Annotated in this window: 194 protein-coding genes, 4 tRNA genes and 3 pseudogenes (2 of these 201 running past the window's edge); 104 read left to right on the top strand and 97 right to left on the bottom strand. The window is 67.9% G+C overall.

Annotated elements, in window-relative coordinates; all coding sequences use genetic code 11:
- Together EHF44_RS15555 and folD are read right to left on the bottom strand one after the other, a co-directional pair.
- Nucleotides 1–1031, bottom strand: the 5' portion of a protein-coding gene (locus EHF44_RS15555; RefSeq protein WP_124684489.1) for a M3 family metallopeptidase. Its footprint begins 1075 nt before the window's first position; only the first 1031 of its 2106 coding nucleotides appear in the window; its start codon is at nt 1029–1031; its stop codon lies beyond the left edge, outside the window.
- Nucleotides 1032–1175: 144 nt separating this feature from the next.
- A complete protein-coding gene (gene folD / locus EHF44_RS15550) occupies nt 1176–2033 on the bottom strand; it encodes a bifunctional methylenetetrahydrofolate dehydrogenase/methenyltetrahydrofolate cyclohydrolase FolD (protein ID WP_124684488.1) in 858 nt (285 codons plus the stop codon).
- A gap of 159 nt (nt 2034–2192) precedes the next feature.
- Between folD and EHF44_RS15545 the strand changes: the two genes are divergently transcribed.
- Nucleotides 2193–2891, top strand: coding sequence for an energy-coupling factor ABC transporter permease (locus EHF44_RS15545; RefSeq protein ID WP_124684487.1), 699 nt, complete (start codon nt 2193–2195; stop codon nt 2889–2891).
- 54 nt (nt 2892–2945) lie between these two features.
- Here EHF44_RS15545 and EHF44_RS15540 read toward each other — a convergent pair whose 3' ends face one another.
- Nucleotides 2946–3578, bottom strand: coding sequence for a response regulator transcription factor (locus tag EHF44_RS15540; RefSeq protein WP_124684486.1), 633 nt, complete (start codon nt 3576–3578; stop codon nt 2946–2948).
- Nucleotides 3579–3716: 138 nt separating this feature from the next.
- Nucleotides 3717–6338 (bottom strand): PAS domain S-box protein, encoded by a 2622-nt coding sequence (locus EHF44_RS15535; protein ID WP_124684485.1) that lies wholly within the window; start codon nt 6336–6338, stop codon nt 3717–3719.
- Nucleotides 6339–6772: 434 nt separating this feature from the next.
- On the opposite strand from EHF44_RS15535, the gene aceE reads away from it, so the two are divergent.
- The 4 genes from aceE (at nt 6773) to lpdA (ending at nt 13850) form a co-directional block, all read left to right on the top strand.
- Entirely contained in the window at nt 6773–9460 is a 2688-nt protein-coding gene (aceE, locus tag EHF44_RS15530) for a pyruvate dehydrogenase (acetyl-transferring), homodimeric type (protein ID WP_124684484.1), read from the top strand.
- Nucleotides 9461–9660: 200 nt separating this feature from the next.
- Entirely contained in the window at nt 9661–11328 is a 1668-nt protein-coding gene (gene aceF, locus EHF44_RS15525; RefSeq protein ID WP_124684483.1) for a dihydrolipoyllysine-residue acetyltransferase, read from the top strand.
- Nucleotides 11329–11387: 59 nt separating this feature from the next.
- The gene (locus tag EHF44_RS15520; protein ID WP_253699880.1) at nt 11388–12020 is read left to right on the top strand and encodes an MFS transporter; all 633 of its coding nucleotides are present in this window, start codon (nt 11388–11390) and stop codon (nt 12018–12020) included.
- A 39-nt stretch (nt 12021–12059) separates the two neighbouring features.
- Entirely contained in the window at nt 12060–13850 is a 1791-nt protein-coding gene (gene lpdA, locus EHF44_RS15515; RefSeq protein ID WP_124684481.1) for a dihydrolipoyl dehydrogenase, read from the top strand.
- Nucleotides 13851–14239: 389 nt separating this feature from the next.
- Here the strand turns inward: lpdA and phaP1 are convergent, their stop codons facing one another.
- Entirely contained in the window at nt 14240–14818 is a 579-nt protein-coding gene (gene phaP1 / locus EHF44_RS15510; RefSeq protein ID WP_124684480.1) for a TIGR01841 family phasin PhaP1, read from the bottom strand.
- A gap of 458 nt (nt 14819–15276) precedes the next feature.
- On the opposite strand from phaP1, the gene EHF44_RS15505 reads away from it, so the two are divergent.
- The 3 genes from EHF44_RS15505 to EHF44_RS15495 all read left to right on the top strand — a co-directional run bounded on the left by EHF44_RS15505 (nt 15277) and on the right by EHF44_RS15495 (nt 17517).
- The gene (locus EHF44_RS15505; protein WP_124684479.1) at nt 15277–16221 is read left to right on the top strand and encodes a histone deacetylase family protein; all 945 of its coding nucleotides are present in this window, start codon (nt 15277–15279) and stop codon (nt 16219–16221) included.
- Between the two features lie 127 nt (nt 16222–16348).
- Nucleotides 16349–16810: an acyl-CoA thioesterase gene (locus EHF44_RS15500; RefSeq protein ID WP_124684478.1), complete on the top strand. Its 462-nt coding sequence runs from the start codon at nt 16349–16351 to the stop codon at nt 16808–16810.
- Between the two features lie 11 nt (nt 16811–16821).
- Nucleotides 16822–17517 carry a nitroreductase gene (locus tag EHF44_RS15495; RefSeq protein ID WP_124684477.1) on the top strand — a complete coding sequence of 232 codons (696 nt, stop codon included), beginning with the start codon at nt 16822–16824 and terminating at the stop codon, nt 17515–17517.
- Nucleotides 17518–17753: 236 nt separating this feature from the next.
- On the opposite strand, the gene EHF44_RS29030 is transcribed toward EHF44_RS15495, so the two are convergent.
- Entirely contained in the window at nt 17754–18023 is a 270-nt protein-coding gene (locus tag EHF44_RS29030; RefSeq protein WP_437340292.1) for a hypothetical protein, read from the bottom strand.
- On the opposite strand from EHF44_RS29030, the gene pbpG reads away from it, so the two are divergent.
- Nucleotides 18010–18978 (top strand): D-alanyl-D-alanine endopeptidase, encoded by a 969-nt coding sequence (gene pbpG / locus EHF44_RS15490; protein ID WP_437340291.1) that lies wholly within the window; start codon nt 18010–18012, stop codon nt 18976–18978. The genes EHF44_RS29030 and pbpG overlap by 14 nt on opposite strands.
- A 93-nt stretch (nt 18979–19071) precedes the next feature.
- Here the strand turns inward: pbpG and EHF44_RS15485 are convergent, their stop codons facing one another.
- Entirely contained in the window at nt 19072–19857 is a 786-nt protein-coding gene (locus EHF44_RS15485) for an IclR family transcriptional regulator (protein WP_124685129.1), read from the bottom strand.
- 244 nt (nt 19858–20101) lie between these two features.
- Between EHF44_RS15485 and EHF44_RS15480 the strand changes: the two genes are divergently transcribed.
- The 3 genes from EHF44_RS15480 to EHF44_RS15470 are packed head-to-tail and all read left to right on the top strand — an operon-like array spanning nt 20102 to nt 22529.
- Nucleotides 20102–20827 (top strand): (Fe-S)-binding protein, encoded by a 726-nt coding sequence (locus EHF44_RS15480; protein ID WP_124684475.1) that lies wholly within the window; start codon nt 20102–20104, stop codon nt 20825–20827.
- 23 nt (nt 20828–20850) lie between these two features.
- Nucleotides 20851–22260 carry a LutB/LldF family L-lactate oxidation iron-sulfur protein gene (locus EHF44_RS15475; RefSeq protein ID WP_124684474.1) on the top strand — a complete coding sequence of 470 codons (1410 nt, stop codon included), beginning with the start codon at nt 20851–20853 and terminating at the stop codon, nt 22258–22260.
- A complete protein-coding gene (locus EHF44_RS15470) occupies nt 22260–22529 on the top strand; it encodes a hypothetical protein (RefSeq protein WP_124684473.1) in 270 nt (89 codons plus the stop codon). The genes EHF44_RS15475 and EHF44_RS15470 overlap by 1 nt, the downstream gene beginning before the upstream one ends.
- A 182-nt stretch (nt 22530–22711) precedes the next feature.
- Here the strand turns inward: EHF44_RS15470 and EHF44_RS15465 are convergent, their stop codons facing one another.
- From EHF44_RS15465 to EHF44_RS15445, 5 genes are all read right to left on the bottom strand, one after another.
- Complete coding sequence (locus EHF44_RS15465; protein ID WP_124684472.1) at nt 22712–23506, bottom strand: ABC transporter ATP-binding protein; 795 nt, start codon at nt 23504–23506, stop codon at nt 22712–22714.
- Nucleotide 23507: 1 nt separating this feature from the next.
- Nucleotides 23508–24404 carry an ABC transporter permease gene (locus tag EHF44_RS15460; protein ID WP_124684471.1) on the bottom strand — a complete coding sequence of 299 codons (897 nt, stop codon included), beginning with the start codon at nt 24402–24404 and terminating at the stop codon, nt 23508–23510.
- Nucleotides 24405–24504: 100 nt separating this feature from the next.
- Nucleotides 24505–25485, bottom strand: a complete 981-nt coding sequence (locus EHF44_RS15455; RefSeq protein WP_124684470.1) for an ABC transporter substrate-binding protein — start codon at nt 25483–25485, stop codon at nt 24505–24507.
- A gap of 362 nt (nt 25486–25847) precedes the next feature.
- Nucleotides 25848–26885, bottom strand: coding sequence for a quinone-dependent dihydroorotate dehydrogenase (locus tag EHF44_RS15450; RefSeq protein ID WP_124684469.1), 1038 nt, complete (start codon nt 26883–26885; stop codon nt 25848–25850).
- Between the two features lie 117 nt (nt 26886–27002).
- Nucleotides 27003–27800: an arginyltransferase gene (locus EHF44_RS15445; RefSeq protein ID WP_124684468.1), complete on the bottom strand. Its 798-nt coding sequence runs from the start codon at nt 27798–27800 to the stop codon at nt 27003–27005.
- A gap of 181 nt (nt 27801–27981) precedes the next feature.
- Here EHF44_RS15445 and EHF44_RS15440 point away from each other — a divergent pair, with 181 nt between their 5' ends.
- Nucleotides 27982–28371, top strand: coding sequence for a hypothetical protein (locus EHF44_RS15440; RefSeq protein WP_124684467.1), 390 nt, complete (start codon nt 27982–27984; stop codon nt 28369–28371).
- A gap of 4 nt (nt 28372–28375) precedes the next feature.
- On the opposite strand, the gene aat is transcribed toward EHF44_RS15440, so the two are convergent.
- The 9 genes from aat to EHF44_RS15395 form a co-directional block, all read right to left on the bottom strand.
- Nucleotides 28376–29140 carry a leucyl/phenylalanyl-tRNA--protein transferase gene (gene aat / locus EHF44_RS15435; RefSeq protein WP_124684466.1) on the bottom strand — a complete coding sequence of 255 codons (765 nt, stop codon included), beginning with the start codon at nt 29138–29140 and terminating at the stop codon, nt 28376–28378.
- Between the two features lie 34 nt (nt 29141–29174).
- Complete coding sequence (locus EHF44_RS15430) at nt 29175–29759, bottom strand: NUDIX hydrolase (protein WP_124684465.1); 585 nt, start codon at nt 29757–29759, stop codon at nt 29175–29177.
- Between the two features lie 217 nt (nt 29760–29976).
- Nucleotides 29977–30053 (bottom strand) — tRNA-Met (locus tag EHF44_RS15425).
- 111 nt (nt 30054–30164) lie between these two features.
- Nucleotides 30165–30929 (bottom strand): RES family NAD+ phosphorylase, encoded by a 765-nt coding sequence (locus EHF44_RS15420; RefSeq protein WP_172966062.1) that lies wholly within the window; start codon nt 30927–30929, stop codon nt 30165–30167.
- Nucleotides 30889–31275 (bottom strand): antitoxin Xre/MbcA/ParS toxin-binding domain-containing protein, encoded by a 387-nt coding sequence (locus tag EHF44_RS15415; RefSeq protein ID WP_124684464.1) that lies wholly within the window; start codon nt 31273–31275, stop codon nt 30889–30891. Before EHF44_RS15415 ends, EHF44_RS15420 begins: the two co-directional genes overlap by 41 nt.
- 96 nt (nt 31276–31371) lie before the next feature.
- Nucleotides 31372–32649 (bottom strand): benzoyl-CoA 2,3-epoxidase subunit BoxA, encoded by a 1278-nt coding sequence (gene boxA / locus EHF44_RS15410; RefSeq protein ID WP_124684463.1) that lies wholly within the window; start codon nt 32647–32649, stop codon nt 31372–31374.
- A gap of 27 nt (nt 32650–32676) precedes the next feature.
- The gene (boxB, locus tag EHF44_RS15405; protein WP_124684462.1) at nt 32677–34101 is read right to left on the bottom strand and encodes a benzoyl-CoA 2,3-epoxidase subunit BoxB; all 1425 of its coding nucleotides are present in this window, start codon (nt 34099–34101) and stop codon (nt 32677–32679) included.
- A 40-nt stretch (nt 34102–34141) separates the two neighbouring features.
- Nucleotides 34142–35824: a 2,3-epoxybenzoyl-CoA dihydrolase gene (gene boxC, locus EHF44_RS15400; RefSeq protein WP_124684461.1), complete on the bottom strand. Its 1683-nt coding sequence runs from the start codon at nt 35822–35824 to the stop codon at nt 34142–34144.
- A 114-nt stretch (nt 35825–35938) separates the two neighbouring features.
- On the bottom strand, nt 35939–36895 hold the full coding sequence (locus EHF44_RS15395) for a helix-turn-helix transcriptional regulator (RefSeq protein WP_124684460.1): 957 nt from the start codon (nt 36893–36895) through the stop codon (nt 35939–35941).
- Nucleotides 36896–37159: 264 nt separating this feature from the next.
- Between EHF44_RS15395 and EHF44_RS15390 the strand changes: the two genes are divergently transcribed.
- From EHF44_RS15390 to EHF44_RS15355, 8 genes are all read left to right on the top strand, one after another.
- Entirely contained in the window at nt 37160–38836 is a 1677-nt protein-coding gene (locus EHF44_RS15390; protein ID WP_124684459.1) for a benzoate-CoA ligase family protein, read from the top strand.
- 33 nt (nt 38837–38869) lie between these two features.
- A complete protein-coding gene (locus tag EHF44_RS15385) occupies nt 38870–39697 on the top strand; it encodes an alpha/beta fold hydrolase (protein WP_437340289.1) in 828 nt (275 codons plus the stop codon).
- Nucleotides 39698–39771: 74 nt separating this feature from the next.
- Nucleotides 39772–40989 carry an ABC transporter substrate-binding protein gene (locus EHF44_RS15380; RefSeq protein WP_124684458.1) on the top strand — a complete coding sequence of 406 codons (1218 nt, stop codon included), beginning with the start codon at nt 39772–39774 and terminating at the stop codon, nt 40987–40989.
- Nucleotides 40990–41099: 110 nt separating this feature from the next.
- Complete coding sequence (locus EHF44_RS15375) at nt 41100–41966, top strand: branched-chain amino acid ABC transporter permease (protein WP_124684457.1); 867 nt, start codon at nt 41100–41102, stop codon at nt 41964–41966.
- A gap of 169 nt (nt 41967–42135) precedes the next feature.
- A complete protein-coding gene (locus tag EHF44_RS15370; RefSeq protein WP_124684456.1) occupies nt 42136–43215 on the top strand; it encodes a branched-chain amino acid ABC transporter permease in 1080 nt (359 codons plus the stop codon).
- Complete coding sequence (locus EHF44_RS15365; protein ID WP_124684455.1) at nt 43212–43985, top strand: ABC transporter ATP-binding protein; 774 nt, start codon at nt 43212–43214, stop codon at nt 43983–43985. The genes EHF44_RS15370 and EHF44_RS15365 overlap by 4 nt, the downstream gene beginning before the upstream one ends.
- On the top strand, nt 43982–44698 hold the full coding sequence (locus tag EHF44_RS15360) for an ABC transporter ATP-binding protein (RefSeq protein ID WP_124684454.1): 717 nt from the start codon (nt 43982–43984) through the stop codon (nt 44696–44698). Before EHF44_RS15365 ends, EHF44_RS15360 begins: the two co-directional genes overlap by 4 nt.
- A gap of 396 nt (nt 44699–45094) precedes the next feature.
- Nucleotides 45095–46996, top strand: a complete 1902-nt coding sequence (locus EHF44_RS15355; RefSeq protein ID WP_124684453.1) for a potassium transporter Kup — start codon at nt 45095–45097, stop codon at nt 46994–46996.
- Between the two features lie 327 nt (nt 46997–47323).
- Here the strand turns inward: EHF44_RS15355 and EHF44_RS15350 are convergent, their stop codons facing one another.
- Complete coding sequence (locus tag EHF44_RS15350; protein ID WP_124684452.1) at nt 47324–49681, bottom strand: Tex family protein; 2358 nt, start codon at nt 49679–49681, stop codon at nt 47324–47326.
- A gap of 210 nt (nt 49682–49891) precedes the next feature.
- Here EHF44_RS15350 and EHF44_RS15345 point away from each other — a divergent pair, with 210 nt between their 5' ends.
- The 10 genes from EHF44_RS15345 to EHF44_RS15300 all read left to right on the top strand — a co-directional run bounded on the left by EHF44_RS15345 (nt 49892) and on the right by EHF44_RS15300 (nt 61791).
- Entirely contained in the window at nt 49892–50620 is a 729-nt protein-coding gene (locus EHF44_RS15345) for a hypothetical protein (protein WP_253699877.1), read from the top strand.
- Between the two features lie 55 nt (nt 50621–50675).
- Entirely contained in the window at nt 50676–50879 is a 204-nt protein-coding gene (locus EHF44_RS15340; RefSeq protein WP_124684450.1) for a YdcH family protein, read from the top strand.
- 194 nt (nt 50880–51073) lie between these two features.
- Entirely contained in the window at nt 51074–53182 is a 2109-nt protein-coding gene (locus tag EHF44_RS15335) for an ATP-dependent DNA helicase (protein ID WP_253700110.1), read from the top strand.
- Between the two features lie 171 nt (nt 53183–53353).
- Nucleotides 53354–54454, top strand: a complete 1101-nt coding sequence (locus EHF44_RS15330) for a polysaccharide biosynthesis/export family protein (RefSeq protein ID WP_124684449.1) — start codon at nt 53354–53356, stop codon at nt 54452–54454.
- A 41-nt stretch (nt 54455–54495) separates the two neighbouring features.
- Complete coding sequence (locus EHF44_RS15325; RefSeq protein WP_367613698.1) at nt 54496–54897, top strand: low molecular weight phosphotyrosine protein phosphatase; 402 nt, start codon at nt 54496–54498, stop codon at nt 54895–54897.
- Nucleotides 54894–57095: a polysaccharide biosynthesis tyrosine autokinase gene (locus tag EHF44_RS15320; protein ID WP_124684447.1), complete on the top strand. Its 2202-nt coding sequence runs from the start codon at nt 54894–54896 to the stop codon at nt 57093–57095. Before EHF44_RS15325 ends, EHF44_RS15320 begins: the two co-directional genes overlap by 4 nt.
- 23 nt (nt 57096–57118) lie before the next feature.
- A complete protein-coding gene (locus EHF44_RS15315; protein WP_253700107.1) occupies nt 57119–58240 on the top strand; it encodes a glycosyltransferase family 4 protein in 1122 nt (373 codons plus the stop codon).
- Complete coding sequence (locus EHF44_RS15310) at nt 58237–59445, top strand: polysaccharide pyruvyl transferase family protein (RefSeq protein WP_253699875.1); 1209 nt, start codon at nt 58237–58239, stop codon at nt 59443–59445. The genes EHF44_RS15315 and EHF44_RS15310 overlap by 4 nt, the downstream gene beginning before the upstream one ends.
- Nucleotides 59439–60728, top strand: coding sequence for a lipopolysaccharide biosynthesis protein (locus EHF44_RS15305; protein WP_124684445.1), 1290 nt, complete (start codon nt 59439–59441; stop codon nt 60726–60728). The genes EHF44_RS15310 and EHF44_RS15305 overlap by 7 nt, the downstream gene beginning before the upstream one ends.
- Before the next feature lie 70 nt (nt 60729–60798).
- Nucleotides 60799–61791 (top strand): hypothetical protein, encoded by a 993-nt coding sequence (locus EHF44_RS15300; protein ID WP_253699873.1) that lies wholly within the window; start codon nt 60799–60801, stop codon nt 61789–61791.
- Here EHF44_RS15300 and EHF44_RS28700 read toward each other — a convergent pair.
- A pseudogene (locus EHF44_RS28700) lies at nt 61785–62381 on the bottom strand (sugar transferase); the annotation flags it as partial. The gene EHF44_RS15300 and the pseudogene EHF44_RS28700 overlap by 7 nt on opposite strands.
- A 440-nt stretch (nt 62382–62821) precedes the next feature.
- Nucleotides 62822–63652 (bottom strand): outer membrane protein assembly factor BamD, encoded by an 831-nt coding sequence (locus tag EHF44_RS15290; protein WP_124684442.1) that lies wholly within the window; start codon nt 63650–63652, stop codon nt 62822–62824.
- Between the two features lie 16 nt (nt 63653–63668).
- Between EHF44_RS15290 and EHF44_RS15285 the strand changes: the two genes are divergently transcribed.
- Complete coding sequence (locus EHF44_RS15285) at nt 63669–64877, top strand: RluA family pseudouridine synthase (protein WP_124684441.1); 1209 nt, start codon at nt 63669–63671, stop codon at nt 64875–64877.
- Nucleotides 64861–65655 (top strand): peptidoglycan editing factor PgeF, encoded by a 795-nt coding sequence (gene pgeF, locus EHF44_RS15280; RefSeq protein WP_124684440.1) that lies wholly within the window; start codon nt 64861–64863, stop codon nt 65653–65655. The genes EHF44_RS15285 and pgeF overlap by 17 nt, the downstream gene beginning before the upstream one ends.
- Here pgeF and EHF44_RS15275 read toward each other — a convergent pair.
- Nucleotides 65652–65885, bottom strand: coding sequence for a hypothetical protein (locus tag EHF44_RS15275; protein WP_124684439.1), 234 nt, complete (start codon nt 65883–65885; stop codon nt 65652–65654). The genes pgeF and EHF44_RS15275 overlap by 4 nt on opposite strands.
- Nucleotides 65886–66202: 317 nt before the next feature.
- Between EHF44_RS15275 and phaC the strand changes: the two genes are divergently transcribed.
- The 8 genes from phaC to EHF44_RS15235 all read left to right on the top strand — a co-directional run bounded on the left by phaC (nt 66203) and on the right by EHF44_RS15235 (nt 76103).
- Nucleotides 66203–68122, top strand: a complete 1920-nt coding sequence (gene phaC / locus EHF44_RS15270; protein ID WP_124684438.1) for a class I poly(R)-hydroxyalkanoic acid synthase — start codon at nt 66203–66205, stop codon at nt 68120–68122.
- A 75-nt stretch (nt 68123–68197) separates the two neighbouring features.
- Nucleotides 68198–69376 (top strand): acetyl-CoA C-acetyltransferase, encoded by a 1179-nt coding sequence (locus EHF44_RS15265; protein ID WP_124684437.1) that lies wholly within the window; start codon nt 68198–68200, stop codon nt 69374–69376.
- Nucleotides 69377–69487: 111 nt separating this feature from the next.
- Nucleotides 69488–70228 (top strand): 3-ketoacyl-ACP reductase, encoded by a 741-nt coding sequence (locus EHF44_RS15260; RefSeq protein WP_124684436.1) that lies wholly within the window; start codon nt 69488–69490, stop codon nt 70226–70228.
- A 411-nt stretch (nt 70229–70639) separates the two neighbouring features.
- Nucleotides 70640–71191: a polyhydroxyalkanoate synthesis repressor PhaR gene (gene phaR, locus EHF44_RS15255; protein WP_124684435.1), complete on the top strand. Its 552-nt coding sequence runs from the start codon at nt 70640–70642 to the stop codon at nt 71189–71191.
- A gap of 276 nt (nt 71192–71467) precedes the next feature.
- The gene (gene rimO, locus EHF44_RS15250; RefSeq protein WP_124684434.1) at nt 71468–72841 is read left to right on the top strand and encodes a 30S ribosomal protein S12 methylthiotransferase RimO; all 1374 of its coding nucleotides are present in this window, start codon (nt 71468–71470) and stop codon (nt 72839–72841) included.
- A 115-nt stretch (nt 72842–72956) separates the two neighbouring features.
- The gene (gene bktB / locus EHF44_RS15245; RefSeq protein WP_124684433.1) at nt 72957–74141 is read left to right on the top strand and encodes a beta-ketothiolase BktB; all 1185 of its coding nucleotides are present in this window, start codon (nt 72957–72959) and stop codon (nt 74139–74141) included.
- A gap of 85 nt (nt 74142–74226) precedes the next feature.
- A complete protein-coding gene (locus EHF44_RS15240; RefSeq protein ID WP_124685124.1) occupies nt 74227–74793 on the top strand; it encodes a hypothetical protein in 567 nt (188 codons plus the stop codon).
- 95 nt (nt 74794–74888) lie between these two features.
- Nucleotides 74889–76103: a cystathionine beta-lyase gene (locus EHF44_RS15235; RefSeq protein ID WP_124684432.1), complete on the top strand. Its 1215-nt coding sequence runs from the start codon at nt 74889–74891 to the stop codon at nt 76101–76103.
- 72 nt (nt 76104–76175) lie between these two features.
- On the opposite strand, the gene EHF44_RS15230 is transcribed toward EHF44_RS15235, so the two are convergent.
- The 6 genes from EHF44_RS15230 to mfd form a co-directional block, all read right to left on the bottom strand.
- Nucleotides 76176–77807, bottom strand: a complete 1632-nt coding sequence (locus EHF44_RS15230) for a PepSY-associated TM helix domain-containing protein (RefSeq protein WP_124684431.1) — start codon at nt 77805–77807, stop codon at nt 76176–76178.
- 10 nt (nt 77808–77817) lie between these two features.
- The gene (locus EHF44_RS15225; protein WP_124684430.1) at nt 77818–78108 is read right to left on the bottom strand and encodes a hypothetical protein; all 291 of its coding nucleotides are present in this window, start codon (nt 78106–78108) and stop codon (nt 77818–77820) included.
- A complete protein-coding gene (locus EHF44_RS15220; RefSeq protein ID WP_253699871.1) occupies nt 78105–78338 on the bottom strand; it encodes a hypothetical protein in 234 nt (77 codons plus the stop codon). Before EHF44_RS15220 ends, EHF44_RS15225 begins: the two co-directional genes overlap by 4 nt.
- A 335-nt stretch (nt 78339–78673) precedes the next feature.
- Nucleotides 78674–79528: a phosphoserine phosphatase SerB gene (gene serB / locus EHF44_RS15215; RefSeq protein WP_124684428.1), complete on the bottom strand. Its 855-nt coding sequence runs from the start codon at nt 79526–79528 to the stop codon at nt 78674–78676.
- 102 nt (nt 79529–79630) lie between these two features.
- Nucleotides 79631–80839 carry an acetylornithine deacetylase gene (gene argE / locus EHF44_RS15210; protein WP_124684427.1) on the bottom strand — a complete coding sequence of 403 codons (1209 nt, stop codon included), beginning with the start codon at nt 80837–80839 and terminating at the stop codon, nt 79631–79633.
- Between the two features lie 55 nt (nt 80840–80894).
- Nucleotides 80895–84347, bottom strand: coding sequence for a transcription-repair coupling factor (gene mfd, locus EHF44_RS15205; protein ID WP_124684426.1), 3453 nt, complete (start codon nt 84345–84347; stop codon nt 80895–80897).
- Between the two features lie 114 nt (nt 84348–84461).
- Between mfd and ispD the strand changes: the two genes are divergently transcribed.
- Nucleotides 84462–85250, top strand: a complete 789-nt coding sequence (gene ispD, locus EHF44_RS15200; RefSeq protein WP_124684425.1) for a 2-C-methyl-D-erythritol 4-phosphate cytidylyltransferase — start codon at nt 84462–84464, stop codon at nt 85248–85250.
- 33 nt (nt 85251–85283) lie between these two features.
- The gene (ispF, locus tag EHF44_RS15195; protein ID WP_124684424.1) at nt 85284–85790 is read left to right on the top strand and encodes a 2-C-methyl-D-erythritol 2,4-cyclodiphosphate synthase; all 507 of its coding nucleotides are present in this window, start codon (nt 85284–85286) and stop codon (nt 85788–85790) included.
- A 22-nt stretch (nt 85791–85812) separates the two neighbouring features.
- Here the strand turns inward: ispF and EHF44_RS15190 are convergent, their stop codons facing one another.
- From EHF44_RS15190 to ompR, 6 genes are all read right to left on the bottom strand, one after another.
- On the bottom strand, nt 85813–86394 hold the full coding sequence (locus EHF44_RS15190) for a GNAT family N-acetyltransferase (RefSeq protein ID WP_124684423.1): 582 nt from the start codon (nt 86392–86394) through the stop codon (nt 85813–85815).
- 205 nt (nt 86395–86599) lie between these two features.
- Nucleotides 86600–87121: a carboxymuconolactone decarboxylase family protein gene (locus EHF44_RS15185; protein WP_124684422.1), complete on the bottom strand. Its 522-nt coding sequence runs from the start codon at nt 87119–87121 to the stop codon at nt 86600–86602.
- A gap of 120 nt (nt 87122–87241) precedes the next feature.
- Nucleotides 87242–87790: a peroxiredoxin gene (locus tag EHF44_RS15180; RefSeq protein ID WP_124684421.1), complete on the bottom strand. Its 549-nt coding sequence runs from the start codon at nt 87788–87790 to the stop codon at nt 87242–87244.
- Between the two features lie 281 nt (nt 87791–88071).
- On the bottom strand, nt 88072–89361 hold the full coding sequence (locus tag EHF44_RS15175; protein ID WP_124684420.1) for an MFS transporter: 1290 nt from the start codon (nt 89359–89361) through the stop codon (nt 88072–88074).
- 246 nt (nt 89362–89607) lie between these two features.
- Complete coding sequence (locus EHF44_RS15170; protein ID WP_124684419.1) at nt 89608–90957, bottom strand: ATP-binding protein; 1350 nt, start codon at nt 90955–90957, stop codon at nt 89608–89610.
- A 22-nt stretch (nt 90958–90979) separates the two neighbouring features.
- The gene (gene ompR, locus EHF44_RS15165; protein ID WP_010810107.1) at nt 90980–91702 is read right to left on the bottom strand and encodes an osmolarity response regulator transcription factor OmpR; all 723 of its coding nucleotides are present in this window, start codon (nt 91700–91702) and stop codon (nt 90980–90982) included.
- Between the two features lie 360 nt (nt 91703–92062).
- Here ompR and EHF44_RS15160 point away from each other — a divergent pair, with 360 nt between their 5' ends.
- Entirely contained in the window at nt 92063–92359 is a 297-nt protein-coding gene (locus tag EHF44_RS15160; RefSeq protein WP_253699869.1) for a hypothetical protein, read from the top strand.
- On the opposite strand, the gene EHF44_RS15155 is transcribed toward EHF44_RS15160, so the two are convergent.
- Together EHF44_RS15155 and hpnD are read right to left on the bottom strand one after the other, a co-directional pair.
- Nucleotides 92360–93622: a Zn-dependent hydrolase gene (locus EHF44_RS15155; RefSeq protein WP_124684417.1), complete on the bottom strand. Its 1263-nt coding sequence runs from the start codon at nt 93620–93622 to the stop codon at nt 92360–92362. It abuts the gene before it with no gap.
- A gap of 32 nt (nt 93623–93654) precedes the next feature.
- Nucleotides 93655–94485 (bottom strand): presqualene diphosphate synthase HpnD, encoded by an 831-nt coding sequence (gene hpnD / locus EHF44_RS15150; protein WP_124684416.1) that lies wholly within the window; start codon nt 94483–94485, stop codon nt 93655–93657.
- Between the two features lie 496 nt (nt 94486–94981).
- Here hpnD and EHF44_RS15145 point away from each other — a divergent pair, with 496 nt between their 5' ends.
- Together EHF44_RS15145 and EHF44_RS15140 are read left to right on the top strand one after the other, a co-directional pair.
- Complete coding sequence (locus tag EHF44_RS15145; RefSeq protein ID WP_409559033.1) at nt 94982–96118, top strand: efflux RND transporter periplasmic adaptor subunit; 1137 nt, start codon at nt 94982–94984, stop codon at nt 96116–96118.
- A 9-nt stretch (nt 96119–96127) separates the two neighbouring features.
- Nucleotides 96128–99238, top strand: coding sequence for an efflux RND transporter permease subunit (locus EHF44_RS15140; protein WP_124684414.1), 3111 nt, complete (start codon nt 96128–96130; stop codon nt 99236–99238).
- Between the two features lie 24 nt (nt 99239–99262).
- Here EHF44_RS15140 and EHF44_RS15135 read toward each other — a convergent pair whose 3' ends face one another.
- The 7 genes from EHF44_RS15135 to EHF44_RS15105 all read right to left on the bottom strand — a co-directional run bounded on the left by EHF44_RS15135 (nt 99263) and on the right by EHF44_RS15105 (nt 106602).
- Complete coding sequence (locus tag EHF44_RS15135) at nt 99263–99676, bottom strand: DUF3830 family protein (RefSeq protein WP_124684413.1); 414 nt, start codon at nt 99674–99676, stop codon at nt 99263–99265.
- A gap of 47 nt (nt 99677–99723) precedes the next feature.
- The gene (locus tag EHF44_RS15130) at nt 99724–100914 is read right to left on the bottom strand and encodes an amidase (protein ID WP_124684412.1); all 1191 of its coding nucleotides are present in this window, start codon (nt 100912–100914) and stop codon (nt 99724–99726) included.
- 35 nt (nt 100915–100949) lie between these two features.
- Nucleotides 100950–101981 carry an ABC transporter ATP-binding protein gene (locus EHF44_RS15125; RefSeq protein ID WP_124684411.1) on the bottom strand — a complete coding sequence of 344 codons (1032 nt, stop codon included), beginning with the start codon at nt 101979–101981 and terminating at the stop codon, nt 100950–100952.
- An 18-nt stretch (nt 101982–101999) separates the two neighbouring features.
- Nucleotides 102000–103082 carry an ABC transporter ATP-binding protein gene (locus EHF44_RS15120; protein ID WP_124684410.1) on the bottom strand — a complete coding sequence of 361 codons (1083 nt, stop codon included), beginning with the start codon at nt 103080–103082 and terminating at the stop codon, nt 102000–102002.
- 2 nt (nt 103083–103084) lie between these two features.
- Nucleotides 103085–103972: an ABC transporter permease gene (locus tag EHF44_RS15115; protein ID WP_124684409.1), complete on the bottom strand. Its 888-nt coding sequence runs from the start codon at nt 103970–103972 to the stop codon at nt 103085–103087.
- A gap of 8 nt (nt 103973–103980) precedes the next feature.
- Complete coding sequence (locus tag EHF44_RS15110) at nt 103981–104931, bottom strand: ABC transporter permease (protein ID WP_124684408.1); 951 nt, start codon at nt 104929–104931, stop codon at nt 103981–103983.
- 93 nt (nt 104932–105024) lie between these two features.
- The gene (locus EHF44_RS15105) at nt 105025–106602 is read right to left on the bottom strand and encodes an ABC transporter substrate-binding protein (protein ID WP_253700105.1); all 1578 of its coding nucleotides are present in this window, start codon (nt 106600–106602) and stop codon (nt 105025–105027) included.
- A 261-nt stretch (nt 106603–106863) separates the two neighbouring features.
- Between EHF44_RS15105 and EHF44_RS15100 the strand changes: the two genes are divergently transcribed.
- A complete protein-coding gene (locus EHF44_RS15100) occupies nt 106864–108111 on the top strand; it encodes a Zn-dependent hydrolase (RefSeq protein ID WP_124684406.1) in 1248 nt (415 codons plus the stop codon).
- A 388-nt stretch (nt 108112–108499) separates the two neighbouring features.
- Here EHF44_RS15100 and EHF44_RS15095 read toward each other — a convergent pair whose 3' ends face one another.
- The gene (locus EHF44_RS15095; RefSeq protein WP_124685123.1) at nt 108500–109282 is read right to left on the bottom strand and encodes an IclR family transcriptional regulator; all 783 of its coding nucleotides are present in this window, start codon (nt 109280–109282) and stop codon (nt 108500–108502) included.
- 233 nt (nt 109283–109515) lie between these two features.
- Between EHF44_RS15095 and EHF44_RS15090 the strand changes: the two genes are divergently transcribed.
- From EHF44_RS15090 to EHF44_RS15065, 6 genes and pseudogenes are all read left to right on the top strand, one after another.
- Nucleotides 109516–110229: a GntR family transcriptional regulator gene (locus EHF44_RS15090; protein WP_124684405.1), complete on the top strand. Its 714-nt coding sequence runs from the start codon at nt 109516–109518 to the stop codon at nt 110227–110229.
- Nucleotides 110230–110263: 34 nt separating this feature from the next.
- A complete protein-coding gene (locus EHF44_RS15085) occupies nt 110264–110941 on the top strand; it encodes a DUF2848 domain-containing protein (protein WP_124684404.1) in 678 nt (225 codons plus the stop codon).
- 77 nt (nt 110942–111018) lie between these two features.
- Nucleotides 111019–112341, top strand: a complete 1323-nt coding sequence (locus EHF44_RS15080; protein WP_124685122.1) for an amidase — start codon at nt 111019–111021, stop codon at nt 112339–112341.
- 159 nt (nt 112342–112500) lie between these two features.
- Nucleotides 112501–113825: pseudogene (locus tag EHF44_RS15075) on the top strand (MFS transporter).
- Between the two features lie 221 nt (nt 113826–114046).
- Nucleotides 114047–114133: transfer RNA gene (locus EHF44_RS15070), tRNA-Leu, on the top strand.
- A gap of 325 nt (nt 114134–114458) precedes the next feature.
- Nucleotides 114459–115163, top strand: a complete 705-nt coding sequence (locus tag EHF44_RS15065; RefSeq protein WP_124684403.1) for a zinc ribbon domain-containing protein — start codon at nt 114459–114461, stop codon at nt 115161–115163.
- Between the two features lie 735 nt (nt 115164–115898).
- On the opposite strand, the pseudogene EHF44_RS15055 reads toward EHF44_RS15065, so the two are convergent.
- Together EHF44_RS15055 and EHF44_RS15050 are read right to left on the bottom strand one after the other, a co-directional pair.
- A pseudogene (locus EHF44_RS15055) lies at nt 115899–116327 on the bottom strand (phage virion morphogenesis protein); the annotation flags it as partial.
- A 310-nt stretch (nt 116328–116637) separates the two neighbouring features.
- Nucleotides 116638–117906 carry an MFS transporter gene (locus tag EHF44_RS15050; protein WP_437340287.1) on the bottom strand — a complete coding sequence of 423 codons (1269 nt, stop codon included), beginning with the start codon at nt 117904–117906 and terminating at the stop codon, nt 116638–116640.
- Between the two features lie 168 nt (nt 117907–118074).
- On the opposite strand from EHF44_RS15050, the gene EHF44_RS15045 reads away from it, so the two are divergent.
- Nucleotides 118075–118557 carry a (2Fe-2S)-binding protein gene (locus EHF44_RS15045; RefSeq protein ID WP_124684400.1) on the top strand — a complete coding sequence of 161 codons (483 nt, stop codon included), beginning with the start codon at nt 118075–118077 and terminating at the stop codon, nt 118555–118557.
- Nucleotides 118554–120860 carry a xanthine dehydrogenase family protein molybdopterin-binding subunit gene (locus EHF44_RS15040; protein ID WP_124684399.1) on the top strand — a complete coding sequence of 769 codons (2307 nt, stop codon included), beginning with the start codon at nt 118554–118556 and terminating at the stop codon, nt 120858–120860. The genes EHF44_RS15045 and EHF44_RS15040 overlap by 4 nt, the downstream gene beginning before the upstream one ends.
- Here EHF44_RS15040 and EHF44_RS15035 read toward each other — a convergent pair.
- From EHF44_RS15035 to wecB, 10 genes are all read right to left on the bottom strand, one after another.
- Nucleotides 120832–121767: a LysR family transcriptional regulator gene (locus EHF44_RS15035; protein ID WP_124684398.1), complete on the bottom strand. Its 936-nt coding sequence runs from the start codon at nt 121765–121767 to the stop codon at nt 120832–120834. The two genes, EHF44_RS15040 and EHF44_RS15035, sit on opposite strands and share 29 nt — an antisense overlap.
- A 156-nt stretch (nt 121768–121923) precedes the next feature.
- The gene (locus EHF44_RS15030) at nt 121924–122220 is read right to left on the bottom strand and encodes a hypothetical protein (protein ID WP_124684397.1); all 297 of its coding nucleotides are present in this window, start codon (nt 122218–122220) and stop codon (nt 121924–121926) included.
- 17 nt (nt 122221–122237) lie between these two features.
- Nucleotides 122238–123038, bottom strand: a complete 801-nt coding sequence (locus EHF44_RS15025) for a hypothetical protein (protein ID WP_124684396.1) — start codon at nt 123036–123038, stop codon at nt 122238–122240.
- A gap of 2 nt (nt 123039–123040) precedes the next feature.
- A complete protein-coding gene (locus tag EHF44_RS15020) occupies nt 123041–123883 on the bottom strand; it encodes a YaiO family outer membrane beta-barrel protein (protein WP_124684395.1) in 843 nt (280 codons plus the stop codon).
- 78 nt (nt 123884–123961) lie between these two features.
- Nucleotides 123962–124933 (bottom strand): hypothetical protein, encoded by a 972-nt coding sequence (locus tag EHF44_RS15015; protein ID WP_253699863.1) that lies wholly within the window; start codon nt 124931–124933, stop codon nt 123962–123964.
- 35 nt (nt 124934–124968) lie between these two features.
- On the bottom strand, nt 124969–126072 hold the full coding sequence (locus tag EHF44_RS15010) for a hypothetical protein (RefSeq protein ID WP_124684394.1): 1104 nt from the start codon (nt 126070–126072) through the stop codon (nt 124969–124971).
- Between the two features lie 2 nt (nt 126073–126074).
- On the bottom strand, nt 126075–127487 hold the full coding sequence (locus EHF44_RS15005; protein ID WP_124684393.1) for a glycosyltransferase family 2 protein: 1413 nt from the start codon (nt 127485–127487) through the stop codon (nt 126075–126077).
- A gap of 62 nt (nt 127488–127549) precedes the next feature.
- Nucleotides 127550–129376 (bottom strand): polysaccharide deacetylase family protein, encoded by a 1827-nt coding sequence (locus EHF44_RS15000; RefSeq protein ID WP_124684392.1) that lies wholly within the window; start codon nt 129374–129376, stop codon nt 127550–127552.
- Nucleotides 129377–129447: 71 nt separating this feature from the next.
- Nucleotides 129448–129816: a hypothetical protein gene (locus EHF44_RS14995; protein ID WP_253699861.1), complete on the bottom strand. Its 369-nt coding sequence runs from the start codon at nt 129814–129816 to the stop codon at nt 129448–129450.
- Nucleotides 129817–129888: 72 nt separating this feature from the next.
- Nucleotides 129889–131061 carry a non-hydrolyzing UDP-N-acetylglucosamine 2-epimerase gene (gene wecB, locus EHF44_RS14990; RefSeq protein WP_124684391.1) on the bottom strand — a complete coding sequence of 391 codons (1173 nt, stop codon included), beginning with the start codon at nt 131059–131061 and terminating at the stop codon, nt 129889–129891.
- 699 nt (nt 131062–131760) lie between these two features.
- Between wecB and EHF44_RS14985 the strand changes: the two genes are divergently transcribed.
- Nucleotides 131761–134469, top strand: a complete 2709-nt coding sequence (locus EHF44_RS14985) for an excinuclease ABC subunit UvrA (protein WP_124684390.1) — start codon at nt 131761–131763, stop codon at nt 134467–134469.
- On the opposite strand, the gene EHF44_RS14980 is transcribed toward EHF44_RS14985, so the two are convergent.
- Nucleotides 134445–134645 (bottom strand): DUF2188 domain-containing protein, encoded by a 201-nt coding sequence (locus EHF44_RS14980; protein WP_409559026.1) that lies wholly within the window; start codon nt 134643–134645, stop codon nt 134445–134447. The two genes, EHF44_RS14985 and EHF44_RS14980, sit on opposite strands and share 25 nt — an antisense overlap.
- 155 nt (nt 134646–134800) lie before the next feature.
- Here EHF44_RS14980 and EHF44_RS14975 point away from each other — a divergent pair, with 155 nt between their 5' ends.
- Complete coding sequence (locus EHF44_RS14975; protein WP_253699860.1) at nt 134801–135139, top strand: VanZ family protein; 339 nt, start codon at nt 134801–134803, stop codon at nt 135137–135139.
- Here EHF44_RS14975 and EHF44_RS14970 read toward each other — a convergent pair.
- The gene (locus EHF44_RS14970) at nt 135114–135971 is read right to left on the bottom strand and encodes a 23S rRNA (adenine(2030)-N(6))-methyltransferase RlmJ (RefSeq protein WP_124684389.1); all 858 of its coding nucleotides are present in this window, start codon (nt 135969–135971) and stop codon (nt 135114–135116) included. The two genes, EHF44_RS14975 and EHF44_RS14970, sit on opposite strands and share 26 nt — an antisense overlap.
- A 114-nt stretch (nt 135972–136085) precedes the next feature.
- Between EHF44_RS14970 and mnmC the strand changes: the two genes are divergently transcribed.
- The 8 genes from mnmC (at nt 136086) to EHF44_RS14930 (ending at nt 147169) form a co-directional block, all read left to right on the top strand.
- Nucleotides 136086–138095, top strand: a complete 2010-nt coding sequence (gene mnmC, locus EHF44_RS14965; protein ID WP_124684388.1) for a bifunctional tRNA (5-methylaminomethyl-2-thiouridine)(34)-methyltransferase MnmD/FAD-dependent 5-carboxymethylaminomethyl-2-thiouridine(34) oxidoreductase MnmC — start codon at nt 136086–136088, stop codon at nt 138093–138095.
- Nucleotides 138096–138252: 157 nt separating this feature from the next.
- Complete coding sequence (gene tig, locus EHF44_RS14960) at nt 138253–139602, top strand: trigger factor (protein WP_124684387.1); 1350 nt, start codon at nt 138253–138255, stop codon at nt 139600–139602.
- A gap of 106 nt (nt 139603–139708) precedes the next feature.
- Entirely contained in the window at nt 139709–140359 is a 651-nt protein-coding gene (gene clpP, locus EHF44_RS14955) for an ATP-dependent Clp endopeptidase proteolytic subunit ClpP (protein ID WP_124684386.1), read from the top strand.
- Between the two features lie 275 nt (nt 140360–140634).
- Complete coding sequence (clpX, locus tag EHF44_RS14950; protein ID WP_124684385.1) at nt 140635–141912, top strand: ATP-dependent Clp protease ATP-binding subunit ClpX; 1278 nt, start codon at nt 140635–140637, stop codon at nt 141910–141912.
- Nucleotides 141913–142178: 266 nt separating this feature from the next.
- Nucleotides 142179–144590, top strand: coding sequence for an endopeptidase La (lon, locus tag EHF44_RS14945; RefSeq protein ID WP_124685116.1), 2412 nt, complete (start codon nt 142179–142181; stop codon nt 144588–144590).
- A gap of 246 nt (nt 144591–144836) precedes the next feature.
- Nucleotides 144837–144912: transfer RNA gene (locus tag EHF44_RS14940), tRNA-Val, on the top strand.
- Nucleotides 144913–144950: 38 nt separating this feature from the next.
- Nucleotides 144951–145027: transfer RNA gene (locus EHF44_RS14935), tRNA-Asp, on the top strand.
- 198 nt (nt 145028–145225) lie between these two features.
- On the top strand, nt 145226–147169 hold the full coding sequence (locus EHF44_RS14930) for a SurA N-terminal domain-containing protein (protein WP_124684384.1): 1944 nt from the start codon (nt 145226–145228) through the stop codon (nt 147167–147169).
- 108 nt (nt 147170–147277) lie between these two features.
- Here EHF44_RS14930 and EHF44_RS14925 read toward each other — a convergent pair whose 3' ends face one another.
- Complete coding sequence (locus EHF44_RS14925; protein WP_253699858.1) at nt 147278–147952, bottom strand: arylesterase; 675 nt, start codon at nt 147950–147952, stop codon at nt 147278–147280.
- On the opposite strand from EHF44_RS14925, the gene EHF44_RS14920 reads away from it, so the two are divergent.
- A complete protein-coding gene (locus EHF44_RS14920) occupies nt 147951–148649 on the top strand; it encodes an ABC transporter ATP-binding protein (RefSeq protein WP_124684382.1) in 699 nt (232 codons plus the stop codon). The two genes, EHF44_RS14925 and EHF44_RS14920, sit on opposite strands and share 2 nt — an antisense overlap.
- A 46-nt stretch (nt 148650–148695) precedes the next feature.
- Here the strand turns inward: EHF44_RS14920 and pgi are convergent, their stop codons facing one another.
- The 6 genes from pgi to EHF44_RS14890 form a co-directional block, all read right to left on the bottom strand.
- Nucleotides 148696–150324, bottom strand: coding sequence for a glucose-6-phosphate isomerase (gene pgi / locus EHF44_RS14915; protein ID WP_124684381.1), 1629 nt, complete (start codon nt 150322–150324; stop codon nt 148696–148698).
- 220 nt (nt 150325–150544) lie between these two features.
- Complete coding sequence (locus tag EHF44_RS14910; protein ID WP_124684380.1) at nt 150545–151504, bottom strand: DMT family transporter; 960 nt, start codon at nt 151502–151504, stop codon at nt 150545–150547.
- Nucleotides 151501–153090 carry an NAD(P)H-hydrate dehydratase gene (locus EHF44_RS14905; protein ID WP_124684379.1) on the bottom strand — a complete coding sequence of 530 codons (1590 nt, stop codon included), beginning with the start codon at nt 153088–153090 and terminating at the stop codon, nt 151501–151503. The genes EHF44_RS14910 and EHF44_RS14905 overlap by 4 nt, the downstream gene beginning before the upstream one ends.
- Nucleotides 153091–153167: 77 nt before the next feature.
- A complete protein-coding gene (locus EHF44_RS14900; RefSeq protein ID WP_124684378.1) occupies nt 153168–154478 on the bottom strand; it encodes a TRAP transporter large permease in 1311 nt (436 codons plus the stop codon).
- On the bottom strand, nt 154478–155029 hold the full coding sequence (locus EHF44_RS14895; RefSeq protein WP_124684377.1) for a TRAP transporter small permease subunit: 552 nt from the start codon (nt 155027–155029) through the stop codon (nt 154478–154480). Before EHF44_RS14895 ends, EHF44_RS14900 begins: the two co-directional genes overlap by 1 nt.
- Nucleotides 155030–155161: 132 nt before the next feature.
- Nucleotides 155162–156133 carry a TRAP transporter substrate-binding protein gene (locus EHF44_RS14890; RefSeq protein ID WP_124684376.1) on the bottom strand — a complete coding sequence of 324 codons (972 nt, stop codon included), beginning with the start codon at nt 156131–156133 and terminating at the stop codon, nt 155162–155164.
- Between the two features lie 300 nt (nt 156134–156433).
- Between EHF44_RS14890 and EHF44_RS14885 the strand changes: the two genes are divergently transcribed.
- Both EHF44_RS14885 and purL read left to right on the top strand, forming a co-directional pair.
- Nucleotides 156434–157012 (top strand): winged helix DNA-binding protein, encoded by a 579-nt coding sequence (locus tag EHF44_RS14885; RefSeq protein ID WP_124684375.1) that lies wholly within the window; start codon nt 156434–156436, stop codon nt 157010–157012.
- Nucleotides 157013–157233: 221 nt separating this feature from the next.
- Complete coding sequence (gene purL, locus EHF44_RS14880; RefSeq protein WP_124684374.1) at nt 157234–161280, top strand: phosphoribosylformylglycinamidine synthase; 4047 nt, start codon at nt 157234–157236, stop codon at nt 161278–161280.
- Nucleotides 161281–161349: 69 nt separating this feature from the next.
- On the opposite strand, the gene EHF44_RS28350 is transcribed toward purL, so the two are convergent.
- From EHF44_RS28350 to EHF44_RS14845, 8 genes are all read right to left on the bottom strand, one after another.
- Complete coding sequence (locus EHF44_RS28350; protein WP_172966060.1) at nt 161350–161487, bottom strand: hypothetical protein; 138 nt, start codon at nt 161485–161487, stop codon at nt 161350–161352.
- Between the two features lie 38 nt (nt 161488–161525).
- Nucleotides 161526–161969 (bottom strand): hypothetical protein, encoded by a 444-nt coding sequence (locus EHF44_RS14875; RefSeq protein WP_124684373.1) that lies wholly within the window; start codon nt 161967–161969, stop codon nt 161526–161528.
- Nucleotides 161970–162180: 211 nt separating this feature from the next.
- The gene (locus EHF44_RS14870; RefSeq protein WP_124684372.1) at nt 162181–162474 is read right to left on the bottom strand and encodes a hypothetical protein; all 294 of its coding nucleotides are present in this window, start codon (nt 162472–162474) and stop codon (nt 162181–162183) included.
- A gap of 219 nt (nt 162475–162693) precedes the next feature.
- Complete coding sequence (locus EHF44_RS14865) at nt 162694–163488, bottom strand: peptidylprolyl isomerase (RefSeq protein WP_124684371.1); 795 nt, start codon at nt 163486–163488, stop codon at nt 162694–162696.
- A 35-nt stretch (nt 163489–163523) separates the two neighbouring features.
- Entirely contained in the window at nt 163524–163808 is a 285-nt protein-coding gene (locus EHF44_RS14860) for a BolA family protein (RefSeq protein WP_124684370.1), read from the bottom strand.
- A 46-nt stretch (nt 163809–163854) separates the two neighbouring features.
- Nucleotides 163855–164409 carry a septation protein A gene (locus EHF44_RS14855; protein WP_124684369.1) on the bottom strand — a complete coding sequence of 185 codons (555 nt, stop codon included), beginning with the start codon at nt 164407–164409 and terminating at the stop codon, nt 163855–163857.
- Between the two features lie 93 nt (nt 164410–164502).
- On the bottom strand, nt 164503–164910 hold the full coding sequence (msrB, locus tag EHF44_RS14850; RefSeq protein ID WP_124684368.1) for a peptide-methionine (R)-S-oxide reductase MsrB: 408 nt from the start codon (nt 164908–164910) through the stop codon (nt 164503–164505).
- Between the two features lie 37 nt (nt 164911–164947).
- Nucleotides 164948–166498, bottom strand: coding sequence for a protein adenylyltransferase SelO (locus EHF44_RS14845; RefSeq protein ID WP_124684367.1), 1551 nt, complete (start codon nt 166496–166498; stop codon nt 164948–164950).
- 433 nt (nt 166499–166931) lie between these two features.
- Here EHF44_RS14845 and EHF44_RS14840 point away from each other — a divergent pair, with 433 nt between their 5' ends.
- The 6 genes from EHF44_RS14840 to EHF44_RS14815 all read left to right on the top strand — a co-directional run bounded on the left by EHF44_RS14840 (nt 166932) and on the right by EHF44_RS14815 (nt 173819).
- Complete coding sequence (locus EHF44_RS14840) at nt 166932–168557, top strand: 3-(methylthio)propionyl-CoA ligase (protein WP_124684366.1); 1626 nt, start codon at nt 166932–166934, stop codon at nt 168555–168557.
- 145 nt (nt 168558–168702) lie between these two features.
- Complete coding sequence (locus EHF44_RS14835) at nt 168703–169962, top strand: branched-chain amino acid ABC transporter substrate-binding protein (protein ID WP_124684365.1); 1260 nt, start codon at nt 168703–168705, stop codon at nt 169960–169962.
- A gap of 109 nt (nt 169963–170071) precedes the next feature.
- Nucleotides 170072–171019, top strand: coding sequence for a branched-chain amino acid ABC transporter permease (locus EHF44_RS14830; protein WP_124684364.1), 948 nt, complete (start codon nt 170072–170074; stop codon nt 171017–171019).
- 3 nt (nt 171020–171022) lie between these two features.
- Nucleotides 171023–172333, top strand: a complete 1311-nt coding sequence (locus EHF44_RS14825; protein ID WP_124684363.1) for a branched-chain amino acid ABC transporter permease — start codon at nt 171023–171025, stop codon at nt 172331–172333.
- A complete protein-coding gene (locus EHF44_RS14820; RefSeq protein ID WP_124684362.1) occupies nt 172330–173109 on the top strand; it encodes an ABC transporter ATP-binding protein in 780 nt (259 codons plus the stop codon). Before EHF44_RS14825 ends, EHF44_RS14820 begins: the two co-directional genes overlap by 4 nt.
- Nucleotides 173106–173819 (top strand): ABC transporter ATP-binding protein, encoded by a 714-nt coding sequence (locus EHF44_RS14815; protein ID WP_124684361.1) that lies wholly within the window; start codon nt 173106–173108, stop codon nt 173817–173819. The genes EHF44_RS14820 and EHF44_RS14815 overlap by 4 nt, the downstream gene beginning before the upstream one ends.
- Before the next feature lie 11 nt (nt 173820–173830).
- Here the strand turns inward: EHF44_RS14815 and EHF44_RS14810 are convergent, their stop codons facing one another.
- A complete protein-coding gene (locus EHF44_RS14810; RefSeq protein ID WP_124684360.1) occupies nt 173831–174010 on the bottom strand; it encodes a hypothetical protein in 180 nt (59 codons plus the stop codon).
- An 82-nt stretch (nt 174011–174092) separates the two neighbouring features.
- On the bottom strand, nt 174093–175583 hold the full coding sequence (locus EHF44_RS14805) for an amino acid permease (protein WP_124684359.1): 1491 nt from the start codon (nt 175581–175583) through the stop codon (nt 174093–174095).
- A 521-nt stretch (nt 175584–176104) separates the two neighbouring features.
- Here EHF44_RS14805 and EHF44_RS14800 point away from each other — a divergent pair.
- The 11 genes from EHF44_RS14800 (at nt 176105) to EHF44_RS14750 (ending at nt 188554) form a co-directional block, all read left to right on the top strand.
- Nucleotides 176105–178186, top strand: a complete 2082-nt coding sequence (locus EHF44_RS14800; protein WP_124684358.1) for a 3-hydroxyacyl-CoA dehydrogenase NAD-binding domain-containing protein — start codon at nt 176105–176107, stop codon at nt 178184–178186.
- 36 nt (nt 178187–178222) lie between these two features.
- The gene (gene pncA / locus EHF44_RS14795) at nt 178223–178891 is read left to right on the top strand and encodes a bifunctional nicotinamidase/pyrazinamidase (RefSeq protein WP_124684357.1); all 669 of its coding nucleotides are present in this window, start codon (nt 178223–178225) and stop codon (nt 178889–178891) included.
- A gap of 88 nt (nt 178892–178979) precedes the next feature.
- Complete coding sequence (locus EHF44_RS14790; protein ID WP_124684356.1) at nt 178980–180158, top strand: acetyl-CoA C-acyltransferase; 1179 nt, start codon at nt 178980–178982, stop codon at nt 180156–180158.
- Nucleotides 180159–180355: 197 nt separating this feature from the next.
- A complete protein-coding gene (locus EHF44_RS14785; RefSeq protein ID WP_124684355.1) occupies nt 180356–182215 on the top strand; it encodes an acyl-CoA dehydrogenase in 1860 nt (619 codons plus the stop codon).
- A gap of 62 nt (nt 182216–182277) precedes the next feature.
- Nucleotides 182278–183060: an SDR family oxidoreductase gene (locus EHF44_RS14780; protein WP_124684354.1), complete on the top strand. Its 783-nt coding sequence runs from the start codon at nt 182278–182280 to the stop codon at nt 183058–183060.
- Between the two features lie 45 nt (nt 183061–183105).
- Entirely contained in the window at nt 183106–183537 is a 432-nt protein-coding gene (locus tag EHF44_RS14775; RefSeq protein WP_124684353.1) for a PaaI family thioesterase, read from the top strand.
- 58 nt (nt 183538–183595) lie between these two features.
- Nucleotides 183596–184609, top strand: coding sequence for an NADP-dependent oxidoreductase (locus EHF44_RS14770; RefSeq protein ID WP_124684352.1), 1014 nt, complete (start codon nt 183596–183598; stop codon nt 184607–184609).
- 38 nt (nt 184610–184647) lie between these two features.
- On the top strand, nt 184648–185490 hold the full coding sequence (locus EHF44_RS14765; RefSeq protein WP_124684351.1) for a class II aldolase/adducin family protein: 843 nt from the start codon (nt 184648–184650) through the stop codon (nt 185488–185490).
- Between the two features lie 39 nt (nt 185491–185529).
- A complete protein-coding gene (locus tag EHF44_RS14760; RefSeq protein ID WP_124684350.1) occupies nt 185530–186465 on the top strand; it encodes a glutathione S-transferase family protein in 936 nt (311 codons plus the stop codon).
- Between the two features lie 199 nt (nt 186466–186664).
- Nucleotides 186665–187567, top strand: a complete 903-nt coding sequence (locus tag EHF44_RS14755; protein WP_124684349.1) for an SDR family oxidoreductase — start codon at nt 186665–186667, stop codon at nt 187565–187567.
- A gap of 66 nt (nt 187568–187633) precedes the next feature.
- Nucleotides 187634–188554, top strand: coding sequence for an alpha/beta fold hydrolase (locus EHF44_RS14750; protein ID WP_124685115.1), 921 nt, complete (start codon nt 187634–187636; stop codon nt 188552–188554).
- 33 nt (nt 188555–188587) lie between these two features.
- Here EHF44_RS14750 and EHF44_RS14745 read toward each other — a convergent pair whose 3' ends face one another.
- Nucleotides 188588–189109, bottom strand: a complete 522-nt coding sequence (locus tag EHF44_RS14745; protein ID WP_124684348.1) for an O-acetyl-ADP-ribose deacetylase — start codon at nt 189107–189109, stop codon at nt 188588–188590.
- A 280-nt stretch (nt 189110–189389) separates the two neighbouring features.
- Between EHF44_RS14745 and EHF44_RS14740 the strand changes: the two genes are divergently transcribed.
- The 3 genes from EHF44_RS14740 to EHF44_RS14730 all read left to right on the top strand — a co-directional run bounded on the left by EHF44_RS14740 (nt 189390) and on the right by EHF44_RS14730 (nt 191993).
- Nucleotides 189390–190400 carry an alpha/beta hydrolase gene (locus EHF44_RS14740; RefSeq protein ID WP_124684347.1) on the top strand — a complete coding sequence of 337 codons (1011 nt, stop codon included), beginning with the start codon at nt 189390–189392 and terminating at the stop codon, nt 190398–190400.
- Between the two features lie 112 nt (nt 190401–190512).
- Nucleotides 190513–191496, top strand: coding sequence for a tripartite tricarboxylate transporter substrate binding protein (locus EHF44_RS14735; protein WP_124684346.1), 984 nt, complete (start codon nt 190513–190515; stop codon nt 191494–191496).
- A 59-nt stretch (nt 191497–191555) separates the two neighbouring features.
- Entirely contained in the window at nt 191556–191993 is a 438-nt protein-coding gene (locus EHF44_RS14730) for a YbgC/FadM family acyl-CoA thioesterase (protein ID WP_124684345.1), read from the top strand.
- A 189-nt stretch (nt 191994–192182) separates the two neighbouring features.
- Here the strand turns inward: EHF44_RS14730 and denD are convergent, their stop codons facing one another.
- From denD to EHF44_RS14695, 7 genes are all read right to left on the bottom strand, one after another.
- A complete protein-coding gene (denD, locus tag EHF44_RS14725; protein ID WP_124684344.1) occupies nt 192183–193154 on the bottom strand; it encodes a D-erythronate dehydrogenase in 972 nt (323 codons plus the stop codon).
- 18 nt (nt 193155–193172) lie between these two features.
- A complete protein-coding gene (otnI, locus tag EHF44_RS14720; protein ID WP_124684343.1) occupies nt 193173–193955 on the bottom strand; it encodes a 2-oxo-tetronate isomerase in 783 nt (260 codons plus the stop codon).
- Nucleotides 193956–193994: 39 nt separating this feature from the next.
- A complete protein-coding gene (locus EHF44_RS14715; RefSeq protein WP_124684342.1) occupies nt 193995–195353 on the bottom strand; it encodes an MFS transporter in 1359 nt (452 codons plus the stop codon).
- Between the two features lie 194 nt (nt 195354–195547).
- Nucleotides 195548–196192, bottom strand: coding sequence for a 3-oxo-tetronate 4-phosphate decarboxylase (gene otnC, locus EHF44_RS14710; protein ID WP_124684341.1), 645 nt, complete (start codon nt 196190–196192; stop codon nt 195548–195550).
- Complete coding sequence (gene otnK / locus EHF44_RS14705) at nt 196189–197460, bottom strand: 3-oxo-tetronate kinase (protein ID WP_124684340.1); 1272 nt, start codon at nt 197458–197460, stop codon at nt 196189–196191. The genes otnC and otnK overlap by 4 nt, the downstream gene beginning before the upstream one ends.
- Before the next feature lie 4 nt (nt 197461–197464).
- Entirely contained in the window at nt 197465–198358 is an 894-nt protein-coding gene (gene ltnD, locus EHF44_RS14700; protein ID WP_124684339.1) for an L-threonate dehydrogenase, read from the bottom strand.
- Between the two features lie 10 nt (nt 198359–198368).
- Nucleotides 198369–199112 carry a FadR/GntR family transcriptional regulator gene (locus tag EHF44_RS14695; RefSeq protein ID WP_124684338.1) on the bottom strand — a complete coding sequence of 248 codons (744 nt, stop codon included), beginning with the start codon at nt 199110–199112 and terminating at the stop codon, nt 198369–198371.
- Nucleotides 199113–199288: 176 nt separating this feature from the next.
- Between EHF44_RS14695 and EHF44_RS14690 the strand changes: the two genes are divergently transcribed.
- On the top strand, nt 199289–199723 hold the full coding sequence (locus EHF44_RS14690; protein WP_124684337.1) for a GNAT family N-acetyltransferase: 435 nt from the start codon (nt 199289–199291) through the stop codon (nt 199721–199723).
- A 34-nt stretch (nt 199724–199757) separates the two neighbouring features.
- On the opposite strand, the gene EHF44_RS14685 is transcribed toward EHF44_RS14690, so the two are convergent.
- From EHF44_RS14685 to EHF44_RS14670, 4 genes are all read right to left on the bottom strand, one after another.
- A complete protein-coding gene (locus EHF44_RS14685; RefSeq protein ID WP_124684336.1) occupies nt 199758–200750 on the bottom strand; it encodes a Bug family tripartite tricarboxylate transporter substrate binding protein in 993 nt (330 codons plus the stop codon).
- An 89-nt stretch (nt 200751–200839) separates the two neighbouring features.
- A complete protein-coding gene (locus EHF44_RS14680; protein WP_124684335.1) occupies nt 200840–201598 on the bottom strand; it encodes an SDR family oxidoreductase in 759 nt (252 codons plus the stop codon).
- A 39-nt stretch (nt 201599–201637) separates the two neighbouring features.
- Complete coding sequence (locus EHF44_RS14675; RefSeq protein WP_124685114.1) at nt 201638–202318, bottom strand: fumarylacetoacetate hydrolase family protein; 681 nt, start codon at nt 202316–202318, stop codon at nt 201638–201640.
- A gap of 16 nt (nt 202319–202334) precedes the next feature.
- Nucleotides 202335–203288, bottom strand: coding sequence for a 2-hydroxyacid dehydrogenase (locus EHF44_RS14670; RefSeq protein WP_124684334.1), 954 nt, complete (start codon nt 203286–203288; stop codon nt 202335–202337).
- Between the two features lie 126 nt (nt 203289–203414).
- Here EHF44_RS14670 and EHF44_RS14665 point away from each other — a divergent pair, with 126 nt between their 5' ends.
- Entirely contained in the window at nt 203415–204539 is a 1125-nt protein-coding gene (locus tag EHF44_RS14665) for a citrate/2-methylcitrate synthase (RefSeq protein WP_172966120.1), read from the top strand.
- 9 nt (nt 204540–204548) lie between these two features.
- On the opposite strand, the gene EHF44_RS14660 is transcribed toward EHF44_RS14665, so the two are convergent.
- From EHF44_RS14660 to ygfZ, 3 genes are read right to left on the bottom strand one after another with little or no spacing between them, the layout of a single operon-like run.
- Nucleotides 204549–205406 (bottom strand): NRDE family protein, encoded by an 858-nt coding sequence (locus EHF44_RS14660; RefSeq protein WP_124684332.1) that lies wholly within the window; start codon nt 205404–205406, stop codon nt 204549–204551.
- A gap of 37 nt (nt 205407–205443) precedes the next feature.
- A complete protein-coding gene (locus EHF44_RS14655; RefSeq protein WP_124684331.1) occupies nt 205444–205734 on the bottom strand; it encodes a DUF4936 family protein in 291 nt (96 codons plus the stop codon).
- A 20-nt stretch (nt 205735–205754) separates the two neighbouring features.
- Nucleotides 205755–206765 (bottom strand): CAF17-like 4Fe-4S cluster assembly/insertion protein YgfZ, encoded by a 1011-nt coding sequence (gene ygfZ, locus EHF44_RS14650; RefSeq protein WP_124684330.1) that lies wholly within the window; start codon nt 206763–206765, stop codon nt 205755–205757.
- Between the two features lie 207 nt (nt 206766–206972).
- On the opposite strand from ygfZ, the gene mltG reads away from it, so the two are divergent.
- The 7 genes from mltG to EHF44_RS14615 all read left to right on the top strand — a co-directional run bounded on the left by mltG (nt 206973) and on the right by EHF44_RS14615 (nt 212302).
- Nucleotides 206973–207971 (top strand): endolytic transglycosylase MltG, encoded by a 999-nt coding sequence (mltG, locus tag EHF44_RS14645; RefSeq protein WP_124684329.1) that lies wholly within the window; start codon nt 206973–206975, stop codon nt 207969–207971.
- A gap of 4 nt (nt 207972–207975) precedes the next feature.
- The gene (gene tmk, locus EHF44_RS14640; protein ID WP_124684328.1) at nt 207976–208578 is read left to right on the top strand and encodes a dTMP kinase; all 603 of its coding nucleotides are present in this window, start codon (nt 207976–207978) and stop codon (nt 208576–208578) included.
- Between the two features lie 85 nt (nt 208579–208663).
- Entirely contained in the window at nt 208664–209677 is a 1014-nt protein-coding gene (locus EHF44_RS14635; protein WP_124684327.1) for a DNA polymerase III subunit delta', read from the top strand.
- A gap of 105 nt (nt 209678–209782) precedes the next feature.
- Nucleotides 209783–210202 (top strand): PilZ domain-containing protein, encoded by a 420-nt coding sequence (locus EHF44_RS14630; RefSeq protein ID WP_253699856.1) that lies wholly within the window; start codon nt 209783–209785, stop codon nt 210200–210202.
- A 43-nt stretch (nt 210203–210245) separates the two neighbouring features.
- Complete coding sequence (locus EHF44_RS14625; protein ID WP_124684326.1) at nt 210246–210755, top strand: GNAT family N-acetyltransferase; 510 nt, start codon at nt 210246–210248, stop codon at nt 210753–210755.
- Between the two features lie 13 nt (nt 210756–210768).
- Nucleotides 210769–211566 (top strand): TatD family hydrolase, encoded by a 798-nt coding sequence (locus tag EHF44_RS14620; protein ID WP_124684325.1) that lies wholly within the window; start codon nt 210769–210771, stop codon nt 211564–211566.
- Entirely contained in the window at nt 211559–212302 is a 744-nt protein-coding gene (locus tag EHF44_RS14615) for an ankyrin repeat domain-containing protein (protein ID WP_124684324.1), read from the top strand. Before EHF44_RS14620 ends, EHF44_RS14615 begins: the two co-directional genes overlap by 8 nt.
- 69 nt (nt 212303–212371) lie before the next feature.
- Here EHF44_RS14615 and EHF44_RS14610 read toward each other — a convergent pair whose 3' ends face one another.
- Nucleotides 212372–213451: a J domain-containing protein gene (locus EHF44_RS14610; protein ID WP_124685112.1), complete on the bottom strand. Its 1080-nt coding sequence runs from the start codon at nt 213449–213451 to the stop codon at nt 212372–212374.
- Between the two features lie 329 nt (nt 213452–213780).
- Between EHF44_RS14610 and EHF44_RS14605 the strand changes: the two genes are divergently transcribed.
- From EHF44_RS14605 to EHF44_RS14575, 7 genes are all read left to right on the top strand, one after another.
- Nucleotides 213781–215364 carry a cbb3-type cytochrome c oxidase subunit I gene (locus EHF44_RS14605; RefSeq protein WP_124684323.1) on the top strand — a complete coding sequence of 528 codons (1584 nt, stop codon included), beginning with the start codon at nt 213781–213783 and terminating at the stop codon, nt 215362–215364.
- A gap of 3 nt (nt 215365–215367) precedes the next feature.
- Nucleotides 215368–215964 carry a cbb3-type cytochrome c oxidase subunit II gene (locus EHF44_RS14600; RefSeq protein ID WP_124684322.1) on the top strand — a complete coding sequence of 199 codons (597 nt, stop codon included), beginning with the start codon at nt 215368–215370 and terminating at the stop codon, nt 215962–215964.
- 1 nt (nt 215965) lies between these two features.
- Nucleotides 215966–216568 (top strand): c-type cytochrome, encoded by a 603-nt coding sequence (locus EHF44_RS14595; protein ID WP_124684321.1) that lies wholly within the window; start codon nt 215966–215968, stop codon nt 216566–216568.
- Nucleotides 216534–217241: an SCO family protein gene (locus tag EHF44_RS14590; RefSeq protein ID WP_124684320.1), complete on the top strand. Its 708-nt coding sequence runs from the start codon at nt 216534–216536 to the stop codon at nt 217239–217241. The genes EHF44_RS14595 and EHF44_RS14590 overlap by 35 nt, the downstream gene beginning before the upstream one ends.
- Nucleotides 217238–217918: a hypothetical protein gene (locus EHF44_RS14585; protein WP_216643957.1), complete on the top strand. Its 681-nt coding sequence runs from the start codon at nt 217238–217240 to the stop codon at nt 217916–217918. Before EHF44_RS14590 ends, EHF44_RS14585 begins: the two co-directional genes overlap by 4 nt.
- Before the next feature lie 49 nt (nt 217919–217967).
- The gene (locus EHF44_RS14580) at nt 217968–219158 is read left to right on the top strand and encodes an HD-GYP domain-containing protein (protein ID WP_124684319.1); all 1191 of its coding nucleotides are present in this window, start codon (nt 217968–217970) and stop codon (nt 219156–219158) included.
- Nucleotides 219159–219236: 78 nt separating this feature from the next.
- Nucleotides 219237–220577: a mechanosensitive ion channel family protein gene (locus EHF44_RS14575; protein WP_124684318.1), complete on the top strand. Its 1341-nt coding sequence runs from the start codon at nt 219237–219239 to the stop codon at nt 220575–220577.
- Between the two features lie 795 nt (nt 220578–221372).
- Here the strand turns inward: EHF44_RS14575 and purT are convergent.
- From purT to EHF44_RS14560, 3 genes are all read right to left on the bottom strand, one after another.
- Nucleotides 221373–222575 (bottom strand): formate-dependent phosphoribosylglycinamide formyltransferase, encoded by a 1203-nt coding sequence (gene purT, locus EHF44_RS14570; RefSeq protein WP_124684317.1) that lies wholly within the window; start codon nt 222573–222575, stop codon nt 221373–221375.
- A 266-nt stretch (nt 222576–222841) separates the two neighbouring features.
- Nucleotides 222842–227503: a filamentous hemagglutinin N-terminal domain-containing protein gene (locus tag EHF44_RS14565; protein ID WP_124684316.1), complete on the bottom strand. Its 4662-nt coding sequence runs from the start codon at nt 227501–227503 to the stop codon at nt 222842–222844.
- Between the two features lie 466 nt (nt 227504–227969).
- On the bottom strand, nt 227970–230686 hold the 3' portion of the coding sequence (locus EHF44_RS14560) for a filamentous hemagglutinin N-terminal domain-containing protein (protein WP_253699854.1). Its footprint extends 2713 nt past the window's final position; only the last 2717 of its 5430 coding nucleotides appear in the window; the start codon falls outside the window, past its right edge — the gene reads right to left on this strand; its stop codon occupies nt 227970–227972.

Genomic DNA, 230686 nt, shown 5'->3' with positions numbered 1-230686 from the left:
TCCCACGGCGCGATCTCGTCCAGGCCCAGCTCGGCGGCCGCGAACGCGCGCAGTTCCTTCCAGTCGGCCTCGGCGTAGGGGCGGGCCTTGACGGCGAGTTCGTCCAGGAACTTGAGCACGTCGGCCGGCGATTCGGCCATCTTGGGCACCAGCGACACTTCGCCGTAGTTGTCGTAGCCAAGCATCCGCGCCTCTTCCCGGCGCAGCGTCAGCTGCTCGCGCATGTTGGCCGTGTTGTCCCAGTCGGCCTGGCCGTTGTTGTACTGCGGACCCAGTTCAGACGCGCGCGTGACGCTGGCCTCGTACATGGTCTGGCGCAGCGCGCGGTCGTCGGCGTACTGCAGCACCGGGAAGTACGACGGGAAGTGCAGCGTGAACTTCCAGCCGGCCTTGCCGTCCTTTTCGGCGGCCAGCCGGGCGGCTTCCTGGGCGTCGGCCGGGATGCCGGCCAGGCGCGCCTCGTCCTCGACATAGAGCGCGTAGGCGTTGGTGGCGTCGAGCACGTGGTCCGAGAACGCCTTGGACAACTGCGCCTGCTGCTCCTGGATCTCGGCAAAGCGCGGCTTGCTGTCCTCGGGCAGCTCGGCGCCACCCAGGCGGAAGCCGCGCAGCTCGTTTTCCAGCAGTTGCTTGCGGGCCGGGGACAGCCCGGCAAACTCGGGCCCGGCGGCCACGGCCTTGTACTTTTCGTACAGGGCCAGGCTCTGGCCCAGCGACGACCAGAACTCGGTCATGCGCGGCAGATTGTCGGCGTGTGCCTTGCGCAGCTCGGGCGTGTCCGCCACGGCGCTCAGGTGGCCCACCACGCCCCAGGCGCGGCCCAGCGGCTCGGTGGCCGCTTCCAGCGCTTCCACGGCGGTCAGCCAGGTGGCCGGGGTGGCCGAGTCTTCGGCGCGATCGACGGCGGCCTGGGCCTGGGCCAGCAGCACGTCGAGCGCCGGGCCGATGTGCTCGGGGCGGATCTCCGCAAAGCGCGGCAGATCGGAGAAATCCAGCAGGGGATTGTTGGCGCGGTCGGTGGTGTCAGTCATGGCGATTCCCGGTTGGCGTGCCGCGGCAACAGCGCACGGCGGCACGATGTACCTGTGCAAGATGAGGCCTTGGCGGCCAAATATCCAGTACGACTTTGCTATCGGGCCGATTGGCGCGCGTCCGGCGCGCCCCGGCGCCCGGTATCAGGCCAGGCCGGCGGTGCGCTCGGCCGCTTCCAGCGTGTTCACCAGCAGCATCGTGATCGTCATCGGGCCCACGCCGCCCGGCACCGGCGTGATGTGGCCGGCCACCTCGCGCACGCCGGCAAAGTCCACGTCGCCGCAGAGCTTGCCTTCGTCGTTGCGGTTCATGCCCACGTCGATCACCACGGCGCCCGGCTTGACCATGTCGGCCGTCAGGATGTTGCGGCGGCCCACGGCGGCCACGATCACGTCGGCGTCACGGGTATGGGCGGCCAGGTCGCGCGTCTTGCTGTTGCAGATGGTGACGGTTGCGCCAGCCTGCAGCAGCAGCATGGCCATCGGCTTGCCGACGATGTTCGAGGCGCCGATCACCACGGCGCGGGCGCCGCGCAGCGGGTACTGGATCGACTCCAGCATCTTCATGCAGCCGTAGGGCGTGCAGGGGCGGAACAGCGGGGCGCCGGTCATCAGCGCGCCGGCGTTGGCCACGTGGAAGCCGTCGACGTCCTTTTCGGGGGCGATGGCTTCGAGCACCTTGTGGCTGTCGATGTGCCTGGGCAGCGGCAACTGCACCAGGATGCCGTGGATCTTCGGGTCGTGGTTCAGCGCGTTGATGCGGGCCAGCAGGTCGGCTTCGGACAGGTCGGCCGGATAGCGGTCCAGCGACGAGTAAAAGCCGTTGTCCTCGCACGCCTTGACCTTGTTGCGCACGTAGACCTGGCTGGCGGGGTCCTCGCCCACCAGCACCACGGCCAGGCCCGGCTGGTGGCCGGCGGCGGTCAGGCGGGCGGCGCGCTGGGCGGCCTCGGCACGGATTTGTTTGGCAAGGGCGTTACCGTCGATCAGTTGGGCGGACATGGGTGTACGTGACTGGAAAGGCTGGAAGGATGGGGCGGCGCGCCGCGCGCCAAGGGGGCCTGCGCGGGGCAAAAGCCGAATTATAAGGGGTCGGCGGCATTCGGCGACGCCTTGACGCGATGCAAGCAAACGGGCCCCGGCGGCTGCTAGCATCCGGCGATGGACATCGAAGAATCTTCAATTCAGGAATTGCTGGCGACCTGGCCGCTGCCCACGCTGGCCGTGGCGGTGCTGGCCTGGGCGCTGGCCCAGCGGCCGTGGCGGGTGCTGGACCGAGAACCGCTGCAGCATGCCTGGCTGGGCACGCTGGTGCTGCTGGCGCTGCTCTGGTCGGCGCGCGCCACGCTGGGCGGCGGGGTGGTGATCCAGCTGATGGGCGCCACGCTGGCCGTGACGATGTTCGGGCTGCCGCTGGCGCTGGTGTCGCTGGCGGTTGCCAACGTGATCTCGCTGCTGGGGCTGGCCTACCTGTCCGGCCTGGCCTGGCAGGACATCCACTGGGTGTCGCTGGCGCCGCGCTTCGTCTGGATGGCGGCCGTGCCCGCCTTCGTGACGGTGGCGCTGCAGGCGGCCATGCGGCGCTGGCTGCCGCGCCACCTGTTCATCTTCATCCTGGGCCACGGCTACTTTGCCGCGCTGCTGGCGGCCATCGTGGCCGGCGCGCTGCGCGTGGCGTGGCTGGCGCACACGGGGTTTCCGGCCGACGTGGGCCTGTCGGCCGCCGAAAGCCTGACCGGCGTGGTCGTCATCGCGTTCGGCGAGGCGTTCCTGACCGGCATGCTGGTGGCGATCTTCGTCATCTACCGCCCGCAATGGGTGGTGACGTTTGCCGACGAGGACTATCTGCGGGGGAAGTAGGGCGGCGCCCCGCTCCCGCGCGGCGGGAGGGGGGACAGGCCGGGCGCGGGCGCCTCAGGCGTTGCGCGACAGCGCCAGGCGCAGCAGGTCGGCCACGGTGTTGACGTTGAGCTTTTCCATGATGTTGGCGCGGTGCGCCTCCACGGTCTTGATGGAAATACCCAGGTCGTCGGCAATCTGCTTGTTCAGGCGGCCGGCCACGATGCGCTCCAGCACCTGCTGTTCGCGCGTGGTCAGCTTGGCCAGCAGGTCCTTGGCGGCGCGCTGCTCGCGGGCGGCGGAATGGTCGGTGCGGGCCTTCTGCAGCATCCGTTCCACCAGCGCGCGCAGTTCGGACTCGTCGAACGGTTTCTCGATGAAGTCCACGGCGCCGCGCTTCATCGTCGACACGGCCATCGGCACGTCGCCATGGCCGGTGATGAACACGATCGGGATGTCGATGTTCTCGGCAATCATGCGCTCCTGCAGTTCCGGGCCGCTCATGCCCGGCATGCGCACGTCGAGGATCAGGCACGACACCGCGCCGGCGTCGTAGGCGGACAGGAACTGCTCGGCGCTGTTGAAGCTGCGCACCTGGTAGCCGTTGCCCTCTAGCAGCCAGGTCAGCGAGTCGCGCATCGCTTCATCGTCATCGACGATGAAGACGGTCTCGCCACGATGCGGCGTTGGGCTGGGCGTTGCGGTCATGAAGTCTCCTGGGGCAAAGTCGTTTGCAACGAAGTGTAACTGCATGCGCCGGTGCGCAACACCCCTGGGCAAACGGTCCGGCCGGCCTCCCGATGCCCCGCGGCAGAGGGTCGCCCGGCATGCCAGGGGGTGCGCCCGTTACTGTTCGGGCAGCGCCGGCTGCAGCGGCAGGGTGATTTTAAACGTACAACCGATGCCGTCCACATTGTTTTCGACCCAGAGGCGCCCCTGGTGCGATTCGATGATCGAGCGGCAGATATTCAGGCCCATGCCCATTCCGTCGGACTTCGTGCTGAAGAACGGTTCGAACAGCCGTTCCTTGGTGGCCTCGTCCACGCCCGGGCCTTGGTCGATCACGTCGATGCAGACGCACTGGCCGAATTCGACGTTCTCGACCCGCGCATGCAGCCGCACCACGCCGGCGGCGCGCATGGCGGGCAGGCCGGCCATGGCCTCCACGGCGTTCTTGAGCAGGTTGACCAGCACCTGCTCGATCAGCACCGGGTCGACGTAGAGCATCAGCGGCGGGGCGGGCAGGCGGGTCAGGATGGTCACGCGGCGGCGCGTGGCTTCCAGGTCGGCCAGGCCCACTGCGTCGGCCACGATGTCGTGCAGCGCCGCCTCGCGCCGCTGCGGCTGGCTGCGCTTCACGAAGCCCCGGATGCGGCTGATGATGGTGCCGGCCCGCACGGCCTGGGCCGACGTCTTCTCCAGCACCGGAATCAGGTCCTGCGGCGTGCTGCGGCCCGAGTGCAGCCGCGCCACGGCGCCCATGCAGTAGTTGTTGATGGCGGCCAGCGGCTGGTTCAGCTCGTGCGCCAGCGACGACGCCATCTCGCCCATCGTGGTCAGGCGGCTGGTGAACTGGATGCGTTCCTCGTGCTGGCGGGCCATTTCCTCGGCCGCCTTGCGCACGGTGATGTCCGTGGCGATCTGCATCTGCGCCAGGTGGCCGTCCACCCACTGGATGTAGCGGCGGCGCACCTCGAACCACTTCTGCATGTCGGGCACGAACACCTCGCGCGCGTCAGACGCGTACGGCATCAGCTCCGATGCGGGCAGGCCGGCGTAGGCATCGACAAAGTCGGTGTTGTCGCTCGACATCTGCTCCTTGTCGAAGTCGTCGCCGGCCAGCTTCAGGTGGCCCTCGGCCTCCCAGCCGAACAACTGGCGGTAGTAGCGGTTGGCGAACAGCAGTTCGGCCTTGTCGGTGGCCAGCACCGACACCGCGGCGTCCAGGCTTTCCAGCACCGTGGTGAAGCGGTCGTGCGCGGCGGCCAGTTCCTCGCGGGCGCGCTTGGGCTCGGTGATGTCCGTCATCGAACTCATCCAGCCCGTGTGGCGGCCGCGGCTGTCCACCAGCGGCGAGACGTACATCCGCGCAAAGAAGCTGCTGCCGTCGCGGCGCATCACGCGCATCTCGTAGCCGGTGGCGGGGGACTTGCCCTGCAGCGTCAGGTCGATCTGCTTCTGCATCTCCTGCTGGTCGTTCGGCGGCCAGTAGGGGAAGGGCGGGATGCGGCCGACCAGCTCGGTCTCGGCCCAGCCCGTCATGCGGCAGAACGCCGGGTTCACGTAGGTGATGCGGCCGTTCAGGTCCAGCGCGCGCAGGCCGATCAGCATCGAGTTTTCCATCGCGCGCCGGAACGACGTCTCGGCCAGCAACGCGCGCTGGGCCTCGGAGCGGCGGCTGGTGTGCCGCCACATGCTCCAGAGGCTCCAGAGCAGGAAGCACGACAGCCCCACCACCAGCCACAGCAGCATGTTGTTGGGCAGGTTCGACGGCGGCGGATAGGCGTCGGCCCGCAGCGACAGCGAATGGCCGGGCGGGTCCAGCAGCACCTCGTACGACAGCGCGTTGCCCGGCACCGGGCGCACCGACGTGCTGGCGCGCGTCTGGTTGTTCTTGTCGATCAGCGAGAAGCGGTAGCGCTCGGTCAGCTCGGGCGGCAGCAGGTGCGTCAGGATGCCGTTGATCGAATAGAGCGCGCCCAGGGTGCCCAGGAACTCGTTGTCGCGCACGATCGGCACTTCCATCAGCATGAAGCTGTCGCCGCGGTCGTTGGTCAGCGGGCGCGAGTAGACCACGCGCTGGGTCTCGCGCGCGGCGTCGAAGGTGTCCAGCACCTCGGGTTCCAGCGGCTTGTCCACGGTCTCGCGCAACCGCCCGGCGAACTCGGACGTCGACGGCAGCGACCAGCGCCCGCGCTTGGTGGCATCGAGCCAGTTGATGAAGACGATCTCGGGGTTCTCGCGCAGGATTTCCTGCGCGGCGGTGCGGTAGGCGCCCTGGTCCAGCTGCGCGGCGGCGATGTCGCGCGCCAGCGAGGCCATCTGGTCCTGGTTGCTCAGCAGCGACAGCCGCACGCGCTGCTGCGCCCAGGCGGCGTCGCGGTACAGCGCGTCGCGCTGCTGCTGGCGCTCGGTCTCGTGCAGCGACCAGAGGATCACCCCCATCGCCACCGTAAACAGCACGATGGCCACCAGCGGGATGAACATGAACCAGCTGGTTGCCACAAGGTTGCGCCAGCGCATGATCCACAGCCGGCGCGGCGGGGCGGCCAGTGGCTCCATCGCGTCGGGATGGTCGACGTGATCGGCCGGGTCGCCGTGGTCGGGGTGGTCGGGGTGCGCATCGCCGTGACGGGCCGATGCCACGCCGGGCGGCACCTCGTGGGAGGCGTCGCCGACCGTGCCGGCGGAGCCCGGGGGCAGGATGGCCGTGCGCAGGCCGGAGAGGATTCGTTCGAAGAACTGCATAAGGGATTGACGGTCGACCGGCCAGTGTATCGGCTTTATTGCAGTGCGTCGCTTGGGGAAAGCGCCTATCCGGCACAAGCCGGGGCGCGGCGCCCGGCGACCCGCCAGCCCGCGCCACCGGACAGATTCTGGTGCACTGCGGCAATATTTCACATTATAAGAAAGGACTTCGTAATCTGAAAATTTAGCTTGTCAGCGGTTGCTGTGCTTCCATAGAATCGCTTCGACCGAACAAATGCGGGCGCCAGCCATGCGCTTGAGCTTGAGGATCCGGGCGATGCGACCCGACAAGAAAGATCCCCGTCCTGGACCGTACACCGATGCCAGGGCAGGAAGGCAAGGCTTTCGCCGCGACGTCAACACCGTCAGACCGGCCGACCGATAACCGCCCCACCGGGCGGCCGCCGGGGCAGGAATTTACCCAGGAGACAGTCATGTCCGCTGTACCAGAGCAGATCCTCGGCGCCAGCAGCGCCAACGACGCAGATCCCCAGGAAACGCACGAATGGCTGGATGCCCTGCAGGGCGTCCTGAACGCGGAAGGCGCCGAACGCGCAGCCTTCCTGATCGACAAGCAGATCGAATACGCGCGCGTGAACGGCGTGACGCAGCCGTTCCACGCCGAGACCCCGTACATCAACACCATCCCGGTGGAGCAGCAGGCCCGCATTCCCGGCGACCAGGACATCGAGCACCGCATCCGCTCGTACACGCGCTGGAACGCCATGGCCATGGTGCTGCGCGCCAACAAGCACACCAACGTCGGCGGCCACATCTCGTCGTTCGCCTCGGCGGCCACGCTCTATGACGTGGGCTACAACCACTTCTGGCGCGCCCCGTCGGAACAGAGCGGCGGCGACCTGGTCTTCGTGCAGGGCCACTCGGCTCCGGGCGTCTACTCGCGCGCGTTCCTGCTGGGCCGCCTGACGACCGAGCAGCTCGACAACTTCCGCCAGGAAGTGGACGGCAAGGGCATCTCGTCGTACCCGCACCCGTGGCTGATGCCGGACTTCTGGCAGTTCCCGACCGTGTCGATGGGCCTGGGCCCGATCATGGCCATCTACCAGGCCCGCTTCATGAAGTACCTGGACAGCCGCGGCCTGGCCAAGGCCGGCGACCGCAAGGTCTGGGCCTTCCTGGGCGACGGCGAGACCGACGAGCCGGAATCGCTGGGCGCGATCGGCATGGCCGGCCGCGAAAAGCTGGACAACCTCGTCTTCGTGATCAACTGCAACCTGCAGCGCCTGGACGGTCCGGTGCGCGGCAACGGCAAGATCATCCAGGAACTGGAATCGGAATTCCGCGGTTCGGGCTGGAACGTGATCAAGGTGGTCTGGGGCAGCCGCTGGGACCAGCTTCTGGCGCGCGACACCAAGGGCCTGCTGATGAAGCGGATGATGGAGGCCGTGGACGGCGAGTACCAGACCTTCAAGGCCAAGGACGGCGCCTACGTGCGCGAGCACTTCTTCAACACGCCGGAACTGAAGGCCATGGTGGCCGACTGGTCCGACGACGACATCTGGCGCCTGAACCGTGGCGGCCATGATCCGCACAAGGTCTACGCCGCGTACAAGGCCGCCAGCGAGCACAAGGGCCAGCCCACGCTGATCCTGGCCAAGACGATCAAGGGCTATGGCATGGGCGACGCCGGCCAGGCCATGAACGTGGCCCACCAGCAGAAGAAGATGCCGGTGGACGCCATCCGCGCGTTCCGCGACCAGTTCAGCATTCCGGTGCTGGACGAGAAGCTGGAGGAAGTGCCGTACCTGACCTTCGAGGAAGGCTCGAAGGAACTGGAATACATGCGCCAGGCGCGCATGAACCTGGGCGGCTACCTGCCTACCCGCCGCCAGAAGGCCGAGGCGCTGAAGGTGCCCGAACTGTCGGCGTTCGACGCGCTGCTCAAGGCCACCGGCGAAGGCCGCGAGGTGTCCACGACCATGGCGTTCGTGCGGATCCTGAACACGCTGCTCAAGGACAAGCAGATCGGCAAGCACGTGGTGCCCATCGTGCCCGACGAGTCGCGCACGTTCGGCATGGAAGGCCTGTTCCGTCAGGTCGGCATCTGGAACCAGGAAGGCCAGAAGTACGTGCCCGAAGACCATGACCAGCTCATGTTCTACAAGGAATCGCAGACGGGCCAGGTGCTGCAGGAAGGCATCAACGAAGCCGGCGCCATGTGCGACTGGATTGCCGCCGCCACGTCGTACTCGACGCACGGCGTGCAGATGATCCCGTTCTATATCTATTACTCGATGTTCGGCATCCAGCGGATCGGCGACCTGTGCTGGGCCGCCGCCGACATGCGCTCGCGCGGCTTCCTGCTGGGCGGCACGTCGGGCCGCACGACGCTGAACGGCGAGGGCCTGCAGCACGAGGACGGCCACTCGCACGTGTTCCACGCCGCCATCCCGAACTGCATCTCGTACGACCCGACGTTCCAGTACGAACTGGCCGTGATCATGCAGGACGGCCTGCGCCGCATGTACGCCGAGCAGGAAGACGTGTACTACTACCTGACGGTGATGAACGAGAACTACGAGCATCCGGAAATGCCGGCTGGCGTGGAACGCGACATCGTCAAGGGCATGTACCAGTTCCGCAAGGGCGTGGAGAACAGCAACGCGCCGCGCGTGCAGCTGCTGGGCTCGGGCACCATCTTCCGCGAGGTGATCGCCGCCGCCGACATGCTCAAGAAGGACTGGGGCGTGGAATCGGACATCTGGAGCTGCCCGAGCTTCACCGAGCTGGCCCGCGAAGGCCAGGCCACGGAGCGCTACAACCTGCTGCACCCGACCGAGACGCCGCGCGAATCGTTCGTCGCCCAGAAGCTCAAGGGCGTGCGCGGCCCGGTGATCGCGTCGACCGACTACATCCGCGCCTTCGCCGAGCAGATCCGTCCGTTCGTGCCGCGCCGCTACGTGGTGCTGGGCACCGACGGCTTCGGCCGCTCGGATACGCGCGAGAAGCTGCGCCACTTCTTCGAAGTGGACCGCAACTGGGTGACGGTGGCCGCGCTGAAGGCGCTGGCCGACGAGGGTGCGATCGGCCGCGAGAAGGTGGCCGAGGCGATCAAGAAGTACAACCTCGACCCGAACAAGCCGAACCCGATGTCGGTCTGACCCCGGACTTGCACGACTGAACCCCCGCAGCACGGCGCCCCGCCGCGCCGCGGGCGCCCCCGGCTCGTCCGGCGGCGCCCGGCGGCGCAGGTGATGCGCGGCAGCGTGACAGATGCGTGCGGCGAGAGTAACCTCGCCGATTGCGTTTGCCGCGTTGCGCGTAACGGACCACGGTGCCGGCTGCCCAGGAGAGACACTGAATGAGTCAAGCGATTGAAATCAAGGTGCCGGACATCGGCGACTACGACGCCGTTCCCGTCATCGAAGTGCATGTGAAGCCGGGCGACCAGATCAACGCGGAAGACGCGCTGGTCACGCTGGAATCGGACAAGGCCACGATGGACGTGCCGTCGCCGCAGGCCGGCACGGTCAAGGAAGTGAAGATCAAGGTCGGCGACAACGTGGCCGAGGGCTCCGTGCTGGTAATGCTGGAACCGGCCGGCGCCGCCGCGTCGGCACCGGCGCCCGCACCGGCTCCGGCCGCCGCCGCACCGGCCCCGGCGCCCGCAGCCGCCGCGCCGGCCCCCGCGGCCGCCCCGGCACCTGCCCCGGCTCCGGCCGGCGGTGGCACCGTCGAGGTCAAGGTGCCGGACATCGGCGACTATGACGCCGTGCCGGTGATCGAAGTCCACGTCAAGGCCGGCGACACGATCAACGCCGAGGACGCGCTGGTCACGCTGGAATCCGACAAGGCCACGATGGACGTGCCGGCCCCGCAGGGCGGCACGGTCAAGGAAGTGAAGGTCAAGGTCGGCGACAACGTCGCCGAAGGCACGCTGATCCTGATCCTGGAAGCCGCCGGTGGCGCGGCCGCCGCCGCACCGGCCGCCTCGGCGCCGGCCCCGGCTCCGGCCGCTGCACCGGCACACGCTGCCGCCGCGCCGTCGCCCGCACCGGCCCCGGCCGCCGCTCCGGCGCCCGCCGCCGCGCAGGGCGTGACCGGCAAGGCCGCCCACGCCAGCCCGTCGGTACGCAAGTTCGCGCGCGAACTGGGCGTGGACGTGTCGCGCGTGCCCGGCACCGGCCCCAAGGGCCGTATCACGCAGCAGGACGTGCAGGGCTTCGTCAAGGGTGTGATGTCGGGCCAGACCGCTGCCCCGGCCGCCGCTGCCGCCGCCGGCGGTTCGGGCGCCGGCCTGGACCTGCTGCCGTGGCCGAAGGTTGATTTCACGCGCTTCGGCGAGGTGGAATCCAAGCCGCTGTCGCGCATCAAGAAGATCTCGGGTGCCAACCTGCACCGCAACTGGGTCATGATCCCGCACGTCACGAACTGCGACGAGGCGGACATCACCGAGCTGGAAACATTCCGCGTGCAGCTGAACAAGGAAAACGAGAAGGCCGGCATCAAGGTGACGATGCTGGCGTTCATGATCAAGGCCACCGTGGCGGCGCTGAAGAAGTTTCCGAACTTCAATGCCTCGCTGGACGGCGACAACCTGGTGCTGAAGAAGTACTTCAACATCGGCTTTGCCGCTGACACGCCTAACGGCCTGGTCGTGCCGGTGATCAAGGACGCCGACAAGAAGGGCGTGCTGGAGATCAGCCAGGAGATGGGCGAGCTGGCCAAGCTGGCCCGCGACGGCAAGCTGAAGCCGGACCAGATGCAGGGCGGCTGCTTCTCGATCTCGTCGCTGGGCGGCATCGGCGGCACGTACTTCACGCCGATCATCAATGCGCCGGAAGTGGCCATCATGGGCGTGTGCAAGTCGTACATGAAGCCGGTGTGGGACGGCAAGCAGTTCGCGCCGCGCCTGACGCTGCCGCTGTCGCTGTCGTGGGACCACCGCGTGATCGACGGCGCCGAGGCCGCGCGCTTCAACACGTACTTTGCGGCACTGCTGGCAGACTTCCGCCGCATCCTGCTCTAAGTACCTGGGCGGTCCGCCGGGCTTCCGGCTGACCGCCGATTCGATTCGAGGGGCGAGCCATGACGACCTGCGTTGTCGTACGTAAGGGTGACGAGGTAGCGATTGCGGCCGATGCGCTGGTGACGTTCGGCGATACGCGGCTGTCGCGTGCCTACGAGCGCAACCAGAAGGTGATTCCCGTGGGCGAGAGCTTTGTCGCGCTGGCGGGCACCACCGCGCATTTCCCGGTCATGCGCGCGCTGCTGACGGGCATGGGCGACGAATGCCGGCTGCTGACGCGCGACGACGTGTTCCGGACGTTCCTGAAGGTGCATGAACGGCTCAAGACCGAGTACTTCATCAACACCAAGGAAGACGACGACGACCCGTACGAGTCTTCGCAGATCGTCTGCCTGATCGCCAACCCGGGCGGCATCTTTGGCGTCTATTCCTACCGCGAGGTGTTCTCGTTCGACCGTTTCTGGGGCATCGGCTCGGGCCGCAACTATGCGCTCGGAGCCATGCACGCGGTCTACGACCGGCCCGACCTGGGCGCGGGCGACATCGCGCGGATCGGCGTGGATGCCGGGATCGAGTTCGACAAGAGCTCGGCCGGCCCGATCGACGTGCATACGGTACAGCTCCTTGGCAGCATCCAGGCGGCGCCCCAGGAACCCGGCGACGCGGCAACCAACAAAGACGACGCGGCCTGACCCCCACGGCGGGCGGGGCGCGCATCCAGGAGGAAAAGCATGAGTGTGATCGAAGTCAAGGTGCCGGATATCGGCGATTTCGACGCGGTGGAAGTGATCGAGGTGCTGGTCAAGGCCGGCGACACGGTCGAGGAAGAGCAGTCGCTGATCGTGCTGGAGTCCGACAAGGCCAGCATGGACGTGCCGTCGTCGGCCGCCGGCAAGGTGGTGGACGTCAAGGTGAAGGTAGGCGACAAGGTTGCCAAGGGCACCGTGATCTGCACGGTGGAAGGCGGCGCGGCGGCAGCAGCCGCGCCGGCTCCGGCTCCTGCATCGGCCCCGGCCCCGGCGCCGGCGGCAGCGCCGTCCCCCGCAGCGGCCCCGGCCCCCACGGCCGCCCGGCACGGCGGCAGCGCCGACATCCAGTGCGACATGCTCGTGCTGGGCGCCGGCCCCGGCGGCTACTCGGCGGCCTTCCGCTCGGCCGACCTGGGCATGAACACGGTGCTGGTGGAGCGCTACGGCACGCTGGGCGGCGTCTGCCTGAACGTGGGCTGCATCCCGTCGAAGGCGCTGCTGCACAACGCGGCCGTGATCGACGAGGCCAAGGCGCTGGCCGCGCACGGCATCCTGTTCGGCGAAGCCAAGATCGACCTGGACGGCCTGCGCCACTACAAGGAAACCGTGGTCGGCAAGCTGACCGGCGGCCTGGCCGGCATGGCCAAGGCGCGCAAGGTGCAGGTGGTGCGCGGCGTGGGCACGTTCCTGGACCCGAATCACCTGGAAGTGCAGGAAACCGAGGGCGACGGCAAGGCCACCAATGGCAAGAAGACCGTGATCCGCTTTGAAAAGGCGATCATCGCGGCCGGCAGCCAGGCCGTGAAGCTGCCGTTTATCCCCGAAGATCCGCGCATCTTCGATTCGACCGGCGCGCTGGAACTGCGCGACATCCCGAACAAGATGCTGGTCATCGGCGGCGGCATCATCGGCCTGGAAATGGCCACGGTGTACAGCACGCTGGGCGCGCGCATCGACGTGGTGGAAATGCTCGATGGCCTGATGCAGGGCGCCGACCGCGACCTGGTGAAGGTCTGGGACAAGATGAACAAGCATCGCTTTGACAACGTGATGCTGAAGACCAAGACGGTGGGCGTGGAAGCCAAGCCGGACGGCATCTACGTCAAGTTTGAAGGCGAGGGCGCCCCGGCCGAGCCGGTGCGCTACGACGCGGTGCTGGTGTCCGTGGGCCGCACGCCGAACGGCAAGAAGATTGGCGCCGAGAAGGCCGGCGTGGCCGTGACCGACCGTGGCTTCATCGACGTCGACAAGCAGATGGGGACCAACGTGCCGCACATCTTTGCCATTGGCGATATCGTCGGCCAGCCCATGCTGGCGCACAAGGCCGTGCACGAGGCCCACGTGGCCGCCGAAGCCGCCCACGGCGAGAAGGCATACTTCGACGTCAAGCAGATTCCGTCGGTGGCCTACACCGATCCGGAAGTGGCCTGGGCCGGCCTGACCGAGGACCAGTGCAAGCAGCAGGGCATCAAGTACGGCAAGGGCGTGTTCCCGTGGGCCGCGTCGGGCCGAGCCATCGCCAACGGCCGCGACGAAGGCTTCACCAAGCTGATCTTCGACGAGGAAACGCACCGGATCATCGGCGGCGGCATCGTCGGCACCCACGCGGGCGACCTGATCAGCGAAGTCTGCCTGGCCATCGAGATGGGCGCGGATGCGGTGGATATCGGCAAGACCATCCACCCGCACCCGACGCTCGGCGAGTCGATCGGCATGGCTGCGGAGATTTACGAAGGGGTGTGCACGGACGTGCCGCCGCCGCGCAAGCGCTGAGTTTGGCTGTTGAATGAGAAAAACCCGCCGAGAGGCGGGTTTTTCTTTCTTAGTACTGATATGTCATCTGCAGGCCTGCAGTCAGTCCGGCCGTATGCAGATGCTCTGGCTTATAAACCGGCGTTCCGACAAACGCGTCATACGCCGCCAAGCATTTCCGGCGTCTACCAATGCCGGGACGAAAAAAATCCCGGCGACCTGCTGGCAGGGGCCGGGTTTGAATCGATACCTTTTGGATCGGCACCGAGGAGACAGCGGTACGGTGCGGGCGATAGGGATGCTGCGGGGGTCGCCGCCGTTGGCGGAGCGTCCTGGTCGACGGGCGGAGAGGGCGCTCTGCCAACGGACCGGCCGGAGCCGGTACGCTGGAGTGTTACAGATGCAGAAGCTTAGGCGGCAGCCGTGGGTTTCTTGGCAGCCGTGCGGGCCGTGGCGCTGGCTTGCTGGGCAGCCTTGGTCGCGGCGGTGGCGGCAGCCTGGAAGTTGCTTTCGGCCATTTCCACAGCCTGCTTCGTGGCCTTCTGGACCGATTCGTAGGCGTTGTTGGCGGCCGAGATGGCCGACTTCACGATGGCGACGGTCGATTCCGAGCCGGCCGGGGCGTTCTTGGCGAAGTTGTCGACCAGGGCCTGCACGTTCTTCGTGCCTTCGGCGAGCTGGGCTTCGGCAACCTTCGTGAACTCGCTTTGGGTTTCCGAAGCGATTTCGTACAGGTGACGCGTGTAGGCCAGGGTCTTCTCGGCTACCGGCTGCACCAGCGAGGCCTGGATGGCCAGCAGTTCCTGGGCATCCTTGGCGGACAGCGCCTTCTTGGCGTTGTCGACGTTCTCGGCAAACGTAGCCTTGACCACTTGCAGGTTCAGCTCGACGAGCTTCTCGACGCCTTCAAAGGCCTTCGAGGTCAGACCGAACAGGGTCTCGAGGTTGGCTTTTTGTGCGGCTGCAACTTGTTCCGGGGTCAGGATCATTGCTGGTCTCCAGTGGTGAACTTCAAGGTCAAGCGTAAAGAAATTAAGCCGCCCAGATGTCAAGGCCATGACTTGAATGTCTGGCCAGCCCGAGCGTACCTTCGTATCCGGCGGCGCCGTCCGGACTGTCGTTGCCGACCGTCCAGCGCTTTGATGCGCCGCAACAATTCCAATTCTAAGAATTCGACGATATGTGTCAAGCGGTTTTTGTGCGTCGCACAAAAAATAGGGGCCGGAAGGGGCCGGGAAAGGCATCGTGGGCCACTATTCGGCGCCAGATCAGGGTTTTTCCTGAGTCGGCAGATGCCGGTTCCGGTGGTGCAACGCGAGAAAAACGCCCGTTTCAGGCGGGCGCGGACACGCCGGCAGCGGCGGTGCTACCATCGCTGACTGCCCGGTCGGGGAATGGCGCCAGCGCGTCACGCGCCGCCGGGCATCCCGCGCCTCCCATTCGTTCGATGCAAGCCTTCTACGCCGACCACTTCGTCCTGCCGCTGCCGCCCGGCCATCGCTTTCCCATGCGCAAATACAGCATGCTGCGCGACGCCGTGGTGCGCGACGTGCCGGGCCTGTTCTTGCACGAAGCGCCGCGCGCCGACGATGCCGCGCTGGCGCTGGCCCATACCGCCGACTACATCGCCGATGTATCCAGCGGCCAGCTCGACGCGGCGCGCCAGCGCGAGATCGGCTTCCCGTGGTCGGCCGAGATGGTCGAGCGTTCGCGCCGGTCGGCCGGTGCGACGATTGCCGCATGCCGCACCGCACTGGCCGAGGGCGTGGCGGTCAACCTGGCCGGCGGCACCCATCACGCCTATGCCGACAAGGGCGGCGGCTTCTGCGTGTTCAACGACGCCGCCATCGCCGCGCGCCAACTGCAGCGCGACGGCAACGTGCGCCGCGTGGCCGTGATCGACCTCGACGTCCACCAGGGCAACGGCACGGCGTCGATCCTGCGCGACGACCCCACCGTGTTCACGCTGTCGCTGCATGGCGAGAAGAACTACCCGTTCCGCAAGGAGGCCAGCGATCTCGACGTCGGCCTGCCCGATGGGTGCGACGACGACGGCTATGCGGCCGCGCTGGCTGGTGCGCTCGACACACTGCGCGCCCGCTTTGCGCCCGACCTGCTGATCTACCTGGCCGGCGCCGATCCCCATGAGGACGACCGGCTCGGCCGGCTGCGCCTGACCATGGCGGGGCTGGCCCGGCGCGACACCATGGTGTTCGATTTCGCGCTGTCGCAGCGCCTGCCGATTGCCGTGGCGATGGCCGGCGGCTACGGCAACCAGATCGAGAACACCGTGGCCGTGCACCGGCAAACCGTCATGCTGGCCGCCGGCTATCACGCCCGCTATCGCGCGCTCGACGGCCTGCCGGCCGCGTCCGTGGCCGCGGCGGTCTGACGATGGCGTCGCATACATCGCAAAATCCTGGGAACCTTGTGGTTTGCCGTGCGCTCATACGGACCTCCCGTGTGGCTGCGGCGACGCTCATCCCGTCTTCGCTTCCTGCCGACCTGGATCGCATCCGATGAAGCCTGAACCCGATTGCCGAAGCGCGTACGCGCACTTCCAGCCCATCACCACACGCTGGATGGACAACGACGTCTATGGCCACGTCAACAACGTTGTCTACTACAGTTACTTTGATACCGTTGTGAACACGTACCTGATCCGGGAAGGCGTGCTCGACATCGAGCGGGGCGGCACGATCGGGCTCGTCATCGAGACCCAGTGCAACTACTTCTCGTCGCTGAGCTTTCCCGATACGGTCGTGGCGGGCCTGCGCGTGGCGCGGCTTGGCAATTCGAGCGTGCGCTACGAGGTGGGGCTGTTCCGCAACGATGACGATGTGGCGGCCGCGCAGGGGCACTTCGTGCACGTCTACGTGGACCGCGAGACGCGGCGTCCGGTGGCGTTGCCGCCGGCGCTGCGGCAGGCATTGCAGGCGCTGGTCGTCGACCGGCCCGAGGACAACAGACAGCAGGCATGACAGGAGACCCGATGTCGCCCCCAGATGACGCCGCGATTGTCGATCGCGCCATCACCACGCGCCGCTCGGTCCGCGCGTTCCTGGACACCCCGGTGCCGCGCGAGACCATCGAGGCCATCCTGGCCGTGTCGAGCCGGGCGCCGTCCGGTACCAACACCCAGCCTTGGAAGGTCTATGTCCTGTCTGGCGAAGCCAAGGCGCGGTTCTGCGCCGACGTGCTGGCCGCCTACGACGATCCCGAACGCGATGCCAAGTACCGCGAGGAGTATCCGTACTACCCGCGCGAGTGGGTGGACCCATACCTGTCGCGCCGCCGCAAGCTCGGCTGGGACCTGTACAGCCTGCTGGACATCCGGCGCGAGGACAAGGCGCGGATGCACGAGCAGCACGCGCGAAATTTCCGATTCTTCGACGCGCCGGTGGGGCTGATCTTCACGATCGACCGGATCATGGAGCAGGGCAGCTGGCTGGACTACGGCATGTTCCTGCAGAGCATCATGGTGGCGGCGCGGGCCCGCGGGCTGGACACCTGCCCGCAGGCGGCGTTCACGCAGTTCCATACGATCATCAAGCAGCACCTGCGGCTGACGGAGGAGGAAATGGTGGTGTGCGGCATGTCGCTCGGCTATGCAGACCCCGACGCGACGGCCAACCAGTTGACGACGGAACGTGAACCGGTTAGCCAGTTCGTGCGTTTCCTCTCCTGATTCACCCGCAGTTGGCGTTTTCCGGTATTAGGATTTCACCATGCAGGCCGTTATGACGTTATCCGGGGCCTGAAGGGTGGGGTGATCCCGGCGCCGCCGGCGCAAAAGTATTGTTGTATTTACGTTAGGCATGGGATGACTGAAACGTCTCTTTTTCCATATTGTGGAAATGTTTGGCAATCGAACTTTAAAGAGCCGTTGTAAGTCGTTAATCTTGCTAAGAATTTCTTAATTTCCTACACTAGCGCCATTCCGTTTCCGCGCTGAACAGACATGTTCCGGACCGAATCCATGATTTCTCTACGCTTCGGCCTTCCTCGACTGACCGCTTTCGCCACTGCGGCGCTGGTGTCGGTCGCCATGATGGCCGCGCCGGCCACGTACGCAGCGACGAAGTCGACTGCGGCGAAAACGTCGGCGAAAAAGACCCAAAAAGCTGTTAAATCCACCAAAGCCGTTGCTTCTGCCAAGGCAGCAGCGTCGCCGCGCAAGGTGATCGTGCTCAAGAACGGCAAGCGCTCCGTCGTGGCGGCCCGCCATGCGGCGCCGGTGCGGGCCGCTTTCGTGCCGGCCAAGCCGTCGCTGGGCGAGGCCATGGGCCTGCGCGATACCGAAGACGCGCTGTCGCTGCGCTCGTCGGTGGCGCTGGTGATGGACCAGAACACCAACGAGGTGCTGTTCCAGAAGAATTCCACGGCCGTGCTGCCGATTGCCTCGATCACCAAGCTGATGACCGCGCTGGTGGTGATGGACGCCCGCCTGCCGATGGACGAGATGCTCACGGTGACCGAGGACGACCGTGACACCGAGAAGCACAGCAGCTCGCGCCTGCGCTTCGGCACCACGCTCACGCGCCACGAGATGCTGCTGCTGGCGCTGATGTCGTCGGAGAACCGCGCCGCGTCGGTGCTGGGCCGCAGCTATCCGGGCGGCCTGCCCGCGTTTGTCAGCGCCATGAACAAGAAGGCCCGCGAACTGGGCATGAACGACAGCCACTTCGTCGATTCGAGCGGCCTGTCCAGCAGCAACGTGTCCAGCGCCGTCGATCTGGCGCGCCTGGTCAACGCCGCCTACCGCAACCCGACGATCCGCGAATTCTCGACGCAGCCCGAGCACGAGGTCAGCGTCGCCGGCCGCACGATGCACTACGTCAGCACCAATCGCCTGGTGCGTGGCGGCAGCTGGGAGATCGGCCTGCAGAAGACCGGTTATATCTCGGAAGCCGGCCAGTGCCTCGTGATGCAGACGCGCGTCAACGATCGCAACGTGGTGATGGTGTTCCTGGATTCGGTCGGCAAGCTGTCGCGCTTTGCCGATGCCACGCGGGTGCGCCAATGGCTTGAGCACCAGCCACCGTCGGCAGGGGGCCAGCCGCGCCCTTTTCCGTCTACACCCAATCTTACGCAGGGTCCTAAATCCCCTGCGGCGGTCCTGGCATCGCAGCAGTCGCACGGCACCTGAGCGGTTGTCGTCGCGCATGGAAAACGCGCCGTGGAGCTTGCGCTCCCGGCGCGTTCTTTTTTGGCCGTCTGGCGATGAAGGGCGGCGGCGCGGTCAGGCCGCCGGTTCCGGCACGTAGCCCATGCCGCGCGAGATCTGCAGCGCGGTCTCCTTGAGGTTCTGCAGCCAGCTATCCTGCAGCCGGTCGGCCGGCGCCGACAGCGACAGGCCGGCCACCAGCCGCCGCGAATCGTCGTAGATGCCGGCGGCGATGCAGCGTACGCCCAGTTCCAGCTCCTCGTTGTCGCGCGCGTAGCCGTTGGTCCGGACCCAGCTCAGTTCGCGCTCCAGCTTGGCAAGGTCGGTGATCGACGTGCGCGTATGCCCGGCCAGCCCCGTGCGCGTGGCGTAGTTGCGCACGCGCGGGCCTTCGTCGGCGGCCAGGAACAGCTTGCCGACCGAGGTCAGGTGCAGCGGCGCCCGCCCGCCAATGGCGCGCACCACCTGCATGCCCGATCGCTCGCTGTAGGCGCGTTCGATATAGACGATCTCGTCGCCCTGGCGCACCGACAGGTTCACGGTCTGCCCGGTCACCCGGTGCAGCGCGCGCATCGGCGCCAGCGCCGCGTCGCGCACCGACAGCCGTGCCTTGACCAGGTTGCCCAGCTCCAGCAGCCGCATGCCAAGGCGGTAGCTGCCGGGGTCGGACCGGTCGACGAAGCGGCACGCCACCATGTCGTTGAGAATCCGGTGGGCGGTGGAAGGGTGCAGGCCGGTGGCCCCCGACAGCTCTTTCAGGCTGACGGGGTCGGCGTGCTGAGCCAGCGCGTCGAGCAGCGTCATCATGCGCTCGATCACCTGGATCGAGGTCTTGCCGGGCGCCTTGTCGGCTTCTGCCATTTCTGCCATGGGAAAATGTTGCCGTGCGGCATATTAAGCGGTTGCCTGATTCTATCTCGCATCGTGAAAATTTCAACGGGTGAAACGTGATTTCCGAGATTTCCTTCGGCCGATACTGCCCGGCAGCGCGCCGTCGATGAGCCACATTTGGCCCGGCCATGAGCAGGATTGCGGCGCCCGGTGCCCGCAGCGGCAGGGTGGCGGGGCATAATTGCGGGGTTTCTGGGTCTGGAAAAGGGAAGTCATGCGAATCGGACTGTTCGCCACCTGTCTGGTGGACCTCATGCGTCCCGACATCGGGTTCTCCGTGCTCAAGCTGCTGGAATCGGCCGGCTACGAGGTGATGGTGCCCGAGGCGCAGACGTGCTGCGGGCAGCCCGCGTACAACTCCGGCGAGCGCACCGTCTCGCGCGACCTGGCCGAGAAATTCCTGCGCGAGTTCGAGATGTTCGACTACGTGGTGGTGCCCTCGGGATCGTGCGGCGGGATGATCCGCCATCACTACCACGACCTGCTGCGCGACGACCCCGAACTCCACGGCCGCTACGAGCGCCTGCGCGAGCGGGTGTTCGAGCTGACCGACTTCCTGGTCAACGTGGCCCGGATCGACACGCTCGACTCCGGCTTTGCCGGCCATGTCACCTATCATGATTCGTGCTCGGGCCTGCGCGAACTGGGCGTCAAGCAGCAGCCCCGCGCGCTGCTGGACAAGCTGCCCGGCGTGCAACTGACCGAGATGAAGGACTGCGAGGCGTGCTGCGGGTTTGGCGGCACGTTCTCGGTCAAGTACGGCAACATCTCGACGGCCATCGTCGACGAGAAGTGCGCCAACATCCAGGCCAGCGGCGCCGATGCCGTGGTGCTGGGCGACCTGGGCTGCATGCTCAACATCGAAGGCCGGCTGCGCCGCACCGGCGATTCGCGCACGCGCGTGCTGCATATCGCGCAGGTACTGGCCGGCGACGCCTGACGCGACAAAAGGAAGCCCCCACGATGCAAGTCCACAGCATGGAGTTCAAGGCGCGCGCCGGCCAGAAGCTGGCCGACCAGCGGCTGCAGCAGAACCTCAAGAAACTGTCCACGAAGTTCGTCACGGCCCGCGCCGATGCCATCCGCGACATCGACTTCGACGCCACGCGCGCCGCGCTGAAGGAGCGCCGCAACCGCGCGCTGGAGAACCTGGACGTCTGGCTCGCCACCTTTGAACACAATGCGACGCAGCGCGGCGCCACGGTGCTGTTCGCCGAATCCACGGCCGACGCGGCGCGGCTGGTGGCCGAGATCGCCCAGAAGCATGGCGTGAAGAAGGTCATCAAGAGCAAGTCGATGGTGACCGAGGAGATGCGGCTCAACCAGGTGCTGGGCGAGATGGGCGTGCAGAGCATCGAGACCGACCTGGGCGAGTACATCCTGCAGATCAACGATGCCGAGCCGCCGTCGCACATCATCGCGCCCGTGATCCACAAGGACAAGGACGAGATTGCCGACCTGTTCGCGAAGGTCCACAACAAGCCGCGCCTGACCGACATTCCCGAGATGACGCGCGAGGCCCGCGAGGTGCTGCGCCCCGAGTTCCTGTCGGCCGACATGGGCGTGACCGGCGGCAATTTCATCATTGCCGAGACCGGCTCGGTGGCCGTGGTGACCAACGAAGGCAACGAGGGCATGTGCACGATCATGCCGCGCGTGCACGTGGCCGTGACCGGCATCGAGAAGGTGCTGCCGACGCTGGAAGACCTAGCCACGGTGATGCGGCTGCTGCCGCGCTCGGCCACGGGGCAGGCCATCTCGAACTATTTCTCGATCCTGACCGGCCCACGCGCGCCCGGCGAGCAGGATGGCCCGGAGCATATGTATTTCGTCATCGTCGACGGCGGCCGCAGCGGCCTGATCGGCGGCGAATTCCAGGAAATGCTGCGCTGCATCCGCTGCGGCGCCTGCATGAACCACTGCCCGGTGTACCAGAAGATCGGCGGGCACGCCTATGGCTGGGTCTATCCGGGGCCGATGGGCAGCGTGCTGACGCCGAGCTACGTGGGGCTGGCCAATGCCGTGGACCTGCCGCAGGCTGCGACGATGTGTGGCGAGTGCAACCGGGTGTGTCCGGCATCGATCCCGCTGTCCGACCTGCTGCGCAAGCTGCGCGAGAAGCAGATGGAGCGCCACCTGCGGCCGTGGCAGGAGCGCGTGGCCTTGCAGGCGTGGGGCTACGTGGCGCGCCGCCCGGACCTCTATGCATTCCTGACGCGCATCGGCGCCCGCCTGCTGTCCCGCATGGGCGGGCGCAGCAAGCTGATCGCCAGCCTGCCAATGGCCGGCAAGGGCTGGACCGACACCCGCGACATGCCCGCCCCGGCGGGCCGCACGTTCCGCGAACTCTACAAGGAAAGGAGGGCGCGGTAATGAGCGCCAATCAGGACACGCTGGCCGTCATGCGCCAGGCACTGGACGCCCACGTGGCCGGCACGCTGCCCGTCGGCGAGCTGATCGCCCGCTGGCGCGCATCGGCCGCGTCGCTGTCGCTGCCGCCCGCGTTCGGGCAGGTCATGGAGGAATTGCTACGCCGGATGGAGATGTCGGCCGCCTTCGCCCAAGATAGCTGCTCGTTTTCGAGCACGGCAGTCACGGACCAGTTGGCGAAGTGGCTGGAGAAGGCTGGGGCGGTTCAGTAGGAGATACAGCCGTCGGCCGCGCAGATGGTTTGCTCCCCTCTCCCGCATGGCGAGAGAGGGGCCGGGGGTGAGGGCCAGCAGTGCAAATTGCGACCAGTCGGCAAGCAGATGCTCAATGCCCTCACCCCCAACCCCTTTAACGCGGTGCGGGAGAAGGGAGCCAGTCTCCGGTGGTGGCAGGCTTAGCTCAACAACAACGCATCGTCGTCGAGCTGTTCGTGCCGGGTCTGCTCGAACATCTTCAGCAGGTCGGGCACGTCCAGGCCCTTGCGCTGGTCGCCGGAGACGTCCAGCACCACCTGTCCCTGATGCAGCATGACCGTGCGCTGGCCGTAGTCCAGCGCCTGGCGCATCGAGTGCGTCACCATCATCGTCGTAAGCTGGCTTTCCTCGACGATGCGCGCGGTCAGTTCCAGCACGAACGCGGCCGTCTTGGGGTCCAGCGCGGCGGTGTGCTCGTCGAGCAGCAGGATGCGCGACGGCTGCAGCGACGCCATCAGCAGGCTCACCGCCTGCCGCTGGCCGCCCGACAGCAGGCCGATCCGGTCGGTCAGCCGGTTTTCCAGGCCCAGGTTCAGCAGCCGCAGCTTGTCGCGGAACAGTTCGCGCGACGCCTTGTTCAGCGCCGGCCGGAAGCCGCGCCGCGACCCGCGCGCCATGGCCAGCGCCATGTTTTCCTCGATCGTCAGCGCCTCGCAGGTGCCCGCCATCGGGTCCTGGAACACGCGCGCCACCAGGTGGGCACGGTCCCACGCGGGCTGGCGCGTGACGTCGGTGTCGTCGATCAGGATGCGGCCGCTGTCAACCATCGTGTCGCCGCTGACGGCGTTCAGGAACGTCGACTTGCCGGCGCCATTGGAGCCGATCACCGCCACGAACTGGCCCGACGGAATCTCCAGGCTCAGGCCGCGCAGCGCGCGGTTCTCGATCGGGGTGCCCGGGTTGAAGGTGAGCTTCAGGTTCTCTGCGCGTAGCATGTCAGGCACCTCCGTTCTTGCGGGCGAACAGCTTCTTGCGCGTGGCCGGCAGCACCAGCGCCAGCGTCACCAGCGCGGCGGTCACCAGGTTCAGGTCCTGCGCCTTCAGGCCGATGAACTCCGAGTTCAGCGCCAGCGCGATGAAGAAGCGGTACAGGATGGCGCCGATCACCACGGCCAGCGTCACGAACACCAGCCGGCGCGCCGGGATGATCGTCTCGCCGATGATCACCGCGGCCAGCCCGATCACGATCGTGCCGATCCCCATCGAGATGTCCGAGCCGCCCTGGGTCTGGGCGAACAGCGCGCCGGCCAGCGCCACGAGCGCGTTCGACAGCGCCATGCCGGCCAGCGTGGCGCGGCCCGTGGGCACGCCCTGGGCGCGCGCCATGCGCGGGTTGGCGCCGGTGGCGCGCATCGCCAGGCCAAGCTGCGACGAGAAGAACCAGTCCAGCGCCAGCTTGGCGGCCACCACCACCACGAACAGCACCAGCGGGCGCAGCACGTAGTCGGGCAGCCATTCGGGCTGCAACATGGTGAACAGCGTCGGCTCGGTGATCAGCGGCACGTTGGGGCGGCCCATGATGCGCAGGTTGACCGAGTAGAGCGCGATCATCATCAGGATGCTGGCCAGCAGGTCCATGATCTTCAGGCGCACGTTGAGCCAGCCCGTGATCCAGCCGGCAATGGCACCGGCCACGATGGCCGCCAGCGTGGCCAGGATCGGGTCCTGGCCGGCCGAGATCAGCGTCGCGGCGACGGCGCCGCCCAGCGGAAAGCTGCCATCGACGGTGAGGTCGGGAAAGTTGAGGATGCGGAACGAGATCAGCACCCCGAGTGCCACGAGGCTGAAGATCAGGCCGATCTCCAGGGCACCCAGCAGGGAAAAGAGGGACATTGGGGAAATCCTTTGCGGGCCGTCCGGCCGGCCCGGATAGGGCCATGGGGGGCGCCTCGGGCCGCGCGCCGCAGGGTAGGGCGCGCGGCGTGCGGCAGTATTACTTGATGACGGTCTTGGCTTCCTTGACCAGGTCCGGCGCCAGCGTCACGCCCTGCTTGCCGGCGGCGCCCGTGTTCACGAACAACTCAAGGTTGTCAGACGTCTGCGAGGCAATCGCGCCCGGCTTCTCGCCCTTCAGGATCCGCACCACGACCTTGCCGGTCTGGTGGCCCAGGTCGCCATAGTTGATGCCCAGCGCGGCAATGGCGCCCCGCTTGACGCTGTCGGTATCGGACGCCACCAGCGGGATCTTCGACTCGTTGGCCACCTTGACCAGCGATTCGTAGGCCGACACCACGTTGTTGTCGGTGTTCGTGTAGATCACGTCGACCTTGCCGATCAGGCTCTTGGCGGCCGGGCCGATGTCCACGGTGCGCGGCGCGGCGGCTTCCTTCAGCGACATGCCCTGCTTGGCCAGCAGGTCCTTCAGTTCCTTGACCACCACCACCGAGTTGGCCTCGCCGGGGTTGTACACCATGCCGACCGTCTTGGCCTTGGGCACCACGCGCTTGATCAGCGACACCTGCTTGTCCAGCGGCAGCTTGTCCGACACGCCGGTCACGTTCGTGCCCGATGCCGTCCATGCCTTCACAAGCTGCGCGGCCACCGGATCGGTCACGCCCGAGTACACCACGGGCACGCTCTTGGTGGCGGCCACCACGGCCTGGGCCGACGGCGTGGCGATGGCCACGATCGCGCTCGGCTGGTCGCCCACGAACTTGCGGGCGATCTGGGCGGCGGTGCCCGGGTTGCCCTGGGCGCTCTGGTATTCCCACTTGAGGTTCTTGTCGGCGTCGTAGCCGGCGGCCTTCAGCTCGTCGCGCACGCCGTCGCGGATGGCGTCGAGTGCCGGGTGGTCCACGATCGACAGGACCTTCACGGTCGCCGTCTGGGCCTGTACGGCGCCGCCGTAGAGCAGGGCCAGCGCAACCGCGCTGCCGAGAATGGACTGGGTGGTGGATGCCTTGAGACGCAGCATGTAGTTGTTCTCCCCCGAAGGATTCGGTGCTTTTCAGTCAGTCAGCCGCAAACGGTACGCGCAGCCGTCCTGCCGGGCGCCGGCGGCATGCCGGATGCCGCGGGGCTGCCCGGCGGTCCGGCTGAGTGCGCCGCACGCCCGGCGGCAGGTGCGGGCGGGGCGCGTGGTCACATCGGATACGACGGCGCGAAGCCTGCGAGCATACCATTTTCGGCCCCCGCTGGGATCGCTTTTGGTGCTGCATGGCGGCATATCCTGCCGATAAATACCCACGGGGGAGGGGTGCGCCGCAAGAAATTGCGCCGAAATGTCGATTTCGGCGCGAATGCGCCTGATGGCCGACAGGCGTCTCCGGGCCCCCGTCAGCCCCGGCGCAGCGCGGCGGCGCAGTCGCGCACCAGCGTGGGGCCGCGATAGATCAGGCCACTGTAGACCTGCACGAGCTGCGCGCCGGCGTCGATCTTGGCCCGCGCGCCGGCGCCGTCGAAGATGCCGCCCACGCCGATGATTGGCAGATCATTGCCAACCACGCGGCGCAGCTCGCGCACCACGCGCGTCGACGCCTCGAACACGGGCCGGCCGGACAGGCCGCCGGCCTCGTCGGCATGGGGCAGCCCCTGCACGGCGTCGCGCGAGATGGTGGTATTGGTGGCGATCACCCCGTCGATCCCGTGCCGCACCAGCGCGTCGCCGATATTGCGGATCTGGTCGTCATCGAGGTCCGGCGCGATCTTCAGCGCCACCGGCACGTAGCGCTTGTGCTGGTCTGCCAGGCGCTGCTGGGCGGCCTTGAGCGTGGACAGCAGGCTGTCCAGCTCGCTGGCGCCCTGCAGTTGCCGCAGGTTCTTGGTGTTGGGCGACGAGATGTTCACCGTCACGTAGCTGGCGTGCGGATAGACGCGCTCCAGGCAGTACAGGTAGTCGTCGGCCGCGCGCTCGATCGGCGTGTCGGCGTTCTTGCCGATGTTCAGCCCCAGCACGCCGCCTTCGGCCTTCCAGCGCGACGCCTGCACGTTGCGGATGAACGCATCCACGCCGCCGTTGTTGAAGCCCATGCGGTTGATCAGCGCATCGGCCTGCGGCAGCCGGAACATGCGCGGGCGTGGGTTGCCGGCCTGCGCGCGCGGCGTGACCGTGCCCACTTCGATAAAGCCAAAGCCGAACGCGGCCAGCCCGTCGATATAGGCGCCGTCCTTGTCCAGCCCGGCCGCCAGGCCCACGGGATTCGGGAAGCGGATGCCCATCACGGTGCGCGCATCGTCGGGAATGGCATTGCCGATGCAGCCGGCCAGCCCCAGGCGCTGCGCGCGCATCAGGTTGTTCAGGGTGAAATGGTGGGCGTCCTCCGCATCCATGGAGAACAGGGCGGGGCGAAACAGGGGATAGAGCGCGTTGAGCACGGTCAGGAGGGCGGCAGGGCCGGCGAGGTGTCGGAATCAGGGCGGCATTGTAGCCGTTCGGGTCGGGCCAGACCCCGGTTCGCCGTGGATGGCGGCGCCGCGCGCCGGGTCCCGTGCCTATTCCTGCGCCGGACCCGGCTGCGGCCGCGCGGGCGGCTCGGGCACCACCGCCGGGCCTTCGAACGCGTGCCACTGGTTGCCGGTCAGCACCTGCAGCGGCTGGAAACGCGCCTTGTAGGCCATCTTGCGGCTGTCGGCAATCCAGTAGCCCAGGTACAGGTGCGGCAGGCCCAGCTCCCGCGTCTGCGCGATCTGCCAGAGGATGTTGTACGTGCCGTAGCTGGCGCCGGCGACGAGCGGATCGTAGAACGTGTAGACCGACGACAGGCCGTCGTCGAGCACGTCGATCATGCTGACCATCCTCAGCTTGCCGGCTTCGGCAGACCCGGGCGGCTCGCGGAATTCCACCAGCCGCGAATTGACGCGGCTTTGCAGCAGGAACTGCTCGTACTGGTCGCGGCTGTCCTGGTCCATGCCGCCGCCGGCGTGGCGCATCGACTGGTAGAGCAGGTACAGCGCGTAGTGTTCCTCGACGTAGGTCAGCGGCGCCACTAGCGCCTGCAGGCCCTGGTGCTGGCGCCAGGCGCGGCGCTGGCTGCGGTCGGGCTGGAACTGGTCCACCAGCACGCGGCACGGCGTGCATGCGCGGCATTCGTCGCAATAGGGGCGGTAGGTGAAGATGCCGCTGCGGCGGAACCCGGCGCGCACCAGCCGGGAGTAGACGTCGGCGTTGATCAGGTGGGCGGGCGTGGCCACCTGCGACCGCGCCATGCGGCCCTCCAGGTAGCTGCAGGCGTACGGCGCCGTCGCATAAAACTGCAGCGCGGATAGCGGAAGTTCCTTCAGCTTGCTCATGACGTCGAATGAAGGGGGCGCGTCGGACGCCTGTGTCGGCCTGAGTGGCAGTCTATCAGAGCCCATCGGGCAACGTCTGCAGGACAACAATGGATCGCCGGCCCCCATTTTGAGACTCGTCGCATGGTGCGGCGCGCCCTGGGTTTGTACGATGGCGGCACTGATACTTCAGGAGCACATCATGGCGTCATTGCCTATCGAAGCCGGGGGGCGGGTCGGCCAGCAGAAAAGGGGGCGTCATGCCGACCTGGCGGCGCTGGTCGGGGTCAGCCTCGGCATCGTCGTCAGCGTCTTCGGCATTCTCGATTACCAGCGCCAGCTGTTCGTCGGCATGGTCCGGACCGAAATCCACGCGCAGGTCACGCCGCTGACCGTGGCGATGAACGAAATGGACAAGCGCATCGGTGGCCGGTTCGACGATACGTACCGGCGTATCGATGACACCAACCGGCGCATCGACGATGCGAACCGGCGGCTGGACGAGACCAATCTGCGGCTCGACGGCTTGTCCAAGGCGGTGGCGGAAGTCGGCGTCCGCGTGGGCCGGCTCGAAGGGCGGGCCAGCCGGTAGGCGGTCAGGCGGCGCCGGGCGCGTCGGCGTGGCCGTTGGGGCCGGTCCAGCGTGCCAGTTCGCGCTTGTCGAACCGCCATGGCTCGATCGCGCCAGCCCCGGCGGCGGCGCGGACGTGGGCGATGAAGGTGCTGCGCGGGATCGGCGCGGCGCCCAGCGACGCAAGGTGGTCGGTTTCCTGCTGGCAGTCGATCATGGTCACGCCGTGGCTGTCCAGGAAGCCGCAGAGCGCGGCCAGCGCGATCTTGGAGGCGTCCGTGCGGTGCGCGAACATCGATTCGCCGTAGAACATGCGGCCCAGCGCCACGCCGTAGAGCCCGCCCACGCGCTCGCCCTGGTACCAGGCTTCCACCGAGTGGGCGAGTCCGAGCCGATGGAGTGCGGTGTACGCCGCGATGATCTCGTCGGTGATCCACGTGCCGAGCTGGCCGTCGCGCCGGGTCATGGCGCAGGCGCGCATAACGGCCACGAAGTTGTCGTCGACGCGGATTTCCCAGTCGGGATCGCGCAGCACGCGGCGCAGGGTCTTGCGGAAGGTGGCCGACACCTTGAGTGCGGACGGCGTCAGCACCATGCGCGGGTCCGTGCTCCACCAGAGGACTGGCTGGCCTTCGGAATACCAGGGGAAGATGCCCTGCCGGTAGGCCAGCAGCAGCCGCTGGGGCGTCAGGTCGCGGCTGGCGGCCAGCAGGCCGGGCGCGTCGCTGGCGGGGCCGAGCGCGCGGTCGACCGGCGGAAACGGATCCTGCGGGTCGAGCCAGGTAATCATGCTGGGTGGGAAGGCGTCGCGACGGGCGTCGCGGTCACGGTGTGACGGTGGCGCGGCTGGTCAGCGGCCGCATGGGTTTGTCGATGTCGAGCGTATGCAGGCGGAAATTGCCTGCGTCGATCTTGCCGGCGGCGCGGTCGGCAAAGAAGCAGCGCAGCGTATGGATCACGGTGGGGAAGGCCAGGTCGTCCCAGGGCACGTCGGCCTCGTCGACGAGCTTCACTTCCAGGCTTTCCTCGCCCGGCGCGATGTCCAGGTCGTTCAGGCGCGCCAGGTAGAAAAGATGCACCTGATGCACGTGCGGCACGTTGAGCATGGAGAACAGCTCGCCCACCTCCACGCGGGCGCCGGCTTCTTCCAGCGTCTCGCGCGCGGCGGCCTGGGCCGTGGTTTCGCCAATTTCCATGAATCCGGCGGGCAGCGTCCAGAAGCCGTAGCGGGGCTCGATGGCGCGCTTGCAGATCAGGATCTTGTCTTCCCAGACCGGGATCGTGCCGACGACGTTACGCGGATTGACGTAGTGGATCGTGCCGCAGTTGTCGCACATGCTGCGCGGGCGGTTATCGCCTTCTGGCACGCGCAGCACAACCGCATGACCACAGTTCGAGCAGAATTTCATGGGAGGCGTCCGGGAAGAATGGGGGCAAGTGTATCACCGCGACGGGGGCTCGCCGGGGCGCCAGCGTGAGGCAACGCGCCAAGGGCGCGGGGTGCGGAGCCGGGCGCAACGGGGGCCGGATCGAGCGGCGGATGACGGCGCCGGAAAACAAAAAACCCGCCAGTGGCGGGTTAGATGCGGACTTGCTGTCGACGGTACCGATTGAGCAAGGATCGGTTGGTTGCGGGGGCAGGATTTGAACCTGCGACCTTCGGGTTATGAGCCCGACGAGCTGCCAGACTGCTCCACCCCGCGTCCGTCGAAGCTGTGATTATAGGAGGTCGGTTGGCGCATTGCAACAGAAACTTAAAACTTCTGTGATACCGACGTCTGCTCTTTCATTGGAGCGGGATTCGGGTCGCGCGTTCAAGGCGTGTCGGGACTTTCGCTTGTGCGTTGCCGCACCGGCTGCCACGCGGTGGTTTCCACTTCGAAGCTCTCGCGCTGGCGCAGGTCGTCGCGCTGCCAGATCACGCGGTCGTGGCGGACGGTCAGCATCCATTGGGTGGCGGCCAGCGGTTGCGGCGGGTCGAATGCGCGGGGGGTGAGCACGGCCACGCAGGCACCGTGGGACGGGTCGCGTACCGAGGGGTAGCGGATCAGGCCGGCGCCCGCCTCGCGTGCGACGCGCGCGAAGGTCTGGCAGGCGTCGTAGTCGGCCGGGTCGGACCAGTGCGCCGCATCGTCGGCAAACGGAGGCGCGTCCAGCGCGACGCCGGTGGTCTTGACGCCCGCCTGGAACAGCGTCTGGGCGCGGGCGTCGATGCGGGGCAGTGCCGGGCTTTCCATCAGGAACCGCCAGCGCCAGTAGGCCAGTTCGGCGCAGGCGGCGGCAAGCGACTCGGCGCCGTAGAAGACACCGGGGTCCTGGCCGCCGCGGAAGCGCGATCCGGCTTCGGTGGGTGGATAGCGGAAGGGGGTGGAAATCAGGTAGTGCAGGTGGCGCGCGTCGGGCGGGACGGCGGGCTTGCCGGCGTCGATCACCGCTTCGAGCACGGCGTGTTCGGCGAGCGTGTCGACCAGGGCCATGGTCGACACCACGTGCTGGGCCTCGACGGCGCGCCAGAGCGTCAGCGCGAACGGCCGGCGCTCAGAGGCGACCGCGGGTGGCGTCCAGGTAGTGAACGACACGGACAAGGCCCTCGGTGGTGCGGATCAGTTCGAGCGGCTTGCCGCCCAGCGCGATGTTGTCATGGGTCAGCCAGAGCCGGGCCTGCTCGTCGTGGCCAAGGATGGCGTCCAGCGAGCGGAACAGGCGGACGAACAGGATGGCGAACTCCCATTCCTTGCGATGCGCGTCGAGCACATAGCCGCCCGACGCCATGCGCGAGACCGAGGCGGTGCTGATGCCGAGCACGTTAGCGACGATGGCCTGGCTGATGCCGAGGAAGCCGGCGGCGCGCATCACGGCCTTCGTCAGCGTCACGCCGGCGTCAGGGCCGTCGGACGCGGTCTCCGGAATCTGCCTCGATTGCATCGCCTGAACTCCTGTTTCTTGAGAAACATTATAGGTATCAGGTTTCAGATGGGAAGTTGCAAATCGAGGCCGAAGGCGGCCTGCCGCACCAACGCGCTAGTAGGTTTCGATATGGAGCCGCCCTTCGGCGCGCAGCTGCGCCTCGATGGCGGGCCAGTCGTGGCCGGCGTCGGTGCAGACCTGCTGGAACGCGGCCAGCACGCCTTCCTCCATGCCCTTGAGCCCGCAGATGTAGATATAGCCGTGCGGGTCCGCCAGCAGGGTGGCGACGTCGGCGGCGGCTTCGCGGATCGCGTCCTGCACGTAGCGGCGCGGGACGTCGGGGTCGCGCGAGAACGCGAAGTGGATGTCCAGGAAGTCCTTGGGCAGCTTGAGCAGCGGGCCGAAGTAGGGCAGCTCGCGGCGGTTGCGGGCGCCGAAGAACAGCAGCCGGCGGCCGTCGAACTGCGCCATGTTGCGGCGCATCCGCTCGGTCATGGCCCGCATCGGCGCCGATCCGGTGCCGGTGCAGATCATCATCACGCTGGCTTCGCGGTGGTTCGGCATCAGGAACGTGTTGCCGAACGGGCCGGTCACCTGCACCGTGGCGCCTTTCTCCAGGTCGCACAGGAAGTTCGACGCCACGCCGCGCACGGGATTGCCGTCGTGGTCGGTGTCCACCCGCTTCACGGTCAAGGCGAGGTTGTTGTAGCCGGGCCGCTCGCCGTCGCGCGGGCTGGCCACCGAGTACATGCGGATGTAGTGCGGCCGGCCCGACGCATCGGTGCCCGGCGGGACGATGCCGATGGCCTGGCCCTCCAGCACCGGGAAGAACTGGTTGCCGAAGTCGAGCACGATGTGGTGGATGTCGCTCGACGCATCGGCCTCGGTCAGCCGGTAGTTGCCGGCCACGGTGGCGGTCAGCGGCTCGCGGATGCCGTGCAGGTTGACGTAGGGATGGGCGGCCGACCACGGCGCGCGCGGCGACGTGTGGCGGCTGGTTTCCACCTGCTGCAGCACCGGGGCCCGGCTGGCCTGCGCGGCGTCGCCGATGGCCTGCCCGGCGGCATCCGCGGCCGCGTCGGCCGCTTCGGCCTCCGCCGCGGCCTCGATGGCCGATTCGCTGAGCGGCACCTCGGGCGGCAGTTCGTCCCAGCCGAACTGGGCGTCCAGCGTGTACGCCTGGCCCTTGAACATCGTGCGCCAGTTGTCGATGGCGCCGGTCGGGCAGGGCGACAGGCACGCGCCGCAGCCGTTGCAGACGTCGGCCTTGACCACGTAGTTGCGGTCGTCGTGCGTGATGGCATCGATCGGGCACGTGTCTTCGCAGGTGTTGCAGCGAATGCAGATTTCCGGATCGATCAGATGTTGCTTGATGATGTCGGCGGCGCCCATGATCGTCGGTCCCGTGTCGGTCGGTGTTCAGTTGAAGCGGACGTACTCGAAATCCACCGGCTGGCGGTTGATGCCGATGGCCGGCGGCGCGATCCAGTTGGCGAACTTGCCAGGCTCCACCACGCGGCCCATCAGCGACGCCACGAACTGGCGGTCGGCGTCGGTAGCCAGCCACTGGTCCTGGCGGGCCTGCCACTCGGCCTCGCTGATGACCTGGCCCTCGGGCGACACGTGCAGGTTGGCCAGCGAGCCGATCTTGCGGTTGAACGCCTTGTGCGGCACGGTCAGCCGAAAGTCGATGCCGGCCTTCTCGATCACCTTGTTCCAGCGCGCCACGCCGCCCATCGAATCCTTGATGTAGTCGTCGCGCAGCACCTCGTTGAGCGCATTCAGCATCGGCACCTCGCGCTCGCCCAGCCGGCCGTCCTGGACTTCCAGGATGCGGTACACGTCGCCCTTGAGCACGTGGTCGTCGGCGCGCTTGCCTTCCTCGAAGCGGCCCTTGAGGCCGGCGCTGTAGAACGTGGCCGCGTTCGACGACTGGTCGGCGCCGAACAGGTCGATCGTCACGCTGTAGTGGAAGTTCAGGTAGCGCTGGATCGTCTCCAGGTCGATCACGCCGGCCGCGCGCACGTCGGCCGGGTCGCGGATGTCGCGCTCGCGCATCACTTCGCAGGTGCGCTGGATCACGCGCGACACGCCCGATTCGCCCACGAACATGTGGTGCGCTTCCTCGGTCAGCATGAAGCGCGTGGTGCGGGCCAGCGGATCGAAGCCCGACTCGGCCAGCGCGCAGAGCTGGAACTTGCCGTCGCGGTCGGTGAAGTAGGTGAACATGAAGAACGCCAGCCAGTCGGGCGTGCGTTCGTTGAAGGCGCCCAGGATGCGCGGGTTGTCCTCGTCGCCCGAACGGCGGCCCAGCAGCGCCTCGGCTTCCTCGCGGCCGTCGCGGCCGAAGTGGCGGTGCAGCAGGTAGACCATCGCCCAGAGGTGGCGGCCTTCCTCCACATTGACCTGGAACAGGTTGCGCAGGTCGTAGAGCGACGGGGCGGTCAGGCCCAGATGGCGCTGCTGCTCCACCGACGCCGGCTCGGTGTCGCCCTGCGTGACGATGATGCGGCGCAGGTTGGCGCGGTGCTCGCCCGGCACTTCCTGCCACGCGGCTTCGCCCTTGTGCTCGCCGAAATGGATCTTGCGCTCGGCATCGGCCGGCTGCAGGAAGATGCCCCAGCGGTAGTCGGGCATCTTGACGTGCTCGAAATGCGCCCAGCCCGACGGGTCCACGGACACCGCCGTGCGCAGGTAGACATCGAAATTGTGCGAGCCGTCCGGGCCCATGTCGCGCCACCAGTCCAGAAAGGCCGGCTGCCAGTGTTCCAGCGCACGCTGCAGCGCCCGGTCCTCCGACAGATTCACGTTGTTGGGAATCTTCTGGCTGTAATCGATGCTCATCGCGGTTCTCCTTTGGTATATGCCAGATGTGCCGGGAGGGTCAGACCCGGTCCCAGTCGAAGCGTGCCTTGTTGCCGGTGCCGAATACCTTGAGCGCGCCGTGCTCGCCGACGGCGTTCGGGCGGTTGAAGATCCAGTTCTGCCAGGCGGTGAGCCGGCCGAAGATGCGCGTTTCCATGGTTTCGTGGCCGCCGAAGCGCAGGTTGGCTTCCAGGCCCGTCAGCGCGTCGGGCGACAGGCTCGCGCGCTCCTCGATGGCGATCCGGATCTCGTCTTCCCAGTCGATGTCGTCCGGCGCGGCGGTGACCAGCCCCAGCGCCTCGGCGGCCGGGCCGTCCAGCGGCTGGCCGGCCTGCGCGCGCACCGCGGCCAGCGCGTCGGCGTCCTCGTAGAACCGGGCGGCCAGCCGGGTCAGGCCGTTCGGCATCGGATAACGGCCAAAATTGGCCGCATCGGCGTAAAGGCGCGGCGCCTGGCCGGGCGAGTCGGGCAGTTGCAGCATGTAGCTGCGGTCGGCGGCCAGCGCCAGTTCCAGCAGCGTGCCGGCAAAGCACGAGCCCGGCTCGACCAGCGCGAACAGGCTGCGCGACGACACATCGAGCCGCGCCAGCGTGCGGCGCAGCATGCCGATGGTCTCCCGCACGAACCAGTGGCTCGCGTGGGCGTCCATCAGCGCGTCGGCGGCCAGCACCTGCGCGGCGTCGCCCTGGGTCTTCAGCAGCCACATGCCGATGTCGAGATGATTGGTCCGCAGCGTCAGGATGGCGTCGTCGAGTTCGCGCGCCATCTTCAGCGGCCACCACTGCGCGCCGGCCGCGACGATGCCGGCGAGGTCGGACGGCTGGCCGCCGGCCGGTCCGGCGATGGTGATGGTGGCGTGCCGGGCGGCGCGGTCGATGTCGACGCGCACGGTGTCATAGACATAGCCGGCATCGCTGGCCTGGCGCGACAGCGGCGTCAGCGGCACGCCGGTGTCTCCGGCCGGCCGGTCGCTGCCGGCCGCCAGCGCCTGCGCGCGCTCGCGCACGTGTTCGGCAAAGCGGGCCGGCTTGACCACTTCGTCCACCAGCCGCCAGTCCTTGGCGCGCTGGCCGCGCACGCCCTCGGTGGTCAGGCAGAAAATGTCGGCGTGGTCGCGCCGCACGCGGCGCTTGTCGGTCACGCGGGTCAGGCCGCCCGTGCCGGGCAGCACGCCCAGCAGCGGCACCTCGGGCAGGCTGACGGCCGACGACCGGTCGTCGATCAGCACAATTTCGTCGCAGGCCAGCGCCAGCTCGTAGCCGCCGCCGGCCGTGGTGCCGTTGCAGGCGGCGATGAACTTGATGCCGGAATGGCGGCTGGCGTCCTCGATGCCGTTGCGCGTCTCGTTGGTGAACTTGCAGAAGTTCACCTTCCACGCATGGCTGGACTTGCCCAGCATGAAGATGTTGGCGCCGGAGCAGAAGATGCGCTCCTTCATGCTGGTCAGAACGACGGTGCGCACCTCGGGGTGCTCGAAGCGGATGCGCTGCAGCGCGTCGTGCAGTTCGATGTCCACGCCCAGGTCGTACGAGTTGAGCTTCAGCGCGTAGCCGGGGCGCAGGCCGCCTTCCTCGTCCACGTTCATGGCCAGCGTGGCGACGGGGCCATCGAACGTGAGCTGCCAGTGGCGGTAGTGGTCCGGGTGACGCTCGAAGGTCACCGGCGCGGCGGGGGATTCGATGGCGAGGTCCGTCGTCGACATGGGGGCGTCTCCTTGATGCACTATAGTGCTATTTCATTTGTGATGAAATATAGTGCATCGCCGGAGGCGATGCAAGGCCCGCCGTGCGATCGGTTGTCTTGACCGGGAGCGGGGTCAGGGGGCGGTGAGTTGCCGCAGTTGCGCCTGGAGCGCCTGGAGTGACGAGGCGGCATCCTGGCCGCTGGTGTCGATGGCCACGTCGGCCCGGGCATAGAGCGGGCTGCGCGCCTGCAGGATGCGGCGCAGGTCGGTCATCGCCTCGCGATTGCCTTCCATCGGCCGCATGTCGCCCTGGGCCACCACGCGCGCCATGTGTTCCTCGGGCGACGTCCGCACCCAGACCGTCAGGCAGCGCGACAGCAGCAGGTTGAACGTGGCCGGCTCCGACACCAGGCTGCCGGGCGTGGCCAGTACCATCGTGTCGTGGTCGCGCAGCACGCGTTCGAGCGCGCGCATCTCATAGCGGCGGTAGGCGGCCTGGCCGTACAGCGAGTGGATTTCCGACAGGCTCGCGCCCGCTTCCTGCTCGATGGCGGCATTGAGTTCGACGAAGGGCATGTCCTCGGCCGCCGCCAGCGCCCGGCCCAGCGTCGACTTGCCGGCGCCGCGCAGGCCGATCAGCGCGATGCGGCGGTGGCGCGCGTCGTGCGACTCGGCCGGCGACAGCGCGTGCTGGGCGGCCTCGCGCACGCGCGCCAGATCGCTGGCCGGTAGCTGGGCCAGCCACTGCACCAATTGCGAGAACTCAGTGGCGCGCGGGCCGCCATGGCCGGCGGCGTGACCGTCGACCTCGGCCAGCACCACGGGCAGCGGCACGTCGAGCGCGCCGGCCACCTGCCGCAGCAGCAGCACCGACGCATTGCCGGTGCCCGTCTCCAGGTTGGCCAAGTATCGCTCGGATACATCGGCGCCCCTTGCAAGGTCCTTGCGCGACATGCCCCGCGCGGCGCGCAGCGAGCGGATCCGCTCGCCCAGGTGCGTCAGGTAGGGGTCCCGTTCGGCGGCGCGCGGCTCCGCGTGGGGCGCGGCGGGTTGGTCGGGCGTCAGGAGCGTGTCGGGGTCGCGGCGCATGCAGGCAGTCGGTGGCTGGAAGGGCGGGTCGATCGGCGCCGCATTATACGTGCAGCAAAATGCGTGGCGGCTGGCCAAGGCGGGCACCATGGCACTGCCATATAGTGCATACCCTTGCTTGCATAATAGTCGATATGAAATAAAATGCATCGTCATAACGATGGCGCAGCGCATGGCTGTCGGAACAACAAGACAAACTGCTGGAAGCCAGATCGGGCGCGCGGTGGTGCTGGCGACGTGCCGGATGGCCAGAGGAGTGGAGACATGACGCCCCCGATGACGAGCACCGCCGCTGCCACCCCGGCAGAGTCGGCGGCGCGCCCGGCCGTATCCCAGGCATCGCCCGTGCCCGCCGGCGCGACCGATCCGGTCGTGGCCACGCTGCCGGCCCGCTACAACGCCGCCGACGAATTGCTGGCCCGCAACCTCGCGGCCGGCCGGGGCGCCAGGACCGCCTACATCGACGATGCCACCTCGCTGACCTTTGCCGCGCTCGACGACCGCTGCCGCCGCTTTTCCGGCGCGCTGCACGACGCGGGCTTCCGGCGCGAGGAGCGCGTGCTGGTCTGCGCGCTCGACACCATCGATTTTCCGACCGTCTTCCTGGGCTGCCTGCTGGCCGGCGTGGTGCCGGTGGCCGTCAACACGCTGCTGACCGTCGACGACTACGCCTACATGCTGGAGCACAGCGGCGCGCGGGCCGTGGTGGTGTCGGCCCCGCTGCGCGCGACGATGCAGGCGGCCATCGACAAGTCCGGGCTGTCCCCGGACGTGATCCTCGCGGCGCCAGGCGCGGAGGACAGTGCGGACGCCAGCGTCGCCCGCATGGTCGAGGCGGCCCGCCCCACGGCCCGCGTGGCGCCCACCGGCCCCGACGACATGGCGTTCTGGCTCTATTCGTCCGGCTCCACGGGCCGGCCCAAGGGCACGGTCCACACCCACGGCAACCTGTTCCACACGGCCGATCTCTACGCCCGGCGCGTGCTCGGCCTGCGCGATGACGACGTGGTGTTCTCGGCCGCCAAGCTGTTCTTTGCCTATGGCCTGGGCAACGCGCTGACGTTTCCGCTGTCGGTGGGGGCCACGACGGTGCTGATGGCCGAGCGCCCGACGCCACAGGCCGTGTTTCAGCGGCTGGTTACCCATCGGCCGACCGTGTTCTGCGGCGTGCCCACGCTGTTTGCGGGCATGCTGGCGGCCGCCGACCTGCCGGCCCGGGCCAGCGTGGCGCTGCGCGTGTGCACGTCGGCCGGCGAGGCGCTGCCGCGCGATATTGGCGACCGCTTCCTGGCCCATTTCGGCTGCGACATCCTGGATGGCATCGGCTCCACCGAGATGCTGCACATCTTCCTGTCGAACCGGCCCGGCGCGGTGCGTTACGGCACCACGGGCCAGCCGGTGCCCGGCTACGAACTGAAGCTGCTGGACGAGCGCGGCGAGCCGTGCGCGGACGGCGAGATTGGCGACCTCTATATCAAGGGGCCGACGGCGGCGCTGATGTACTGGTGCAACCGCGACAAGAGCCGCGACACGTTCGTCGGCGCGTGGACGCGCAGCGGCGACAAGTACGTGCGCGACGCCGACGGCTACTACACCTACGCGGGCCGCAGCGACGACATGCTCAAGGTTGGCGGCATCTACGTGTCGCCGTTCGAGGTGGAGGCGGCGCTGGCCCAGCACCCGGCCGTGCTGGAGGCGGCGGTGATCGGCGTGGCCGATGCCGACGAACTGGTCAAGCCCAAGGCGTTCGTCGTGCTGCGCCCGGGCCAGCAGTGGCACGACGGCATGGCGGCCGAGTTGCAGGCGTTCGTCAAGACCCGGCTGGCGCCGTACAAGTATCCGCGCCAGATCGAATGCGTGGCGGAGCTGCCGAAGACCGCCACGGGCAAGATCCAGCGTTTCCGCCTGCGCCAGCGCGAGGAAGCGGCACGGCTGTCGTAGTCCGGCAGCGCAGGGAGCAGGGGAGGGGTGGCAATGGGTGGCGACATGCTGGACGAAGTGGTGCGGATTCCGTTCGACGGGCGGCACATCGAGATCGAGTGCCAGTGGCTGCGGCCCCGGCGCGAGCGGCGGCCGCTGGTCGTCTTCCTGCACGAGGGGCTGGGATCGGTCAGCATGTGGCGCGACTTTCCGCGCCAGTTCTGCGAGGCGGGCGACTTCCGGGGGCTGGTGTTCTCGCGCTACGGCTACGGCCGGTCCACGCCGCGCCCGCTGGACGAAAAGTGGGACGTCGACTTCATGCACCGCCAGGCGCGCGAGGCGCTGCCCGCGCTGTTCGAGGCGCTGGGCATCGGGCCCGGCCGGCGCCATGGCCGGCCGTGGCTGCTGGGCCATAGCGACGGCGGGTCGATCGCGCTGATCCACGCGGCGAGCTTTCCTGACGCGGTGGACGGCCTGACCGTGCTGGCGCCGCACATCGTGGTGGAGGACCTGTCGGTGCGCAGCATCGCCACCACGCGCGACACCTTCCTGCACACCGACCTGCGCGCGCGGCTGGCGCGCCACCATGCCGACGTGGACTCGGCGTTCTGGGGCTGGAACGACATCTGGCTCGATCCGGCCTTCCGGCATTTCGACCTGCGCCCGCTGCTGGACGGCATCCGCTGCCCGGTGCTGGCCGTGCAGGGCGAGGACGACGAGTACGGCACGATGGCCCAGATCGAGGGTATCCAGCGATATGCCCCGCAGACCGTACTGCTTAAACTCGCGCGCTGTGGGCATTCGCCGCACCGCGACCAGACGGGCGCATTGACGGCGGCGACCGTGGCGTTTATAACTGCAAATACTTCAATCCTAAAATAATTGGCGACGCGGCCGATCGCCCCCGATCCGGGCCGCACGGCGCCGCTGGCTTGAGACCATCCGGAGGAGATTCCATGCATCGCATTGCATCGCGCAGGCTGCCGCACGCTCGTCGTCTTTCCGCCACCCTGGCCACCGGCACCGCCGCGGTGCTGCTGGCCGCCACCGGCCTGGCCACCGCCCAGACCGCGCCGGCCGCCGGGGGCAAGGTCAAGGTGGGGTTCATGCTGCCGTACACGGGCACCTACGCGGCGCTGGGCACGGCCATCGAGAACGGTTTCCGGATGTATGTGACGCAGCAGGGCGGTAAGCTGGGCGGGCGCGATGTGGAGTACTTCAAGGTCGACGACGAATCGGACCCGGCCAAGGCGCCTGAGAAGGCCACCAAGCTGGTCAAGCGCGACCAGGTCGACGTGGTGGTCGGCACGGTCCACTCGGGCGTGCAGATGGGCATCGTCAAGGTGGCCAAGGAAAACAACACGCTGCTGATCATTCCGAACGCGGGCGTGGACGAGGCCACCGGCCCGCTGTGCGGCCCGAACATCTTCCGCACGTCGTTCTCGAACTGGCAGCCCGGCTATGCCATGGGCCACGTGCTGGCCGAGCGCGGCATGAAGAAGGTGGTCACGCTGACGTGGAAGTACGCGGCCGGCGAGCAGTCGGTCAAGGGCTTCAAGGAGGCGTTCGAGGCCAAGGGCGGCAAGGTGGTCAAGGAACTGAGCCTGCCGTTCCCGAACGTCGAGTTCCAGGCGCTGATTACCGAGGTGGCGTCGCTGAAGCCGGACGCCGTGTTCGTGTTCTTCGCCGGCGGCGGCGCGGTGAAGTTCGTCAAGGACTGGCAGGCGGCCGGGCTCAAGGACAAGATTCCGCTCTACGCGTCCGGATTCCTGACCGACGGCACGCTGGACGCCCAGGGCGCCGCCGCGCAGGGGCTGGAGACCACGCTGCACTATGCCGACGGCCTCAGCAACGCGCGCGACAAGACCTTCCGGCTCGACTACGCCAAGCTGTACAAGCTCCAGCCCGACGTGTACGCCGTGCAGGGCTACGACGCCGCGCAACTGCTGGCCGTGGGTGCCAACGCGGTCAAGGGCGACATGACGCGCAAGCCGGACATCATCAAGGCCATGGAAGCGGCCCGGGTGGACAGCCCGCGCGGCGCGTTCACGCTGTCGAAGGCGCACAACCCGGTGCAGGACTTCTACCTGCGCAAGGTGGACGGGCGCGAGAACAAGGTCAGCGGCGTGGCCGTGAAGGCGCTGGCCGATCCGGCGCGCGGCTGCCGGCTCTGACGCAGCGGGCGCCGGCCTGGCGCCCCCCGCACCGCGCCCATCGACCCTCCCGAATTCACCGACCCCACCGACCCCCAGGACTCCCCGGACGGCAGCGCGCCGGCATCGCCATGGACATCGTCTCCTTTCTGATCCAGTGCCTGAACAGCGTGCAGTACGGCCTGCTGCTGTTCCTGGTGGCCAGCGGGCTCACGCTGATCTTCGGCATCATGGGCGTAATCAACCTGGCCCATGGCAGCTTCTACATGCTCGGCGCCTACCTGGCGTTCACGCTGGCCAGCCTGACGGGCAACCTGTTCATCGCGCTGCCGCTGGGCATCGTGCTGGCCGTGGCGTTCGGCTACGTGCTGGAATGGGCGTTCTTCAGCTACCTGTACCAGCGGGACCACCTGCAGCAGGTGCTGATGACCTACGGCCTGATCCTGGTGTTCGAGGAACTGCGCAGCATCCTGGTGGGCGACGACGTGCACGGCGTGCCGGTGCCCGCGCTGCTGGACGGCGCGCTGCCCATCGGCAACGACATGACCTATCCGGTCTACCGGCTGTTCATCTCGGCCATCTGCCTGCTGGTGGCCGGCGCGATGTACTACGTGATCCGCCGCACCCGCGTGGGCATGATGATCCGCGCGGGCGCGTCGAACCGCGAGATGGTGCAGTCGCTGGGCATCAACGTGACCGTGCTGTACCGCTTTGTGTTCGCGCTGGGCGTGGCGCTGGCCGTGCTGGCCGGGATGATCGCGTCGCCGGTGTCGTCGGTGTACCCGGGCATGGGCGGCCAGGTGCTGATCATCTGCTTCGTGGTGGTCGTGATCGGCGGCATCGGCTCGGTCAAGGGCGCGCTGGTGGCGTCGCTGCTGATCGGCTTCGTCGACACGTTCGGCAAGGTGTTCTGGCAGGACGCCGCCGGCGTGCTGGTGTACCTGCTGATGGCCGTGATCCTGCTGTGGAAGCCCCAGGGGCTGTTCAAGGCGGGGTAGGGAATGTACCGCCGGTCTGCTCCCCTCTCCCGCATCGCGGGAGAGGGGCTGGGGGAGAGGGCGCGGCGCTTCGTATGCCGACCGGTCAGGCCTGGAACCGCCAGGCCCTCTCCCCCGACCCCTCTCCCGCAAGCGGGAGAGGGGAGCACCCAATTTGACGGATATCGACATGCAATCCAACACCGAAACCCCTGAGCCGGTGGTGCCGCGGCGTCCGCCCTGGCTGGCCGCGGCCGGCTGGGTGGTCGCCTTTGGCCTGCTCTGCGCGGCGCCGATGGTGCTGACCGCCGACAGCCACAAGTACTACATCGAGCTGCTCAGCAAGGTCATGATCATGGCGATCTTCGCGCTGTCGCTGCAGTTGCTGATCGGCTACACCGGGCTGGTCAGCCTGGGCCATGCGGCCTACTTTGCGATGTCGGCCTATGCCACGGCCATGCTGGCGCCCCAGAGCGGCGCGGGCAACGGCTGGCTGCTGATGCTGGCCGGCGTGGGCGCGGCCGGGGCGCTGGCGCTGGTGGTGGGGGCGCTGGTGCTGCGCACGCGCGGCATCTACTTCATCATGGTCACGCTGGCGTTCGCGCAGATGGTCTACTTCGTGTTCCACGACACCAAGATCGCGGGCGGCAGCGACGGCACCTATATCTACTTCCGGCCCGAGTTCGGGCTGTTCTCGGAACTGCCGCTGACGGTCAACGATCCGGTGCGCTTCTACTGGCTGGTGCTGGCCGCGCTGCTGCTGACGCTGGGCCTGCTGGCGCTGCTGCTGCGGTCGCGCTTTGGCCACGCGCTGGTGGGCATCCGCCACAACGAGCAGCGCATGCGGGCGGCCGGGTTTGCCACCTATCGCTACCAGCTGGGCGCCTTTGTGGCCGGCGGCATGCTGGCCGGGCTGGCGGGATTTCTCTATGCGATCCAGTTCGGCTTTGTGAACCCCGAGATCGCGTCGTGGCACCAGTCGGGCAACGCCATGCTGATGGTGATCCTGGGCGGCGTGGGCAGCCTGGCTGGCGCCGTGCTGGGCGCGTTCTCGTTTGTGCTGCTGGCCGAATGGTTCGGGTCGCTGACCAAGCACTGGCAGTTGCTGATGGGCGGCTTCATCATCGCGGCCGTGGCGCTGCTGCCGCGCGGGCTGGTCAGCGTGCCGGCGGTGCTGCGCCACCGGTCGCCACGCCGGACGCGGCGCCCGGACGGGGCCGACGGCGGCAGCGCCGACGCCGCCGCCCCGCACAGCCGGGAGGCCGTATGAACGCGCGCAACCCGGTACCGGTCATGCAGGCCGACATGCTGACGCGCCGCTTTGGCGGCCTGACCGCGGTCAACCAGGTGGACCTGTCGCTGCATCTGAACGAAATTCACGCCGTCATCGGCACCAATGGCGCGGGCAAGTCGACGCTGATCAACCTGTTGTCGGGCGAGCTGCCGCCGTCAGAGGGGCGGCTGCACCTGCAGGGCCAGGACGTCACGGGCTGGCCGCAGCCGCGGCTGGCGCGCCACGGGGTGGGGCGCAGCTACCAGCGCAACAACATCTTCCTGCCGCTGACCGTGCGCGAGAACTGCCGGCTGGCGGCCCAGTCGCGGGCGCAGCGCGCGTGGCGGCTCTGGGAGCCGGCGCAGGGCTGCCGCACCAGCCGCGCGCTGGCCGACGAGGCGCTGGAACGCGCCGGGCTGGCCCAGCATGCGAATCGCGTCGCCAGCGAACTGGCCCACGGCCAGAAGCGCCAGCTGGAAGTGGCGATGTGCCTGGCCACCGAACCCGTGGCGCTGCTGCTGGACGAACCGCTGGCCGGCATGGGCGCCGAGGAATCGGCCCGCATGCTCGACCTGCTGCGCGGCCTGCGCGAGGGCCACGCCATCCTGCTGGTCGAACACGACATGGAAGCGGTCTTCGCCGTGGCCGACCGGATCACGGTGATGGTCAACGGCACGGTCATCGCGTCGGGCGATCCGGCCGGCATCCGGGCCAACCGCGAGGTGCAACTGGCCTATCTGGGCGAGGAAGAGGAGGCCGGCGCATGAATCCCACGCCGATCATCGACGCCAGCGGGCTCAACGCCTGGTACGGGTCCAGCCACGTGCTGCGCGGCATCGACTTCCACGTCAACGCCGGCGAGACCGTGGGCCTGCTGGGCCGCAACGGCATGGGCAAGAGCACGCTGCTGCGGACGCTGCTGGGCCACGTGCGCGAGCGCGAGGGCAAGATCCACGTGGCCGGGCGCGAGATGTCGCGCGCGCGGCCGCACGAGGTGGCCCGGCTGGGTATCGCCTACGTGCCCGAGGGACGTGGCATTTTTCCGAATCTGAGCGTCCGGGAGAATCTGCTGATGGCCGCGCGGCCCGGTTGCAACGGCCGCCGGGACTGGGACGAGGCGCGCGTGCTCGACCTGTTCCCCCGGCTCAAGGAACGGCTGGGCCACGGCGGGCAGCAGTTGTCGGGCGGCGAGCAGCAGATGCTGTCGATTGGCCGGGCGCTGATGACCAACCCGGACTGCCTGATCCTGGACGAGGCCACCGAGGGCCTGGCGCCGCGCATCGTCCATGAGATCTGGAACGTGATTGCCACCGTGCGCGGCACCGGCATCGCGTCGATCGTGGTGGACCGCAACTACCGCGCCGTGCTGGCCCATGCCGACCGCGTGGTCGTGCTGGAAAAGGGGCTGGTGGTCATGGCCGGCCCCGCCGCCCAGCTGGCCGCCGCGCCGGCCGCGCTGGACCGCTACCTGGGCGTCTGAACAGGGCGGGCCAGGATTCTGACGGGCGTTTCATCGGGTTGCGCCGGCGCCACTTCTGTCGCCGATTCGCAACGTCCCGGCCGGCGCCCGTGGCCCGCGCGCCGCGCAGGCCGAGCTTGACCATCTCCGCCTTCTTTCCCATGCTTGATCGGTCGTGCCGGTGGACACCGGCATCTTCCACAGTGGTCGTCGCACGACTCTTCATCTAGAATGCGCGCGTTTGTGCAATGCAATAGAAACTGAGAAGGCCAACACGCCCCACCGGGGACCGGAGCCGCTAGCGTGAGAGAAGATGTGCCTGGAGATTCACTTTGGAGGGACTGCGCCGTGGTGTCACGCCCGCGCAGCCAGAGTCGGGCACGTAGAGGCGCGAGCCGGTTCACCTGACCCAAATCCATGACCCAATCCGCAACCACCAGCCATTATTTCGTCGAAAGCCCGAGCACCCGTGCGCTCGTGATCGGCGCGATCGGCGTCGTCTTTGGCGACATCGGCACCAGCCCCCTGTACGCGCTCAAGGAGTGTTTCAGCAAGGACCACGGCATCCCGTTCAGCCACGAGGCCGTGCTCGGCATCATCTCGCTGCTGTTCTGGGCGATGATCGTCGTGGTGTCGATCAAGTACGTGCTGTTCGTCATGCGGGCCGACAACAACGGCGAAGGCGGCGTACTGGCGCTGATGGCGCTGGCGCTGCGCACGGCGGCACCCCGGTCGCGCATGGCCAAGCTGATCATGATGTCGGCCATCTTCGGCGCCTGCATGTTCTATGGCGACGCGGTGATCACGCCGGCCATCTCGGTGCTGTCGGCCGTGGAAGGGCTGGAGATTGCCGCGCCGGGGCTGTCGCATTTCGTGATCCCGATCACGCTGTCCATCCTCTGCGTGCTGTTCTTCATCCAGCGCCACGGCACCAGCGCGGTGGGCAAGCTGTTCGGCCCGATCATGGTGGCGTGGTTCCTGGCGCTGGGCGGGCTGGGCGTCTACAACCTGATCCAGTCGCCGTACATCCTGGCCGCCATCAACCCGTGGTTCGGCATTTCGTTCCTGCTGGAGCACTCGCTGCAGGCGTTCATCGTGCTGGGCAGCGTGTTCCTGGTGCTGACCGGCGCCGAAGCGCTGTACATCGACATGGGCCACTTCGGCGCCAAGCCCATCCGCTACGGCTGGTTCGTGATGGTCATGCCGTGCCTGATGCTGAACTACTTCGGCCAGGGCGCGATGCTGCTGAGCAACCCGCAGGCCATCGAGAACCCGTTCTTCCTGATGGTGCCAGACCTGTTGCAGTTGCCGATGGTGCTGCTGGCCACGGCGGCCACCGTGATTGCGTCGCAGGCGGTCATCTCGGGCGCGTTCTCGCTGACCAGCCAGGCCATCCAGCTCGGCTTCCTGCCGCGCATGCGGATCCAGTACACGTCGGCGGCGGAAATCGGCCAGATCTACCTTCCGGTGATCAACTGGGCGCTGCTGGTGCTGGTGTTTGCCGTGGTGCTGTCGTTCCGCAAGTCCGAGAACCTGGCCGCCGCCTACGGCATCGCCGTGACCACGACGATGCTGATCACGACGTTCCTGGCCGTGATCGTCATGCGCCGGTTCTGGAAGTGGAACCGGGTGCTGGTGACCGTGCTCGGCGCGTCGTTCCTGATCGTCGACCTGTCGTTCTTCTCGGCCAACCTGCTCAAGGTGGCCGAGGGCGGCTGGTTCCCGCTGCTGATGGGCAGCACGGCGTTCTTCCTGCTGATGACGTGGCACAGCGGCCGCAAGCTGCTGCGCGCGCGCAGCCTGGAGGACGGCATTCCGCTGGAGCCGTTCATCGCGGGCCTGCTGGCCCACCCGCCGCACCGCGTGGAAGGCACGGCCGTGTTCCTGACGGGCAGCACCGAGTCCGTGCCGGTGTCGCTGCTGCACAACCTGAAGCACAACCGCGTGCTGCACGAGCGCGTGGTGTTCCTGAGCTTTGTCACGCGCGACATTCCCTACGTGGACGACGACCACCGCCTGACCTGCAAGGACCTGGGCGGCGGCGTATTCATCCTGGCCTCGGAGTACGGCTTCAAGGAGACCCCGGACGTTAACCGCGTGCTCGACCTGGCCCAGCGCAAGCTCGACATGCACTTCGAGCTGATGGAGACGTCGTTCTTCATCGCCCGCGAGACCGTCATCCCGTCCAAGCTGCCCGGCATGTCGATGTGGCGCGAGCGCCTGTTCGCGTGGATGCATCAGAACGGCGCCAAGCCGTCGGACTTCTTCTCGATCCCGGCCAACCGGGTGGTGGAACTGGGCACCAAGGTCGAGATTTGAGAATTGAGAACTTGGCGGTTGCCAGGAAAAACGCCCCGCGGATGCGGGGCGTTTTTGTTTGGGGGGGGGGGCGGGCTGGCGCTGGCCTATGTTTTTCTCCCCTCTCCCGCCTGCGGGAGAGGGGCCGGGGGTGAGGGCCGGCGGGTCAAGCAACGACAGGTCGCAATTTGCACCGCAACGCCCTCACCCCCAACCCCTCTCCCGCGCGCGGGAGAGGGGAGCGAGAACTGGCGGCGCGCGGGAGAGGGGAGCGAGAAACGGCGGCGCGCGGGAGAGGGAAGCAAAGCAGCCAGCGGACGGAAGCTCCGCCCGCGCAGCCCTTTCCGCTCAGCGCTTCAGCTTCGCGAACGCGGCGGCCATCGCGCCCTGCGTATCCGGCTGGCGCTGGCCGCCGCCGAAGCCGCGGTTGCCGCCGCCGCGCGGGGCGCGGTCGTTGCTGCGGTCGCCGCCGCCCGTGCGGGGGGCTTGCTGGCCCGGCTCGTCGTCCAGGCGCATGGTCAGGCCGATGCGGTTGCGCTTGACGTCCACCTCCATGACCTTGACCTTGACGATCTGGCCGGCCTTGACCACCTCGTGGGCGTCCTTGACGAACTTGGTCGACAGCGCCGAGATGTGGACCAGCCCGTCCTGATGCACGCCGATGTCCACGAACGCGCCAAAGGCCGCCACGTTCGTGACCACGCCTTCGAGGATCATGCCCGGCTGCAGGTCCTTCACGTCCTCCACGCCTTCCTGGAAGGTCGCGGTCTTGAACTCGGGGCGCGGGTCGCGGCCCGGCTTTTCCAGTTCGGTCAGGATGTCGCGCACGGTCGGCAGGCCGAACTTGTCGTCGGCGAACTGCTGCGGCGACAGGCCGCGCAGCGCGTCGCGGTTGCCCATCACATCGGGCAGGCCCTTCTTGATGTGGTCCAGGATCTTCTGCACCACCGGATACGCCTCCGGGTGCACCGACGAGCGGTCCAGCGGGTTGTCGCCGGTGTTGATCCGCAGGAAGCCGGCGGCCTGCTCGAACGTCTTGTCGCCCAGGCGCGGCACCTTTTTCAGCGCGTCGCGGTTCGGAAAGGCGCCGTTGGCATCGCGGAAATCGACGATATTGCGCGCCAGCACCGCGTTCAGGCCCGACACCCGCGCCAGCAGCGGGGCCGACGCCGTATTGACGTCCACGCCCACCGCGTTCACGCAGTCCTCGACCACGGCGTCCAGCGCGCGGGCCAGCTCGCGCTGGTTCACGTCGTGCTGGTACTGGCCCACGCCAATCGACTTCGGATCGATCTTGACCAGCTCGGCCAGCGGGTCCTGCAGGCGGCGGGCGATGGACACCGCGCCGCGTAGCGAAACGTCCAGATCAGGGAATTCCTTGGCGGCCAGCTCGGACGCCGAGTAGACCGACGCGCCGGCCTCGCTGACCACGATCTTGGTCAGCTTCAGCTCCGGGGCGGCCTTCATCAGGTCCTGCACGAGCTTGTCGGTCTCGCGGCTGGCGGTGCCGTTGCCGATGGAGCACAGCGCCACGTTGTGCTGCCTGGCCAGGCGCGCCAGCGTGGCCAGCGAGCCGTTCCAGTCGCGGCGCGGCTCGTGCGGGTAGATCGTGGCCGTTTCCAGCAGCTTGCCGGTGTGGTCCACCACGGCCACCTTGCACCCGGTGCGGATGCCCGGGTCGATCCCCATGACGGACTTGGGGCCGGCCGGCGCGGCCAGCAGCAGTTCGTGCAGGTTGCGGCCGAACACCTTGATCGCCTCGCCCTCGGCCGTCTCGCGCAACTGCGTCAGCAGTTCGGTTTCCAGGTGCGGCTGCACCTTGACGCGCCAGCACCAGCGGCAGACGTCGCCCAGCCACTTGTCGGCCGGGCGGTTGCGGTTCTCGATGCCGACATGGCGCGCGATCATCGTCTCGCACGGGTGCGGCACCATCGCGTCCTGCTCCTCGCCCAGGCCCAGCTTGACCAGCAGCACGCCGGCGTTGCGGCCCCGGAACAGCGCCAGCGCGCGGTGCGACGGCACCGTGCGGATGGTTTCGCTGTACTGGTAGTAGTCGCGGAATTTCTCTTCCTCGGCCGTCTCCTTGCCCTCCATGACCGACGACGTCACCACGCCGTTCTGCCACAGGTGGTCGCGCAGCTTGCCCAGCAGTTCGGCCGTCTCGCCGAACTGTTCGGACAGGATGTCGCGCGCGCCGTCGAGCGCGGCCTTGGCGTCGGGCACGCCGCCATCGGCGGTGGGATTGCCGTTGACGTACTTGGCGGCCTCGGCCTGCGGGTCGAGCGTCGGGTCGGCCAGCAGCGCCTGGGCCAGCGGCTCCAGCCCGCACTCGCGCGCGATCTGGGCGCGCGTGCGGCGCTTGGGCTTGTAGGGCAGGTACAGGTCTTCCAGCGTCTGCTTGGTCTCGGCGGCCTCGATGGCCGCGCGCAGCGCGTCGGTGAGCTTGCCCTGTTCCTCGATCGAGGCCAGGATGGTCGCGCGGCGGTCTTCCATGTCGCGCAGGTACAGCAGGCGCTCTTCGAGGTTGCGAAGCTGCGTGTCGTCCAGGTTGCCGGTCACTTCCTTGCGGTAGCGGGCGATGAAGGGCACCGTGGCGCCTTCGTCCAGCAGGCCGACGGCGGCCGCCACCTGGCGGGGTTGCACGGACAGTTCGGCCGCGATCAGCGACACAATCTTTTGCAGGACGGAAGCAGGCAGATTGGACATCGAGAATACGTGTCAGTCGAAAGCGGGGCATTGTGCCACAAGCGCCGGGCCGCTCCGGTGACGGGAAGACACCTTTTCCCCCGTCTTTTCGGCGCCCGCCGGCGACGGCGCCCGGGCGCCACGCGCGGCGCCGTGGCGATGGGTCCCGGATGCTAGAATCGCGGCATGATCGTCAAGCCCCTTCCGGCCGTCATGGCTCGCCTGGTTTACATGACTTCCTCCCCGGTTTTCCCGCTCGCACTGGCCGCCTGCCTGCTGGCCGCCCCCCTGGGCGCCGCCCATGCGCAGGCGTCCGCGCCCGCCGCGACGGCCGCGCTGCCCGCGGACCCCGGCAAGCCCCGCGACTTCGACGCCGAACGCAAGGCCATCGGCGATTCGCGCGCGTGGACCAACTACCGCTTCGCGCTGGCCGAGCGCGAGTGCTACGGCAAGTTCCTGGTCAACCGCTGCATCGAGCAGGCCAAGGAAGTCCAGCGCGCGGAACTGCACGTGCTGCGCGAGCGCGACCTGGAGGTGGGCGACGCCGAGCGCGCCTACAACGCCGCCCGGCGCGACCGCGAGCAGGCCATCCGCCGCGCCGAGTACGAAGCGGCCCAGCCGGGCCGCGCGGCGAACGAGCAGGCCAGCCGCGAGGCGTTCGACCGCAAGCAGCAGGAACAGGCACTGCGCGACGCGCAGACCGGCCAGCAGGCGCCCCAGCGGGCCGCCAACGCCGAGGCGTACCAGAAGAAGCAGGACGATTTCAACACGCGCATGACCGAGGCGCAGCAGAAGGGCGCCGAACAGGCCCGCCAGCGGCAGGAGAACGTGCAGTCCTACCAGCAGAAGCAGGCCGACGCCGTGCGCCGCCAGAAAGAACTGGACGAGCGGCGCGCCAAGGCCGAGGAAAAGAAGAAGCAGGGCAGCCAGGGCTCCACGCCCAGCCCGTTCGGCTTCTGATTCGTGTGGCACGGCCGGGCGGCTGGCCGCCAGCGGCCGCCAGGGAGCATCGACCATGGATGAAAACCTCAATACGCTGGAGCGGCAGATCATCGAGTTGCAGATCGAGCATCGCGACCTCGACGACATGATCGACCGCCTGTCCGCCGACCCGACCCACGACGAACTGCAACTGCGCCGGCTCAAGAAGCGCCGCCTGAAGCTCAAGGATGCAATCACGCTGTTGCAACTGCATCTGGAGCCCGACGTTCCCGCCTGACACCTGGCACCCGCAGCACACACCGCCCCCGGCGCAACGCCCGGCCGGGGCGACACAAGACACTCCCCACCTTGCCAGCTTCCACCGACGACCTCCTGTCCGCCGCCGCCCCGACGCCTGACGCCCACGACCCCGCCGCCGACGCCGCCGCGGGCCCGGCGGCCGACCAGCCTGCCGACCAGCAGGCCGACACGCTGGCCGACGCCCTGGTCGCCGCATCGGCCAGCCAGGCGGCCGCGCAGTCCGCGCAGCTTTCGCAGATGTTTGCCGAGACCGGGACGCTGGCCACGGCCATCCCCGGCTACCGGCCGCGGGCGTCGCAGCAGAAGATGGCCGAGGCCGTGGCCGATGCCATCGCGCGCAACGACACGGTCATCGTCGAGGCCGGCACCGGCACCGGCAAGACCTTTGCCTACCTGGTGCCGGCCATGCTCTGGGGCGGCAAGGTCATCCTGTCCACCGGTACCAAGAACCTGCAGGACCAGCTGTTCCAGCGCGATATCCCCACCGTGCGGCACGCGCTGAACGTGCCGGTGTCGGTCTCGCTGCTCAAGGGCCGCGCCAACTACCTGTGCCACTACCACCTGGAGCGCGCGCAGGCCAGCGGCCGGCTGGCGTCGAAGCAGGACGCGGCGTGGCTGCGCGACATCGGGCGCTTTGCCCAGACCACGACCACCGGCGACAAGGCCGAACTGGCCGCCGTGCCCGAGAACGCGCCGGTCTGGCAGATGGTGACGTCCACGCGCGACAACTGCCTGGGCAGCGAATGCCCGCACTACAAGGAATGCTTTGTGATGCGGGCGCGCAAGGAGGCGCAGCAGGCCGACGTGGTGGTGGTCAACCATCACCTGTTCTTTGCCGACGTGGTGCTGCGCGATACCGGCATGGCCGAGCTGCTGCCCGCCGCCAACACCGTGATCTTCGACGAGGCCCACCAGCTGCCCGAGACCGCCACGCTGTTCTTCGGCGAGACGCTGTCCACCAGCCAGTTGCTGGAACTGGCGCGCGACACGGTGGCCGAGGGGTTGTCCCACGCGCGCGACGCCGTGGACTGGGTGGCGCTGGGCGCCCCGCTGGAACGCGCGGCTCGCGACCTGCGGCTGGCATTTGGCCGGGACAACGTGCGCATGGCGATGGGCCAGATCGACGCCGATCCGCGTACCGCCGAGCCGTTCTACGAGACGCTCGACGCGCTGGAAGAGGCGCTGGCGGGCTTTGTGGAGGCGCTGGCGTCGCAGGCCGAGCGGGCCGAGACGCTGGAGCAGTGCCATCGGCGCGCCGTGGAGCTGTCCGAGCGGCTGGAAGCCTGGCGCGACGACCGCACCGGCCCGCCGCCCGCCCCGGCCGCCCCGGCGGAAGGCGAGACGCCCGCCGCCACCGACGACGTCGCACCGGCGCCTGAACCGGCCCAGCTAGGGCCCGATACCGTGCGCTGGGTGGAAGTCTTCTCGCACACGGTGCAGCTGCACCGCACGCCGCTGTCGATCGCGCCGATCTTCACGCGCCAGCGCGAGGGCCAGCCGCGCGCCTGGGTCTTCACATCGGCCACGCTGTCGGTCAAGGGCAATTTCGCGCACTACGCGGCGCAGCTCGGACTGCCGAAGGAACAGTCGCTGACGCTGCCGAGCCCGTTCGACTACGCCAAGCAGGGCCTGCTCTACGTGCCGCGCGACATGCCGCCGCCCAATTCGCCCCAGTTCACCGAGGCCGTGGTGGAAAAGGCGCTGCCGCTGATCGAGGCGGCCGGCGGGCGGACCTTCCTGCTGTGCACGACGCTGCGCGCGGTGCAGAAGGCGTCTGACATGCTGTACGACCTGTTCGCCGCGCGGGGCATCGACCTGCCGCTGCTGGTGCAGGGCCAGGCCAGCCGCACCGAACTGCTGGACCGCTTCCGCCAGCTCGGCAACGCGGTGCTGGTGGGCAGCCAGAGCTTCTGGGAAGGGGTGGACGTACGCGGCGAGGCGCTGTCGCTGGTCATCATCGACAAGCTGCCGTTCGCGCCGCCCGATGACCCGGTGCTGGCCGCGCGCATGGAGGTGCTGCAGAAAAAGGGGCTGAGCCCGTTCGCGGTGCACCAGTTGCCGCATGCGGTGATCACGCTGAAGCAGGGCGCCGGGCGGCTGATCCGGTCGGAATCGGATCGCGGCGTGCTGACGATCTGCGACACCCGGCTGGTGGAGAAGCCCTACGGGCGCCAGATCTGGCAGAGCCTGCCGCCGTTCACGCGCACCCGCGAGGCCGACACGGTGATCCGCTTCCTCGAAGGGCTGCGCGCGGCGCCGCCGGCGGACGCGCAAGGCTAAGGCGCCTTGCCCGCGCCCGCTGCGCAGACGCTGCCATAACGGTCGGCGCCATCGCAAGCCGGGCGTGGAACCGTGGCCCGCCGTCAGGCTGGCCTGCGTTTTCGGATTAATCCTAGAAACTTGCAGCGGGGTTCTCGCTAGTATCGCGCCTTCTGAACGAGGCGGGATTCCATGCGAAGTCAAATCACGATGGCGCTTTTGCTGGCCGGCACCCTGCTTGCTGGCTGCGCATGGGCGCCCGGGATGCGGGTCGACCGCGATGCGCCGGCGGCGAGCGCCCCGGACGGCGTGACGCCGATTTCGTGGGACCTGGTCAACGCGCTGAGATCGACGCGCAGCACCCAGGACATCGACGACCTGCTGGGCGCGGGGCAGCCCTACCGTATCGGACCTGCCGATATCCTGTCCATCGTCGTGTGGGACCATCCCGAGCTGGTCTTTCCGAGCCAGACCTACACCGTTGGCATCGGCTACGAGATTCCCGGCTATAGCGGAGCGGCCAGCGTGCCCGGCTACGTCGTCAGCCATCACGGCGACATCCAGTTTCCCTACGCGGGTGTGGTCAAAGTGGCCGGCCTTACGGTCGACCAGGTGCGCACGCGCCTGACCCGTGCGCTGGCCGGCGTGGTGCGCCAGCCTCAGGTCACGGTGCGGGTGCTGGCGTACCGCAGCCAGCGGATTTACCTGGACGGCGAGGTCAGGCTGCCGGGGCCGCAATACGTGGACGACGTGCCGATGACCCTGATCGAGGCGCTAGGCCGGGCCGGCGGTGTCAACGTCAATACCGGCGACAGCAGCCGGATCCGGATTTCCCGCAAGGCGCGGAGCTGGGTCGTTGACCTGCCGGCACTGCTGCGCGCCGGGCGCAACCCCGCAGACATCCAGTTGCGCAGCGGCGACATCGTGCGCGTGGAACAGCGCGAGGACGGCAAGGTATTCGTGCTGGGCGAGGTCAACAAGCCCGTCGCGGTGCTGCCGCGCAACGGCCGCCTGACGCTTAACGAAGCGCTCGGCGAAGCGGGCGGCGTGAATCCGCAGACCAGCGACCCGCGGCAGATCTACGTGGTGCGCAGGCACGACTCGGGGCGCCCCGAAGTGTTCCACCTGGACGCCGCCTCCCCGGTGGCGATGGCGCTGGCCGAAGGGTTCCCGCTGCAGCCGCGCGACGTGGTCTACGTCGACGCCGGAGACATCACGCGCTGGGCGCGGGTCGTGAACCAGTTGATTCCGAGCGCCCAGTACGTCAACTCCACCGCCAACGTCCTGAAATGATCGTCCTTGTCGTGTGCGTGGGCAATCTCTGCCGGAGTCCGATGGCACAGGCGCTGCTGCGTCAGGCATTGCCCGATCTCACCGTGTGGTCGGCCGGACTGGCGGCGCCGGTGGGTGCGCCGGCCGATCCCCGCGCCTGTGCGGTGGCGGCCGATGCCGGCCTCGACCTGACCGGCCATCGCGCCGAGCAACTGACCGGGGTGCGGATCAGCGCGGCGAACCTGGTCCTGGTGATGGACGAGGCGCAAAAGTCCGCGCTGCAACTGCGCTACCCCATGCACTCGGGGCGGGTGTTCCGCCTGGGCGATCGCACGGTGGGCGACGTGGCGGACCCGCGCGGGCGGTCGCGGACGGCTTTCGAGCATGCATTTGCGTGCCTGGGCGAGGGCGTGCGGGACTGGGCGCCGCGCATCCGGGCGCTACAGCGGCAGGACGCGCGATGACGCTGCCACCGCTCAAGTCCTCCACTGCCCGGACCGACGTGACGATTGGGCGCCTGGTTGCGGCGCTGTCGCACTATCGGCGGTTGGCGCTCGGCATCGCCATGGCCTGCGCGCTGGCTGGCATGGCCTACGTCCTGTTGGCGCGGCCCGTCTACCAGGCCGACATGATGATCCAGCTGGACGACGCGGCCACGTCGTCGTCGACATGGAGCCTGCTGGGCGATGCGGCGTCCCTGTTCGACATGAAGTCGTCGCCGGCGGCCGAAACGCAGATCATCGGCTCCCGGCTCGTCGTGGAGCGGGCGGTGGACAAGCTGCGCCTGCATATTGGCATCGAGCCGGCCGCCAGCAGTTGGCTGGCGCGCTGGCGCGCCGCGCCGGGACCCGTGCCGGAGGTGCTGCGTTTCGATGTCCCGGCCGGCCTGGAGGGCGAGCCGTTTGTGCTGACCATGGAAAGCGAAGGCTGGCGGCTTGAGGGGCCGGGGCTCGACGTGCCGATGCGGGTCCGCGCGGGCATCGAGCAGGTGCTGTCCACCGCCGTGGGTGACTTCCGGGTACAGGTGGCGGCTTGCGCGTGCCAGCCGGATGCCCGGTTCGAACTGGTACGCCATTCCTGGCGGAAGACCGTGGCCGACGTGCGCGGGCGGCTTGTCGTTCAGGAGAAGGCTCGCCAGTCTGGCGTGCTGATCGTCACGCTGGCCGGGCATGATCCCGAGCGGCTGCGGGCGCTGGTGCGAGAGATCGGGGACCAGTATGTGCGGCAGAACGTCGAACGCAAGTCAGCGGAAGCGGCGCAGTCACTGGTGTTCCTCGAACGGCAGTTGCCAAGCCTCAAGCAAGAGTTGGAGGCGGCCCAGGACCGTTACACGTCGATGACGGCGCGGCACGGCGTGGTGGACCTGAACGAGGAGGCGAGGCTCGCCCTCAAGGCCGCGTCCGACGCCGGCACGCAGCGACTCTGGCTCACCCAGAAGCGGCAGGAACTGGTGACACGCTTTACCGAAGCCCATCCGGGCGTGATGGCCATCGATCGCCAGCTCGACGTGGTCAGGCAGAAGCAGCAGGACATGGAAAAGGTAATGCGCGGCCTGCCGGCGCTGCAGCGGCAGACCGCGCAACTGGCACTCGATGTTCGGATCGCCACCGAGCGCTACACGTCGCTGCTGGGCAGCGCGCAGCAACTGGCGCTGATGAAGGCGGGGCGCGTGGCCAGTGCGCGGGTGGTGGATCCGGCCGAGGTGGCCGAGGACCCCGTGGCGCCGAATCGCCTGATGGTGCTGGTCGCGGCCTTGCTTGCGGGCATCGTTGCAGGGGCCGGCGCAGCATTCGCCGCCGACTGGATGGCCAGCGCCGTCAGCGAGCCTGACGAGATCGAGCATGTTCTGGGTGTACCGGTGCTGGGGGTGGTGCCGCGCTCGGCCCGGCAGGCGGATCTGGATGCGGCGCGGCAGCGCCCCGACGAGCGTCTGTTGTGCGGTGTGGCGAAATCCGATCCGGCCATCGAAAGCCTGCGCAGCCTGCTGACGGCGCTGCAGCTTTCCAGCTTGAGCCGTGAGCGCAACGTGCTGCTGGTGACGGGCAGCGAGCCCGCTGCCGGCAAGACGTTCGTCAGCGCCAATCTGGCAGCCGTGCTGGCTGCGGCCGGGCAGAAGGTGTTGCTGATCGATGGCGATATGCGCCGCGGCACCCTGCACTGGATGTTCGGGCGCGGCGCCGCCCCGGGCCTGTCCGAAGTGCTCGCCCATGCAGCCGACTGGCAGCAGGTGGTGCAGCGGGAGGCCAGTGGCCTGGACCTGATCAGTTGCGGCGATCCGCAGCCCCATGTTGGCGACATGCTCGCCCGCGCGGACCTCGACACCCTGCTCGGCGAAGCGCGCCAGCGCTACGACGTCGTGCTGATCGACACACCCCCCGCACTGGCCGCCGCCGACGCGGCCCGGCTGGCGCGGCATGCCGACCTGGTGCTGCTGGTGGCCCGGGCGGGCCATTCGCGGCTGGCCGATCTGACCGCGGCGTGCAAGCAGTTGCGCCAGTCCGGCGCGGCCGTGGGTGGCGTGGTCCTGAACGATCTGGTGCCTCGCCTGGGGTGCTACGGCTATCCCTATGCTGGCTACGGCGGGTATGGCGCGGATATGCCGGGGCGCACGCGGCCACGCGGCTTCAGTCTCCGGCGACGGCGCGACGGGGGCGTGGCATGAGCCCCGGATCGCCCTTGAACGTGATGATCGTGGCCGAGGCGGCGGCGGGCGGCGTTGCAACGCATCTTGCGGACCTTGTGCGCGGGCTCGCGGCACTGGGCGAACACGTGCACCTGGCGGTGCCGGCCGGTGACAGGCTGGATCCGGCCGTCATCGACGCGTCGGTGCGGCATTGCTGTGCCAGTGTGACCTGCCTGCCGATGCCGCGACGTATCGGCTGGCGCGACGTGCCGGCCTGGTGGAATCTGTCCCACCTGCTGGCCCGCGTGCGGCCCGACATCGTGCACAGTCATAGTTCCAAGGCGGGCGTGCTGGCCCGGGCCTGCCGGGGGCCATGGCGCCAGGTGTACACGCCGCATGCGTTGTACACGCTCAATCCGTCGTTATCCAGGCTTCAGCGCCGGGTGTTCGGCGGCGTGGAAGCATTGCTCGGCCGCCACCGTACCGATCGCCTGATTGCCGTATCGCAGACGGAGGCACGGCATGCGCAAGAGTCGCTGGGTATTCCGTCGTCCCGCATCGTGACGATTCCCAACGGCGTGCAGCCGGTCTGCCTGCTGGGGCGCGATGCGGCACGGGCCGCACTGGGCCTGCACCCTACGCGGTTCATGGTCGGCTTTGTCGGCCGGTTTGCGCATCAAAAGGGATTGGATCGGCTGGTGCGGGTGGCCGAACTGCTTCAGGCCGACGTCGGCGGCGCGCTGGAGTTCGCCCTGATCGGGACCGGCGATCTCCAGGCGGCGGCCGGGCGGCCGGTTGAGCGCCTGCCGGCCAATGTGCGGGTGATCGGCAGGGTCGACCATGCGCGGACGTACCTGTCTGCATTCGACGTGCTGCTGGTGCCCAGCCGCTACGAGGGATTTCCTTATGTCTATCTGGAAGCGATGGCGGCCGGGCTGCCAATTGTGACGGCGCGCGTGGCCGGGGCCAGCGAACTGGTGGATGCCGAGCAGATCGGCCTTGTCGTGGTGAATCAGGACGACCCCCAGGCCATGGCCGGGGCGGTGCGCACGCTGTACGCCAACGCGGCGCTGCGCGGGCGCTTGGCGAGCCGTTGCGCGGCCGCGCTGGGCCGCTACACCGCGCAGGCCATGGTCGCGCGCACTGCCGCGGTTTATCGCCAGCTTGTCGAGGAGCGTACATGACGATGGCGCGCATCTGCCGCGTGGCGCTGCTCCACGCCTACAGCCGGCGCAATGCCGGAGACGGCCTGCTGGTGGACCTGTCTGTCCGCATGATCCGTGAGGCGCTGGGACAGCACTGCCAGATCACGCTCGTCGCATCGGACCCCGCTTCATTCGGGGACATGGATCATGTCCTGCCCGCCCCGGTGATTGCCCGGCAAGGCTGGCATCGCGTCTGGGCGTGCGGACTGGCGCTGGTCGCCATACCAACCGCCGAGACGCGGCGCCTTGCCCGGGTGCTGGATTCGGCCGACGTGATCGTGGGCGTGGGCGGTGGCTATCTGCGTGCACGCAATACCTGGCAAGCGCTCAAACTGCAGGCCGGCCATCTGGTGCAGCTGCGCGCGGCGGTAGCGTCCGGGCGCCCGGCCATCTACCTGCCGCAGAGCATCGGGCCTGTCGTGGCCGGGCCGGGCGGCGCGTCGTCCAGCCTGGGCGATGGCTTGGCAAGGCAACTGGGGACGTTGGCGCGTGTCTATGTCCGCGATCACCGGTCGCTGGCGTGGCTCGATGGCCGCGCCAACGTGCGGCGGGCCCCCGATCTGGCCGTGCTGGAGCTGGGCCATCGGCTGGGCGGGGCAGTGGCGTCCGCCGAGGCAGCCCAAAGCCGCCAGCATCCCGTCCGCAACGTCTGCATGGTGCTGCGTGAAGCGCCGGCCTGGCATCCCGATCGGCGCGAGCATTACAGGCTGATGCTGCACCGGCTGATCGAGCGGCTGCGGGGCGAATGCCGGGTATCGTTCGCCGTGCAGAGCGCGGTGCGCGGCAATGACGATACGGCGTTCTATCGCGCGCTTGGCTTGACGCCGCACGGGTTGCTGCGGGACGTGCTCCGTAACGATCGCCCGGACGCAGTGGTGTCGGTGCGGCTGCATGGCGCGCTGGAATCGGTCCTGGCCGGTGTGCCGGCCTACCATCTGAGCTACGAGCGCAAGGGCTTCGGCGCGTACGAGGACCTGGGGCTGACGGATTGGGTCAGCAACGCCGCCGATTTCCAGGCGTCCGACGTGCTCGACACCGTGCTTGCGCCGGCAGCGGTGGCGTCGTTCCACGCCGGCCTGCAGGCGCGCGCCGCCACGCTACGGGCGCAGCGGCAGGAGATCGTCGCCACGCTGCGTGGCACGTGGCCATATGGCCCAGCCAGTCCGATGGATGTCCGATGCTGATGAGGCTGGCGTTGCGGGCGTTGTCGCTGGGCGCCAAGTTCGCCCTCACGCTGGCGATTGCGCGGGAGCTGGGGTATGCGGCGATGGCGCAGTACGGCATGGCCGTGGCGGCGGCGGTGATCGGCACCAAGATGCTGGGGCTGGGTTTCTCCGCCGAGTGCAACCGACGGCTGGCCAGCATCCCTGCGGCAGCGCTCGGGGACATCGGGCGGCTCGCCGGCGTCCATGCGGCCTGCTACGGCCTGCTGGCGGCAGGGGGCACGCTGCTCTGGCGGTATGGCGGGGTAGCGCCGCCGGACTATTTCACGGCGCCGATAGCGGTGGTCATCGCGGTGCTGGTCATGGTGGAGCACCAGGCCTTCGAGGTAAGCGGCTACCTGTTCGCGCTGCATCAAACTCGCGCGGCGTCGTGGCTGATGTTCGCGCGTAACGGGCTGTGGGCGCTGCTTGCCATCGCCGGACTGGCCAGCGGTGTCATCGGCAGCATGCTGGCCGTGCTGATGCTGTGGATCTGCGGCGATGTGCTGGTCATTGCCATCGGGTGGTACCTGATCCTGGGCCTGCGCGGGTGCTCATCCGCACCGGTCCAGCCGCGTCGCCTGCCCGAGGCCCGGCCGGCGGTGCGGCTGCTGGACGTCTGGCGCGCGGGGGCTGCCATCTATCTGGCTGCGATCCTGCTTGCTGGCTTGCAGTATGCGGAGCGCTTTCTCGGGGCCGCGCTGCTGCCTGCCGAGGAACTCGGGCGCTATGTGTTCCTCTGGGCCATCGCCAACGCCGTGCAGACGCTCGCGCACGCGGCCATTGCCACCACGGCCGGGCCCGCGCTGGCGCGTGCCGCGCATCAGGGGGGATCGGGGGTCCGGAAGCTGCTCGGGCGGCAACTGGCATGGACGCTGGCTGCTACGCTGACGATGGCGGGCGCGCTCTGGCTGGCGTGCGATGCCATCCTGATGATGGCGGGCAAGGCAGCCAGCCAGGACGACGGGCTGATCTTCGGCATCCTGCTCGTGTCGTTTGTCCTGCGTTCGGTCGCCGATATCGCATGGGCGGCCGCCATCGCGCTGGAGCTGCGGGGCATCACGCTGCTCGGCATGACGCTGGTGGCGCTGGCCGGCGTGCCGCTGGCATGGATGGCGGTGCACACCGCCGGGGTGACTGGCGCAGCACTGGCGCATGGCATTGTCAGCCTTGCCGTGGCAGGCTGGCTCGGTGTGACCCTGTACCGCCGGCTGGCCGGGATTGGCCTGGCGCGGCCGGCTGCGGCTGACAGGGGGGTGTCTTGACGACAACGCGGGCGGCCGGGGTTCCGGCATGCTGAGGGCCGGACCATGGCTGAGCCCTGGCGTCCGGCGTGTGATTGCCGGTGGCGCCGCGCTGCTGTACGGGCTGGTGTACCTCAATGCGGCACGGCTGCTGCCCGCTGCCATCTTTCGGGATGCGCAAAAGATCCAGGACCAGATGCTCGGCGCCGACACCTACGCGGGCAGCTCCTTTGACGCGGTGGGCCGGCTGTTCGCGGCGATGGGGCCTGCTCTGGACGGACTGGTGATGGGCGCCGGCGCGTGGTTCCTCTGGTCGATGCTGATCCGCGCCGAGCGGCTGGGGTTGTTGGCCGGGGCCATCGTACTGGCGGCGCCGTGCGTTGTCTTCAACCTGTTCGTTGCCACGAAGGACACGCTGGTGGTGGTGATGGCGCTCGTCATCGCCGCGGCGGCCGGCCGCGACGACCGTCCGTTGCGCGGCTGGGTAGCCATGCTCGCGTTGTACCTGGTCTACGCCGTCACGCTGCGCGCGTACTTCGCGCTGATCGCGGGGCTGGCGCTTGGGCTGTATCTGCTCTGCCGGGTGGGCTGGCGCTGGCGGATCGTGATCGTGGCCGCGCTGTCGCTGGGCATGGCGTGGCTGCCGTCCGCAGTGTTCGTTGCGCTCCAGCAGCCCCGGGACCTGGCGGTCGACTATCTGGTCTCCCAGTCGCCCTACGGCGCGCGTACCAGTTTCTACAATCCGTTTTCTCCCACGAGCCTGGCGGCATTCGTCGGCAACTACTTGTATGCCATGGCGCGGCTGAACCTGGCCCTGCTCTGGAGCCCTGGCATCAAGGAATTGGCGATGCAGGGCTGGGTACTGCTGGCGGTAGTGCCACCGGGGATGCGCCTGATGCGGGGCATGCTGTCGGTGCGGCCTACGCAGGCCGTCCCGGCGTACCTGGTGGCGGCCCACATTGCCGTGTCCATGCTGTTCGAGCCAGACCTCGGCAGCTACATGCGGCATCTGTCGAGCGTCGCGCTGCTGTCCATGCGGCTGCTGACGGCTGGCCCAGGGCAGGGCCGGCCTCCCAGTCAATAGGCGCCCCGTCCGCCCAGCACGACGCCAACCGTCCGGAACAGGATGCGGAGATCGCCCGCCAGCGACCAGTTCTTGACGTAGCTGACGTCCAGCAGCACGCGGCGCTCGTAGGACGTCTCGCTGCGGCCGCTGACTTGCCATAGTCCGGTGATGCCGGGGAGCACGCGCAGGTAGTAGCCGGCCGCTTCGCCGTATTGCCCGAGCTCCTTCTCGACGACTGGCCGTGGGCCAACCAGGCTCATGTCGCCCAGGAGCACGTTCCAGAGCTGGGGCAGTTCGTCCAGGCTCGTACGGCGAAGAAAGCGTCCCAGCCGGGTCACACGCACGTCGTTCCGCAGTTTGAAGTCCTGCTCCCATTCGGCGCGCGCCTTGGGGTCCGACGCAAGCAGGTCATTCAGCACCTTGTCGGCGTCGCGGACCATCGAACGGAATTTCAGGCACCTGAACGTTCGCCCATGCATGCCGACGCGCGGGTGGCTGAAGAAGCAGGGGCCGCCATCGCGCTTGATCAGCAGCGCAAGCAGCGCCAGTAAAGGGGAAAGTGCCAAAAGTAGTGTGGTGGCAATGACGATGTCGAGCGTACGCTTGACGCGCCATTGAACCCGGCATTTCCGTGCGGGCATCGCGAAACTCCATACAGTAGGGTGGCGGGCCGGCAGGCGTGCGCCGTGGCCGCCTGCCGTCGTATGGGGGCGCGCGGAATGGTCAGCCGGGCCATGCGTGGCGCGAGGCGCTCGCGTTGCCTGTCGGCTTCTTTCCGTCAACTGGCAAGAATCATAGTCAGTGTCATTTATCGACACCCTAGTATTTATTCGACTCTTGGTCAGTTGCCGCTTTGCCAGCCTTGCCGCGGTTGCCGGACGTGAAGGGGGTTGCTGACGATGCAGGAAAAGGGGGCTGGAGGGCGCGCTGGGTGGTGGCGCGGCCTGGGGCTCGAATGCCTGGCCAGGCATTCCGCAGGGACAAAAAAAGGCCGAGGCCCGTTTCCGGGGCTCGGCCTTTTCCGTTGCCGGGGTGGCAGCTCAGTCGATCAGAACACTTCCCACCAGGACTTGTCCTTGCGGCGCTGGCCGTACTTGATGAAGTCGCTGTTCGGGTAGTTACGCTCCATCACGCGGGCGGCGTCGTCGCGCAGGTCCTTCATGCCCAGCGCGTCGTAGGACCGGACCATGATGTAGAGCGCTTCCTCGTTGGCCGGCGCGCCGTCATAGTCCTTGAGCGCCTGCTGGGCCCGGTTCACGGCCGCCAGGTAGGCGCCGCGGCGGTAGTAGTAGCGGGCGGCGTGGACTTCGTGCTGGGCCAGCGAGTTGACGATGTACTGCATGCGCAGCGTGGCGTCGGGCGCGTACTTGCTGTCCGGATAGCGCGTGATCAGCGTCTGGAACGCGTCGTAGGCGGCACGCGCGGCCTTCGGGTCGCGCTCGCTCAGGTCCTGGCCCGAGAAGCGGCCCAGCCAGCCAAGGTTGTCGTTGAAGTTGATCAGGCCCTTGAGGTAGTAGGCGTAATCGATGTTCGGGTGGCTCGGGTGGAGCTGGATGAAGCGGTCCACGGCGGCCAGCGCGGCGGCGGTCTCGCCGTCCTTGTAGTTGGCGTAGGCCGTGTCGATCTGGGCCTGCTGCGCGAAGCGGCCGAACGGGTAGCGGCCCTCCAGCTTCTCGTAGAGCTTGACGGCGCGCGTGTAGTCGCCGCCATCCAGGGCATCCTTGGCTTCCGAATATAATTTGTTGGCCGACCAGCCGGCCGTTTCGTCAGGCTGGTCTCCCAGCAGGCCGCATGCAGACAGCATGACGCATCCGCCTGCGAGCAAAACCGCTCCAATTTTCGCGCGCCATTGCGCGCGTTTCATGCTCTGCAATTGCATGGGCAACCTGTTCCGGATGAAAAAAAATAGCGCCAAGCATTATAGCCGAAGCCCCAGCACCGAAAACGGTCTGGAACGCCACCCCGACGCGCCGGAAGTGACCGCCGCGGAATCCGACGACCTGGACGACCAGTTCGACGACGCCGGCGAGTTCAACGACGAGGTGCCCGCCACGGCGCCCGCCGCGCCAGACCTGGTGCCGCTCTACCTGGAAGTCGACAGCGCCGCCCACGGCGAGCGGCTCGACAAATTGCTCGCGCGCCACTTCAGCGAGTTCTCGCGCAGCCGCATCCAGCAATGGATCGAGGACGGGGCCGTGCGCGTGGACGGCGAGCCGAGCCGGGCCAAGGCATCGGTCCAGATGGGCCAGCAGATCGAGATCCACCCGCAGGCCGCGCCCGAGTCGATGGCGTTCACGGCCGAGGACGTGCCGCTGGACGTGGTCTACGAGGACGACGCGCTGCTGGTCATCAACAAGCCCGCCGGGCTGGTGGTGCATCCGGCGGCCGGCAACTGGAGCGGCACGGTGCTCAACGGCCTGCTGCATCGCGACCCGCCCGCCGCGCGCCTGCCACGCGCCGGCATCGTGCACCGGCTGGACAAGGAAACGTCGGGCCTGATGGTCGTCGCCCGCACGCTGACCGCGCAGACCGACCTCGTGCGGCAGTTGCAGGCGCGCACGGTCAAGCGGACGTACATCGCGCTGGTCTGGGGCGAGACGCCCGACGAGGGCACCATCGACGCCCCCATCGCCCGCGACCCGCGCGAGCGCACGCGCATGGCCATCGTGCATACGAACAGCGGCAAGCCGTCGCGCACCCACTTCGAGACGCTGGGCACGGTGCCGCTGGGCCGCGCCAAGGTGTCGATGGTGATGTGCCAGCTTGAAACGGGCCGCACTCACCAGATCCGCGTGCATTTCGAATCGATCGGCCACCCGCTGGTGGGCGACCCGGTCTACCACAAGGCCACGCAGCGCGGCCAGCGGCCCGCCGTGCGCGTGCCGCTGCCGGTGCCGTTCACGCGCCAGGCGCTGCATGCCTACCGGCTGGGGCTGGTGCACCCGGTGACCGGCCGCAAGAAATCCTGGGAAGCCGAGCCGCCCGAGGACCTGCAGGCGCTGATCGACGCGCTGGACTTCGAGGGTCAGGCGGACGACGACGCCGATGACGAGCATGACGAGCCCGAGTGGTACGAGGGGGAAGCCGATGACCACGACGACTGACGCGGACTGGATCGTGCCGGACTGGCCCGCGCCGGCGCGCGTGCGGGCGTTGCAGACCACGCGGCGCGGCGGGGTCAGCGTCGGCCCGTACGGGCTGGCTGGCGGCGCGGCCGGCGGGCTGAACCTGGGCACGCATGTCGGCGATGCCCCTGCGGCCGTGGCGGCCAATCGCGCCCGGCTGGCCAGCCGGCTGCCGGCCATGCCGCGCTGGCTCGAACAGGTGCATGGCTGCGGGGTGGTGACGGCCGACGATGGCGCCGATGCCGAGGTGCCTCGGGCCGACGCGAGCATCGCCACGACGCCGGGGCACGTCTGCGCGATCATGACCGCCGACTGCCTGCCCGTGCTGCTCTGCGACACCGCCGGCACCGTGGTGGGCGCCGCCCACGCGGGCTGGCGCGGGCTCTGCGATGGCGTGATCGAGGCCACCTTGGCGCGCATGGCGGCGCGCGCGGGCGGCCAGGCGCAGTGGCTGGCATGGCTGGGGCCGGCCATCGGGCCAGCATCGTTCGAGGTCGGGGCCGAGGTCCGCGAAGCGTTCCTGCAGCAGGCGCTGCCGGCCGAGCGCGACGCCGTGGCGGCCGCCTTCGTGCCGGACGCGCCGGGCAAGTACCTGGCGGACCTGTACGCGCTGGCGCGGACCCGGCTGGCGCGCGCCGGCTGCCAGCAGGTGTTCGGCGGCGGGACCTGCACGGTCAGCGACGCCGACCGCTTCTATTCGTATCGACGGGACCGCACCACGGGTCGCATGGCCACGCTGGTCTGGCTGGCGGACTAGCCGCCGTTGCGTTCCTCGGCGGGCGGCGGCGACACTCGCGCCGCCTCCGCTTCCGCCGCTTCGCGCGCCTTGCGGCGCCGGCGGCGTCCCGGGGTGCCCATGATGTACAGCACCAGCGACACGGGCGCCAGACCATAGCCCAGGAAGGTGGCCACGCCGGCGACCACGCTGGTCTCCGTGATGGCCATCATCAGGGCCACGTAGAGCCAGCCAATTGCCACGATATACATCAGACCTTCATCTCTCTCGGGTAGGAATGCGGAGGCCGGGAACCCGCGCCAGGATTACCGTCCGGTAGGTCGGGCTTCACTTCCCGGGGCGCCGTGCCGCAATCCGGAATTCCGCATTGACAGCGTCTACATTGCAAGGCAACAATGCCTCGAAATGTATCGGAACCGGGAAGCTTTCCCAGGGTTTCGCCGGCAAGCATAGCGTAAGAAGCGGGCGGCCTCAGGCGCTCAGCGGACGCAACCCGGATACGGGGCGGGTCGGGAGACAGTTACCCCGAGCCGTCGACCATCACGACTGGCAGAGAGACGATCACATCATGGCGACCGGCAAAGGTGCGGCATCTTCCGGACCGGAAGACAAGTCCCAACCGTTTCAATTTGCGCCGGGGCCATTCGATCCAGCGGCATGGCTGGAATGGTCCCGTCAGTGGGTACCCGAAGCCAACGGCGCCATGCCGGCCGGTTTTCCGGCGGGCCTGGCCGGCGCGTTCCCGGCCGGATTCCAGGGCGCCATGCCGGGCGGGTTTCCAGGCGGATTCCCCGGCGGCGACGCCTTTGCCAAGGCGTTCCAGCAAGCCTTTCCGGCCGGCGGCGTCAACGGTGCCGCGGTCAAGATCGCCCCGGACCAGCTCGCCGCCATCCAGCAGCGCTACATGCAGGACTTTGCCGAACTGTGGCGCGAGATGGGCGAGGGCGCCATGGCCGCCAACGGCACGCCCGCCGGCAATGGCGACGGCGGGGCCGCCAGCCAGCGCCTGTCCGATCGCCGCTTTGCCAGCCCGGCCTGGCGCAACAATGCCCCTTACCGCTACACCGCCGCGTTCTACCTGCTGACCGCCCGCGCGATGACCGAGATGGCCGACGCCGTCGAGGCGGACCCGAAGGTGCGCCAGCGCATCCGCTTTGCCGTGTCGCAGTGGGTCGACGCCATGTCGCCGGCCAACTTCCTCGCGCTGAACCCCGATGCCCAGCAGCGCCTGATCGAATCGGGCGGCGAATCGCTGCGCAACGGCGTGCGCAACATGCTGGAAGACCTGCAGCGCGGCAAGATCTCGCAGACCGACGAGGCCGCCTTCGAGGTGGGCCGCAACGTTGCCGTGACCGAAGGCGCCGTGGTCTACGAAAACGAATACTTCCAGCTGCTGCAATACCAGCCACTGACCGACAAGGTCTACGCGCGGCCGCTGCTGCTGGTGCCGCCGTGCATCAACAAGTACTACATCCTCGATCTCCAGCCGGAAAGCTCGCTGGTGCGCCATGCCGTGGAGAACGGCCACACCGTGTTCCTGGTGTCGTGGCGCAACCCGGACGCGTCGATGGCCGAGCGCACCTGGGACGACTACATCGAGCACGCGGCCATCCGTGCGATCGAGGTGGCGCGCGACATCAGCGGGCAGGACAAGATCAACGTGCTGGGCTTCTGCGTGGGCGGCACCATCGTCTCCACGGCGCTGGCCGTGCTGGCCGCGCGCGGCGAACAGCCGACCGCCAGCCTGACGCTGCTGACCACGCTGCTCGATTTCTCGGACACCGGCATCCTCGACGTCTTTGTCGACGAGGCCCACGTGCAGCTGCGCGAAGCCACGCTGGGCGGCGCCGCTGGCGCGCCGTGCGGGCTGCTGCGCGGCGTGGAGCTGGCGAACACGTTCTCGTTCCTGCGGCCCAACGACCTGGTCTGGAACTACGTGGTCGACAACTATCTCAAGGGCAACACGCCGGTGCCGTTCGACCTGCTGTTCTGGAACGGCGACGCCACCAACCTGCCGGGGCCGTGGTACTGCTGGTACCTGCGCCACACGTACCTGCAGGACGAACTGAAGGTGCCCGGCAAGCTGACCGTCTGCAACGCGCCGGTGGACCTGGGCGCCATCGACGTGCCGACCTATATCTACGGGTCGCGCGAGGACCACATCGTGCCGTGGGCGTCGGCATACGCATCCACCGCGCTGCTGAACAACAAGCTGCGCTTCGTGCTGGGCGCGTCCGGGCACATCGCTGGCGTGATCAATCCGCCGGCCAAGAAGAAGCGCAGCCACTGGACCAACGACGCGCTGCCCGCCACCGCGCAGGAATGGCTGGCCGGCGCGCAGGAGCATCCGGGTAGCTGGTGGCCCGACTGGATGGCCTGGCTGGGCAAGCAGGCGGGGCAGAAGCGCGCCGCGGCGGCGTCGCTGGGCAACGCCCACTACCCGGTCATCGAACCCGCGCCGGGACGCTACGTCAAGCAGCGCGCCTGATTCTCACCTGGGCCGGGCGGCATGTCCGGCCCGCATCGAACCGATCCGCGATCCGATTTCTTGAAAGGACCTCAAATGACCGACATCGTCATTGTTTCCGCAGCCCGCACCGCAGTTGGCAAGTTCGGCGGCTCCCTGGCGAAGATTCCCGCGCCGGAACTGGGCGCCATCGTGATCAAGGCCGCGCTGGAGCGCGCCGGCGTCAAGCCGGACCAGGTGAGCGAAGTGATCATGGGCCAGGTGCTGACGGCCGGCTCGGGCCAGAACCCGGCGCGCCAGGCGTCGCGCAAGGCCGGCCTGCCCGACATGGTGCCGGCCATGACCATCAACAAGGTGTGCGGCTCGGGCCTGAAGGCCGTGATGCTGGCCGCCAATGCCATCCTGGCCGGCGAGGCCGAGATCGTGGTGGCCGGCGGCATGGAGAACATGAGCGCCGCCCCGCACGTGCTGCCGGGCTCGCGCGACGGCTTCCGCATGGGTGACGCCAAGCTGGTCGACACGATGATCGTCGACGGCCTGTGGGACGTGTACAACCAGTACCACATGGGCATCACGGCCGAGAACGTCGCCAAGGAATACGGCATCACGCGCGAGGCGCAGGACGAATTCGCCGTCGGTTCGCAGAACAAGGCCGAGGCTGCCCAGAAGGCGGGCAAGTTCGACGAGGAAATCGTGCCGGTGATGATTCCCCAGCGCAAGGGCGACCCGGTGGCGTTCAAGACCGACGAGTTCGTGCGCCACGGCGCCACGCTGGACAGCCTGGCCGGCCTGAAGCCGGCCTTCGACAAGGCCGGCACGGTGACGGCCGCCAACGCGTCGGGCCTGAACGACGGCGCCGCCGCCGTGGTGGTCATGTCGGCCGCCAAGGCCAAGGAACTGGGCCTGACGCCGCTGGCGACGATCAAGGCGTACGCCAACGCCGGCGTGGACCCGGCCGTGATGGGCATGGGCCCGGTGCCGGCCAGCAAGCGCTGCCTGTCGCGCGCGGGCTGGGAGGTCAAGGACCTGGACCTGATGGAGATCAACGAGGCGTTCGCCGCCCAGGCGCTGGCCGTGCATCAGCAGATGGGCTGGGACCAGTCGAAGATCAACGTGAACGGTGGCGCCATCGCCATCGGCCATCCGATCGGTGCATCGGGCTGCCGCATCCTGGTGACCCTGCTGCACGAAATGAAGCGTCGCGACGCGAAGAAGGGCCTGGCCTCGCTGTGCATCGGCGGCGGCATGGGTGTGGCGCTGGCAGTGGAGCGTTGAAGGGCAGTGCATTGAGGGGTGATCCGGCGGCCCGTACCGAGGAAGGCGGCCGCCGCGATCGACAATAACGACCAAGCTTCGATCCCGACGATCGAGCAACCAGGAGTGGATATGACTCAGCGCATTGCATATGTGACCGGCGGCATGGGCGGCATCGGAACCGCGATCTGCCAGCGCCTGGCGAAGGACGGCTTCACGGTGGTGGCGGGCTGCGGCCCGAACTCGCCGCGCCGCGAGAAATGGCTGGAACAGCAGCGCGCGCTTGGCTTCGAGTTCATCGCGTCCGAAGGCAACGTGGCCGACTGGGATTCGACCAAGGCCGCGTTCGACAAGGTCAAGTCCGAGGTCGGCGAGGTGGACGTGCTGATCAACAACGCCGGCATCACGCGCGACGTGGTGTTCCGCAAGATGACCCGCGCCGACTGGGACGCGGTGATCGACACCAATCTGACGTCGCTGTTCAACGTGACCAAGCAGGTCATCGACGGCATGGCCGACCGCGGCTGGGGCCGCATCGTCAATATTTCGTCGGTGAACGGCCAGAAGGGCCAGTTCGGCCAGACCAATTACTCCACGGCCAAGGCCGGCCTGCACGGCTTCACGATGGCGCTGGCGCAGGAAATGGCGACCAAGGGCGTGACCGTCAACACGGTGTCGCCGGGCTATATCGCCACGGACATGGTCAAGTCGATCCGCCAGGACGTGCTGGACAAGATCGTGGCGACGATTCCGGTCAAGCGCCTGGGCGAGCCGGAAGAGATTGCGTCGATCTGCGCCTGGCTGGCGTCGGAGGAGTCGGGTTTTTCGACCGGCGCCGACTTCTCGCTGAACGGCGGCCTGCACATGGGCTGACGCCCGGCGGCGCGGTGCGCAGCGCGGCCGCTTGATGCGCCGCATCCAGCGCACTGCACAAGCCGGGGGCTGCCTTCCCCGGTTGCCGGCCCAACGCCGTCCCGCGCCTGCTGGCGCCGGGCGGCGTTTTTGTTTGAAACGCCGTTTTGCTGCGGGTTTTCCTTAAAGCCGGCCCGCTTTCCATAGTGCTTTCTTGAGCATAGAATCAGGGCAATGGCGCAACCGGCACCAAAGTAGAGCGCTTGGCTTAGGGTCTGGTCCGGTTGTATCTTGCGCGGCGCAGGCGCCCGGCACCCCCGGGACGCGGCCCCAATTGCGCACTGCATCGCATGCGGTGCAGCAGCGTTGCCGAGGCGGCGCAGCAGCGGATGCCCCCGCCGGCATCAGCGACGACAAAAGGATAGAGCATCGATGGCCACGACCAAGAAAGGCGCAGAGCGACTGATCAAGAAATATCCCAATCGCCGGCTCTACGATACGCAGACCAGCACCTACATCACGCTCGCGGACGTCAAGCAGCTTGTCATGGACACCGAGGACTTCAAGGTCGTCGACGCCAAGTCGGGCGAGGAACTCACGCGCAGCATCCTGCTGCAGATCATCCTGGAAGAGGAAACGGGCGGCGTGCCGATGTTCTCCAGCGCCATGCTGTCGCAGATCATCCGTTTCTACGGCCACGCGATGCAGGGCATGATGGGCACCTACCTGGAAAAGAACATCCAGGCGTTCATCGACATCCAGAACAAGCTGGCCGAGAACTCCAAGGGCCTGTACTCGGGCGAGGCGTTCAGCCCCGACATGTGGTCGCAGTTCATGAACCTGCAGGGCCCGATGATGCAGGGCATGATGAGCAACTACATCGAGCAGAGCAAGAACCTGTTCGTGCAGATGCAGGAACAGATGCAGAACCAGGCCAAGAGCATGTTCGGCACGTTCCCGTTCAACCAGACGGACAAGAAGTAACGCCGCTGGCGGCCGCCCGAAGGCGGCTGGAAGAAGGGCCCTGCGAGGTTGGCAGGGCTTTTTGCTTGAAGGGATGAATTCCGCCCGGGAGACGGAAGGGGGCGCCCTGGGGGCGCGATTGGGCGCCGGGCACGCCAAGTCGGCCGCATCAGGGTAAAATCTCCGCCTTTCACGGCAAGGACGGCGCCCGGCAGGCTCGCCGCATGCCGTCAGTCCAGCGCGGCGCGCCACCGGGGACGGTCGGCCGCCCAGATACCCCCACATTCGCGGTGCCCCATGTCGTCTGAAACCAATCTGTCCAATCCTGCGCCGAAAGTCGGCTTTGTGTCACTTGGCTGCCCGAAGGCCCTTGTGGATTCGGAGCAGATCATCACGCAATTGCGCGCCGAGGGGTATGCCATCAGCGGCACCTACGACGGCGCCGACCTGGTGGTCGTGAACACCTGCGGCTTTATCGACGAAGCGGTGCAGGAAAGCCTGGACGCCATCGGCGAGGCGCTGACCGAGAACGGCAAGGTGATCGTCACCGGCTGTCTCGGGGCCAAGAAGGACGCGGCGGGGCAGGATATCGTGTCGTCGGTCCATCCGAAGGTACTGGCCGTGACCGGCCCGCACGCGCTGGGCGAGGTCATGCAGGCGGTGCACACCCACCTGCCCAAGCCGCACGACCCGTTCACCGACCTGGTGCCGGCCGCCGGCATCAAGCTCACGCCCAAGCACTACGCCTACCTGAAGATTTCGGAAGGCTGCAACCACCGCTGCTCGTTCTGCATCATCCCGTCGATGCGCGGCGACCTCGTGTCGCGGCCGGTGGCGGAAGTCATGCTCGAAGCCGAGAATCTGTTCAAGGCCGGCGTCAAGGAGTTGCTGGTCATCTCGCAGGACACCAGCGCCTATGGCGTCGACGTCAAGTACCGCACGGGCTTCTGGGCCGGCCGGCCGCTCAAGACCCGCATGACCGAGCTGGTGGCGGCGCTGGGCGAACTGGCCAGCCAGTACGGCGCCTGGGTGCGCCTGCACTATGTCTACCCGTATCCGCACGTCGACGAGGTCATCCCGCTGATGAACCAGGGCCACGTGCTGCCGTACCTGGACGTGCCGCTGCAGCACGCCCACCCCGACGTGCTCAAGCGCATGAAGCGTCCGGCCAATGCCGAAAAGACGCTCGACCGCATCCGCGCCTGGCGTGAGATCTGCCCGGAGCTGACCATCCGCAGCACCTTCATCGCCGGCTTCCCCGGCGAGACCGAGGCCGAATTCCAGACGCTGCTCGACTTCATCGCCGAAGCCGAACTGGACCGCGTGGGCTGCTTTGCCTACTCGCCGGTGGAGGGCGCCACGGCCAACGACCTGCCGGGCGCGCTGCCCGACGCGGTGCGCGAAGAGCGCCGCGCGCGCTTCATGGAAGTGGCCGAGGCCGTGTCGGCCCGCCGGCTGCAGCGCAAGGTGGGCCAGACGCTGCGCGTGCTGGTGGACGAGGTCAATCAGGATGGCGGCATCGGCCGGTCGTCGGCCGACGCCCCCGAGATCGACGGGCTGGTCTACATCGACCCGGCCGCCAAGCCGTCGCAGCGCTACAAGACGGGCGACTTCGTGAACGTCCGGATTACCGGCGCCGACGGCCACGACCTGTGGGGTGAAATCGCCTGACGGAGGCCGTCCCGCCGGCGTGCTCAACCAGACGATTAGGTAAAAGTACGGTCGTTCGCTTTTGGCGATGGACGACTATACTGTGCACCGCAACATGAACGCATGGAGACGAGACATGGCACGTGAAGTGGTGGTTGTCAGCGGTGTGCGCACCGCCATTGGTACCTTCGGCGGCAGCCTGAAGGATCTGGCCCCGACCGAAATGGGCGCCCTGGTGGTACGCGAGGCGCTGGCCCGCGCGTCGGTGTCCGGCGACGACGTCGGCCACGTGGTGTTCGGCAACGTCATCCAGACCGAGCCCAAGGACATGTACCTGGGCCGCGTGGCGGCCGTGAACGGCGGGGTGTCGATCCACGCGCCGGCCATGACCGTGAACCGCCTGTGCGGCTCGGGCCTGCAGGCCATCGTCAGCGCGGCGCAAACCATCCTGCTGGGCGATGCCGAGGTCGCCATCGGCGGCGGCGCCGAGAGCATGAGCCGCGCGCCGTACCTGGCGCCGATGGCGCGCTGGGGCGCCCGCATGGGCGATGCCAAGCTGATCGACATGATGCTGGGCGCGCTGCATGACCCGTTCCACACGATCCACATGGGCGTGACGGCCGAGAACGTGGCCCGGGAATACGACATTTCGCGCCAGCAGCAGGACGAGACGGCGCTAGAATCGCACCGCCGCGCGTCGGCCGCGATCAAGGCCGGCTACTTCAAGGACCAGATCGTCCCGGTCACGCTGAAGTCCCGCAAGGGCGACGTGGTGTTCGACACCGACGAGCACGTGCGGCATGAGGCGACGATGGACGACATGGCCAAGCTCAAGCCGGTGTTCGTCAAGGAAAACGGCACGGTCACGGCCGGCAATGCGTCCGGCCTGAACGACGCGGCCGCGGCCGTGGTGCTGATGGAGCGCGCCGAAGCCGAGCGCCGCGGGCTGAAGCCGCTGGCGCGCCTGGTGTCGTACGGCCATGCCGGCGTCGATCCGAAGACGATGGGCATCGGCCCGGTGCCCGCCACCAAGATCGCGCTGGAGCGCGCCGGCCTGTCGGTCAAGGACCTCGACGTCATCGAAGCCAACGAGGCATTCGCCGCCCAGGCGTGCGCCGTCACCAAGGCGCTGGGCCTGGATCCGGCCAAGGTCAACCCGAATGGCTCGGGCATCTCGCTGGGCCATCCGATCGGTGCCACCGGCGCGCTGATCACGGTCAAGGCCGTGCACGAGCTGCAGCGCGTCCAGGGCCGCTACGCGCTGGTGACGATGTGCATCGGCGGCGGCCAGGGGATTGCCGCAATCTTCGAGCGCGTTTAAAGTCACCCGACGCCCATCGCCCAAGGAAGCGCCCTTGTCCCGTCCTGTCCTGCCCCGCACGTTTTGCCTGTCGATCCTGGCCGGAATGCTGGCGCTGCCCGCCGCAGCGCTGGCCGCCGGGCCGGAGTCGTTGTCGACGGGCGGGCAGGGCGGCTTCGGCATCAACGATGCCATCAAGTCCGGCGAGGCCAGGCGCGGGACAAGCCTGTCGACGGGGCCGGCGCGGATGCTGGCACCCCGGCAGGAATATTCGCAGTACCCGGTCTACGTCGGCACGGTTGGCGACAAACCGGTCAAGATGCGCATCGCGCCCAAGACCGACACCCGGGACAGCCTGCAGGGCGAGTACTCGATTGGCGACGGCAAGGGCGTGCGGCTGCTGTCCGGCGAATGGGACAACGGCACCTTCCTGATGGAGGAGTCCGACGACGGCACGCGGGTCTCCGGCAACTGGGAAGGCCAGATCGACCGGAACGGCGCGGTGCGCGGCACCTGGACCGACGCCTACAACCCGGCCATCGTCCTGCCGTTCCTGATCCGGCCGTTCGGCGGCTACCTGGTGATCCCGCCATTCGACATGACGCCCAGCAGCGGCGTCACCTACGCGCCACCGCCGCCCAAGTCGTCGATCACGACGACCAAGCCCCGCTAGGTTCTCCGCCCGGCAGCGGCGCCCGGCCGCGTGGCGGGCGCGGCATTTGCTGGTAAGCTCGGACGTTCGATCCGTCTTCTCCAGGGAACCACGCCGTGTCCGCTTCCGACTCGTCCAACCACCCGCCGCGCTTTATCCAGACCACCGCCGTCCAGCCCGATCTCGACATCGCGCCGGGCTTTGCCTCGTTCTCCACGCCCACGTATCGCGGTTCCACCATCGTGTTCCGCAACCTGGCCGAGCTGCGCGCCTATGGCGATGCCAGCAAGACCTATTGGCGCTACGGCCTGCACGCCACCCCCACCAGCGAGGCGCTGTGCCAGCAACTGGCCCAGATCGAAGGCGGCCGCCACACGCTGCTGCTGCCGTCGGGCATGGGGGCGATCTCGCTGGTCTACTTCGCGCTGCTGCGGTCGGGCGACGACGTGCTGGTGCCGGACAACGTCTACGGCCCCAACCGCGATCACGGCGAATGGCTGGCGCGTGAGTATGGCGTGACGGTGCGCTACTACCACCCGTCCATCGGCGCGGGCATCGAGGCGCTGATCCAGCCCAATACGCGGCTGATCTGGATGGAGGCGCCCGGCTCCGTGACGATGGAGGTGCCGGACTGCGACGCCATCGTGGCCGCCGCCCGCGCGCGCGGCGTGCTGACCGCCATCGACAACACCTGGTCGGCCGGCGTCTACTTCAAGCCGTTCGACAAGGGCATCGACATCTCGGTGCAGGCGCTGACCAAGTACCAGTCGGGCGGCAGCGACGTGCTGATGGGCGCCGTGATCACGCGCGACGACAAGGTCCACGACCGGCTCAAGCGCACGCGCATGATCATGGGCTGGGGCGTCTCGGCCGACGATTGCTTCCTGGTGCTGCGCGGGCTGGCGAGCATGCCCGTGCGGCTGGCTGCCCATGACCGCGCGGCGCGCGAAGTGGCGGAATGGCTGAAGCAGCGGCCCGAAGTCACGCGGGTGCTGCACCCGGCGCTGCCCGACTGCCCCGGCCATGCCGAGTGGACGCGCGACTTCACGGGCGGTGGCGGCCTGTTTTCGATCATCCTGCACGACCGGTACTCGCGCGAGCAGGTGGACGCCTTTGTCGAGGCGCTGAAGCTGTTTGCCATCGGCTGGTCATGGGGCGGGGCGCACAGCCTGGCGGTGCCGTACCACGTCGATACGATGCGCCCGGCCGGCACGTGGCCGCCCGCCGGCTGGGAGAACGCCGGCGAACTGGTGCGGCTGTATATCGGCCTGGAGGACACCCGCGACCTGATCGGCGACCTGAAGCAGGCGATGGAGACCCAGCTCCGCTGAACCTCCGCCCCACGCCATCCGGCCAACAAAAAAGCCCCGCGAATGCGGGGCTTTTGCATGGACTGTCCGAAATCAGGAGGCGTCGGCCTTGCGCATCGTGGCCTGCGGCGCCGCCTCGGGCGTCGCGCTGCGGATGGCCCAGACCGACTCGGCCGGACCGTTCTGCGCGCGGCGCTGCGTGGCACGGGCCAGCGCGACGTAGCCCACCGCCAGCGCCAGGCCGCCAATGTCGAACCCGGCAATCACCCAACGGCCGTTGAGCGCCGCGGCGAACAGGTGGTCGCCGGTCAGCACCCAGTTGGACACCGGCACGGCCAGCGTCGCCAGCGCCGCCACGTAGAGCAGCTCCACGGCCGCCCGGATCGGCGGACGGATCAGCGCCCAGGCCAGGGACAGCCCGAATGCCGGCCAGAACACGTAGCTGACGGCACGCTCCGGCCACAGCAGCGCGGCCGGGAAGCACAGCGCCACGCCGATACAGGTGCCGATGCAGACGCCGACCGTGGCCTGCGCCAGCAGCTTGTGCACGCGCGGCTGCTCGGCCTGGCGCGACTTGCGCCGCGTCTCGATCCACAGCAGGTTGCCCGAGTAGAACAGGAACGCCCCCGCCAGCCCGGCGATCAGGTACACCAGCCGCACGGCCAAGTCGCCATAGGTGCCGTAGTGCAGCGCGAACATGGCGCTGTACACCATGTGGTTCGTGTCGCGCGCGCCGGCCGTCTGGTTGGCGATCAACTGGCCGGCGTTCGGCTCGTTGGCGGCGGCATGGATGCCGACCGAGCCACCGTTGCCCAGCGCCCGCACGCTGTCGCCTCGCACTTCCGCCACGGCGTTGGCGTCGCCATAGCGCTGGAAGCGGATCGCGCTCGGGGTAAAGCGTTCGCCGCCGTGCTCGCGTGCGATGGCCAGCAACTGGGCCGACGACATCGTCGGCGAGGGCCGGCCCGACGCCGACACCTCGGGCGTGGCGCTGGTCACGCGCGGCACCACCTCGAACAGCTTGCCGTCGAACGTCAGCATGTTGAACACCATCACCATGACCAGCGACAGGCAGAAGAACGCGCCCGTCACCGCGAAGATCAGGTGGAACGGCAGGCTGAACAGGCCCAGCACGTTGTGGGTGTCCATCCAGAACCGCTTGAGGTTGCGGCCCGGGCGGACCGAGAACAGGTCCTTTTTCAGGCGCGGCAGGTGCAGGATCACGCCCGACACCAGCGCCAGCCCGTACAGCACCGAGATCACGCCCATGAAGTACATGCCGTTCAGCCCCAGGCCCAGCGAGTAGTGCAGGGCGTTCAGGAAGGCCGACAGCTCGCCGGTCACGTGGTCCAGCGACGTGTCGTTCTGGGCCGCCTTGTCGCCGCCCAGCCGCTCGCCGCTCATCGTGTGCCACTCGCCGGTCTTGTCCTGCCAGTAGGCGTTGAAGTCCGGCTCTTCCTTGCTCGGCAGGCCAACGTAGACGCTGTTGGCGGCGTCCGGGTGGACGGCGATCAGCTTCTGCACGAAGGCGTCGATGGCGGGCCCCTCGACGTGGACCTCGGTGGCGTGCCGGCCTTCCAGCCGGTCCGGGTTCTGCCACACGTGCAGCTCGTGGTGGAACACGGTGATGGCGCCCGCGAAGAACGCGATGAACAGCGCCCAGCCGGCCATCAGGCCGACCCAGGTATGGAGCGTATTGAAGACGCGCAGGGTATTGGGTTTCATGAGCATTTCCTCAATGGCCCAGGCCCGTCGACGCGGGGGGCATTGCATGCATGAGGCGGACCGCCCAGAGGATGCCGTAGCAGACCAGGTTGCCGCCGATCAGCCAGAGCCACGCGGCGCGGCTGGTCTGGCACAGCAGGCTCAGGCTGATGATGGCCACCCACAGGACGAAACTGAGCATGATGGCGAGCACGACGCCGCCTTCCCAGCCGCTCGGCAGCCAGAGAATGCCGAGCGTGCAGAGCGCGATGGCCAGCGGCAGGCCCAGCAGCGCGCCGGCGAGCCATTTGGTGCCGATCATGATGCGCTCCCTTCGCCCGGCATGTCGTCGTAGCGCTTGTGGTGGATCCAGGTGCCGATGAACGGCCAGGCGGACAGGCTGCAGGTCAGCGTCACCAGCGTGGCGGCGATGGCCACGGGCCAGCCCTCGGGCACGCTCATGACCCATGTGCCGGCCACGGCCAGCGCGACGCCGAGCCAGAACAGCAGGCGCGGTGGCAGCGGGGCGCGGCCGTCGTTGCTGGCGTCCACGCAAAGCACCTGGTTAGGGGCGGAAAGATAGAGGCACGCCGCGGCGGCCAGGGATAGAAGTACGGCAAACGCTTGCATGCGTCGGGCAACCCGGTGGGGATCGGTCAGGCGGGAAAGGACTAATAATAATGATTCGCATTTGATTTCACAAGGAAATCAAGGCCTTATGTTGCAGTGCCGTGCGGATGTGACCGAAATGCCAATGACGGAAATGTAATGTGACAGGCGCATCGAACTGTGCGCGCAGCAGGTGCCGGACGGCTGGGGTAGTGAAGGTGCCGCCGACGGACGTCAGCGGCGGAACAGGGGAGCCGGCCGCGTGGCCGGTACGCCGCTCAGCGGGGGAACAGGTTCAGCAGGCCGTCCAGCCCCACGTGGTTGAACGCGACGCTGGCCTGCGCCCGCACCACGGGTTTGGCGCGGAAGGCCACCGACAGCCCCGCCACGGCCATCATCTTGAGGTCGTTCGAGCCGTCGCCCATGACGATGGCCTGCGACGGATCGGCACCGATCTGCGCGCACACCTCGCGCACGGTGCGGGCCTTGACATCGGCATTGACGATTTCGCCCACCACGTTGCCGGTCAGCTTGCCGTCGACGATTTCCAGCGTGTTGGCGCGCGTGAAATCGAGCTTGAGCCGGGGCTTGAGCTGGTCGGTGAAGTGGACAAAGCCGCCCGACACCAGCAGCGTCTTCAGCCCCAGCGCCTGCACGGCCTCCAGCATCTGCTCGGCGCCCGGCGACAGGCGCAGGCGCTCGGCGTAGACGCGGTCCAGCACGCTGGCGTCCAGGTCCTTGAGCAGCGCCACGCGGCGGCGCAGGCTTTCGTTGAAATCGGTGATCTCGCCGCGCATGGCGGCCTCGGTGATGGCCGACACCTCGGCCTTGAGCCCGCAGAAATCGGCAATCTCGTCGATGCATTCGATCGTGATCAGCGTCGAATCCATGTCCATCGCCACAAGCCGGAAGTCCGACAGCTTGCGGCCGGCCGGCACCACGGCCCAGTCGATGCCGCGTGCGCCGCACACGGCGTCCAGCGCGTCGCGCAGGGCCGGGGTCAGCGGATCGCAGTCCTCGGCGGCGGCCACGGTGTCGCTGCGCGGGGCGAAGGCGGAAGCGTTGGCCACCTTGCGCACGGCATCGAGGTCAGCGGCGGACAGCGGGGACAGGCTCTGGAGAATCAGGGGCATGACGGCAGGAAACGGATACGGGCGGTCGCGCGGGGCGGCCGGGAGGGCGGTATTGTACTGCGCGGCGGCCGGCTCCCGCGCGGGCGGGGGCCGGCTGGCCGATCAGGCCACGCGCAGGCTGTCCACGACCTTGTGCAGGAACGCTTCGCACGCGGCCAGCTGGTCCAGCGCGACGAATTCGTCGGGCTTGTGGGCCTGCTGGATGTCGCCCGGGCCGCAGACCACGGCCGGGATGCCGGCGCGCTGGAACAGCCCGGCCTCGGTGCCGTAGGCCACCTTGTTGGTCTCGCGGTCGGCGGTCAGCGCGCGCACCAGTTGCGTGATGGCGTCGGACTCGGCCGCGTCCAGCGACGGCGCCGCCGCGATCTTGCTGATCGCCATGCCGGCATCCACGTGCTCGGCGCGCATCTTCGGCACCAGCACGTCGTTCACGTACTGCTGGATCCGCGCCAGGATGGCCTCGGGGTCCACGCCGGGCAGGTTGCGGAACTCGAACACGAACTCGCACTCGGCCGGGATCGTGTTCAGCGCGATGCCGCCGTGGATCGTGCCGGTGGACGCGGTCGTGAACGGCACGTCGAACGCCTGGTCGTACGGGCCGTTGGCCTTGAACTCGTCGGCGATGTCGCGGATGTAGCAGATCAGCCGCGCCGCGTACTCGATGGCGTTGACGCCCTTGGGCGTCAGCGACGAGTGGGCCGCCTGGCCCTTCACGCAGCAGCGGTAGGCGTTGATGCCCTTGTGCGCCACGATCACGCGCATGCTGGTCGGCTCGCCGACGATGCAGCCGGCCGGCGTCACGCCGCGGTCGCGCAGTTCGGTCAGCAGGTACGGCGCGCCCATGCAGCCGATTTCCTCGTCGAACGACAGCGCGTAGTGCACCGGCTCGCGCAGCCTTGCGTCCAGGATGGTCGGCAGCAGCGCCAGGCTGGTGCCGATGAAGCCCTTCATGTCGCAGGTGCCGCGGCCGTACAGCCGGCCGTCGCGGATCACGGGCTTGAACGGGTCGGTGGTCCAGTTCTGGCCGTCCACGGGCACCACGTCGGTGTGGCCGGACAGCACGATGCCGCCGTCGGTGGCGCCGTTGGCGGCCGGCACCGTGACGAACAGGTTGGCCTTGTCGCCGGCCGGGTTGTAGCTCAAGTGCGGGCGCAGGCCCTTGGCCAGGAAGTGGTCGCGCACCGCTTCGATCAGGCCCAGGTTCGAGTGGCGCGACGTGGTGTCGAACGACACCAGGCGCTGGGTCCAGTCCAGCGCGCTGCCGCGCTGCGGGGCTTCGTGGTCGGCGGTGCGGGGGGCGGCGGCTTGCATGGGCGGTCGAAAACGTTGATGTGTCAAGGGTGTGATGCTACACCGGCTGGCCCGGTCAGGCCAGTTGGCGCAGCGTGTGCTTGATGGTCTGCGCGCGGGCGCCCACGTCGGGCATCTTGGCCTCGATGCGCAGCTTGTCCTGTCCGGCCAGCTTGATGTGCTTGTTCTTCTGCACGAGGTCGATGATCCGGATGGCATCGATCGGCGGGTTCGGCACGAACTGCACGCTGACCGTGGCCTCGCCGGCGTCGATCTTGCGCACGCCCAGCGGCGCGGCGGCAATGCGCAGCCGGTGCGTCTCGATCAGCGCCTGGGCCTGCGGCGGCAGCTTGCCGAAGCGGTCGATCAGCTCTTCCTGGATGTCGTCCACGCGGTCGGCCGTCTCGCAGTTGGCCAGCCGCTTGTAGAGCGACAGCCGCTCGTGCACGTCGGCGCAGTAGTCGTTCGGCAGCAGCGCCGGCGTGCCCAGGTTGATCTCGGTGGTGGCCGCCAGCGGCGCCATCAGGTCCGGCTCCTTGCCGGCCTTGAGCGATTTCACGGCAGCGTTGAGCATGTCGGTGTAGAGCTGGAAGCCGATCTCCTGAATCTCGCCCGACTGCTTGTCGCCCAGCACCTCGCCAGCGCCGCGGATCTCCAGGTCGTGCATCGCCAGGTAGAAGCCCGAGCCCAGTTCCTCCATCTGCTGGATGGCCTCCAGCCGGCGCTGCGCCTGCTTGGTCAGCCCGTCCACGTCATGCACCAGCAGGTAGGCGTAGGCCTGGTGGTGGCTGCGGCCCACGCGGCCGCGCAACTGGTGAAGCTGCGCCAGGCCGAAGCGGTCGGCGCGGTGGATCAGGATCGTGTTGGCGGTGGGCACGTCGATGCCGGTTTCGATGATGGTCGTGCACAGCAGGATGTTGTCGCGGCGGGCCACGAAGTCGCGCATCACGCGCTCCAACTCGCGCTCGTGCATCTGGCCGTGCGCCACGGCGATGCGCGCCTCGGGCACCAGTTCGGCCAGCCGGGCCCGCTTGTTCTCGATCGTCTCCACCTCGTTGTGCAGGAAGTAGACCTGCCCGCCGCGCTTGAGCTCGCGCAGGATGGCCTCGCGGATCACGCCGTCTTCCTCGCGGCGCACGAACGTCTTGATCGCCAGCCGCTTCTGCGGCGCCGTGGCGATGACCGAGAAGTCGCGCAGCCCTTCCAGCGCCATGCCCAGCGTGCGCGGGATCGGCGTGGCGGTCAGCGTCAGCACGTCCACCTCGGCGCGCAGCGTCTTGAGCGCTTCCTTCTGGCGCACGCCAAAGCGGTGTTCCTCGTCGATGATGACCAGGCCCAGCCGCTGGAACTTCACCTCGTCGGACAGCAGCTTGTGCGTGCCGATGACGATGTCCACCGTGCCCTCGTTGATCTGCTTGATCGCCGCGTCTACTTCCTTCCTGGTCTTGAACCGCGACAGTTCGACGATGCGCACCGGCCATTCGGCAAAGCGGTCGGACAGGGTCTGGAAATGCTGCTCGGCCAGCAGCGTGGTGGGCGCCAGCATGGCCACCTGCTTGCCGCCCAGCACGGCCACGAACGCGGCGCGCAGCGCCACCTCGGTCTTGCCGAAGCCCACGTCGCCGCAGACCAGCCGGTCCATCGGCTTGCCCGACGTCATGTCGGCGATGACGGCCGAGATGGCGGCCGCCTGGTCGGGGGTTTCCTCGAAGCCGAAGCTTTCGGCAAAGGTCTCGTAGTCCTTGGGCTGCAGCGGGAACGCAAAGCCCTGGCGCAGCGCGCGGCGGGCGTACAGGTTCAGCAGTTCGGCCGCCGTGTCGCGGATCTGCTGCGCGGCGCGGCGCTTGGCCTTGTCCCACTGGCCGGTGCCCAGCGAGTGCAGCGGCGCGGTGTCCGGATCGGCGCCCGAATAGCGTGAGATCACGTGCAACTGGTGCACCGGCACGTAGAGCTTGCTGCCCTTGTCGTAGTCCAGGTGCAGGAATTCCTCGTCGCCCTGGCCCATGTCCAGCGTGACCAGGCCCTGGTAGCGGCCGATGCCGTGCTCGCTGTGCACCACGGGGTCGCCAATCTTCAGCTCGGCCAGGTCGCGCACCATCGCGTCGACGGTGCTGGCCTGCTCCTGCTTGCGGCGGCCGGCGCGGCGCGCGGTGCCGGCGTACAGCTCGTTCTCGGTGACGAAGGCCAACTGGGCGCCGGGCAGCGCGAAGCCGGTCTGCAGCGGCGCCACGGCGATCGAGAAATGTGCATCGCCGGCCAGGAACGCCGCGAAATCGTCCACCACCATCGGCCGCAGCCCGCTTTCGGCAAACAGCTGCATCAGCGTCTCGCGCCGGCCGGCGGAGTCGGCGCACATCAGCACGCGCGTGGCCTTGTTCAGCAGCAGTGCTTCCAGGTTGACCAGCGGGTCCTCGGCGCGGCGGTTGACCGAGACGTCGGGCAGGCTGGCCGCGAGCGACGGCTGGTCGGCCGGCGACGGCTCGCGCTGCAGCACCAGCCGGGCCAGCGGCTTGGCGCCGACGAAGAACTGCTCCTCGGACAGGAACAGCTCGGCCGGCGGCAGCAGCGGCCGCTCGCGGTCGTGCCGCATGAAGGTGTAGCGCTGGGTGGTATCGGCCCAGAAGCGGCGGATGGCGTCGTTCACCTGGCCCGCGAACGCCAGCTGCGTGCCGGCCGGCAGGTAGTCGAACAGCGTGGCGCTTTCTTCAAAGAACAGCGGCAGGTAGTACTCGATGCCGGCCGACGGCACGCCGTTGCCGATGTCCTTGTAGATCGGCGACTTGGTCGGATCGCCCTCGAACACCTCGCGCCAGCGGCCCCGGAAGGCGGTGCGCGCGGGCTCGTCCAGCGGAAACTCGCGGCCCGGCAGCAGCCGGACTTCCTTGACCGGGTAAAGGCTGCGCTGGGAATCGGGATCGAACGCGCGGATGGTCTCGATCTCGTCGCCGAACAGGTCGATCCGGTACGGCAACGCCGACCCCATCGGATACAGGTCGATCAGCCCGCCGCGCACGCTGTATTCGCCGGGACGCATCACGGCGCTCACGTGCTCGTAGCCGGCCAGCGTGAACTGCGCCTTGAGCGCGGCCTCGTCCAGCCGCTCGCCCTGCTTGAAGAAGAACGTGTAGGCCGCCAGGAACGACGGCGGGGCCAGCCGGTAGAGCGCCGTGGACGCCGGCACGATCATCACGTCGCACTGGCCGGTCTGGATGTCGTGCAGCGTGGCCAGGCGCTCGGAGACGAGGTCCTGGTGCGGCGAGAAGCTGTCGTAGGGCAGCGTTTCCCAGTCGGGCAACAGCCGCACGCGCAATTCCGGCGCGAACCACGGGATTTCCTCGGCCAGCCGCTGCGCGTCCATGGCATTGGCGCAGACCACGGCCACCATCGGCACGGTGCCGCGATGCTGGCGGGCGTAGGCGGCCACCACGAGCGCGTCGGCGGACCCGGTCAGGCCGCTCACGGCATGGCGCAGGCCGGGCTTGACCAGGGGCAGGGCGGCGAAGGGAAATGCGGTAACGGTGTCAGGCATTGGCAGCAGTAAACGCAAAAACGACGACACCCCGCCGGCAGGGGCGCGGGGCGCTCAGCGGGCAGGGCGGTCGATCATGCCAGCCATGGCGGCGGGCGAGGGCCGTATTATAGAATGCGCACCGGCCGGCCCGCTGGCCGGCTCACTTTTTCCCCAGGCCCCATAAACGTGTCCGATCGTCGATTCGCCCTGATTCCCTGTGCCGGAACCGGCAGCCGTGCCGGTGGCGCCGTGCAGAAGCAGTACCAGACCGTGGCGGGCCGGCCGATGCTCTGGTATGCGCTGGCCGCATTCTCGGCCAGCGAGGCCATCAGCGCCACGGCGCTGGTGCTGGCGCCCGACGACATGCCGCTGGCGTCGCGCTTTGGCGCCGAGGCGTTTGCCGGCCTGCGGTTCGATACCGCGTTCGTCGGCGGCGATTCGCGCCACGCCTCGGTGCTGGCCGGCCTGCATCACCTGGGCACGCTGGGCGCCCGGGACACCGACTGGGTGCTGGTCCACGATGCCGCGCGCCCCGGCCTGACCACGGCGATGATCGACACGCTGGTGCGGGCCGTGGAGTCAGACGACACGGCCAGCGAGCCGATCGGCGGCATCCTGGCGGTGCCGGTGCCCGACACGCTCAAGCGCGCCGACGCCACCGCGCGCATTGGCGGCACCGTGCCGCGCGACGGCCTGTGGCAGGCGCAGACGCCCCAGATGTTCCGCATCGGCGTGCTGCGCCATGCGCTGGAAGACGCCATGGCCGCTGGCGCCGTGGTCACCGACGAGGCCAGCGCCATCGAGCGGCTGGGCCTGCATCCGCGCCTGGTCAACGGCTCGCTGCGCAACTTCAAGGTGACGTATCCGGAAGACTTCGCGCTGGCCGACGTGCTGCTGCGCACCGGGCATCCGGCCGCCTGAGCCGGTCCCGAACCATTTTTGCAAGGAGTCGTTTTGAATCCGTTCGATATTCGCGTAGGGCAGGGCTATGACGTGCACGCCCTGGTGCCGGGGCGCAAGCTGATCCTCGGGGGCGTGGACATTCCCCATGACCGCGGCCTGCTGGGCCACTCGGACGCCGACGCGCTGCTGCACGCCGTGACCGACGCGCTGTTCGGCGCCGCCGCGCTGGGCGACATCGGCCGCCACTTTCCGGACACCGCCGCCGAGTTCAAGGGCGCCGACAGCCGCGTGCTGCTGCGCGAGGCCGCGCGGCGCGTGCGCGAGGCCGGGTTCGAGATCGGCAATGTCGATGCCACCGTCATCGCGCAGAAGCCCAAGCTCGCGCCGCACATCGGCGGCATGGTGGCAAACCTGGCCGAGGACCTGGGGTTGCCCGTCACGCGCTGCAACGTCAAGGCCAAGACCAACGAGAAGCTGGGGTTCGAAGGCAAGGAAGAGGGGATCGTCGCCCAGGCGGCGGTGCTGATCTACCGCCGGCCGGAAGACGCGCAGGACTGACGGCCGGCGGCCGCCCGGCAGATCAGGGGGCGGCCGGCGACGGCGCGGCGGGCGCCTCGGCCGTGATCGGGTAGACGTAGTCGATCAGCCGCGCCATGGCGCCGTGGCGCGAGCCCGCTTCGGTGCGTTTCTGGAAGCCCATCTGCTCGCAGAGCTTGATGGCGGAGTCCATCTCGGGCATCGCGCGGCAGACCAGCGTCTGGGCGCCGATATCGCGGGCACGCTGGATGCAGATCTGCATCAGCCGCTTGCCCAGCCCCAGGCCGCGCGCCTGCGGGCTGACCGACAGCAGCCGGGCCTCGGGCTGCGTCAGCGTGATCGTGGAATCGTCGAGGGCGGGCAGCGTGGCGCCTGGATGGCAGAACAGCACGGCGCCGCTGATACCGTGGTCGGTCTCGGCGACCCACCATTCCATGTCGGGATTGTCCTTGGCGGCCAGCACGGACTGCATGCCGCGCTGGAACGACGCCCGGCAATCCTCCATGATCTCCAGTTCATACTGCCCGTAGGCCTGCTGGGTGACCGCGGCGATATCGCCCCAGTCGTGTACCGCGGCCAGCCGGAACCTGAAACGCGGCGAGTTCGGGGAAGGCAAGGTGCTCATGGCGACAGCGAAGTTCGTGACCTTGCGTCGATTGTAGGCCGCGCCATCCACAAATGCACCGGGTCGTTCCGCTGGTTCGCGTGTCGGACAACACCAATTGACCGAGACAGGAAAAAGGCCGGCGGACGCTCCCAGGCGTCCACCGGCCTTGCCCGCCTTGCGGCGTGCCGCGCGGTACTTGCGGCCCGTTGGGCCGCGAAGCCGCTTATTCGGCGGCGATGACGTTGGCTGCCGCGCCGATCACGGCGGCAATGCGGCCCACGTCGCGCAGTTGCTGGGCGCTCATGCCCTGCTCGTTCTTGAGCAGCTGGTAGTGCGACTTCACGCAGAAATGGCACTTGCCGATGATCGACGCGGCCAGCGCGTACATCTCGAAGCGGCGCTTGTCCACGCCGCCGTGGGTGGCGTAGGCGTTCATGCGCAGGCCGGCCGGCTGGCTGGCCAGGTCCGGGTCCTCGGCCATCTCGACGTACGGGTACCAGAGGTTGTTCATGCCCATCAGCGCGGCGGCCGTCTGCGCGGCCGTCACTTCCTCGGGCGACAGCACGTTGGCATTGCGGATCACGTCGACGATCACCTTGCTCTTGGCCGCGAACGCCGCCGCCAGCGCCACACCGACCGCGTCGTTGCCTTCCAGCGTCGAGCGGGCAATCGTGCCATCCACGTTCAGGCGGATGTCCTTGGCGTAGTCGGGAACCAGATTCTTAATCGTGCTGAGGAATTCCATTTATTTCTCCTATCGACGAGGGCTCAAAAAACCCGCACATAGCGGGTTTCGGCATGGAAGGGCCGCGGGCCCCTCCATGCGACGTACCGGGCACCTGATGGGGCCGGCAGGCAGTGCCAATTACAGCGTGGCGCCGCCGACGGCGCGGTTGCACGGGCACAGTTCGTCCGTTTGCAGACCGTCCAGGATACGCAGCACTTCGTCCGGGCTGCGGCCGACGTTCAGGTTGTTCACCGACACGTGCTGGATCACGTTGTCCGGGTCGACGACGAAGGTGGCGCGCAGGGCCACGCCGGCGGCCTTGTCACGCACGCCAAGCTGGTCCACCAGCGAGCCGGTCACGTCGGCGAACTGCCACTGGTTCAGCTTGTTCAGGTCCTTGTGTTCACGGCGCCATGCCAGCTTCACGAATTCGTTGTCGGTCGAGCCGCCCAGCACGATGGCGTCGCGGTCGGCGAAGTCGTTGTTCAGCTTGGCGAATGCCACGATTTCGGTCGGGCACACGAACGTGAAGTCCTTCGGGTAGAAGTAGATGATCTTCCACTTGCCCTCGAACGACTTTTCGGTGATGTCTTCGAAAGCCGACTGGCCATTCTCTTCGTGGTTGTTGAAACCCGGCTTGACACCAACGATGCTGAAGGCTTCGAGCTTGTCACCAACGGTCTTCATTGACTTCTCCTGATACGGTTGAACAGATTGAGGCGTTGCACTGCGCGATGTGGTTCCCATTGCCGCCGGGAAGTCCATCGCATTTGCACGAAAGCTGTGAGTATGCGTGCCGCCGCGCGCCAAGGCCAATTGGTTTTCTTAACCGGCCCGATAGGCGGCGTCCGGAACGCTGCACAAATGGACAGCCGCAAGTATGCCATGCACCCGCCGGGCAAGCCTGCGGCACCAACCGCTACGTGTGCCACGCGAACGTGTCAGCCGCATGAAGGCGGCGCGCATCTTCAGGCCGGATGCAGCGCCGCCTGTTCGCGCCGGGCGCGGAAGATCACCAGCGTGGCCACCAGCCCGCAGGCGGCGGCAAACATCAGCCAGAGGCCCGGCGCGGCCTTGTTGCCGGTGCTGTGGATCAGGTAGGTCGAGATGGCCGGCGTGAAGCCGCCGAAGAGCGCCGTGGCCAGGCTGTACGCCAGCGAGAAGCCGGCGGTGCGCACGGCCGGCGGCATGACCTCGGCCAGCGTCACGACCATCGCGCCGTTGTAGCTGGCGTACAGGAACGACAGCCACAGTTCCACCATCAGCAGGCGCTGGAACGACGGCGCGGCCACCAGCCACGACACGGCCGGATACGCTGTCACCAGCGTGGCGACGGTGAAGACCACCAGCAGCGGCTTGCGGCCCACGCGGTCGGACAGCGCGCCCATCAGCGGCAGCCAGATGAAGTTCGACAGGCCCACGCAGATCGTGACGATCAGGTTGTCCACGTCGTCCAGCTTGAGCACGGTCTTGCCGAACGTCGGCGTATAGGCCGTGATCATGTAGAACGACACCGTGGTCATGACCACGAGCAGGCAGCCGGCGACGATGATGCGCCAGTTATCGAGCATCGACCGGTAGATCGCCTGCACCGACGGCCGGTGCTTGCGCGCGCGGAACGCCTCGGTTTCCTCCAGCGAGCGCCGGATGATGAACAGGAACGGCACGATCAGGCAGCCGATCAGGAACGGCACGCGCCAGCCCCAGTCGTCCATCTGCGCCGGCGCCAGCGTGGCATGCAGCACCACGCCCAGCAGGCCCGCGAAGATCACGGCCACCTGCTGGCTGGCCGACTGCCACGCCACGTAGAAGCCTTTCTGGCCCGGCCTGGCGATCTCGGCCAGATAGACCGACACGCCGCCCAGCTCCACGCCGGCCGAGAAGCCCTGCAGCAGGCGTCCCAGCAGCACCAGCAGCGGCGCGGCCACGCCGATGGTGGCGTAGCCGGGCACCAGCGCGATCAGCAGCGTGCCCAGCGCCATCAGCACCAGCGTGACGATCAGCCCCTTGCGGCGGCCGTGGTGGTCGATATAGGCGCCCAGCACGATCGCGCCCAGCGGCCGCATCAGAAAGCCGGCGCCGAACGTGGCCAGCGACAGCATCAGCGACGCGAACTCGTTGCCGGACGGGAAGAACGTACGGGCGATGGCCGCGGCATAGAAGCCGTAGACCATGAAGTCGTACATTTCGAGGAAATTGCCGCTGACAACGCGGAACACGGTCCGGAAACCGTGCTGGGAGGTGGGGGTGCTGGACATGGCTGTCTCTCGGTCAGCCGCCGGTGGACCCGGCGGCATGTTGTCGATCGTTGTGAGCCATGGCGGATCAGGGTTGCGGCAGGCGCGCCATGACATTGGATGCCGTGGTATGCATCGGCCTGTCGATGGCGTGAAGTGTGCGCAATGACGCTGTCATTCGCCTGTCAGCGACCTTTCAGTTGCCTATCAAATGCTGAAGAAAACCTGTCAACGCGCAACCGGTGGTGCGGCGGCGCAACCTGGCGCTCAGGCGCGCCGGAAGCGCGCGCTGACGACCAGGCCCGTGCGGGGCGCGGGGCGGTTGGCCAGCACCAGCCGGCCGCCGTTGCGTTGCAGGATGCGGTTGACGATCGACATGCCCAGCCCGGCGCCCTTGGCCTCGCTGCGCGCGGTGTCTAGCCGGTAGAACGGCCGGGTCAGCAGCGACAGCTGCTCGTTGGGCACGCCGGGGCCGTTGTCGGCCACGATCAGCACGGCCTCCTTGTCCTCCACGCGCGTGGAAATCTCCACGTCGGCCATGCCGGTTTCCTCGTCCTTGGCATAGCGGCGCGCGTTTTCCACGAGGTTGTCGAGGATGCGCTGGATTTCCATGCGGTTGGCCACGGCCATGACCGGGCCGTCGGAGCGCACGTGTACGCGCACGTCGTCATGCGCGGCATAGACGCCGACCGATTCCTGGACCAGCGTGGACAGGTCCACCGGCTCCACCACCTCCTGGCCGGGCCGGGCGTAGTTCAGGAACTGGCCGATGATGGCGTCCATCTGCTCGATGTCGGCGATCATCGCGTCGCGCGTGGTGTTGTCCACCGGGGACATCTCGGTTTCCAGCCGCAGCCGGGTCAGCGGCGTGCGCAGGTCGTGCGAGATGCCGGCCAGCATGACCACGCGGTCGTCGTCGAGCTGGCGCAGGTCGCGCACCATCTGGTTGAAGCTGCGGTTGGCCTGGGCCACCTCGCTGGCGCCCTGTTCGCGCAGCGGCGGGGCCTCGCCGCCCGAGCCGATCAGCCGTGCGGCGTTGGCCAGCCGCTTGAGCGGGTAGTTGACGCGGGCCGTGATGAAGGCGGCCCCGATGATCGACAGCAGCAGCGCGGCGATACTCCACCAGAGCCACTGGATGCCCGGCACGCGCTCGAAGCGCTCGGGGCTGATGGCCACCCAGTAGTCGTCGCCCTCGATCTCGAAGCTGACCCAGACGCCGGGAATGTCGTTGACCGTGGTGGCCAGCACCGTGTCCTCGCCCAGCCGGCCGCGAATTTCCTGCTGCACAAGCTGGGTCAGGAACGGGTTGGCCTTGGGCGCGGCGAAGTCGTCGTCCTTTTCGCGCGGATAGACCTTGATGCCCTCGTTCTGCACGAGGTCGAGCAGCAGGAACCGGCGCCGGGCAGGGTCCGAGTAAAGCAGGGCGGCGCGGGTGAGCTTGACCACGCTGACCACCTGCATGGCGATCTGCTGGGCGCGCGGCGCGCGTTCGAAGAGCCGGTAGCTCTGGAACCAGATACCCAGCGAGATCGCCAGCAGAAGGGCGATCAGCATGAAGGTTCGCCAGAACAGCGAACCAAAGAACCGCGTTGCGGTACGGCCGAGGGCGGTCGCCACGATGCTGCCTGTGCGACCGGAATTACTTCACGCCATCGGGGATGAAGACGTAGCCGAGGCCCCAGACCGTCTGGATGAAACGCGGGTTGCTCGGATCGGGTTCGATCAGCTTGCGCAGGCGCGAGATCTGCACGTCCAGGCTGCGGTCGAACACCTCGTACTCGCGGCCGCGCGCCATTTCCATCAGCTTTTCGCGCGACAGCGGCTGGCGCGGATGGCGGGCGAAGACCTTGAGCACCGAGAATTCGCCCGTGGTGAGCGTGATTTCCTCGTCGTTCTTGGTCAGCGTGCGGGTGGCCAGGTTCAGCACGAAATCGCCGAACGCGAACGTCTCGGGCGTCTCGGACGGGGCGCCCGGCACTTCGGCCGGCCCCTTGCGGCGCAGCACCGCGTGGATGCGCGCGATCAGCTCGCGCGGGTTGAAAGGCTTGGGCAGGTAATCGTCGGCGCCCATTTCCAGGCCGACGATGCGGTCCACGTCCTCGCCCTTGGCGGTGAGCATGATGATCGGGGTCTGGTCGTTGGCCCCGCGCAGGCGGCGGCAGATGGACAGCCCGTCTTCGCCGGGCATCATCAGGTCCAGCACCAGCAGGTCGAAACGCTCGCGCAGCCAGAGCTTGTTCATGGCCGTGGCGTTTTCCGCCACGAGTACCGTGAAGCCCTGCTCGCCGAGATAGCGGCGCAGCAGGTCGCGCAGGCGCGGGTCGTCATCCACGACGAGAATCTTGTGGCTGGTATTTTCCATGGCGGTATCTTAGCGACTATCGCTTTCGCTCAAAATGGCTTAACAAAAGGTTACATACTTTACCCCGTGGTATGGCGGCGTGCACCTTTTGTGCATTTACACTCCGCAAACCGTTTGCCAGGGCCCGATGACACGGGGCCTTGCGGACGGTCGCCACGGGCATCGCGCATGCCTTCCCGCGACGCTGGCACCGCCCTTGCGGTCGCCCTTGGGGGACATGCCGGTGCGCTGCCGGCGCGGTCATGAGGACCGTCCGGAGGCCACAGTCGAAACCGCCATTATCCAATGAAAGTGAAGCAAAACCGGCACGGGCAAACCCTGCGTCGCACATTCTGCGCGCGCGTGGCCTGGCTTGCCGGCATGACCCTGCTGATGGCCGTGGCGCCCGCCTCGGCGCACGCCCAGTCGGCGGGCATGGCGCACCTGCTTCACCCCAAGGGCCAGCCGCCCGGCGGGCAGGGCGGCAACCCGCCCCCGCCGGACCGCAACCGCCAGCCGCCCCGGCGCGGCGACCGCGCCGAGACCGAGCGCGACATGGCCGAGCGCGCGTCGCGCCAGGGCCAGCGCGGCGGCAGCCAGCGCCTGTCGCCCGACGAGCGCAAGACGCTGCGCAAGAACCTCTACGACATCGGCAAGGAAATGTACCGGGGCAGCTGATCAGGCCGCCGCCCGGAAGTGCCGCAGGAAATCCACGAATACCTCGGCCGCCTGCTGGGCGTCTTCCACCGTGATCGTCTCCAGCGGATTGTGGCTGATGCCGCCGTTGCCGCACCGGACGAACAGCATGGCGACGTCGGTGATCCGCTGCATCATCATGGCGTCGTGCCCGGCGCCCGACGGCAGCTCGAACGCCTGCGCCCCCCGTTTCTTCAGCACCGCCGCGAACTGATCCATCAGCCAGCGCGCGCATGGCGCGTTATTGACCGGTGTCACGCGTTCCACGGCGGCCGTCAGCCCGCGCCGCGCGGCAATCCGCTCGATGCCGGCCACGATATCGGCGATGGCGGCCTCGCGGATGCCGTCTTCGCCGGCCCGAATATCCATCGAGAACACGCAGGCGGCCGGAATCACGTTGCTCGATCCATTGGGCACCTGCAACTGGCCGACCGTCCCCACCAGCGTAGGCACCTGCGCGCAGCGCTGCTCCACCAGCAGGATCATCTCGGCCGCGCCCGTGGCGGCGTCGCGGCGCATGTCCATCGGCGTGGTGCCGGCATGGCTGGCCAGCCCCTCCACCCGCACCTGGAACCGGCTGCTGCCGGCGATCTGCGTGACGATGCCCAGCGGCAGGCCGCGGTTGAGCAGCACCGGCCCCTGTTCGATATGGACCTCGACAAAGCCGGCCAGCGTGGCGGGATCGACCGCCGCCGCACGCAGCGCGTCCAGGCTGCCGCCGCCGGGCAAGCCGGCCGCCGCCAGCGCCTCGCGCATCGTCACGCCGTCGGCGTCCGTGCGGTCCAGCAGCGCCGGGTCGAAGCGGCCCGCCAGCACGCTGCTGGCCAGGAAGCTGGTCTTAAAGCGCAGCCCTTCTTCCTCGGCAAAGGCCACCACGTCCAGGTGGTACGGCAGCCGGATGCCCGCGTCGCGCAGCGCCCCGACCACGGCGATCGGCAGCAGGATGCCCAGCCGGCCGTCGTAGCGGCCGCCGTTGCGCACCGTGTCGAAGTGCGAGCCGGTCATCAGCACCTTGGGGTTCGCCTCGGCCGGATCGGCGGCATAGCGGCCAATCACGTTGCCGATGGCGTCCACGCGCACCGCCATGCCGGCGTCTTCCATCCAGCGCGCCAGCAGCGCCTGGGCCTGGCGGTGCGCCGGCGTCAGGTACGCGCAGGTCAGGCCGCCTTCCATGTCGGAATGGCGGGCCAGGGCGTCGGCGTGGTCCAGGATCGACTGGCCGAGGGAAGGGGTGGCGGTGGTCATGGCGTCGGGGGGTGTCGGTACTTCGGAGGGGGTCAGCGGTTGCGCAGCCAGGTCTTCCATGCCACCCAGAGCTTGCGCATGGGCGTGAGCGAGATGCGCTGGGTCAGCACCTGGAAGTCGCTGGCCTCGATCTCGTCGAGCAGCGCGTGGTGGATGGCGGCCAGCGCCAGCGCGGCGCGCTGGGCGCGGCGGTCGGCGCGGGGCAGCAGGGCCAGCGCCTCCTGGTACAGGGCGCGCGCCTGCGCCGCCTGGTCGCGCATCAGCGTGACGAACGGCGCCGAATGGCGCGACTGCATGATGTCGGCCGCCGGCACCTCGAAGCGCTGGAGCGTTTCCACGGGAATATAGATACGGCCCTGGCGGGCGTCGCGGCCGACCTCGCGGATGATCCGCACGCGCATCTGCGACAGGCCCAGTTTCTCGCCGGCGTCCAGCGTCAGCGCGTCGGTGAATCCGAGCAGCCGGGCCGTCAGCCGGCCCACCGTGCCGCCCACCAGCCGCGCATAGCGGCCCAGCGCGGCGTCATCGAAATAGCGCGACTGGGCGAGGTCCATCTCCGTGCCGTCCAGCACCTGGGTCATCTCGGCCTGCGGCAGGCTGGCCAGGTGCGGTTGCAGCGCCAGGCTGACCGGGTGGTTCGGGGTGCCGTCGTAGAGCCGGCGCAGTTCGGCGCGCCACCAGTCCAGCCGTTGCAGCGCCACGCCGGCGTCATGGTCCTCGTGAACGATGGCATCGAGTTCCAGCCGCCAGGCTTGCAGCGCGGTCAGCGCGCGGCGGCGCTCCGGGGGCAGGAGCAGGCTGCTGTAATAAAAGCTGGAGCCGCTGGTTGCGGCCTTGTCCTGGCAATACTGATCGGGCGTCACGCCAATCTCTTTCTGTGGGATGGCGGGGCGGCGCCAAAGCCGCGAATTGTAACATCGGCGCCACGGCGCGCGGCCGCCGCCAGCGACGCCATCCCGCTGCCAGCCGCGCCGGCGGGACGACATTTTGTCGCGCCATACGACTGTTCGTCATCCGGCGTTTGACGCACCTCAGGCCGGTCGCTATATTGCTGACCGCAAAGTTATTTATTTCCCGTGCGACGCTGGCCCATCGGCCGGCCGGCTCCGGGCACCATGAAGCACCCCCAGAGGTGCCCCGGAGCCGATCCTCCCCGGCCGTCCGGCCGCAGCATTCCAGAAGTGCAGTAGCGTCATCCTTTCCACCGACTCAACACGCTTGTCCATGCCAGTGCCATACGCCGGGCCGGAAGTCGCGGCCGCTGAAGTTCAGGTCTTCCCCATGCTCCCCCCGGCTGGCGCCACGCGGCGCCGTGGCGTCGTGCGCGGGCGGGCGGGGCGGCTGGCCGCGCTGGTCGCCATGGCCGGGCTGGTGACGCTGGCCGGCTGCGGCAAGCAGGCGGAGCCCGTGGAGACCGTGCGGCCGGTGCGGGTGATGCAGCTCAGCCCGTCGGCCGGCAAGACCGCGTTCGAGTTCTCGGGCGAGGTCCGTCCGCGTATCGAATCGCGGCTGGGCTTCCGCGTTGGCGGCAAGATCGCGGCCCGGCTGGTCGATGTGGGCGCCACGGTGCGCAAGGGCCAGCCGCTGGCGCGGCTCGATCCCACCGACCTGGCGCTGGCCGAATCGGGCGCGCGCGCCCAGTTCGACGCCGCGCGGACCGACCGCGACCTGGCCGCCGCCGACCTGAAGCGCTACAAGGAACTGGCGGCCAAGAACTTCATCAGCGCCGCCGAACTGAACCGCCGGCAGGCCACCTACGATTCGGCCGCCTCGCGGCTGGAGCAGGCCCAGGCCAACCTGCGCAACCAGTCGAACCAGACCGGCTACGCGGTGCTGACGGCCGACGCGGACGGCGTGGTCACGGCCGTCGATACCGAGGTGGGCCAGGTGGTCACGCCGGGCCAGCCGGTCATCCGCGTGGCGCAGACCGCCGAGAAGGAAGTGGCCATCGGCCTGCCCGAGGACCAGGTCGACATGCTGCGCGGCATCACCGACGTCACCGTCCATACCTGGGCCGATCCGGACCGCCTGCTGCCGGGCCGCGTGCGCGAGATTTCCGGCGCGGCGGACCCAGTGACGCGCACCTATCCCACCCGGGTCAGCATTCCGAACCCGCCGGCTGACCTGCGCATCGGCATGACGGCCGCCGTGCAGTTCACCCGCGCGGGCGATGCCGGCACGATCCGCATCCCGCTGACCGCGCTGCTGCAGGACAAGGGCACCAACCAGGTGTGGATCTATCAGCCAGACAAGGCCGACAAGGCCGACAAGGCCGGCAGCGGCACGGTCAGGCCGGTGCCCGTGACGCTCGGCGAGGCGCAGGGCAACCTGATCGAGATCCGCCAGGGGCTGGCGCCGGGCCAGACCATCGTCACGGCCGGCGTGCATCTGCTGAAGGCAGGCCAGAAGGTCAAGCCGATGCAGAGCGTGGCGCCGGCCCAGCCCGCGTCCAGCCCGGGCGCGCCGCTGAGCGCCCTCGACCGCCGCCTGGGCTGAGGGCGGCGCATGGAACATTCCCGCTTCAACCTGTCGCGCTGGGCGCTGGAACACCAGCCGCTGACGCGCTACCTGCTGGTCGTGCTGCTGCTGGGCGGCCTGCTGGCGTTCTTCCAGCTTGGCCAGGACGAAGACCCGCCGTTCACGTTCCGCGTGATGGTGGTGCAGGCGTTCTGGCCCGGCGCCACGGCCGAGCAGATTGCCGTGCAGGTCACCGACAAGATCGAGCGGCAACTGCAGGAAGTGCCGTACGCCGACAAGATTCGCAGTTTCTCCAAGCCGGGCGAGACGACCGTGATCTTCCAGCTGGCCGACAACTCGCCGGCCAAGGACACGGCACAGATCTGGTACACGGTGCGCAAGAAGATCGGCGATATCCAGCAGACGCTGCCGCAGGGCGTGCGCGGGCCGTTCTTCAACGACGAGTTCGGCGACGTCTACGGCTCCATCTACGCGCTGTCCGCCGACGGCTTCAACTACAAGGAACTGCGCGAGTACGCCGACCTGGTCCGCCAGGAACTGCTGCGCATCCCGGCCGTGGCCAAGGTCACGCTGCTGGGGCTGCAGGACGAGAAGATCTTCATCGAGTTCAACCAGACGCGCTTTGCGCAGCTTGGGCTCGACATCAACGCCATCGCCAACCAGATCGCCGAGCAGAACAATCCCACTGGCAGTGGCGTACTAGTCACTCCCAGCGACAACCTGCAGGTCCGCGTGACCGGCCAGCTAGGCGACGTGGAAGACCTGCAGAACCTGGTGCTGCGCGGGCCGAACGGCATCGCCAACATCCGGCTGGGCGACATTGCCCACGTCTACCGCGCCTATGTCGATCCGCCGGTCAGCAAGATGCGGTTCAACGGCAAGGACGTGATCGGGCTGGGCATCTCGATGGAAAAGGGCGGCGACATTATCGCGCTGGGCAAGGAACTGCGCCGCGTGACCGATGGCCTGCGCGGCCAGTTGCCGGTGGGCATCGAGATGGACCAGGTGCAGGACCAGCCCCAGGCGGTCAAGCGCAGCGTGGGCGAGTTCGTGCACGTGCTGATCGAGGCCGTGGTGATCGTGCTGGGCGTGAGCTTCGTGGCGCTGGGGCTGCATACCCGGCCGCTGCGGCTGGACGTGCGTCCGGGGCTGGTGGTGGCGCTGACCATCCCGCTGGTGCTGGCCGTGACGTTCCTGTTCATGAACATCTTCGGCATCGGCCTGCACAAGATATCGCTCGGGGCGCTGATCATCGCGCTGGGGCTGCTGGTGGACGACGCCATCATCGCGGTGGAGATGATGGTGCGCAAGCTGGAGGAAGGCTTCTCGAAGATGGAGGCCGCCACCTTTGCCTACACCTCCACGGCCATGCCGATGCTGACCGGCACGCTGATCACGGCGGCCGGCTTCCTGCCGGTGGGGCTGGCCCGGTCCACGGTGGGCGAGTACACGTTCGCGATCTTCGCGGTCACGGCGCTGGCGCTGGTGCTGTCGTGGCTGGCGGCGGTCTATTTCACGCCGTACCTGGGCTATCTGATCCTGAAGACGCGGGCCAGCGACGGCGGCCACCACGAGGTCTTCGACACGCCGTTCTACGCCCGCTTTCGCCGCCTGGTGAACTGGTGCGTCACGTGGCGCAAGACCGTGATCGTCATCACGCTGGCCGGGTTTGCGCTGGGCCTGCTGGCGTTCAAGTACGTGGAAAAGCAGTTCTTCCCCGATTCCAGCCGGCCCGAGCTGATGGTGGAGCTGTGGATGCCCGAGGGCACCGCCTTCGCCGAGACCGAGGCCGTGACCCGGAGGTTCGAGGCCGCCATGCGGCGCGACGACGCCGTGCAGAGCGTGACGTCGTTCGTCGGCAACGGGGCGCCGCGCTTCTACCTGCCGCTGGACCAGATCTTCCCGCAGCCGAACGTGGCCCAGGCCATCGTGATGCCGGTGACCGTGGAGGCGCGCGACGCGCTGCGCAAGCGCATCGAGCGCGTGCTGGCCGACGAATTCCCGCAGCTTCGCGGCCGCGTGAAGCTGCTGCCGAACGGCCCGCCGGTGCAGTACCCGGTGCAGTTCCGCGTGATCGGGCCCGACGCCGCCGGCGTGCGCAAGGTGGCGGACCAAGTGCGCGCGATCATGGACGACAACCCGAACACGGTGGGCGTCAACGACAACTGGAACGAGAACGTCAAGATGCTGCGCCTGGAGCTGGACCAGGACAAGGCGCGCGCGCTGGGCGTGACCACCAACGCCATCGCCCGGGCCACGCAGGCCGTGCTGACCGGCGTGCCGGTGGGCCAGTACCGCGACGCCGACAAGCTGATCGACATCATCATGCGCACGCCGCGCAACGAGCGCGACACGATGTCCGACCTGAACAACGTGCTGGTGCCCACCAGCACCGGCCGCGCCGTGCCGCTGACGCAGGTGGCCCGGGTCACGCTGCAGTCGGAGCCGGGCGTGATCTGGCGCGAGAACCGCGACTTCGGCATCACGGTGCAGTCCGACGTCGTCGACGGCATCCAGGGGCCCACCGTCACCGCGCAGATCAATCCGAAGCTCGACCCGATCCGCGCGGCGCTGCCGGCCGGCTACCGGATCACGATTGCCGGGGCCGAGGAGGAAAGCGGCAAGGCGGGCGCGTCGATCGCCGCCCAGTTGCCGCTGTGCATCTTCCTGATCTTCACGCTGCTGATGCTGCAGTTGCACAGCTTCTCGCGCGCGGTGATGGTGTTCCTGACCGGCCCGCTGGGCCTGATCGGCGCCGCCGCCACGCTGTTGCTGCTGCATTCGCCGATGGGCTTTGTCGCCCAGCTTGGCATCACGGCGCTGCTGGGCATGATCATCCGCAACTCGGTGATCCTGGTGGACCAGATCGAGCAGGACATCCGCGCCGGGCTGCCGCCGTGGCAGGCCATCGTGGAGTCGGCCGTGCGCCGCTTCCGGCCGATCATCCTGACCGCGGCGGCGGCCGTGCTGGCGATGATCCCGCTGTCGCGCTCGACGTTCTGGGGCCCGATGGCCGTGGCGATCATGGGCGGCCTGGTGGTGGCCACGGTGCTGACGCTGCTGTTCCTGCCGGCGCTCTACGCCACGTGGTTCCGCGTCAAGCCGCCCGAGGACGAGCGCGGCGTGATGGCGGGCTAGGCCACCGCCGGGGCCCGCCGGGGCCTATTCCGCCAGTTCGAAGACCACGTCCTGCGCGCCTTCCCAGAGCACCTTGGTGCCCAGCGCGCGCAGGTTTTCCTTGCCCTCGACGATGGTCAGGAAGTGGTTGCCGGCGAGCTGCCCCATCTTGCTGGCGAAGCAGCAGCTACCGTAGGCCAGGATGATCTCGGTCTCGCTGTAGCCGCCCGGGTAGAACAGGATGTCGCCAACCGACGGGTGGCTGGTGTGGTTCTCGAAGCCGACGCCCAGCCGGAACTCGCCGAGCGGAATCCAGCAGCCTTCGCCGCTCCAGCGCACGTGGATCAGCTTCTGACGGTACGGCAGCAGCTTCAGGAACGCGGCTACCGTGTCGGGCGCGTCGGGGTGGGTTTCGGCGACGAAGGTGTGGCCGGCGGCGGTGATGCGAAGACGGGTCATGGGGGTCCTGGCGGGTTCGGGTTGCAGGGTGGCGGCGTTGCCGTGGTTCAGGATAGTCCACCCATCAGCGTCTCGGCCACGGCAATCAGGCTGCGGTCGGCGCCGCGCGGCCCCAGCAGCGAAATGCCCAGCGGCGCGCCGGCGCGCCCTGACAGCGGCAGGCTCAGTTGCGGAAAGCCCGACAGCGGCGTCAGGCACAGCGTCTGGGCGGCGGCCGTGCGGTAGTCCTCCAGCGATTCCATGGGCGTGGTGCGCAGCGGCGCGATGTCCGGCATCGTCGGCAGCACCAGCACGCCGTCGTGGCCGAGCAGCCGGCCCAGGTGCGCCGTGAATTCGCGCCGCACGGCCGACGCGTGGGCAAACTGGGCCTCGGTCACGCCCTTGCTGAACGCGAACCGGCCGGCCACGTCGGGGCCAAGCTGCAGCCCGTACTGCTCGATCAGCGCGCCATCGGCCTGCCACGCCTCCCATCCCTGCACGTAGCGGAACGCCCAGTACAGGTCCGTCAGCGGCCGGTCGGCTACCTCCACAGGCACCGCCTTGCCCAGTACCGATTCGATCCGCGCCACGGTCGGCGCCAGCGCGGCGCGGGCCTCGGGCGTGGGCAGGCCGAACAGGTCGGTGGCCAGCAGCAGCCGGGGCCGGGCGGGCAGCGGGTCGCCATCGGCGCCGCACAGCACGTCGGCCACGCGCGCGAACGTGGCGATGTCGCGGGCAAGGAAGCCGCAGGTGTCCAGCGACGCGCAGAGCGGCATGCATTGGGCCAGCGAGATGCGGCCATGGGTGGGCCGGATGCCGAACAGCCCGCAGTGGCTGGCCGGCGCGCGCACCGATCCGCCCGTGTCGGTACCCAGCGCTATATCGGCCAGCCCGTGCGAGACGGCGGACGCCGAGCCCGACGACGAGCCACCCGTGATGCGGTCCGGCGCGGCGCCGTTGAACGGGCCGCCGTAGTGGTAGTTCTGGCCGTTCATCGAGAAGGCCAGCTCGTCGGTGTGCACCTTGCCGACAAAGGCGGCGCCGGCATCCAGCAGCTTCTGCACCGTGGGCGCGGTGGCGGTCTTGATGCCGGAGCGGGCCAGCACGTGCGGATTGCCGCCGCCGGTGGGGTAGCCGGCAACGTCGAACAGGTCCTTGACCGCGAACTTCAGCCCGTGCAGCGGGCCGCCCGGCGCGTGCGGCACGGGGGCGTCGGGGTAGGGCAGGAAGGCGCGGGCGGGATGGGTGGCCAGGCTCATGGAGGCAGGGTCCTTGTGGCGGGATGGAATCGGGTTCAGGCCGCGCATTCGGCGGCGGGGGCTTCGACGCGCAGGCAACTGACGCGATGCCCGCCGCCCAGCGACACGGCCGGCGGCACGGCGGCCAGGCAGTCGGGCCGGGCCTGCGGGCAACGCGGCGCGAACGTGCAGCCCGGCGGCAGCGCGGCCAGGTCCGGCGGCGCGCCGCCGATGGCCTGCAGCCGCTGGCCACGGTCCATGCCGTGCTGGCGGCTCTGCAGCAGCGCGATGGTGTACGGATGGCGCGCGTCGCGCAGCAGCGTGCGGATCGGGCCTTCCTCGACGATGCGCCCGCCGTACATCACGGCCACGCGGTCGGCAATTTCCACCGCCGCGCCAATGTCGTGCGTGACGAAGACGATCGACAGGCCCAGCGCGCGCTGCAGCTCGCGCAGCAGGATCAGCACCTGGATCTGCACCGTGGCGTCGAGCGCCGTGGTCGGCTCGTCGGCCAGCAGGATGCGGGGCTGGGCCGACAGCGCCAGCGCGATCATCGCCCGCTGGCGCATGCCGCCCGACATCTCGTGCGGATAGGCGGCCAGCCGCCGCTCGGGGCTGGGAATGCGCACCGCCTCCAGCGCCTGCAACGCCAGCGCGTGGGCCCGGGCCTTCGACACCTTGCGGTGCGTGCGGATGCATTCGACGATCTGCTGGCCGATCGTGTAGACCGGGTCCAGCGCCAGCAGCGGCTCCTGGAACACCATCGCGATGGTGCCGCCGCGCAGCCGTGCCAGCGCGCGCTTGTCCAGTGCCGGCACGTCGTGGCCGTCCACGCGGATCTGGCCGGTCATGGTCGTGCGCCGGGGCGGGTGCAGCCGCATCAGCGCGCGCAGCGTGACGCTCTTGCCGGAGCCCGATTCGCCGATCAGCGCGACGGCCTCGCCGGGCGCCACGTCGAGCGAGACGCCGTTGACGGCGCGGATCAGCTTGCCGCCGCCCGCGAACGTGACGTGCAGGTCGCGGACCGAGACGGCCGGCGCCGGGGTGGGCTGGGGTTGCGGGGCGCCCGGGTCGGGAAGTTGGGACATCGGAATCCTCCGGTGGAATCAGGGCGTGGCCGCGTGCAGGCCCGGCGAGAGCCGGCGTAGCGGCAGCGAGTGGCCGCCGTCGGGCATCGCCATCAGGCACGAGACCGGATGGCCGGCCAGCGCGTCGGACAGCACCGGCGCGCGGCGTTCGCAGACCGGCTCGGCGCGGGCGCAGCGCGGGTGGAAGCTGCAGCCGGGCGGCGGGTCGATCGGGTTCGGCGGGTCGCCGGCCAGCGGGGCGGCCAGCGTGCGGTGGTCGGGGTCCATCGACGGCATCGACGCCAGCAGCGCCCGCGTGTACGGGTGCGCGGGGTTGGCGTAGACCGCCTCGGTGTCGCCGATCTCGACCACCTTGCCCAGGTACATCACCATCACGCGGTCGCACAGGTAGCGGATGACGTTGAGGTCGTGGCTGATGAACACGTAGGTCAGGTCGAACTCGGCCTTGAGGTCGAGCAGCAGGTTCAGCACCTGGGCCTCGACCGACTTGTCCAGCGCGGAGACCGCCTCGTCCAGGATCACCAGCCGGGGCCGCAGCGCCAGCGCCCGCGCGATGTTCACGCGCTGGCGCTGCCCGCCCGACAGCTCGTGCGGATAGCGGCCGGCAAAGCGCCGGGGGTCCAGCCCCACGCGCTCCAGCAGGTAGCGCGCCCGTTCGGTGGCTTCGCGGGCCGGCACGCCATGCACACGCGGCGTGAACGCGACCGATTCCTCGATCGTCAGGCGCGGGTTCAGCGACGCGTAGCTGTCCTGGAACACCATCTGCACCTGGCTGCGGAACGCCTTCATGGGCAACTGGGCCGAGCCCACGCCCTGGGCGTCGAAGATCAGCTCGCCGCGGTCGTGCGGCGTCAGCTGCATCAGCAGCCGCGCCGTGGTGGACTTGCCGCAGCCCGATTCGCCCACCACGCCCAGCGTCTCGCCCTTGAGCACGTCGAAGCTGACGCCGTCGACGGCGCGCACCACGCCGCCGCTGCGCAGCGGCACGGCCGACTTGAGCGGAAAGTGCTTGACGAGGTCGCGGGCGATGACCAGCGGCTGGGCCGGCCCGCCCACATCGCGGACCGGTTGGGCGGCGGGGGCAACGTACGCGTCGGCCATGGTCACTCCTTGATTTCCATGGCCGAGCGGATGCCGTCGGCCAGCAGGTTGAACGAGATCGACGTGAGGAAGATCATCGCGCCGGGCAGGGCCGCCACCCACGGCTGCGTGTAGATGGCCGTGCGCAGCGTGTTCAGCATCAGGCCCCACTCGGGCTCGGGCGGCTTGACGCCCAGCCCCAGGAACGACAGCCCCGAGGCCAGGATCATCGACACCGAGATCAGGCTGGTGGCGTAGACGAAGATCGGCCCGAGCACGTTGTTGAGCACGTGGGCGCGCACGATGGTCAGCGACGAGGCGCCCGAGGCCCGCGCGGCATCGACGAACTCGCGGTTGCGCACCTGCGTGGTCACGCTCTCGGCCACGCGCACGATCTGCGGCACGAACACGATGGTCAGCGACAGCAGCGCGTTGCCCACGCCGGCACCCAGCGTGCCGGACAGCGCGATGGCCAGCAGCACCGACGGGAACGCGTAGAGGATGTCGGTCACGCGCATGATGGCCGTGTTGGTCCAGCCGCCCGCGTAGCCGGCCACGATGCCGATGGCGCTGCCGATCACGAACGCCAGCAGCACCGGCGTGATGCCCATGAACAGCGACAGCCGCGCGCCCAGCATCAGCCGCGACAGCATGTCGCGGCCCAGTTCGTCGGTGCCCAGCGGATAGCCCTCGAAGCCGATGGGCTTGAGCCGCTTGAGGATCGACGAGGCATAGGGGTCGGCCGGCATCAGCGCCGGCGCGAACACGGCCGTGGCGATCAGCGCCAGCAGCACCAGCGCGGCTCCCATGGCCAGCCGGTTGCGCAGCAGGCGGCGTCCCACGGTGCGCCAGTAGCCCGGCGAGCGCTCCACCAACAGCGGCGCGGCGCCCTTGTTCAGCGTCAGTTCCATGGCGGCTCCTAGTGGCGTTGGATGCGGGGGTCGAACAGCGTCTGCAGCGCGTCGACAACCAGGTTGAGCAGCACGAAGAACACGGCCAGCACCAGGATCGTGCCCTGCAGCAGCGGAAAATCGCGCTGGAAGATTGCCGCGTTCAGCAGGAAGCCGGTGCCCGGCCACGAGAACACGGTCTCGATCAGGATCGACCCGCCCAGCAGGTAGCCAAGCTGCAGGCCCATCACCGACAGCGCCGTGGGCGCCACGTTCTTGACCACGTGGCGGAACACGGCAACGTCCGACAGGCCCCGGGCGCGCAGCCCGACGATGAACTCGTTGGACAGGATCTCGGCCACCAGCGCCCGGATCGTGCGCGCGACGATGCCCATCGGGATGACCGACATCGTCACGGCCGGCAGCAGCAGGTACTTCACGTGCTCCCAGTCCCACGCCCAGTCGCCCGAGCCGCCCGGCCCGGCGCCGGTGGCCGGCAGCCAGCCCAGCAGCACCGAGAACGCGATGACCAGCACCATCCCCAGCCAGTAATGCGGGATGCTGACGCCGAGCACCGAGACGACGGAGGCGAGCCGGTCCCACACCGAATCGCGCAGGTAGCCGGCCACGAAGCCGAACAGGCAGCCGGCCGTGAAGCCGATCAGCGTGGCCACGGTGGCGAGCCGGATCGAATTGACCACGGCGTTGGACACCTCGGCCATCACCGGCCGGTTGGTGGCGATGGACGTGCCCAGGTCGCCGTGCAGCGCGCGGACCAGCCAGTGGAGAAATTGCTCCAGGAACGGCTTGTCGAAGCCGTACAGCGCGGTCAGCTGCAGCCGCAGTTCCTCGGACGCGTCCGGCGGCAGCACCGACACGAGCGGGTCACCGGGCGCGATATGGACCAGCGAGAAGCAGAGCAGGGCGACCCCAAGCAGGATCGGCAGCGCATACAGGATGCGGCGAAGCAGGTAAGTCATGGTCTGTGGCCGGCTGTGGGGGGAGCGAAATCGTTTCAAGATGGCACCCCTCTCTCGCCTGGCGGGAGAGGGGCGCCGACACCGCCGCCAGCCTTAATCCATCGACATCGTCGCGATGTCGATGAACCAGCTTTGCGGCTGGACCACGCCCTTGACCTTCTTCGAGATCGCGCGCGGGCCCACGTCGTGGGCGATCAGCACGAACGGCGATTCCTCGACGATGCGGGCGTGCAGCCGGGCCAGCGCGGCGTCGCGGTCCTTCTCGCCGAACGACGTGCGGGCCGTCTCGATCAGCTTGTCGAACTCGGCGTTGCCGAAGAAGCCCCAGTTGTTCGATACCGGCGGCTGCGTCTTGGTGCTGACGAAGCGGACCATCGCAAAGAACGGGTCCATCGCCGCAAAGCTGACGTTGATGGCGTTGGCGCCGTGGGCGCTTGGGTCCTTGGCGCCGATGCGCCAGTTCGTGAACAGCGTGTTCCATTCCACGACGTCGAAGTCCACGTCGAAGTAGCACGCCTTGAGGTTCTGCTGCACGTATTCGTTCATCGGCAGCGGCTGCATCTGGCCCGATCCGGACGCCGATACCTGCACCTTGACCTTGACCGGCTTGGCGGCCGAGTAGCCGGCCTCGGCCATCAGCTTGCGCGCCGCCTCGGGGTCGTACTTGATGTCGAAGGCGGGATTGCCCCACCACGGGTTGCCGGCCTCGACGATGCCCTTGGCCTCGGCCATGTAGCCGCCCAGCAGCGTCTTCAGGCCAGAGCGGTTCACGCAGAGGTTGGCGGCCTGGCGCACGCGCTTGTCCAGCCACGGCGAGTTCGGCGCGAACGAGAGCTGCCACGGCCACATGTGCGGCTGGGCGTTGGCGTAGACCTCGAAGCCGCGGCTCTTGATCTGCGCGACGGCGTCGGGCGCGGGCGCCTCGATCCAGTCGACCTGGCCCGACAGCAGCGCCGCGGTGCGCGCGTTGGCCTCGGGCATCGGCAGCATCACGACCTTGTCGATCTTCGGCACGCGCTTGCTGTCCCAGTACGCCGGGTTCTTTGCCAGCTCCAGCCGCTCGCGCGGCACGAAGCGCGTCATCTTGAACGGGCCGGTGCCCGAGGCATCGGCGGCAAAGGCCACCCACGCCTGCTTGCTGCGTTCGGCCGGGTCGGTCACCGACGCCGGCACGGCCGCGAGCTTCTTCTCCCAGTGCGTGGGCGACGCCATGAACAGGTTCGAGACGTTGTACGGCAGGAACGAATCCGGCTCGGACGTCACCAGCTCCACGGTCAGGTCGTCGATCTTGCGCGCGCTGCGCAGCGTGGGCATGCGCGACGCCGTCACGCCCACCTGGCTCGGATCGAACTGCCTGGCGGTCTTGTCGAGCACCTTGTTGACGTTCCAGACCACGGCGTCGGCGTTGAAGGCCGAGCCGTCATGGAACTTCACGCCGGGGCGCAGCTTGAAGGTCCATTTGGTCTTGTCCTTGTCGTCGACCTTCCACTCGGTGGCCAGGTCCGGGATCAGCAGGCTCGGGCCGTTGGACTTGGACAGGTCCCACTGGGTCAGCGCGTCGTACATCGGGATGCCGGTGAAGCGGTTGCCCTCGAAGCCCTGGTCGGGCTGGCCGAGCGTGCGCGGGATGTCGGCGGCGGTCATGCCGATGCGCAGCACCTTCTGCGCCATGGCCGCGCCGGGCAGGGCGAGCAGCGAGAGCGCGACGGCGGCGGAGACGCAACGGAGCGCGGCGGCAAGGCCGGTCGCTGGGGAAGACGTGTTCTGGGTCACAGGCAGGGCTCCTGGGTGATGGGTGAAGGTGCGAGATGGGACTGCCTCCGGTCTAGCAAGTGATGTGCCAGTGGCCATGCACCATCGCGACGTCCGCCGCGCGTGGTCTGCTTCTTGCACAGGGGCAATCCATCTTCACTCACCGCAGACCACCGAGACATGGATTCGCAATTCACTCCCCGCATCAATGGCGCCCGCCTGTGGCAATCGCTGATGGCGCTTGGCGAGATCGGCGCCACGCCCAGGGGCGGCGTGTGCCGCATCGCGCTGACCGACGAGGACCGGCGCGGGCGCGACCTGGTCGTGCAGTGGTGCCGCGAGGCGGGGCTGGACGTGCGCGTGGACGAGATCGGCAACGTCTTCGCGCGGCGCGCCGGCACGGACCCGCACGCGCCGGCCGTGGCCACGGGCAGCCACATCGACACGCAGCCGTCGGGTGGCAAGTTCGACGGCAACTTTGGCGTGCTGGCCGGGCTGGAGGTCATGCGCACGCTCGACGACCTGGGCATCCGCACGCGCGCGCCGCTCGAGGTGGCGTTCTGGACCAACGAGGAAGGCACGCGCTTCACGCCGGTGATGATGGGCTCGGGCGTCTTCGCGGGCGTGTTCGACGCGGCCCACGCCCGCGCGCAGCGGGACCGCGACGGCGTGAGCGTGGGCGACGCGCTGGCCGCCATCGGCTACCACGGCCCCCAGCCGGCCGGCGAGGTGCCCGGCGGCATGTACGCCGCCTATTTCGAGGCGCATATCGAGCAGGGGCCGGTGCTCGAGGCGGCCGGGCTGCCGATCGGCGTGGTATCGGGCGCGCTGGGCCAGCAGTGGTACGACGTGACCGTGACCGGCCAGGACGCCCACGCCGGGCCCACGCCACTGGCCCTGCGCCACGATGCACTGCTGGCGTCGGCGCGGATGATCGAGGCCGTGAACCGCATCGCGCGCGACGAGGCGCCGCACGGGCGCGGCACGGTGGGCTTTGTCGAGGTCACGCCAAATTCGCGCAACGTGATTCCGGGGCGGGTGGACTTTTCGGTGGACTTCCGCAACCTGGGCCAGGACGGCCTGGACCGGATGGACGCGGCCATGCGCGCGGCGTTTGCCGGCATCGCCGACGCGGCGCGCGTGGCCGTGGAGATCCGCCAGGTGGTCAAGTTCGAGCCGTGCCTGTTCGCACCCGCCTGCGTGGACAGCGTACGCCGCGCCGCCGCCCGGCTGGGCCTGCCACACATGGACGTGGTCAGCGGCGCCGGCCACGACGCCGTCTACGTGGCCCGCCGCGCCCCCACCGGCATGATCTTCGTGCCGTGCAAGGACGGCATCAGCCACAACGAACTGGAAGACGTACTACCCGAACACATCGCGGCCGGCGCCAACGTGCTGCTGCAGGCGATGCTGGAGCATGCGGGGTAGGCGAGGGATGGCGAGGGATGGCGTCATGCCCGGTGTTTCTCCCCTCTCCCGCCGTGCGGGAGAGGGGCCGGGGGAGAGGGTGTCGAGGCTCTGCTTGCCGACCTGTCGCAGTTCGATGCGCTGGCCCTCTCCCCCAACCCCTCTCCCGCAGGCGGGAGAGGGGAGTAAACAGGAGGTACAAGTCCAGGCTAGCGAGTATTTTTTCCCCTCTCCCGCTGTGATTTTTTTTTGCTCCCCTCTCCCGCCGTGCGGGAGAGGGGCCGGGGGAGAGGGTGCCGAGGCTCTGCTTGCCGACCTGTCGCAGTTTGAGCCGCTGGCCCTCTCCCCCAACCCCTCTCCCGCAGGCGGGAGAGGGGAGAAAAACCTCATGCCGAATGACGTACCCCGCCTAATGCCCGATCGACCTTGAAATCGCCCACGCGCACTCGATCACCAGCGGGCCGAGGCGGCGTTGGGCGTCGGCCATTGTCCAGCGGCTGGCGGGCGGGGAGACGTGGACCGCGCCGACAGCCTCGCCGCGGCTGTTCACAATCGGCGCGCCGATGCCCATGTCGCCCAGGAACAGTTCCTCCTCGTTGCACGCGTAGCCAACCGTCCGGCAGGCCACTACCGTCTCGAAGATCGCGTCGACGTCGGTCAGCGTTGCCGGCGTGCGTGGCGCCCGTGTGGATGCTTCCAGCATGGCGCGCACCTGCGCGTCGGGCAGCTTGCTGAGATAGGCGCGGCCCGAACTCGTGCAGTACATCGGAATCCGCATGCCCACGGGCGTCAGCACGGGCATGTGCTTGGCGGTCATCAACTGCGCCACGTAGACCATGTCCAGCCCCACCGGCTCGGTCAGGTTGGCCGTCTCGCCGCTGGCATTGGCCAACTGCGACAGGTACGGGCTGGCGATGGGAATCAGCGCGTCGGCGGCCAGGTAGTTGTAGCCGATCTCCATGACCTTCGGCGTCAGCCGGAAGCGGCGCGTCTGCGGGTGCTTGTCGACGTAGCCAAGGCGCTCCAGCGTATGGACCGTGCGCTGTGCCGAACTCTTGCTCATGCCGGTCAGCGCGGCCAGTTCGGCCAGGGTCAGGGTGCGGTGGACGGCGCTGAACGCCCGCAGCGCGTCCAGGCCTTTTTCCAGCGACTGGTTGAACAGGGGATCGCGACGGTCTTCAGTGGCTTGCATGTCGGCGGCGGGCACCATCGTCGTGACCCGCTGCACCACGATGGAAGCATATTGCACCAAGATATGGATGAATCGATTATCGATTCGTAACGGGTGGCCCATGATACGTGGCGCCACCCCGCGCGCCTAGTGCTGACAAGGTCCTGCGCGTTTACCCCTACATCTCCATGCCTTGTCGTCGGTGAAATATCACACTAGTATCACAACAACTTCAAACGACCCAGGCAGTGCCCGTGGCCAATCCCATCCGACTCGTCGGCAACGCCGACCCCAGCGCCGAAGCGGCAACGTCCGCGCCGCCGACTGCCGCCCAGAGCGGCGCCGCGCTGCGCGAGCAGGCGTACACCGAGATCAAGCGCCGCATCATCGCGTGCGAGTTCCGGCCCGGCGAACCGCTGAACGAGGCGCAGGTGGCCGCGCTGCTGGGCCTGGGCCGCACGCCGGTTCACCAGGCGCTGCATCGGCTGGAAGTGGAAGGGCTGGTGTCGATCCTGCCGCGCAAGGGCGTGCTGGTGACGCCGCTGTCGCTGAACGAGGTGCTGGACATGATCGAGGTCCGCGCCACCAACGAGGTGCTGTGCGCCACGCTGGCCTGCGAGCGCGGCCACGACAGCGATTTCAAGGCGATGCGCGACATCGTCGACCGTTCGCCCGACCTGATCGCCCGCCGCGACATTCCCGCGCTGGCGTCGCTGGACCTGAAATTCCATACCGCGATGTCCGCCGCGTCGCGCAACCGCGTTCTGGCCGAACTGCTACGTGGCCTGCACGAGAAGCAGGCCCGTTTCTGGTTCCTGTCGCTTTCCGACCCGCAGCATCTTGAGAACGTCTACCAGGAGCACCTGGAGATCGTGGATGCGCTGGAGCGGCGCGACGTGCCTGCCGTGCGGGACGCGATCCGCGCGCATATCGACGAATTCCGGAAGAACATCATCCGGACCCTCTGACCGACTTCTTTTCCTCGCAACAAGGTAGCAAGCCATGCCGACTCTGCAACTCCAGGTAGCCGGCGGGGGCGCACTCGCCCTCGACATCGAACGACTGATCATCGCCGGCTGGACCGGCCGCGACCGCGACGCCGTGCAGCACCATATCGACGAGCTGAAGGCCATCGGCGTAAAGCCGCCCGCCACGGTGCCCACGTTCTACCCGCTGGCCGCGCAACTGCTGACCACCGCCGACGTGCTGGAAGTGCCGCGCGACGATTCGTCGGGCGAGACCGAATTCGTGCTGCTGCAGGGCCCGGACGCGCTGTACATCGGCATCGGCTCGGACCACACCGACCGCAAGGTCGAGGCGTACGACGTGACCGTGTCCAAGCAGATGTGCGCCAAGCCGATGGGTCGCGAAGTGTGGCGGTTCGACGAGGTGGCCGACCATTGGGACGCGCTGGAAATGCGCTGCTGGCGCGTGCGCGACGGCCAGCGCGCGCTGTACCAGGAGGGCAAGGTCACGCGCCTGCTGGACCCGCGCGACCTGATTGGCCGCCTGACCGGCGAGGACCAGCTGCCGCCGGGCACGGCGATGTTCTGCGGCACGCAGGCCGTGATCGGCGAGATGGGTCATGGCGAATTGTTCGAAGTCGAACTGCATGACCCCGTGCGCAACCGCAGCCTGCGCCACGCCTACCGCGTGGAAGCGCTGGCCGTGGCCGAGTAAGCCAGCCCACCTTCCTGCCCGCCTTCCTGCCCACTTTCCTGCCCATTTCGTAACCGAGAGAGCGAACCACGATGACGATGACTGCCCCGACCATTGCCGACCTTGCCGCCGCGCTGGCGGCCGGCCGCACCACGAGCGTCGCGCTGACCGAGCAGGCGCTGGCCCGGATCGACAGCCACCGCCAGGCCGGCGGCACCGCCTTCCTGACCGTGGATGCCGACGGCGCGCTGGCGCAGGCCCGCGCCGCCGACCAGGCCCGCGCGGCCGGCATGGTGGCGTCGCCGCTGGCCGGCCTGCCGGTGTCGATCAAGGACCTGTTCGACGTACGCGGCCAAGTGACGCGGGCGGGCGCCAAGGCGCTGGACGGCAATGCCCCGGCGCAGGCCGACGCGGTGGCCGTGGCGCGCCTGCGGGCGGCCGGCGCGGTGCTGATCGGCCGGACGAACATGAGCGAGTTTGCGTTCTCCGGGCTGGGCCTGAACCCGCACTACGGCACGCCGCGCACGCCGTTCGATCCGGATCGGATCAGCGGCGGCTCGACGTCGGGCGGCGCGGTCAGCGTGGCCGGGCAGATGGCCGTGGCGGCGCTGGGTACCGATACGGGCGGGTCGATCCGCATTCCGTCGGCGTTCTGCGGCCTGACCGGCTTCAAGCCCACCGCGCGGCGCGTGCCGCTGGACGGCGGCGTGCCGCTGTCGACCTCGCTCGATTCTGCCGGCCCGCTGGCCCGCTCGGTGGCCTGCTGCGCGGCGATGGATGCGGTGCTGAGCGGCGAGACGCTGGACACCCGGCCGGCGCCGCTGCGCGGCCTGCGCCTGTACGTGACGCGCGACTTCGTGTTCGACGGCATCGACGCCGAGGTCGGCCAGGCGTTCGAGGCGGCCGTGCAGCGGTTGTCGGCCCAGGGCGCCCAGATCGTGCCATTCGATTTCCCTGAGCTGCGGCGCCTGCCCGAGATCAATGCCGCCGGGGGCTTGACCGCCGCCGAGGCGTGGACGTGGCACCGGACGCTGCTGGCCGAGCGTGGCGACCAGTACGACCCGCGCGTGGCGCAGCGCATCCGCCGTGGCGAGAAGCTGAGCGCCGCGGACTACATCGTGCTGCTGGAAGAGCGCCGCGCGATGCAGCAGCGCGCGGCCTGGCTGCTGCGCGATGCCGACGCCTGGCTGATGCCGAGCGTGGCGGTGCGCCCGCCGAGCCTGGACGCGCTGACGCGCGACGAGGATTTCTTCGCGATCAACGGCCTGGTGCTGCGCAACCCGAGCGTCATCAACTTCCTGGACGGCTGCGCCACGTCACTGCCGATGGGCGAGGGCATGGGGCTCGGCGTCTGCGGCGTGACGGGCAGCGATGCCCGCGTGCTGCAGGTATCGGCCGCCATCGAACAGGCGCTGGGCTGAGGCGCCACGCGGCCGGCCCGGCCCGGCCGCGCGGTCCCGATCTCTGCACCGACGGGCAGCTTCCCACTGCCCGGCACGCACGCGCCAGCACAGCGCACTGCGCGAGGACGCCGCCAATGTAGCGGTGTCCCACCCACCACACCCAAGGAGTAGTCACCGATGTCTTCCGTGATGACCGGCGCCCCGGGCGCCCTGGAGAACCTGCCGCCAGCGGAACTGGCGCAGCAACGCAACGAGGCGTACCGCAAGATCACCGTGCGCCTGATCCCGTTCCTCGTCTTCCTGTTCATCCTGGCGTGGATCGACCGCGTCAACGTGGGCTTTGCCAAGCTCCAGATGCTGCAGGACCTGCAGTTCAGCGAGGCCGTCTACGGCCTGGGCGCGGGCATTTTCTTCATCGGCTACTTCCTGTTCGAGGTGCCGAGCAACCTGCTGCTGGAGAAGATCGGCGCCCGCAAGACGCTGGCGCGGATCACCATCCTCTGGGGGCTGGCGTCGATGGCGATGATCTTCGTCAAGACGCCCGGCCAGTTCTACGCGCTGCGCTTCCTGCTCGGCATTTTCGAGGCCGGCTTCTTTCCGGGCGTGGTGCTGTACCTGACGTACTGGTTCCCGGCCGCGCGGGGGCGCGCATCAACGGGCTGTTCATGACGTCGTTCGCCATCGCGGGCGTGATCGGTGGGCCGCTGGCGGGCTTCATCATGAGCGCGATGGATGGCGTGGACGGCCTGGCCAACTGGCAGTGGCTGTTCGTGATCGAAGGCATTCCGTCGGTGCTGGCAGGCTTTGCCGTGCTGGCGTGGCTGCCCGAGAAGCCGGCCAACGCGGGCTGGCTCAACGCCCGGGAGCAGGCCATCGTCACGAGCGACGTGGAGGCCGAGGCGCGCGACCCCGCCAAGCATTCGCACCTGAAGGACGCGTTTGCCAACGCCCGGGTCTGGATCTGCGCCGCGATCTACTTCTGCGTGGTGAGCGGCAACGCGACCATCGCGTTCTGGTCGCCGTCGATCATCAAGGAACTGGGCGTCCACGGCAACCTGCAGATCGGGCTGGTGTCGGCTATCCCGTTCGTGGCGGGGACGATCGCCATGGTGCTCAACGGCATCCACTCGGACCGCACCGGCGAGCGGCGCATGCACTGCGCGCTGGCCACGCTGCTGGCCGCCGTGGGCCTGACGCTGACCGGCTTCTGGCTCCATAGCGCCGTGCTGGCCCTGATCGCCCTGACCGTCGCGTCGATCGGCATCCTGGCCGCCTTCCCGGTGTTCTGGTCGCTGCCGTCCGCCTTCCTGGCCGGCACCGCCGCCGCCGGCGGCATCGCGCTGATCAACTCCATCGGCAACCTGGCCGGGTTCGTGGCGCCGTACATGATCGGCTGGTTCAAGACCACCACCGGCCAGCTCTCGTCCGGCCTGTACTTCGTGGCCGCGCTGGAGGCCTGCGCCACCGTGCTGGTGATCGCCTTCATCCGCGCCCGCCAGTAACCCGGCGGAGGCGGCCGCCAGGGCGGGGCAGGGGGCTGGATTCCCTGTCCGCCTTGCGCTACAATCCGCTTCCTTATCGCGCCGCGGCCGGAAGTCAAGCCAGCGGCACGAACCGGATCCCGGCGCGCCAGGCGCCAAAAGCAAGCCAGATCAAGAAAGGCGGGCAGCTCAAGCCGCCTTTTTTGCTTTGCGAACCTGCTTTGCGATCCGGTCCCAGGACTGCGAGGGTGGCGAAATTGGTAGACGCACCAGGTTTAGGTCCTGACGCCAGCAATGGTGTAGGGGTTCGAGTCCCCTCCCTCGCACCAAGTATCCTTTAGAGCACATTCGTGCATCTGCTCTGAAATTCCCGGAATGCCTTGTCCCAGAAGGGTTAGCCGGTGTTATGAGTTCACAGCGCCCCCCGGATTTCCCTTCAAGAATCACATATAATTTTCGCCTCGCCCCCAAAGTTCCCCCAAAGAAGCCCCATGACATTTGGCGGAGTTCATGCTTCGCTCGATCCAGCTGTAAACCGTTTTCAAGCGCCCCCTAGCAGGCCGTGGCCTCATTGTTTCCCTACGGTCAACTACCCAACTCACGCTGCACGCTCAGCACTGTGCAGGCACGTTGGACATAGGAGGACGTATCGAAATGGCTTTGGTTAACTGCGGCGAATGCAACAGAGAGATCTCTGACAAGGCACGGGCATGCCCGCACTGTGGCGTCAGAAGGAAGTCGAACCGCACGGCCGTGCTCAAAGGCGTCGTGGTGGCGGTCATCGTCATCGGCATACTGGCCCAATGCGCGGACGAGGGGAGTTCAAAACCTGAGGCGCAAGAGTCCACCCAATCGACGGAAAAGGCGACAGGCCCCGACAAAGAGCCGTCGGCCTCCACCGGCACGGCGACCATCGGACGCAGTACCCGTCAGATCCTGGGGGATCTTCCTGTCCTGGAGCGCTCTGCGAGTGTTCCGCTGCGCGACGGAAGCCCACGTGAGTCCATCCGCCTGAACCCCCACCTGCATCTCGAAACGATCGGAGAGAAAGCCGATCTCCGCAGTTACACGATGATGTTCGGGATCGCCAGTGATGACAAAGCGGGCGCAATAGAGACGGCCGTTCTGGTTGCGTCCGTCCTTGCCAACACTTTCCCCGACTGGATGGAAAAAGGTAGACAAGGAGGGAGCGCAGATTGGTTTAACAGAGCGACCAAACAGCTTGGCTCAAACATCAAGCGCAACAAGGACGACCCCGAGCCGGTGATACTGGATCGAGACGGACTGCGGATCCGCTACTCAGCGGTGCCGGTCATGAAGTTGTTTTTTGTGACGGTCGAGCCGGTGGGGGCGTTGTAGTAGTAACTGCAGCCGCGGGCGTACGGAGAGAGTTAGCGATGCTGGCTGGCGTGCCAGACCGGACGCGCACGCGCGGAGGCCGTGCGTGGCGTACCTCGACGACAGAGCCGAGGCGAATCAGGTTGGCGAGAAGGCGGGAAAGCTCAGCGGAATGCATACCCTCCAGCGTGCCTCAGGCGCGCGGGAGGGTGGTGGAGTGGGTGTTGTGGGGGTGGGGGGGACAACGAGAGGGGGCTGCATTCGGCCATGAGCAGACACTCGACGGCCAGGACGAGATCAGGCTAATCTGCTAGCTTGAATAGCGAAAACGCTCGCAATGAGGTCGTTGACATTTCTACCCCCTGAACTCGCGCTGCAATCAATCTCCCATCGCGAAATTGTCTTACCTCTCAATGCAGCCATTGAAGCGGTTGACTATTTCGCCAGCAAACAGATTCACATTCTGGGGTGGGAAGGGTGGATTCTGGCGGAGGATGGACGGGTCGGTCATGGCAGCGCACCGCAAGGCACGACGAATCTCGAAGACCTTTCGCCACTGGACGCTGCGGAACTCTGCCGCCAAACCATCCCGATTGCGGCGCGCGAATGGTCGAGGGATCATCCAGATTCGACGGATCGTCTGCACTTTTGCATCACGATTCTCTGCGAGCCTGTACCCAAAATTGCCCGCACGTGAAGGACCGCTAAGGGTCGAAAACGGCCCTCCGCCCTATCCCCCCACCACCCCCACCACCCCACCACCAAATCCCCCAGCCGCTCCACATCCCCGTCAGCCAGTCCCAGCAGCTCCCGCTGCGCATACTCCACCACCATCCCGCCGCGGTTCACCCGGTCCCTTAGGCCGAACTGGTGGACCGCGGCGATTCGTCTGACGCTGGCGGCGAATTCCACGGCTGCGCTGTTGGCGTCCGCCTGCGTCTTCATGAACCGCGCTGTCCGCAGCTTTCCGAACATCTTGCGGCGGACGCTGCCTGCCTTCGCGCGCAGGCGCGGCTTGCGTGGCTGGTAGGGGGTGCCGTCGGGGTTGCGCTGGGCGGCGATGCGCAGGGTCTGGCGCCGGCGCAGCTCGGCCGCGGCAGCGCGCATGAGGGTGCGGCGCTGGCTGGGGGCCAGGTTGTGGAGGAGGGCGCCGGCCCAGGCGGTGAGGTCGTCCAGGTCGCTCATGCCGATGGCAGTTTCCAGCCGGCGGCAGGATGTGTGGGCACTGAAGCGCGAAGCCCAGGCGCCGTCGGAATAGTGACGGCCGGCAGCTGGAAGGGCGCGGCCGTCTGCGCTTGCGAGGGCCTGGCAGTCCTCCCCGGAGGGATTACCCAGAATCCCCCCAAAAAGCCCCTAAACAATTGATTCTGGGGAAGAACTGATTTCCCTTTCTTCGCACCAAGTATCCTTTAGGCACATTCTTGAATCTGCTCAAAAATTCCCGGAATGTTTTTTTTCCTTTATCCAGGTTCGGGCCAGGCGCCAGCGGAAAACTTCACCGTGCCTCCCCGGCTTGCACGTGAGCGGATCGATCATCGAAACCCCAGACCCCCTCCGTCTTCGCAGCGCGGGCGGTCATCCATGCCAGGATGGCGCCGATGATCAGTAGCGATGCGCTGGCTTCGAGTGTGCTGCGATAGCCGTATCGATCGAACAGGATGCCGCCCACGGTGGAGCCCAGTGCGATCGACAGCTGGACCACGGCGACCATCAGGCCGCCGCCTGCCTCGGCATGGTGCGGGAACGTGCGGGTGATCCAGCTCCACCATCCGACCGGCGCCGCCGTTGCCACCAGTCCCCACAGCGCCAGCAGCACGACGACAGCGGCCGTGTGATGGCCCAGGCCGATCAGTGCGAGCGCAATGCAAGCCATGAGCGTCGGGATGATGACAAGCGTGGCGTAGAACGCCCGCGTCAGTACCGCGCCGATCAGCATGGTCCCGATGAATCCCGCCACGCCAATCGCCAGCAGGATTAGCGATAGGCTGGACGCATCGACCCGCGTGACCGTTTCGAGGAACGGCCGGACGTAGGTGAACAGCGTGAATTGCCCGGAGAAGAACACGCCGGCCGCCAGCATGCCCAGCGCGACGACCGGGCGCCTCAGGTGCGCGAACACGTTTCCGTTCCCGTGGGGCGGCGTCGGCACCGGCATCGAGGGAAGGCTGAACCATTGCCAGGCAAGCGCGACCAGCGCAATCGGGACCAGGCAATAGAACGCACCGCGCCAGCCGATGAGTGCGCCGAGGTAGCTACCGACCGGGGCCGCGACGACGGTTGCCAGTGCGTTGCCGCTATTGAAGATCGCCAGCGCGCGCGGCACCTGGTGCGCCGGGACCAGGCGGATGGCCGTGGCCGCCGACATCGACCAGAAGCCGCCGACGACGACGCCGATCAATGCGCGCCCGATCATATAGACGGTGTAGTTGGGCGCCACGGCAATGATGGCGCCCGATACTGCCATGACCGCCGTGAGCCCCAGCAACAGGGCCTTGCGGTTCGCACTGCCGGCGATGATGGAGATGAACAGGCTTGTGAAGACCGCAAAGGCGCCGGAGATGGCGATGCCCTGGCCGGTCATCCCTTCGGTGACTTGCAGGTCCGCCGACATCGGCGTCAGCAGGCTCACGGGCATGAACTCCGAGGCAATCAGCGCGAATACGCAGAGCGTCATCGCGAATACGCCGCTCCAGTAGGCAGCCGGCTGGGAGGAATGAGAGGGTGAGCTCTGGGAGGGTGCGGGTTTTTCCATCGGCCGTATCATCGCGAAAAAGGCGGTGGCTCGACTAGCTGCTCAATACTTGTTGCCTTGATGAGTCAGTCTCATGAAACAGATTGATGATCTGTGTTCATGACGGTAATGAGCCAGGGTGCGTAATGAAATCGGCGCGTATCCGATACCATTCCCCGGTCCCCCGCCTCCCATCCGTCCATGACAAAGATAAACATCAACGGCCAGGCTCATGAGGTCGACCTGTCGTCCGACACCCCGCTCCTGTGGACGCTCCGCGATGCGCTGGGCTTCACGGGCACCAAGTTTGGCTGTGGCATGGCGCTTTGCGGCGCCTGCACCGTCCATGTCGATGGCCAGCCGGTCCGCTCCTGCGTCACGCCCATCTCCGCCGTGGGCACCAAGCAGGTGCGCACGATCGAATCGATGGAATCGGATCGCGTAGGCCGGGCCGTCCAGGATGCATGGGTCGAACTGGGCGTCGCCCAGTGCGGCTACTGTCAGGCGGGGCAGATCATGACCGCCACTGCGCTGCTGAAAGCGAATCCCAAGCCCACGGACGAGCAGATCGTCGCCGGAATGAGCGGCAACCTCTGCCGCTGCGGCACTTACAACCGCATCAATGCGGCGGTGAAGCTGGCGTCGACACGCCTTGCGGCCAACAAGACGGGAGCCAAGGCATGACGCGCACCGACCTCGACACCCTCGAACAACCGGCGCGCCGCCGTCTGCTGCAGGCGGGCGCGGTGTTCGCGTTGTCGCTCCAGTTCGGCGGCCTGGTTACCAAGGCAGCCGCAGCGGAGGCTGACAAGAAGTACGGCGGCGCAGCGATGCCAGGCGGCATCGTGGACAACCCGCTGGTATTCGTCTCGATTGCGCGGGATGGCACCGTGACCATCGTGGCGCATCGTGCGGAGATGGGCACGGGCGTGCGAACCAGCCTGCCGATGGTGGTTGCCGACGAAATGGAAGCCGACTGGAGCCGCGTCAGGATCGTTCAGGCCGACGCCAACGAGGCCCGCTATGGCAGCCAGAACGTCGACGGATCGCGCAGCATGCGGCATTTTCTGGCGCCGATGCGTCGTGTGGGGGCATCGGCACGGCACATGCTCGAAGCCGCCGCCGCTGCGCAGTGGAAAGTGCCGGCCACCGAAGTGCAGGCGCGCAACCACGAAGTCATTCACGCGGCAAGCGGCCGGCGGATCGGCTATGGCGAACTGGCCGAGGCCGCGATGCGTCAGCCGGTGCCGAAGCAAGACCAACTGCGCCTCAAGCAGCCGGATGCATTCCGCTATATCGGCAAGGGCAAGATCATGCCCGCCGACAGCCGCGATATCGCGCGCGGCAAGGCCACCTACGGTATCGACGTGCGGCTGCCGGGCATGGTCTACGCCGTCATCGCGCGCCCGCCCGTGTTCGGCGGCAAGCTGCGCAAGGTCGATGGCACCGACGCGCTGAAGGTACCGGGTGTCCTGCGCATCGTCGAGCTGAAGGGCTATGACGGTCCGCCGTTGTTCAATCCGGTGGGCGGGGTTGCCGTGGTGGCGACCAACACGTGGGCGGCGATGCAGGGCAGGGCGGCGCTGAAGCTCGAATGGGACCATGGCGCCAACGCCAGCTACGATTCCGCCGTGTTCCGCCGCACCCTGGAAGCGGCCGTGCAGCAGCCTGGCAAGCCGCTGCGTAACGATGGCGATGCCGTGGCCGCCCTGTCGGCAGCCGCTGGCCAGCGCAAGGTAGCAGCCCAGTACTACATTCCGCACCTCGCGCATGCGTCGATGGAAACGCCCGTGGCCACGGCGCGCTTCGTCGATGGAAAGTGCGAGATCTGGGCGCCGTCGCAGGCGCCTCAGGGGGCATTGGAAAGCGTGGCGAAGCACGTCGGGCTCGACGCCAGGGACGTGACGCTGCATCTGACACTGCTGGGCGGCGGCTTCGGCCGCAAGTCGATGGCCGACTTCATTTCCGAGGCAGCGCTGGTGTCCAAGGCCATCGGCGGCACGCCGGTCAAGCTGCAATGGACGCGCGACGACGACATTCACCACGACTATTTCCACACTGTCTCGGTCGAGCGCATGGAATCGGTGCTGGATGCCAATGGCAAGCCCACGGCGTGGCTGCACAGGTCCGCGGCGCCCACCATCACCTCGACGTTCAAGGTCGGCGCGGAGGGCAAGGCCCCCTTTGAAGCGGGGATGTCGGCCATCAACATCCCGTTCCAGATTCCGTCGATCCGCCTGGAGTCGGCCGATGTGCCGGCGCACACGCGCATCGGCTGGTTCCGCTCGGTATCCAACATCCCGCATGCCTTTGCGGTACAGAGCTTTGTTGCCGAACTGGCGCATCAGGCCCGTCGCGATCCGAAGGATTACCTGCTGGAGCTGATCGGCCCGCCGCGCAAGATCAATCCCGCGACGCTGTCGGATAGCTGGAACTACAACGAATCGCCGGACGTGTATCCGCTCGATACCGGCCGCATGCGCCGCGTCATCGAGGAAGCCGCGCGCCGGGCGAACTGGGGCCGCAAGCTGCCCAAGGGTCATGGTCTTGGCATTGCCATGGCCTACAGCTTTGTGACGTATGTGGCGACCGTGGTGGAAGTGGCGGTGGATGCCAAGGGCCAGATCACCATTCCGCGCGTGGACATGGCGATCGATTGCGGGCCGCAGGTCAACCCGGAGCGTATCCGTTCACAGGTGGAAGGCGGCTGCGTGATGGGCATCAGCCTGGCGATGCTGGGAGAGATCTCGTTCAAGGACGGCCGCGTGCAGCAGAGCAACTTCCACGACTTCGAGATCCTGCGGTCGCATATGGCGCCACGGGCCATCCATACGTGGATGGTGGGCGGCGATTTTGCGGTGCCACCCGGCGGGGTGGGCGAGCCGCCCGTGCCGCCCATCGCGCCGGCACTCTGCAATGCAATCTTCGCGGCGACGGGAACACGGATCCGGTCGCTGCCTATCCGTGACCAGCTTTCGCAGGCTTAGTCGCGGCAACGCCGTCCGGCTTGTGCCGGATGGCGTCTATCACAATCTTGAGCGCCCGCGACGACTGCCTGCGGCTGGGATAGAACGCGTGATAACCAGGGAACGTGGGGCACCAGTCCTCCATGACCTTGACCAGTTTTCCCTTGTCCGCATAAGGCTGGATAACCGGCAACGGCAGGAACACCAGCCCGAAGCCGTCGAGGGCGGCATTGAGCATCTGGTTGACGCTATTGCAGACCACCTGGCCTTCCACGCGCGCCTGGACCTTCTTGGACCCCTTGGCCAGTTCCCATGCGTAGAGTCCGCCGCTGGTGGAGAGCCGCAGGTTGATGCAGCGGTGCGATAGCAGGTCGCGCGGTGCCATCGGTTTGTCGCGGCCCTTGAAATAGGCGGGAGACGCCGCGATGGCCATCTTCACGTCGGGACTGATGCGCACGGCGATCATGTCCTTCTCGATCTGGTCGCCAAACCGCACGCCAATGTCGTAGCGCTCGCCGACGATGTTGGTCAGTCCATAGTCCACCGTCAGCTCGACGTTGAGGTCCGGATACTGCGGCAAAACCTTGGCCAGGCGAGGCCAGATGATGGCATCGATTGGATGGTCCACGGACGTGATGCGAATCGTGCCTGCCGGACGCTCCCCAAGCTCGGCCACAGCGGAGAGGTCGGCTTCGATTTCATCGAACTTGGGCCCGATGGACCGGATCAGCCGTTCGCCGGCATCGGTCGTCGACACACTGCGCGTGGTGCGCGTCAGCAGCCGCACGCCCAGCCTTGCCTCCAGATTGCGGATGGTGTGGCTCAACGCGGATTGCGTGACGTCCAGGCGAGCCGCCGCGCGCGTGAAGCTCCGCTCGCGCGCGACAGTGACCAATGCGAGCAGATCGTTAAGGTTGTGGCGGGGCATGGCAGCTCTCTGCGGGGAATCCGGTCAGGCGCCGCGAAGGGCGCCATGAACGCATCTCATGAATGTTCCCGCTATTGTTCAGCCCGGCGCGTGTGGTGCGCAAGTGTTTTGTCGAGAGGCCGTGGGACCTTGGGGGGGGGATGCTCGCCGCCCTTGTCAGCCATCGCTGCGGACGTGTACGCCATTGACCGTGTGGTTGCGCCCCACAGCGTTTGAGCACGGTACGACGCGCACGATCCGATAGCCCCCGGAATGCTCCGGCGCGACGCAAAAGAACCGGTACTCGCGTGAATCCACCGACGTGATGTCCTGCGTCAGGGCCTTGGCGGCGGCCATGGTCGGCGCCCATCTTCCTTCGGCTTCGTACTCGCCGAAGCGTATCGACTCCAGCAGCGCAAAGAGCGTCCTGCCGGGGAAGCGATCCCTGGCGGCGGGAACCTTCGGCGGTTCCATGGACGCAGCGTCCGGGTTCACGGCACGTTTCGCTCCCAGCTCATCGCCCAGCCATACAAGGCAATGCAGCCCAGTATGATCAGCGTCGGGCCGAATACAAACGATAACAGCGGCATCATCATCAGCGAGCCGCGCGACAGCAGATAGACGTGCAGCGCCATCTGAAGAGGGACCGCCACCACGACGAACGCAATGCTCAGGACGGTCAGCAGAATCTTCCTCGACCACGAGAAATCGAAGATGTAGTACACGAGCGCGTGCCCCCAGGGCAGCACGAACAGCAGGACGGCGGACGTCTTGACGCCGTTGTCGACGTAGCCGCTCACCGTGTACGGAAAGTTCTTTTCGCCGACGGCAAAGTACATCAGCGCCGTGGCTTCGATGCAGATGGCGAACAGCAGCAGGTACCGAAGCGGCAGAAAGCGGCCGCGGATATACCGCGCGAGTATGCACGCCAGCAGGGTGACGATGAGCGTTGTCCACCACGTCCGTGCATCAGGCGGCCCGGCCGCGACTTCCAGGTAGGGCAGGGGCAGGTTGAACCAGATGAACGACACGTTGTGCTCGCCGGTGGTGCCCTCGATGCCGAGCTTGTCGAGCCAGAAAGCGAGCACGCCGGCCCAGTTGGCGCTCAACTGTCCCCTGAGACGCCATTCGATCGCGTTGAACAGGGCGGGCACCAGCACGATGCCGACCATTGTCGACGGAGACAGCGTCAGGCGATCGAGCGATCGGTGTCTGGCCAGAGACAGTGTGTGCAACCCTAGCGCCCGGCCGGGGTCCGAGGCAGTGGTCGGCTCGCCGCGATCGTCTTTCATGGCTAGAACTCGACGAAAAACCCTATCTCTGCCTGCTTGCGCTTGTAGGACGGATTCTCGTAGTACACCGCGCGCAGGTTGATGCCGTAGCGTTTGGTGAACCATTTTCGCCAGTTCAGCGAAACCTCGTGGCTGGTAAAGTCGCTGAGCACCGTTTGCTCGCCAGTGAGCTGGTAGGCTTCACGTCCGCCGTCGTATCGCAGCGTGATGTACTGGTCCTTGTCACGGCCATAGGTCACCGCGACGGTGCCGCGGTTGGAGCGCACGTTGCCCGGATCGCTGCGGTTGAGCCGGGCGCCGACCTGGACGATCCACGGCGCGTCGAAGTAGTAGGTCAGGCCAAGCAGCAGCGCCTTGTCGGTATAGACGTCCTTCGCGCGGTAGTAGGTAAAGCCGGCGCTGGCGACGAGGTTCTTCTTCTCCAGCAGCTTGCGGAACAGCATGCCGTCGACGCGGACTTCGGACAGGAAGAAGCCGCCACTGCTGGTGCCCGCGCTCAGGAACGCGTACCAGTCGTCATCGATGATGCGGGTGTAGCCCAGGCCAAAGAAGGTGCCCTGGTCCCCGAAATGGCTCTGGTGGCTGATCTCGCCGGTGACGTAGTCCTTCGGCGTCAGGTGAACGCCCCCGCGCAGGTACTGGTCGTTCCAGTTGGCGTTGTCACCGGTAAGGTTGGCGTGACCGATGCCGCCTTCGACGAAGCCGGTCAGCAAGGGCACGAAGGTCCGGGGAGGCGTGGCTTCGGCCTGGGCGCTGGCATCGGCAGCGATCAGCAGCGCAAGCAGGCCGCCCGCGCAAATCAGCGGCCGCGCGAACCGGGCTGTGTGACAAGCGGGCTTCTCCATGCGTTCTCCTGTCGTTTCCATCGATCAAGAGCAAGGGGTCGCTTCAGGACCCTCGGGCCCAGCGTCTGCCTGCCGCCTTCAACGGCATTTCAAGCCGGCTGGCGGCGGCGCCAGCGCCTGGTCCGGGGTCAGGCGTTTTTCGAACGCGACGTACAGCGCCTCCTCCAGGACATTCCAGTGGCTGCCATGGCGGAACTGGACCGAGCGCATCCGCCAGCAGGCAATCGCGTCCTTGTCGTTCATCTTGTCGGCGATGAGTGCCACCAGTCCCCACGGGTAGTCGACTTCGGACATGCCCAGCCACGTCATGCGGTGCTGCTGCATCCACAGGCCGTAGTCGGCAGCGCGCGGGCGGCCGGCGGACCGGATGTCGGCAAGGATCGGGAAGATCTGGGCCACGGCGTCCGGGTAGAACTGATTGGTATTGGGCTGCTGCGTGCTCACCAGGTAGCCTTCCTCGCCGCGCCAGAAGACGCTCAGGATGTCGCGGTCCAGTTGCCCGGCCTTGCGCATCCATGCCTCGGCTCCGGCGTTGTCGCCCTGGCTCTGGCGATAGCGGCCGACCGCCTTGAACGCACTGGAGACCTCCACGTTATCCATCAGCAGCGCTACCGGTAGCGACGCGGAGATGTGATACACGCGCGTCTTCGGGTTTCGAAGCGTCTCCAGATGCTGGCTGGCCTTGTCGAAGCTGGCGCGCCACGCGGGGGGCAAGCCGCTCTTTGGCGCCGAACGCACCAGCAACTCCATCCATGCCGCCATCAGCGCATCGTCGGCGTCGGCCAACTGGCAACTGGTCATCTGCTGGCCCTTCATGCAATACCTGTCGAAGCGCCCATCCGGGTGCTGTCGCGGCAGCAGCCAGGCAATCCAGCGCTGCGCCGTCGTCGATGTGGAGATGCCCGCATCCTGCGCGGCCAGCAGTGCCTTGGACGCAAAGTAGGGGTCGACCGAATCGCCATTGAAGTAGGTGGTGATGGCCCCGTCCGCACGCTGGTAGCCCTGTAGCGTCAACTCCGCGCCGGCCGCATGGGCGCAAGGCTGGCTCAAGCTGGCGGCAAGCAGGAGAAGGCTGGCCAATATCCTCATGGTGTGGGCTCGTTTATCAGCGGTTGTACACAGGGCGCGATGGCTCTACCGTCTTCAAGCGCACAGACCGAGCCGTGGGCCACCGTGCCCGGATACACCCGCAGGACCGATGCCACGACGGTCGTGGGCCGTGCCGGGCTGCCGAACACGCAATCTGGGCCGACCTCGATCTCGCGCTCGCCCGCGACCGGCCCGGTAATGCGCGAACATCCGCCGATCGCGATGCCCCCGCCTGCAATCAATGCGCCGTCGATGCGTACGTGTGGCGCCACGGTGATGCGGCCGCTGGCCTTGACGCTTCCGACGATCTGCGTGCCCGTGCCGATCCACAGGCTGCCGTGCACGATCAGGTCGCCCTCGTAGGAGCCGCCGGGGGGCAGCGTGAGGTCGCGCGTCACGAACCAGCGGCCGTCACGGGCGTCGCCAGGGGTGAGCGGTTGGACCGCATCCGTATGCGTCTGGGGCGCCGGATCAACGGGACCGTCGCCGTCGTCGGCCGTGGCAAGCGCGGGCCCGCCAAAACGGATCACGGGGGCTCGCAGCGAGGTGAACGAGCAATCGCCATTCACAAGGATGGCGTGCTGGGCGCAGACAGGCCCTTGCAAGCTGCATTCTGGTTCGATCTTCAGGCAGCGCGCGTGGGCCCAGCGGCGCAAGGCGCTGCCATGGCCCAGCACGATCACGCCATCGGACATCAGTGATTCGAGGACGTTGTCCTGGCCTGTGAGAAGCCCATCGTGGGCGTAGATCGCCTTCGTGAACGTATAACTGTCCGGCAGCGCGAGCACGTCGCTGGCCACCAGCGTCTGGTGGCACTGGCCGGCGCCGGTGTCCGTGGTGTCGAGCGCGAACCTGCCGTTAACGTGCGAGATGGGACCGAGCGAGGTGGTTGCGCCGTCGATGTCGGCCTGCGCCGGAAAGTCCTTCAGGCGCGTGACCATGGCGCGGAACTCGGCGGCAACCGCGGCCACGTCGAGTGTGTGGTCGGGGTCGATGGCCAGCGGGCGGATGTCGCTGCGGCGTTGCCATTCGATGATCGCGGGCATCAGCGGCAGCGTGAATACCAGCAGGGTGAGCCCTGCGAGCAGCAGGGGCCACATGGTCAGCCTCCCTGCCGATAGCGGGCGGTCTTGTCCCAGCGCAGTTCGCGGCCGAGGAAGTGATCGACCACGATCTGGTCGAGGATCGCGCGCGAGACGCTCAGCATGCTGACCAGGAACCCGAAGTAGTTCAGCGGCAGCAACCGGATGCGCTCACGGCTGCCATCCAGGTGAACGGCCGCCGCGATCTCGAAGAAGGCCGCGAAATTCCCCAGGGAGCCGTACGACATCAGCGCGAACAGCATGACGGCCGTGCCCAGCAATGCCAGGCCGCCGGAGTAGAAGAGCAGGATGGCGAGCAGCCAGCCGAGCAGCATCAGCGGCGCCATCATGTAGATGCCCAGCAGCGCGACGCCGTCGATCCTTTCGATGATGCCGTGGTGCCGGCACGAAGCCATGCGCCATCCATGGCGATAGAGCGCCTGGTTATGGCCCTTGGTCCAGCGCATGATCTGCCTCACCCGTACCGGCCAGGTTTCCGGCACCTCTTCATAGCACTCGGACCAGTTCTGGTAGACCGTCTTCCACTCCGCCAGCAGCAGCCGGTAGGTCAGGTCCGTGTCTTCGGCCAGCACGTCGTCATGCCAGCCGCCGGCGCTGCCCAGCGCGCGCATGCGAATGCCGCCGACGGTGCCGCCGTACTGCGGCACGAGGTTCAGGTTCATCCGGGCTTGCTGGTCGACCTGATAGCCGCCCGAGCGCTCCAGGTCCAGCAGGCGCGTCAGCAGGTTGCGGCCGAGATTCATCGGCACGACGCGGCCCATGGTCGCGCCGACCTCGGGATCGAAGAACGGCGCCACGAGTTGCTTGAGCAGCCCGACAGGGGGCAGGTAGTCGGCATCGAACACCACGACGATCTCGCCGGTGACCAGCGCGCTGGCATCCTTCAGTGCGGCGGCCTTGCCCGGCTTGCCGCCGACCCGGTGAAATGGCGTGATGCGGCCTGGATACCGCGCCACATAGTCATCGATGATCTCTTGCGTCCGATCGGTGGAGCGATCGTTCACCGGCATGAGGGTGATGCGGTCGGCGGGATAGTCCGCATGCAACAGGCACTCCAGCGAGCCGGCGATAACGGCCTCTTCGTTGTGCGCGGCGATCAGCACGGTCAGCGTGGGCCAGGTGGCCACATCGATATCCAGATACGGGTGGCGCTGCCGGCCGAACAGGCGGTTCAGCGTGAACAGGTAGTGCCGTACGGCATACAGCAGCACCAGCGCGACGATCAGCAGCAGCAGGGTGGTCAGGAAGATGGCGGCGACGGGCGTCCCTTCGACCACCTCCAGTGCGCGTCCGTTATCACCCTCGACGCGTTCCAGCGCCTGCACAGGCAGCGCCAGCAGCGCCACGACCACGCCGAGCAAGGCCAGCGGCCAGCGGGCGGCGAGAAGTCTTGCAGGCTTGTTGAATCGCATCAGGGTGTCCGGTTGGATGAGTCCTCGCATCGCGCATCGGATGCGAGGACCCGGCATGCGCACTACAGCTTGCCGCTGATAAACGTCAGCGATGTGCCGCTGACGGCCGTCACGATCCAGTTGTTGCCGTCCCACGTGACAATGCCAAATCCCTGGGTGATGACGGGCTGGGTGTATGCGTTGCGCGGAAGCACCCAGGCCATGTCGCTCAGGTCGGTAGGGTGGCTTGCCTGGATCGTCCAGGCATTGCCCAGGTCCGTGGCCTGCCAGCTCGTTTGCTGACGCCGTTGGCTGAAATCGCCCAGCGCTTCCATCGTGTACCAGCGGAAGCGGCCGTTCGATGCTTGCGTCGCGGCGCGGTTGAACATCGAGTTGAGCACCGACTGGTAGCCCACCGCGCCAAGCGGATGCAGGTAGATCAGCCGCCCCGTGCGGTTCTGGGCCACGAAGTCGATCAGCTTGCGATACCAGGCGGTGATGTCGGCGGCCGGGACGTTGAACTCGCTGAACTCTTCGAAGGTGGCGTTCTGGCCGAACGGCATGACCGGAAAGGCGCGGATGGCTTCGTTCGTGAGCGTGCCATCGCGGTAACTGCGCGTGGGCCCCAAGCCGGTGTGTCCCAGGAAGTAGTAGGCGCTCGCGCCCTGGGCTTCGAGCCAGTTGACCGACCATTTGGGCGTATTGCCTTCTGGCGCGGCATACCCCTTCGACGCCTGGCCGGTCACGCCATCCACGCTCTGCCGGTTCATGACCAGGTACTGCTCGAACGTCGACTGATTGGTCTCGCTGGCGTTGGCGCCCCAGAAATCATGCATCCATCCGCCATGGCTGCCTACCTTGTGTCCTTTCAGCACCAGGTACTGCACAAGCTGCTGGGCACTCGCGTTCTGCGACAGGTTGATGCCCTTGGCGTCGCCGACGGCGATCTTGTCCGGCCCGGCCGTGATCGAGATCGAGAACGGGCCCTTGTTGAACACGCCCCAGTTCTTCATCGTGTAGGCCGGCGCGATCTGGTCGCCCGCGCAGAAGTGCATGTTCAGTACCAGCCCGCCGAGCGCCTTGGGTTGCGCCGACAGCCGCGGCATTTTCATCAGGTTGGCGCCGAAGTACCGCAGCAGGCCGTGCATCAGCATGCCGTCGGTCTGGCCCTTCAGATAGGACAGCGGCGTGTTCACGAACAGCACCCGACCCGAGCCAAAGCTGCGCAGCCCGACTACGAGCCCGAAGTTGGGCGATGTCATCAGCGCCGTGCCGGTGTAGGCGCCTTGCGTCACGAAGCTGGGATACGTGAGAAAGCCGTAGACGTATCCGGAAATCCCCTCGACAGGGTCCGAATTGGACGCCGTCCAGACCATCGACTTTCCCGGCGGGACCTGGATGGTACGTAACGTACTGCTCAGGCCCACGATCGGTCCCAGTCCGATCATGTTGCCGAGCAACTGGTCATAAAGCACGTAGTCGACGCCGGCCAGGTTGCTGAGCCGACTGCGTGGCGACGCATAGAACCCGGTGGTCGTCAGCGCGCCGAAATCGTAGACCAGCATCAGGTTGCCGCCCTGGCTGGCGTAGGTTTCCAGCGCGGCAATCAGCGCGTCGCTGGCATTCACGTGTACCTGGTCAGGCAGGATCACGCCGGAGAACTGGGCGGTCGTGATGCCCTGCTGGACCTGTGCGTCGTTGATGACGGTGACTTTCAGGCCCTCTTCCTGGGCGGCGTCGAGCCAGGCGGACACCCGCGGGTCCGGCAACGGAAAGCCATCGGGCAACAGCAATCCAATCTGATTGGTCGCGGCAAAAACGATCGTCGGCAGCGCAAGCGCGAGCGTCGCCAGCAACCGGACGATCCAGTCGCGGCATTGCCGAAAGATGAGTTGTGGTTTGCAGGGCATGGCCTTCTCCCAGCGGAAGATTGCGGGACGGACAGCAGGCGCACATGGCGTGTCCTGCCGCAGACGCCGGTTCATTTGATTTCAGGCTCCACTTCGGCCTCGGGCGCTGGGGCCAGGGTGTAGGTGCCTGCCTTGACCTTCGGTCCGGTCACCGCCTTCTTCGGCTTCTTGGTCTTCAGCTTGTCCATGTCCTTCTTGTTCTGGCCGTGGTCGTGCGCCTCGTAGTTCAGGTCGATCTGATAGTCGTGGTCATAACCGAGGAGGCCGCCAGGGTCCTTGGGGCTCGCCGGAAGATATAGCGGCGCGTTCGCCGACACCGCGGTCGCCTCTGACGACAAGGTCGCGGCCGAAGCCGGGACGGCAGACAGGCCGATAGCGAGCAGCGTGGCAACGCCGACTGCCGGCCGCATCCAACGGGATTTCCCTTCACTGCGTTTCATATCCGTACTCCTGCGAAGACGGCGTGCTGCGCGCGCGTCGGGCATACCCGTCGCGGGCAGATCCACCGGCTACTAACTCGCGACAGCGGCCAGCTGCCCCATCCCTGCCGCCTTGAACTCGCGCTTGCCTTGCAGCGCGTGGACGATGCGTTCGCTCGCGCGCCCGTCGCCGAACGGGTTATGGGCGCGAGACATGCAGGCGTATTCCTCGGGATCGTGCAGCAGCAGTTCCGCTGCCGCGATCAGGCGAGCCGGATCAGTGCCCACCAGCCGCGCCGTGCCGGCCGCGACGGCCTCCGGCCGCTCGGTGGTATCCCGGGTGACCAGCACCGGCTTGCCCAATGCCGGGGCTTCCTCCTGAATCCCGCCGGAATCGGTGACGATCAGCCGTGCGCGGGACATCAGATAGACAAATGGCACGTATTCCTGCGGCTCGATCAGATGGATATCGGGGTGCCCGGACAAGATGGCGTGCACCGGCTCGCGCACGCGCGGATTCAGGTGAACGGGATAGACGATCTGAATGTCGGGATTGCGATCCACCAGTGTGCGCAGCGCGGTGAAGAGCCGCTCGAAAGGCGCGCCGAAGTTTTCCCGTCGATGACCGGTCACCAGAATCAGGCTGCGGTCGGGATCGAGAAACGGATACAGGTCGGCCATGCTGCGCTGCATCTCGGCATCGGCCTCCAGGCGTTGCTTGACGTTCAGCAGCGCATCGATCCCCGTGTTGCCCGTCAGGCGGATGCGGGCGGGATCCACGCCTTCGCGTACCAGCGTGTCCATGGCCTGCTGCGTGGGCGCGAAGTGCCAGGACGCCATCACGTCCGTGACGCGGCGGTTCATTTCCTCGGGCCAGGGCGCGCGCAGATCGCCCGTGCGCAAGCCGGCTTCGACATGGCCCACCGCAACGTTTCGATAGAACGACGCGAACGTGGCGGCCAGGGTTGTCGTGGTATCGCCATGCACCAGCACGACTTCGGGCTGGAATCTGTCGAGCACTTCGTGTACCCCGTTCAGGACCCGCGTGGTAATGCCGGCCAGTGTCTGGCCCTGGGTAATCACGTTCAGGTCGAAATCGGGGACGATGTCAAACAGCCGCAGCACCTGGTCCAACATATGCCGGTGCTGGCCCGTCACGCAGATTCGCAGCTCGAAATCACTGGCAGCCTTGATGCGGTGGACCAGCGGCGCCATTTTGATGGCTTCAGGCCGGGTCCCAAATACGGCGAGGACTTTTCTGCGCATGTCGGCTCTCTCCCCTCGTATCGATTCATCGGCCCGCAGCGGCGTTGACGGTTCACCGATGCGGACGGATGGAGAGAGCGATGTATGTGCCAGCAGGGCGCAATCCCTGAACACTTGGGCGGGCGCGCACTGGCGGCAAGCACCGCATCGTTCGCGTTTCCGGACAAAGGTTGCAGGCGTGCAACCTGCTGTCACCCGCCAGTGCGTGCCGGGCGATACGCTAATCGGTCGCCAACGCCACAGCGGAGGGCGCAAAGTGCGCCGACAATAACCATCTGATGAATTTCGGAGGCGGTAGGACGAGTCGGCCACGCGCTGTGAAACGCAACCTATCTGTTACTTCGCGCACAGACCGGGCCACCCTCTAACCTGCACATGCAGATTTTGCCTCGGTCAGATAGATGAAGTGGATTTGCACGGCGCGCGCCAAGGTTCATTAACCGTGGTTTTGTAGTCCCGCGTCCTCATCCAAATGGATCAAGTCCCTTGTTCGCCGTACACACGCAGAACAAGGCGGATTTGGTTGCAGAAATGAGAATCCGTGCACTTCTTTTCTGGCAGAAGCGTGATTTTTATTATTTTGGGGCCGCGTTGGCGATAACGGACAGGTGAAAGTCGCCTCTGGCACGCTTCCTGCGGCTTGGTGCCAAGAACCGTGCGCAAGCCTGCCGCCGGCAACCTAACCAAGCAGAGGCGCACATGCGTGACGATTTGAGACCCTCCCGGCTGAAGGACCGTTCCGCTCCGGAGGCGCCAGACGTGCCGCCGGCACTGGACAACTTCGTCCGGGTACGCGGCGCGCGCGAGCACAACCTCAAGGACGTGGCCGTCGATATCCCGCGCAATGCGCTGGTGGTGTTCACGGGCGTTTCCGGCTCGGGCAAGTCTTCGCTGGCCTTCGGCACGCTCTACGCCGAGGCCCAGCGGCGCTACTTCGAATCCGTCGCGCCGTACGCGCGGCGGCTGATCGATCAGGTGGGCGTGCCGGACGTCGACAGCATCGAGGGCCTGCCCCCCGCCGTGGCGCTGCAGCAGCAGCGCGGCACGCCCAACGCGCGATCGACGGTGGGCAGCGTTACCACGCTGTCGAGCCTGGTGCGCATGCTGTATTCGCGCGCCGGAACCTATCCCGCACGGCAGCCGATGCTCTACGCCGAGGATTTCTCGCCCAATACCGTCGAGGGCGCCTGCCCGGAATGTCACGGGCTTGGCCGCATCTACGATGTCACCGAGCAGTCGATGGTGCCCGACGACTCGCTGACCATTCGGGAGCGCGCGGTGGCCGCGTGGCCGCCCGCGTGGCACGGCCAAAACCTGCGCGACATCCTGGTGACGCTCGGCTACGACGTCGATACGCCGTGGCGCGACCTGCCGAAAAAGGACCGCGACTGGATCCTCTTCACCGATGAACAACCGACCGTCCCGGTGTACGCCGGATTCACGCCACGCGAGGTGCGTGCCGCGCTGAAGCGCAAGCTGGAGCCGAGCTACCAGGGGACGTTCACCGGTGCCCGGCGCTACGTCCTGCAGACCTTTGCCACCACGCAGAGCCCGCTGATGAAGAAGCGCGTGGCGCAGTACATGATCGGGCGCGACTGCCCGGCGTGCCACGGCAAGCGGCTCAAGAAGGCGGCGCTGTCGGTGACGTTCGCCGGCCTGGACATCGGCGAATTTACCCGCCTGCCGCTGGGCCGCGTGGCCGAACTCATGCGCCCCATCGCGCAAGGCGAGGTGCCGGGGCAGGGCGATGCCGGCGGCGCCGTGCTAAGCCGCAAGGCCGCCCGCGCGGATACGGCACGACGCGTGGCGGCCGGCGGCTCGGCCCACAAGGCGGCCCCCGACGTGCGGCGGACGCCGAACCTGTCCGAAGAGAAGCGGCTGGCGGCGCAACGCATCGCGGACGAGTTGATCGAGCGCTTGTCCACGCTGATCGATCTGGGCCTGGGCTACCTGTCGCTCGATCGCAGTACCCCCACGCTGTCTTCGGGCGAACTGCAGCGGCTGCGGCTGGCCACGCAGATTTCGTCGCAACTGTTCGGCGTGGTCTATGTGCTCGACGAACCCTCGGCCGGGCTGCATCCCGCCGACGGCGAGGCGCTGCTGGTGGCGCTGCGCCGGCTGAAGGCCGCCGGCAACTCGCTGTTCGTCGTCGAGCACGATACGCGGACCATGCGCCAGGCCGACTGGATCGTCGATGTCGGGCCGGCCGCCGGCGAGCATGGCGGACGCGTGCTGTACAGCGGCCCGCCGGACGGCCTTGCCGGTATCGCGGACTCGCGCACCGCGGCCTACCTGTTCGGCCCGCCGGAGCAGGCGGCGCGCGCGCCCCGGGCGCCGGCGGGATGGCTCAAGCTGGCCCACGTCTCGCGTAACAACCTGCATCGGGTGGATGTGGATGTCCCGCTGGGCGCCTTCACGGCCGTGACCGGCGTTTCGGGGTCGGGCAAGTCGAGCCTGATCAGCCAGGCGCTGCCCGAACTCGTCAACCGGCACCTGGGCCGTACCGACGACACCGATGCCGAGGACGACCGCGACCCGCTGTTCGCGGTGACCGACGCGCCGACCGAAGGCCGCATCGCGGGCGGCATGGAATCCGTGCGCAGGCTGGTGCGTGTGGACCAGAAACCCATCGGCCGCACGCCCCGTTCCAACCTGGCGACGTACACCGGGCTCTTCGACCATATCCGCAAGCTGTTCGCCGCCACGCCCGCCGCGCGCGAACGTCGCTTCACGGCCGGCCGTTTCTCGTTCAACGTTGCGCAGGGCCGCTGCCCGACATGCGAGGGGGAAGGGTTCGTCAGCGTGGAGCTGCTGTTCCTGCCGAGTGTCTACGCGCCGTGCTCGGCATGCCACGGCACGCGCTACCGGCCGCAGACGCTGGAGATCCTGTGGCAGGGCCGGAACATCGCCGAGGTGCTGGACCTGACCGTCGACGCGGCCTGCGCATTCTTTGCCGACGAGGCGCCGGCGATGCGCGCCCTGACGGCTTTGCGCGATATCGGGCTTGGCTATCTGCGCCTGGGGCAGCCGGCCACGGAACTATCGGGCGGCGAGGCGCAGCGGATCAAGCTGGCCACCGAGCTGCAGCGTACGCAGCGGGGCGACACGCTTTACGTGCTCGACGAGCCCACCAACGGCTTGCATCCCGCCGATGTGGATCGGCTGATGATGCAGTTGCAGCGACTGGTGGACGCCGGGAACACGGTGGTCGTGGTGGAACACGACATGCGTGTGGTGGCGCAGGCGGACTGGGTCATCGACATCGGCCCCGGCGCCGGCGACCAAGGGGGGCGGATCGTGGCAAGCGGCCCGCCCGCCGCCATCGCGACGTCCACCGCGAGCGTGACGGCGGACTATCTCGCGGCGGAACTTGGTTCTACCCCTCAACTGAAATCATTGCGCTCCTGAATCTCGCCGTCCGGCCCATGGATGACCAGTTCGACGCGGTCCTGCCGGGCCTTTTCCATGCCGGCCGCAATGGCTTCTTCCTGGGACGGGTAGTGGGACGTGGCGCCGTCCGTGCCTTCGACTTCGACGGCCCAGCCGTTGCGCTCGGTGGGCACTACATGGATGTTGTCGGCCATGATGCATCTCCCATTGAGGATCCGATGCACAAGTGTCGGGCGGCGCGGCCGGCCCTTGTATCGGGCGCGGTCCTACACGCGACTGTGGCCTGCGGCACAGACCCGGACGCGGTCCTGTACGATGCTCGCTGCCATCGTTCCTTCACGCTCGCCCGGTGCCCCGTCTGACTTCCAACCATTTCCGGCTGCTGTTCGGCCTCTGCGCGCTGGCCGTGCTCGTGCTGTCGTTGCTGCCGCCGGACATCCCCGAGCCCACCACGGGCTGGGACAAGACCAACCACATGCTGGCCTTCGGCGTGCTGGCCGCGCTGGGCGTGCGTAGCTGGCCCGGGCGGGTGTGGCCGGTGATCGTGTGGCTGGTGGCCTATGGCGGGTTGATCGAGATCCTGCAGTCGCTGACCAGCTACCGCGACGCCTCGTGGCCGGACCTGCTGGCCGACAGCCTCGGCATCGCCATCGGGCTGATGCTCAGTTATCGAGCGATTCGAGCGTGAACTGCGCGCCGGCGTCCTGGCCGAGCAGGTCGACCAGCACCGGCATCGCCGCTTCCACCGCGGCCTTGAGCGTCCACGGCGGGTTGGCCACGAACATGCCGCTGCCGTGCAGCCCCAGGCCGCCTTCCACCGGATGCTTGACGGTCAGCGTCACGTGCAGCCAGCTCTTGAGCGGCAGGCGCTTGAGCTGCGCCGGCAGTTGCACCGATTCCCGCCGCTGGACTTCCGGATACCAGATCGCATAGACGCCGGTGGCAAAGCGCTCCAGCCCGGCCTTCAGCGTGTCCAGCGTGCGTGCGTAGTCCTGCTTGTCCTCGTAGGACGGATCGATCAGCACCAGCGCGCGGCGGGGCGGCGGCGGCAGGATGGCCCGGATGCCATTGAAGCCGTCGCCGTCGTAGAGCATGACCTTGCGGCCGGCGCCGCGGAAGTTGTCGCGCAGCACCTGGATCTCGGTGCTGTGCAGTTCGAACAGGCGCAGCCGGTCGGCGTCGCGCAGCATCTGCCACGCCAGCCACGGCGAGCCGGGGTAGTGCTTCAGGCTGCCATCGGGGTTCAGTTCGCGCACCTGATCCAGGTACGCCTCCAGCATGTCCGGCAGCGGCTGGCCGCCCGCACGGGCGCGCCAGAGCGGGCCGATACCGGTCTCGAATTCCGATTTCTTCTGGGCGTAGGCGTGGTCCAGCGCGTAGAGGCCGGCGCCGGCGTGGGTATCGACATACCAGAACGGCTTGTCCTTCTGCGTCAGGTAGTCCAGCAACTGGACGACCACGGCGTGCTTGAGGACATCGGCGTGATTGCCGGCGTGAAAGGCGTGACGATAACTGAGCATGGCAAGGCGGGATGACGGCGCGCAAACTTAGGTGGAACAAGGCCCGGCGGGCGGTTGGCGCGAAGGGCGCTATGCTACCATCCGCCGCCATTTCCGGCCGTATTCCCGATCATCATGCCGCGTGCCATCGAGTCCGCCGCGCCCGTGCTTTCCGACCAGGGCGTCCCGTATTCCCCGACGTACGACGATGTCTACCACAGCACCGCCGGCGGCCTGGCGCAGGCGCGGCACGTGTTCCTGGGCGGCAACGGCCTGCCCGGCAACTGGGCCGGGCGCGAGCAGTTTGTCATCGTCGAAACCGGCTTCGGGCAGGGGCTGAACTTCCTGGCCACGTGGCAGGCGTGGCGCGACGATCCCCACCGCTGCCGCCGCCTGCACTTCGTTTCCATTGAAAAGCACCCGTTTACGCGCGACGGGCTGGCCCAGTTGCATGCCGGCCTGGGCGATCTCGTGCCGCGGGCGCAGATTCTGCAAGCACAGTGGCCCGACGCGCTGCCGGGGCTCCATCGCCTGACGTTCGACGACGGCGCGGTCACGCTGACGCTCGCGTTTGGCGATGTACAGGCGCTGCTGCCGAAGCTCGTGGCCGGCGCCGACGCGTTCTATCTGGACGGCTTCTCGCCGGCCCGCAATGCCGACATGTGGTCGGACACTGTATTCCGCGGCCTGGGCCGGCTGGCGCGCATCGGCGCCACGCTGGCGACCTATACGGCCGCGGGTTTCGTGCGCCGGGGCCTGCAGGCGGCCGGTTTCGATGTCAGCAAGGCGCCGGGCTTTGGCGGCAAGCGGGACATGACCGTGGCCCGCTTCGCGCCGGCCTGGAAGAATCGCCGGCACGCGCCGCCCGAGCCCGCCCAATGGCCGACGCGCCATGCGATCGTCATCGGCGCCGGGCTGGCGGGCTGCGCCGTCACCGAGCGGCTGGCCGCGCGCGGCTGGCGCGTGACGCTGTTCGACGCCCACGCGGGGCCGGCGCGGCAGACGTCCGGTCACCGGGCAGCGGCGATGCACGCGCACGTATCCGCCGATGACAGCCTGCTGTCGCGACTGTCGCGCGCCGGCAACCTGCATGCGCTGCGCGCGTGGCAGGCGCTGGCGGAGGCCGGCCATCCGGTGGACTGGCACGGCTGCGGCGTGCTCCAGATCGGCGAGGATGATGCCGACCATGCGGCGCAGCGGGCCGCGCTGGACGCGCTGGGGTTTCCCGAATCGTTCGTGCGCTGGATGTCGGCGGAAGAGGCCGCCCGCGAGCATGGCGCGCCGGTGCCGCGCGGGGGGCTCTGGTTTCCGCAGGGTGGCTGGGTGGCGCCGCCGGACATCTGCCGCGCCCAGCTCGCGGCGGCCGGCGACCGGCTCGACGCGCGCTTCGGCTGCCGCGTGGCGGGCATCGAACATCGTGACGGCCAGTGGCAGGTGATGGACGCGGCCGGCGCGCTGCTGGCCAGCGCGCCCGTACTGGTGCTGGCCAATGCCCACGAGGCCGAGTCGCTGCTGCCGGATCACCTGCTGGCGCTGCGCCGGGTGCGCGGACAACTGACCGACCTCGACGCGGGGCAGGTGCAGGCACTGGGCGGCTGGCCCGACTGTGTCGTCACCGGTGCCGGCTACCTGCTGCCGCGTGGCGAGGCGGGCGGGGCGCGCGTCGGGTCGAGCTACGAGCCCGACGACGGTCCGCTGGTAGAAAGCGCCGCCGTCCATGCCGCCAACCTCGCCCGGCTGGCTGGGCTGCTGCCCGGGCAGGCCGCCGGGCTGTCCGCCATCGATCCCGCCGCGCTGCACGGCTATGTGGGCGTGCGCACGGTGACGCACAACCGCCTGCCGCTGATCGGACGCCTGCCCGACGTCAGTCAGGCGCGTGACCATGCCGCATCGCTGCGCGGCGCCCACCTGCGCGACGTGCCGCGCCTGCCGGGCCTCTACGCGGCCCTTGCCTATGCGTCGCGCGGCCTCACATGGGCTGCGCTGGGTGCGGAACTGGTGGCGTGCCAGATCGAAGGCGAACCGCTGCCGCTGGAGGCGGACCTGGCCGACGCCATCGACCCCGCACGGCTGCTGCTGCGCGCGCTGCGCCATGGGCAGGTGGCTGGCGCGGTGGGGCCGGATGCGGGGCCGGATGATGACTGACTAGGGTAAAAACTGCCGGAACCGAACCAAAACCGTGCGATAATCCGCGTTTTCCGTTTGCGCGGAGACCTCCGCTCGCGAGCACCGGCCGCGGCCGGGCGGCAGGCGCGCAGGCGGTGGCGCTGACAACAACTATTTCTGGATTGGATTAACGACCATGTCGAACGTCATTGAAAACCTCGGCAAGCTGGACCGCAAGGTAACCCTGGCTATCCCCAAGGCCGAAGTGCAGAAGGAAACCCAGGAGCGCCTGGCTCGTCTGTCGAAGACCGTGAAAATGTCCGGCTTCCGCCCGGGCAAGGTGCCGATGAAGATGGTCGAGAAGCAATACGGCCAGCAGGTGGAATTCGAAGTGCGCTTCGACAAGGCCGCCCGCAAGTTCTTCGACATCACCCAGGCCCAGGACGTGAAGGTGGCCGGTCAGCCGAAGTTCGACATCAAGACCGAAGGCGTGGCCGACGACGAGGTGGCCTTCGAGGCCACGTTCGAGGTGTATCCGGAAGTCAAGATCGGTGACCTGTCGGCCGCCGAGGTGACCCGCACCAAGACCGAAATCGGCGACGCCGAGATCGACAAGACCGTCGACATCCTGCGCAAGCAGCGCGTGCACTACCACCACCGCGGCGAAGCCGGCGCCCACGGCGACGGCGGCAGCGAAGTGGCCGCCCAGAACGGCGACCGCGTGACCATCGACTTCGTCGGCAAGATCGACGGCGTCGAGTTCGCCGGCGGCAAGGCCGAGGACTTCGTGTACGTGCTGGGCGAAGGCCGCATGCTGCCCGAGTTCGAGCAAGCCACGCTGGGCCTGAAGGAAGGCGAGGCCAAGACGTTCCCGCTGACGTTCCCCGAGGACTACCACGGCAAGGAAGTGGCCGGCAAGACCGCCGAGTTCACCATCACGCTGAAGAAGGTGGAGTGGGCGCACCTGCCGGAAGTGGACGATGCGTTCGCCAAGTCGCTCGGCATCGCCGACGGCAGCGTGGAAAAGATGCGCGCCGACATCCGCGAGAACCTGGAGCGCGAAGTCAAGCGCCGCACGCACGCCATGCTGAAGGACCAGGTCATGGAAGCGCTGCTGAAGGTGAGCGAGCTGGACGTGCCGAAGGCCCTGATCGAGCAGGACCAGGAGCGCCTGGTGGAAATGGCCCGCCGCGACCTGGAGCAACGCGGCATGCCGAACGCCAAGGACATGCCCATTCCGGCCGAGATGTTTGCCCAGCAAGCCGAGCGCCGCGTGAAGCTGGGTCTGATCCTGGCCGAGATCGTCAAGGCCAACGGCCTGGAAGCCAAGCCGGACCAGGTCAAGGCCGAGATCGAGGACTTTGCCAAGAGCTACGAGGACCCGAAGGAAGTCATGCGCTGGTACTACGGCGACCAGCAGCGCCTGGCCGAGATGGAAGCCTACGTGCTCGAAAACAACGTGGTAAATTTCGTGTGCGACAAGGCCAAGGTTTCGGACAAGTCGGTGTCGTTCGAGGAACTCACCGCCGCGCCCGAGCAAGCCTGAGGTCGGGCCTGACCGGCGGCCGCGCCAGGCGCGCGGCACCGGTCGACGCCAGCCGGCCTCGCGCGCTGGCCGGTTGGCGCCATTCCTGAATATCTGGAGAACCTGCATGACCCGCAATGATTTGCTTGATCGTCTCGCCACCACGCAGGCTTCCGCCCTGGAGACCCAGGGTCTCGGACTGGTGCCGATGGTTGTCGAGCAGTCCGGCCGGGGCGAGCGCGCGTATGACATCTACTCGCGCCTGCTCAAGGAACGTGTGATCTTCATGGTGGGCGAGGTCAACGACCAGACCGCCAACCTCGTCGTGGCCCAGCTGCTGTTCCTGGAAAGCGAGAACCCGGACAAGGACGTGTCGCTGTACATCAACTCGCCCGGCGGTTCCGTTTCGGCCGGCCTGGCGATCTACGACACGATGCAGTTCATCAAGCCCGACGTGCAGACGCTCTGCATGGGCATGGCCGCGAGCATGGGCGCCTTCCTGCTGGCCGCCGGCGCCAAGGGCAAGCGCAGCGCGCTGCCGAATTCCCGCATCATGATCCACCAGCCGCTGGGCGGCGCGCGTGGCCAGGCGTCGGACATCGAGATCCAGGCCCGCGAGATCCTGTACCTGCGCGAGCGCCTGAACAGCATCCTGTCCGAAGTGACCGGCCAGCCGGTGGAAAAGATCGCCCGGGACACCGACCGCGACAATTTCATGAGTGGCGACCAGGCGGTGGACTACGGCCTGATCGACAAGGTGATCACGCGCCGCGGTTGAAATCCGGCCGGTGTGTCGGCACATCAGTCCGGACGCTCCACTCGGAAGTGTCCGGGCGGTGACCGGCCCGCCGGTGACCTGCCGCTTGAGTCTCTCGTCGTCCCAAATGACGAAGGCTACACCGGAACGAGGCTGTACGCCTCGTTTTTGCGTTTTGCCCCACATGCAGGGGATGCCGCCGACTGCGCCAATTGTTTTGGCGTATGATGCGTTTAATGCGTTTCCCGCCCGGTCTCGGACCTGGCGGGACGACACGGCTAATGTGACTGATTCCTATGGCGGACAAAAAAGGTTCATCCAGCGAGAAACTTCTTTACTGCTCGTTCTGCGGCAAGAGCCAGCACGAGGTGAAGAAGCTGATCGCGGGCCCGTCGGTGTTCATTTGCGACGAATGCATCGACCTGTGCAACGAGATCATCCGTGACGAGGCCGCCGCGACCGACAAGGACGCCGCCGCGGTCACCCGTTCTGATCTGCCCACGCCCCACGAAATCCGCGAAAGCCTCGACCAGTACGTCATTGGTCAGGAACAGGCCAAGAAGATTCTGGCCGTCGCGGTGTACAACCATTACAAGCGTCTGAAACACCTCGGCAAGAAGGACGACGTCGAGCTGTCGAAGAGCAACATCCTGCTGATCGGGCCCACGGGCTCGGGCAAGACGCTGCTCGCCCAGACGCTGGCGCGCCTGCTGAACGTGCCGTTCGTGATTGCCGACGCCACCACGCTGACCGAAGCCGGCTACGTGGGCGAGGACGTCGAGAACATCATCCAGAAGCTGCTGCAGAACTGCAACTACGAGGTCGAGAAGGCACAGCGCGGCATCGTCTACATCGACGAAATCGACAAGATCTCGCGCAAGTCGGACAACCCGTCGATCACGCGCGACGTGTCGGGCGAGGGCGTGCAGCAGGCGCTGCTGAAGCTGATCGAAGGCACGATGGCGTCGGTGCCGCCGCAGGGTGGCCGCAAGCATCCGAACCAGGACTTCCTGCAGGTGGACACGACGAACATCCTGTTCATCTGCGGCGGTGCGTTCGATGGCCTGGAAAAGGTCATCATGCAGCGTTCGGACAAGACCGGTATCGGCTTCGACGCCCAGGTCCAGAGCAAGGAAGAGCGCGAAGTCAGCGAAGTCCTGCCCCAGACCGAGCCGGAAGACCTGATCAAGTTCGGTCTGATTCCGGAACTGATCGGGCGTCTGCCCGTGGTGGCCACGCTGGCCAAGCTCGACGAGGCCGCGCTGATGCAGATCCTGGTCGAGCCCAAGAACGCGCTGGTCAAGCAATACCAGAAGCTGCTGGCGATGGAAGGCGTGGAACTCGAGATTCGTCCGGGTGCGCTGTCCGCCATCGCGCGCAAGGCGATCCGTCGCAAGACGGGCGCCCGCGGCCTACGTTCGATCCTCGAACAATCGCTGATGGACGTCATGTACGACCTGCCCAACTACAAGGGCGTGCAGAAGGTGGTGATCGACGAGAACACGATCACCGGCGACGCACCGCCGCTGCTGATGTACGAAGAGCAGCAGCCCAAGGTGGCAGGGTCGAACTGAGCGAGGTCCAACTGACGCCGAACGCGCGGGACCCGCGGGGTCCTTCCCAGACTGGCGACACTTTCAAGCTGCCGTTCGCTGGAAAGCGAGCGGCTTTTTTTCTTCAATTCCACAAACGAACGGGAGCAAACGCGGGTATGCTGTTTCAGAGTGGGTCGTGGGTGCGCTTTGGGTCACATCAGGAGCGCCCGGGAATTGATGATGGGTATCTTGCAATCGATTCCCGCGACCCTATTTACGCCTTAAATGACTGACTGGGGAAAATGATGTCCGGAACACAACTCCTCCCGGCTGAGCCGATTCGCCTGCCACTGTTGCCGCTGCGCGACGTGGTGGTGTTTCCGCACATGGTGATCCCACTGTTCGTGGGTCGCCCGAAGTCCATCAAGGCGCTCGAGACTGCGATGGAGTCGGGTAAGAGCATCATGCTCGTGGCACAGAAGACCGCCGCCAAAGACGAACCGACCGCGGAAGACCTCTACGAGGTCGGCTGCATCGCCAATATCCTGCAGATGCTGAAGCTGCCCGACGGTACCGTGAAGGTGCTGGTCGAGGGCACGCAGCGTGCAAACATCACCGAAGTGAGCGAGGACGATTCGCACTTCATGTGCGAAGCCGTACCGGTGCCGCCGGCACCCGACGAGTCGGCCGAGACGGAGGCGCTGCGCCGCGCCATCGTGTCGCAGTTCGACCAGTACGTGAAGCTCAACAAGAAGATCCCGCCCGAGATCCTGACGTCGCTGTCGGGCATCGACGAGGCCGGCCGCCTGGCCGACACCATCGCCGCGCATCTGCCGATCAAGCTTGAGCAGAAGCAGAAGATCCTGGAGATGGTAAAGGTCACCGAGCGCCTGGAGAGCCTGCTGTCGCAGCTCGAGGGCGAGATCGACATCCTGCAGGTGGAAAAGCGCATCCGTGGCCGCGTCAAGCGCCAGATGGAGAAGTCGCAGCGCGAGTACTACCTGAACGAGCAGGTCAAGGCCATCCAGAAGGAACTTGGCGAGGGCGAGGAAGGTGCCGACCTCGAGGAACTGGACAAGCGCATCAAGGCCGCGCGCATGCCCAAGGAGGCCAAGAAGAAGGCCGACGCCGAGTTCAAGAAGCTCAAGCTGATGTCGCCGATGTCGGCGGAAGCCACGGTCGTGCGCAACTACATCGACACGCTGGTCAACCTGCCGTGGCGCAAGAAGAGCAAGGTCAACAACGACCTGGCCAACGCCGAGCGCGTGCTGGACGAGGACCACTACGGCCTGGAGAAGGTCAAGGAACGCATCCTCGAGTATCTTGCCGTGCAACAGCGCGTGGACAAGGTCAAGGCGCCGATCCTGTGCCTGGTGGGGCCCCCCGGCGTGGGCAAGACCTCGCTCGGCCAGTCGGTGGCACGCGCCACGAACCGCAAGTTCGTGCGCATGGCTTTGGGTGGCGTGCGTGACGAGGCCGAGATCCGCGGCCACCGCCGGACGTACATCGGCTCGATGCCGGGCAAGATCCTGCAGAGCCTGTCGAAGGTCGGCGTGCGCAATCCGCTCTTTCTGCTCGACGAGATCGACAAGATGGGCATGGATTTCCGTGGCGACCCGTCGTCGGCGCTGCTCGAGGTGCTGGACCCGGAACAGAACCACACGTTCCAGGACCACTACATCGAAGTGGACTTCGACCTGTCGGACGTGATGTTCGTGGCGACGTCGAACTCGCTGAACATCCCGCCGCCGCTGCTGGACCGCATGGAAGTGATCCGCCTCTCGGGCTATACCGAAGACGAGAAGGTGAACATCGCCACGCGCTACCTGCTGCCGAAGCAGATCCGCAACAACGGTCTGAAGCAGGGCGAGATCGACGTCACCGAAGCGGCCATCCGCGACATCATCCGCTACTACACGCGTGAAGCTGGCGTGCGGTCGCTGGAACGCGAGGTGTCGAAGATTGCGCGCAAGGTGGTCAAGCTCCTGCTGCTGAAGAAGGAGTCGGGTGCGGTCAAGGTCGATTCGGAGAACCTCGACAAGTTCCTGGGCGTGCGCAAGTACGACTTCGGCCTGGCCAACAAGGAAAACCAGGTGGGCCAGGTGACCGGTCTGGCGTGGACGGAGGTGGGCGGCGACCTGCTGACCATCGAAGCCGCGATCATGCCGGGCAAGGGCAACATCTCGCGCACCGGTTCGCTGGGCGACGTGATGAAGGAGTCGGTCGAGGCCGCGCGGTCGGTGGTACGGTCGCGGGCGCGTCGTCTGGGTATCGCGGACGAGATGTTCGAGAAGCGCGACATCCACATCCACGTGCCCGAGGGCGCGACGCCGAAGGACGGTCCGTCGGCCGGTATTGCGATGACCACGGTGCTGGTGTCCGTGCTGACTGGTATCCCGGTGCGTGCGGACGTGGCGATGACGGGCGAGATCACGCTGCGCGGCGAGGTGCTGCCGATCGGCGGTCTCAAGGAAAAGCTGCTGGCGGCCCATCGGGGCGGCATCAAGCTGGCGCTGATCCCGGAGGAGAACGTCAAGGACCTGGCGGACATCCCCGACAACGTCAAGAACGCCATCGAGATCGTGCCGGTGCGCTGGATCGACAAGGTGCTGGAGCTGGCACTCGAGCGCAAGCCCGAGGCCCTGCCCGAGGAAGAAGCCAAGCCTGCCGAAGTGGCAGACAAGGCGGCGGCCCAGGTGGAGCGCATCCACCACTGAGCGCCAACGCTCGGACAAGACCCGCGGGATCGTATCCCGCGGTTTTTTTATGCCCGCGCGCCTCACGTTTGGTGCCGATTGGCGCGGCGATGTGGCGTGGCGGCATCCTGCAATCAATGCTTGGCAAATCGAAAAGTCTCGTATTACAATCGCGGCCTCGCAACGCAAACAGCGGCAACCAGCAGCATCTGCCGAATCGTGCGAAGCGGGATTTCCCTGCAGGCAAATCGCTTGCACGGTCCAAGTGGGTGCTTAGCTCAGCTGGTAGAGCGGCGCCCTTACAAGGCGTAGGTCGGGGGTTCGAACCCCTCAGCACCCACCACACTTGACCGTTGCGCGTTGCCGAAAAGGGCCCGATCCGGAGTGGTAGTTCAGTTGGTTAGAATACCGGCCTGTCACGCCGGGGGTCGCGGGTTCGAGCCCCGTCCACTCCGCCAAATAAAAATGCCCGCGCAAGCGGGTTTTTTTGTGTCTGTCCGCTCGATCCGCGCAGCGGAAGTCTCCCACTGGGCGAAGCATTTCTTTGACCTCTCAAAAGCTTCCTGCAGGACTTTCCGTCGGTGCAGCGCGCCGCTCCTGATAGAATCGCGAAGTTTGACCGTCGGCCCAAGGCCCAACCCTTTAACCCGAACAGCATGCTTGATTTCGTACGCAACAACCGGCGCCTGATGCTTATGCTGCTGCTGGTGCTTGTCTTCCCGTCGTTCGTGTTCTTCGGTGTCGAGAGTTACTCGCGCTTCATGGACAGCTCGCACGATCTTGCCAAGGTGGATGGCCGGACCATCACCGTGCAGGAGGTCGACAACGTCGTGCGTGACCAGAGCGAGCGCATGCGCCAGATGCTTGGCAACAATTATGATCCGCGCATGTTCGAAGGCGCCGCGGCGCGCCAGTCCGTGCTGGACCAGCTGATCCAGCAACGTGTGGTGGCCGACGCCACGGCCAAGAAGAACCTGACCGTGACGAAGGACCAGCTGCGTGAGGCGATCGCGGCCATTCCCGCCGTGGCGCAGCTCTATGGCGCGGACGGCAAGTTCGACGAGAAGGGCTATGTCCAGCTGCTGGCCCAGCAAGGGCTGACGCCCGAGCAGCTTGAATCGCGCATGCGGTTCGAACTGGCGACGCAGCAGCTTGGCAGCGCGGTGGGCACCACGGCGTTCGTGCCGAAGTCGCTGCTCGACCGCCTGATCGCCATCCGCGACCAGCAGCGCGACGTCCAGGCGCTCAACATCAAGCCGGCCGATTTCACATCGAAGGTCACGCCTGACGCCGCCGCGCTGAAGGCGTACTACGAGGCCCACCTGTCGGCCTACACCACGCCGGAGCAGGCCAAGGTCGAGTACGTCGTGCTGTCGGGCGACGCGCTGGCCGCCAGCCAGGCGGTGACGCCGGAAGAGCTGAAGTCCTACTACGACAGCAACGTCCAGCGTTTCCGGACCGAAGAGCAGCGCCGCGCCAGCCATATCCTGATCACGGCCCCGAAGGACGCCAAGGAGGCTGATCGCAAGGCCGCCAAGGACAAGGCGCAGAAGCTGCTGGACGAGGTGCGCAAGCATCCGGAAACCTTCGCCGACGTGGCGAAGAAGAATTCCCAGGACCCGGGTTCGGCCGAGAAGGGTGGCGACCTCGGCTTCATGGGCCGCGGCGCGCTGGTGAAGCCGTTCGAGGACGCGATGTACGCGCTCAAGGACGGCCAGGTCAGCGATCTGGTCGAAACCGACTACGGTTACCACATCATCAAGCTGACCGGCATCAAGCCGTCGGCCACGCGTTCGCTCGATGAGGTTCGTCCGGAGCTCGAAGCCGAACTGAAGAAGCAACTGGCCAGCAAGAAGTACACGGAACTGGCCGACGCCTTCGGCAACACGGTCTACGAGCAGGCCGACAGCCTCAAGCCGGCCGCCGACAAGTTCAAGCTGACGATCCAGACTGCCGACAACGTCACGCGCAACCCGAACCCGGCGCTGGGCAAGGACAGCCCGCTGAACAACGAGAAGGTGCTCAAGGCCCTGTTCAGCGATGACGCGATCAAGAACAAGCGCAATACCGAAGCCATCCAGGTCAATCCGACCACGCTGGTGTCGGCCCGCATCGCCGAATACCGGCCGGCCGCCGCCCGCAAGTTCGAGGACGTGGAAGCCCAGGTGCGCCAGGCATACATCGCCCAGAAGTCCGCCGAACTGGCGCGCAAGGATGGCGAGGCCAGGCTTGAAGCACTACGCAAGGCCGACAGCGCCAGCGGCTTCGGCCCGGTGATGACGGTGTCGCGGGCCAAGGCTGACGGCCTGTCGCCGAAGGCCGTGGACGCGATCATGCGCGCCGACGCCGCCAAGCTGCCGTCCGTCGTGGGCGTGGACCTCGGCGCCGATGGCTACGCGCTGTATCGGATCACGAAGGTTGGCACGCCGACCCAGAGCAATGCGGCCCAGCGCGATGCCGATGCCCAGCAACTGAGCCAGCTTGCCGGCCAGACCGAACTGGCGGCCTACTACGACGCGCTCAAGGCGCAGGCCAAGGTGAAGCTGCTGCGTCCGGCCAAGACCGAAGACGCGGCGGGCAGCGCCCCGGCCACGAACTGACGCGGCGCGCGACGCCCGTCGAAAAGAAGCCCCTGCCGGTGACGCACCGCAGGGGCTTTTTCCTTTTGGCTGCCGGACAAGCCTGGCGAGCCGGACGAGCCCGACGGGTCAGCCGGTCTTGGCAGACGTCCGGAGCAGCGGCTTGAGCGCTGGCCACACGGTATCGAGCAGCGCCGACTGGGCGGCCGAGGTGGGATGGATGCGGTCTTCCTGGAACCAGTCGGGCCGCGTGACGACCTTGTCGAGGAAGAACGGCACCAGTTCGGTCCGATACTCCTTGGCCAGCTTCGGAAACAGGCCAAAGAAGCGCTCGGTGTAGTCGGCGCCGTAATTGGGCGGGATGCGCATGCCGACCAGCACCACCTTGGCGCCCGCCTTCTGGGCGTCGCCGATGATGGCGCGCAGGTTGGCTTCCGTGGATGGCAGCGAGAAACCGCGCAGCGCGTCGTTGGCGCCCAGTTCCACGACGACGACGGCCGGCTTGTGCCGCTTCAGCAGGTCGGGCAGGCGGGTCTTGCCGCCCACCGTGGTCTCGCCGCTGATGCTGGCATTCACGACGCTATAATCGAACCGCTCGCGGCGCAGCCGCTCCTGCAGCAGGCTGACCCAGCCGGTGCCACGCGCAATGCCGTACTCGGCCGACAGGCTGTCGCCCAGCACCAGCACGGCGGGCGCCGACGGGGCCTGCGCCACGGCGGCGGGTGAACAAAGCAGGGCGACGGCTGTCGCACAACAGGCTGCCAGCATCCGCCGGCGCCCAACGTTGGGAATCTTCTCGCGCATGTCCTCTTCCATTCTTGCTGTCGAGTCACTCGGAAAGACCGTCGCCGACACGACAGGTTCGCTCACGATTCTGCACGACGTCTCGTTTTCCGTCACGGCCGGCGAAACGGTGGCCATCGTTGGCGCGTCCGGCTCCGGCAAATCGACGCTCTTGGGCCTGCTGGCGGGCCTGGACTTGCCCAGCACCGGCGCCGTGCGGCTCCATGGGCAGGACCTGTTCCAGCTCGACGAAGACCAGCGCGCCGCGCTGCGCGGGCGCCATGTCGGCTTTGTGTTCCAGTCGTTCCAGCTGGTCGGGCACCTGACGGCGCTCGAAAACGTCATGCTGCCGCTGGAGTTGCGCGGCGAAACGTCGCAGGTGCGCGAGCGTGCCACGGAGATGCTGGAGCGGGTGGGCCTCGGCAAGCGGCTGACGCACTACCCGCGGACGCTGTCCGGCGGCGAGCAGCAGCGCGTGGCGCTGGCGCGCGCGTTCGTGGCGCGGCCCGACATCCTGTTTGCCGACGAGCCGACCGGCAGCCTGGACACCGCGACCGGCGAGGCCGTCATCGCGCTGATGTTCGAGCTGAACCGCGATGCCGGGTCCACGCTGGTGCTGGTCACGCATGACCGCTCCGTGGCCGCGCGCTGCGGGCGCATCCTGACGATCGAAGCCGGCCGCGTGGCCAGCGACGAATTGATGGGTACCGAAGTCTGAAATGCCATGGCGGCCGCCTGGGCCGCCATGCTGGTCGGGCGGGCGCTCAGCCGCGCACGAGGACGCCGCGGGCACGGGCGATCAGGGCCGCCGTCGACGCATCGTGCGTGGCCTCGCCCTTGCCGGTCAGTTCCTGTTCGATGGGCCGCGCCAGGATCTTGCCCAGCTCCACGCCCCACTGGTCGAACGAGTTGATGTTCCAGACCACGCCCTGCACAAACGTGCGGTGCTCGTAGAGCGCGATCAGCGCGCCCAGCACGTGCGGCGTCAGGTCTTCCATCAGCAGCATGTTGCTTGGCCGGTTGCCGTCGAACACCATGTGCGGCACGCGGGCCTCGTCGGTCACGCCGGCGGCGCGCAGTTCCTCGGCGGTCCGGCCGCGCATCAGCGCCTCGGCCTGGGCAAAGCAGTTGGCCAGCAGCTTGGCGTGATGGCCGGGCAGGCTACGCGGCGGCACCAGCGGCGCCACGAAATCGACGGGCACGATCTGCGACCCCTGGTGGATCATCTGGAAGTAGGCGTGCTGGCCGTTGGTGCCGGCCGTGCCCCAGACCACGGGCGAGGTGTCGGACCGCACCGGATCGCCGTTGATCTGCACAGACTTGCCGTTGCTCTCCATCTCCAGTTGCTGCAGGAACGCCGGAAACAGTTCGAGCGAGGTGGAATAGGGCGCCATGCAGCTCGTCGGCATGCCGAAGAAGTTGCGGTACCAGATGCCGAGCATGCCCAGCACCACCGGCATGTTGCGCGCCAGCGGGGCCGTGCGGAAGTGGTCGTCCATGGTCCGGCCGCCCAGCAGCAGGTCTTCGAACGCGTCGAAGCCCACGGCCAGCGCGATCGACAGGCCGACCGACGACCAGAGCGAGAAGCGCCCGCCGATCCAGTCCCAGAATTCAAACATGTTGGCTGGGTCGATGCCGAACTTGACCACGGCCTCACGGTTCGTGGACACCGCCACGAAGTGCCGGGCCAACTGGTCTTCGGCCACGCCGTTCTGCAGGAACCACTCGCGCATGCTGCACGCGTTGGCCATGGTTTCCAGCGTCGTGAACGTCTTCGAGCAGACGATGACCAGCGTGCGGGCCGGGTCCAGCCGCACGAGCGTTTCGGCCAGCTCGGTGCCGTCGACGTTCGACACGAAATGCATGCGCGGCCCCTTGGGGTCCGCCAGGTGGGCCAGCGCGCGGCAGACCATGCGCGGGCCGAGGTCCGAGCCGCCGATGCCGATGTTGACGATGTCGGTGATGGTCTGGCCGTTGAAGCCAGTCCAGGCGCCGGTGCGCACGCGACCGGCGAAGTCGCGCATGCGGTGCAGCACGTCCTGGATGCCGGGCATCACCGACTGGCCGTCGACCTTGAACGGGGCATCGGGCAGGGCGCGCAGCGCCACGTGCAGCGCGGCGCGGTCTTCGGTCGTATTGATATGTTCGCCGGCGAACATGGCGTCGCGGCGCTGGGTCACGCCGGCTTCCTCGGCCAGCTTCATCAGCAGCGCGAAGGTCTCGAACGTGATGCGGTTCTTCGAGAAATCGAGGTACAGGCCCGCCGCTTCGAGCGAGAAGTCCTCCACACGGCGCGCGGCCTCGGCTTCGGCAAACCATTGCTGCATCGGCGTGTGGCGGATGGCATCGTGGTGTTGGCGGAGAGCGGTCCAGGCGTGGAGTTCAGTGGGCATGCGAAGTTCTGGAGTCTGGGAGCGGGGCCGCGCCGTCCGGCAAGGCCCTGCGCAAGTATATCGCTGGGATACGACGTCAAAAGCCGAAAGTCGCAGCAAAAAGTAACCGTGCTTGCGAACATCCGCAACGTTAGCAGCCACGCAGCCGGCGCCATATCGGCGCTTGTCTGACGTCCTGCCGCATAGACACGGCCCGCCACTTTGTGCGTGGCGGGTCGCGTCAGCGTCCCAGCCGTGTGGCTATCCGGCGCAGCAGCGGCTCGCCGCCCGCCACGCATACGCCGCCCGCGCAGATCACGGCGATGCCCAGCGCGGTAGTCCAGTCTGGCAGGTGGCCGAAGGCGAAGTAGCCGACCACGGTAGCCGAGAAGATCTGCAGGTACAGGAACGGGCTCAGGAATGACGCGTCGGCGTACTGGAACGCGCGGATCACGAAGTAGTGGCCGAGCGATCCGGTCAGGCCGGCCGATATCAGCAGCGCGCATTGCAGCGCCGTCGGCACCGCCTCGAACCAGAAGAACGGCACCAGCAGCGTCGTCAGCGCGGCCCCGGTCACGCCGCTCTGGATCAGCGTGGTCATGGGTGCGTCATGCGCGGCGATGCGCCGCGTGAGCATCTGCAGCAGCGCGAACAGCAACGCCGACAGCAGCCCCAGCGCCACGCCAAACGCATCGAGCTCGCCGCCCGGCCGCACCACCACAAGCATCCCTGCGAAGCCGATGCCCACGCCGATCCAGCGGGTCCAGCGCGCGTGCAGGCCCGGCCGTTCGCCAAGCAGCCACGGCGACAGCGCCACGACGATCAGAGGCGCGCAGAAGTTCAGCGCCGTGGCCGTGGCCAGCGGCATCAGCTTCAGCACGCTGAAGAACACCAGCGTCGACGCCAGCATCAGCGCGCCGCGCAGCCAATGCAGGCGCGGGGCGGCCGGGCGCGACAGCCGCTGCCATCGTGCCGGCCCGATCAGTAGGAAGATCGCCACCACATGGCCCAGGTAGCGCACCCAGGCCACGGCCACCACGGGCAGTCCTTGCTGGGTCAGCGTCTTGCCCGTGGCGTCGAGCAGGCTCAGGATCCACTGGCCGACCACCAGCAGCGCGATGCCGGTCAGCAACTGGCGACGGGAATGGTCGCCACCCGTGCCACCGTCAGTGCCTTGCGGTAGTGTCGCGGCCCGCGTCATGCGGCCGCGCCGCGCAGCAGCGCGTTCAGGATGTCCCGCGCCGGCAGGTAGAGTTCGCTCGCTGCCAGGCCCGCCGGGCCGGTGCCGCTGGCGACCAGGCGGTCCGCCGCGCGTCCGTGGATCCATACCGCCGCGCGCGCGGCCGCCTCGCGGGCCATGCCCTGGGCCAGCAGCGCGCCGATCATGCCGGCCAGCACGTCGCCGGTGCCGGCCGTGGACAGCCCGGCGTTGCCGGTGGGATTGATGGCGGGCGACGCGCCGCCCGGTGTGGCGATGACCGTGCCCGATCCCTTGAGCACGACGGTGGCATGCCAGCGCGTTGCCAGCGCCCGGGCGGCGGCCAGCCGGTCGCGCTGGACGTCGGCCACGCCGCTGCCCAGCAGCCGCGCCGCTTCGAGCGGGTGCGGCGTGATGACGGGCTCCAGCCCGCTGTCGGTCAGTTGCCGCGCCAGCGCCGGGTCTGCCGCCAGCAGGTTCAGTGCGTCGGCATCGAGCACCAGCGGCAGGGTGTCGCGGGCGCACCGGTCGATCAATTGCGCCAGTTGCTGGCGGGCCGCGGCGTCGCTGCCCATGCCGGGTCCGGCCACGAAGGCCGACATGGCGTCCCATGGCAGTTGGTCGACGGCATGCAGCATCAACTCCGGATGGACCGGATCGACAGGCGGCGCCGGCTGGGCCAGGAATCCGACATGGACACGGCCCGCGCCCAGATGCAGCGCCGCGCGGGCGCCCAGCAGCGGCGCGCCGGTCATGCCGTGGTTGCCGCCGATCACCGCCAGGCTGCCATAGCGGCCCTTGTTGGCGGCATGGTCGCGGCGCGGCAGGGCATCGGCAAACGCGCCGGGCTGGTTGACCAGCGCCACGGGCGGCGTGGCGGGCGCGTAGTCGAGGCCGAGCGGCGCGATGTCGACGATGCCGGCGCAGTCGCGGCCGTCCAGCGTCAGCAGGCCGGGCTTGGCGGCCAGGAAGGTCAGCGTCCGTATCGCGTGCACGGCGGGCTGGCCGGTGCCGGTATCGGCAAACAGCCCGCTCGGGATGTCCAGCGCCAGCACGGGCAGGTGCGACGCATTGAGATGGGCGATCCAGCGCGCCATTTCCCCGTCTGCCGGCCGGTTCAGGCCGATGCCGAGCAGGCCGTCGACCACGGCGGCGCAGCCAACCGGCCACGGCGGCAGGGCGGCGGCCGGGTCGCGCGGCATCGCCAGCACCGGCACCCCGGCGGCGCGGGCCTCGCGCCAGGCGCGCGCGGCATCGTCGGGCAGCCGGTCTGCTTCGCCCAGCAGCCACGCCTCCACCTGCCGCCCGGCCTGATGCAGCCGCGTGGCGGCCACCAGCGCGTCGCCGCCGTTGTTGCCGGCGCCGGCCAGGAACAAGATGCGCCCGTCGGGTACGTGCTGGCCGACCCAATCCGCCGCCGCGGCACCCGCGCGGGACATCAGCGTGAAGGGCGGCGTGGCGGCCAGGCCGGCCTGTTCGATCCGGCGGATCGTGGCCACGTCGTAGAGCGGAGCGGGTTCGGCGGTGTCGAGCGGCATCCAGGCGGATGCGGGATCGGCGGGGGCTGGGGCGGGTGGCACGGCGGTCATGGCACGGTCATGCGGAAGGCGGGCGCCGGCCCGTGGGTGCGGGCCGGCCAGAAGCAGACAGTGTAGGGGACAACGCGCTACTTGAGTTCCTTGGCCATCACCACGTCCGGCAGCCACGTGACCACGCTGGGCCAGACCGTGATGATCGCGATGGCCACCACCATCATCATGAAGAACGGCAGCGACACCCGCGCGATGTAGTTGCTGTCCTTGCCGGTCATGCTCTGCAGCACGAACAGGTTGAAGCCCACGGGCGGCGTCACCTCGGCAATCTCCACCAGCAGCACGATGAAGATGCCGAACCAGACCAGGTCGAAGCCGGCGGCCTGCACCATCGGCAGCACCGTGGCCGTGGTCAGCGCGATCATCGAGATGCCGTCCAGCGCCGTGCCCAGCACGATGTAGATGACCGTCAGCACCGCGATCAGCGCCCACGGCGACAGATGCAGCGCGGCCACCCATTCGGCCAGCGCGCGCGGAATGCCCGTGAAGCTCATCGTCACCGACAGGAACGACGTGGCGCCCAGCACGAACATGATCATCGCGGTCAGCCGCGTGGCCGACATCAGGCTTTCCCAGAACGCCTTGCGCGTCAGCGACCCGCCGGCCCAGGCCAGCCCCAGCGACGCCACCACGCCGTAGGCGGCCGCTTCCGTGGCGGTGGAGTAGCCGGCCATCATGATCCACGTAATGAACGCGATCAGGACGATGCAGGGCAGCAGCTGGCGGATCGATGCCAGCCGCGCGCGCCAGCCAAACGTCTCGGCGGCCGGCGTGCGCGACGGGTTCATCAGCGCCCACACGACGATATAGCCCGAGAACAGCAGCATCAGCAGCAGGCCGGGCAGAAAGCCGGCCAGGAACACCCGGATGATCGACACGTCGGCGGATACCGCGTAGACCACCATCGTGATTGACGGCGGAATCAGGATGCCGAGCGTGCCCGCGCACGACAGCGACCCCAGCGTGATGCGCTCGTCGTAGCCGCGCCGGGTCAGCTCGGGCAGGGCCGACTTGGCGATCGTCGCGCAGGTGGCCGCCGACGACCCCGAGACCGACCCGAAGATGCCGCAACCCAGGATGTTGACGTGCATCAGGCGGCCCGGCAGCCAGTTCAGCCACGGCGACAGCCCGTTGAACATCTGCTCGGACAGCTTGGTGCGGAACAGGATCTCGCCCATCCAGACGAACAGCGGCAGCGACGCCAGCGTGTACGACGCGCTGGACGACCACCAGGCGTTGGCCAGGTTGACCAGCGCGTCGTGGTCGGAGAAGACCACCAGCCCGACCCACGAGGTCACGGCGATGGCCACCGGAATCCATGCGCCGATGGCCAGGAAGACCATCATCACGAGCAGCAGGATCAGGGCAACAAGTACGGTGCTCATCAGACGGTCTCCCCGAAGTCGCCGGCGGCCAGCTTGGCTTCCTGCGCCAACTGGTAGCGCGGCTTCTGCCGGCGCACCACGCGCAGCCATTCGTCGGCCACCGCCAGCAGGAAGCCCAGCGCGCCCAGCACGGCAAAACTCTGCGGAATCCACAGCGGTATCACGATCTGGCCCTGCGACACGTCGTTGATCTCCCAGCTCTGCCAGGCGAACGCGCCCAGCGCCCAGGCGGCGTAGGCGGCGAACACGAGGCAGATCGACAGCGACAGCACTTCGAGCACCCAGCGCCGTTTCGGGCCGACGGCCTCCAGCAGCATCTCCACGCGCACGATGCCGCCGTGCTGGAAGGTCTGGCCAAGGATCAGGAATGCGGACGCGGCGCACAGCCACGCGACGATGTCGTCGCCGCCCTTGAGCACGATCAGCGTCTCGCGCGAGATCGACATGGCGATCATGACGATGCAGACGGCCAGGATGCAGAGGGCGCCGAGCGCGGCAAAGAGGTCAAGCAGCCGGTCGAGCCAGCGCTTGCGGGGGATGGGGGCTTCCATGGGTACGGGCTACCTGTGAGGCGCAACGGCGAAGGGCGGGCCGGACCGGGGCGGCGGCCCCGGCGTCCGGCCATGCTGCGTGCAAACCGGCATGGCCCACCGTCGGCAGGCCGGCCGGGACTGCTTTCAGGGCTACTTGCGATAGGCGTCGAGGATGGCCTTGCCGTCGTCGCCCGCGCTCTTCGCCCAGTCGTTGACCATGACCTCGCCCACCTTCTGCATGTCGGTCTTGAGCTGGGCCGACGGCGGCGCCACGGTCATGCCGTTCTTGGACAGCGTGGCCAGGTATTCCTTGGTCTTCTGCTCCGATACCTGCCAGCCGCGCTTCTCGGCGTCGGCCACGGCCTTGAGCAGGGCGTCCTGCGTGGGCTTGTCGAGCGCGTTGAACGCCTTCTTGCTGACCACCAGCATGTTCTTCGGCAGCCAGGCGTCAACCGTGTAGAAGTACTTGACCGATTCCCAGACCTTGGTGTCCACGCCCGTGGCGCCCGACGACATGAACGAGTTGACCGTGCCGGTGGCCAGCGCCTGCGCCAGATCGGCCGCCTGGATCGTCACCGGCTGGGCGCTGACCAGTTCGGCGATCTTCGACGTGGCGGGGTTGTAGGCGCGCCACTTCAGGCCCTTCATGTCCGCGGCGCTGTTGATCGGCTTGTTCGCGTAGATGCCCTGCGGCGGCCAGGCCACGGCGTAGAGCAGCTTCATGCCCTGGCGGTCCAGCACCTTGTCGGTGGTGGCCCGGGACGCCTGCCAGAGCCGGTAGGCGTCGGCGTAGCTGGTGGCCAGGAACGGCACGGCGTCCACGCCGAAGACCGGGTTCTCGTTGGCCAGCAGCGACATCAGGATTTCGCCCATCTGCACCTGGCCGGTCTGCACGCCGCGCTTGATCTCGTTGGCCTTGAGCAGGGATCCGTTCGGGTGGATCACGATCTTGAGCTTGCCGCCGGTGGCGCGCTCCACGTCGGTGGCCATCTGCTGCAGGTTTTCGGTGTGGAGGTTGGTGGCCGGGTATCCGGTGGGCAGGTCCCACTTGGTCTCCGCCCGTGCCGCCGTGGCGGCCAGCAGCAGTGCCGCCGCCGCGACTGCCATTGCCTTGACTCGCATCTCGATCTCTCCTGGTGTGGCGCACGGGCGCTGCCCGGCTGCGCGGGTTGGAACTACCTGGAACTGCCGCCGTCCCGGTGGCCATGGGCTGCGGGGCGGTACTGCGGTCACGGCAACGGGCTGGCGCCTTTTCGGTGCGGCGACGATCTGCCGCCGCAGCCGATGCAAGGGCCATGCCCAGTCACGAATTCATGTGTTCATGCTCATAATTCGCCGATAAACTGTCAAGCCAAAATTGCCCGACGCCGCCCCGGGCTTTCACCTATCGCCACCGCCCCTATTGTTCCGGAGACCTGCCCCATGCCCCGCAAGCCCGCCCCCGACCGCCTTGCCGACGCGCCCGCCGCCGGGGAGACGCGCCCGCTGGCGCGCGCCGCCGGCGTCAACATCGTATCGTCGTCGCACCTGGTCTCGGTGCGCAGCCCGGAGCTGTCGGAGTTCGAATTCGGCCTGAACACGGCCTACAACGCCTACAGCCGCTGGGTGGTGCGCTGCATGGGCGCCGCCGGGGTGCGCGACCTGACCTTCCTGGACGTGCTGGTGCTGCACCACGTTAACCACCGCGGCCGGGCCAAGCGGCTGGCGGACATCTGCTTCGTGCTGAACGTGGAGGACACCCACCTGGTGACGTATTCGCTCAAGAAGCTGGTGGGGCTGGGCCTGGTGGCCGGCGAGCGGGTGGGCAAGGAGGCGACCTACGCGACGACCGAGGCCGGCGCCGAGGCCTGCGCCCGGTATCGCGAGATCCGCGAGCAGTGCCTGACCAGCAATTTCACCGAGGGCAGCGACGAGAACGTGGAGATTGGCGAACTGGCGCGGCTGCTGCGGGTGCTGACCGGGCTGTACGAGCAGGCGGCCCGCTCGGCCACGTCGCTCTGAGCGGCAGGCCGGGGCGGGGAGGGTGCAGGGCGGGCGCCGGAAGCGCCACCGGGCGGCGGTCGCGTCCGGATTTCCCGCCGCTGTCCGTCCCCGGCGCATTGCGCAATGCAAAAAGCGGGCGCCAACAAGGTACAATAGCGGTTTTCCGACAGTCGGCATTCCATTCAGCAGTGCCGGCAGCCGCTTCAGCCCCACCTCCTCGCCTCCTGACCGTACCGATCATGGCGCATTTCTCGTGCTTCCCCGGCGCTTTGGCGCTTTCCGCCTTCCGTCAGCAACGCCTGCTTGCCGCGCTCCAACAAGTCGACGCCGATATTGAATCGGTGCACGGCCAGTTCGTGCATTTTGTCGATTCGGACACGCCGCTGTCCGCCGAGGACCAGACGCGCATCGGCGCCATGCTGACCTACGGCGCGCCGTTCGCGGCCCAGCCCGAGGGCGACCGCTTCGTGGTCATCCCGCGCTTCGGCACGATCTCGCCGTGGGCCAGCAAGGCCACCGACATCGCGCACAACTGCGGCCTGACCCACGTGCACCGAATCGAGCGCGGCATCGAGATCACCGTGGTCTGCAAGAAAGGGCTGCTGCGCGGCCGCAAGTCGCTGGACGCCGGCACGCGTGCCGCCGTGGCCGCCCACCTGTTCGACCGGATGACCGAGACCGTGATCGCCTCGCGCGACGAGGCGGCCGGCCTGTTCCAGGAGCTGCCGGCCAAGCCGCTGCAGTTCATCGACATTTCCGCCGGCCGCAGCGCGCTGGTGGACGCCAACACGGCCATGGGCCTGGCGCTGTCCGAGGACGAGATCGACTACCTGCTGGAAAACTACGGCAAGCTCGGCCGCAACCCGACCGACGTCGAACTGATGATGTTCGCGCAGGCCAACAGCGAGCACTGCCGCCACAAGATCTTCAACGCCACGTGGACCATCGACGGCGTGGCGCAGGACAAGTCGCTGTTCGCGATGATCCGCAACACGCACCAGTTGAACCCGCAGGGCTCGATCGTCGCCTATTCGGACAATTCGGCCGTCATGGAAGGCGACGTGGCCGAGCGCTGGTTCCCGCGCGGCGCAGACCAGAAATACGGCCGCCACGAGGCGCTGACCCACACGCTGATGAAGGTGGAGACGCACAACCACCCCACGGCGATCTCGCCGTTCCCGGGGGCCTCCACGGGCGCCGGCGGTGAAATCCGCGACGAAGGCGCCACGGGCCGCGGGGCCAAGCCCAAGGCCGGCCTGACCGGCTTCACCGTGTCGAACCTGATGCTGCCGGACGCCGTCCAGCCCTGGGAAAACGCCCGCGACGCGGCCCAGCCGGTGGCGCACCGCAATCCCGACGACAAGCCCGGCGTGACCGGCAAGCCGGACCGCATCGCGTCGCCGCTGCAGATCATGATCGACGGCCCGCTGGGTGGCGCCGCGTTCAACAACGAATTCGGCCGCGCCAACCTGGGCGGCTACTTCCGCGTCTACGAGCAGAACGTCGGCGGCACCGTGCGCGGCTACCACAAGCCGATCATGATCGCCGGCGGCATCGGCAACATCGACGCCGGCCACACCCACAAGGACCCGCTGCCGGCCGGCACGCTGCTGATCCAGCTTGGCGGCCCGGGCATGCGCATCGGCATGGGCGGCGGCGCCGCCAGCTCGATGGCCACGGGTACCAACACGGCCGACCTGGACTTCGATTCCGTGCAGCGCGGCAACCCCGAGATGGAGCGCCGTGCCCAGGAAGTGATCAATGCCTGCTGGCAGCTGGGCGACGAGAACCCGATCCTGTCGATCCACGACGTTGGCGCGGGCGGTATCTCGAACGCGTTCCCGGAACTGGTGGACGGCGCCGGCCGTGGCGCGCGCTTCGACCTGCGCCAGGTGCACCTGGAGGAGTCGGGCCTGTCCCCGGCCGAGATCTGGTGCAACGAGTCGCAGGAACGCTACGTGATGGCCATTGCGCCGAACGACCTGCCGCGCTTCCAGGCCATGTGCGAGCGTGAGCGCGCCCCGTTTGCCGTGGTCGGCATCGCCACCGAAGAGAAGCAGTTGCAGCTCGTGGACGCCCACGTCGATGCGGCGCTCAAGGAGCATTACCCGGTCAACATGCCGATGGACGTGCTGCTGGGCAAGCCCCCGCGCATGCACCGCGACGTGCAGCGCGTGGCACAGGCGCTGCCGCCGGTGGACGTGACCGGTATCTCGCTGGAGCAGGCCGTCACCGACGTGCTGCGCCATCCGACCGTCGCCAGCAAGTCGTTCCTGATCACGATTGGCGACCGGACCGTGGGCGGCATGAACGCCCGCGACCAGATGGTGGGCCCGTGGCAGGTGCCGGTGGCGGACGTGGCCGTGACCACGCTCGACTACAAGGGCCGTGCCGGCGAGGCCATGACGATGGGCGAGCGCACGCCGCTGGCCGTGATCGATGCACCCGCGTCGGGCCGCATGGCCATTGGCGAGGCGCTGACCAACCTGGCCGCCGCGCCGGTCAAGGACCTGAACAAGGTCAAGCTATCGGCCAACTGGATGGCCGCGTGCGGCGTGGCCGGCGAGGACGCCCGGCTGTACGACACAGTGCACGCCGTGGGCATGGAGCTGTGTCCGGCGCTGGGCATCAGCATCCCGGTGGGCAAGGATTCGCTGTCGATGCGGACCAAGTGGTCCGACGCGGACGGCGACAAGGAAGTGGTGGCGCCGGTGTCGCTGATCATCTCGGCGTTCGCCGCCGTGGATGACGTCAACCGCACGCTGACGCCGCAACTGCGCACCGACCTGGGCGATTCGGTACTGATCGCCATCGACCTGGGCCGCGCCAAGAACCGCCTGGGCGGCAGCATCCTGTCGCAGGTGACGCAGCAGGTGGGCGACAGCGCGCCGGACGTGGACAACCCCGAGGACCTGAAGAACTTCTTCAACGTGATCCAGCGCCTGAACCGCGACGGCAAGCTGCTGGCCTATCACGACCGGTCGGACGGCGGCTTCATGGCGGCCGTGGCCGAAATGGCGTTTGCGGGCCACACCGGCGTGTCGCTGAACGTCGACATGCTGACGCTGGATCCGAACCAGGAGCAGGACTACGGCGACGCGAAGAACTGGGCCCAGCAGATTGCCGAGCGCCGCAACGACCAGACGCTGCGCGCGCTGTTCTCGGAAGAACTGGGCGCGGTGATCCAGGTGCGGGCCGAGGAGCGCGACGCGGTGTTTGCCGTGCTGCGCGAGGCCGGCCTGTCGGCCTGCAGCCATGTGATCGGCAAGCCGAACACGAACGACCAGATCGAGATCTACCGCGATGCGAAGAAGGTCTTTGGCGCCGCTCGCGCCGACCTGCAGCGCATCTGGACCGAGGTGAGCTGGCGCATCGCGCGCCTGCGCGACAACCCGGCCTGCGCCGACAGCGAATACGACCGCGTGCTGGACGCCGCCGACCCCGGCATCAGCCCCGTGCTGACGTTCGATCCGGCCGAGGACATCGCCGCCCCGTTCATCGCCTCGGGCAGCCGGCCGCGCGTGGCCATCCTGCGCGAACAGGGCGTGAACTCGCAGATCGAGATGGCCTACAGCATGGACATGGCCGGTTTCGAGACTGTCGACGTGCACATGAGCGACCTGATCGCCGGCCGCGCCAGCCTGGCCGATTTCAAGGGTTTCGTGGCCTGCGGCGGCTTCAGCTACGGCGACGTACTGGGTGCCGGCGAGGGCTGGGCCAAGACCATCCTGTTCAACGGCCAGATGGCCGAGCAGTTCGCGGCGTTCTTCAACCGCCAGGACACCTTCGCGCTCGGCGTGTGCAATGGCTGCCAGATGCTCAGCAACCTTGCCCCGATCATTCCGGGCGCCGGTGCATGGCCGAAGTTCACGCGCAACCAGTCGGAACAGTACGAAGCCCGCTTCGTGACCGTGGAAGTGCAGCAGTCGCCGTCGGTGTTCTTCGCCGGCATGGAAGGCAGCCGCATCCCGATCGCGGTGGCGCACGGCGAAGGCTTTGCCGACTTCTCGCAGCAGGGCGACATCGGCAAGGTCAACGTGGCGCTGCGCTTCGTCGACAACCTTGGCGCGGTGACGCAGACCTATCCGCTGAACCCGAACGGCTCGCCGGAAGGCATCACGTCGGTGACCACTATCGACGGCCGCTTCACGGCGCTGATGCCGCACCCGGAGCGCGTGTTCCGCACCGCCACCATGAGCTGGGCCCCGGACGCCTGGAAGGCCGTCCCGGACGGCGGCAGCCCGTGGATGCGCATGTTCCGCAACGCGCGCAAGTGGGTCGGTTGACAGGACCTGCCGCCTTGGAAAAAACGTCCGCCTTCGCGCGGACGTTTTTTTTGGCGTCGGAGCCCGGCGTCATCGCCCGGTCTGACGCAGCCATTCACAGAACAGGATCGTCAGCGTGGTGTAGATGATGACGCCCCATGCCAGCCGGCGTGCAGCCTTGCCCTGGAATTCGTCGTCTTCCAGCAGGCGGGTCAGGAACTTGTTCATGTGATTTCTCCAGTCAGGAAGGTTTGAAAGTGGCGGTCTCAAGTGCCGCCGGTCACGAAGACCACCTGGGCGTACGCATACGCCCCGGCGCTGGCGATACTGAGGACCACGGACAGGTAGAGGACCCGATCGAGTTCCCCGCGCTTGCGCCGGCTTCGCGGATAGGCGTCGAGCGTACCCAGCATGACGAGCAGCGCGTCGGCCACGATCAGCGCCACGTGCAGGCCCATCAGCGCCCATGCCATGAAGCTCTCGCCATCGGACTGGTCGATCCAGCATGCCAGCGCATAGCAGGCGCTGGCGCTGATCGGGATGGCTGCCCAGAGCAGTTGCCCGTCCTGAATCGCCCGCCGCACGATGCCCTGGCTGCGCGAACGCGAGAACACGGCCACCTTGGCAAAAGGCAGCAGTGCGAACGGCGCCAATAGTGGAATCGCCACGTTAAAGACGAGCCAGCCGACCAGTGTGGATACCTCTCCCATGTCGTCCCCGAGAGCCGATGGATAGCGCTGCGCGGGGCAGCGATGGCTGCTCGCCCGGTGACAGCGGTGTGATCCTAGGCCGCGGGCAATGGGGCGCCAAGAGGGGTTTTGTGAACTTGTGTGTCCGAAAACCGGGAGCTTGAGTCAGGTCATGAGACGCGTCTCAAAGTGCAACGGGACAGGCGACTTCGGACCGATTTCTCGCCGTGCGTTATGCCGGCGACCCCTGTCCACCCAGCCGCGCGCTCCAGGGCAGGTAGCGGGAATACAGCAGCCGCATGCGGTCGGCGCCGGGCGGGACGGCAATCTCGCCGCGTACTTCCATGAAGGCGATGGTGGCCTGGAGCAGCTTGGACTGCGCGTAGCGGTCTCGCGCGGGCAGATGGCGGTGCAGGTCGCGCCAGCGGCCGTTGGTGCATTCCACGTGTGGCATGCCCAGGGCGCAATAGACGATGCCGCTTGAGTACAGGTGCCACATGTACCAGTAGCCGTTGGTCACACCCATAAGCCTTGAATCTCCGCAACCGGTGACTGGCCGGGACGGGTGTCCGGCCGTGTTGTCGATCCGTCCGATATTACTGACCGGGGCGGGGCAAGGAAACCGGCAAACTGCACCAGTGTGTTACCGAGCGCGCCAAACCGCACCCGGTTGGCCGGCGCGGCGGGCCCGGAAAAGCAAAAACCGGCGCATGGGCGCCGGTTTTCGTTGAGCAAGGGGCCAGGGTTACTGGATCTTGGCCTTGTCCTTGAGCGACTTCATCATCGCCTGGAACTGCTCGCGCTGCCAGGCCTGGTCGCCCATCAGCATTTGCTGAAGCTGGGGCTTCACTTCCTCGAACGACGGGATCTTGGCGTCGCGCACGTCGACCAGTTCGATGATGTGCCAGCCGAACTGCGTCTTGACCGGCGTGTCGGTCATCTGACCCTTCTTCAGGCCGGTCATGGCGGCCGAGAACTCCGGCACGTAGCTGCCGCTGTTGGCCCAGTCCAGGTCGCCGCCGTTGGCTGCCGAGCCGGTGTCCTTCGACGACGACTTGGCCACGTCCTCGAACTTGGCGCCGCCCTTGATCTTGGCGATCAGGGCCTTGGCGTCGGCTTCCTTCTCCACCAGGATGTGGCGGGCATGGTATTCCTTGCCGTTGCCGAACTGGCCCTTGATCTTGTCGTACTGCTTGCGCAGTTCGTCGTCGTTGGCGCCGTGGGTGCGCACGTAGTCCTCGAAGACGGCGCCGGCCAGCACGTTCAGGCGGGCCTGTTCCAGCTGGTCCTGGATGTCGTCCCGTTGCAGGATGCCGCGCTTGGACGCTTCCTGTACCAGCAGTTCCCGATCGATCAGCATGGTGCGTGCACGGTCGCGCAGTTCGGGCGTGGCGGGCTGGCCGGTGCCGGCGATCAGCTTGTCCACCTTGGCCGACGGGATGGGCTTGCCATTCACAACGGCGGCGTTCTGGGCGAACACGGGCAGGCTGCCAGCAGCGAGCACAGCCGCCAGGCTGAACGAGAGGACGGTGGTCTTCATGGGGTCAGGTCTGAAAGTAGCGAGAGCGCGTCGCGTCATGCTTCGCGGGATTGATATTCTTGGTCGGTGTAGGCGCTGACGGCCAGCGCATGGATTTGCGAGGGGAACAGTTCGCGCAGCGCATCATACACCATACGATGGCGCGCCACGCGCGATTGGCCGGCGAACCGGTCGCTTACGATCAGCACGTTGTAGTGGCCACCGCCAGAGGCCGCGCCGGCGTGGCCGGCATGGGCCGCGCTGTCGTCCTGCACGGTCAGGCGGGTGGGCTGGAGCGCCGCGTGCAGCAGCGTCTCGATGGTGGCGGGATCGGCGGCCATCGGTGGTCCTTCCAATGAATAGTGGGGGGCAGGGGCGGGCGCCGGCTTACTCGGAGCGGCCTTCCTGCGACGGGGTTTCCTGGATGTGGCGCGACAGCCAGATGCTCTGCGCCACGATGAAGACGGCCATCAGCCCCATGCTGCCGAACAGCTTGAAGTTGACCCAGGTGTCCGTGGAGAACTGGTACGCCACGTAGAGGTTCAGCACCCCCATCACGGCGAAGAACGCGGCCCAGGCGGCGTTGAGCTTGCCCCACATCGGCTCGGGCAGCGTCACCTGCTTGCCCATCATCGCGCGGATCAGGTTCTTGCGCCAGCCGATGACCGACGCCACCAGCGTGACCGCGAACAGCCAGTACAGCACGGTCGGCTTCCACTTGATGAACGTTTCGTTGTGCAGCACGATCGTCGCGCCGCCAAAGACGCCGATGATCAGCAGGCTGACCCATTGCATCGGCTCCACCTTGCCGTGGCGCAAACGCACCCAGGCAATCTGCAGCACCGTCGCCACGATGGCCACGGCGGTGGCCTCATAGATGCCGAACAGCTTGAAGGCGACAAAAAACAGGATGACCGGGAACAGGTCGAACAGGAATTTCATGCGGACCAAATCAGGTTGGCGGCCAGGCGCGGCGGCCTGGCCGGGGGCGATCCGCGGGGCGGATCGGACGACGCGCCCGGTGTGCGGGTGGCGTCACCCGCGGTCGGCCGGATCGCGATCGTCGAATTTTAGCGCAGCCGAGTTGATGCAATAGCGCAGGCCGGTCGGCGCGGGGCCGTCCTCGAAGACATGGCCCAGATGGCTGCCGCATTCCTTGCAGCGGACTTCCACGCGGGTCATGCCGTGGCTATGGTCTACATGCTCGGCGATGACCTCGCCGTTGATCGGCCGGAAATAGCTCGGCCAGCCGCAGCCGGCATCGAACTTGGTGGCCGATTCGAACAGCGGCGTGCCGCAGCCCACGCAGTGGTAGATGCCCTGGTCCCAATGGTCCCAGTAGCGGCCGGTGAACGGGCGCTCGGTGGCCGCTTCGCGCGTCACGCGGTATTCGATGTCGGACAACTGGGCACGCCATTCGGCGTCGGTCTTGTTGGTGGTCATCTCGTTTCCTTTGGGGGCAGGCCGCGTGGGGCGCGGCTCAGGACGAACAACTGACTTCGAGCCCCGACGCCCAGTCGGGCGGCAGGGTGGCGTAGCGGGCCGCCTCGGGCTGCTCGTCGAACGGTTTCGACAGCACGGCCAGCAGACGGTCCGTTTCCGAAAAGTCCTTGTCGCGGGCGGCGCGGATCGCGGTTTCGGCCATATGGTTCCGGAGCACGTATTTCGGGTTGACCTGGCGCATTGCAACCCCGCGCGCCGCGTCGTCCGACTGTTCGGCCTGCAGGCGGGCGCGATATTCGGCGGCCCAGGCGTCCCAGGCGGCGCGATCCAGGAACAGGTCTCGCACCGGCGTGTCGCCGGAGGCGTCCTGGGACGCCACGCTGGCCAGATTGCGCCAGAACAGCGTGTAGTCGACGCGATTGGCGTGCATCACGCGGAACAGGTTGGTCATCAGCGTCTCGTCCTGGCCCTGCTCGGTGCGCAGGCCCAGCTTGGCACGGTAATGGCGGAAGAACGCGGCGGCATAGCGGTCGCGGAACGGGTCCAGCGCCTCGCGGGCGGCTTCCACGGCCGCTTCCTTGGCGGCTTCGACGTCGGCCGCGGCGGTGTCGCGCCACAGCGGCAGCAGCGCCTGGGCCAGGCAATGCAGGTTCCAGAACGCGATCTGCGGCTGCTGGCTGTACGCGTAGCGGCCCTGCTGGTCGGAATGGTTGCAGATGTGGTTGGCGTCGAAGGCGTCCAGGAAGCCGAACGGACCGTAGTCGATCGTCAGGCCCAGGATCGACATATTGTCGGTGTTCATCACGCCGTGGCAGAAGCCAACCGCCTGCCAGTGGGCGACCATGTCGGCGGTGCGCAGCGATACCTCGCGCAGCAGGGCCTGGTACGGGCTGGCGGCCTCGCGGCAGGCCGGGTAGAAGCGGTCGATGACGAAATCGGCCAGTTGCTTCAGCGACGCGTGGTCCTCGCGCGCCGCAAAATGCTCGAAATGGCCAAAGCGAATGAAACTCGGCGCCAGCCGGGTGACCACGGCGGCGGTTTCCAGCGTCTCGCGCCGCACCGGCGCATCGGAGCCGACGATGGCCAGCGCGCGCGTGGTGGGCACGCCCAGCGCGTGCATGGCTTCGGAGCACAGGTATTCGCGGATCGACGACCGCAGCACCGCGCGGCCGTCGGCCATGCGCGAGTAGGGCGTCAGGCCGGCGCCCTTGAGCTGGATCTCCCACGGGCCGTCGGGCATCTGTGCCTCGGCCAGGCGGATCGCGCGGCCGTCGCCAAGCTGGCCGGCCCAGACGCCGAACTGGTGTCCCGAGTAGACCGTGGCCAGTGGATCGGCCCAGTCGGGCACGGCGTTGCCGATGAAGGTGTCCAGGAAGCGCGGGTCCTGTCTGGCGGCGGCCAGCCCCGGGGCATCCCAGCCCAGCAGGGCGGCGGCGGCCGGCGCGACGCTGACCAGGTAGGGCGAAGGCAGCGGCGTGGGCGCCAGCCGCGTGAAAAAGCGCTCGCCCAGCGCCGCCATGCCCGGGGCCGTGGCAAAGGGCACGGCGAACGGGATGCGCGGCGGGACGTCGGTGGAATCAGTAGGCATCGTATGCGCTGGCGTGGGGGCGGGTGGTGGCCGTTGAGCGGCCCGGGGCAATCGCTGGCCGGGGCGTGCGCCGGATGGCATTGCCGCGGGCCCCGTTCGGGTGCACATAGACGGCGTGCATGACGCTAGGGGAAAACGACATATTGAGACACATCAGGGCTCGCAGTATTGTACTTGCACCGGTTTTCCCCTGTCGGCCAAGGGTTGTCCGCTGCTCGTAGACCATTCAAAAAACGACGCATATGGTGGACATCAATCCCGTGCATGGCAGGGTACGCGTCTGGGTTGTGAGAGAGAGACCCCCCTTCGCGTCAGTCCACCAACATCACCAACAAGTTTCTTCATTTTTGTCGATGCTTTTGCAGGGTGTGGGAAAGATCGGCCAAAAATAAGAACGGTTGTTCGTTTTCTTCCGAACCAAGGAGACCGTTTCATGGCATTGATGGGTCAAATGATGAGCGCGCCGCTGCTCATTTCCTCCATCATCAAGCACGCTGCGCGCTACTACGGCAGCACCGAAATCGTCTCGCGGCGAACAGAAGGAGATCTGCATCGCTACACCTACCGGGAATGCGAACTGCGCGCCCGCAAGGTGGCGCAGGCGCTGGAGGCGCTGGGCGTGCAGCAGGGCGACCGGGTGGGCACGCTGGCCTGGAATGGCTACCGCCACCTGGAGATCTACTACGGCGTCTCGGGCAAGGGCGCGGTCTGCCACACGATCAATCCGCGCCTCTTTCCGGAGCAGATCGCCTACATCGTCAACCACGCCGAAGACCGCTATGTCTTCTTCGATGCCACGTTCCTGCCGCTGGTGGAGGGCGTGGCGCCGCACTGCCCGAACGTGAAGGGCTGGGTCATGATGTCCGACCGGGCCCACATGCCTGCCAGCCCGAAGGTGGAACTGCTGTGCTACGAGGACCTGATCGACGCCCAGGACGGCGCGTACACCTGGCCGGCGCTCGACGAGAACCAGGCGTCGAGCCTGTGCTACACGTCGGGCACCACGGGCAATCCCAAGGGCGCGCTGTACTCGCACCGGTCGACGGTGCTGCACTCGTATGCGTCGGCGCTGCCCGACGCGCTGGGCTGCTCGGCCAAGGACGTGATCCTGCCGGTGGTGCCGATGTTCCACGTCAACGCCTGGGGGCTGCCGTACTCGGTGCCGCTGGTGGGCGCCAAGCTGGTGTTTCCGGGCGCCAAGCTGGACGGCGCATCGCTCTATGAACTGTTCGAGCAGGAAGGCGTGACGTTCTCGGCCGGCGTGCCGACGGTCTGGCTGGGCCTGCTCCAGCACGTGCAGGCCAACAAGCTCAAGTTCTCCACGTTCCGCCGCACGGTGATCGGCGGATCGGCCGCGCCGCCGGCGATGATCCGCGCGCTGGAGGCGCTGGACGTGGAAGTGATCCACGCCTGGGGCATGACCGAGATGTCGCCGCTGGGCACGTCGTGCAAGCTGCTGGCGCGCCACAAGGATCTGCCCGAGGACGCCCGGCACAAGATCCTGGAAAAGCAGGGCCGCGTGATCTACGGCGTCGACATGAAGATCGTGGACGGCGAGGGCCAGGAACTGCCGTGGGACGGCAAGGCGTTCGGCGACCTGCTCGTGCGCGGCCCGTGGGTCATCGACCGCTACTACCGCAACGACAACGATCCGCTCGTGGATGGCTGGTTCCCGACCGGCGACGTGGCCACCATCGACGACGAGGGCTACATGCAGATCACGGACCGCAGCAAGGACGTGATCAAGTCCGGCGGTGAGTGGATTTCGTCGATCGACGTCGAGAACGTGGCCGCCGCGCACCCGGCCGTGCACATGGCCGCCTGCATCTCGGCCTATCACCCGAAGTGGGACGAGCGCCCGCTGCTGGTGGTGGTCCGGCGCCCCAACATGGACGTCACGCGCGAGGAACTGCTGGCCTTCTTCGAAGGCAAGGTCGCCAAGTGGTGGATTCCGGACGACGTGGCGTTCGTCACCGAGATTCCGCTGACAGCCACCGGCAAGATGCAGAAGCTGAAGCTGCGCGAGCAGTTCAAGGACTACAAGCTGCCCACCGCCTGAGGCGGCGCGCCGCCGGGCCGGACGGTCCGGTCAGGCGGCAGGCATTTGCGGTGCCCCGCCGGGGCAAGCGCAGACGCGGCCGCCCGCGCGAGGAGGGCGCGGGCGGCCGCCAATCGCCAACGACAACAAAGTGAAGGAGACAGGTATGACGACGTTGCGTCCGCTGGTAAGAAGTGTGGCTGCGGTGGTTGCACTGGGTTCGGCGCTGGCTTCGGGCATGGCGGCCGCCGAAACGGTGAAGATCGCCTTCATCGATCCGTTGTCGGGGCTGATGGCCCCCGTGGGGCAGAACCAGCTCAAGAGCTGGCAGTACGTGGCCGACGTGGCGAACCAGAAAGGCTGGGGCGGCGCGCACAAGTTCGAGGTGGTGGGCTTCGACAACAAGCTGAGCCCGCAGGAAAGCCTGACCATCCTCAAGCAGGTGGTGGACCAGAACATCCGCTACATCGTGCAGGGCAACGGGTCGTCGGTGGGCCTGGCGCTGGAAGACGCGGTGGCCAAGCACAACGAGCGCAACCCTGGCAAGGAAATCGTCTACCTGAACTACGCGGCGGTAGACCCGGACATGACCAACAGCAAATGCAGCTACTGGCATTTCCGGCTGGACGCCAACTCGGACATGAAGATGGAGGCCCTGACCACGTTCCTGGCCAAGGACCCGAACGTCAAGAAGGTCTACCTGATCAACCAGAACTACTCGTTCGGCCACCAGGTGGCCCGCGCCGCCAAGGACTACCTGAAGCGCAAGCGGCCTGACATCCAGATCGTCGGCGAGGACCTGCACCCGCTGGCCCAGGTCAAGGACTTTGCGCCGTACGCCGCCAAAATCAAGGCGTCGGGCGCCGACACGGTCATCACCGGCAACTGGGGCAGCGACCTGGCGCTGCTGATCAAGGCGGGCAAGGACGCCAGCCTGCCGGTCAACTACTACACCTACTATGCCGCCACCACCGGCGTGCCGACGGCAATGGGCGCGGCCGGCGCCGAGCGCGTCAAGTACGTGGGGTACTACAACCCGAACAACCAGACGTTCCGCGGCGCGGACATCGTGGAGGGCTACAAGAAGAAGTACAACGACGATTTCTACGTGATGGCGTCGTACACGGGCATCGCCATGCTGGCCAAGGCGTTCAAGGACAGCGGCTCCACCGATCCGGTCAAGGTGGCCAAGGCCATGGAGGGCATCAAGGTGGAAAGCATGAACGGCACCGTGGAGATGCGCAACACGGACCACCAGGCCCAGCAGCCGCTGGTGGTGGCCACCTGGACCAAGGTCAACGGCAAGGACATCAAGTTCGACCAGGAAAACACCGGCTATGGCTGGAAGACCGAGGCGGCGCTCGACCAGTTCGTGGCGGCGCAGCCCACCTCGTGCCAGATGAAGCGTCCGGGCAGCGGCGGCTGATACCGGGGCCACGACGTGGGATGGGGTTCCCCGTGACGCGGGAACCCCCGACAATATGGCTTTTGCCGGGTTGCGTTCCAGCTCCGGGAACCGCCCTGAGGGACTTGCCGTGGAATTCTTCGTCATCTCGCTACTGAACGGCATCAGCTATGGCCTGCTGCTGTTCATGCTGTCATCGGGGCTCACGCTGATCTTCAGCATGATGGGCGTGCTCAATTTCGCGCACGCCAGCTTCTACATGCTGGGCGCCTACTTTGCCTACACGCTGGCCACCAAGCTGGGCTTCTGGCCCGCGCTGATCCTGGCGCCGCTGCTGGTGGCGGGCGCCGGCGCGCTGGTGGAGCGGTTCGGGCTGCGCACCGTCCACAAATACGGCCACGTGGCCGAACTGCTGTTCACGTTCGGGCTGGCCTACCTGATCGAGGAAGGCGTCAAGCTGGTCTGGGGCCTGGCCGCCGTGCCGTACCGCATCCCGGCCGAGCTCGACGGGCCGCTGTTCACGGTCTTCACCTCGTCCTTCCCGAAATACCGCGCCTTCATGATGCTCGTGTCGCTGGGCATGCTGGTGGCGATCTACCTGGTCCTCACGCGCACGCGCATCGGGCTGGTGATCCAGGCCGCGCTGACCCATCCGGAGATGGTGGAGGCCCTGGGCCACAACGTGCCGCGCGTGTTCATGCTGGTGTTCGGCGGCGGGGCGGCGCTGGCGGGGCTGGCCGGCGTGATCGGCGGCAACGCGTTCGTGACCGAGCCGTCGATGGCGGCGGCCGTTGGGTCCATCGTCTTCGTGGTGGCGGTGGTCGGCGGCATGGGGTCGCTGGTCGGCGCGTTCATCGCGTCGATCCTGATCGGGGTGCTGCAGACCTTCGCGGTAACCATCGACGCGTCGCTGGCCGGGCTGTTCGGCAGTTTCGGCTGGCCGGTCACAGACGCCACGCCGCTCAGTTCGGTATGGAAGCTGACCGTGGCGCAGGTGGCGCCCGTGCTGCCGTACCTGCTGCTCGTGGTGATGCTGATTTTCCGCCCGCGCGGGCTCATGGGTACCCGGGAGAGCTGAGCGATGGAGTCCACGACGATGCAACAACGCTCCGAGCCCGTGGTCACGGGACGCACGCTGCGCTACCGCCCGCTGAACCTGGCGCGCTGGGTGATCTGGACGGCCACCGCGCTGCTGATGCTGGTCATGCCGCTGATCTTCACCGGCGGGTTTGCGGTCACGCTGATGTCCCAGATGGGCATCATGATCATCTTCGCGCTGTCGTACAACATGCTGCTGGGCCAGACCGGCATGCTCTCGTTCGGGCATGCGGTCTATTCCGGCCTGGGCGCGTTCATCGCCGTGCACGTGCTGAACATGGTCGGCGCGGGCAAGGTCTGGCTGCCCGTGTCGATGCTGCCGCTGGTGGGCGGGCTGGCCGGCGCGTTCTTCGGCGTGATCTTTGGCTACGTGACGACCAAGAAGTCCGGCACGACGTTTGCCATGATCACGATGGGCATCGGCGAGATGGTGTTCGCCAGCTCGCTCATGTTCCCGGACTTCTTCGGCGGCGAGGGCGGCATTTCGACCAACCGCGTGGTCGGCGACCCGTTCCTGGGCATCACCTTCGGCCCCGGCCGGCAGGTGTACTACCTGATCGCCATCTGGTGCTTCCTGTCGATGGTGGCCATGTACGCTTGGACGCAGACGCCGCTCGGCCGCATTGCCAACGCCGTGCGCGACAACCCCGAGCGCGTGGAATTCATCGGCTACAACACCCAGCGCGTGCGTTACCTGGTGCTGATCCTGTCCGCGTTCTTCGCCGGCATTGCCGGGGCGCTGTCGGCCATCAACTTCGAGATCGTGTCGGCCGAGAACGTCAGCGCGGTGCGCTCGGGCGGCGTGCTGCTGGCCGCGTTCATCGGCGGGGCGGGCGTGTTCTTCGGCCCGGTCATCGGCGCCATCGTGTTCACGCTGTTCGCCGTGGCGCTGTCGGACCTGACCAAGGCGTGGCTGCTGTACCTGGGCCTGTTCTTCGTGATGATGGTGATGTTCGTGCCCGGCGGCATCGCAAGCCTGCTGCTGATGCAGTTGCCGCTGGTGGCCCGCAAGCAGTTTGGCCGCATGCTGCCGTCGTACGCGCAGGCCGGCGTGGCCGGGCTGGTGCTGCTGGCGGCTGCCATCCTGACCGTCGAGATGGTCTACAAGGTCCAGGTGGACAGCGCCAACGGCACGGCGATGTCGCTGCTGGGCATCGGTTTCGACGCGGGCACGCTGGCGCCGTGGATCGTGGCGGCCGTGCTGTGGGCGGTGGGCTTCGTGGCGTGGCGCTGGACGGGCGGCAAGGTGCGGGCCGAGCTGGACGCCATCCAGGCTGAAACGGGGAGGGCATGAGCATGGTCGCACTGGAACTTTCCGACGTCCGCAAGAAATTCGGCCAGACCGAGATCATCCGCGGCGTCACGCTGTCCATCGGCAAGGGCGAGCGCCACGCGCTGATCGGGCCGAATGGCGCGGGCAAGTCCACCACGTTCAACCTGATCTCCGGGCGGTTTTCGCCCACGTCGGGCACCGTGAAGCTGAACGGGCAGAGCATCGCCGGCCTGCGGCCGTTCGAGATCAACCGGATGGGGCTGTCGCGCAGCTTCCAGATCACGAATATCTTCCACCGGCTGTCGGTGTTCGAGAACCTGCGCTGCGCGGTGCTCTGGGCGCTGGGCTACAAGTATTCGTTCTGGCACCGGCTGTCGGCACTGCGCGACGCGAAGGAGCGCGCCGAGGAGGTGCTGGAGCTGATCGGCATGCAGCATCGCCGCAACACCCAGGCCGGCTTGCTGACCTACGCCGAGCAACGCGCGCTGGAGATCGGCATCACCATCGCCGGCGGCGCCGACGTGATCCTGCTGGACGAACCCACCGCCGGCATGAGCCGGTCTGAATCTGACCATGCGGTCGAACTGATCCGCAAGGTCACGGCCGGCAAGACGCTGGTGATGGTGGAGCACGACATGAGCGTGGTCTTCGGGCTGGCGGACCGGATTTCGGTGCTGGTCTACGGCGAGGTCATCGCCACGGACACGCCCGAGGCCATCCGCAACAACCGCCGCGTCAAGGAAGCCTACCTGGGCACCACGCTCGACGAACACGCCGAAGAAGGAGCGCTTGGATGAGCCAGCCCATGCTCGAAGTCACCGGCCTGCATGCCTACTACGGCAAGAGCCACATCCTGCACGGCGTGGACGCCCACATCGACGACGGCGAGATCGTCGCGCTGCTGGGCCGCAACGGCGTGGGCCGCTCGACCATGGCCAAGGCCATCCTCGGCATGGTCCGCGCCGAGGGGTCGGTCAGCTTTCGCGGCCAGGAGATCCTGGGCCGCCGCACGTTCGAGATCGCGCACGCCGGCATCGGCTACGTGCCCGAGAACCGCGACATCTTCCCCACGCTGACCGTGCGCCAGAACCTGCTGCTCGGCGAGAAACGCAACCCGCGCCAGCAGATGCCGCGCTGGAGCGTGGACGACATGTTCCGCATGTTCCCGCGCCTCAAGGAACGCGAGAATACGTCGGCCGGCGTGCTGTCCGGCGGCGAACAGCAGATGCTGACGCTGTGCCGCACCCTGATGGGCGACCCCGACCTGATCCTGATCGACGAACCCACCGAGGGCCTGGCGCCGATGATCGTCACACTGGTCGGGGATTTCCTGAAAACGCTTAAGGAGCGCGGCGTCTCGGTGCTGCTGATCGAACAGAAGCTCGCCATCGCGCTGGATATCTCGCAGCGCGTCTACGTGATGGGACACGGCCACATCGTATTCGAAGGCACCCCGCGCGACCTGAAGGCCAACGCGCAGGTCAGGAAGGAGTGGCTGGAGGTGTAGGGGGCAGCCCGTCAGGCGAGCAGGAAGCCGGCGACGGTAAGCAGCAGGAACGGCGCGGCCGCGGCGATGCGGGTCCGGTGCCGGATGCGCGGCCAGACCAGCGCGGCAGCCGCAACCAGCGCCGCGCAAAGATAGGCCACCACGGGCCAGAAGTACTCGGCATAGGTGTCCTCGACAAGATGCCTGGCCATGGCGAAAACGATGAAGAGGGCGAATGCCAGGGCGCTCAGCCGCACAGTCCGCCGCAGCGCGCAGAACCGTTCGCCTCGGCAGCTACCCATTTATCTTGATCTCGAACGGCATGTCTTCATAGGCGACAACCCGCGACTTCCGCACCAGCCGATAGCCGAGCCACAGCGCCAGGAACACCGGCACGCCGATATAGGTGGCGACGATTTCCTGCCAGCGGCCCGGGATGTCGGTGAAGGCCTGGTAGTTCTGGCCGCCCACGATGGCCAGGCACAGGACGCCGGCAAAGATCGGGCCGAACGGGTAGAGCGGGGAGCGGTAGGCCAGGTCAGTGACCTGGTAGCCCTGGGCGATCAGGCCCTTGCGGAAGCGGTAGTGGCTGACCGCGATGCCGAACCATGCGAAGAAGCCGGTCATGGCGGAGGTGTTGAGCAGCCACAGGTACAACGCCTTGTCGCCGAACAGCGAACTGAAGAAGCAGAGCGCCCCGACGGCCGTGGTGGCCAGCAGCGCGTTGAACGGCACGCCGTTGTTGGTCAGCCGGGCGAAGGCCCGGGGTGCGCGGCCGCTGACGGCCAGGCCGTACAGGATGCGCGTCGAGACGTACATGCTCGATGTGCCGGCCGACAGCAGGGCGGTCAGGATCACCGCGTTCATGACGCCGGCCGCGAGCGCCAGGCCGGCGTGGCGGAACACCAGCGCGAACGGGCTGACGCCCACGTCGGTCACGTCGTTGCGCAGCAGGCTCGGGTCGGTGTAGGGAATCAGCACGCCGATGATCAGGATCGCCAGCACGTAGAACAGCAGGATGCGCCAGAACGTCTGGCGGATGGCGCGCGGGATGGTGCGCGACGGATCGTCGGCCTCGCCGGCCGCCACGCCCACCGTTTCCGTGCCGAGGAACGAGAATCCCGCGATCATCGCCACCATGAACATGCCGGGCAGGCCGCCCACGAACGGCGCCTCGCCGATGGTGAAGTTGTGCCAGCCCGACTGTGGCCCGCCCTGCAGGATGCCGAAGATCATCAGCACGCCGACGATCAGGAACACCGTGACGGTCACGATCTTGATTAGCGCGAACCAGTACTCAGCCTCGCCGAACCCGCGCACCGAGAAGGCGTTGAGCGCGAACATCAGCGCCAGGAAGCCCGCGCTCCAATAGATGCCTGGCACGTCCGGGAACCAGTACTGCATGACCAGTTGCGCGGCCGTCAGCTCCACGGCGATGGTCACGGCCAGGCTGAACCAGTAGTTCCAGCCCAGCGCGAAGCCGAATCCTTCCTCCACGTACAGCGCGCTGTAGGTAACGAACGATCCCGCCACCGGCATGTGGACGGCCAGCTCGCCCAGGCTCGTCATCAGGCAGTAGACCATCAGCCCGATCAGGCAGTAGGCCAGCAGCGCGCCGCCGGGGCCGGACTGGGCGATGGACGCGCCCGAGGCCACGAACAGCCCGGTGCCAATGGCGCCGCCCAGGGCGATCATCGTCAGGTGGCGCGCCTTGAGCTTGCGGTGCAGGTCGTCGTGCTCGACGACCGGATGCTGGTGTGTGTCGGAAGTAGGGTCGGAAGACATCAGGGTCGCTGGGTCGTCAGGCGCGCGGCATTGCACGTTGGCTTTCTGAGCCAGGGCAGGCGCGCATCCGGAAAAACGAAAGGCGCGAGTTTACCGGCTCTCGCCGCCCACGATTGGAGGTCGGCGTCAAATAATCGAGTCGTGCTTCGTCGCACCGCGCTGCAAGTGCCTCTTTCTCCATAATCGACGTCTTCGAACGCCGCGCTCTACGGGTTCCCCCTGAGGGTTTCGGGGTGCCTGCAGGCTCAACATGAACGGCGGAAAACTGCGGCATGAAGGCCGCGCATGACGCGCTTTCCATCGCAGAAAATTGAAATTGAACGACCGTGCTATTTTGTGTATGCTTGTTCCGCTCTCCAGCCCCCGGGGCTTGTGGCACAAGGGATTGCGGGCCCGGCCGGGCCGGCGCCGATAGTCCTGGCGGTACCCATAGCAAGAACTCCATTCGAGAATTCGAATCCCGAGACAACCCATGAGCCCCTAGGAAGAACGAAGGGCTCCCAGCTACCAAAGGAACGCGTATGACAGCGCAGTATCAGGTACAGGACGGCGTAGCCGTTATCACGCTCGACAATCCCCCCGTCAACGGGCTCGGTCACAGCACCCGCCTGGGCATCGTCGAAGGCTTGACCCGTGCGCTGGACGATGCCGCCGTCAAGGCCGTCGTCATTACCGGTGCCGGCAAGGCGTTCTCGGGCGGCGCCGACATCCGCGAATTCAACACCCCCAAGGCCACGCAGGAACCGACGCTGCATTCGGTGATCCGCGCGCTGGAAGCGTCGACCAAGCCGGTCGTGGCCGCGATCCACTCGGTCGCCATGGGCGGCGGGCTGGAACTGGCGCTGGGCTGCAACTACCGCGTGGCCGCCAAGGGCGCCCAGATCGCGCTGCCCGAAGTCAAGCTGGGCCTGCTGCCGGGCGCCGGCGGCACGCAGCGCCTGCCGCGCCTGATCGGCCTGGAGCACGCGCTGAACATGATCGTGTCCGGCACGGCCATTCCCTCGGAAAAGTTTGCTGGTTCGAAGCTGTTCGACGAGATCGTCGATGGCGACGTGCTGCCGGCCGCCGTCAAGTTCGCGCAGAACGTGGCCGCGGCCCCCGGCCCGTACCCGAAGGTGCGCGACCTGAAGGTGCGCCACGAGAACGCCGAGGGTTTCCTGGCCTTCGCCAAGAACACCGTGGCCGCCGTGGCCAAGAGCTTCCCGGCCCCGTCGAAGTGCGTGGAAGCCGTGGCCGCATCGCTCAAGCCGTTCGAGCAGGGTCTGAAGGAAGAGCGCGAAGGGTTCATGTACCTGGTCGGCACGCCGGAATCGCGCGCGCTGCGCCATGCGTTCTTCGGCGAGCGCGCCGCCAGCAAGATTCCGGACGTCCCCGGCGACACGCCGGTGCGCAAGGTCGAGAAGGTGGCCGTGATCGGCGCCGGCACGATGGGCGGCGGCATCACCATGAACTTCCTGAACGCCGGCATCCCCGTGACGATGCTGGAAACCAAGCAGGAAGCGCTGGACCGCGGCGTGGCCACGATCCGCAAGAACTACGAAAACAGCGCCAAGAAGGGCAAGCTGACGCAGGAAAAGGTCGAGCAGCGCATGGGCCTGCTGACCACCACGCTGTCCTATGACGACATCAAGGACGCCGACATGGTCATCGAGGCCGTGTTCGAGGAAATGGGCGTCAAGGAAATCGTCTTCAAGAAGCTGGACGAAGTGATGAAGGACGGCGCCATCCTGGCGTCGAACACGTCGACGCTGGACGTCAACAAGATCGCGTCGTTCACCAAGCGTCCGCAGGACGTGGTGGGCATGCACTTCTTCAGCCCGGCCAACGTGATGAAGCTGCTGGAAGTGGTGCGCGGCGACAAGACCGGCAAGGACGTGCTGGCCACCGTGATGCAGATCGCCAAGAAGATCCGCAAGACGGCCGTGGTGTCGGGCGTCTGCGACGGCTTCATCGGCAACCGCATGATCGAGCAGTACAGCCGCCAGGCCGGCTATCTGCTGGACGAAGGCGCGCTGCCCGAGCAGGTGGACAAGGCCATCGAGAAGTTCGGCTTTGCCATGGGCCCGTTCCGCATGGGCGACCTGGCCGGCAACGACATCGGCTGGGCCATCCGCAAGCGCCGCGCCGTGGACAAGCCGGACATCCAGTACTCGAAGACCGCCGACAAGCTCTGCGAACTGGGCCGCTTTGGCCAGAAGACCGGCGCGGGCTGGTACGACTACAAGGCGGGCGACCGCAAGCCGTACCCGAACCAGCAGGTCAACGAGATGATCGTCGAGCATTCGAAGGAACTCGGTATCACGCGCCGCAAGATTTCCGACGAGGAAATCGTCGAGCGCCTGGTGTTCGCACTGGTCAACGAGGGCGCCAAGATCCTGGAAGAGGGCATTGCCTCGAAGGCGTCGGACATCGACATGGTCTACCTGACCGGCTACGGCTTCCCGCTGTTCCGCGGCGGCCCGATGCTGTACGCGGACCAGGTGGGCCTGTTCAACGTCGCCCAGTCGATGAAGCGCTATGCCAAGGGCTACCACGGCGAAGCCTGGACCGTGGCGCCGCTGCTGCAGAAGCTGGCCGACGAAGGCAAGGGCTTCAACGGCTGACCGGCCCGGACGGAAACGGACAGGGAGACCGCAACCATGGCCTACGGCGCGCAGGACTGCCTGCTGGTGATCGACGTGCAGAACGACTTCATGCCCGGGGGCGCGCTGGCCGTGCCGCAGGGCGACGAGGTGGTGCCCGTCATCAACCGGCTGGCGCGGGCGTTCGAGCATGTGGTGCTGACGCAGGACTGGCATCCGGCCGGCCACGCGTCGTTTGCCACGTCGCACGCCGGCCATGCGCCGTTCCAGACCACCACGCTTGCCTATGGCGAGCAGGTGCTGTGGCCCGACCACTGCGTGCAGGACACGCCGGGCGCGGCGCTGCATGCCGGGCTCGACGTGCCGCATGCGCGGCTGGTGATCCGCAAGGGCCACCAGGCTGGCGTGGACAGCTACAGCGCCTTCCTGGAAGCGGACCGCGCCACACGCACCGGCCTGGCCGGCTACCTGCGCGAGCAGGGCGTGCGGCGCGTGGTCTGCGTGGGCCTGGCGACCGACTACTGCGTGGCCTGGAGCGCGCTCGATGCGCGCGCCGCCGGCTTCGAGGCGGTGGTCGTCGAGGATGCGTGCCGTGCCATCGACCTCGACGGGTCGCTGGCACGGGCGTGGCAGGACCTGGCCCAGGCCGGCGTCCAGCGCACGACGTCGCAGGCGTTGCTCGTCAGCACCAGCGGCCCGCACAACCCGTGGCTGCCCGAATCCTGATCCGCGACCCGTCCGCCCCGAGCGCTACCCAACACACCGAACATTCCTCCGCGGCAGGCGGAGACACCAAGATACCGAGGAGCAACACATGAACGAGGCAGTCATCGTATCCACGGCCCGCACCGGGCTGGCCAAGAGCTGGAAGGGCGCTTTCAACATGACCCATGGCGCCACGCTGGGCGGCCATGCGGTGCAGCATGCCATCGCGCGCGCCAAGATCGAGGCCGGCGAAGTGGAAGACGTGCTGATGGGCTGTGCCAACCCCGAAGGCGCCACCGGCGCCAACATCGCGCGCCAGATTGCCCTGCGCGCCGGCTGCCCGGTCACCGTGCCGGGTGCCACCGTCAACCGCTTCTGCTCGTCGGGCCTGCAGACCATCGCCATGGCCGCGCAGCGCGTGATTGCCGATGAAGGCGACATCTTCGTGGCGGGCGGCGTGGAGTCCATCTCGTGCGTCCAGCAGGAGATGAACCGCCACATGATCCAGGAAAGCTGGCTCAACAAGAACAAGCCGGAAATCTACTGGAGCATGCTGCAGACCGCCGAGAACGTGGCCAAGCGCTACAACATCTCGAAGGAGCGCCAGGACGAGTACGGCGTGCAGAGCCAGTTGCGCGCGGCCGCCGCCCTGGAAGCCGGCAAGTTCAAGGACGAGATCGTGCCGATGACGGTGCTCGCCGGCGTCGCCGACAAGGCCACCGGCCAGTTGATGACCAGGGAAGTGACGATCGACGCCGACGAGGGCATCCGCGCCGACACCACGCTGGAAGGCGTGTCGAAGATCCGCACCGCCATGCCCGGCGGCGTGGTCACGGCCGGCAATGCGTCGCAGTTCTCGGACGGCGCGTCGGCTGCCGTGGTCATGAACGCCCGCGTGGCGGCCGCCAAGGGCCTGCAGCCGCTGGGCGTGTTCCGCGGCTTTGCCGTGGCCGGCTGCGAGCCTGACGAAATGGGCATCGGCCCGGTGTTCGCGGTGCCCAAGCTGCTCAAGAAGACCGGCTTGAAGGTCGAGGACATCGGCCTGTGGGAGCTGAACGAGGCGTTTGCCGTGCAGGTGCTGTACTGCGCCGACAAGCTCGGCATCCCGATGGACCGCCTCAACGTCAACGGCGGCGCCATCGCGGTGGGCCACCCGTACGGCGTGTCGGGCGCCCGTCTGGTCGGCCACGCGCTGATCGAAGGCAAGCGCCGCGGCGTCAAGTACGTTGTGGTGACGATGTGCATCGGCGGCGGCCAGGGCGCCGCCGGGCTGTTCGAGGTGCTGTAAGGCGCGTCGTTCGGCCGATGTTTTCCCCTCTCCCTGTGGGAGAGGGGCCGGGGTAGAGGGCGGGGCGGCTCCATCACGCGACCTGTCGTGTCCTGAGCCGCTTGCCCTCTCCCCCACCCCTCTCCCGCTCGCGCGAGAGGGGAGCAACAACCTTCCCCATCGACTTCCAGTCGTCTCAGCCCGGAGCCCCGCATTCCATGTCGCTGATTCTTTCCCGTCGTGATCTCAACTTCGTGCTGTACGAATGGCTCCAGGCCGAGACACTGACCCAGATTCCCCGCTTTGCCGACCATTCGCGCGAGACCTTCGACGCGGCCATGGATACCTGCGAGAAGATCGCCACGGACCTGTTCGCGCCGCACAACAAGAAGAGCGACGCCAACGAGCCGCACTTCGATGGCGAGACGGTCACCATCATCCCCGAGGTCAAGGCCGCGCTGAAGGCGTTCTGCGAGGCCGGCCTGATGGCCGCCGGCCAGGATTACGCGTACGGCGGCATGCAACTGCCGGTCACGCTGGAGAAGGCGGCGTTCGCGTGGTTCAAGGCCGCCAACGTCGGCACGAGTTCGTACCCGTTCCTGACCATCGGCAACGCCAACCTGCTGCTGACGCACGGCACGCCGGCCCAGATCGACACGTTCGTGCGGCCGGAGCTGGAGGGGCGCTTCTTCGGCACGATGTGCCTGTCCGAGCCGCAGGCCGGATCGTCGCTGTCCGACGTGGCCACGCGCGCCGACTACGAGGGCGAATCGCCGCTGGGCCAGCAGTACCGGCTGCGCGGCAACAAGATGTGGATTTCCGCCGGCGAGCACGAACTGTCGGACAACATCGTCCACCTGGTGCTGGCCAAGATCCCGGGGCCGGACGGCAAGCTGATCCCCGGCGTCAAGGGCATCTCGCTGTTCATCGTCCCGAAGTACCTGGTCAACGAGGATGGCTCGCTGGGCGAGCATAACGACGTGGTGCTGGCCGGCCTGAACCACAAGATGGGCTATCGCGGCACCACCAACTGCCTGCTGAACTTTGGCGAAGGCATGAAGTACCGGCCCGGCGGCAAGGCCGGCGCCATCGGCTACCTGGTGGGCGAGCCGCACAAGGGCCTGGCCTGCATGTTCCACATGATGAACGAGGCGCGCATCGGCGTGGGCCTGGGCGCGGTGGCGCTGGGCTACACGGGCTACCTGCACGCGCTGGACTACGCGCGCAACCGTCCGCAGGGCCGGCCGGTGGGGCCGCAGGGCAAGGACCCCGCCAGCCCGCAGGTGAGGCTCGTCGAACATGCCGACGTGCGCCGCATGCTGCTGGCGCAGAAGAGCTACGTCGAAGGCGGCCTGGCGCTGAATCTGTACTGCGCGCGCCTGGTGGACGACGAACATGCCGCCCGCGCGGCTGGCGACGCGGCCACGCAGCGCGACCTGTCGCTGCTGCTGGACATCCTGACCCCGATTGCCAAGAGCTGGCCGTCGCAATGGTGCCTGGAGGCCAACAGCCTGGCGATCCAGGTGCACGGCGGGTACGGCTACACGCGCGAATACAACGTCGAGCAGTTCTACCGCGACAACCGCCTGAACCCGATCCACGAAGGCACGCACGGCATCCAGGGGCTGGACCTGCTGGGCCGCAAGGTCGTGATGCAGGACGGCGCGGCGTTCCAGTTGCTCGGTCAGCGCGTGCAGGCCACCTGCGCGCGCGCGGCCGGCAGCGGCGACGCCACGCTGGGCGAGCAGGCCGCCGCGCTGGGCAAGGCCGCCGCGCGGCTGGCCGAGGTCACGCGCACGCTGTGGGCGGCCGGCGATCCGAACGTGACGCTGGCCAATGCATCGGTCTATCTCGAAGCGTTCGGCCACGTGGTGGTGGCGTGGATCTGGCTCGAACAGGCCCTGGTGGCCCGGCAGGCGCTGGACGGCGCTGCGGGCGAGGAAGCCGACTTCTATCGCGGCAAGCTGGCCGCGGCGGCGTACTTCTTCCGGTTCGAGCTGCCGAAGGTCTACCCGCAGCTCGACCTGCTGGCGTCGCTGGACCGCACCACGCTCGACATGCAGGACAGCTGGTTCTGAGCCGCCAACCGCGCCGGAACGCTGACAAGTACACAAGTACACGCGTACACAAGGAGACATACATGAAGACCATCGGGCAACTGTTCGATCTGAAGGGCCGCACGGCGCTGATCACGGGCGGCTCACGCGGCCTGGGGCTGCAGATTGCCGAGGCGCTGGGCGAGCAGGGCGCGCGGCTGGTGCTGTCGGCGCGCAAGGCCGACGAGCTGGCTTCGGCCCAGGCGCACCTCAAGGCGCGCGGCATCGAGGCCGACTGGATTGCCGCCGACGCGGCGCGCGACGACGAGATCGCCCGCCTGGCCGACGCGGCGCTGGCCCGGCTTGGCCACGTCGACATCCTGGTCAACAACGCCGGCGCCACCTGGGGCGCACCGGCCGAGGACCACCCGGTGGAGGCGTGGGACAAGGTGATGAACCTGAACATCCGCGGGCTGTTCCTGCTGTCGCAGCGGATCGGCAAGCTGTCGATGATCCCGCGCCGCCACGGCCGCATCATCAACGTGGCGTCGATCGCCGGGCTGGCCGGCAACCCGCCGGGGACGATGGAGACCATCGCCTACAACACGTCCAAGGGCGCCGTGGTCAACTTCACGCGCACGCTGGCGGCCGAATGGGGCGAGCACAACATCACGGTCAACGCGCTGGCGCCGGGGTTCTTCCCGTCCAAGATGACCAAGGGCTCGCTGGAGCGGCTGGGCGTGGACAAGATGTGCGAAGGCGTGCCGCTGCGCCGGCTGGGCGACGACGAAGACCTGAAGGGCGCCGCGCTGCTGTTCGCGTCGGACGCCGGCAAGCACATCACGGGTCAGGTGCTGGCGGTGGATGGCGGGGTGAGCGCGGTCTAGGCCATCGGCGCATAATCACGCCACGCATTTCCACCCGCCCCCAACATGACCCAGCGCCCCCTCAACATTCCGTTCCTGGCCGATCTCGGCGTGCTCTGCAACTACATGGAGGGCGGCCGCAGCGAGATCGAGCTCGACCTGCAGCAGCGCCACCAGAATAGCTGGGACATGGCCCACGGCGGCGTCATCATGACGCTGCTGGACGTGGCCATGGCCATCGCCGGCCGTTCGGCCGACACCGACGGCCGCGGCGTGGTCACCATCGAGATGAAGACCAGCTTCATGGCGCCCGGGCGCGGCAAGCTGACCGCGCGCGGCCAGACCGTGCACCGGACGTCGACGATGGTGTTCTGCGAAGGCGAGATCGTCGACGCCGACGGCAAGATCGTGTCCAGGGCGTCCGGCACGTTCAAGTACATCAAGCGGATGCCGCCGAAGCGGGACACCGGCGCGGCCGATTCCGGCGCCGACGGCTGATCCCGTCGCGCCAGCCATCCTCCTTTCACCCTCTATCCCCGAAGCGAAGGAAACGATCATGTCGAAGCAAACCTACAAGCGCATCGTCCTGGCCTCGCGCCCCACGGCGGCCGTCACGCCGGACAACTTCCGTCTGGAGGAAGTGCCCGTGCCGGAGCTGGCCGACGGCCAGGTGCTGGTGCGCAACCATTTCCTGTCCCTGGACCCGTACATGCGCGGCCGCATGAGCGAAGGCAAGTCGTACGCCGACCCGCAGCCGCTGGGCGAGGTGATGATCGGCGGCACCGTGGGCGAGGTCGTCGCCAGCAAGAACCCGAAGTGGAACGTTGGCGACAAGGTCGTCGGCATGTTCGGCTGGCAGGAAATGGGCGTCACCGACGGCGGCGGCATGCAGAAGGTGGACACGACCCACATCCCGCTGTCGGCCTACCTGGGCTCGGTGGGCATGCCCGGCGTGACCGCCTGGTACGGCCTGAACAAGATCATCGGGCCGAAGGCGGGCGAGACCATCGTCGTCAGCGCCGCGTCGGGCGCGGTGGGCAGCGTGGTTGGCCAACTGGCCAAGCTGGCCGGCTGCCATGTGGTGGGCGTGGCCGGCGGCAAGGAAAAGTGCGACTACGTGACCGGCGAGCTGGGCTTTGACGCCTGCGTCGACTACAAGGCCGCCAAGGACGCCAAGGAACTCTACGCGATGGTCAAGGCCGTGACGCCGAACGGTATCGACGGCTATTTCGAGAACGTGGGCGGCGACATCCTGGACGTGGTGCTGGCCCGCCTGAACCCGTTCGCCCGCATCGCCGTCTGCGGCCTGATCGCCGGCTACGACGGCCAGGACATGCCGCTGCGCAACCCGCGCGCCATCCTGGTGTCGCGCTGCAGGATCGAGGGCTTCATCGTGTCCGAGCACATGGACGTCTGGCCGCAGGCGCTCAAGGAACTGGGCGGCTACGTGGCGCAGGGCAAGCTGAAGTTCCGCGAGAGCATCGCCGAGGGCCTGGCCAGCGCGCCGGAAGCCTTCATGGGCCTGCTCAAGGGCAAGAACTTCGGCAAGCAGCTCGTCAAGCTGGCCTGACCGGCGCCCCATCCCCACAAAAGCACAGGAGACCGCCCATGAACGCCCCGCAAACCGCTGTCGACAAGGACGAGATGGCCGCCGGCCTGTCCGAGGAGATCAAGGCCCGCTACCGCGTGCTGCCGCGCCCGCCCAGGTTCGACACGCCGGCGCAGGAGCGGCTGCACCGCAAGCAGCGGCTGGCGGCGGCGTTCCGGCTGTTCTCCAAGTTCGGGTTCGACGAGGGCGTGGCCGGCCACATCACGGCCCGCGACCCCGAGTTCACGGACACGTTCTGGGTCAATCCGTTCGGCGTGCATTTCAGCCAGGTGAACGTGTCGAACCTGATCCGCTGCGACCACCATGGCAACGTGGTGGAGGGCGACTATCCGGTCAACGCGGCCGCCTTTGCCATCCACTCGCGCATCCACCAGACGCGCGAGGACGCCGTGGCCGCCGCGCATTCGCACAGCACCTACGGGCGGGCGTGGTCCACGCTGGGCCGCAAGCTCGACCCGCTGACGCAGGATGTCTGCGCGTTCTACAACGACCATGCGCTGTACGATGACTTTGGCGGGGTGGTGGTGGAGCTGGACGAGGGCCAGCGCATTGCCAACGCGCTGGGGCCGAACAAGGCGGCCATCCTGCAGAACCACGGCCTGCTGACCGTGGGCAAGACCGTGGACGAGGCCGCGTGGTGGTTCATCACGATGGAGCGGTCGTGCCAGGTGCAGATCCTGGCCGAATCGGCGGCGGCGCGTACCGGCCAGGCGCCGAAGCTGATCAGCGACGCCGCGGCGCGCCAGTCGTACTCGATCGTCGGCACGGCCCAGGCCGGCTGGTTCCAGTTCCAGCCGCTCTACGCCCGCATCGTGAAAGAACAGCCGGATCTGCTCGATTAAGACGGGGTCGATCGACCTCGAACCGCTGGAAAGGCCAAGATGCCCGACATCATCCTTCATCAATACGCAACCTCGCCGTTCTCGGAGAAAGTCCGGCTCGTGCTGGGCGCCAAGGGCTTGTCCTGGTGCGCGGTGGAAATCCCGCCGATCATGCCCAAGCCCGACGTGACGGCGCTGACCGGCGGCTACCGCCGCACGCCGGTGATGCAGATCGGCGCCGACATCTACTGCGATACCGCGCTGATCTGCGCCGTACTGGACCGGATGGCGCCGAACCCGCCGCTGTATCCGTCCTTCCAGGCGGCCCAGTCGCGGATCATGGCCGCGTGGCTGGACAGCGCACTGTTCACGGCCGCCGTCACCTACGCCATGCAGCCCGCGGGCGTGCAGTCGATGCTGGCGCACCTGTCGCCGGCGCAGGTACAGGCGTTCATGGCCGACCGCAAGGCCATGCGCGGCGACACCAACGCGCTGCGCATGCCGCTGCCCGAGGCCGCCGCCATGCTGCACGAAACGCTCGGGTCGCTGCAGCAGCAGTTCGCGGCGGGCGTGCAGCACGTGGCCGGCCCGGAGCTGTCGATTGCCGATTTCTCGCTGTTCCACTGCCTCTGGTTCGTCCGCCGCGCCACGGCGCTGGCGGCGCTGCTGGACGGCTATCCGCTGGTCAAGACGTGGTACGCGCGCATGCAGGCGTACGGGCACGGCAAGCTGCGCGTGATCCCGTCCGAATCGGCGCTGGCCGACGCCTACGACCACGATCCGCTGCCGCATGACCCGACGATCATTCCCGGCGCCGGCTTTGCCGCCGGCGACGCGGTGACCGTCACGCCCACCGACTACGCCAAGGACCCGGTGTCCGGCCTGCTGCTGACGCTGACCGAGCACGTGGTGACGATCCGCCGCCAGGACGCCCGCGCCGGCGCCGTCAACGTCCATTTCCCGCGCCAGAACTACCACGTGCAGGCGGCCGGCTGACGGTAGCCGCTCTCGCCGCCCGCTGTTTTTCCCCTCTCCCGCCAGCGGGAGAGGGGCCAGGGGAGAGGGCGGGCGGGTCAAATTCAGACAGGTCGCTGATGGATCGGCCGAGCCCTCTCCCCCAACCCCTCTCCCGCGTGCGGGAGAGGGGAGCAAAGACCAAAGACCAAAGACCAAAGACAACATCGAGGAGACACCCATGAAGCAATTCGAGAACAAGGTTGCCGTGATTACCGGCGGGGCGTCGGGATTCGGCAAGGAGTTTGCGCGGATGGGCGCGCAGATGGGCATGCGGCTGGTGCTGGCCGACGTCCAGGAAGACGCGCTCGACGCCACCGTGGCCGAGTTCAAGGGCCAGGGCGCCCAGGTCATCGGCCTGCGCACCGACGTGTCGAAGGCCGAAGAGGTGCAGGCGCTGGCCGACGCGGCAATGACCGCGTTTGGCGAGGTCAACCTGGTGTTCAACAATGCCGGCGTCGGCGCGGGCGGCTTTGTCTGGGAAAACACCGAGAAGGACTGGGAATGGGTGCTCGGGGTCAACCTGTACGGGGTGATCCACGGCGTACGCATCTTCACGCCGCTGATGCTGGACGCCGCCAGGAAGGACCCGTCCTTCCAGGGCCACATCGTCAACACCGCGTCGATGGCCGGGCTGCTGAACCCGCCGGCGATGGGCGTCTACAACGTGTCCAAGCACGCCGTGGTCTCGCTGACCGAGACGCTGTATCACGACCTGGGCCTGGTCACCGAACAGGTGCGCTGTTCGGTACTGTGCCCGTACTTCGTGCCAACCGGCATCAGCCAGTCGCACCGCAACCGGCCCGCCGGGCTGGCCAACGAGGCGCCGCCCACGCGCTCGCAGATGGTGTCGCAGGCGTTGTCGGACAAGGCGGTCAGCTCGGGCAAGGTCACCGCCGCCGACGTGGCGCGGCTGACATTCGACGCCATCCGCGACGAAAGCTTCTATATTTATTCGCACCCGCAGGCCCTGGCGACGGTGCAGTCCCGCATGGAACACATCGTCCGCCAGCAGAACCCCGGCGATGCGTTTGGCGACAAGCCCGAGGTGCGCGCCGGCCTGGTGGCCGCGCTGCGCGGCTGACCTGGCCACATTCTTGCATCGTCGAACGGGAGACCAGTGATGGCAGAGATGGCCAGGGAGACCATGATGACCGCACCCGCCGTGATTCACCACCTGCAGTTCGCCAACCTGCCCAACGGCACGCGGCTGCATTACGGCAGTGCGGGCGAGCAGGGCAAGCCGCTGATCCTGTTCGTGCACGGCTTTCCGGAGTTCTGGTACGCCTGGGAGCGCCAGCTTGCCGATTTCGGCCAGACCCACTTCGCGGTGGCGCCCGACCTGCGCGGCTTCAACCTGTCGAGCAAGCCGGCCAGCCCGGATGCCTACAAGCCGAAGCTGCTGGTAGAGGACCTGGTGCAGTTCATCCGCGTGCTCGGCTACGAACGCTGCGTGATCGTGGCGCACGACTGGGGCGGCGCCGTCTGCTGGAACCTGGCCGCGCAGCGGCCGGACCTGGTGGAGCGGCTGGTCATCATCAACTCGCCCCACCCGTACCTGTTCGCCCGCGCGCTGTCGGCCGACCCGGCGCAGCAGCAGGCGTCGGCCTACATGAACTGGCTGCGCAAGCCCGGCGCCGAGCAGGCGCTGGCCGCCAACCACTTCGCGCTGCTGGAAAAGATGCTGACTGGCGAAGCCGGCGCGCTGCCGGCCTGGTTCACCGGCGAGACGCGCAGCCGCTATCACGGCGCGTGGTCGGAGCCGGGCGACGACGGCTCGCATCCGCTGACCGGCGGCGTGAACTACTACCGGGCCACGCCGATGCACCCGCCGGCCCAGGGCGAGACCGCGCCGGACATTTCGCGGCTGGACCCGGCCATGTTCGTCGTGCGCGTTCCCACGCTCGTGATCTGGGGCGAGAACGACCGCGCGCTGCCCAAGACGCTGGTCGACGGGCTGGCCGACTTCGTGCCCGACCTGCGGCTGGAGCGCATTCCCGAAGGCACGCACTGGATCATCCACGAGCAACCCGAACGGGTGAACCTGCTGATCCGCAGCGCGCTGCCCTGAGCGTTGCCAGCCCGGCCGACCGGGCAGGGCGGCTCAGGCCAGCCGCTGCCGGTAGAGCCGGTAGTTCTCGTCGTCATAGCAGACGAACGTCACCTGCTCGATGCTGGGCGCGCGGGCCAGCGCCTCGCGCACGGCGCCGATGGCGATGTCCACCGCCCGCTCGCGCGGGAATCCATAGATGCCGGTGCTGATGTTCGGAAACGCCACGGTGCGCAGGTTGTGCTCCGCGGCCAGCCGGATGCTGTTGCGGTAGGCGCCGGCCAGCAGCGCGTCCTCGTTCTGGCTGCCGCCGTGCCAGACCGGCCCGACGGCATGAATCACGTACGGCGCGGGCAGCAGGCCGCCCGTGGTGATGACCGCCTCGCCGGCCGGGCACCCGCCCTGTGCGTCGCGGATGGCCCGGCACGCGGCCATGATGGCCGGCCCGCCCGCGCCATGGATCGCGCCGTCCACGCCGCCGCCGCCCAGCAGCCCGCTGTTGGCGGCATTGACGATGGCATCGACCTCCATCCGCGTGATATCCCCGTGCACAACCTGCAAGTGTTCGCCTGTCATGGTGTCTCCTGGTTCGATGGGGCTGCCGGTGCCGCGGGCGTCATGCCCGGCGCGGCACCCCTCCAGCATAGGCGGCAAACGTGCCGCTGGCAGCATGGCCGGTGATCGCGCAAAAGGTGCAGCAAAGGCAATGTCGAGGGTTATTTCGGACTGCCGGGCGGGTCAAACGCTGGCAATATACGGAAATCGAACGACCGTTCACAATTCGAACCTCCGTCACCCGAACGCCCCCGGTCGGGGCCGGTCTACACTGACCGACCGCCCGACACCGCCTGTCACCATGTCCGCCCAGCCCGCCCCGTCCGTTCCCGGCCTGCCCGCCCAGCCGCTCGACCCCCAGGTCGCGCAGTTGCTGGAGCTGATTGCGCGCGCCAGGCGTCCGGCCATCCATACGATGGACCCGGCCGACGCCAAGATCGGCTACGAGAAAAGCGCGCCGATCCTGGACCTGTCGCCGGCCCCGGTCCACGGCGTGGAGGATTTCACGGTGCCGGCGCGCGACGGGTTTGCCATTCCGGTGCGGCTGTACGCGCCGCGCGAGGCCAGCTGGGCCGATCCGCTGCCGCTGCTGGTCTATTTCCACGGCGGCGGCTTCACGGTCGGCAGCGTCAACTCGCACGATTCGCTGTGCCGCGTGTTCTGCAACGGCGCGGACTGCCTGGTGCTGTCGGTGGACTACCGGCTCGGCCCGGACTGGAAATTCCCGACCGCCGCCAACGATGCATTCGACGTGCTGCACTGGGTGTTCGCCGAAGCGGCCCGCCTGGGCGCCGACCCGGCGCGCATCGCCCTGGGCGGCGACAGCGCCGGCGGCACGCTGGCCGCGGCCTGCGCCATCGAGGCCCGCGATACCGGCCTGGCGCCGGTGCTGCAGATGCTGGTCTATCCGGGCACCAGCGCGCGGCAGGACACGCCATCGCACCGGGCGCTGGCCGACGGCTACCTGCTGACGGCCGACATGATCCAGTGGTTCTTCGCGCAGTACCTGGACCGCGACGCCAGCCGCGACGACTGGCGCTTTGCGCCGCTCGATGGCGGCGGGCAGGGGGCCGACGTGCGCGGCGTCTGCCCGGCCTGGATAGCCGTGGCCGGCTACGACCCGCTGCACGACGAGGGCGTGGCCTACGCGGCCAAGCTCCGGGCGGCGGGCGTTGCGGCAACGCTGGCCGACTATCCGACGATGATTCACGATTTCTTCAAGCTCGGGCGCTTCATCCACGCGGTGGCCGGCGCCCATGCCGACGCCGTGGCCGCCCTGCGCCAAGCCTTTGGGGCGGCGCCCGGGACGTAGCACGACGCATTCCGGCCCGACCCCCCACCAGAACCGGGGGCGGGCCAGCACCTGTTTCACGCTTTATCGAAGTCGCAACAGTGCATTTTTGCAGCAGAAGGAGACACTACTCATGCAACGCCGCCACTTCCTGGCCCAGGTGGGCCTGCTCGCCGCTTCGGCCGCTGTCGGACTGGCCGCCATGCCGGCCCACGCCCAGGCGGACAAGTTTCCGAACCGCCCGATCCGCCTCGTGATCGGCTACACCGCCGGCGGTTCCACCGACATCCCGTTCCGCGTGCTCGCGGAAAACGCCTCGAAGATCCTGGGCCAGCCCGTGATCGTCGAGAACAAGCCCGGCGCCGGCGGCGTGCTGCCCGCGCAGATGATGCAGTCCACCGCGCCGGACGGCTACACGCTGGCCCAGGTGGCCATGCCCGTCTACCGCCTGCCGTACACCACCAAGATCAACTGGGACCCGGTCAAGGACCTGAGCTACGTCATCAACCTGGCCGGCTACTCGTTCGGCCTGGTCGTGCCGGCCGATTCGCCGATCAAGACGATGCAGGAGTACATCGCCTACGCCAAGGCCAACCCGGGCAAGCTCACCTACGGCTCGCCGGGGTCGATGACCACGCTGCACCTGACCATGGAAGACCTGGCCATGCGCCAGGGCGTGCAGTTCTCGCACATCCCGTACAAGGGCAATTCGGAATCGATGCAGGCGCTGCTGGGCGGCCACGTGATGTCGGTGGCCGACACGCCGGCCTGGGCCCAGTACGTGGAGCAGGGCAAGCTGCGCCTGCTGTCGACGTGGGGCGACAAGCGCTCGGCCCGCTTCCCGAACGTGCCGACGCTCAAGGAACTGGGCATGGGCATCGTGCAGACGTCGCCGTTCGGCCTGGTGGCGCCCAAGGGCACGGACCCGGCCATCGTCAAGAAGCTGCATGACGCGTTCAAGCAGGCCATGGAGATGCCGAACTACCGCGAGTCGCTGGCCAAGTTCGACATGGAGCCGTACTACATGGGCAGCGCCCAGTACGCCGCGTTTGCCGCCGACACGGTCAAGCGCGAGCGGGCGATCATCGAGAAGCTGGGGCTGGCCAAGCCGCAGTAAGCCGCAATGAACCAGCGGGGCGTTCCACGGAGCGCCCCGTTTTGCTTTTGGGGAGCCGCATGGCAAAAGAGGATTTCCGCCACAGCATGCCGCTGCGCGTGCGCTGGGCCGAAGTGGACCCGCAGTCGATCGTCTTCAACGCCCACTACCTGACGTATTGCGACATCTGCGTGACCGAATACTGGCGCGCGGTGGGCATCCGCTATCCCGAGGACGTGCTGCACGCCCACGGCGTGGACATCTTCGTGGTCAAGTCGACGCTGGAATACCACGCGTCGGCCCGCTTCGACGACATGCTCGACATCCGCGGCCGCATGGCACGCCTGGGCCGCTCCAGCATGCTGTTCCGCGTGGAGATGTATCGCGGCGAGGAACACCTGATTACCGGCGAGATCGTCTATGTGTGCGCCGACCCGAAGACCCAGAAGTCGGCGGCAATCCCGGCACAGGTGCGGGAGACGATCGGGGCGTGGGAGGTGGTGAAGCCGGGGGGGTGATTGGATGGGCGTAGTGGGGGTTGGGGCGCTGGCCCTCTCCCCCAACCCCTCTCCCGCAAGCGGGAGAGGGGAGCCCACCGAAGGCGGTCGTCAAGCTCGTGGTTGTCTCCCCTCTCCCGCATGGCGGGAGAGGGGCCGGGGGTGAGGGCAAGCCTCACGCCCGCGACGGTCTTCCCTCAACGCCACGCATCAAACCACAACCCCCGCATCCTCCGCATACCCCCGCACCACGTCGTCGAAGCTCGCGTCGCCGACGAAGCCCAGTTCCAGGGCGCGGGTGGTATCCCACGCGGCCGGCCACGTGCCGACGATCTTCTCGATGCGTTCTTCGCGCTGCCACGTCACGCGGTCGGCCACGGCGTCGCCGGCCACGCGGCGCAGCGCGTCGACCATCTGGGCGGCCGTCACCGACAGCCCCGGCAGGTTGACCACGCGGCGATTGCCAAAGCGGGCGCCGTCCAGTTCGATGCCGTTGACCAGCGCCTGGATGGCACCGCGCGGCGACAGCAGCCACAGCGCGGTGTCCGGCGGCACCGGGCAGTTGGCGGCCACGCCGGCCAGCGGCTCGCGGATGATGCCGCTGGCGAACGACGATGCCGCCGCGTTCGGCTTGCCCGGCCGCACGCTGATCGTCGGCAGCCGCAGCACGCGGCCATCGACAAAACCCTTGCGGCTGTAGTCGGACAGCAGCAGCTCGCCGATGGCCTTCTGCGCGCCGTACGACGACTGCGGGTTCAGCGCCGTGTCGTCCTGCACCACGGCCGGCAGCTTGCCGCCGTACACCGCCACCGAACTCGTGAACACCACGCGCGGCACGTGGCCGAGCTGGCGGCACGTTTCCAGCAGCGCGCGCGAGGCGTCCAGGTTCACGCGCATGCCCAGGTCGAAATCAGCCTCGGCCTGCCCGCTGACCACGGCGGCCAGGTGGAAGATCGCGCCGGTGTCGCGGTCGATGGCCTGCGCCAGCACGGCGGGGTCCGACAGGTCGCCGGTCACCACGCGCACGCGGGCATCGTCGATCTGCGGCGCCACCACGTCCAGCAGCGTCAGGCGGTCGATGGAGACGGCGCGGCCGTCCAGGTTCAGGCTGCCGCGCTTGAGCAGCAGGCGGGCCAGCTGCAGGCCCAGGAAACCGGCGCCGCCGGTGATCAGTACGTTCATGGTGCGGACAATCCTCGGTTATCGCTTCAGGTACGGCTTGAGCCAGCCCAGCCCGGCCGACGTGCCGGCGCGCGGCCGGTACTCGCAGCCGATCCAGCCCGTGTAGCCCAGGCGGTCGATCACGTCGAACAGGTACGGGTAGTTCAGCTCGCCCACGTCCGGCTCGTGGCGCTCGGGCACGCCGGCAATCTGGATATGGCCGATGCCGGCAAAGTCGCGCTCCAGCTTCCTGGCGATGTCGCCCTCGACGATCTGGCAGTGGTAGCAGTCGAACTGCACCTTCAGGTTGGCGGCGCCCACCTGCTGGCAGATGGCCTGGCCGTCGTCCTGCCGGTTCAGGAAGTAGCCGGGCATGTCGCGCGCGTTGATCGGCTCGATCAGCACGGTCAGCCCGTGCGCGGCGGCCGACGCAGCCGCGTAGGCCAGGTTCTCCAGGTAGACCGCGCGGCAGCGGGCGCGGTCGGCGTCCGCCGGCACGATGCCGGCCATCACGTGGACGCGGTCGTTGCCGATGAACGCCGCATACTCCAGCGCGCGGGCAAACGCGGTGCGGAACTCGGCCTCGCGGCCCGGCAGCGCGGCCATGCCGCGTTCGCCGGCGGCCCAGTCGCCCGGCGGCGCGTTGAACAGGGCCTGCGTCAGGCCTTGGTCGTCGAGCCGCTTGCGGATCTCGGCGGCCGGATGGTCGTACGGGAACAGGTACTCCACGGCCTGGAAGCCGTCCTTTGCCGCGGCGGCAAAGCGGTCCAGGAAGTCGTGCTCCGTGTACATCATCGAGAGGTTCGCGGCAAAGCGCGGCATGTCAGGTCTCCTTGGACGACAGGTTCGACAGGTTCGATATCAGCGGTTGACCAGCTTCGCCGGCGTCAGCCAGACCAGCAGCGCGCCCACCACCAGGATGGCCGACAGCACGTACATCGGCAGCTGCGTGCTCTGCGTCAGGTCCTTGAGCGCGCCCACCATGTACGGCGACACAAAGCCGGCCAGGTTGCCCACCGAGTTGACCACGGCGATGCCCGACGCGGCGGCGATGCCACTCAGGAACGCGGTCGGCAGCGACCAGAACAGCGGCGCGCAGGTCAGCACCCCGGCGGCGGCCAGCGACAGCGCCGCGATGGCCACCGTCGTATTGTGGGTGAACGACGCCGCAATCGCAAAGCCCGTGGCGCCCATCAGCGCCGGCACGATCAGGTGCCAGCGGCGCTCGCGCCGGGCGTCGGCGCTGTGGCCCAGGATGTTCATGACCACGATGGCGCACAGGAACGGAATGGCCGACAGCAGCCCGATGTTGAGGTTGCCGGTCACGCCGCTGGCCTTGACCAGCGTCGGCATCCAGAACGTCAGCGCGTACTGGCCGGTCACGAAGCAGAAGTAGATCAGGCACATCCACCAGACGCGGCGGTCGCTGAACACGGCGCCCAGCGAGTGGACGTTGCGCTGGCCGCCCGTGGTGGCCGCGGCGGACGCCGCGCGCTCGTCGTCCTCGATGTTGCGCTTGAGCACGCGCTTTTCGTCGGCGCTGAGCCACGGGGCCTTGTCGATGCCGTCGCGCAGCACAAAGACCGTCACGATGCCGATCACGAACGCGGGCAGCGCCTCGATGAAGAACATCCACTGCCAGCCGGCCCAGCCGTGCGTGTCGTGGAAGGCGTCCATGATCCAGCCCGACAGCGGGTTGCCGAACATGCCGGCCACCGGGATGCCCGACATGAACAGCGCGATCATCTTGGCGCGCCGGTGCGACGGGTACCAGTACGTCAGGTACAGGATCACGCCCGGATAGAAGCCGGCCTCGGCCAGGCCCAGCAGGAAGCGCATCACGTAGAACTGCGTCGGCGTCTGCACGAACACGAACGCGGCCGAGATGATGCCCCAGGTGATCATGATCCGCGCGATCCAGACCCGCGCGCCGATCTTGTGCATCAGCAGGTTGCTGGGCACCTCGAACAGGAAGTAGCCGATGAAGAACAGGCCGGCGCCCAGGCCGAACACGGTCTCCGAGAACTGCAGGTCCTGCGCCATCTGCAGCTTGGCAAAGCCGACGTTGACGCGGTCGAGATAGGCGATCACGTAGCACAGCATCAGGAACGGCATGATGCGCCAGAACACCTTGTTGTAGGCGCGTTTTTCAACGGCCTGGTCGGCGTCTAGCCGGCCGTCGGCGGCAGGGGTCCCCACCGCGGGGTTGGATGCGGTCATTTTGAAAAGTCTCCTTGATGGAACCGGCTGGGGGTGGTCTCCCGCTCCCGCTGGGCGGGACCGGGCCGGGGAGAGGGCAGGGCGTTGTTATGGGTCGTCGCCCGGTCCGGGCGCTGGCCTTCTCCCCCGGCCCCGCCGCCGCGCGCGGCAGCGGGGCGCAAAACTATGGGTTTGGCGTGGACGGACCTACCGGCCTACCACTTCGCGCCGAACGTGTCGCGCAACTCCGCCAGCGCGGTTTCGTCCAGCGCCCCGGGCTTGTCGCGCAGCATCATCCAGAGCCGGGCGGTCTCTTCCAGCTCCTCCAGCGCCCATGCCGCGCGCGACACGCTGTCTTCCCACACCACCGGCCCCAGCCGCGCCAGCAGCACGCCGCGCACGGCGTTGGCCAGCTCGGCCACGCGCGCGGCCACGGCCGGGTCGCCGGGGCGGTGGTAGGGGATCAGCGGGATATGGCCGACCTTCATCACGTAGTACGGCGTGATGGGCGGCAGCACGTCGTCGGGCTGCCAGACGCCGGCCAGCGTCAGCGCGACCAGATGCGTCGAATGCGTGTGGACCACGCCGTGTGCGTTCGGGTTGTTGTCGTAGACGCAGCGATGCAGCGTCAGCGTCTTCGACGGCTTGTCGCCAGACACCCACGTACCGTCCGTGGCCACCTTGGCCACGCGGGCCGGGTCCAGCTTGCCCAGGCAGGCATCGGTCGGCGTGATCAGCCAGCCGTCGTCCAGCCGGGCGCTGATGTTGCCCGCCGTGCCGACCGTGTAGCCACGCTGGTACAGGCTGGCGCCGACCTGGCAGATTTCCTCGCGCAGTGCGCTTTCCCGGCTCGATGTCATGCCGCCGCTCCCAGCGCCCGCAGCGCCTCGTCGAAGAAGTCCTCGCCGCCGAAGTTGCCCGATTTCAGGGCCAGCGCCAGCGGCGCGTCGTCCAGCGTGACCGTGGCCGGCACGCCGGGGGCAATCTGGCGGCCGATGCGCAGCGACTGCACGCCCAGTGCCTGGACCACCGCGCCCGACGTCTCGCCGCCCGCCACCACAAAGCGCCGCGTGCCGCGCGCCTTCAGCCCGGACGCGATGCTGGCCAGTGCGTGCTCCACCAGCTCGCCGGCGCGCGCCACGCCCAGTTCGGCCTGCACGGCCTTGACCTCGTCGGGCTGCGCGGTGGCATAGATCAGCACCGGGTCGTCGTGCTGCGCGGCCAGGGCCAGCGCCTCGTCCACCACGCCGTCCTGGCGGGCCAGCCGCAGCGGATCGATCCGCATGGCCGGGCGGCCCTGGGCGATCCAGCGCGCCACCTGGCCGTTCGTCGCGCGCGACGCGCTGCCGGCCAGCACCACGCCCGGTCCGGCCACGGCCGGCACTTCGGCCGCGTTGTCGCGCACCGGCAGCAGGCCGGCGCGGCGGAAGTTCTCGGGCAGGCCCAGCGCAATGCCCGATCCGCCCGTGATCAGCGGCAGCGCGGCGCAGCCTTCGCCCAGCGCCAGCAGGTCGGCATCGGAAATCGCATCGGCAATCGCCAGCTTCACGCCCTGGCCGCGCAGCGCGTCGATCCGGGCGCGGATGGCAGCGGCGCCGCCCGCCACCGTGTCGTAGCGCAGCAGGCCCACGGGCGCCTGGCTTTGGCGCTGCAGCACGCGCACCAGGTTGGCGTCGGTCATCGGCGTGAGCGGATGGTGCTCCATGCCCGATTCGCTGAGCAGCGTGTCGGCCACGAACAGGTGGCCGCGGAAGATCGTCCGGCCGTTCTCGGGGAAGGCCGGGCAGGCGATCGTGAAGTCGCTGCCCAGCGCACCCAGCAGCGCCTCGGCCACCGGGCCGATGTTGCCGGCGTCGGTCGAATCGAATGTCGAGCAGTACTTGAACACGAACTGGCGGCAGCCCTGGGCGCGCAGCCATTCGAGCGCGGCCAGCGACTGCGCCACGGCGTCGTCGGCCGGGATCGTGCGCGACTTCAGCGCCACGACCACCGCGTCGGCGTCCACCGTGCCGACCGGCACGCCGATCGTCTGCACGGTGCGCATGCCGTTGCGCACGAGCGTGTTGGCCAGGTCCGTGGCGCCGGTGAAGTCGTCGGCGATGCAGCCAAGCAGGGGACGGTTGCTCATCGTCTTACTCCTTGGGCTGCGGCAGGTCGATGCCCGGGAAGATCTTGATGACGGCCGAATCGTCCTCGCCGCCGTGGCCGGCCGTGGACGCCATCATGAACATCTGGTGCGCGGCGGCGGACAGCGGCAGCGGGAATTTGCTGGTGCGGGCCGTGTCCAGCACCATGCCCAGGTCCTTCACGAAGATGTCGACGGCCGACAGCGGCGTGTAGTCGCCAGCCAGGATGTGCGGCACGCGGTTCTCGAACATCCACGAATTGCCGGCGCTATGGGTGATCACGTCGTACAGCGCGTCGGGGTCCACGCCCTCGCGCAGGCCCAGCGCCATGGCCTCGGCCGCCGCGGCGATATGCACGCCGGCCAGCAACTGGTTGATGATCTTGACCTTGGAGCCGGCGCCGTGGGCGTCGCCCAGCCGGTAGACCTTGCCGGCGATGGCGGCCAGCACGTCCTCGGCCAGCGCGTAGGCATCGGCCGGGCCCGACGTCATCATCGTCATTTCGCCACTGGCGGCACGGGCCGCGCCGCCCGAGACCGGCGCGTCGAGCATCAGCAGGCCATGGCCGGCCAGCCGCTTGCCGAGCGATTCGGCAAAGCCGGGCGGCACGGTGGCGCTGGCAATCACAAGCTTGCCGGCCGCCATCTTCGGCACGGCACCCTGCTCGCCAAACAGCACGGCCTCGGTCTGCGCGGCGTTGACGACCAGCGTCAGCACCACGTCGCAGCGTTCGCCAAGCTCGGCCGGGCTGCCGCACGGCACGCCGCCGGCATCGGCAAAGCGGCGCAGCACGTCGTCGCGCAGGTCGCACGCATGCACGCGAAAGCCGGCGCGCAGCAGCGACTGCGCCACGCCGTAGCCCATCGCGCCCAGGCCGATGACGCCAATATTTCTGGACATGGAATTCTCCTCAGTGCGACAGGCCGGACGGCAGGTCGCCGGCGGCGCTGTCGTCGTCGCCAAGCTGCGAGAGCCGGCGCGCCGCGTTGTACATGTGGTTCTGGGCCGCGTTGCGCGCGGCGTCGGGGTCGCCCGCGCGGATGGCGGCGACGATGGCCTGGTGCTCCTCGCGCACCTGGCGCGAGAAATCCTCGCGGCGCGCCTCGTTGGTCCGGGTGACCTGCGTGGCGGTTTCCAGGTACTGGCTCAGGAACGCCAGCGTCTTCAGGAAGTAGGGGTTGCCGGTGGCCTCGGCGATGGCGCGGTGGAACGCCACGTCGGCGGCCACGCCGTCGCCGCCGCCGGCCACCTCGGCATCGATGCGCGCCAGCGCGGCGTCGATGCCCGCCATGGCCGCGTCGGAGCGGCGCCGGGCGGCCTGCGCGGCCACCTCGGCCTCGATCGACCGGCGCAGCTCGACGATCTGCAGCACCGATTCCAGCGTGGCGACGTCGGTGTAGTCAATCCGCAGCGGCCGGATGCCAGCCTGCTCGGTCACGAACACGCCGCTGCCCTGGCGCGATTCCACCAGCCCCTCGTACTTGAGCCGGGCGATGGCCTCGCGGATCACGGTCCGGCTGACGCCGAACTCCTCGGACAGCACGGCCTCGGTCGGCAGCTTGGCGCCGCGCGGGAACACGCCGCCCTCGATCTTTTCGAGTAGCTGTTCGGCCACGCTGTCGGTCAGCGCACGGGCAGGAATCTTCTGGAACATCGTCGTCACGTCATCGGGTAGTCAGGTCATCATACAAATTTCACGAACGTGTGGCAGGCGGGTTATCCCTAGGATGGTGCGCGCGCTGTCCGGTAATCGCACAGCGCGCGTTGGCGGCTTGACCGGGCGCGGCGTATGATTGCGCCTCTCTTCCGACTTCCTGATTCCCCCGCATCATGTCCGCCACTGCCAATTCCGTCCTGGTCTGCCCATGGGATGACGCCCGCGAGCGCGCCCGCGCCATCCGCTACAGCGTGTTCGTGGAGGAGCAGGGGGTGCCGGTGGAACTGGAATGGGACGACATGGACGCGCCAAGCTGGCACGCGCTGGCCTTCGACGCCGACGGCACGCCCGTGGCGACCGGCCGGCTGCTGCCCGACGGCCACATCGGCCGGATGGCGGTGCTGAAATCGGCGCGCGGCACCGGCATGGGTGCCCGGGTGCTGGACGCCCTGATGGCCAAGGCGGCCGAACTCGGCTACGCCGAGCTGATCCTGAACGCCCAGACCCACGCCGCGCCGTTCTATGCGCGCGTGGGCTTTGCGCAGGTGGGCGGGGAATTCGAGGAAGCCGGCATCCCGCACGTGGAGATGCGCAAGCGTATCGGCTAGGCCCGGCGCCTGGCGGCGCGGGCCCGCCCGATGGTCATTCCGGCTGGATCGCCGCCTCCTTGACCACCTTGCCCCACTTGGCCAGGTCCGACTTGATCAGCGCCGCATACTCCTGCGGCGTGCCGCCCTGTACCTCGATGCCGGCCGCTTCCAGCTTGGCCCGCACCTCGGGCAGCTTCAGCGCGGCGTTGATCTCGGCATTGAGCTTCGCCACGATTTCCTTCGGCGTGCCGGCCGGCGCCAGGAAGCCGCCATTGGTGTTGGCGTCGTAGCCCTTGAGGCCCTGTTCCTCGGCCGTCGGCACGTTCGGCAGCGCCTTGGACCGCTTGCGCGTGGACACCGCCAGCGCCCGCACGTTACCCGACTTCACCTGTTCCTGGATGGCGCTGATCGTGTCGATGTAGAGCACCGTGCGGCCCGCGATCAGGTCCGGATGCGCGGCCGACGAGCCCTTGTACGGCACCAGCAGCACCGGCGCGCCGCTGACCATGCGGAACATCTCGGCGGCCATTTCCTGCGCGCTGCCACGGCCCGACGTGGCCACCTTGGCCTCGGCCGGATTGGCCTTCATCCACGTCACCAGTTCCGGCACGGTCTTGACCGGCAGCTTGGGGTACGCGGCAAACACCAGCGGAATCTCGTGCGTGTAGACAATCGGCTCGAAGCTCTTTTCCGGGTCCCAGCCCAGGTTCTTGAACAGGAACTTGTTGATGTTGTGGCTGCCGCCGACGATGCCGATCGTGTAGCCGTCCGGCTTGGCGTTGGCCAGCATCGCCGTGCCCAGGTTGTTGGACGCGCCGGGGCGGTTTTCCACGACGAACGGCTGGCCCAGCTTGACCGACAGCTTCTCGCCAACCACGCGCGCGATCAGGTCGATGCCGCCGCCAGCGGGCGCGGGCACGATGATCGTGACCGGACGGGCGGGGTAGTTGGGCTGGGCCAGGGCCGTGCCGGGCGCCACCATCATGGCGGCGCAGCCGGCCATCGTGGCAATCAGGGTCGTGAACGGGCGAGTGGCGATACGCATGGTTTGTCTCCGTATGGATGCGGTTGAGCTGATGTCAACTCTGGTGGCGCCCCCCGGCTGCCAAGCCGGGGCGCGCGGGGATCGGGAAGTCAGCCGCGGCCGACGAACGGCATGGCCGTGGCCATGACGGTCATGTTCAGCACGTTGGCGTCCAGCGGCAGCGACGCCATGTGCCGCACGGCGTCGGCCACGTGCCGGGCGTCCATCATCGGCTCGGGCGCCGTGGTGCCGTTGGCCTGCAGCACGCCGCGCGTCATGCGCTCGGACAGCTCGGTCAGCGCGTTGCCGATGTCGACCTGTCCGGCGGCGATGCCGTAGGCGCGTCCATCGAGCGCCAGCGCCTTGGTCAGCCCGCTGACCGCGTGCTTGCTGGCCGTGTACGGCGCCGTGAACGGCCGCGGGGTGTGGGCCGACACCGAGCCGTTGTTGATGATCCGGCCGCCCTGCGGCGTCTGGCGGCGCATCAGGCCGAACGCGGCCCGCGCGCACAGGAAGACGCCGGTCACATTGGTGTCGATCACGTTGAACCACTTTTCCAGCGGCAGCTCGTCGACCGGCACGGCCGGGGCGTTGACGCCGGCGTTGTTGAACAGCAGGTCGAGCCGGCCGAACGCGCGCTCGATGGTGTCGAACAGCGCCTGCACGCTGGCCGGGTTGGTCACGTCGGTCGGCACGGCCAGCGCGGTCTGGCCGCGCGTGGCGGCGTCGGCCACCAGCGTCTGCAGCGGGTCGGCGCGCCGGCCGGCCAGCACGACGGTCCAGCCGTCGTCGAGCAGCGCCAGCGCGGTCAGCCGGCCCACGCCGCTGCCAGCGCCGGTCACCAGGGCAATGCGTCGGGATGCGTTCATGGTGTCTCCTGTTGTGTTGTGTCGCGGGGGCGGGGCCGTCTAGCCGACGGTCAGCGCGATATCGCCGATGCCGGCCACGCCGGCGCGCACCACGTCGCCGCGCTGCAACGGCGCGACGCCGGCCGGCGTGCCGGTAAAGATCAGGTCGCCCGGCAGCAGCGCCACCGAGCGCGACAGCATCGCCACCAGCTCGGGCACCGGCCATAGCAAATCGGCCAGATCGGCGCGCTGGCGCGTCTCGCCATTGACCGACAGATGGATGGCGCCGCTGGCCGGGTCTGCGCAGCGCGCTGCCGGCAGGATCGGGCTGCACGGCGCCGAATGGTCGAACGCCTTGGCCGGTTCCCACGGGCCGCCGGACTGCTTGGCAACCCGCTGCAGGTCGCGCCGCGTCATGTCGAGCCCGACCGCATAGCCCCAGACATGCGCCAGCGCCTGGCCCGGGTCGATGTCCCGGCCGCCGCGCCCGATGGCGACCACCAGTTCCACCTCATGGCAGAACTCGTCGGTGCCGGGCGGGTAGGGCAGCGCGTCACGCGCGGGTTCGACGGCCGTGGCCGGCTTCATGAACCACGCGGGCATCTCGCGCGGCGCCGGCTCGTCGGGCGACCAGCGGTAGTTGCGGCCGATGCAGAACACGCGGGCGACGGGAAACTGCGCGGTGCTGCCGACCACGGGCAGCGCGCGCGGCGCCAGCGGCGGGACGACGTATTCGGTCATGGCCACCATGGCGCGCTCAGGTGGTCAGGCTCATGGTCGGACGCTTGCCGGCCAGCGCCTCGGCCACGCTGTCCAGCACCATGCGGGCCATGGCGCCGCGCGTCTCCCACGTGGCGCTGGCGCGGTGGGCCTGCAGCGTGGTGCGGTCGGACTGGCGCAGCGCCGCCGGCACGCGCGGCTCGTCGACAAACACGTCCAGCCCGGCGCCCGCGATGCGGCCCGCCTCGATGGCCTGCGCCAGATCGGCCTCGTTGACCAGCCGGCCGCGCGCCACGTTGACCAGATAGCCGCGCGGGCCCAGCGCGTCGAGCACGGCGGCGTCGATGATGCCCTCGGCCTTGTCGGCGGCGGCGCACAGCACCAGCGCGTCGCTGTCGCGCGCCAGGTCGAGCAGGCCGGGCACGAAGGTGTGCGGCACGTCATCCATCGCACGCAGGTCCGTATAGCGGATGGGGCAGCCAAACGCGGCGGCGCGCGTGGCGACGGCCCGGCCGACACGGCCCATGCCGACGATGCCGACGCGCATGCCGCTGAAGCGGCGCGCCAGCGGAATCGCCGACGGCGACGGATGCAGTTCCCACTGGCCGTCCCGCACGAAGCGGTCGCCGGCGCAGATGTTGCGGCAGGCCGCGATCAGCAGGCCGATGGCCAGGTCGGCCACGTCCTCGGTCAGCGCGCCCAGCGTCGCCGTGACCGGCAGCCCGCGTTCGCGGCACCACGCCAGGTCCACGGCATCGGTGCCCACGCCATTGACGGCCACCACCTTGAGCGCCGGCAACTGCTCCAGCATCGCCCGCGAAATGCCGGTGTGGCCGCCGGTGATGACGGCCTGGATCGACGCGCCGTGCTCGCGCAGCCAGGCGGCCGGATCGGCGATCTCGAAGAACTTGTGCACCTGGTACAGCGCGGCCAGCTCTTCATTGGCGGCCGGGATCAGGATCGGATTCAGTTGCAGGATCTGGGGCTTCATCGCGGGGGCTTGTCTCTCGTTGCAGGTTGACAGCATCGTAGGCAATAGTTGATTGTCGATGCAATCTTGATATATAAAATCAACATAAATCAGCTAAGCGAGTGACTTGTGGGAACCTGGATTTCGATGGACGAGGCGTGTTCGCGCCTGGGTGTGCGGCCGCAGACCGTCTATGCATACGTGAGCCGCGGCAAGATCGAGGTCATGTCCGACCCCACCGATACGCGCCGCAGCCTGTACCGCGCCGAGGACGTGGCGACGCTGTCGCGCCGCAAGCAGGCCGGGCGCAAGCACGAGACGCTGGCCACCAACACGCTGTTCGGCGCCGAGCCGAGCATCCCCACCGCCATCTCGACATTCGTGCGCGAGCGGCTCTACTACCGGGGCCACGACGCCGTGGCGCTGGCCGAATCGGCCACGCTGGAGCAGGCCGCGCACCTGCTCTGGGACGCCGCCCAGCCCGTGGATTTTTCGTCATCGACGCCGATCGGCAAGCCGGGCCGCGTGGCCGCGTTCCAGGCCCTGGCCGAGCGCGCCGCGACCGGCCATTCCACGCACGGACGCATGACGCGCGTGCTGCATGGCGAGGGTCAGGAGCTGGTGGGATTGCTGGCCAATGCGTTCGGCGCGCAGCCGGGCGCGCAGCCGCTGCACCTGCGGCTGGCGCAGGGCTGGGGACAGCCGCCAGCGGTGGCCGAATTGCTACGGATTGCGATGGTGCTGCTGCTCGACCACGAATTGACCAGTTCGGCGTTCGCGGCGCGCATCGCGGCATCCACCGGGGCGTCGCTGCCGGCCTGCCTGCTGTCGGGGCTGACGACGCTGTCGGGGCCGCTGCATGGCGATGCGTCGGGCCGGGTCAAGGCGCTGTTCGCGGAACTGGATCGCCAGGGCGAGGACGAGGTGCTGGCGCACCATCTGTCGACGGGCCAGCCGCTGCCGGGCTTTGGCCACCATCTCTATCCCGAGGGCGACCCCCGCGCGGCGGCGTTGCTGAAACGGTTCGATCCGCCGCCCGTGATCGCGCGCTTTATCGAGAAGTCCACCCGGCTGACCGGGCTGCAGCCGAACTTTGATGTGGCGCTGGCGGCGTTGGTCACGCACTACCGGCTGCCGGACGACGCCGCGTTCGGCACGTTCGCCATCGCGCGCAGCGTCGGGCTGCTGGCGCATAGCCTGGAACAGTTGAGCGTGGGGCAGGTGATTCGCCCGCGCGGCCGCTACGTCGGCGCGGCCCCGGCGCGGGTCTAGCGTAGAGGACTAGCGCGGAGCCGGCACGGTGCCGGTGTCGCGGGTGACGTTGAGGCGGCCCTGGTAGCTGACCTCGCCGGTCTGGCCGTCGGCGTCGAAGCTGCGCTCGACGAAATCGAACCGGCCGTCATGGCGCACACGCAGCACCGTGCTGGCGCGCGTGCCGTAGCTGGGCGAGCGGATGAACGCCGACGACAGCAGCTTTTCCCACTCGGGGGCCACGCCGGTGCTGGGCAATTCCCAGTCGGGCGCCTGCTTCTCATCGGCCAGCATCTGCAGGTACGGGTCGGGGCTCGATCCGAACTGGCCACGGTCGGCGGCCAGTACCTCGCACAGCGCGCCCACGCGGCTGCGCACCTTGGGCCACGGCGTATCGAGCAGCGCGTTCGACAGGCCGTACAGGCCCGGCTTGAGCCGCTGCGGCTGGCCGGACTTCGACCGGTTGCTGTACCACCAGAGATCGTGCAGGTCGCTCGCCAGCAGGTTGAAGCCGTTGTAGGCGCCGTGCGCGCGGGCCAGGTCCTGCAGGTAGTCGGCCGGGCCCTGGCCGCCGCGCAGAAAATGCGACACCAGCTCGCCGCGCGAGCGGGCGTCGGTGCGTTTTTCGGACGGGGCGCGGAAGTTGGTCAGCGCGGCAAAGCGCGCGCGGGAGTCGTCGGGCCATTCGGGCGACGCGGCATTGGCGATGCCCATCCACGTGCCGGCATCGCCAATCACTTCCGCCAGGTCGCGGCCGCCCAGCACCTCGGGGGCGTCGTGCCACCAGTGCGCGGGCGCCGCCGGGCGGGCATAGAATTCGTCGCGGTTGCCGGCCACCACCAGGGCATAGTCCGGGTGGGATTGCCAGGCCACCAGTATCAGACACATGGGGCTTCCTTTGCTACGGCGCCGCGGCCCGCGGGGGCTACAGCGCGTCGAGGTCGATGAACCGCTCGCTCATGCGCTCGCCGCTGATCCATTGCGCCAGACCGCTCTGGCGCCAGAGACCGTCGAGCGTTGCATCGAACGCGGGCGGGACATCGGCATAACACTCCATCCACGTCTGCAGGCCGGCCCGGGTCTCGGGCCTGCGCATCAGCGTACCACCAATCCCGGTTGCCTCGGCGACCGTTTCCATCCAGCGGTGCCAGTGCGGCAGGGCGTCGGCCGCGTGCGCGTCGGGTACCTTGAAGTAGACGTAGAGATGATCGCTCATGGTGGAGTTCCCGGGGGCGTTCAGCCGGCCGCCTCGGCCTCGTTGGGCAGCGGCACTTCGTACGGCAGCGCACGCGTGGCCAGCGCCGGGCCATCGGCGGCGCCCAGGTGCAGCGCGCCCGTGGCGGCGTCGATCTTCAGCTCGGCCAGGCCGTCCCAGCCGCCCTGCGGCGCGGGCGCGGCGTTGACCACCATGCCGCACGGCTGGCCCGGGTCTTCCGGACGGAAGATCTCGGCGGCCGGCGCCGGTACGTCGCCTTCGCCATGCACGCGCCACATGCGGCGCTTGAGCGTGCCGCGGTACTGGCTGCGCGCCACCACTTCCTGGCCCGGATAGCAGCCCTTGCGGAAATTCACGCCGCCGATCAGCTCGAAGTTGATCATCTGCGGCACGAACTGCTCCTGCGTGGCGGCGGCGATACGCGGGATGCCCGCGCCGATGTCGAGCCAGTCCCAGAACGCCGGCGCGGCGGCGGCCAGCGTGCCGCCCAGCGCCTGCTGCAGCGACGCGGCGCGCTCGGCGGCGGCCACCACCTGCCAGCGCGGCTGGCCCTCGGCGTCGGGCAGGCGGATGACGGTGGCACCATCGGCCTGGGCCACGGCCAGCGGGCCGTGCGGCGCCGGCAGCCCGGCCTGGGCCAGCGCGGCCTCGGCACCGGCGCCGGCCACGCCCAGCACGCGATGCGTGGCGGACAGGTCCGACAGCCTGGCCTTGGCGCGCAGCACGAACATCGACAGCCGCTTCTGGATGGCCGGCTGGATGTCGGCCGACAACTGCAGCACGATGCCGTCGGGGTCGCGCCAGGCCAGGAAGCTGGCCAGCAGCCGGCCCTTGGGCGAGCAATAGCCGGCCAGCCGCGCGGCATCGGCCGGCAGGTCTTCCACGGCGTTGGTGAGCTGGGTGTGCAGGAAACTGGCGGCGTCGTCGCCGGCCACGCGGATCAGGCCCAGCCCGGCGGGGGCGGTCACGATGCCGGCGGCGGGCAGGGCGGCGAGGCTGTCGGCAAGCGACGGGAAATCATTGGCGGACATGCGGAACGGTCCTGGAAATCGAAGGGATGCGGTGAATTGGGGGCGCCACGCGCGAAACACAACGTGTGCGGGCCGGACGGTAACGCTCGGTGACACATCGGCCACAAGGCTGCCGGTATTATATGGGCCTGTCGCCATTCCGGCCGGCCGCGCCCTTGATCCCGACCCGCCGGCGGGGGCAAGGCGGCGGGCCCTATCCTCACTTTCATGAAACGTCTGTTCTCGCGCCTGGTCGGGGCGCTGGTGGTCTTTGCCGTCGCCGCTGCCGGCGGCTTTGCCTGGTGGGCCCATCAGCCGCTCACGCTGTCCGCGTCGCCCGTCGAGGTCATCGTCAAGCCGAACTCCGGCGTGGCCAGCGTCGGCCGGCAGATCCAGCGCGGCGGGGTGCCCATGGACCCGCGCCTGTTCCAGTTGCTGGCCCGCCTGACCGGGCATGGCGCCGACCTGAAGGCGGGCGGCTACCAGTTCGAAACCGGCGTGACGCCGCTGGACGTGATCGAGAAACTGGCCCGGGGCGAGGTGTCGCACTACGTGGTCACCGTGATCGAGGGCTGGGAATTCCGCAAGATGCGCGCGGCCGTGGATGCCAGCCCGGCGCTCCGGCACGACACCCGGAGCATGACCGACGCCGAGCTGATGCAGGCCATCGGGGCGGCGGAGACGTCACCCGAAGGGCTGTTCTTTCCCGATACCTACCTGTTCGCGCGCGGCAGCAGCGACATCGACCTCTACAAGCACGCCTACCGGGCCATGCAGAAGCGCCTGAACGACGCCTGGAACGCCCGCGCGCCGGACCTGCCGTACAAGACGCCGTACGAGGCGCTGATCATGGCGTCGATTGTCGAGAAGGAAACCGGGCAGGCCGGCGAGCGGCCGATGATCGCCGCCGTGTTCGTCAACCGGCTGCGCAAAAACATGATGCTGCAGACCGATCCGACTGTGATCTATGGCGTGGGGCCGACCTTCGATGGCAACCTGCGCAAGCGCGATCTGCAGGCCGACACCCCGTACAATACGTACACCCGGACGGGCCTGCCGCCGACGCCCATCGCGCTGCCGGGCCTGGCCTCGCTGGCCGCGGCCACCACGCCGGCGCCCACCGATGCGCTGTACTTCGTGGCCCGTGGCGACGGCAGCAGCCACTTTTCCAGCTCTCTCCCTGAACACAACCGCGCGGTCGACAAGTACCAGCGCGGGAAACCCTGATTCCATGCGCGGCAGATTCATCACTTTCGAAGGCATCGACGGCGCCGGCAAGAGTACCCATGTCGAATGGGTGGCCGGCCGCCTGCGCGAACGCGCCACCGTCGTCACCACGCGCGAACCCGGTGGCACGCCGCTGGGCGAGGACCTGCGCCGCCTGCTGCTCCATCGCCAGATGGACCTGGAGACCGAGGCGCTGCTGATGTTCGCGGCGCGCCGCGAACATATCGCCGAAGTGATCGAACCGGCGCTGGCCCGGGGCGACTGGGTGATCTCCGACCGCTTCACCGACGCCACGTTTGCCTACCAGGGCGGTGGGCGCGGCCTGCCGCGTGCGCGGCTGGAGGTGCTGGAGCAGTGGGTGCAGGGCGCCTTGCAGCCGGACCTGACGCTGTTGTTCGACGTGCCGCTGGAAACGGCCGCCGCCCGGCTGGCGAACGCGCGGCAGCCGGACAAGTTCGAAGCCGAGTCGCGCGCGTTTTTCGAGCGCACCCGCGCCGAGTACCTGCGCCGGGCCGCCGAGTCGCCGCAGCGCTTTCGCGTGATCGACGCCACGCGCTCGATCGACGAGATTCGCGTGACGCTTGAAGAAATCCTCGCAAGCCTCTGATATTCCGAAGATATATGCGTGTGATGATGTGTCTGCGGACGCCTCCGACAATACATGAGCACCACGCGCTAACCGATTGATCTGCATGCTCTATCCCTGGCAACAAGACGACTGGCAACGGCTGGCGGTGCTGCGCGAGCGGCTGCCCCATGCGTTGCTGCTGCATGGCCAGCAAGGCATCGGCAAGCGCGACCTCGCCCTGCACTTTGCGCAGGGGCTGTTGTGCGAGACGCCGCTGGCGGACGGCCAGCCGTGCGACCGGTGCAGCGCCTGCCACTGGTTCAGCCAGGGCAACCATCCTGATTTCACCGTGGTGCGGCCGGAGGCGCTGGAAGCCGGCGACGCGGCCGAGGGTGATGCCGAGGCGGGCGGCAGCAAGAAGAAGGCGCCCAGCAAGATCATCCGCATGGAGCAGGTGCGCGGGCTGATCGAGGCGGTGGGCGTTGGCACGCACCGGGCCGGGCTGCGCGTGGTGGTGGTCTATCCGCTCGATGCGCTGCAGACCGAGGGCGCCAACGCGCTGCTCAAGACGCTGGAGGAGCCGCCGCCGTCGACGGTCTTCCTGCTCGTGACCGACCGCATCGACCGCGTGCTGCCGACTATCCTGTCGCGCTGCCGCCAGTTCTCGGTGACGCGCCCGACCCTGGCGGCGGCGCTGGACTGGCTGCGCAGCCAGGGCGTGGCCGACGTCGAGGCCCAACTGGCCGTGGCCGGCGGCGCGCCGCTGACCGCGCTGCACGCCGCCGAGGCCGAGGAGCAGCCGCTGCAACGCTGGCTGGTGAGCCAGCTTGGCGCCGGCGCGGCGTTCGATGCGCTGGCGGCGGCCGACCAGCTCCAGAAGCTGCCGGTACCGGCCGTGCTGGGTGTGTTGCAGCGCTGGACTTACGACCTGCTGGCGCTGTGCGTCGGCACGGGCGCGGTGCGCTACTTCCCGAAGGAGCAGGCGGCGCTGGCCCGTTGCGCCGGCGCCACCGACGCGCACCGGCTGCAGGCGTTCGCGGCGCGGCTGGTCAATCACCGGCGCAGCGAGAGTCATCCGCTGGCGGCGCGGCTGGTCATGGAATCGGTCTTTCTGGACTACCGCCAGTTGTTCCGCTGACCGGTACAAAAGCATAGGCATCGATGGGCACACGTGGTAAAAGTCGAGCCACGTGTTTCCTAAATCCAATAGCCGGCACAAGCCGGCAGCAGTCAGGGGTCGAACATGAATGCACCAGTCACGACGCCGCCGCGCGCAGCGGGGGCGATACCCGGCAATCCGGCCACGGGGCCCGCAGGCGGCGCGCCGCAGCGGCCCAACGTGTTGTCGCTGTCGATCAAGGACCAGGCGGGGCTGTACGCCGCGTACATGCCATTTCTGGCGCGCGGCGGCATCTTCGTGCCGTCGAACCGGCCGTTCCGGCTGGGCGAGCAGGTCTTCCTGGTGCTGTCGCTGCTGGACCGGCCCCAGAAGTACCAGGTGCAGGGCACCGTGGCATGGATCACCCCGGCCGGCACGCCGATGAAGACGCCCGGCGTGGGCGTGCATCTGCCGGACGACGAAAACGGCCGCGTGCTGCGGCGCGCGGTCGAGGAACTGCTGGGCAAGGCCATCGAATCGGGGCGCCCCACGCAGACCCTCTAACCTGATGTGAAAGGCGAAGTTTGCTTCGCAAGTTATTGTATTTATGAGTCAATCTGGTTTCACGCTGCGTCTGGCGACGCGCGACGACCTGCCCGGCATCGTCGACATCTACAACAGCACCGTGGCGTCGCGCATGGTCACGGCCGATACCGAGCCGGTCAGCGTGGCGTCGCGCGAGGCGTGGTTCGATGCGCACCAGCCCGCGCGCCGTCCGCTCTGGGTCTGCGAGGCCGCCGATGGCCGCATGGCCGGCTGGGTCAGCTATTCGGACTTCTACGGCCGGCCCGCCTACGGCGCCACGGCCGAGGTCTCGATCTATCTCCACGAGGATTTCCGCGGCCAGGGCCTGGGCCGGCTGCTGCTCGACGAGGCCATCTCGCATGCGCCCAAGGTGGGCGTGAACACGCTGCTGGGGTTTATCTTTGGCCATAACGCGCCGAGCCTGGCGCTGTTCGAGCGCCACGGCTTCTCGCGCTGGGGCGACCTGCCGCGCGTGGCCGTGCTCGATGGCGTGGAGCGCGACCTGGTGATCCTGGGCCGCCGGCTCGACTGATACGGGCAGCACCATGTTTGTCGACTCCCATTGCCATATCGATTTTCCCGAGCTGGCGCAGCGCCTGCCCCAGTTGCTGGAAAACATGAAGACCAACCAGGTCACGCACGCGCTGTGCATCTCGGTGACGCTGGAGGATTTCCCGCGCGTGCTCGCGCTGGCCGAGCAGCATCCCAATCTCTACGCGTCGGTGGGCGTGCATCCCGATTACGAGGAAGACGCCGAGGAGCCGACGCTGGAGCGGCTGGTGACCCTGTCCGCCCACCCGCGCGTGGTGGGCACCGGCGAGACCGGGCTGGACTACTACCGGCTCAACGGCCGCAGCATCGCCGACATGGAATGGCAGCGCGAGCGGTTTCGCACCCATATCCGTGCCGCGCGCCAGACCGGCAAGCCGCTGATCATCCATACCCGCTCGTCGGCCGACGACACGATCCGGCTGATGCGCGAGGAAAACGCCCGCGAGGCCGGCGGCGTGATGCACTGCTTCACCGAGACCTGGGACATTGCGAAGCAGGCGCTGGACGAGGGCTTCCATATCTCGTTCTCGGGCATCGTCACGTTCAAGAGCGCCGCCGACCTGCAGGAAACGGCGAAGAAGGTGCCGCTGGACCGGATGCTGATCGAGACCGATTCGCCGTACCTGGCCCCCGTGCCATACCGCGGCAAGACCAACGAACCGGCCTGGGTGCGCCATGTGGGCGAGTTCATCGCCCAGCTGCGCGGCGAGCCGGTGGAAAAGGTGGCGGAACAGACCACGGAAAACTTCTTCCGCCTTTTCAAGCACATAGACAGGAATTCTCATGCTTGATCTGAAGATTCGACGGCTGGCGTCGGCCATGGCGCTGGTGGGTTTGACGGCGATGTCGGGCTGCGCGCTGGTGCAGGCCGCCCCGGCCGACGACATGCGCAAGGCCGTGGAATTCGACGACGGTAACACGGTGCAGAAGCTGCTGGCCAAGGGCGTGGACCCGAACCTCGTGGACAACCGCGGCAATCCGATGCTGGTGGTGGCGCTGCGCGAGAAATCGAAGAAGGCGGCCACGGCGCTGATCAAGGCCAAGAACATCGACTTCGACAAGACCAACCCGGCTGGCGAGAACGCGCTGATGATGGCGGCGCTCAACGGCGAGCTGGACATGATCAAGCTGATGGTCGACGGCGAGGAAGCCGAGGTCAACAAGAAGGGCTGGGCGCCGCTGCACTACGCCGCGACCAACGGCCACAACGACGTGGTCAAGTACCTCGTGGACCATGCGGCCTATATCGACGCCGAAAGCCCGAATGGCACCACGCCGCTGATGATGGCGGCGCGCGGCGGCCATATCGACACGGTCAAGCTGCTGCTGGACGAGGGCGCGGACCTGCGCCTGAAGAACCAGCAGGGCATGACGGTGATCGACTTTGCCGAGCAGTACAACCAGAAGGAAATTGCCGACGGTTTGAAGTCACGCTGGCAGAAGCTCTACGGCAATGTGCCGCCGGCGGCACCCAAGCCGAAGCCCTACGTGCCGCCCAACGGCCAGCCGCAACCCAAGGCGTATTGATCCACCCGCCTGTGGCCGATCGTGCCGACCGCGCCGGCCGCGCCGGCCATGCCCTGACGCCGTGGCGCGTCAGGGAAATTCCCGCTCGGAGATCGCCACCGAGCGCGAGGTGCCGCCGGGCACCGCGTACAGCTTGAAGACGTTGCGATTGGCGCTGGTGCCACGGGCCTCGCGGATCTCGCTCAGGTCGAAGCGCTCGGAGCGGAAGATCTCGCCCGAATCCAGGCTCTGGTAGCGCAGGTCGTAGGCGCCCGGCGAGATGTTTTCCATCGTGAACGACGACCCGCCCCGCACGAAGCTCGTGCGCACGGGCAGTGGCGCGTTGCCGTCGACGGCCACCAGCTTCAGCAGGACGTCGGACGCGCTGCCCGAGTTGTCGACCGTCAGCGTCGACAGTCCATTCCCATTGAGTACCGGATAGCCCGGCAGGTAGCCCGAGTGGTCGGGCCACGGCATGCCGCGCGGCGTCATCGACGGCCGCGTGTAGCGGCGATCGGACGCGCCAGGCGCCGCGCCCGGCGTGAGCGCCTTGGCCAGCGTCTGCACCGTGCTGGCCGGCTGCGCCGCACGGGTGCCGTCGCTGGCCGACGCCTGTCCGCTGCCGGACCAGTCGCCCAGCAGGATCAGGATGATCGCGCCGATGGCCGCGTACAGCGCGAACGACCCGTACTTCGGCAGCGGCGTGGCCGGGCCATCGGCGGGACGGTTGCGGGCCGGACGCTCGGCGCGCGGACGCGACGCCTTGCGCGCGCGGAACGGCGCGTCCTGCTGGCTGTCCTCAGGCCCTGGCCGGGCCTGGCCGGCGGTGCCGCCGCCCGCCTGCGCGGGCCGCGCGGCCTGCCGGGCCGCCTGCTGGCGCTGGGCCGCCTGCCGCTGGGCGGCGGCGGTGCGCTGGGCCTGCGCGCGGCGCAACTGCTGCTCGGCCTCGCGCTTTTCCTCGGCGGCGATCCACTGGTCGTGCTCGGCGCGCTTGTCGGGGTCGCGCAGCACGTCGTAGGCGGCGTTCAGCAGCCGCATGATGCGGTTGGCTTCCTCGCCGTCGGCGTGACGGTCGGGATGGTATTTCTGGCTCAAGGACTTGTAGGCGGCCCGGATGACTTCGGGCGGCGCGTCGCGGGAAACCTTGAGGTTGTCGTAGTGGGTATGCATCAAGCGGGAAAGACGCAATGGCGGTGGTCGACAACAGATAACGGCAAGTGGCCGCCATTTTCAAGGCTTTTCTGCGCAGGACGGGGCGGCGCCGACAGTGTCGCGCCACGGGCGGGCGCGTGTCTGCGGGGTGCCCAACAAAGTGCCTGGACGTGGCAGGGGCCGCGAATTCTAGTCGGCGGCGGCCGCGGCCGCAGTAGCACCTAAGGATGATTGGCCCGGCCCGGCTGAATCGGTATCTTCGATGCAACTTTTCAGGGAGGTCGCCCGGCGCGACCGGTGCCTGACCTGTTCCGCCCCCGATGTCCGCCCGCGCCCGCGCGCCTGCCATGAACACCGTTGCCATCCTGTTGTCAGCGTTCCTGCTCTCCGTCTTCGCCCTCGGGGCGTTTATCTGGAGCATGCAGAAAGGCTTCTTCGATACCTCGCCGGCCGCCGCGCGGGTCATCTTCGGCGATGCCGAAACCGGCCATCCCGAAGACCCCGGCGCTGCCCGCGCCGGGCTGCCCGACCCCTCGCGCGAGGCGGCCGACCGGTCGTCGGCGCCGGTGGTCTTCCTGTTCCTGTGCTGCGCGATGGTGTGGCTGGTGGTGGCGTCGGCGGCCGGGCTCACGGCATCGGTCAAGCTCCATGCGCCCGACCTGTGGGCATCGGTGCCGTGGCTGACGTTCGGCCGCATCCGCACGATCCACCTCAATGCCGTGGCCTACGGCTGGGCGCCGATGGCCGGGCTGGGTATCGCCATGTTCCTGCTGCCGCGCCTGCTGCGCACCGAACTGGTGGGCGCGCGCTGGGCCGTGCTGGGCGCGGCGCTGTGGAACGCCGGGCTGATCGCGGGCGTGGGCAGCATCGCGGCGGGCATCTCGGACGGGCTCGAATGGCTGGAGATCCCGTGGCAGGTAGACATCCTGTTCGTGGCCGGCGGCGCGTTCGTCGGCTTTCCGCTGGTGCTGACGCTGCTGAACCGCAAGGTGGATCTCCTCTACGTGTCGGTCTGGTACATGGGCTGCGCGCTGTTCTGGTTCCCGGTGCTGTTCCTGGTGGCCAACTTCCCCGGGCTCCATTTTGGCGTGGAGCAGGCCACGATGAACTGGTGGTTCGGCCATAACGTGCTGGGGCTGTTCTACACGCCGCTGGCGCTGGCGTCGATCTACTACTTCCTGCCCAAGGTCATCGGCCAGCCGGTGAAGTCGTACGGCCTGTCGCTGCTGGGGTTCTGGGCGCTGGCGTTCTTCTACGGCCAGGTGGGCGGGCATCACCTGGTGGGCGGCCCGGTACCGGGCTGGCTGATCACGCTGTCGGTGGTGCAGAGCATGATGATGCTGATCCCGGTCATCGCGTTCTCGATCAACCAGCACCAGACGCTGCGCGGCAACTTCCGCCGGCTGGTGGATTCGCCGACGCTGCGCTTTGTCACCTTCGGCGGGATGATGTACACGCTGAGCTCGATCCAGGGCTCGTTCGAGGCGCTGCGCGGGGTCAACCGCGTGGCCCACTTCACGCACTACACCGTGGCGCACGCCCACCTGGGGCTCTATGCGTTCGTCAGCTTCGCGTTCTTTGGCGCCATCTATTTCATCGTGCCGCGCATCACGGGCCGGGAATGGCCGTACCGCTGGCTGATCTACAGCCACTTCTGGCTGGCCGTGGGCGGCATCGGCGTCTATTTCGTCAGCCTGACCATCGGCGGCTGGCTGCAGGGGCTGGCGATGCTGGACGCCGCGCGGCCGTTCATGGATTCGGTGCTGCTGACCGTGCCGTACCTGAAGGCGCGCTCGTTGGGCGGGTTGATGATGCTGACCAGCCACCTCTGCTTTGCCGCCAATTTCGTCTGCGTGATCGTGGGCCTGGGGCCCAACCGCGACCGTCCGGCGCTGTTCCACCCGCGCCGCGGCCCGGCGCAGGGAGTCTGAGCCATGAACAACGAAAACGTATTGCTGGCCGGCGGCATGACGATGCTGGCGCTGGCGACCAGCGCCCTGGTGGTGCTGCCTTACCTGCAACTGCATGACGTGAAGCCCACCGAGGGCGTCAAGCCCTATACGCCCGCGCAGCTGCGCGGGCGCGAGGTCTACATCGCCAACGGCTGCATCTACTGCCATTCCCAGCAGCCGCGTGACAGCAGCTTTGCCCCGGACGCCAGGCGCGGCTGGGGCCGGGCTGCCGTGGCCGGCGACTACTACTACGACAAGCCGCACCTGCTGGGCACCATGCGCACCGGGCCGGACCTGCTCAATATCGGCGTGCGCCAGCCCAGCGCGGACTGGCACCTGGGTCATCTGTACCAGCCGCGCGCGTACGTCAGCGGCAGCATCATGCCGAGCTACCCGTACCTGTTCGACGTCAAGGACGCGCCCGAGGCCGGCGAGAAGGCCGTGCCGCTGCCGCCCGGCTATGCGCCCATCGGCAAGGTGGTGGTGCCGACGGCCGCCGCGCTGGACCTGGTGGCATACCTGCAATCGCTGAACCGGACCGGGGCCGCACTGCCGGCGGCGGCCAGGGCGGGAGACTGACATGACAGATTCGCGTGATGACCGCCACGCCACGGCCGCCCGCGCCCGCGAGCACGCCGACCCGCACGAGAACCGCGCGCCGATTCCGCGCTACGTGCTGGCGATGGTGGCCGTGCTGGTGGGGTGGGGCGCGTGGTATATCGCCACGGCGCCGATCGACCAGCCGCCGGCACTCGGCGACCGCCGCACCGAGGCCGACCTGCGCGGCCAGCCGAAGTCCGCCGCCGTGGATGGCGCCGCCGTGTTCCAGAGCCGCTGCGTGGCCTGCCATCAGGCCAGCGGGCAGGGTTTGCCGGGCGTGTTTCCGCCGCTGGCCGGATCGGAATGGGTGACGGGGCCGGACGCCACGGCGGCGCGGATCGTGCTGCGCGGGGTGACCGGCAAGCTGACCGTCAAGGGCACGGCCTACCAGGGCGCCATGCCGGCGTTTGCCGACCAGCTTGGCGATGCCGAGATCGCCGCCGTGCTGACGCACGTGCGCAGCCAGTGGGGCAATGCCGCGCCGCCCGTGACGGCCGCGACCGTGGCCGCCGCCCGCGCCGACACCGCCGCCATGCAGGCGCCGTACGATGGTGACGCCGCCCTCGGCAAGCCGGGCGGCTAGGCGCCGGCCGCTGCCGCCGTGGGCGGTGCTGGCCGGCGTGCTGGCGCTGGCGGGCGCGGCAATCCACGGGTTAACCGATGGATTGTCGGCGTGGACGCTCGACCAGCGGCGCGCGGCCCATATCGCGCGCCAGACGCTGCGCTTGCCGCCGATTGACGTCCACACGCACGACGGCCAGCGCGTGCGGCTGTTCGGCGGGGCCGGTGCCGCCGGTGCTGCCGGTGCGGCTGCGATGGCCGACGATCCGCCGCCGGCCGTCTATCTTGTCGATTTCATCTACACACGCTGCGCCACGGTCTGCCGGGCGCTGGGCGCCGAGTTCGACCAGTTGCAGCGGCAGCGCGACGCCGTCGGCATGGCCGGCCGCATCGCGCTGGTGTCGCTGTCGTTCGATCCGCGCGACACGCTGCCGGACCTGCGCGGCTATGCCAGCACCCACCACGCCCGCCCGCCGGGCTGGCGGGTGGCGGCGGCCGTGGCCCCGGCCGACATGGCGCGGCTGCTGGCCGATGCCGACGTGATCGCCATCCCGGATGGCCTGGGCGGCTTTGCGCACAATGGCGGCCTGCATGTGGTCGGCGCCGACGGCACGGTGCTGGCGACCTATCCGCTCGAAAACTTCCAGACGGCCTATGCATCGGCGCTGGCCCACGCCCGACGGGGGCCGCGATGAGGCGCATCCGCGCGGGCTGGTGGCTGGCGGCGCTGCTGGGGCTGCCCGCGCTGCCGCCGCTGCGCGGCCTGTTCGAGTCGTCGATGGCGCTGCTGATGCTCGCGCTGCTGCCGGGCCTGTTCGCGGCGGGCTGCCTGCTGCCGCACGTGCTGGCGGCCCGCTGGGCGCCTCGGCGCCGTGCCCGCGCGCTGGTGCGGCTGCGGCCCCATGCGCTGGCGCTACTGGTGGCGGCGTCGGCCGGCTATGGCGTCTGGATGCTGCCGATCGCCATCGACCTGTCGCGGATGGCGTGGCCGCTCGGGGTGGCGCGCGACGTGTCGGTCTGCGCGGCCGGGCTGGCCGCCGCGCTGGCCGTGCGGCTGGCGCCGTGGCCGCTGGTGTTGTTTTTTGGCGGCAACCTGGTCTGGATGGGCCTGACTTTTGGCATCCTGTTCGTCGACGCGCCGGCGCGGCTCTGCGCCAGCTACCTGCTGGACGACCAGCGCGTGGCTGGCGCCGGGTTGATCGTCTTGTCGCTGGGGTTGGGGGGCTGGCTGCTGGCCTGGGCCGCGCGGCAGGCGGATGCCGCGCCATCGGCCGGAATGCGAAAAAAACTAAAGAAAGCGGGCAGGCTGCCGATAAAGGCGGCCAACGAGAAGTGTCATCACAAGACGGGGCCTGACCAGAGCCCCGCTTGATCGGCAGCGCGCGGCGCGTCCGCGCGGGCCATTTGATAGGGGCGAGCGCATGCTGAGAAGAATCAAGGCGGAACAGCTACAGATTGGCATGTTCGTGGCAAGGCTGGGCGGGCCGTGGATGAACCACCCGTTCTGGCGGTCGCGGTTCCTGGTCACCAGCGACGAGCAGGTGGAGCAGATCCAGTCGGCCAACGTGCAGGACGTCTGGATCGACATCCTCAAGGGCCGCAACCTGCCCACGCCGGCCACGCCGGAGACCATGGAGGCCGACGCCGGCGACGACGCGCCCGAGGCCAGCTTCGAGGACGAGCTGGAACGGGCGCGCGAGCTGATCAAGACCGGCCGCGCGCTGATCGGCAACCTGTTCAACGACGTGCGCATGGGCCGCGCGCTGGAAACCCACGGCGCGCTGCTGCTGGTGGATTCCGCATCGACGTCGCTGTCGCGCCATTCCCAGGCGCTGCTGGCTATGGCCCGGCTCAAGGCCAAGGACGACTATTCCTACCTGCACGCGTTCTCGGTTTGCGCGCTGATGATCGCCGTCGGCCGCAACCTGAAGCTGCCCGACGGCGAGGTGCGCGAACTGGGGCTGGCCGGGCTGGTGCACGACATCGGCAAGCTGACGCTGCCCGACGCGCTGCTGCTCAAGGCGGGCGACCTGTCGCCGGCCGAGGAGGAGCAGATGCGGCGCCACCCGTCGGCCGGCTATCGCATCCTGAACGAGGCCCGGCTCTACACGAACATCCCGCTCGACGTCTGCGTGCACCACCACGAGCGCGTGGACGGCCGGGGCTACCCGTTCGGGCTGCTGGAGCACGAGATCAGCATCCACGCCAAGATCGCGGCCATCTGCGACACGTACGATTCGCTGACGTCGCCGCGGCCGAACCACCAGGCGTGGTCGCCGGCGCGGGCCATGGAGTACATCGCCGTGCGCGTCGACACGCTGTTCGACCGCCGCGTGTTCAAGGCGTTTACGCGCACCATCGGCATCTATCCGCTGGGCACGGTGCTGCGGCTGCGCTCGGGCCGGCTGGCCGTGGTCTGCGGCAAGAACGAGGGCGAACCGCTGCGGCCGCGCGTGATGGTGTTCTACTCGGTGACCGATTCGAAGCCGCTGCCGCCCGAAGTGCTGGACCTGTCGCACGACGACGACACGGTCATCGCCTTCGAGGACGCCAAGCAGTGGGGCTTCAGCGACGACCAGTTGATGGCGATGTACGCGCCCCACGCCAGGTAGGCCGGGCCGGCGGCGGGCCGGGCAGGGCGGTGGTAGTAAACTCGGGGCTTGTCCGGTCCGACCGATTGCATTCTCCCGATGACATTTGACGCCCTGCTGGACCTGTTCCAGCAACGCATTCCCGCCCATCCCTGGGCACAGATCTCGCTGTATGTGCTGGCGCTGGTGGTGATCGCCGCGCTGTCGCAGTGGCTGGTGGCCCGGGTGGTGGGCCGCGTGGTCTACCGCGTGCTGAGCCTGTCCGGCAACCGCGAATGGGCCGCCGCGCTGATGCGCCATCGCACCTATCGCCGGCTGGGCTACGCGGTGTTCCTGGCCGTGATCACGGTGGGCATCAGCCAGGTGCCTGACCTGGGCAAATTCTCGATCCTGATCGAACGGCTGGCGCACGCCGGCACGTGGGTCAGCATGTTCCTGATGCTGTCCGGCGTGCTGGCGGCCTGGCAGACCGTCTTCGCCAACAGCCGGCGTGCCCAGACGCGGTCCATCAAGGGCTACGTCCAGATTGCCCAGTTGGCCCTGTGGCTGGTCTGCGGCGTGCTGGTGCTGTCGATCCTGATCGACCGCTCGCCGCTGTGGATGCTGTCGGGCATCGGCGCGCTGTCGGCGGTGCTGCTGCTGGTGTTCAAGGACACGCTGCTGTCGCTGGTGGCCAGCACGCAGCTTACGTCGAACGACATGCTGCGCATTGGCGACTGGATCGAAATGCCGCAGTCCAACGCCGACGGCTTCGTGATGGACATCGCGCTGCACACGGTCAAGGTCAAGAACTGGGACAACACCGTGACCACGGTGCCCACGTACAAGCTGTTCTCGGAAAGCTATCGCAACTACCGCCACATGTTCGAATCCGGCGCGCGCCGGATCAAGCGGATGCTGCGGATCGACGCCTCCACGGTGCGGTTCCTGGACGACGACGAGGTGACGGCGCTGATGCGGTTCCGACTGCTGCACGACTACCTGGAGGTCAAGCAGCAGGAGGTGGAGCAGACCAACCGCGCGCTGCTGGGCGAGAACACCGACCCGGTGAACCGCCGCCGGCTGACCAACCTGGGCACGTTCCGGGCGTACGGCATCGCCTTCCTGCGCGCGCACCCCGACATCCACCACGACCTGCTGCTGAACCTGCGCATGATGGAGCCCGACTCGCAGGGCATCCCCATCGAGGTCTACTGCTTCAGCAACCGCACGGGCTGGATGGACTACGAGCGCATCCAGGGCGATATCTTCGACCACCTGCTGGCCATCCTGCCGGAACTGGGGCTGCGGCTGTACCAGGCGCCGTCCGGCGCCGATCTGGCCGGCGTGCGGGAGTTTTCACCCCACGGCGCCCACGCTGCTTTGGCCGCCGCGGCGACAGACCCAGGGGCCAGAGAGCCAACGCAATCGCCGATGGACAGGGCGGATCGGGTGGTTTGAGGGGCGTTGAAACGCCCGGGGCCGCTGGTTTGCTTCCCTCTCCAGCATCGCGGGAGAGGGCCAGCAGTTCAAACTGCGACCAGTCGGCAAGCAGAGCCTCAACGCCCTCTCCCCCAACCCCTCTCCCGCAGGCGGGAGAGGGGAGCCAGACAGCGGGAATTTCAAGCCTGCTAGGTTCAAATCCCGCGCCGGTTTGCTCCCCTCTCCCGCAACGCGGGAGAGGGGCCGGGGGAGAGGGCAAGCGCGTCAAGTTCCGCCAATTTCCAACCCGACCCGCCGTTTTGCTCCCCTCTCCCGCAACGCGGGAGAGGGGCCGGGGGTGAGGGCCAGCAGTCCAAACTGCGATCAGTCGGCAAGCAGAGCCGCAACGCCCTCACCCCCAACCCCTCTCCCGCAGGCGGGAGAGGGGAGCCAGACAGTGGAATTTCAAGCCTGCTAGAAGCAAATCCCGCGCCGGTTTGCTCCCCTCTCCCGCAAGGCGGGAGAGGGGCCGGGGGAGAGGGCGAGCGCGTCAAGTTCCACCAATTTCCAACCCGACCCGCCGTTTTGCTCCCCTCTCCCGCAACGCGGGAGAGGGGTCGGGGGAGAGGGCCAGCAGTCCAAACTGCGACCAGTCGGCAAGCAGAGCCTCAGCGCCCTCACCCCCAACCCCTCTCCCGCAGGCGGGAGAGGGGAGCCAGACAGCGGAATTTCAAGCCTGCTAGAAGCAAATCCCGCGCCCCGTTTTGCTCCCCTCTCCCGCATCGCGGGAGAGGGGTCGGGGGTGAGGGCCAGCGCATCCAATCCCACAAACTCTCAGCCCTTGCGCGGCTTGACCTTCGCCGCGGCCTCCTTGGCGCGACGCCGGGCGGTTTCCACGTCGGCGTCGTAGGCCAGTGCCACCCCCATCCGACGCTTGGTGAACGACTCCGGCTTGCCGAACAGGCGCAGTTCGGTCTGCGGCACGCGCAGCGCCTCGTCGACGCCGTCGAACACGATGCCTTCCGCATCGACTCCGCCATAAATCACCGCGCTGGCGCCCGGCGCACGCAGGCTGGTGTCCACCGGCAGCCCCAGAATCGCGCGGGCGTGCAGCTCGAACTCGTTCTGCCACTGCGAGATCATCGTGACCATGCCGGTGTCGTGCGGGCGCGGGCTGACTTCGCTGAACCAGACCTGCTCGCCCTTGACGAACAGTTCCACGCCGAACAGGCCCTGGCCGCCCAGGTCGGCCGTGACGGCGCGGGCGATGTGCTGGGCGGCTTCCAGTGCCTTCGGGTGCATCGGGTGCGGCTGCCAGCTTTCCACATAGTCGCCGGCCACCTGGACGTGTCCGATCGGCTCGCAGAAATGCGTCTCCACCTGGCCGCTGGCGCCGACGGCGCGCACCGTCAGCAGCGTGATCTCGTAATCGAAATCGATGAAGCCCTCGACGATTACGCGGCCATGGCTGACCCGGCCGCCGGCCATCGCATAGTCCCAGGCCGCCTTGACGCCCTCGGGACCGTCGATCTTGCTCTGACCCTTGCCCGAGCTGCTCATCACCGGCTTGACCACGCACGGGTAGCCAATGCCGCCGTCGATGGCGGCCTGCAGCTCTTCCCGCGAATCACAGAACTTGTACGGGCTCGTGGCCAGGCCCAGGGTCTCGGCGGCCAGGCGGCGGATGCCTTCGCGGTCCATCGTCAGCCGGGCCGCCCGCGCGGTGGGAATCACGCGCACCACGCCGGCGGCTTCCAGCGCTTCGAGCGTCGGCGTGGCGATGGCTTCGATCTCGGGCACCACCAGATGCGGCCGCTCGGCCTCGATCAGGGCCTTGAGCTGATCGCCATCGCTCATCGTGATCGTCCGGGCATGGTGCGCCACCTGCTGGCCGGGCGCGTTTTCGTAACGGTCGACGGCGATGGTCTCCACGCCCAGGCGCTGTAGCGCGATCAGCACTTCCTTGCCGAGCTCTCCGGAGCCGAGCAGCATGACTTTGGTGGCGGAGGGGGAGAGGGGCGTTCCAAGGGTCGTCATGGCGGGGGCTCGCGGGAGGAAGAAAAGACGCGATTGTAGCAAGGCGGTGCGGCGTGGTTGCCTGGGTCGAGGGGCTGGCGCGGATGGTGTGCACGGGGCGGCGGCGGGTGGCGGTTTGCGACGGGCGGGGGCGTAAACGGCAATGTGCCGACGTCTTGCGACGCCGGCACATTGGTCTTCTACTGCTGGGTTACTGCTGGGTTACTGCTGGGTTACTGCTGGGTTACTGCTGAGTACTGGTCAGGGTTCCGGTTCGCCTCCCTCGGTCAGCGGGCCGCCGCAGCCGATTCGGGCGCGGAACCGTCCTTCAGCCAGCCGTGGCTCTTCACGACGTAGCGCTTGCCATTCGGCGCGCCGGCTTCGGTGTAGAAGAACTCGCGTGTCTCCATGTTCACCGCCAGATCGGCCTTGGTCTTGGTGACGGGGTCCTCGAAGACGAAGTGCTTTGTCCCGTTGGCGCCGTCCTGCAACGTCAGCGTGCGCTCGACAGTCCCGGACCTGGTCTTCACCTGGACCGTGGCCGTCGTTCCCTTCACCCGGACGGTGGCACCCGACATCAGCGCACCTTCCCACGCCTTGTCTTCGTCGGACTCGACCGTCAGCGGCACCGGGGCATCCAGGTACCACGTCTCATCGGTCATGTCGTCGATCACGTAGGCCAGGATACCGCCCGCGCCAACCGCGCCCATGATTGCACCGGCCGTGGCACCCGAGTTGGAGCCACCCGAGCCCGAACCGCCTGAGCCGTCCGAACCACCGTCAGGCGTCTTGTCGCCGCCGTCGGAGCCGTTGCCACCGTTCGAGCCGTTACCGCCGTCGGAGCCGTTGCCGTTGCCGTCGGGGCCGTTGCCGTTACCGTCGGGACCGTTTCCGTTCCCGTCCGGGCCGTTACCGTTGCCGTCGGGGCCGTTGCCGTTACCGTCCGGGCCGTTGCCGTTCCCGTCGGGGCCGTTGCCGTTCCCGTCCGGGCCGTTGCCGTTCCCGTCGGGACCGTTACCGTTCCCATCGGGGCCATTGCCGTTACCGTCGGGGCCGTTACCGTTTCCGTCCGGGCCATTGCCGTTACCGTCGGGCCCATTGCCGTTACCGTCCGGGCCATTACCGTTACCGTCCGGGCCGTTGCCATTGCCGTCGGGGCCATTGCCGTTCCCATCCGGGCCGTTGCCATTGCCGTCCGGGCCATTGCCGTTACCGTCGGGCCCATTGCCGTTACCGTCCGGGCCGTTGCCATTGCCGTCGGGACCGTTGCCGTTCCCATCAGGGCCGTTGCCGTTGCCGTCGGGACCGTTACCGTTCCCATCCGGGCCGTTGCCGTTGCCGTCGGGGCCGTTACCGTTGCCGTCCGGGCCGTTGCCGTTCCCGTCGGGACCGTTGCCATTGCCGTCGGGACCGTTACCGTTCCCATCCGGGCCGTTGCCATTGCCGTCGGGACCGTTTCCGTTCCCATCCGGGCCGTTGCCATTGCCGTCGGGACCGTTTCCGTTCCCATCCGGGCCGTTGCCATTGCCGTCCGGGCCATTGCCGTTCCCGTCGGGACCGTTGCCATTGCCGTCGGGGCCGTTGCCATTGCCGTCGGGGCCATTGCCGTTACCGTCCGGGCCGTTGCCGTTACCGTCCGGGCCGTTGCCGTTCCCGTCGGGACCGTTGCCATTGCCGTCGGGACCATTGCCGTTCCCATCCGGGCCGTTACCGTTCCCGTCGGGACCGTTGCCGTTCCCGTCAGGGCCATTGCCGTTCCCGTCGGGACCGTTACCGTTCCCATCGGGGCCATTGCCGTTACCGTCGGGGCCGTTACCGTTTCCGTCCGGGCCATTGCCGTTACCGTCGGGCCCATTGCCGTTACCGTCCGGGCCATTACCGTTACCGTCCGGGCCGTTGCCATTGCCGTCGGGGCCATTGCCGTTCCCATCCGGGCCGTTGCCATTGCCGTCCGGGCCATTGCCGTTACCGTCCGGGCCGTTGCCATTGCCGTCGGGACCGTTGCCGTTCCCATCAGGGCCGTTGCCGTTGCCGTCGGGACCGTTGCCGTTCCCGTCAGGGCCATTGCCGTTCCCGTCGGGGCCGTTGCCGTTTCCGTCAGGGCCGTTACCGTTCCCGTCCGGGCCGTTACCGTTCCCGTCCGGGCCGTTACCGTTCCCGTCGGGGCCGTTGCCGTTTCCGTCGGGACCGTTGCCGTTTCCGTCCGGGCCGTTGCCATTGCCGTCGGGGCCGTTGCCATTGCCGTCAGGGCCATTGCCGTTGCCGTCCGGGCCGTTACCGTTCCCATCCGGGCCGTTGCCGTTGCCGTCGGGGCCGTTGCCGTTGCCGTCGGGGCCATTGCCATTGCCGTCGGGGCCGTTGCCGTTCCCGTCGGGACCGTTGCCGTTTCCGTCAGGGCCGTTGCCGTTACCGTCCGGGCCGTTGCCGTTACCGTCCGGGCCGTTGCCATTGCCGTCGGGGCCGTTACCGTTCCCATCGGGGCCGTTGCCATTGCCGTCCGGGCCATTGCCGTTGCCGTCAGGGCCGTTGCCGTTCCCATCCGGGCCATTGCCATTGCCGTCCGGGCCGTTACCGTTGCCGTCGGGACCGTTGCCGTTGCCGTCCGGCCCATTGCCGTTGCCGTCGGGACCGTTGCCATTGCCGTCGGGCCCATTGCCGTTCCCGTCGGGGCCGTCACCGTTCCCGTCGGGGCCGTTGCCACCGTTGGAACCATTGCCGTCGGTGCCATTGCCGCCGTTCGAGCCGTTACCGTCGTCCGGGGGCACAACGGGTTCTGGACCTGCACGGTCTTGGCTGTTGAAGTTGATCTCGCCGTTATCCCGCTCGACTTGGCTGCCTGAGATGTAGATGCCGGTCCCATTCTCCGATCGGCCGTTGATGTTGATGGTCCCGTTCTCGCTGGCGGTGAGGCCGGGGCTCTGCATGTACACACCGTAGCTGTCGCGGGATTTACCGTTGAAGTTAACCGTGCGGTTGCCGGACACGTTGAGTTGCCCGCCAAGGTATACCCCAGAATTATCGGTCGACGTGCCAGAAATGTTAGCAGTGCCATTGCCACCGATGTTCACCGTCCCGCTGAACATTACCCCATGGTAATAGCCCTTCGACGTGCCGATGACTTCCAGATGGCCGTCGCCAAGGACGGTGAAGTTACTCAGGATAACGCCCATCCCCAGATTCCCATGGCCGACGATCGTCGCGCCACCGATATTCGATGTGCGGCCGTAAAGCTCCACGGCGCCATGAGTGCCGCGAAGTTCCGACGTCGCCGCGATATCGAGGTAGCCGCCGCCCAGGTCGAGGACGGTATCTGTAGTCGATGTCACTCTGCCCTTGCCGGTGCCTTCGCCCGCCCGAATGGTGAGATTGATGGCCTCGCCAGTTGTGGTGATGCGGGTCAGGGAGACATTCCCCTGCGCAATCATCGTGAGGTTGGCCGCGGCACCAGAGGTCTTTGTGATATTCGCTTGCTGCGTGATATTGCCGGCCGCGGGACCCGAGCTGGCGGTGCTGATCATGACGTCCGTGCCGTTGTTCAGCGCGTTGTTGATCGACGTGTTGCTGACCTTGGCTCCGGTGGTGCCCGCCGTAAATCCGTCGCTGACGCTGCCGGTGTAGCCGGAATCCCACGTGGTGATGATGATGTCGGTCGGATCGATCAGCCAGTCACCCGACTTGCCGTTCGGGGCTGCGGCGGTCACGGTGCCGAAGACGTTAAGGTCGTGGGCTGACGTCTCCACGAACCCGCCGTCGCCATGCCGTGCACCGGCATCGACCCGGGCGTTGACACCCACCTGCGTAAAGTTGGCGAAGCCAGCACCGTCCTGCAGCAGCTTGCGCGCTTCGGTGCCTTCGAGCTTGCCCAGCGAATCGCCGCCAAGAATCACCTTGCCGCCAGCCGAGTCGCCCGAGGCGTCGATCGAGGCGCTGTCGAACAGGCCGACGCGGTCGCCGGCCAGCACCACCGTGCCGCCCTGGCCGCCGTTGCGGTTGGAGGCGTCGATGCGGCCGGTCATGACCACGTCGCCGGTCTTGCCAGCATCGGCCACGACCGTGCCGGCGCGGACCACGCCGGACAGGTTCACCACCGTATTGAGCAGCGTGTCCTTGCCGCGTGCCGTAATCAGCACCGTGCCGTCTTGTGCATGGATGTTGCCGCTGTTTTCCGCCAGCGCGTTGGCGGTGGCGTCGTTGAGGACCAGCGAGATGCCCTGGCCGTTGTGCAGGGCCACCGTGGCGCTATCGCCAGCGGCCAGCAGGACTTGGCCGCCCGGGCCGGTCTTGATGTTGCCCCCGTTGCGGACCTGATCGCCCATGAAGGTCACATAGCCTTGGGCGTTGATGGAGCCTTCGTTGATGATGCCGGCCTGCGTGCCGGTGGCGCTCAGTGCCAGCGGGCTGCCGGCCATGAAGGCGTTGGAGTCGATGGACTTGGTGGTGGCCAGCAGCGAGCCGACATTGACCACTGCGCCGCGTCCGAACAGCACGCCGTTGGCGTTCTGGATCAGCACCTGCCCGTTGGCCAGCAGCGAGCCGTGGATATTGGAGGGGAGGCCACCCGTGACGCGGTTCAGCGCCTGGGCCTGTGCGTTGGGCTGGTTGAACTGGACCGTGTTGCCCTGGCCGATGCTGAAGCTGTTCCAGTCGATGACAGCGCGCTGGCTGCCCTGATTGATGGTCATCGTCGAGCCATTGGGCTGCGAGATGGTGGCCTGGCCGGCCACGACGTTGCCCTGGGTCGGGAGTCCTTGGGCACGGGCTTCGTCCATGTCCCAGGCAAACAGGGCGAGGGCGATGGCCGTCATCGCCGATACCACGCCCAGTTGGGGCGATGCCTCCGCAGCGGCGCCTTCACCAGGCGCCTTGCCGCGGCTCTTCACATTTTCCGCAACGGCCACAAGCATGCCGAGATGCTTGCTGAATACGCGGCGATACCGATTCTTGTTCATGGTTGAAACCCAACAGAAGTTGCGACGTGACGCGGCTCGGCTCTGCCTTCAGGAAGGCGGCCGATGCAGGCGTCGTGCGTCAATTCATGGAACGCGAGTTGACCCGCTCTAGCTCGGGATCGGGGGGCGCGCTTACTTGAGCTGCCGCGCGGTCTGTGGTCGTACCGGGTCCCGCGATCTCCTTGATGGCAATGCTAGAAACCTGGGGAAGGGCGGGGAATCGTAGAAACACGAAACACGCAGCGGGGTTGCATGAGAATGTCGCAGCGTCGCGAAGCGACGGGGGTCTGCGCAGAGCCCGGTGAAATATTTCGTAGAACTACGATGACTTGGGAAGTGGAGCCGGGGGCCAACAGATTCTGATTGCCCCTCGGAAAAGGACGATGTGCCGACGTCTTTCGACACCGGCACATCGTTTTCCCTACAGGCAGATGCTAGCTAGTAGCTTCTAGTTGAGAGCCCGCAATTAGCTTGCCGGAGCGGCAGCTTTTGAGGGCGTGCCGTTCTTCAGCCAGCCGTGGCTCTTCACGACGTATCGCTTGCCGTTCGGGGCACCGGCTTCGGTGTAGAAGAACTCGCGTGTCTCCATGTTCACCGCCAGATCGGCCTTGGTCTTGGTGACCGGGTCCTCGTAGACGAAGTGCTTGGTGCCGTTGGCGCCATCCTGCAACGTCAGCGTGCGCTCGACCGTTCCTGTCGATGTTTTTATCTGGACGACGGCCACGTTGCCTTCCAGCTTCACGGCCGCACCCGACATCGCGGCGCCTTGCCAGGACTTGGCTTCATCAACTTCCACTGTCAGCGGTACGGACGTATCGAGATACCAACGGCCCTCGGCCATGTCATCGATCACGTAAGCCAGGATGCCGCCCACGCCGACCGCGCCCATGATCGCGCCAGCGGTGGCGCCGGAGCTGCTCGATCCGCCAGACTGTTCCGGGGCTGACCCGTTACCGTCGGTGATGTTGCCGTCGGGGGTCTTGCTGCCGGTGTCGGTGCCGTTGCCACCTTCGGCGCCGTTGCCACCTTCGGAGCCGTTGCCGCCTTCGGCGCCATTGCCACCTTCGGTGCCGTTACCGCCCTCGGAGCCGTTGCCGCCCTCGGAGCCGTTGCCACCTTCGGTGCCATTGCCGCCTTCGGAGCCATTGCCACCTTCGGAGCCATTGCCACCTTCGGAGCCGTTACCGCCTTCGGTGCCGTTGCCGCCTTCGGTGCCGTTGCCGCCCTCGGAGCCATTGCCGCCCTCGGAGCCATTGCCGCCTTCGGTCCCATTGCCACCTTCGGTCCCATTGCCACCTTCGGTGCCATTACCGCCTTCGGAGCCATTGCCGCCTTCGGAGCCATTGCCGCCTTCGGAGCCGTTACCACCTTCGGAGCCGTTACCGCCCTCGGCGCCATTGCCGCCTTCGGTGCCGTTGCCGCCTTCCGTGCCGTTGCCGCCTTCAGAGCCATTGCCGCCTTCGGAGCCGTTACCGCCTTCGGTGCCATTGCCGCCTTCGGCGCCGTTGCCGCCCTCGGCGCCGTTGCCGCCTTCGGAGCCGTTCCCACCTTCGGAGCCGTTGCCACCTTCGGTGCCGTTACCTTCGGAGCCGTTACCACCTTCGGAGCCGTTGCCACCTTCGGCGCCGTTGCCGCCTTCGGAGCCGTTCCCACCTTCGGAGCCGTTGCCACCTTCGGTGCCGTTACCTTCGGAGCCGTTACCACCTTCGGAGCCGTTGCCACCTTCGGTGCCATTGCCACCTTCGGAGCCGTTGCCACCTTCGGTGCCATTGCCGCCTTCGGAGCCATTGCCACCTTCGGTGCCGTTACCACCTTCGGCGCCGTTGCCACCCTCTGTGCCGTTGCCGCCTTCGGTGCCGTTGCCACCCTCGGAGCTGTTGCCGCCTTCTGTGCCGTTACCACCTTCGGAGCCGTTGCCGCCTTCGGAGCCATTGCCACCGTCGGAGCCATTGCCACCTTCGGCGCCATTACCGCCCTCGGAGCCGTTACCGCCTTCGGAGCCATTGCCGCCTTCGGAGCCGTTGCCGCCCTCGGAGCCGTTGCCACCTTCGGTGCCATTGCCGCCTTCGGAGCCATTGCCACCTTCGGAGCCGTTACCGCCTTCGGAGCCGTTGCCGCCTTCGGAGCCGTTCCCACCTTCGGAGCCGTTGCCGCCTTCGGAGCCGTTGCCGCCCTCGGAGCCATTGCCACCTTCGGAGCCATTGCCGCCCTCGGTGCCATTGCCGCCTTCGGAGCCATTACCGCCCTCGGTGCCATTGCCGCCCTCGGTGCCGTTGCCGCCCTCGGTGCCGTTGCCACCTTCGGAGCCGTTGCCGCCTTCAGAGCCGTTGCCACCCTCGGCGCCATTGCCGCCCTCGGCGCCATTACCGCCCTCGGAGCCATTGCCACCTTCGGAGCCATTACCGCCCTCGGAGCCGTTGCCGCCTTCGGAGCCGTTGCCACCTTCGGAGCCATTGCCGCCTTCGGAGCCGTTGCCACCTTCGGAGCCGTTGCCGCCTTCAGAGCCGTTGCCACCCTCGGCGCCATTGCCGCCCTCGGAGCCATTGCCACCTTCGGTCCCGTTGCCGCCTTCGGTCCCGTTGCCGCCTTCGGAGCCGTTGCCACCTTCGGAGCCGTTGCCACCTTCGGAGCCGTTGCCACCTTCGGAGCCGTTGCCACCTTCGGAGCCGTTGCCACCTTCGGTGCCGTTACCGCCCTCGGAGCCGTTGCCGCCCTCGGAGCCGTTGCCACCTTCGGAGCCGTTACCGCCCTCGGTGCCGTTGCCACCCTCGGCGCCATTGCCGCCTTCGGAGCCATTGCCACCTTCGGAGCCGTTGCCACCCTCGGAGCCATTGCCGCCCTCGGAGCCATTGCCGCCTTCGGAGCCATTGCCGCCTTCGGAGCCGTTGCCACCCTCGGAGCCGTTGCCGCCCTCGGAGCCGTTGCCACCTTCGGAGCCGTTACCACCTTCGGAGCCGTTACCGCCCTCGGCGCCATTGCCGCCCTCGGAGCCATTGCCGCCCTCGGAGCCATTGCCGCCCTCGGAGCCATTGCCACCTTCGGTGCCGTTGCCACCTTCGGCGCCATTACCGCCTTCGGTGCCATTACCGCCTTCGGAGCCATTGCCGCCTTCGGTGCCGTTACCCCCTTCGGAGCTATTGCCACCCTCGGTGCCATTGCCACCTTCGGAGCCGTTGCCTTCGG

Source organism: Cupriavidus pauculus (assembly GCF_003854935.1).
Classification (GTDB): domain Bacteria; phylum Pseudomonadota; class Gammaproteobacteria; order Burkholderiales; family Burkholderiaceae; genus Cupriavidus; species Cupriavidus pauculus_C.
Note: the sequence above shows the minus strand (reverse complement) of the source record. Positions and strands in the feature narration are given on the sequence as shown.

Coding starts and splice junctions, on each gene's coding strand:
- folD (WP_124684488.1), bottom strand. CDS start 2,033: ATGTCCGCCCAACTGATCGACGGTAACGCCCTTGCCAAACAAATCCGT.
- EHF44_RS15545 (WP_124684487.1), top strand. CDS start 2,193: ATGGACATCGAAGAATCTTCAATTCAGGAATTGCTGGCGACCTGGCCG.
- EHF44_RS15540 (WP_124684486.1), bottom strand. CDS start 3,578: ATGACCGCAACGCCCAGCCCAACGCCGCATCGTGGCGAGACCGTCTTC.
- EHF44_RS15535 (WP_124684485.1), bottom strand. CDS start 6,338: ATGCAGTTCTTCGAACGAATCCTCTCCGGCCTGCGCACGGCCATCCTG.
- aceE (WP_124684484.1), top strand. CDS start 6,773: ATGTCCGCTGTACCAGAGCAGATCCTCGGCGCCAGCAGCGCCAACGAC.
- aceF (WP_124684483.1), top strand. CDS start 9,661: ATGAGTCAAGCGATTGAAATCAAGGTGCCGGACATCGGCGACTACGAC.
- EHF44_RS15520 (WP_253699880.1), top strand. CDS start 11,388: ATGACGACCTGCGTTGTCGTACGTAAGGGTGACGAGGTAGCGATTGCG.
- lpdA (WP_124684481.1), top strand. CDS start 12,060: ATGAGTGTGATCGAAGTCAAGGTGCCGGATATCGGCGATTTCGACGCG.
- phaP1 (WP_124684480.1), bottom strand. CDS start 14,818: ATGATCCTGACCCCGGAACAAGTTGCAGCCGCACAAAAAGCCAACCTC.
- EHF44_RS15505 (WP_124684479.1), top strand. CDS start 15,277: ATGCAAGCCTTCTACGCCGACCACTTCGTCCTGCCGCTGCCGCCCGGC.
- EHF44_RS15500 (WP_124684478.1), top strand. CDS start 16,349: ATGAAGCCTGAACCCGATTGCCGAAGCGCGTACGCGCACTTCCAGCCC.
- EHF44_RS15495 (WP_124684477.1), top strand. CDS start 16,822: ATGTCGCCCCCAGATGACGCCGCGATTGTCGATCGCGCCATCACCACG.
- EHF44_RS15485 (WP_124685129.1), bottom strand. CDS start 19,857: ATGGCAGAAGCCGACAAGGCGCCCGGCAAGACCTCGATCCAGGTGATC.
- EHF44_RS15480 (WP_124684475.1), top strand. CDS start 20,102: ATGCGAATCGGACTGTTCGCCACCTGTCTGGTGGACCTCATGCGTCCC.
- EHF44_RS15475 (WP_124684474.1), top strand. CDS start 20,851: ATGCAAGTCCACAGCATGGAGTTCAAGGCGCGCGCCGGCCAGAAGCTG.
- EHF44_RS15470 (WP_124684473.1), top strand. CDS start 22,260: ATGAGCGCCAATCAGGACACGCTGGCCGTCATGCGCCAGGCACTGGAC.
- EHF44_RS15465 (WP_124684472.1), bottom strand. CDS start 23,506: ATGCTACGCGCAGAGAACCTGAAGCTCACCTTCAACCCGGGCACCCCG.
- EHF44_RS15460 (WP_124684471.1), bottom strand. CDS start 24,404: ATGTCCCTCTTTTCCCTGCTGGGTGCCCTGGAGATCGGCCTGATCTTC.
- EHF44_RS15455 (WP_124684470.1), bottom strand. CDS start 25,485: ATGCTGCGTCTCAAGGCATCCACCACCCAGTCCATTCTCGGCAGCGCG.
- EHF44_RS15445 (WP_124684468.1), bottom strand. CDS start 27,800: ATGAGCAAGCTGAAGGAACTTCCGCTATCCGCGCTGCAGTTTTATGCG.
- EHF44_RS15440 (WP_124684467.1), top strand. CDS start 27,982: ATGGCGTCATTGCCTATCGAAGCCGGGGGGCGGGTCGGCCAGCAGAAA.
- aat (WP_124684466.1), bottom strand. CDS start 29,140: ATGATTACCTGGCTCGACCCGCAGGATCCGTTTCCGCCGGTCGACCGC.
- EHF44_RS15430 (WP_124684465.1), bottom strand. CDS start 29,759: ATGAAATTCTGCTCGAACTGTGGTCATGCGGTTGTGCTGCGCGTGCCA.
- EHF44_RS15415 (WP_124684464.1), bottom strand. CDS start 31,275: ATGCAATCGAGGCAGATTCCGGAGACCGCGTCCGACGGCCCTGACGCC.
- boxA (WP_124684463.1), bottom strand. CDS start 32,649: ATGGGCGCCGCCGACATCATCAAGCAACATCTGATCGATCCGGAAATC.
- boxB (WP_124684462.1), bottom strand. CDS start 34,101: ATGAGCATCGATTACAGCCAGAAGATTCCCAACAACGTGAATCTGTCG.
- boxC (WP_124684461.1), bottom strand. CDS start 35,824: ATGTCGACGACGGACCTCGCCATCGAATCCCCCGCCGCGCCGGTGACC.
- EHF44_RS15395 (WP_124684460.1), bottom strand. CDS start 36,895: ATGCGCCGCGACCCCGACACGCTCCTGACGCCCGACCAACCCGCCGCG.
- EHF44_RS15390 (WP_124684459.1), top strand. CDS start 37,160: ATGACGCCCCCGATGACGAGCACCGCCGCTGCCACCCCGGCAGAGTCG.
- EHF44_RS15385 (WP_437340289.1), top strand. CDS start 38,870: ATGGGTGGCGACATGCTGGACGAAGTGGTGCGGATTCCGTTCGACGGG.
- EHF44_RS15380 (WP_124684458.1), top strand. CDS start 39,772: ATGCATCGCATTGCATCGCGCAGGCTGCCGCACGCTCGTCGTCTTTCC.
- EHF44_RS15375 (WP_124684457.1), top strand. CDS start 41,100: ATGGACATCGTCTCCTTTCTGATCCAGTGCCTGAACAGCGTGCAGTAC.
- EHF44_RS15370 (WP_124684456.1), top strand. CDS start 42,136: ATGCAATCCAACACCGAAACCCCTGAGCCGGTGGTGCCGCGGCGTCCG.
- EHF44_RS15365 (WP_124684455.1), top strand. CDS start 43,212: ATGAACGCGCGCAACCCGGTACCGGTCATGCAGGCCGACATGCTGACG.
- EHF44_RS15360 (WP_124684454.1), top strand. CDS start 43,982: ATGAATCCCACGCCGATCATCGACGCCAGCGGGCTCAACGCCTGGTAC.
- EHF44_RS15355 (WP_124684453.1), top strand. CDS start 45,095: ATGACCCAATCCGCAACCACCAGCCATTATTTCGTCGAAAGCCCGAGC.
- EHF44_RS15350 (WP_124684452.1), bottom strand. CDS start 49,681: ATGTCCAATCTGCCTGCTTCCGTCCTGCAAAAGATTGTGTCGCTGATC.
- EHF44_RS15345 (WP_253699877.1), top strand. CDS start 49,892: ATGACTTCCTCCCCGGTTTTCCCGCTCGCACTGGCCGCCTGCCTGCTG.
- EHF44_RS15340 (WP_124684450.1), top strand. CDS start 50,676: ATGGATGAAAACCTCAATACGCTGGAGCGGCAGATCATCGAGTTGCAG.
- EHF44_RS15330 (WP_124684449.1), top strand. CDS start 53,354: ATGCGAAGTCAAATCACGATGGCGCTTTTGCTGGCCGGCACCCTGCTT.
- EHF44_RS15325 (WP_367613698.1), top strand. CDS start 54,496: ATGGCACAGGCGCTGCTGCGTCAGGCATTGCCCGATCTCACCGTGTGG.
- EHF44_RS15320 (WP_124684447.1), top strand. CDS start 54,894: ATGACGCTGCCACCGCTCAAGTCCTCCACTGCCCGGACCGACGTGACG.
- EHF44_RS15315 (WP_253700107.1), top strand. CDS start 57,119: ATGATCGTGGCCGAGGCGGCGGCGGGCGGCGTTGCAACGCATCTTGCG.
- EHF44_RS15310 (WP_253699875.1), top strand. CDS start 58,237: ATGACGATGGCGCGCATCTGCCGCGTGGCGCTGCTCCACGCCTACAGC.
- EHF44_RS15305 (WP_124684445.1), top strand. CDS start 59,439: ATGCTGATGAGGCTGGCGTTGCGGGCGTTGTCGCTGGGCGCCAAGTTC.
- EHF44_RS15290 (WP_124684442.1), bottom strand. CDS start 63,652: ATGCAATTGCAGAGCATGAAACGCGCGCAATGGCGCGCGAAAATTGGA.
- EHF44_RS15285 (WP_124684441.1), top strand. CDS start 63,669: ATGAAAAAAAATAGCGCCAAGCATTATAGCCGAAGCCCCAGCACCGAA.
- pgeF (WP_124684440.1), top strand. CDS start 64,861: ATGACCACGACGACTGACGCGGACTGGATCGTGCCGGACTGGCCCGCG.
- EHF44_RS15275 (WP_124684439.1), bottom strand. CDS start 65,885: ATGTATATCGTGGCAATTGGCTGGCTCTACGTGGCCCTGATGATGGCC.
- phaC (WP_124684438.1), top strand. CDS start 66,203: ATGGCGACCGGCAAAGGTGCGGCATCTTCCGGACCGGAAGACAAGTCC.
- EHF44_RS15265 (WP_124684437.1), top strand. CDS start 68,198: ATGACCGACATCGTCATTGTTTCCGCAGCCCGCACCGCAGTTGGCAAG.
- EHF44_RS15260 (WP_124684436.1), top strand. CDS start 69,488: ATGACTCAGCGCATTGCATATGTGACCGGCGGCATGGGCGGCATCGGA.
- phaR (WP_124684435.1), top strand. CDS start 70,640: ATGGCCACGACCAAGAAAGGCGCAGAGCGACTGATCAAGAAATATCCC.
- rimO (WP_124684434.1), top strand. CDS start 71,468: ATGTCGTCTGAAACCAATCTGTCCAATCCTGCGCCGAAAGTCGGCTTT.
- bktB (WP_124684433.1), top strand. CDS start 72,957: ATGGCACGTGAAGTGGTGGTTGTCAGCGGTGTGCGCACCGCCATTGGT.
- EHF44_RS15240 (WP_124685124.1), top strand. CDS start 74,227: ATGCTGGCGCTGCCCGCCGCAGCGCTGGCCGCCGGGCCGGAGTCGTTG.
- EHF44_RS15230 (WP_124684431.1), bottom strand. CDS start 77,807: ATGAAACCCAATACCCTGCGCGTCTTCAATACGCTCCATACCTGGGTC.
- EHF44_RS15225 (WP_124684430.1), bottom strand. CDS start 78,108: ATGATCGGCACCAAATGGCTCGCCGGCGCGCTGCTGGGCCTGCCGCTG.
- serB (WP_124684428.1), bottom strand. CDS start 79,528: ATGCCCCTGATTCTCCAGAGCCTGTCCCCGCTGTCCGCCGCTGACCTC.
- argE (WP_124684427.1), bottom strand. CDS start 80,839: ATGCAAGCCGCCGCCCCCCGCACCGCCGACCACGAAGCCCCGCAGCGC.
- mfd (WP_124684426.1), bottom strand. CDS start 84,347: ATGCCTGACACCGTTACCGCATTTCCCTTCGCCGCCCTGCCCCTGGTC.
- ispD (WP_124684425.1), top strand. CDS start 84,462: ATGCGCACCGGCCGGCCCGCTGGCCGGCTCACTTTTTCCCCAGGCCCC.
- EHF44_RS15190 (WP_124684423.1), bottom strand. CDS start 86,394: ATGAGCACCTTGCCTTCCCCGAACTCGCCGCGTTTCAGGTTCCGGCTG.
- EHF44_RS15185 (WP_124684422.1), bottom strand. CDS start 87,121: ATGGAATTCCTCAGCACGATTAAGAATCTGGTTCCCGACTACGCCAAG.
- EHF44_RS15180 (WP_124684421.1), bottom strand. CDS start 87,790: ATGAAGACCGTTGGTGACAAGCTCGAAGCCTTCAGCATCGTTGGTGTC.
- EHF44_RS15175 (WP_124684420.1), bottom strand. CDS start 89,361: ATGTCCAGCACCCCCACCTCCCAGCACGGTTTCCGGACCGTGTTCCGC.
- ompR (WP_010810107.1), bottom strand. CDS start 91,702: ATGGAAAATACCAGCCACAAGATTCTCGTCGTGGATGACGACCCGCGC.
- EHF44_RS15160 (WP_253699869.1), top strand. CDS start 92,063: ATGACCCTGCTGATGGCCGTGGCGCCCGCCTCGGCGCACGCCCAGTCG.
- EHF44_RS15155 (WP_124684417.1), bottom strand. CDS start 93,622: ATGACCACCGCCACCCCTTCCCTCGGCCAGTCGATCCTGGACCACGCC.
- EHF44_RS15145 (WP_409559033.1), top strand. CDS start 94,982: ATGGCCGGGCTGGTGACGCTGGCCGGCTGCGGCAAGCAGGCGGAGCCC.
- EHF44_RS15140 (WP_124684414.1), top strand. CDS start 96,128: ATGGAACATTCCCGCTTCAACCTGTCGCGCTGGGCGCTGGAACACCAG.
- EHF44_RS15135 (WP_124684413.1), bottom strand. CDS start 99,676: ATGACCCGTCTTCGCATCACCGCCGCCGGCCACACCTTCGTCGCCGAA.
- EHF44_RS15130 (WP_124684412.1), bottom strand. CDS start 100,914: ATGAGCCTGGCCACCCATCCCGCCCGCGCCTTCCTGCCCTACCCCGAC.
- EHF44_RS15125 (WP_124684411.1), bottom strand. CDS start 101,981: ATGTCCCAACTTCCCGACCCGGGCGCCCCGCAACCCCAGCCCACCCCG.
- EHF44_RS15120 (WP_124684410.1), bottom strand. CDS start 103,082: ATGGCCGACGCGTACGTTGCCCCCGCCGCCCAACCGGTCCGCGATGTG.
- EHF44_RS15115 (WP_124684409.1), bottom strand. CDS start 103,972: ATGGAACTGACGCTGAACAAGGGCGCCGCGCCGCTGTTGGTGGAGCGC.
- EHF44_RS15110 (WP_124684408.1), bottom strand. CDS start 104,931: ATGACTTACCTGCTTCGCCGCATCCTGTATGCGCTGCCGATCCTGCTT.
- EHF44_RS15105 (WP_253700105.1), bottom strand. CDS start 106,602: ATGGCGCAGAAGGTGCTGCGCATCGGCATGACCGCCGCCGACATCCCG.
- EHF44_RS15100 (WP_124684406.1), top strand. CDS start 106,864: ATGGATTCGCAATTCACTCCCCGCATCAATGGCGCCCGCCTGTGGCAA.
- EHF44_RS15095 (WP_124685123.1), bottom strand. CDS start 109,282: ATGCAAGCCACTGAAGACCGTCGCGATCCCCTGTTCAACCAGTCGCTG.
- EHF44_RS15085 (WP_124684404.1), top strand. CDS start 110,264: ATGCCGACTCTGCAACTCCAGGTAGCCGGCGGGGGCGCACTCGCCCTC.
- EHF44_RS15080 (WP_124685122.1), top strand. CDS start 111,019: ATGACTGCCCCGACCATTGCCGACCTTGCCGCCGCGCTGGCGGCCGGC.
- EHF44_RS15065 (WP_124684403.1), top strand. CDS start 114,459: ATGGCTTTGGTTAACTGCGGCGAATGCAACAGAGAGATCTCTGACAAG.
- EHF44_RS15050 (WP_437340287.1), bottom strand. CDS start 117,906: ATGATACGGCCGATGGAAAAACCCGCACCCTCCCAGAGCTCACCCTCT.
- EHF44_RS15045 (WP_124684400.1), top strand. CDS start 118,075: ATGACAAAGATAAACATCAACGGCCAGGCTCATGAGGTCGACCTGTCG.
- EHF44_RS15040 (WP_124684399.1), top strand. CDS start 118,554: ATGACGCGCACCGACCTCGACACCCTCGAACAACCGGCGCGCCGCCGT.
- EHF44_RS15035 (WP_124684398.1), bottom strand. CDS start 121,767: ATGCCCCGCCACAACCTTAACGATCTGCTCGCATTGGTCACTGTCGCG.
- EHF44_RS15030 (WP_124684397.1), bottom strand. CDS start 122,220: ATGGAACCGCCGAAGGTTCCCGCCGCCAGGGATCGCTTCCCCGGCAGG.
- EHF44_RS15025 (WP_124684396.1), bottom strand. CDS start 123,038: ATGAAAGACGATCGCGGCGAGCCGACCACTGCCTCGGACCCCGGCCGG.
- EHF44_RS15020 (WP_124684395.1), bottom strand. CDS start 123,883: ATGGAGAAGCCCGCTTGTCACACAGCCCGGTTCGCGCGGCCGCTGATT.
- EHF44_RS15010 (WP_124684394.1), bottom strand. CDS start 126,072: ATGTGGCCCCTGCTGCTCGCAGGGCTCACCCTGCTGGTATTCACGCTG.
- EHF44_RS15005 (WP_124684393.1), bottom strand. CDS start 127,487: ATGCGATTCAACAAGCCTGCAAGACTTCTCGCCGCCCGCTGGCCGCTG.
- EHF44_RS15000 (WP_124684392.1), bottom strand. CDS start 129,376: ATGCCCTGCAAACCACAACTCATCTTTCGGCAATGCCGCGACTGGATC.
- EHF44_RS14995 (WP_253699861.1), bottom strand. CDS start 129,816: ATGAAACGCAGTGAAGGGAAATCCCGTTGGATGCGGCCGGCAGTCGGC.
- wecB (WP_124684391.1), bottom strand. CDS start 131,061: ATGCGCAGAAAAGTCCTCGCCGTATTTGGGACCCGGCCTGAAGCCATC.
- EHF44_RS14985 (WP_124684390.1), top strand. CDS start 131,761: ATGCGTGACGATTTGAGACCCTCCCGGCTGAAGGACCGTTCCGCTCCG.
- EHF44_RS14980 (WP_409559026.1), bottom strand. CDS start 134,645: ATGGCCGACAACATCCATGTAGTGCCCACCGAGCGCAACGGCTGGGCC.
- EHF44_RS14970 (WP_124684389.1), bottom strand. CDS start 135,971: ATGCTCAGTTATCGTCACGCCTTTCACGCCGGCAATCACGCCGATGTC.
- mnmC (WP_124684388.1), top strand. CDS start 136,086: ATGCCGCGTGCCATCGAGTCCGCCGCGCCCGTGCTTTCCGACCAGGGC.
- tig (WP_124684387.1), top strand. CDS start 138,253: ATGTCGAACGTCATTGAAAACCTCGGCAAGCTGGACCGCAAGGTAACC.
- clpP (WP_124684386.1), top strand. CDS start 139,709: ATGACCCGCAATGATTTGCTTGATCGTCTCGCCACCACGCAGGCTTCC.
- clpX (WP_124684385.1), top strand. CDS start 140,635: ATGGCGGACAAAAAAGGTTCATCCAGCGAGAAACTTCTTTACTGCTCG.
- lon (WP_124685116.1), top strand. CDS start 142,179: ATGTCCGGAACACAACTCCTCCCGGCTGAGCCGATTCGCCTGCCACTG.
- EHF44_RS14930 (WP_124684384.1), top strand. CDS start 145,226: ATGCTTGATTTCGTACGCAACAACCGGCGCCTGATGCTTATGCTGCTG.
- EHF44_RS14920 (WP_124684382.1), top strand. CDS start 147,951: ATGTCCTCTTCCATTCTTGCTGTCGAGTCACTCGGAAAGACCGTCGCC.
- EHF44_RS14925 (WP_253699858.1), bottom strand. CDS start 147,952: ATGCGCGAGAAGATTCCCAACGTTGGGCGCCGGCGGATGCTGGCAGCC.
- pgi (WP_124684381.1), bottom strand. CDS start 150,324: ATGCCCACTGAACTCCACGCCTGGACCGCTCTCCGCCAACACCACGAT.
- EHF44_RS14910 (WP_124684380.1), bottom strand. CDS start 151,504: ATGACGCGGGCCGCGACACTACCGCAAGGCACTGACGGTGGCACGGGT.
- EHF44_RS14905 (WP_124684379.1), bottom strand. CDS start 153,090: ATGACCGCCGTGCCACCCGCCCCAGCCCCCGCCGATCCCGCATCCGCC.
- EHF44_RS14900 (WP_124684378.1), bottom strand. CDS start 154,478: ATGAGCACCGTACTTGTTGCCCTGATCCTGCTGCTCGTGATGATGGTC.
- EHF44_RS14895 (WP_124684377.1), bottom strand. CDS start 155,029: ATGGAAGCCCCCATCCCCCGCAAGCGCTGGCTCGACCGGCTGCTTGAC.
- EHF44_RS14890 (WP_124684376.1), bottom strand. CDS start 156,133: ATGCGAGTCAAGGCAATGGCAGTCGCGGCGGCGGCACTGCTGCTGGCC.
- EHF44_RS14885 (WP_124684375.1), top strand. CDS start 156,434: ATGCCCCGCAAGCCCGCCCCCGACCGCCTTGCCGACGCGCCCGCCGCC.
- purL (WP_124684374.1), top strand. CDS start 157,234: ATGGCGCATTTCTCGTGCTTCCCCGGCGCTTTGGCGCTTTCCGCCTTC.
- EHF44_RS28350 (WP_172966060.1), bottom strand. CDS start 161,487: ATGAACAAGTTCCTGACCCGCCTGCTGGAAGACGACGAATTCCAGGGC.
- EHF44_RS14875 (WP_124684373.1), bottom strand. CDS start 161,969: ATGGGAGAGGTATCCACACTGGTCGGCTGGCTCGTCTTTAACGTGGCG.
- EHF44_RS14870 (WP_124684372.1), bottom strand. CDS start 162,474: ATGGGTGTGACCAACGGCTACTGGTACATGTGGCACCTGTACTCAAGC.
- EHF44_RS14865 (WP_124684371.1), bottom strand. CDS start 163,488: ATGAAGACCACCGTCCTCTCGTTCAGCCTGGCGGCTGTGCTCGCTGCT.
- EHF44_RS14860 (WP_124684370.1), bottom strand. CDS start 163,808: ATGGCCGCCGATCCCGCCACCATCGAGACGCTGCTGCACGCGGCGCTC.
- EHF44_RS14855 (WP_124684369.1), bottom strand. CDS start 164,409: ATGAAATTCCTGTTCGACCTGTTCCCGGTCATCCTGTTTTTTGTCGCC.
- msrB (WP_124684368.1), bottom strand. CDS start 164,910: ATGACCACCAACAAGACCGACGCCGAATGGCGTGCCCAGTTGTCCGAC.
- EHF44_RS14845 (WP_124684367.1), bottom strand. CDS start 166,498: ATGCCTACTGATTCCACCGACGTCCCGCCGCGCATCCCGTTCGCCGTG.
- EHF44_RS14840 (WP_124684366.1), top strand. CDS start 166,932: ATGGCATTGATGGGTCAAATGATGAGCGCGCCGCTGCTCATTTCCTCC.
- EHF44_RS14835 (WP_124684365.1), top strand. CDS start 168,703: ATGACGACGTTGCGTCCGCTGGTAAGAAGTGTGGCTGCGGTGGTTGCA.
- EHF44_RS14825 (WP_124684363.1), top strand. CDS start 171,023: ATGGAGTCCACGACGATGCAACAACGCTCCGAGCCCGTGGTCACGGGA.
- EHF44_RS14820 (WP_124684362.1), top strand. CDS start 172,330: ATGAGCATGGTCGCACTGGAACTTTCCGACGTCCGCAAGAAATTCGGC.
- EHF44_RS14815 (WP_124684361.1), top strand. CDS start 173,106: ATGAGCCAGCCCATGCTCGAAGTCACCGGCCTGCATGCCTACTACGGC.
- EHF44_RS14810 (WP_124684360.1), bottom strand. CDS start 174,010: ATGGCCAGGCATCTTGTCGAGGACACCTATGCCGAGTACTTCTGGCCC.
- EHF44_RS14805 (WP_124684359.1), bottom strand. CDS start 175,583: ATGTCTTCCGACCCTACTTCCGACACACACCAGCATCCGGTCGTCGAG.
- EHF44_RS14800 (WP_124684358.1), top strand. CDS start 176,105: ATGACAGCGCAGTATCAGGTACAGGACGGCGTAGCCGTTATCACGCTC.
- pncA (WP_124684357.1), top strand. CDS start 178,223: ATGGCCTACGGCGCGCAGGACTGCCTGCTGGTGATCGACGTGCAGAAC.
- EHF44_RS14790 (WP_124684356.1), top strand. CDS start 178,980: ATGAACGAGGCAGTCATCGTATCCACGGCCCGCACCGGGCTGGCCAAG.
- EHF44_RS14785 (WP_124684355.1), top strand. CDS start 180,356: ATGTCGCTGATTCTTTCCCGTCGTGATCTCAACTTCGTGCTGTACGAA.
- EHF44_RS14780 (WP_124684354.1), top strand. CDS start 182,278: ATGAAGACCATCGGGCAACTGTTCGATCTGAAGGGCCGCACGGCGCTG.
- EHF44_RS14775 (WP_124684353.1), top strand. CDS start 183,106: ATGACCCAGCGCCCCCTCAACATTCCGTTCCTGGCCGATCTCGGCGTG.
- EHF44_RS14770 (WP_124684352.1), top strand. CDS start 183,596: ATGTCGAAGCAAACCTACAAGCGCATCGTCCTGGCCTCGCGCCCCACG.
- EHF44_RS14765 (WP_124684351.1), top strand. CDS start 184,648: ATGAACGCCCCGCAAACCGCTGTCGACAAGGACGAGATGGCCGCCGGC.
- EHF44_RS14760 (WP_124684350.1), top strand. CDS start 185,530: ATGCCCGACATCATCCTTCATCAATACGCAACCTCGCCGTTCTCGGAG.
- EHF44_RS14755 (WP_124684349.1), top strand. CDS start 186,665: ATGAAGCAATTCGAGAACAAGGTTGCCGTGATTACCGGCGGGGCGTCG.
- EHF44_RS14750 (WP_124685115.1), top strand. CDS start 187,634: ATGACCGCACCCGCCGTGATTCACCACCTGCAGTTCGCCAACCTGCCC.
- EHF44_RS14745 (WP_124684348.1), bottom strand. CDS start 189,109: ATGACAGGCGAACACTTGCAGGTTGTGCACGGGGATATCACGCGGATG.
- EHF44_RS14740 (WP_124684347.1), top strand. CDS start 189,390: ATGTCCGCCCAGCCCGCCCCGTCCGTTCCCGGCCTGCCCGCCCAGCCG.
- EHF44_RS14735 (WP_124684346.1), top strand. CDS start 190,513: ATGCAACGCCGCCACTTCCTGGCCCAGGTGGGCCTGCTCGCCGCTTCG.
- EHF44_RS14730 (WP_124684345.1), top strand. CDS start 191,556: ATGGCAAAAGAGGATTTCCGCCACAGCATGCCGCTGCGCGTGCGCTGG.
- denD (WP_124684344.1), bottom strand. CDS start 193,154: ATGAACGTACTGATCACCGGCGGCGCCGGTTTCCTGGGCCTGCAGCTG.
- otnI (WP_124684343.1), bottom strand. CDS start 193,955: ATGCCGCGCTTTGCCGCGAACCTCTCGATGATGTACACGGAGCACGAC.
- EHF44_RS14715 (WP_124684342.1), bottom strand. CDS start 195,353: ATGACCGCATCCAACCCCGCGGTGGGGACCCCTGCCGCCGACGGCCGG.
- otnC (WP_124684341.1), bottom strand. CDS start 196,192: ATGACATCGAGCCGGGAAAGCGCACTGCGCGAGGAAATCTGCCAGGTC.
- otnK (WP_124684340.1), bottom strand. CDS start 197,460: ATGAGCAACCGTCCCCTGCTTGGCTGCATCGCCGACGACTTCACCGGC.
- ltnD (WP_124684339.1), bottom strand. CDS start 198,358: ATGTCCAGAAATATTGGCGTCATCGGCCTGGGCGCGATGGGCTACGGC.
- EHF44_RS14695 (WP_124684338.1), bottom strand. CDS start 199,112: ATGTTCCAGAAGATTCCTGCCCGTGCGCTGACCGACAGCGTGGCCGAA.
- EHF44_RS14690 (WP_124684337.1), top strand. CDS start 199,289: ATGTCCGCCACTGCCAATTCCGTCCTGGTCTGCCCATGGGATGACGCC.
- EHF44_RS14685 (WP_124684336.1), bottom strand. CDS start 200,750: ATGCGTATCGCCACTCGCCCGTTCACGACCCTGATTGCCACGATGGCC.
- EHF44_RS14680 (WP_124684335.1), bottom strand. CDS start 201,598: ATGAACGCATCCCGACGCATTGCCCTGGTGACCGGCGCTGGCAGCGGC.
- EHF44_RS14675 (WP_124685114.1), bottom strand. CDS start 202,318: ATGACCGAATACGTCGTCCCGCCGCTGGCGCCGCGCGCGCTGCCCGTG.
- EHF44_RS14670 (WP_124684334.1), bottom strand. CDS start 203,288: ATGAAGCCCCAGATCCTGCAACTGAATCCGATCCTGATCCCGGCCGCC.
- EHF44_RS14665 (WP_172966120.1), top strand. CDS start 203,415: ATGGACGAGGCGTGTTCGCGCCTGGGTGTGCGGCCGCAGACCGTCTAT.
- EHF44_RS14660 (WP_124684332.1), bottom strand. CDS start 205,406: ATGTGTCTGATACTGGTGGCCTGGCAATCCCACCCGGACTATGCCCTG.
- EHF44_RS14655 (WP_124684331.1), bottom strand. CDS start 205,734: ATGAGCGATCATCTCTACGTCTACTTCAAGGTACCCGACGCGCACGCG.
- ygfZ (WP_124684330.1), bottom strand. CDS start 206,765: ATGTCCGCCAATGATTTCCCGTCGCTTGCCGACAGCCTCGCCGCCCTG.
- mltG (WP_124684329.1), top strand. CDS start 206,973: ATGAAACGTCTGTTCTCGCGCCTGGTCGGGGCGCTGGTGGTCTTTGCC.
- tmk (WP_124684328.1), top strand. CDS start 207,976: ATGCGCGGCAGATTCATCACTTTCGAAGGCATCGACGGCGCCGGCAAG.
- EHF44_RS14635 (WP_124684327.1), top strand. CDS start 208,664: ATGCTCTATCCCTGGCAACAAGACGACTGGCAACGGCTGGCGGTGCTG.
- EHF44_RS14630 (WP_253699856.1), top strand. CDS start 209,783: ATGAATGCACCAGTCACGACGCCGCCGCGCGCAGCGGGGGCGATACCC.
- EHF44_RS14625 (WP_124684326.1), top strand. CDS start 210,246: ATGAGTCAATCTGGTTTCACGCTGCGTCTGGCGACGCGCGACGACCTG.
- EHF44_RS14620 (WP_124684325.1), top strand. CDS start 210,769: ATGTTTGTCGACTCCCATTGCCATATCGATTTTCCCGAGCTGGCGCAG.
- EHF44_RS14615 (WP_124684324.1), top strand. CDS start 211,559: ATGCTTGATCTGAAGATTCGACGGCTGGCGTCGGCCATGGCGCTGGTG.
- EHF44_RS14610 (WP_124685112.1), bottom strand. CDS start 213,451: ATGCATACCCACTACGACAACCTCAAGGTTTCCCGCGACGCGCCGCCC.
- EHF44_RS14605 (WP_124684323.1), top strand. CDS start 213,781: ATGAACACCGTTGCCATCCTGTTGTCAGCGTTCCTGCTCTCCGTCTTC.
- EHF44_RS14600 (WP_124684322.1), top strand. CDS start 215,368: ATGAACAACGAAAACGTATTGCTGGCCGGCGGCATGACGATGCTGGCG.
- EHF44_RS14595 (WP_124684321.1), top strand. CDS start 215,966: ATGACAGATTCGCGTGATGACCGCCACGCCACGGCCGCCCGCGCCCGC.
- EHF44_RS14590 (WP_124684320.1), top strand. CDS start 216,534: ATGGTGACGCCGCCCTCGGCAAGCCGGGCGGCTAGGCGCCGGCCGCTG.
- EHF44_RS14585 (WP_216643957.1), top strand. CDS start 217,238: ATGAGGCGCATCCGCGCGGGCTGGTGGCTGGCGGCGCTGCTGGGGCTG.
- EHF44_RS14580 (WP_124684319.1), top strand. CDS start 217,968: ATGCTGAGAAGAATCAAGGCGGAACAGCTACAGATTGGCATGTTCGTG.
- EHF44_RS14575 (WP_124684318.1), top strand. CDS start 219,237: ATGACATTTGACGCCCTGCTGGACCTGTTCCAGCAACGCATTCCCGCC.
- purT (WP_124684317.1), bottom strand. CDS start 222,575: ATGACGACCCTTGGAACGCCCCTCTCCCCCTCCGCCACCAAAGTCATG.
- EHF44_RS14565 (WP_124684316.1), bottom strand. CDS start 227,503: ATGAACAAGAATCGGTATCGCCGCGTATTCAGCAAGCATCTCGGCATG.